The sequence below is a fragment of the Pseudomonas sp. LD120 genome (assembly GCF_009861525.1).
Lineage (GTDB): Bacteria > Pseudomonadota > Gammaproteobacteria > Pseudomonadales > Pseudomonadaceae > Aquipseudomonas.
The window spans coordinates 798,467-1,029,152 of the sequence record NZ_WVHL01000005.1 but is presented as its reverse complement, the minus strand read 5'-3'; the positions used below and the strand labels follow the sequence as shown (position 1 = coordinate 1,029,152).

General features: G+C 62.0%; 203 protein-coding genes, 4 tRNA genes, 3 rRNA genes, 6 pseudogenes and 1 riboswitch (2 of these 217 cut by a window edge). Of the genes and pseudogenes, 109 read left to right on the top strand and 107 right to left on the bottom strand.

The features are described from left to right. A protein-coding gene (locus PLD_RS18955; protein WP_159895390.1) for a CoA-acylating methylmalonate-semialdehyde dehydrogenase crosses the window boundary here: on the bottom strand, positions 1–185 show its 5' portion. The gene continues 1,342 nt to the left of window position 1, outside the view; only the first 185 of its 1,527 coding nucleotides appear in the window; its start codon is at positions 183–185; its stop codon lies beyond the left edge, outside the window. 148 nt (positions 186–333) lie between these two features. Here PLD_RS18955 and PLD_RS18950 point away from each other — a divergent pair, with 148 nt between their 5' ends. Beyond that, positions 334–1,284, top strand: coding sequence for a LysR family transcriptional regulator (locus PLD_RS18950; protein ID WP_159895388.1), 951 nt, complete (start codon positions 334–336; stop codon positions 1,282–1,284). A gap of 163 nt (positions 1,285–1,447) precedes the next feature. Here the strand turns inward: PLD_RS18950 and PLD_RS18945 are convergent, their stop codons facing one another. The 13 genes from PLD_RS18945 to PLD_RS18880 form a co-directional block, all read right to left on the bottom strand. After that, positions 1,448–1,951, bottom strand: coding sequence for an OmpA family protein (locus PLD_RS18945; RefSeq protein ID WP_159895386.1), 504 nt, complete (start codon positions 1,949–1,951; stop codon positions 1,448–1,450). Positions 1,952–1,956: 5 nt separating this feature from the next. Further along, positions 1,957–3,225 (bottom strand): diguanylate cyclase domain-containing protein, encoded by a 1,269-nt coding sequence (locus PLD_RS18940; RefSeq protein WP_159895384.1) that lies wholly within the window; start codon positions 3,223–3,225, stop codon positions 1,957–1,959. Then, positions 3,222–3,803, bottom strand: a complete 582-nt coding sequence (locus PLD_RS18935) for a YfiR family protein (protein WP_159895382.1) — start codon at positions 3,801–3,803, stop codon at positions 3,222–3,224. Before PLD_RS18935 ends, PLD_RS18940 begins: the two co-directional genes overlap by 4 nt. Positions 3,804–3,907: 104 nt before the next feature. Beyond that, complete coding sequence (recD, locus tag PLD_RS18930; protein ID WP_159895380.1) at positions 3,908–5,977, bottom strand: exodeoxyribonuclease V subunit alpha; 2,070 nt, start codon at positions 5,975–5,977, stop codon at positions 3,908–3,910. Next, complete coding sequence (gene recB, locus PLD_RS18925; protein ID WP_159895378.1) at positions 5,974–9,666, bottom strand: exodeoxyribonuclease V subunit beta; 3,693 nt, start codon at positions 9,664–9,666, stop codon at positions 5,974–5,976. The genes recD and recB overlap by 4 nt, the downstream gene beginning before the upstream one ends. Then, positions 9,663–13,115 (bottom strand): exodeoxyribonuclease V subunit gamma, encoded by a 3,453-nt coding sequence (gene recC / locus PLD_RS18920; RefSeq protein ID WP_159895376.1) that lies wholly within the window; start codon positions 13,113–13,115, stop codon positions 9,663–9,665. The genes recB and recC overlap by 4 nt, the downstream gene beginning before the upstream one ends. 164 nt (positions 13,116–13,279) lie before the next feature. After that, positions 13,280–13,395 (bottom strand): 5S ribosomal RNA (rrf, locus tag PLD_RS18915). A 138-nt stretch (positions 13,396–13,533) separates the two neighbouring features. Beyond that, positions 13,534–16,425 (bottom strand): 23S ribosomal RNA (locus tag PLD_RS18910). 221 nt (positions 16,426–16,646) lie between these two features. Further along, positions 16,647–16,722, bottom strand: a tRNA-Ala gene (locus tag PLD_RS18905). A gap of 10 nt (positions 16,723–16,732) precedes the next feature. Next, a tRNA-Ile gene (locus PLD_RS18900) sits at positions 16,733–16,809 on the bottom strand. Positions 16,810–16,932: 123 nt separating this feature from the next. Beyond that, positions 16,933–18,471: ribosomal RNA gene (locus tag PLD_RS18895) — 16S ribosomal RNA — on the bottom strand. Together the 16S, 23S and 5S rRNA genes with 2 tRNA genes alongside form the textbook arrangement of a ribosomal RNA operon. Positions 18,472–19,096: 625 nt before the next feature. Continuing rightward, on the bottom strand, positions 19,097–20,590 hold the full coding sequence (locus tag PLD_RS18885; RefSeq protein WP_159895374.1) for a CoA-acylating methylmalonate-semialdehyde dehydrogenase: 1,494 nt from the start codon (positions 20,588–20,590) through the stop codon (positions 19,097–19,099). Positions 20,591–20,663: 73 nt separating this feature from the next. Next, complete coding sequence (locus PLD_RS18880) at positions 20,664–22,013, bottom strand: aspartate aminotransferase family protein (protein WP_159895372.1); 1,350 nt, start codon at positions 22,011–22,013, stop codon at positions 20,664–20,666. Between the two features lie 124 nt (positions 22,014–22,137). Here PLD_RS18880 and PLD_RS18875 point away from each other — a divergent pair, with 124 nt between their 5' ends. From PLD_RS18875 to PLD_RS18845, 7 genes are all read left to right on the top strand, one after another. After that, positions 22,138–23,058 carry a LysR family transcriptional regulator gene (locus tag PLD_RS18875; RefSeq protein WP_159895370.1) on the top strand — a complete coding sequence of 307 codons (921 nt, stop codon included), beginning with the start codon at positions 22,138–22,140 and terminating at the stop codon, positions 23,056–23,058. Between the two features lie 132 nt (positions 23,059–23,190). Continuing rightward, positions 23,191–24,585 carry a nucleobase:cation symporter-2 family protein gene (locus PLD_RS18870; protein WP_159895368.1) on the top strand — a complete coding sequence of 465 codons (1,395 nt, stop codon included), beginning with the start codon at positions 23,191–23,193 and terminating at the stop codon, positions 24,583–24,585. A gap of 87 nt (positions 24,586–24,672) precedes the next feature. Then, complete coding sequence (locus PLD_RS18865; RefSeq protein WP_159895366.1) at positions 24,673–25,341, top strand: TetR/AcrR family transcriptional regulator; 669 nt, start codon at positions 24,673–24,675, stop codon at positions 25,339–25,341. Between the two features lie 5 nt (positions 25,342–25,346). Then, positions 25,347–25,928 (top strand): YigZ family protein, encoded by a 582-nt coding sequence (locus PLD_RS18860; RefSeq protein ID WP_159895364.1) that lies wholly within the window; start codon positions 25,347–25,349, stop codon positions 25,926–25,928. 532 nt (positions 25,929–26,460) lie between these two features. After that, positions 26,461–28,026, top strand: coding sequence for an ABC transporter ATP-binding protein (locus PLD_RS18855; RefSeq protein ID WP_159895362.1), 1,566 nt, complete (start codon positions 26,461–26,463; stop codon positions 28,024–28,026). Positions 28,027–28,037: 11 nt separating this feature from the next. Then, positions 28,038–29,144, top strand: a complete 1,107-nt coding sequence (locus tag PLD_RS18850; RefSeq protein ID WP_159895360.1) for an ABC transporter permease — start codon at positions 28,038–28,040, stop codon at positions 29,142–29,144. After that, positions 29,144–30,070: an ABC transporter permease gene (locus PLD_RS18845; RefSeq protein WP_159895358.1), complete on the top strand. Its 927-nt coding sequence runs from the start codon at positions 29,144–29,146 to the stop codon at positions 30,068–30,070. The genes PLD_RS18850 and PLD_RS18845 overlap by 1 nt, the downstream gene beginning before the upstream one ends. A 27-nt stretch (positions 30,071–30,097) precedes the next feature. On the opposite strand, the gene PLD_RS18840 is transcribed toward PLD_RS18845, so the two are convergent. Next, positions 30,098–30,541, bottom strand: a complete 444-nt coding sequence (locus PLD_RS18840; protein WP_159895356.1) for a hypothetical protein — start codon at positions 30,539–30,541, stop codon at positions 30,098–30,100. 82 nt (positions 30,542–30,623) lie between these two features. Here PLD_RS18840 and PLD_RS18835 point away from each other — a divergent pair, with 82 nt between their 5' ends. The 3 genes from PLD_RS18835 to PLD_RS18825 all read left to right on the top strand — a co-directional run bounded on the left by PLD_RS18835 (position 30,624) and on the right by PLD_RS18825 (position 33,285). Then, on the top strand, positions 30,624–30,974 hold the full coding sequence (locus PLD_RS18835) for a MerR family transcriptional regulator (RefSeq protein WP_159895354.1): 351 nt from the start codon (positions 30,624–30,626) through the stop codon (positions 30,972–30,974). A 25-nt stretch (positions 30,975–30,999) separates the two neighbouring features. After that, the gene (locus tag PLD_RS18830; RefSeq protein WP_159895352.1) at positions 31,000–31,683 is read left to right on the top strand and encodes an SDR family oxidoreductase; all 684 of its coding nucleotides are present in this window, start codon (positions 31,000–31,002) and stop codon (positions 31,681–31,683) included. 243 nt (positions 31,684–31,926) lie between these two features. Then, positions 31,927–33,285, top strand: a complete 1,359-nt coding sequence (locus PLD_RS18825; protein WP_159895350.1) for an 8-oxoguanine deaminase — start codon at positions 31,927–31,929, stop codon at positions 33,283–33,285. Positions 33,286–33,334: 49 nt separating this feature from the next. Here PLD_RS18825 and PLD_RS18820 read toward each other — a convergent pair whose 3' ends face one another. Next, on the bottom strand, positions 33,335–34,423 hold the full coding sequence (locus PLD_RS18820) for a calcium:proton antiporter (protein ID WP_159895348.1): 1,089 nt from the start codon (positions 34,421–34,423) through the stop codon (positions 33,335–33,337). Between the two features lie 323 nt (positions 34,424–34,746). Here PLD_RS18820 and PLD_RS18815 point away from each other — a divergent pair, with 323 nt between their 5' ends. From PLD_RS18815 to PLD_RS18805, 3 genes are all read left to right on the top strand, one after another. Beyond that, the gene (locus tag PLD_RS18815; protein ID WP_159895346.1) at positions 34,747–35,826 is read left to right on the top strand and encodes a BMP family ABC transporter substrate-binding protein; all 1,080 of its coding nucleotides are present in this window, start codon (positions 34,747–34,749) and stop codon (positions 35,824–35,826) included. A gap of 208 nt (positions 35,827–36,034) precedes the next feature. Next, positions 36,035–37,000 (top strand): 2-oxoglutarate and iron-dependent oxygenase domain-containing protein, encoded by a 966-nt coding sequence (locus tag PLD_RS18810; RefSeq protein WP_159895344.1) that lies wholly within the window; start codon positions 36,035–36,037, stop codon positions 36,998–37,000. A gap of 178 nt (positions 37,001–37,178) precedes the next feature. Next, the gene (locus tag PLD_RS18805) at positions 37,179–38,132 is read left to right on the top strand and encodes an adenosine deaminase (protein WP_016966700.1); all 954 of its coding nucleotides are present in this window, start codon (positions 37,179–37,181) and stop codon (positions 38,130–38,132) included. 78 nt (positions 38,133–38,210) lie between these two features. On the opposite strand, the gene PLD_RS18800 is transcribed toward PLD_RS18805, so the two are convergent. Both PLD_RS18800 and PLD_RS18795 read right to left on the bottom strand, forming a co-directional pair. Continuing rightward, on the bottom strand, positions 38,211–39,587 hold the full coding sequence (locus tag PLD_RS18800) for an MFS transporter (RefSeq protein ID WP_159895342.1): 1,377 nt from the start codon (positions 39,585–39,587) through the stop codon (positions 38,211–38,213). Positions 39,588–39,726: 139 nt separating this feature from the next. Next, complete coding sequence (locus PLD_RS18795) at positions 39,727–40,638, bottom strand: LysR family transcriptional regulator (protein ID WP_159895340.1); 912 nt, start codon at positions 40,636–40,638, stop codon at positions 39,727–39,729. 118 nt (positions 40,639–40,756) lie between these two features. On the opposite strand from PLD_RS18795, the gene PLD_RS18790 reads away from it, so the two are divergent. The 3 genes from PLD_RS18790 to PLD_RS30475 all read left to right on the top strand — a co-directional run bounded on the left by PLD_RS18790 (position 40,757) and on the right by PLD_RS30475 (position 42,415). Next, on the top strand, positions 40,757–41,050 hold the full coding sequence (locus PLD_RS18790) for a putative quinol monooxygenase (RefSeq protein WP_159895338.1): 294 nt from the start codon (positions 40,757–40,759) through the stop codon (positions 41,048–41,050). A gap of 31 nt (positions 41,051–41,081) precedes the next feature. After that, on the top strand, positions 41,082–42,095 hold the full coding sequence (locus PLD_RS18785; RefSeq protein ID WP_159895336.1) for a zinc-binding alcohol dehydrogenase family protein: 1,014 nt from the start codon (positions 41,082–41,084) through the stop codon (positions 42,093–42,095). Positions 42,096–42,238: 143 nt separating this feature from the next. After that, positions 42,239–42,415, top strand: a complete 177-nt coding sequence (locus tag PLD_RS30475) for a hypothetical protein (protein ID WP_178116188.1) — start codon at positions 42,239–42,241, stop codon at positions 42,413–42,415. 1 nt (position 42,416) lies between these two features. Here PLD_RS30475 and PLD_RS18780 read toward each other — a convergent pair whose 3' ends face one another. Beyond that, positions 42,417–43,613: a multidrug effflux MFS transporter gene (locus PLD_RS18780; protein ID WP_159895334.1), complete on the bottom strand. Its 1,197-nt coding sequence runs from the start codon at positions 43,611–43,613 to the stop codon at positions 42,417–42,419. A 92-nt stretch (positions 43,614–43,705) separates the two neighbouring features. Then, positions 43,706–43,903 carry a heavy-metal-associated domain-containing protein gene (locus PLD_RS18775; RefSeq protein ID WP_159895332.1) on the bottom strand — a complete coding sequence of 66 codons (198 nt, stop codon included), beginning with the start codon at positions 43,901–43,903 and terminating at the stop codon, positions 43,706–43,708. A gap of 145 nt (positions 43,904–44,048) precedes the next feature. Between PLD_RS18775 and PLD_RS18770 the strand changes: the two genes are divergently transcribed. The 3 genes from PLD_RS18770 (at position 44,049) to cueR (ending at position 47,381) form a co-directional block, all read left to right on the top strand. Further along, positions 44,049–44,432: a hypothetical protein gene (locus PLD_RS18770; protein ID WP_159895330.1), complete on the top strand. Its 384-nt coding sequence runs from the start codon at positions 44,049–44,051 to the stop codon at positions 44,430–44,432. Between the two features lie 151 nt (positions 44,433–44,583). Then, on the top strand, positions 44,584–46,980 hold the full coding sequence (locus PLD_RS18765; RefSeq protein WP_159895328.1) for a heavy metal translocating P-type ATPase: 2,397 nt from the start codon (positions 44,584–44,586) through the stop codon (positions 46,978–46,980). After that, a complete protein-coding gene (cueR, locus tag PLD_RS18760) occupies positions 46,977–47,381 on the top strand; it encodes a Cu(I)-responsive transcriptional regulator (protein WP_159895326.1) in 405 nt (134 codons plus the stop codon). Before PLD_RS18765 ends, cueR begins: the two co-directional genes overlap by 4 nt. A 274-nt stretch (positions 47,382–47,655) precedes the next feature. Here the strand turns inward: cueR and PLD_RS18755 are convergent, their stop codons facing one another. Beyond that, a complete protein-coding gene (locus tag PLD_RS18755) occupies positions 47,656–48,552 on the bottom strand; it encodes a PA4780 family RIO1-like protein kinase (RefSeq protein ID WP_159895324.1) in 897 nt (298 codons plus the stop codon). Positions 48,553–49,008: 456 nt separating this feature from the next. Between PLD_RS18755 and PLD_RS31260 the strand changes: the two are divergent. Further along, positions 49,009–50,097, top strand: a pseudogene (locus PLD_RS31260) (sensor histidine kinase); the annotation flags it as partial. A gap of 90 nt (positions 50,098–50,187) precedes the next feature. After that, the gene (locus PLD_RS31255; RefSeq protein ID WP_371929097.1) at positions 50,188–50,955 is read left to right on the top strand and encodes a methyl-accepting chemotaxis protein; all 768 of its coding nucleotides are present in this window, start codon (positions 50,188–50,190) and stop codon (positions 50,953–50,955) included. A gap of 115 nt (positions 50,956–51,070) precedes the next feature. On the opposite strand, the gene PLD_RS18745 is transcribed toward PLD_RS31255, so the two are convergent. After that, complete coding sequence (locus PLD_RS18745; RefSeq protein WP_159895320.1) at positions 51,071–52,348, bottom strand: acetyl-CoA C-acetyltransferase; 1,278 nt, start codon at positions 52,346–52,348, stop codon at positions 51,071–51,073. Positions 52,349–52,482: 134 nt separating this feature from the next. Here PLD_RS18745 and PLD_RS18740 point away from each other — a divergent pair, with 134 nt between their 5' ends. The 4 genes from PLD_RS18740 (at position 52,483) to PLD_RS18725 (ending at position 58,443) form a co-directional block, all read left to right on the top strand. Further along, a complete protein-coding gene (locus tag PLD_RS18740) occupies positions 52,483–53,835 on the top strand; it encodes a 3-oxoacyl-ACP reductase (RefSeq protein WP_159895318.1) in 1,353 nt (450 codons plus the stop codon). Between the two features lie 2 nt (positions 53,836–53,837). Next, a complete protein-coding gene (locus tag PLD_RS18735; protein WP_159895316.1) occupies positions 53,838–54,692 on the top strand; it encodes a MaoC/PaaZ C-terminal domain-containing protein in 855 nt (284 codons plus the stop codon). 420 nt (positions 54,693–55,112) lie between these two features. Next, a complete protein-coding gene (locus PLD_RS18730; RefSeq protein ID WP_159895314.1) occupies positions 55,113–56,576 on the top strand; it encodes a collagen-like triple helix repeat-containing protein in 1,464 nt (487 codons plus the stop codon). A gap of 190 nt (positions 56,577–56,766) precedes the next feature. Beyond that, the gene (locus tag PLD_RS18725; protein WP_159895312.1) at positions 56,767–58,443 is read left to right on the top strand and encodes a ShlB/FhaC/HecB family hemolysin secretion/activation protein; all 1,677 of its coding nucleotides are present in this window, start codon (positions 56,767–56,769) and stop codon (positions 58,441–58,443) included. 73 nt (positions 58,444–58,516) lie between these two features. Here PLD_RS18725 and PLD_RS18720 read toward each other — a convergent pair whose 3' ends face one another. Both PLD_RS18720 and PLD_RS18715 read right to left on the bottom strand, forming a co-directional pair. Then, positions 58,517–58,930, bottom strand: coding sequence for a response regulator (locus PLD_RS18720; protein WP_159895310.1), 414 nt, complete (start codon positions 58,928–58,930; stop codon positions 58,517–58,519). A gap of 170 nt (positions 58,931–59,100) precedes the next feature. Beyond that, positions 59,101–59,307: a Flp family type IVb pilin gene (locus PLD_RS18715; protein ID WP_159895308.1), complete on the bottom strand. Its 207-nt coding sequence runs from the start codon at positions 59,305–59,307 to the stop codon at positions 59,101–59,103. A 331-nt stretch (positions 59,308–59,638) separates the two neighbouring features. Here PLD_RS18715 and cpaB point away from each other — a divergent pair, with 331 nt between their 5' ends. The 7 genes and pseudogenes from cpaB (at position 59,639) to PLD_RS18680 (ending at position 65,760) form a co-directional block, all read left to right on the top strand. Next, a complete protein-coding gene (gene cpaB, locus PLD_RS18710) occupies positions 59,639–60,571 on the top strand; it encodes a Flp pilus assembly protein CpaB (protein ID WP_159895306.1) in 933 nt (310 codons plus the stop codon). Positions 60,572–60,590: 19 nt separating this feature from the next. Further along, positions 60,591–60,983 (top strand): annotated as a pseudogene (locus PLD_RS18705) (pilus assembly protein N-terminal domain-containing protein); the annotation flags it as partial. A gap of 140 nt (positions 60,984–61,123) precedes the next feature. Further along, positions 61,124–62,311 (top strand): pilus assembly protein, encoded by a 1,188-nt coding sequence (locus PLD_RS18700; protein ID WP_159895302.1) that lies wholly within the window; start codon positions 61,124–61,126, stop codon positions 62,309–62,311. After that, on the top strand, positions 62,308–63,582 hold the full coding sequence (locus PLD_RS18695) for a CpaF family protein (protein WP_159895300.1): 1,275 nt from the start codon (positions 62,308–62,310) through the stop codon (positions 63,580–63,582). The genes PLD_RS18700 and PLD_RS18695 overlap by 4 nt, the downstream gene beginning before the upstream one ends. Before the next feature lie 16 nt (positions 63,583–63,598). Further along, on the top strand, positions 63,599–64,480 hold the full coding sequence (locus PLD_RS18690; protein WP_159895298.1) for a type II secretion system F family protein: 882 nt from the start codon (positions 63,599–63,601) through the stop codon (positions 64,478–64,480). 1 nt (position 64,481) lies between these two features. Continuing rightward, positions 64,482–65,366 carry a type II secretion system F family protein gene (locus tag PLD_RS18685; protein ID WP_159895296.1) on the top strand — a complete coding sequence of 295 codons (885 nt, stop codon included), beginning with the start codon at positions 64,482–64,484 and terminating at the stop codon, positions 65,364–65,366. Positions 65,367–65,454: 88 nt separating this feature from the next. Continuing rightward, on the top strand, positions 65,455–65,760 hold the full coding sequence (locus tag PLD_RS18680; RefSeq protein ID WP_159895294.1) for a DUF3613 domain-containing protein: 306 nt from the start codon (positions 65,455–65,457) through the stop codon (positions 65,758–65,760). A gap of 30 nt (positions 65,761–65,790) precedes the next feature. Here PLD_RS18680 and PLD_RS18675 read toward each other — a convergent pair whose 3' ends face one another. Together PLD_RS18675 and PLD_RS18670 are read right to left on the bottom strand one after the other, a co-directional pair. Further along, positions 65,791–66,576 carry a response regulator transcription factor gene (locus tag PLD_RS18675; protein ID WP_159895292.1) on the bottom strand — a complete coding sequence of 262 codons (786 nt, stop codon included), beginning with the start codon at positions 66,574–66,576 and terminating at the stop codon, positions 65,791–65,793. Between the two features lie 126 nt (positions 66,577–66,702). Beyond that, a complete protein-coding gene (locus tag PLD_RS18670; protein WP_159895290.1) occupies positions 66,703–67,149 on the bottom strand; it encodes a prepilin peptidase in 447 nt (148 codons plus the stop codon). Between the two features lie 73 nt (positions 67,150–67,222). Between PLD_RS18670 and PLD_RS18665 the strand changes: the two genes are divergently transcribed. After that, positions 67,223–67,660, top strand: coding sequence for a TadE/TadG family type IV pilus assembly protein (locus PLD_RS18665; RefSeq protein ID WP_159895288.1), 438 nt, complete (start codon positions 67,223–67,225; stop codon positions 67,658–67,660). Beyond that, positions 67,657–70,425 carry an ATP-binding protein gene (locus PLD_RS18660; RefSeq protein ID WP_159895286.1) on the top strand — a complete coding sequence of 923 codons (2,769 nt, stop codon included), beginning with the start codon at positions 67,657–67,659 and terminating at the stop codon, positions 70,423–70,425. Before PLD_RS18665 ends, PLD_RS18660 begins: the two co-directional genes overlap by 4 nt. Here the strand turns inward: PLD_RS18660 and PLD_RS18655 are convergent. The 5 genes from PLD_RS18655 to PLD_RS18635 all read right to left on the bottom strand — a co-directional run bounded on the left by PLD_RS18655 (position 70,410) and on the right by PLD_RS18635 (position 74,875). Beyond that, a complete protein-coding gene (locus PLD_RS18655) occupies positions 70,410–72,428 on the bottom strand; it encodes a pilus assembly protein TadG-related protein (RefSeq protein WP_159895283.1) in 2,019 nt (672 codons plus the stop codon). The genes PLD_RS18660 and PLD_RS18655 overlap by 16 nt on opposite strands. 176 nt (positions 72,429–72,604) lie before the next feature. After that, positions 72,605–73,162: a DUF4136 domain-containing protein gene (locus tag PLD_RS18650; protein WP_159895281.1), complete on the bottom strand. Its 558-nt coding sequence runs from the start codon at positions 73,160–73,162 to the stop codon at positions 72,605–72,607. Between the two features lie 41 nt (positions 73,163–73,203). Then, complete coding sequence (locus tag PLD_RS18645; protein WP_159895279.1) at positions 73,204–73,812, bottom strand: DUF4136 domain-containing protein; 609 nt, start codon at positions 73,810–73,812, stop codon at positions 73,204–73,206. Between the two features lie 11 nt (positions 73,813–73,823). Further along, positions 73,824–74,573, bottom strand: a complete 750-nt coding sequence (locus PLD_RS18640) for a methyltransferase domain-containing protein (RefSeq protein ID WP_159895277.1) — start codon at positions 74,571–74,573, stop codon at positions 73,824–73,826. Continuing rightward, a complete protein-coding gene (locus tag PLD_RS18635; RefSeq protein WP_159895275.1) occupies positions 74,570–74,875 on the bottom strand; it encodes a MazG-like family protein in 306 nt (101 codons plus the stop codon). Before PLD_RS18635 ends, PLD_RS18640 begins: the two co-directional genes overlap by 4 nt. Positions 74,876–75,063: 188 nt before the next feature. On the opposite strand from PLD_RS18635, the gene PLD_RS18630 reads away from it, so the two are divergent. Together PLD_RS18630 and PLD_RS18625 are read left to right on the top strand one after the other, a co-directional pair. After that, positions 75,064–75,357, top strand: coding sequence for a hypothetical protein (locus PLD_RS18630; RefSeq protein WP_159895273.1), 294 nt, complete (start codon positions 75,064–75,066; stop codon positions 75,355–75,357). Between the two features lie 143 nt (positions 75,358–75,500). Next, positions 75,501–76,847: an MATE family efflux transporter gene (locus PLD_RS18625; protein ID WP_159895271.1), complete on the top strand. Its 1,347-nt coding sequence runs from the start codon at positions 75,501–75,503 to the stop codon at positions 76,845–76,847. Here PLD_RS18625 and PLD_RS18620 read toward each other — a convergent pair. From PLD_RS18620 to PLD_RS18600, 5 genes are all read right to left on the bottom strand, one after another. Then, positions 76,841–77,716, bottom strand: coding sequence for an alpha/beta hydrolase (locus tag PLD_RS18620; RefSeq protein ID WP_159895269.1), 876 nt, complete (start codon positions 77,714–77,716; stop codon positions 76,841–76,843). The two genes, PLD_RS18625 and PLD_RS18620, sit on opposite strands and share 7 nt — an antisense overlap. A gap of 173 nt (positions 77,717–77,889) precedes the next feature. Continuing rightward, a complete protein-coding gene (gene speA, locus PLD_RS18615; RefSeq protein ID WP_159895267.1) occupies positions 77,890–79,803 on the bottom strand; it encodes an arginine decarboxylase in 1,914 nt (637 codons plus the stop codon). Between the two features lie 223 nt (positions 79,804–80,026). After that, positions 80,027–80,398 carry a translation initiation factor Sui1 gene (locus PLD_RS18610; protein ID WP_159895265.1) on the bottom strand — a complete coding sequence of 124 codons (372 nt, stop codon included), beginning with the start codon at positions 80,396–80,398 and terminating at the stop codon, positions 80,027–80,029. Positions 80,399–80,596: 198 nt separating this feature from the next. Further along, positions 80,597–81,133, bottom strand: coding sequence for an NUDIX hydrolase (locus PLD_RS18605; RefSeq protein WP_159895263.1), 537 nt, complete (start codon positions 81,131–81,133; stop codon positions 80,597–80,599). Between the two features lie 3 nt (positions 81,134–81,136). Further along, entirely contained in the window at positions 81,137–82,204 is a 1,068-nt protein-coding gene (locus PLD_RS18600) for a DUF2333 family protein (protein ID WP_159895261.1), read from the bottom strand. 288 nt (positions 82,205–82,492) lie between these two features. Between PLD_RS18600 and PLD_RS18595 the strand changes: the two genes are divergently transcribed. The 16 genes from PLD_RS18595 (at position 82,493) to PLD_RS18520 (ending at position 101,480) form a co-directional block, all read left to right on the top strand. After that, a complete protein-coding gene (locus PLD_RS18595; RefSeq protein WP_159895259.1) occupies positions 82,493–84,109 on the top strand; it encodes a PleD family two-component system response regulator in 1,617 nt (538 codons plus the stop codon). A gap of 107 nt (positions 84,110–84,216) precedes the next feature. Next, complete coding sequence (locus PLD_RS18590; RefSeq protein ID WP_159895257.1) at positions 84,217–86,178, top strand: methyl-accepting chemotaxis protein; 1,962 nt, start codon at positions 84,217–84,219, stop codon at positions 86,176–86,178. A 228-nt stretch (positions 86,179–86,406) separates the two neighbouring features. After that, the gene (gene aroQ / locus PLD_RS18585) at positions 86,407–86,859 is read left to right on the top strand and encodes a type II 3-dehydroquinate dehydratase (RefSeq protein ID WP_159895255.1); all 453 of its coding nucleotides are present in this window, start codon (positions 86,407–86,409) and stop codon (positions 86,857–86,859) included. Positions 86,860–86,907: 48 nt separating this feature from the next. Next, a complete protein-coding gene (accB, locus tag PLD_RS18580; protein WP_159895253.1) occupies positions 86,908–87,360 on the top strand; it encodes an acetyl-CoA carboxylase biotin carboxyl carrier protein in 453 nt (150 codons plus the stop codon). A gap of 17 nt (positions 87,361–87,377) precedes the next feature. Continuing rightward, a complete protein-coding gene (gene accC / locus PLD_RS18575; RefSeq protein WP_159895251.1) occupies positions 87,378–88,739 on the top strand; it encodes an acetyl-CoA carboxylase biotin carboxylase subunit in 1,362 nt (453 codons plus the stop codon). A 309-nt stretch (positions 88,740–89,048) separates the two neighbouring features. Continuing rightward, positions 89,049–89,927, top strand: coding sequence for a 50S ribosomal protein L11 methyltransferase (gene prmA, locus PLD_RS18570; RefSeq protein WP_159895249.1), 879 nt, complete (start codon positions 89,049–89,051; stop codon positions 89,925–89,927). Between the two features lie 30 nt (positions 89,928–89,957). Beyond that, on the top strand, positions 89,958–91,268 hold the full coding sequence (locus tag PLD_RS18565) for a DUF3426 domain-containing protein (RefSeq protein WP_159895247.1): 1,311 nt from the start codon (positions 89,958–89,960) through the stop codon (positions 91,266–91,268). A gap of 197 nt (positions 91,269–91,465) precedes the next feature. Continuing rightward, the gene (gene dusB, locus PLD_RS18560) at positions 91,466–92,479 is read left to right on the top strand and encodes a tRNA dihydrouridine synthase DusB (RefSeq protein WP_159895245.1); all 1,014 of its coding nucleotides are present in this window, start codon (positions 91,466–91,468) and stop codon (positions 92,477–92,479) included. Further along, positions 92,476–92,796: a DNA-binding transcriptional regulator Fis gene (fis, locus tag PLD_RS18555; RefSeq protein WP_003186237.1), complete on the top strand. Its 321-nt coding sequence runs from the start codon at positions 92,476–92,478 to the stop codon at positions 92,794–92,796. The genes dusB and fis overlap by 4 nt, the downstream gene beginning before the upstream one ends. Positions 92,797–92,878: 82 nt before the next feature. Next, entirely contained in the window at positions 92,879–94,486 is a 1,608-nt protein-coding gene (gene purH, locus PLD_RS18550) for a bifunctional phosphoribosylaminoimidazolecarboxamide formyltransferase/IMP cyclohydrolase (protein ID WP_159895243.1), read from the top strand. 189 nt (positions 94,487–94,675) lie between these two features. Beyond that, the gene (gene purD, locus PLD_RS18545) at positions 94,676–95,965 is read left to right on the top strand and encodes a phosphoribosylamine--glycine ligase (RefSeq protein ID WP_159895241.1); all 1,290 of its coding nucleotides are present in this window, start codon (positions 94,676–94,678) and stop codon (positions 95,963–95,965) included. A gap of 98 nt (positions 95,966–96,063) precedes the next feature. After that, on the top strand, positions 96,064–98,850 hold the full coding sequence (locus PLD_RS18540) for a hybrid sensor histidine kinase/response regulator (protein WP_159895239.1): 2,787 nt from the start codon (positions 96,064–96,066) through the stop codon (positions 98,848–98,850). A 63-nt stretch (positions 98,851–98,913) separates the two neighbouring features. Next, on the top strand, positions 98,914–99,510 hold the full coding sequence (locus PLD_RS18535; RefSeq protein WP_060837337.1) for a MarC family protein: 597 nt from the start codon (positions 98,914–98,916) through the stop codon (positions 99,508–99,510). A gap of 451 nt (positions 99,511–99,961) precedes the next feature. Then, positions 99,962–100,450 (top strand): hypothetical protein, encoded by a 489-nt coding sequence (locus tag PLD_RS18530; protein WP_159895237.1) that lies wholly within the window; start codon positions 99,962–99,964, stop codon positions 100,448–100,450. Positions 100,451–100,473: 23 nt separating this feature from the next. Then, entirely contained in the window at positions 100,474–101,019 is a 546-nt protein-coding gene (locus PLD_RS18525; RefSeq protein WP_159895235.1) for a CPCC family cysteine-rich protein, read from the top strand. Then, entirely contained in the window at positions 101,016–101,480 is a 465-nt protein-coding gene (locus PLD_RS18520; protein ID WP_159895233.1) for an SMI1/KNR4 family protein, read from the top strand. The genes PLD_RS18525 and PLD_RS18520 overlap by 4 nt, the downstream gene beginning before the upstream one ends. A gap of 54 nt (positions 101,481–101,534) precedes the next feature. Here PLD_RS18520 and cobJ read toward each other — a convergent pair whose 3' ends face one another. The 4 genes from cobJ to cobG are packed head-to-tail and all read right to left on the bottom strand — an operon-like array spanning position 101,535 to position 105,919. Further along, positions 101,535–103,256: a precorrin-3B C(17)-methyltransferase gene (cobJ, locus tag PLD_RS18515; RefSeq protein WP_159895231.1), complete on the bottom strand. Its 1,722-nt coding sequence runs from the start codon at positions 103,254–103,256 to the stop codon at positions 101,535–101,537. Then, positions 103,256–103,987, bottom strand: coding sequence for a precorrin-2 C(20)-methyltransferase (locus PLD_RS18510; RefSeq protein WP_159898169.1), 732 nt, complete (start codon positions 103,985–103,987; stop codon positions 103,256–103,258). Before PLD_RS18510 ends, cobJ begins: the two co-directional genes overlap by 1 nt. Then, positions 103,987–104,613 carry a precorrin-8X methylmutase gene (locus tag PLD_RS18505; RefSeq protein WP_159895229.1) on the bottom strand — a complete coding sequence of 209 codons (627 nt, stop codon included), beginning with the start codon at positions 104,611–104,613 and terminating at the stop codon, positions 103,987–103,989. The genes PLD_RS18510 and PLD_RS18505 overlap by 1 nt, the downstream gene beginning before the upstream one ends. Beyond that, a complete protein-coding gene (gene cobG, locus PLD_RS18500) occupies positions 104,606–105,919 on the bottom strand; it encodes a precorrin-3B synthase (protein WP_159895227.1) in 1,314 nt (437 codons plus the stop codon). Before cobG ends, PLD_RS18505 begins: the two co-directional genes overlap by 8 nt. A gap of 131 nt (positions 105,920–106,050) precedes the next feature. On the opposite strand from cobG, the gene cbiE reads away from it, so the two are divergent. From cbiE to PLD_RS18365, 27 genes and pseudogenes are all read left to right on the top strand, one after another. Further along, positions 106,051–107,265: a precorrin-6y C5,15-methyltransferase (decarboxylating) subunit CbiE gene (cbiE, locus tag PLD_RS18495; RefSeq protein WP_159895225.1), complete on the top strand. Its 1,215-nt coding sequence runs from the start codon at positions 106,051–106,053 to the stop codon at positions 107,263–107,265. A gap of 93 nt (positions 107,266–107,358) precedes the next feature. Beyond that, a complete protein-coding gene (locus PLD_RS18490) occupies positions 107,359–108,456 on the top strand; it encodes a cobalt-precorrin-5B (C(1))-methyltransferase (RefSeq protein WP_159895223.1) in 1,098 nt (365 codons plus the stop codon). Then, on the top strand, positions 108,453–109,181 hold the full coding sequence (locus PLD_RS18485; protein WP_159895221.1) for a cobalt-precorrin-6A reductase: 729 nt from the start codon (positions 108,453–108,455) through the stop codon (positions 109,179–109,181). Before PLD_RS18490 ends, PLD_RS18485 begins: the two co-directional genes overlap by 4 nt. 183 nt (positions 109,182–109,364) lie before the next feature. Then, positions 109,365–109,666: pseudogene (locus PLD_RS18480) on the top strand (type II toxin-antitoxin system RelE/ParE family toxin). A gap of 3 nt (positions 109,667–109,669) precedes the next feature. Further along, complete coding sequence (locus PLD_RS18475) at positions 109,670–109,960, top strand: addiction module antidote protein (RefSeq protein ID WP_159895219.1); 291 nt, start codon at positions 109,670–109,672, stop codon at positions 109,958–109,960. Positions 109,961–110,059: 99 nt separating this feature from the next. Beyond that, positions 110,060–110,458 (top strand): DUF2946 domain-containing protein, encoded by a 399-nt coding sequence (locus tag PLD_RS18470; protein ID WP_159895217.1) that lies wholly within the window; start codon positions 110,060–110,062, stop codon positions 110,456–110,458. 49 nt (positions 110,459–110,507) lie between these two features. After that, positions 110,508–111,002, top strand: coding sequence for a copper chaperone PCu(A)C (locus PLD_RS18465; RefSeq protein ID WP_159895215.1), 495 nt, complete (start codon positions 110,508–110,510; stop codon positions 111,000–111,002). A 21-nt stretch (positions 111,003–111,023) separates the two neighbouring features. Continuing rightward, the gene (locus PLD_RS18460) at positions 111,024–111,614 is read left to right on the top strand and encodes a DUF2946 domain-containing protein (protein WP_371929073.1); all 591 of its coding nucleotides are present in this window, start codon (positions 111,024–111,026) and stop codon (positions 111,612–111,614) included. 88 nt (positions 111,615–111,702) lie between these two features. After that, positions 111,703–113,835, top strand: coding sequence for a TonB-dependent copper receptor (locus PLD_RS18455; protein WP_159895211.1), 2,133 nt, complete (start codon positions 111,703–111,705; stop codon positions 113,833–113,835). Positions 113,836–114,040: 205 nt separating this feature from the next. After that, positions 114,041–115,423 (top strand): PepSY domain-containing protein, encoded by a 1,383-nt coding sequence (locus PLD_RS18450; protein WP_159895209.1) that lies wholly within the window; start codon positions 114,041–114,043, stop codon positions 115,421–115,423. Positions 115,424–115,577: 154 nt separating this feature from the next. Further along, a complete protein-coding gene (locus PLD_RS18445) occupies positions 115,578–117,722 on the top strand; it encodes a TonB-dependent siderophore receptor (protein WP_159895207.1) in 2,145 nt (714 codons plus the stop codon). A gap of 41 nt (positions 117,723–117,763) precedes the next feature. Continuing rightward, positions 117,764–118,552, top strand: a complete 789-nt coding sequence (locus PLD_RS18440; protein ID WP_159895205.1) for an ABC transporter ATP-binding protein — start codon at positions 117,764–117,766, stop codon at positions 118,550–118,552. After that, the gene (locus PLD_RS18435) at positions 118,549–119,508 is read left to right on the top strand and encodes an ABC transporter substrate-binding protein (protein ID WP_159895203.1); all 960 of its coding nucleotides are present in this window, start codon (positions 118,549–118,551) and stop codon (positions 119,506–119,508) included. Before PLD_RS18440 ends, PLD_RS18435 begins: the two co-directional genes overlap by 4 nt. After that, a complete protein-coding gene (locus PLD_RS18430) occupies positions 119,505–120,515 on the top strand; it encodes an iron ABC transporter permease (RefSeq protein ID WP_159895201.1) in 1,011 nt (336 codons plus the stop codon). The genes PLD_RS18435 and PLD_RS18430 overlap by 4 nt, the downstream gene beginning before the upstream one ends. Before the next feature lie 140 nt (positions 120,516–120,655). Further along, positions 120,656–120,955, top strand: a complete 300-nt coding sequence (locus tag PLD_RS18425) for a hypothetical protein (protein ID WP_159895199.1) — start codon at positions 120,656–120,658, stop codon at positions 120,953–120,955. Positions 120,956–121,354: 399 nt separating this feature from the next. Further along, complete coding sequence (urtA, locus tag PLD_RS18420) at positions 121,355–122,620, top strand: urea ABC transporter substrate-binding protein (RefSeq protein ID WP_159895197.1); 1,266 nt, start codon at positions 121,355–121,357, stop codon at positions 122,618–122,620. 167 nt (positions 122,621–122,787) lie between these two features. Beyond that, entirely contained in the window at positions 122,788–124,290 is a 1,503-nt protein-coding gene (gene urtB / locus PLD_RS18415; RefSeq protein ID WP_159895195.1) for an urea ABC transporter permease subunit UrtB, read from the top strand. 115 nt (positions 124,291–124,405) lie between these two features. After that, the gene (gene urtC, locus PLD_RS18410) at positions 124,406–125,485 is read left to right on the top strand and encodes an urea ABC transporter permease subunit UrtC (protein WP_159895193.1); all 1,080 of its coding nucleotides are present in this window, start codon (positions 124,406–124,408) and stop codon (positions 125,483–125,485) included. Then, positions 125,482–126,342, top strand: coding sequence for an urea ABC transporter ATP-binding protein UrtD (gene urtD, locus PLD_RS18405; protein ID WP_159895191.1), 861 nt, complete (start codon positions 125,482–125,484; stop codon positions 126,340–126,342). The genes urtC and urtD overlap by 4 nt, the downstream gene beginning before the upstream one ends. Before the next feature lie 140 nt (positions 126,343–126,482). Continuing rightward, the gene (urtE, locus tag PLD_RS18400; RefSeq protein WP_159895189.1) at positions 126,483–127,181 is read left to right on the top strand and encodes an urea ABC transporter ATP-binding subunit UrtE; all 699 of its coding nucleotides are present in this window, start codon (positions 126,483–126,485) and stop codon (positions 127,179–127,181) included. A 30-nt stretch (positions 127,182–127,211) separates the two neighbouring features. After that, a complete protein-coding gene (locus PLD_RS18395; RefSeq protein WP_159895187.1) occupies positions 127,212–128,051 on the top strand; it encodes an urease accessory protein UreD in 840 nt (279 codons plus the stop codon). Positions 128,052–128,090: 39 nt separating this feature from the next. After that, entirely contained in the window at positions 128,091–128,393 is a 303-nt protein-coding gene (locus tag PLD_RS18390) for an urease subunit gamma (protein ID WP_102881974.1), read from the top strand. Positions 128,394–128,402: 9 nt separating this feature from the next. Then, positions 128,403–128,936 (top strand): GNAT family N-acetyltransferase, encoded by a 534-nt coding sequence (locus PLD_RS18385; protein ID WP_159895185.1) that lies wholly within the window; start codon positions 128,403–128,405, stop codon positions 128,934–128,936. Positions 128,937–128,943: 7 nt separating this feature from the next. Continuing rightward, on the top strand, positions 128,944–129,477 hold the full coding sequence (locus tag PLD_RS18380) for an N-acetyltransferase (RefSeq protein WP_159895183.1): 534 nt from the start codon (positions 128,944–128,946) through the stop codon (positions 129,475–129,477). After that, complete coding sequence (locus PLD_RS18375; protein WP_123723441.1) at positions 129,474–129,779, top strand: urease subunit beta; 306 nt, start codon at positions 129,474–129,476, stop codon at positions 129,777–129,779. The genes PLD_RS18380 and PLD_RS18375 overlap by 4 nt, the downstream gene beginning before the upstream one ends. 123 nt (positions 129,780–129,902) lie before the next feature. After that, positions 129,903–131,603, top strand: a complete 1,701-nt coding sequence (ureC, locus tag PLD_RS18370; RefSeq protein WP_159895181.1) for an urease subunit alpha — start codon at positions 129,903–129,905, stop codon at positions 131,601–131,603. 96 nt (positions 131,604–131,699) lie between these two features. Further along, complete coding sequence (locus PLD_RS18365) at positions 131,700–132,833, top strand: sensor histidine kinase KdpD (RefSeq protein ID WP_159895179.1); 1,134 nt, start codon at positions 131,700–131,702, stop codon at positions 132,831–132,833. A 173-nt stretch (positions 132,834–133,006) separates the two neighbouring features. Here the strand turns inward: PLD_RS18365 and PLD_RS18360 are convergent, their stop codons facing one another. Continuing rightward, complete coding sequence (locus PLD_RS18360; RefSeq protein ID WP_178116234.1) at positions 133,007–133,312, bottom strand: chaperone modulator CbpM; 306 nt, start codon at positions 133,310–133,312, stop codon at positions 133,007–133,009. A 20-nt stretch (positions 133,313–133,332) separates the two neighbouring features. Further along, the gene (locus PLD_RS18355) at positions 133,333–134,271 is read right to left on the bottom strand and encodes a DnaJ C-terminal domain-containing protein (protein ID WP_159895175.1); all 939 of its coding nucleotides are present in this window, start codon (positions 134,269–134,271) and stop codon (positions 133,333–133,335) included. Between the two features lie 297 nt (positions 134,272–134,568). Here PLD_RS18355 and PLD_RS18350 point away from each other — a divergent pair, with 297 nt between their 5' ends. Together PLD_RS18350 and PLD_RS18345 are read left to right on the top strand one after the other, a co-directional pair. After that, positions 134,569–135,834 (top strand): Hsp70 family protein, encoded by a 1,266-nt coding sequence (locus PLD_RS18350; RefSeq protein WP_159895173.1) that lies wholly within the window; start codon positions 134,569–134,571, stop codon positions 135,832–135,834. Positions 135,835–135,895: 61 nt separating this feature from the next. Then, positions 135,896–136,804 carry a hypothetical protein gene (locus tag PLD_RS18345; RefSeq protein ID WP_159895171.1) on the top strand — a complete coding sequence of 303 codons (909 nt, stop codon included), beginning with the start codon at positions 135,896–135,898 and terminating at the stop codon, positions 136,802–136,804. Between the two features lie 13 nt (positions 136,805–136,817). Here the strand turns inward: PLD_RS18345 and PLD_RS18340 are convergent, their stop codons facing one another. The 5 genes from PLD_RS18340 to PLD_RS18320 all read right to left on the bottom strand — a co-directional run bounded on the left by PLD_RS18340 (position 136,818) and on the right by PLD_RS18320 (position 140,658). Continuing rightward, positions 136,818–137,828 carry an AI-2E family transporter gene (locus PLD_RS18340; RefSeq protein WP_159895169.1) on the bottom strand — a complete coding sequence of 337 codons (1,011 nt, stop codon included), beginning with the start codon at positions 137,826–137,828 and terminating at the stop codon, positions 136,818–136,820. 126 nt (positions 137,829–137,954) lie between these two features. Then, positions 137,955–138,842 (bottom strand): hypothetical protein, encoded by an 888-nt coding sequence (locus PLD_RS18335; RefSeq protein ID WP_256674677.1) that lies wholly within the window; start codon positions 138,840–138,842, stop codon positions 137,955–137,957. Beyond that, positions 138,839–139,210: a hypothetical protein gene (locus tag PLD_RS18330; RefSeq protein WP_256674676.1), complete on the bottom strand. Its 372-nt coding sequence runs from the start codon at positions 139,208–139,210 to the stop codon at positions 138,839–138,841. Before PLD_RS18330 ends, PLD_RS18335 begins: the two co-directional genes overlap by 4 nt. A 306-nt stretch (positions 139,211–139,516) precedes the next feature. Next, complete coding sequence (locus tag PLD_RS18325; protein WP_159895167.1) at positions 139,517–139,798, bottom strand: PsiF family protein; 282 nt, start codon at positions 139,796–139,798, stop codon at positions 139,517–139,519. 71 nt (positions 139,799–139,869) lie between these two features. Next, positions 139,870–140,658 carry a helix-turn-helix transcriptional regulator gene (locus tag PLD_RS18320; RefSeq protein WP_159895165.1) on the bottom strand — a complete coding sequence of 263 codons (789 nt, stop codon included), beginning with the start codon at positions 140,656–140,658 and terminating at the stop codon, positions 139,870–139,872. 96 nt (positions 140,659–140,754) lie between these two features. On the opposite strand from PLD_RS18320, the gene PLD_RS18315 reads away from it, so the two are divergent. Continuing rightward, positions 140,755–141,642, top strand: a complete 888-nt coding sequence (locus tag PLD_RS18315) for a DMT family transporter (protein WP_159895163.1) — start codon at positions 140,755–140,757, stop codon at positions 141,640–141,642. A gap of 57 nt (positions 141,643–141,699) precedes the next feature. Here the strand turns inward: PLD_RS18315 and PLD_RS18310 are convergent, their stop codons facing one another. The 3 genes from PLD_RS18310 to PLD_RS18300 form a co-directional block, all read right to left on the bottom strand. Beyond that, positions 141,700–142,590: a triacylglycerol lipase gene (locus tag PLD_RS18310; protein WP_159895161.1), complete on the bottom strand. Its 891-nt coding sequence runs from the start codon at positions 142,588–142,590 to the stop codon at positions 141,700–141,702. A 115-nt stretch (positions 142,591–142,705) separates the two neighbouring features. Further along, positions 142,706–143,011: a multidrug efflux SMR transporter gene (locus PLD_RS18305; protein ID WP_159895159.1), complete on the bottom strand. Its 306-nt coding sequence runs from the start codon at positions 143,009–143,011 to the stop codon at positions 142,706–142,708. 9 nt (positions 143,012–143,020) lie between these two features. Then, positions 143,021–143,659, bottom strand: coding sequence for an FMN-dependent NADH-azoreductase (locus PLD_RS18300; protein ID WP_159895157.1), 639 nt, complete (start codon positions 143,657–143,659; stop codon positions 143,021–143,023). A gap of 137 nt (positions 143,660–143,796) precedes the next feature. Between PLD_RS18300 and PLD_RS18295 the strand changes: the two genes are divergently transcribed. Continuing rightward, complete coding sequence (locus tag PLD_RS18295; RefSeq protein WP_159895155.1) at positions 143,797–144,738, top strand: LysR substrate-binding domain-containing protein; 942 nt, start codon at positions 143,797–143,799, stop codon at positions 144,736–144,738. A 110-nt stretch (positions 144,739–144,848) separates the two neighbouring features. Further along, on the top strand, positions 144,849–145,379 hold the full coding sequence (locus PLD_RS18290) for a bacterioferritin (RefSeq protein WP_159895153.1): 531 nt from the start codon (positions 144,849–144,851) through the stop codon (positions 145,377–145,379). A gap of 65 nt (positions 145,380–145,444) precedes the next feature. Here PLD_RS18290 and PLD_RS18285 read toward each other — a convergent pair whose 3' ends face one another. Next, positions 145,445–147,523 (bottom strand): AsmA family protein, encoded by a 2,079-nt coding sequence (locus PLD_RS18285; protein WP_159895151.1) that lies wholly within the window; start codon positions 147,521–147,523, stop codon positions 145,445–145,447. 383 nt (positions 147,524–147,906) lie between these two features. Here PLD_RS18285 and PLD_RS18280 point away from each other — a divergent pair, with 383 nt between their 5' ends. Both PLD_RS18280 and PLD_RS18275 read left to right on the top strand, forming a co-directional pair. Beyond that, positions 147,907–148,458 carry a hypothetical protein gene (locus PLD_RS18280; protein WP_159895149.1) on the top strand — a complete coding sequence of 184 codons (552 nt, stop codon included), beginning with the start codon at positions 147,907–147,909 and terminating at the stop codon, positions 148,456–148,458. Positions 148,459–148,624: 166 nt separating this feature from the next. Further along, positions 148,625–149,257, top strand: a complete 633-nt coding sequence (locus PLD_RS18275; protein WP_159895147.1) for a TetR family transcriptional regulator — start codon at positions 148,625–148,627, stop codon at positions 149,255–149,257. 135 nt (positions 149,258–149,392) lie between these two features. Here PLD_RS18275 and PLD_RS18270 read toward each other — a convergent pair whose 3' ends face one another. Continuing rightward, complete coding sequence (locus tag PLD_RS18270; RefSeq protein WP_159895145.1) at positions 149,393–149,530, bottom strand: hypothetical protein; 138 nt, start codon at positions 149,528–149,530, stop codon at positions 149,393–149,395. A 16-nt stretch (positions 149,531–149,546) separates the two neighbouring features. Here PLD_RS18270 and ureE point away from each other — a divergent pair, with 16 nt between their 5' ends. From ureE to PLD_RS18245, 5 genes are all read left to right on the top strand, one after another. Then, entirely contained in the window at positions 149,547–150,047 is a 501-nt protein-coding gene (gene ureE, locus PLD_RS18265; protein ID WP_159895143.1) for an urease accessory protein UreE, read from the top strand. Then, positions 150,044–150,718, top strand: a complete 675-nt coding sequence (locus PLD_RS18260; protein WP_159895141.1) for an urease accessory protein UreF — start codon at positions 150,044–150,046, stop codon at positions 150,716–150,718. The genes ureE and PLD_RS18260 overlap by 4 nt, the downstream gene beginning before the upstream one ends. Before the next feature lie 9 nt (positions 150,719–150,727). Continuing rightward, entirely contained in the window at positions 150,728–151,342 is a 615-nt protein-coding gene (gene ureG, locus PLD_RS18255; protein WP_159895139.1) for an urease accessory protein UreG, read from the top strand. Between the two features lie 36 nt (positions 151,343–151,378). Further along, positions 151,379–151,951 carry a HupE/UreJ family protein gene (locus PLD_RS18250; protein WP_159895138.1) on the top strand — a complete coding sequence of 191 codons (573 nt, stop codon included), beginning with the start codon at positions 151,379–151,381 and terminating at the stop codon, positions 151,949–151,951. 191 nt (positions 151,952–152,142) lie between these two features. Continuing rightward, positions 152,143–153,282 (top strand): AGE family epimerase/isomerase, encoded by a 1,140-nt coding sequence (locus PLD_RS18245; RefSeq protein WP_159895137.1) that lies wholly within the window; start codon positions 152,143–152,145, stop codon positions 153,280–153,282. 74 nt (positions 153,283–153,356) lie between these two features. Here PLD_RS18245 and PLD_RS18240 read toward each other — a convergent pair whose 3' ends face one another. The 9 genes from PLD_RS18240 to PLD_RS18200 form a co-directional block, all read right to left on the bottom strand. Further along, the gene (locus PLD_RS18240) at positions 153,357–154,262 is read right to left on the bottom strand and encodes a cation diffusion facilitator family transporter (RefSeq protein ID WP_159895136.1); all 906 of its coding nucleotides are present in this window, start codon (positions 154,260–154,262) and stop codon (positions 153,357–153,359) included. A gap of 235 nt (positions 154,263–154,497) precedes the next feature. Next, complete coding sequence (locus PLD_RS18235) at positions 154,498–155,259, bottom strand: SDR family oxidoreductase (RefSeq protein WP_159895135.1); 762 nt, start codon at positions 155,257–155,259, stop codon at positions 154,498–154,500. Positions 155,260–156,155: 896 nt separating this feature from the next. Further along, the gene (locus PLD_RS18230; protein ID WP_159895134.1) at positions 156,156–156,872 is read right to left on the bottom strand and encodes an ABC transporter ATP-binding protein; all 717 of its coding nucleotides are present in this window, start codon (positions 156,870–156,872) and stop codon (positions 156,156–156,158) included. After that, a complete protein-coding gene (locus tag PLD_RS18225) occupies positions 156,869–157,741 on the bottom strand; it encodes an ATP-binding cassette domain-containing protein (protein ID WP_159895133.1) in 873 nt (290 codons plus the stop codon). Before PLD_RS18225 ends, PLD_RS18230 begins: the two co-directional genes overlap by 4 nt. Then, positions 157,738–159,033, bottom strand: a complete 1,296-nt coding sequence (livM, locus tag PLD_RS18220) for a high-affinity branched-chain amino acid ABC transporter permease LivM (protein WP_159895132.1) — start codon at positions 159,031–159,033, stop codon at positions 157,738–157,740. Before livM ends, PLD_RS18225 begins: the two co-directional genes overlap by 4 nt. 2 nt (positions 159,034–159,035) lie before the next feature. Further along, positions 159,036–159,950, bottom strand: coding sequence for a branched-chain amino acid ABC transporter permease LivH (locus PLD_RS18215; protein WP_159895131.1), 915 nt, complete (start codon positions 159,948–159,950; stop codon positions 159,036–159,038). Between the two features lie 216 nt (positions 159,951–160,166). Beyond that, entirely contained in the window at positions 160,167–161,303 is a 1,137-nt protein-coding gene (locus PLD_RS18210) for a branched-chain amino acid ABC transporter substrate-binding protein (RefSeq protein WP_159895130.1), read from the bottom strand. Positions 161,304–161,664: 361 nt separating this feature from the next. After that, positions 161,665–162,948: an FAD-binding oxidoreductase gene (locus tag PLD_RS18205; RefSeq protein ID WP_159895128.1), complete on the bottom strand. Its 1,284-nt coding sequence runs from the start codon at positions 162,946–162,948 to the stop codon at positions 161,665–161,667. Between the two features lie 78 nt (positions 162,949–163,026). Continuing rightward, positions 163,027–164,517, bottom strand: coding sequence for an aldehyde dehydrogenase family protein (locus PLD_RS18200; protein ID WP_159895126.1), 1,491 nt, complete (start codon positions 164,515–164,517; stop codon positions 163,027–163,029). A gap of 170 nt (positions 164,518–164,687) precedes the next feature. Here PLD_RS18200 and PLD_RS18195 point away from each other — a divergent pair, with 170 nt between their 5' ends. The 3 genes from PLD_RS18195 (at position 164,688) to nadE (ending at position 167,838) form a co-directional block, all read left to right on the top strand. Next, positions 164,688–165,590: a LysR family transcriptional regulator gene (locus tag PLD_RS18195; protein ID WP_159895124.1), complete on the top strand. Its 903-nt coding sequence runs from the start codon at positions 164,688–164,690 to the stop codon at positions 165,588–165,590. Between the two features lie 202 nt (positions 165,591–165,792). Beyond that, positions 165,793–167,007, top strand: coding sequence for a nicotinate phosphoribosyltransferase (pncB, locus tag PLD_RS18190; RefSeq protein ID WP_159895122.1), 1,215 nt, complete (start codon positions 165,793–165,795; stop codon positions 167,005–167,007). Between the two features lie 3 nt (positions 167,008–167,010). Beyond that, positions 167,011–167,838 (top strand): ammonia-dependent NAD(+) synthetase, encoded by an 828-nt coding sequence (nadE, locus tag PLD_RS18185; RefSeq protein ID WP_159895120.1) that lies wholly within the window; start codon positions 167,011–167,013, stop codon positions 167,836–167,838. A gap of 164 nt (positions 167,839–168,002) precedes the next feature. Here the strand turns inward: nadE and azu are convergent, their stop codons facing one another. Next, a complete protein-coding gene (azu, locus tag PLD_RS18180; RefSeq protein ID WP_159895118.1) occupies positions 168,003–168,449 on the bottom strand; it encodes an azurin in 447 nt (148 codons plus the stop codon). A 351-nt stretch (positions 168,450–168,800) separates the two neighbouring features. On the opposite strand from azu, the gene PLD_RS18175 reads away from it, so the two are divergent. Both PLD_RS18175 and PLD_RS30470 read left to right on the top strand, forming a co-directional pair. Beyond that, positions 168,801–169,388: a TIGR00730 family Rossman fold protein gene (locus PLD_RS18175; RefSeq protein ID WP_159895116.1), complete on the top strand. Its 588-nt coding sequence runs from the start codon at positions 168,801–168,803 to the stop codon at positions 169,386–169,388. A gap of 68 nt (positions 169,389–169,456) precedes the next feature. Next, positions 169,457–169,633: a hypothetical protein gene (locus PLD_RS30470; protein WP_178116186.1), complete on the top strand. Its 177-nt coding sequence runs from the start codon at positions 169,457–169,459 to the stop codon at positions 169,631–169,633. Between the two features lie 91 nt (positions 169,634–169,724). On the opposite strand, the pseudogene PLD_RS18170 reads toward PLD_RS30470, so the two are convergent. The 15 genes and pseudogenes from PLD_RS18170 to rnr all read right to left on the bottom strand — a co-directional run bounded on the left by PLD_RS18170 (position 169,725) and on the right by rnr (position 183,868). After that, positions 169,725–170,585 (bottom strand): annotated as a pseudogene (locus tag PLD_RS18170) (transglutaminase N-terminal domain-containing protein). A 35-nt stretch (positions 170,586–170,620) separates the two neighbouring features. Continuing rightward, a pseudogene (locus tag PLD_RS18165) lies at positions 170,621–171,038 on the bottom strand (circularly permuted type 2 ATP-grasp protein); the annotation flags it as partial. 88 nt (positions 171,039–171,126) lie between these two features. Further along, positions 171,127–171,342, bottom strand: a complete 216-nt coding sequence (locus PLD_RS31250; protein ID WP_371929069.1) for a transglutaminase family protein — start codon at positions 171,340–171,342, stop codon at positions 171,127–171,129. After that, on the bottom strand, positions 171,272–171,649 hold the full coding sequence (locus tag PLD_RS31245) for a transglutaminase family protein (protein WP_371929096.1): 378 nt from the start codon (positions 171,647–171,649) through the stop codon (positions 171,272–171,274). Before PLD_RS31245 ends, PLD_RS31250 begins: the two co-directional genes overlap by 71 nt. Positions 171,650–171,673: 24 nt before the next feature. Further along, positions 171,674–172,292: pseudogene (locus tag PLD_RS31240) on the bottom strand (transglutaminase N-terminal domain-containing protein); the annotation flags it as partial. Between the two features lie 170 nt (positions 172,293–172,462). Next, positions 172,463–172,924 (bottom strand): hypothetical protein, encoded by a 462-nt coding sequence (locus tag PLD_RS18155; RefSeq protein WP_159895114.1) that lies wholly within the window; start codon positions 172,922–172,924, stop codon positions 172,463–172,465. After that, positions 172,921–173,853, bottom strand: coding sequence for an NAD synthetase (locus tag PLD_RS18150; RefSeq protein ID WP_159895112.1), 933 nt, complete (start codon positions 173,851–173,853; stop codon positions 172,921–172,923). Before PLD_RS18150 ends, PLD_RS18155 begins: the two co-directional genes overlap by 4 nt. A gap of 180 nt (positions 173,854–174,033) precedes the next feature. After that, positions 174,034–176,331, bottom strand: a complete 2,298-nt coding sequence (locus PLD_RS18145) for a YgiQ family radical SAM protein (protein ID WP_159895110.1) — start codon at positions 176,329–176,331, stop codon at positions 174,034–174,036. A 289-nt stretch (positions 176,332–176,620) separates the two neighbouring features. Then, positions 176,621–178,018: a replicative DNA helicase gene (gene dnaB / locus PLD_RS18140; protein ID WP_007921486.1), complete on the bottom strand. Its 1,398-nt coding sequence runs from the start codon at positions 178,016–178,018 to the stop codon at positions 176,621–176,623. A 123-nt stretch (positions 178,019–178,141) separates the two neighbouring features. After that, entirely contained in the window at positions 178,142–178,588 is a 447-nt protein-coding gene (rplI, locus tag PLD_RS18135; RefSeq protein WP_159895108.1) for a 50S ribosomal protein L9, read from the bottom strand. Between the two features lie 21 nt (positions 178,589–178,609). Then, positions 178,610–179,506, bottom strand: coding sequence for a hypothetical protein (locus tag PLD_RS18130; RefSeq protein WP_159895106.1), 897 nt, complete (start codon positions 179,504–179,506; stop codon positions 178,610–178,612). A gap of 36 nt (positions 179,507–179,542) precedes the next feature. Further along, complete coding sequence (rpsR, locus tag PLD_RS18125) at positions 179,543–179,773, bottom strand: 30S ribosomal protein S18 (protein WP_002551829.1); 231 nt, start codon at positions 179,771–179,773, stop codon at positions 179,543–179,545. A gap of 28 nt (positions 179,774–179,801) precedes the next feature. Then, entirely contained in the window at positions 179,802–180,227 is a 426-nt protein-coding gene (gene rpsF, locus PLD_RS18120; protein WP_159895104.1) for a 30S ribosomal protein S6, read from the bottom strand. 249 nt (positions 180,228–180,476) lie between these two features. Then, positions 180,477–181,244, bottom strand: coding sequence for a 23S rRNA (guanosine(2251)-2'-O)-methyltransferase RlmB (gene rlmB, locus PLD_RS18115; protein WP_159895102.1), 768 nt, complete (start codon positions 181,242–181,244; stop codon positions 180,477–180,479). Further along, complete coding sequence (gene rnr / locus PLD_RS18110; RefSeq protein WP_159895099.1) at positions 181,241–183,868, bottom strand: ribonuclease R; 2,628 nt, start codon at positions 183,866–183,868, stop codon at positions 181,241–181,243. The genes rlmB and rnr overlap by 4 nt, the downstream gene beginning before the upstream one ends. 226 nt (positions 183,869–184,094) lie before the next feature. Between rnr and PLD_RS18105 the strand changes: the two genes are divergently transcribed. From PLD_RS18105 to PLD_RS18090, 4 genes are all read left to right on the top strand, one after another. Further along, positions 184,095–184,181 (top strand) — tRNA-Leu (locus tag PLD_RS18105). A 159-nt stretch (positions 184,182–184,340) separates the two neighbouring features. Further along, positions 184,341–184,427: transfer RNA gene (locus PLD_RS18100), tRNA-Leu, on the top strand. A gap of 186 nt (positions 184,428–184,613) precedes the next feature. Beyond that, positions 184,614–185,627 carry an extracellular solute-binding protein gene (locus PLD_RS18095; RefSeq protein ID WP_159895097.1) on the top strand — a complete coding sequence of 338 codons (1,014 nt, stop codon included), beginning with the start codon at positions 184,614–184,616 and terminating at the stop codon, positions 185,625–185,627. Then, positions 185,627–187,195, top strand: a complete 1,569-nt coding sequence (locus PLD_RS18090) for an iron ABC transporter permease (protein ID WP_159895095.1) — start codon at positions 185,627–185,629, stop codon at positions 187,193–187,195. The genes PLD_RS18095 and PLD_RS18090 overlap by 1 nt, the downstream gene beginning before the upstream one ends. Positions 187,196–187,257: 62 nt before the next feature. On the opposite strand, the gene PLD_RS18085 is transcribed toward PLD_RS18090, so the two are convergent. From PLD_RS18085 to PLD_RS18030, 12 genes are all read right to left on the bottom strand, one after another. Beyond that, positions 187,258–189,192 (bottom strand): methyl-accepting chemotaxis protein, encoded by a 1,935-nt coding sequence (locus PLD_RS18085; protein ID WP_159895093.1) that lies wholly within the window; start codon positions 189,190–189,192, stop codon positions 187,258–187,260. 139 nt (positions 189,193–189,331) lie between these two features. After that, positions 189,332–190,624: an adenylosuccinate synthase gene (locus tag PLD_RS18080; RefSeq protein ID WP_011058943.1), complete on the bottom strand. Its 1,293-nt coding sequence runs from the start codon at positions 190,622–190,624 to the stop codon at positions 189,332–189,334. A 54-nt stretch (positions 190,625–190,678) separates the two neighbouring features. Continuing rightward, on the bottom strand, positions 190,679–191,866 hold the full coding sequence (locus tag PLD_RS18075) for an ATP phosphoribosyltransferase regulatory subunit (RefSeq protein ID WP_159895091.1): 1,188 nt from the start codon (positions 191,864–191,866) through the stop codon (positions 190,679–190,681). A 293-nt stretch (positions 191,867–192,159) separates the two neighbouring features. Continuing rightward, a complete protein-coding gene (hflC, locus tag PLD_RS18070) occupies positions 192,160–193,029 on the bottom strand; it encodes a protease modulator HflC (protein WP_159895089.1) in 870 nt (289 codons plus the stop codon). Further along, a complete protein-coding gene (gene hflK / locus PLD_RS18065) occupies positions 193,029–194,207 on the bottom strand; it encodes an FtsH protease activity modulator HflK (RefSeq protein ID WP_159898166.1) in 1,179 nt (392 codons plus the stop codon). Before hflK ends, hflC begins: the two co-directional genes overlap by 1 nt. Before the next feature lie 96 nt (positions 194,208–194,303). Next, a complete protein-coding gene (gene hflX / locus PLD_RS18060; RefSeq protein ID WP_159895087.1) occupies positions 194,304–195,605 on the bottom strand; it encodes a ribosome rescue GTPase HflX in 1,302 nt (433 codons plus the stop codon). A gap of 12 nt (positions 195,606–195,617) precedes the next feature. Beyond that, positions 195,618–195,878 (bottom strand): RNA chaperone Hfq, encoded by a 261-nt coding sequence (gene hfq, locus PLD_RS18055; protein WP_007921378.1) that lies wholly within the window; start codon positions 195,876–195,878, stop codon positions 195,618–195,620. Between the two features lie 94 nt (positions 195,879–195,972). Next, positions 195,973–196,944, bottom strand: a complete 972-nt coding sequence (gene miaA / locus PLD_RS18050; protein WP_159895085.1) for a tRNA (adenosine(37)-N6)-dimethylallyltransferase MiaA — start codon at positions 196,942–196,944, stop codon at positions 195,973–195,975. Continuing rightward, positions 196,944–198,854, bottom strand: a complete 1,911-nt coding sequence (gene mutL / locus PLD_RS18045) for a DNA mismatch repair endonuclease MutL (protein WP_159895083.1) — start codon at positions 198,852–198,854, stop codon at positions 196,944–196,946. The genes miaA and mutL overlap by 1 nt, the downstream gene beginning before the upstream one ends. Beyond that, the gene (locus tag PLD_RS18040) at positions 198,851–200,278 is read right to left on the bottom strand and encodes an N-acetylmuramoyl-L-alanine amidase (protein WP_218575864.1); all 1,428 of its coding nucleotides are present in this window, start codon (positions 200,276–200,278) and stop codon (positions 198,851–198,853) included. The genes mutL and PLD_RS18040 overlap by 4 nt, the downstream gene beginning before the upstream one ends. 3 nt (positions 200,279–200,281) lie before the next feature. Continuing rightward, a complete protein-coding gene (gene tsaE / locus PLD_RS18035; RefSeq protein ID WP_159895079.1) occupies positions 200,282–200,752 on the bottom strand; it encodes a tRNA (adenosine(37)-N6)-threonylcarbamoyltransferase complex ATPase subunit type 1 TsaE in 471 nt (156 codons plus the stop codon). Continuing rightward, positions 200,740–201,600: an NAD(P)H-hydrate dehydratase gene (locus tag PLD_RS18030; protein WP_159895077.1), complete on the bottom strand. Its 861-nt coding sequence runs from the start codon at positions 201,598–201,600 to the stop codon at positions 200,740–200,742. The genes tsaE and PLD_RS18030 overlap by 13 nt, the downstream gene beginning before the upstream one ends. Positions 201,601–201,663: 63 nt before the next feature. Here PLD_RS18030 and queG point away from each other — a divergent pair, with 63 nt between their 5' ends. Next, entirely contained in the window at positions 201,664–202,728 is a 1,065-nt protein-coding gene (gene queG, locus PLD_RS18025; protein WP_159895075.1) for a tRNA epoxyqueuosine(34) reductase QueG, read from the top strand. Here the strand turns inward: queG and PLD_RS18020 are convergent. Next, positions 202,725–203,339 carry a trimeric intracellular cation channel family protein gene (locus PLD_RS18020; RefSeq protein WP_178116231.1) on the bottom strand — a complete coding sequence of 205 codons (615 nt, stop codon included), beginning with the start codon at positions 203,337–203,339 and terminating at the stop codon, positions 202,725–202,727. The genes queG and PLD_RS18020 overlap by 4 nt on opposite strands. Before the next feature lie 116 nt (positions 203,340–203,455). Further along, positions 203,456–203,998, bottom strand: coding sequence for an oligoribonuclease (gene orn / locus PLD_RS18015; RefSeq protein ID WP_092319071.1), 543 nt, complete (start codon positions 203,996–203,998; stop codon positions 203,456–203,458). A gap of 108 nt (positions 203,999–204,106) precedes the next feature. Here orn and rsgA point away from each other — a divergent pair, with 108 nt between their 5' ends. Then, positions 204,107–205,138 carry a small ribosomal subunit biogenesis GTPase RsgA gene (gene rsgA / locus PLD_RS18010; RefSeq protein WP_159895073.1) on the top strand — a complete coding sequence of 344 codons (1,032 nt, stop codon included), beginning with the start codon at positions 204,107–204,109 and terminating at the stop codon, positions 205,136–205,138. 67 nt (positions 205,139–205,205) lie between these two features. On the opposite strand, the gene motB is transcribed toward rsgA, so the two are convergent. Both motB and motA read right to left on the bottom strand, forming a co-directional pair. Next, entirely contained in the window at positions 205,206–206,306 is a 1,101-nt protein-coding gene (gene motB / locus PLD_RS18005; RefSeq protein WP_159895071.1) for a flagellar motor protein MotB, read from the bottom strand. 3 nt (positions 206,307–206,309) lie between these two features. Next, positions 206,310–207,161 (bottom strand): flagellar motor stator protein MotA, encoded by an 852-nt coding sequence (motA, locus tag PLD_RS18000; RefSeq protein WP_159895069.1) that lies wholly within the window; start codon positions 207,159–207,161, stop codon positions 206,310–206,312. A gap of 166 nt (positions 207,162–207,327) precedes the next feature. Between motA and PLD_RS17995 the strand changes: the two genes are divergently transcribed. The 3 genes from PLD_RS17995 to asd are packed head-to-tail and all read left to right on the top strand — an operon-like array spanning position 207,328 to position 210,604. Beyond that, the gene (locus PLD_RS17995; protein WP_159895067.1) at positions 207,328–208,866 is read left to right on the top strand and encodes an HDOD domain-containing protein; all 1,539 of its coding nucleotides are present in this window, start codon (positions 207,328–207,330) and stop codon (positions 208,864–208,866) included. A gap of 43 nt (positions 208,867–208,909) precedes the next feature. Then, a complete protein-coding gene (rhdA, locus tag PLD_RS17990) occupies positions 208,910–209,725 on the top strand; it encodes a thiosulfate sulfurtransferase (protein WP_159895065.1) in 816 nt (271 codons plus the stop codon). A gap of 18 nt (positions 209,726–209,743) precedes the next feature. Then, positions 209,744–210,604, top strand: coding sequence for an archaetidylserine decarboxylase (asd, locus tag PLD_RS17985; RefSeq protein WP_159895063.1), 861 nt, complete (start codon positions 209,744–209,746; stop codon positions 210,602–210,604). Positions 210,605–210,688: 84 nt separating this feature from the next. Here the strand turns inward: asd and serB are convergent, their stop codons facing one another. Then, on the bottom strand, positions 210,689–211,903 hold the full coding sequence (gene serB / locus PLD_RS17980) for a phosphoserine phosphatase SerB (protein ID WP_159895061.1): 1,215 nt from the start codon (positions 211,901–211,903) through the stop codon (positions 210,689–210,691). A 135-nt stretch (positions 211,904–212,038) separates the two neighbouring features. Here serB and PLD_RS17975 point away from each other — a divergent pair, with 135 nt between their 5' ends. Then, on the top strand, positions 212,039–213,568 hold the full coding sequence (locus PLD_RS17975) for an AhpA/YtjB family protein (protein WP_159895059.1): 1,530 nt from the start codon (positions 212,039–212,041) through the stop codon (positions 213,566–213,568). A 137-nt stretch (positions 213,569–213,705) separates the two neighbouring features. On the opposite strand, the gene PLD_RS17970 is transcribed toward PLD_RS17975, so the two are convergent. The 9 genes from PLD_RS17970 to PLD_RS17930 form a co-directional block, all read right to left on the bottom strand. Further along, a complete protein-coding gene (locus tag PLD_RS17970) occupies positions 213,706–214,416 on the bottom strand; it encodes a membrane integrity-associated transporter subunit PqiC (protein ID WP_159895057.1) in 711 nt (236 codons plus the stop codon). A 169-nt stretch (positions 214,417–214,585) separates the two neighbouring features. Continuing rightward, entirely contained in the window at positions 214,586–216,844 is a 2,259-nt protein-coding gene (gene parC, locus PLD_RS17965) for a DNA topoisomerase IV subunit A (protein ID WP_159895055.1), read from the bottom strand. 7 nt (positions 216,845–216,851) lie between these two features. After that, on the bottom strand, positions 216,852–217,373 hold the full coding sequence (locus PLD_RS17960; protein ID WP_159895053.1) for a TIGR02281 family clan AA aspartic protease: 522 nt from the start codon (positions 217,371–217,373) through the stop codon (positions 216,852–216,854). Then, on the bottom strand, positions 217,370–218,353 hold the full coding sequence (locus tag PLD_RS17955; RefSeq protein ID WP_159895051.1) for an esterase-like activity of phytase family protein: 984 nt from the start codon (positions 218,351–218,353) through the stop codon (positions 217,370–217,372). Before PLD_RS17955 ends, PLD_RS17960 begins: the two co-directional genes overlap by 4 nt. Beyond that, positions 218,353–220,257, bottom strand: a complete 1,905-nt coding sequence (gene parE / locus PLD_RS17950) for a DNA topoisomerase IV subunit B (protein WP_159895048.1) — start codon at positions 220,255–220,257, stop codon at positions 218,353–218,355. The genes PLD_RS17955 and parE overlap by 1 nt, the downstream gene beginning before the upstream one ends. Positions 220,258–220,299: 42 nt before the next feature. After that, on the bottom strand, positions 220,300–220,908 hold the full coding sequence (locus PLD_RS17945) for a YqiA/YcfP family alpha/beta fold hydrolase (protein WP_159895046.1): 609 nt from the start codon (positions 220,906–220,908) through the stop codon (positions 220,300–220,302). Between the two features lie 67 nt (positions 220,909–220,975). Then, complete coding sequence (gene cpdA, locus PLD_RS17940) at positions 220,976–221,791, bottom strand: 3',5'-cyclic-AMP phosphodiesterase (protein ID WP_159895044.1); 816 nt, start codon at positions 221,789–221,791, stop codon at positions 220,976–220,978. A 154-nt stretch (positions 221,792–221,945) separates the two neighbouring features. Then, positions 221,946–222,398: a DUF1249 domain-containing protein gene (locus tag PLD_RS17935; protein ID WP_159895042.1), complete on the bottom strand. Its 453-nt coding sequence runs from the start codon at positions 222,396–222,398 to the stop codon at positions 221,946–221,948. After that, entirely contained in the window at positions 222,389–223,006 is a 618-nt protein-coding gene (locus PLD_RS17930) for an NUDIX domain-containing protein (protein WP_159895040.1), read from the bottom strand. The genes PLD_RS17935 and PLD_RS17930 overlap by 10 nt, the downstream gene beginning before the upstream one ends. Positions 223,007–223,231: 225 nt before the next feature. Here PLD_RS17930 and PLD_RS17925 point away from each other — a divergent pair, with 225 nt between their 5' ends. Beyond that, on the top strand, positions 223,232–223,978 hold the full coding sequence (locus PLD_RS17925) for an RsiV family protein (RefSeq protein WP_159895038.1): 747 nt from the start codon (positions 223,232–223,234) through the stop codon (positions 223,976–223,978). Here PLD_RS17925 and cytX read toward each other — a convergent pair. Both cytX and thiC read right to left on the bottom strand, forming a co-directional pair. Beyond that, positions 223,947–225,236, bottom strand: a complete 1,290-nt coding sequence (cytX, locus tag PLD_RS17920) for a putative hydroxymethylpyrimidine transporter CytX (protein ID WP_159895036.1) — start codon at positions 225,234–225,236, stop codon at positions 223,947–223,949. The genes PLD_RS17925 and cytX overlap by 32 nt on opposite strands. 120 nt (positions 225,237–225,356) lie before the next feature. Next, positions 225,357–227,246: a phosphomethylpyrimidine synthase ThiC gene (thiC, locus tag PLD_RS17915; RefSeq protein WP_159895034.1), complete on the bottom strand. Its 1,890-nt coding sequence runs from the start codon at positions 227,244–227,246 to the stop codon at positions 225,357–225,359. 163 nt (positions 227,247–227,409) lie between these two features. After that, a riboswitch (TPP riboswitch) is annotated at positions 227,410–227,514 on the bottom strand. A gap of 196 nt (positions 227,515–227,710) precedes the next feature. Here thiC and PLD_RS17910 point away from each other — a divergent pair. Beyond that, on the top strand, positions 227,711–229,141 hold the full coding sequence (locus PLD_RS17910) for a TolC family outer membrane protein (protein ID WP_159895032.1): 1,431 nt from the start codon (positions 227,711–227,713) through the stop codon (positions 229,139–229,141). Positions 229,142–229,251: 110 nt separating this feature from the next. On the opposite strand, the gene waaA is transcribed toward PLD_RS17910, so the two are convergent. Beyond that, positions 229,252–230,532, bottom strand: a complete 1,281-nt coding sequence (waaA, locus tag PLD_RS17905) for a lipid IV(A) 3-deoxy-D-manno-octulosonic acid transferase (RefSeq protein WP_159895030.1) — start codon at positions 230,530–230,532, stop codon at positions 229,252–229,254. 22 nt (positions 230,533–230,554) lie between these two features. Next, positions 230,555–230,686 carry the end of a LysR family transcriptional regulator gene (locus tag PLD_RS17900; RefSeq protein WP_178116230.1) on the bottom strand. It continues 753 nt past the right edge of the window, so only the last 132 of its 885 coding nucleotides appear in the window; the start codon falls outside the window, past its right edge; its stop codon occupies positions 230,555–230,557.

Below are 230,686 nucleotides of genomic sequence, written 5' to 3'. Positions count from 1 at the left end.
TGGGCCGCAGCGATCGCGGCGTCGACTTCAGCGGCGGTGGCAAAGGGCACCTTGGCCAGCACTTCCTGGGTCGCCGGGTTGACGATGTCATGCCATTCCTGGCTCTGGGACTGGACCCATTCACCGTCGATCAGCAATTTGACCTGTTGCAGGGTGGTGCCGTCGGGCTTGAGGGATGCGTTCATGGGGTCTCCTGACTTCTTGAATTTTTATGCAGGGAACCAAGGCGGGCAAGCGCCTTGAAAGAAGGGCTGTCGCGAGTTGGTGTCGGACGGTTTTTGGAGTATAGATGTGCAAATTACTAATAAGAACGCACATAAAATCCGGTCCAACATGCAAAAAAACATCACCTCGTTGAGCACCCTGAACTGGGACGACCTGAAGTTTTTCCTTGAAGTGGCGCGCACCCGCAAGGCCAGCAGCGCGGCCAAGCGCCTGGCGGTGGACTACACCACAGTGTCGCGGCGCATCGGTTCGCTGGAAACCGCCCTGGGCACCCTGCTGTTCGAAAAATCCCGCACCAACGGCTTTGTTCTGACCGCCGAGGGCCAGCGTCTGCTGGGTTATGCCGAGTCCATCGAGAGCACCCTGCACATGGCCTGCGAGCAAGTCTCAGGCTCCGGGGTGGCGCTGTCCGGGCACGTGCGCATGGGCTGCACCGAAGGCTTCGGCAGCTTCTTCATCACCCCACAATTGAGCCATTTCCTCGATGCCTACCCGGCGATTTCGGTGGATATCCTGCCGCTGCCGCACTTCATCAGCCTGTCCAAGCGCGAGGCGGACATCGTCATCGCCCTGGAGCGCCCGGAGCACGGCCCTTATGTGTGCTGCAAGCTGTGTGATTACCGCCTGCAGCTGTACGCCACCCAGGAGTACCTCGACCGCCACCCGCCGATCCGCCGCCCCAGCGACCTGAGCGAACATCAATTCATCAGCTACGTGGATGACCTGGCGTTCAGTTCCGAGCTGCTGTACCTCGCCAACGTGGTGCCCGGGGCCAGCGCCAACCTGCGCAGCACCAGCGTCATTGCCCAGTACGTGGCGGCGCAGCAGGGCCGCTCCCTGGCGATCCTACCGTGCTTCCTGGCCGCCCAGGACCCGCGCCTGCTGCCGGTGCTGCCCAAGGAGATCAACCTGACCCGGCAATTCTGGATGTACTGCCGGGAGGACCTGCGCAAGCTCAAGCGGATCACCCTGTTGTGGGATTACATCCGTGAGGTGACCGAGCAGAATCGGCCGTTGCTCATGGGTGACAGCCGCGACATGCTGTTCGCCGCGCCTTGATCTGGCCAGAGACGGGCCCTTGGACCGGGACTTCAGAGAGATGCCCAGAGTATCTGTAGCCATGATCGACATTAGCCTCAACCTGCCCGATTGCATAAGCGACTAACCGGCCAAGGGTCACTAGCAGTTGCAGGGAAGCAATCGCAGCATTGGTAACCACCGATCAGTCGGCGATCACCACGATCGACACCCGGCGGTTTTCGGTGCGCCCGGCGGCAGTCTTGTTGGACGCCACCGGCTCGCTGCTGCCAAGGCCACGCAATTGAATGTTTTCCTCACGCATGCCGACCTGTGTCAGCACCTTGAGCACGCTCTTGGCGCGGCGTACAGAAAGCTGCACGTTGTAAGCTTCCTTGCCCGAAGCGTCGGTGTGGCCATCGACCCGAACCTTCTGGATATCAACGCTGAGCAAGGCCTTGCCGATGCGCTCGACGATCTCGGTGCTGTTCTGGTTCAGGGTTTCCACGTCGCTGCCAAACAACACCTTTCCCGACAAGCCAAACGCCCAGCCGTCATCTGTCAGTTCAAAGCCCTCCTGTTTCAGTACTGCGATCTGTTTCGGGGTCAATCCCTTAGGCGGCACACTCTGGCAGCCGGCCAAGGCCAGCAGGGCCATGAACACCAAGGTGCTGAACAGTCGAAGCGAACGTTGCGTCAATGAGAACAAGGGATTTAGCTCCTGTTTTGAACTTGAACAATAGGGACCTCCGTCCCCACAGTGTGTTGCCCGCCGCGCGAATCTCGCTTGGCTTGGTACATGGCTTCATCGGCGGCATTCAACAGACTGCCCGGGGTCACGCCATGATCCGGGTACACGGCGATGCCGATGCTCAGCGACGTCATGATCGACAGATTGCCAGGCAAGGGTATCGGCATTTCCATGCTTTTGATGATTTTGTCAGCGATGCGCTGAGCATCTTCAACCCGGTGCAGAGGCGTCAGTAGCACGGCGAATTCATCCCCGCCCAGACGCGCCACCAGATCCTCCTCGCGCAGTTGCGCACGGATCCGCGTGGCCACCGCCACCAGCACCGTGTCACCGGCGGCATGCCCGAAGTTGTCGTTGATTTCCTTGAATCGATCGCTGTCGAGAAACAACACCGCCACCCGCTCGTTGAGCTTATTGGCAGCGCGCAGCGCACGGATCAAGCGCCCCTCGAAGAACGCCCGGTTGGGCAGCCCGGTGAGGCTGTCGTGGTTGGCTTGGTGAGCCAGGGTTTCATTCTCGCTTTGCAGGTGGGTCTGCCAGGCTTCCAGCTCATCGAGCAGGGCATTGAAGTCATTACCCAGGCTGTCCAGTTCGGCAATTTCTGCCGGCGGTACGCGCTGATCGAACGCCCGCTCGCGTCGGGCCGCGTGAGCCACTTCCGCCAGGCTACGCAACGGCCCGGTGATCCCTCGCAACTGCCGGCGTGCCAGGTACAACGCCACCCAGGCGCTCAAGGCCGTGCACAGCACGATGCCCATCAGACCGCTGACGAGAAAACGCATCAAGCTGCCGCCATGACCGGTGACATTGATACTGCCGACTTTCTGGCCCTGACGAAGGATCGCCAGATTGACGGGCTTTTCCAAAAAGGCGCTGGCGATATGCATTTCCAGATTGGGCAGAAAACCACTTTCCGGACGTCGCCAACTGGCCATCAAACGCCCCTGGCTGTCATACACCTTGGCGTCGGCGACCTCTTCAGAGGAGGCGATCAGGGCCAGGGCCTCGGTAGCCGCGTCACTGTTGTTGAACACCACCGCCGCCTCCACCGTATAACTGATGGACCGGGCAATCAGTTGCAAGTTGTGATCGGCATACACCCGCAAGGCCAAGACCCCGAGAAAGGTCAGGGACAAGCTGGCCATGGAGATTGCCAACAACGCCACGATCAAATGGCCGCGACCTATTACCGACTGCAATGTCGGACGGGGGTTGGGCTTGAACAGTTTCATGGCTCCGCCGCACGACGACGGGACAGTTGCAGCACGCTGGGGTGAATCTTCACACCGCTACGGGCCACTGAGTCCAGATTGACCTCGAACGAGACCTGGCTATCGCTGACTCTCAGACAGAACAGACTGCCCACGGTGCACTGATCACCGCCCTCGCTGATGCTCAGCACCGGCTGACCGATCAGCGACTTGAACAGACGGGTTCGCTGGTCGTTGCTCAGCTTGCCGACATAGACCGAATCGCACTCACTGACGAGCGCCGGGTTATTGGCCAGCAGCCGCTGTACCAGCACCGGACGACCGCTGGCTTGAGTGGTGCCCTTGAGTAAGTCGTCGGTGTATTCGGTAGGCCCCACTATGCACAGACGCAATTGCGCCGGCTCAACCGGCCAGCGAGCGTAACTGAGAATACCCAGCACCACTTGCGTCACCGCCTTCGCTCGCTGTTCGGCCAGGCTGGCGGCCGATGGCGACTCAGACTGCGCGAAGGTCGATAGGCTGAAAAAGCACAGAATGATCGACAGTACAAACTGCCTCCGTCGCGAAATACGCTCTGTCCTAAAAACAGCCACGTCCATGCTGGGATTCTCTTTGAACTTCACGGAAATGATGCCGCAACGATAGCACAGCCCAAGAAATAGCAGCGAGCTCAACACCCTGAATAGACGCCGAAACAGCGACCTCAGTCCAGCGCCAGCATCAGCCCGCTGAGCCGCTTGACCTTGCGCCGCACCGCTTCCTCGAACACCCCGGGGCGCGGCTCGATCAGGCTGAACCAATCCTTGGCCCGAGTGATGCCGGTGTAGATCAATTCCTTGGTCAACACCGGGTTCAACGCGTCAGGCAGAATCAGCGCAGTGTGGGCGAATTCCGAGCCTTGGGACTTGTGCACGGTCATGGCATAGACGGTTTCCACATCGTTGAGCCGGCTCGGCAGCACCAGACGCACGCCGCCCTGACCGTCGTTACGCGCAAAGGCCACCCGCAGTACTTGGCGCCCCTCCTGCTCCGGCAATTTCAGGGCAATGCCGATATCGCCATTCATCAGCCCGAGGCCGTAGTCATTGCGAGTCATCAACACCGGACGACCTTCGTACCATTGCTGGTCGCTGTCGATCAGCCGGGCCTTGAACAGCGCCTGGGTGATGCGCAGGTTCAGGCCCTCAACGCCCCAAGGGCCTTTGCGGACCGCACACAGCAACTGGAACCGGTCAAAAGCCTGTAAGACCTGACGCGCCCAGTCGGTCCAGCGTCGGTCTTCAAGGGCAGTGCCAACAGGCGGGCGCTGATGACGCAGCACTGTCAGGTAGTGACGGTAACCTTGTGGTCCCTCGCCATGACCGTCCAGCAACAAGCGCTCCAGTGCCCGGTCCTGTTCACCCTTGAGGCTCAGGTCATACAGATCCGCGTGGCTGCGGGCCGCCAGCAGACGCCGCGCTTCATCAGCCTGTTGCTGATTGACCCAGCGCGCCAATTGGCCGATGCCGCTGCCTTCGCCGAAACGTCGGGAGTGGCGCAACATCACCACCTGCTGCGCCAGAGGATGCTGGTGTTCGCGGTCTTCTTGCAGGCCGCTGGCAGCGAGGTGTTCACCACTGACCGCTTCCAGCCAGGCGCGGGTTTGCGGGGTGTACCAGCCAGCTTCCGCATCGCGGCACAGATCGCCGAGCACGGCCCCGGCCTCCACCGACGCCAGTTGGTCCTTATCCCCCAGCAACACCAGGCGCGCATGGATCGGCAAGGCGTCCAACAGGTTGGCCATCATTTCCAGGTCGATCATCGAGGCTTCATCCACCACCAGCACATCCAGGGGCAAACGGTTGCCGGCGTGGTGACGAAAATGTCGGGTGCCGGGACGGTTGCCGAGCAAGCGATGCACCGTGGTCACTTCACTGGGAATTTTCTCCCGCACGTCATCCGGCACCGACAGCGAACGTACCTGCAGGCTGATGGACTCGGTCAAGCGTGCCGCGGCCTTGCCGGTGGGCGCCGCCAGACGAATGCGCAAGGGCTTGCGAGCCGCCACTGCCGGGCCCTGAAGCAGCGCCAGCAGGCGCACCACGGTGGTGGTCTTACCCGTGCCCGGGCCGCCGGTGATGATGCTGAAAGCACCTCGGGTGGCCAGGGCGCAGGCGAGTTTCTGCCAGTCGATGGGACCGGCGGCCTTAGCCGCGCCAAACAGCCCGTCAAGGCGTTTGGACAGATCTTCCGGGGTCGCCTCCATCGAGGTCAGGCGCTGGCGCAAAGCATTGTCGATGCGTCGTTCATAGGTCCAGTAACGCCGCAGGTACAGGCGCTTACCGGACAGTACCAGCGGCCGTTGCTGCGACGACTCGCCAGGGTCCGCCGCCAGGGCCACCAACCGGCTACCGGCCAACACTTTGCACCAATGAGCACCTTCCAGGCTCGCCAAGACCTGAGAAGGCAGCAGAGGGGCACCGCTTTGCGCCTCCCCTTCCGGAGGCAACGACAGGGCGAAATCTGGCTCCTTGAGGGTTTCGAACAGGTCCAGGCAAACATGCCCGTGCCCCAACTGGTGACTGGTCAGGGCCGCGGCCATCAGCACCAGCGGATCGCCATCGGGGTCCAGCTCATGGAGGAAACCGACAAAGGCCTTATCCAAGGAGCGCAGCCAACCGCGCTCGACCCAGCGTTCGAGCAACAACAGCAGATCGGCGGCACGCGTCAGCGGTGCCAGGTCGAACGAGGGAGGCAGCGTTGCGGCCAATTCGGCGAACAGATCCTGGGTCATAACAACACTCCCTGCTCCCAGGCAGGCTCGGCCTGGGGCGGCTCGGGTTGGCCCTGGAACATGCGATCGAGGCGTTCGATCAACTGCCTGGGCGGCCGGGCGAAATACGCGCCACAGCTGGTGGAGCGGGTCCCACGCAGGAACAGATACAGCGCCCCGCCGATATGGCGGTCGTAATCGTAGTCCGCCAAGCGCGCCTTCAGTTGCCGATGCAGGGCCAGCAGATACAGCACGTATTGCAGGTCGTAGCGGTTGTCGAGAATCGATTGTTCCATGGCCTGCTCGGTGTAGGCCGCGTCGTCCACGCCCAGCCAGTTGGATTTGTAGTCGGCCACGTAATAGCGGCCCTGGTGTTCGAACGTCAGGTCGATAAAGCCTTTGAACATGCCGTTTAGTATCACCGGCTCGGCGGTGACTCGTGGCACGCCCTGGTGAGTCTGCTGGCGCACGGCCTCATCGAGTTTGAGTACGTCGACTTTATGGCTGGCGAACCAGAATTCCATCTCGACCCGATACTGGGTCAACTGCCCAAGCACCACCGGCGGCTGCTCGACGCCCACCGGCAAGGGCACCTGCAACAGATGCTGCAACCAGTCGCTCAGGGTCGGAATCCAGCCTTGCCAGCCCCGGCGGTTGCAGCGCCGGGCAATGGCATCTTCGACCAGCTTGGGCACCGCGGCGAAGCCTTCCTCGCCCGCCCATTCCAGCAGGCCATGGAGGAAAGTGCCGGGATTGGGCCCCCGAGGAAAGCGATGGATATCGCCACCGCTGACAGCAGGCTCGCGCGGCGCCTCGGGGTCCAGTCGCTCATCGTCGAACAGCTTCTGTGCCTGAGGATTTTCCGGGGCTTCGGTACTCGCGGCGCCCAAGGTATCGCTGATGCGCAGGGCGCTGTAGGAAGCGATCCACCAGTTTTCCGCCGCACGTCGAACCGGCGTCAACGGAGCCAACAGGTTGGCGTCGTTACGCGGCGGCCGATAGCGCTGCTCATCGGCGGCCGGCAGCTCGCTCACACCAATGGCGGCACAACCTTGCTGCAAGTCCAGCAGCCAGCGCAGCAACCCCGCGGACTCGCTCAACGGGGCACCGCCCCCAAGCAGATAACCCAAAGCCGACAAGTGCAGCACCGAACTGTTGTGGTTGCCGCGCTTGAGATCAGCGACCCCCAGCCAACAGGCGTGTTGCGCCCGGGTCAAGGCCACGTAGAGCAAACGCAGGTCCTCCGCCAGACGTTCCTCATCGGCCTGGGCAATCAGTTCCAGTGTCGGGCGCAGGCTGACCTGGGCCTTGCCTGTGGCGTCGTGGTACTGCAACGGCAAACGGCTGCCATCCACCGGTTTGGTGGAGCAAATGAACGGCAGGAACACCAGGGGATATTCCAGGCCCTTGGACTTGTGGATAGTCACCACCTTGACCAACTGCTCATCGCTTTCTAGGCGCAGGATCTGTTCTTCACCGGCCTGTGCGGACAACGCCAAGTGCTCGGCCAGGTGGCGGATCAGGGCTTGTTCACCGTCCAACTCGGCAGCGCTTTGCTGCAGCAACTCGGACAAGTGCAAGAGATTGGTCAGCACCCGTTCGCCATCGCTGCGGGTCATCAGCGCCTGGGGCAATTGAAAGTCGTGGAGCAACCGCCGCAGCATCGGCAGCACCCCCTGACTGCGCCAGATTGCCCGGTAGCCGCGAAACTGCATGACCCGCGCCTCCCAGGCCAATTCGTCCTGGTTCAGCCGCTCCAACTCCACCAGAGACAAGTTCAGGGTCAAGGAGGCCAGAGCCGCGCGCAGCGGACGCTCCACATCCGGCTCGGCACAGGCCTTGAGCCACACCAGCAGGTCCCGCGCCTCTTGGGCGGCAAACACCGAATCTTTATCCGACAGGTACACACTGCGCACACCACGGGCAGCCAATTCGCCCCGCACCGCCTGGGCCTCTTTGCCGTCACGAACCAGAATTGCAATGTCTGCTGGTAGCAACCCCTTGAGCGATTGCCGGTCATCGACAAAACCACTGCGGCCCTGTTGACCGCCATTGAGCAACTCGACAATCGCGCTGGCGCAAGCCGCGGCCTGCTGCTGACGATACTGAGCGCCAGACAGTGGCTGCGGCGAACTCAGGTGCCAGACATTCAACGCGGGCAGCGGTTGACCATCGACCTGCAACTGCTCCTTACGCCCCTGGGCGGCCACGGCCAGGAAGGGCACCGGGTTCTCGCCGTCCTGTTCACGGAACAGAAAAGCTCCGCGCCCCTGCTCCCGCTGTTCGGCTTGCAGGAACACGTGGTTGACCGCATTGACCATAGCCTGGCTGGAACGGAAGTTGGTACCCAGGGTGTGCAGACGGCCGCTGGTGGCCTGGCGGGCCCGCAGGTAGGTGTAGATGTCCGCGCCACGGAAGGCATAGATCGCCTGCTTGGGGTCGCCGATCAGAAACAGTCCGGTTTCGGGGTCGTTGTCCTCAATGCGGTAGATGCTCTCGAAAATCCGGTATTGCACTGGGTCGGTGTCCTGAAACTCGTCGATCAGGGCCACTGGAAACTGCTCGCGGATCAGCGTCGCCAAACGCTCGCCACCGGCGCTCTGCAAGGCGCCGTCGAGGCGCAAGAGCATGTCGTCAAAGCCCATTTCCGCACGCCGGCGCTTCTCTTCCTCAAAACGTTCGCCGACCCACTGCGCGGCATGCTGCAACACCTCGGCATCTGGTGTGGGCAAGGCGTCGAGGCTGGCCTTGAGGCCGGCCATCGCATCGAACCCCGGGTGCTGTGGCGCATCGCCTTTCCAGGCTTCGCTCATGCCCTCAGGCGTCAGTCGGGTGAAGCCGGTGCCAATGTCCAAGTGCTCAACGGATTCGTCATCGGCCCAGGCGCTGATTTTTTCAAACCAGGGCTCGAAGAAGCGCGCCTGCATCTTGCGCCCATCGACACTTTTACTGGCGACGCCTTGCAGGCAGATTTCCCGCAGTTGCACTGCCCACTGTCGCCAGGGCGCCTTGATTTGCGCCAAGGCTTCACGCCGCTCCTGCAGGCTCGCCTCAATGAGCTCGCTGGGTGACTGCGGCGATTGCTCTGGGTGAGCACTGCCGAACAGGGCGCGAACCCGAGGCAGCAGTTGCGCCGGACCAACCCAATTGGAGCGTACCCAATTCAGCGCATCGCCCTGCATCGGGTAGCAAAACAGCCGCCAGTAGTCACGCAAGACCTGACCCAGCAGGTCGCTGTGGTCGGTTTCCAGGGTCTGGGTAAACAGGCTGCCGCTGTCGAAGGCGTGTTCGCGCAGCATCCGCTGGCACCAACTGTGAATGGTCGAGACTGCGGCCTCATCCATCCATTGCGCGGCGATGTCCAGGCGGTTGGCGCAGCCAGGCCATTGCTCGGCGCAATACTGCTCGCGTAGCTCGACGATCAAGCTGTCGGGGGCGCTGATCTCGTCGCGGAAGAAACGCGCGGCTTGTGCCAGGCGAGTGCGAATGCGTTCGCGCAACTCTTTGGTGGCGGCGTCGGTGAAGGTCACCACCAGAATCTGCGGCGGCAGCAGTTCACGACCGAAGCCGGCGGGTTCTGCCCCATGGCCCAGCACCAGGCGCAAGTACAGCGCGGAAATGGTAAAGGTCTTGCCGGTACCGGCGCTGGCCTCGATCAGTTGGCTGCCACGCAGGGGAAAGGCCAGCGCCAGGGGAGTTTGCTGAGTCATGCGCCGGCCTCCTCGCCGAGGGCCGAGCGCCAAGGCGCCTCAAGCAGGGGACGATAGAGGCTCTCGGCCCAACCGCTGAAGGTTTCGTCGGCGATCAGTGCGTTGTAGTCGACGAATTGCCGAGCCAGGGCCGGGCTTTCTCGCCGCTCGCCCTCACTGTTCTGGCCATCGCCGTCGTAGGTCTTGCGGGCGGCGGCCGTGGCTTTGTCCGGGTCGCTCTGACCCAGCCAGGCAAAGGCCGTTTTGACCGCCACCGGCAGGGGCTGACGCATACCCGATTGCCAGGCCAGCAGCAGGTCACCAAGGATCTTCTGGGCTTGATCCTGCTCCAGTGGCGCCAGTAGCAGGCTGTCATCACTGGCCACTAAAGCGGTGCTCAACGAGTAACCACTGGCGCACGCCAACAGGTGATTGATCCAGGGCTTGATCAGGCGGTGCCATTTGCGAGTTTTGATCGAGCCAATGCTGTTGGGAATGGTCGTCACCGCCAATAGCCCACCATCCGCTCGCTGATGCAATCCACTCAACCAACCTTCCAGGCGTACGTTTTGCAGCTCAAGGCTGACGGGCAAAGCACTGCTCAGCGGCATCGGCCAAAGGGCTAGCAATTGCCGGTAGCGCTGTAACAGACCCGGCAACGGCTCCATGAGTTCGCGCTGCAGGCACTCGCCGAAACCCGCCATGGGCAACAGGCCGCTGGCTTGCAGCCGCTGCGCCTGGGCCTGCAAGGCGTGCTCTGGATGCTCAGCATCGCTCAACGCAGCGTCCAACAGACTGTCGCTGAGGCTGTATCGTTGCAGGGCGTCGAGGACGAAGGGTTCCTCGTCAGCCAATGGCGCTTCCATGGCCTCGAAGAACACCTTGAGCCGTTGGCTGAAAAAGTGCCGCACCGGGTTGCGTAGAAAGTCCTGCAACTGCGCAAGACTCAAGGGTTCGTCCTGAACATAAGGCGCAAGAGGTTCAACGCTGCTTGGCGCCTCGCTGGCCTGGTGCAACACCTGCCACTCGCGGGCATAGCTGAACAGGGCATCGTTGTCATGAAAATAGCGGGCACTGAAAGGTTGCAGCGGATGCTCCTGGGTCAAGGCGTCCAGCAGAGACTCTTGTACATCCGCCAGTCGCCAACCGCTGGCCAAGTGATCGCGCAACTGGCCAATCAACACCGAGGCCGGGCGTTCGCTGTTGTCTCGGATGCTGCGCCCCACCCAACTGACATAGAGTTGGTCACGGGCCGAGAGCAAGGCTTCCAGCAACAGATAACGGTCATCTTCACGCCGAGAGCGATCACCAGGACGGTAGTCGCTGCCCATCAGGTCGAAATCCAGGGGTGGCTGCGCCCTTGGATAGTCGCCGTCGTTCATCCCCAGCAGACACACCAGCTTGAAGGGGATGGCACGCATCGGCATCAAGGTGCAGAAATTCACCGCGCCAGCAAGAAAGCGCTGAGACAAACGGCCCTGATCCAGCCCCGCCAGCCAGGCTTCACGCACCACAGTCAGCGGCAACTGATCTTGCAGAGCTACCGACTCGCAGGTTTCCAGCCAGGTTTCCCGCAGGTCTTCCAACTGGCCCAACAGGTAGTCGTCGTGCTCGGTGCTGGCCAGGAAAAACTGCTCCAGCAACTGCTGTAAACGCTCGCCCCACTGTGCGGGTACGGCGGGCTGGGTGAGTTGCTGGTAGGCGATCTGCAACGCATCCAGCAACGCCACCAACGGGCCAATCAACGCAGCGTCCAGGCCGCCGATTTCGTCATACGGTTCAATGCCGTCACAAGCATCAGAGCGGCCGACGGCATAGCCCAACAGCATCCGCCGCAGACCGAAACGCCAGCTGTTCTGCTCAAGCTCCAGAGGCAATCCCAGTTCGGCACGCTGCTCGGCGTTCATCCCCCAGCGGATGCCGGCGCCTTCGATCCAGCGATGCAAGGTGGGCAGGTCGGCTTCATCGACACCAAAACGCGCACGCAACGCTGGGACATCCAGCAGGTCGAGGATCTCGCTGACCGGGAAGCGGCTGTCCGGCAGTTTCAGCAAGTGTTCCACGGCGATCAGCAGCGGGTCGCGACCGCGCTGGCCCTGATCGGCGAGGGTGAAGGGGATGAAGCGGCGGTCATCACGCTCCAGTTGGCCGAAGACGGCTCGGATGTGCGGAGCGTAGCTGTCGATGTCCGGCACCATGACGATCACGTCCCGGGGGCGCAGGTCGGGTTCGGCACTAAAGCGCGACAGAAGCTGGTCATGGAGGATTTCCACTTCCCGTTGCGCGCTATGGGCAATGTGAAAACGGACCGAATGATCCTGCTGCAGTTCGACTGCGGGCCAGCGCTCACGGGTCTCGTTGAGGGGGCGCAGCTCAAGGATGTCATCCTGCAATTGCTGGAGCAGCGTGCCCGGCTGGCTTTCGCTGAACAGGTCAATCCGCCCATCTCGGAACGCCGCGCGGTAACTGTTGGGATCGTCGTAGCTGTCCAGCAGGTTGATGTAGTCCCGACCCTGCTTACCCCAGGCGGCCAGCAACGGATGAGCGTGCTGGTGCAAAGCCTGCGAATCCAGGACCAGTGGCATTCCAACCTTGCGGGCCTGGCGCTTGTACTGATGGCGCAGCAGGTCCTTGTCGGCGACGATGTCCGCCCAATGATGGCGACAAGGGTTGTGCACACAGAGCAGGACTTGGCTGAAACGCGCCAATCCGGCCAAGGCTTCGAGGGCTTGGGCCGGTAATGAAGAAATACCGAAAACAATCACCCGTGACGGCAAGCCAGCGGGGGCTTGCTCCAGACTGTTGATCCGCTCGATAAAGCGCTGGTGGACTCCGGCTCGACTCTGGGCCATACCTTCGGTGCCAACATCCAGGAGCAACGCACGCCACAATTCGGCTTGCCAGCAATTGGCAGGCGTCAAAGCGTTGGCTTCGCCACGCACGTTACGCAACTGGTGGCGGCCGGCGGCCCAGTCCTCCAGCCAATCGGCTCGGTACACCTGATATTGATCGAACAGATCCGCCAGGCGTTCCGCCAATTGATAACGCTTACGCAAGTCGCTGTCGTGAGTCAGAAAGCGTTGCAGGGGCTCAAAATGCGGCTCGTTGATCAGCTCAGGTAACAGGCGCATCAAACGCCAAGTCAGCGGAGCTTTGTCCAACAGGGATTGGGGCGGGATTTCATCGCGCCCCAGTACCAGTCGATACAACTGCCACATGAAGCTACCAGGCAACTGCACGTCAATGGCGGCGGCGATGCCGCAGCCGCCGGAGTCATCCTCTTCAGGGTCTTCGGCCAGGGCCAGCTTCAGCCACTGGGCGATGCCGTTGCTCTGCACCAAGGCAATTTCATTCTCCAAAGGCGCCAGGGGGTAACGCCGCATCCAGCTGACCACCAGACTGCGCAACTCATCCAGGCGGTTACCGTGAACCACCATGAAACCAGGGTTGAGGGACGATGCGTCCGGCATAAAGGCTTCCTTGGAGAATGCAAAAAGCTAGGGCGCAACCTTAGCACTGTCACTGGGCGCTGGCAGCCGGAGCGAAGAAACCAAGGCTATGAATGCTCTTGGATTTTTCCACGCCACAAAGACAAAACCCCAACTGCTTTCGCAATTGGGGTTTCGGAATTTAATCTTGACGATGACCTACTCTCACATGGGGAAACCCCACACTACCATCGGCGATGCATCGTTTCACTTCTGAGTTCGGGATGGGATCAGGTGGTTCCAACGCTCTATGGTCGTCAAGAAATTCTGTAGCCAGTCCGTTGCCTGTGCAACGTGCCAGCAAATGGGTATGTAATAGCTTTGTGTGTTTGCAAACTTTCGGTTCGTTTCGTCTTCACACACCGCAACTCGCTTCTTAAGCAAATTGCTTGGGTGTTATATGGTCAAGCCTCACGGGCAATTAGTATTGGTTAGCTCAACGCCTCACAGCGCTTACACACCCAACCTATCAACGTCGTAGTCTTCGACGGCCCTTTAGGGGATTCAAGATCCCAGTGAGATCTCATCTTGAGGCAAGTTTCCCGCTTAGATGCTTTCAGCGGTTATCTTTTCCGAACATAGCTACCCGGCAATGCCACTGGCGTGACAACCGGAACACCAGAGGTTCGTCCACTCCGGTCCTCTCGTACTAGGAGCAGCCCCTCTCAAATCTCAAACGTCCACGGCAGATAGGGACCGAACTGTCTCACGACGTTCTAAACCCAGCTCGCGTACCACTTTAAATGGCGAACAGCCATACCCTTGGGACCGGCTTCAGCCCCAGGATGTGATGAGCCGACATCGAGGTGCCAAACACCGCCGTCGATATGAACTCTTGGGCGGTATCAGCCTGTTATCCCCGGAGTACCTTTTATCCGTTGAGCGATGGCCCTTCCATACAGAACCACCGGATCACTAAGACCTACTTTCGTACCTGCTCGACGTGTCTGTCTCGCAGTCAAGCGCGCTTTTGCCTTTATACTCTACGACCGATTTCCGACCGGTCTGAGCGCACCTTCGTACTCCTCCGTTACTCTTTAGGAGGAGACCGCCCCAGTCAAACTACCCACCATACACTGTCCTCGATCCGGATAACGGACCTGAGTTAGAACCTCAAAGTTGCCAGGGTGGTATTTCAAGGATGGCTCCACGCAAACTGGCGTTCACGCTTCAAAGCCTCCCACCTATCCTACACAAGCAAATTCAAAGTCCAGTGCAAAGCTATAGTAAAGGTTCACGGGGTCTTTCCGTCTAGCCGCGGATACACTGCATCTTCACAGCGATTTCAATTTCACTGAGTCTCGGGTGGAGACAGCGCCGCCATCGTTACGCCATTCGTGCAGGTCGGAACTTACCCGACAAGGAATTTCGCTACCTTAGGACCGTTATAGTTACGGCCGCCGTTTACCGGGGCTTCGATCAAGAGCTTCGCGTTAGCTAACCCCATCAATTAACCTTCCGGCACCGGGCAGGCGTCACACCCTATACGTCCACTTTCGTGTTTGCAGAGTGCTGTGTTTTTAATAAACAGTCGCAGCGGCCTGGTATCTTCGACCGGCATGAGCTTACGGAGCAAGTCCTTCACCCTCACCGGCGCACCTTCTCCCGAAGTTACGGTGCCATTTTGCCTAGTTCCTTCACCCGAGTTCTCTCAAGCGCCTTGGTATTCTCTACCCAACCACCTGTGTCGGTTTGGGGTACGGTTCCTAGTTATCTGAAGCTTAGAAGCTTTTCTTGGAAGCATGGCATCAACCACTTCGTCACCTAAAAGGTAACTCGTCATCAGCTCTCGGCCTTAGAATCCCGGATTTACCTAAGATTCCAGCCTACCACCTTAAACTTGGACAACCAACGCCAAGCTGGCCTAGCCTTCTCCGTCCCTCCATCGCAATAACTAGAAGTACAGGAATATTAACCTGTTTTCCATCGACTACGCTTTTCAGCCTCGCCTTAGGGACCGACTAACCCTGCGTCGATTAACGTTGCGCAGGAAACCTTGGTCTTTCGGCGTGGGTGTTTTTCACACCCATTGTCGTTACTCATGTCAGCATTCGCACTTCTGATACCTCCAGCAAGCTTCTCAACTCACCTTCACAGGCTTACAGAACGCTCCTCTACCGCATCACTTACGTGATACCCGTAGCTTCGGTGTATGGTTTGAGCCCCGTTACATCTTCCGCGCAGGCCGACTCGACTAGTGAGCTATTACGCTTTCTTTAAAGGGTGGCTGCTTCTAAGCCAACCTCCTAGCTGTCTAAGCCTTCCCACATCGTTTCCCACTTAACCATAACTTTGGGACCTTAGCTGACGGTCTGGGTTGTTTCCCTTTTCACGACGGACGTTAGCACCCGCCGTGTGTCTCCCATGCTCGGCACTTGTAGGTATTCGGAGTTTGCATCGGTTTGGTAAGTCGGGATGACCCCCTAGCCGAAACAGTGCTCTACCCCCTACAGTGATACATGAGGCGCTACCTAAATAGCTTTCGAGGAGAACCAGCTATCTCCGAGCTTGATTAGCCTTTCACTCCGATCCACAGGTCATCCGCTAACTTTTCAACGGTAGTCGGTTCGGTCCTCCAGTCAGTGTTACCTAACCTTCAACCTGCCCATGGATAGATCGCCCGGTTTCGGGTCTATTCCCAGCGACTAGACGCCCTATTAAGACTCGCTTTCGCTACGCCTCCCCTATTCGGTTAAGCTCGCCACTGAAAATAAGTCGCTGACCCATTATACAAAAGGTACGCAGTCACAGAACAAAGTCTGCTCCCACTGCTTGTACGCATACGGTTTCAGGATCTATTTCACTCCCCTCTCCGGGGTTCTTTTCGCCTTTCCCTCACGGTACTAGTTCACTATCGGTCAGTCAGTAGTATTTAGCCTTGGAGGATGGTCCCCCCATATTCAGACAAGGTTTCTCGTGCCCCGTCCTACTCGATTTCATGACTAAGAGATTTTCGCGTACAGGGCTATCACCCACTATGGCCGCACTTTCCAGAGCGTTCCGCTAATCTCAAAGCCACTTAAGGGCTAGTCCCCGTTCGCTCGCCACTACTAAGGGAATCTCGGTTGATTTCTTTTCCTCAGGGTACTTAGATGTTTCAGTTCCCCTGGTTCGCCTCTTGCACCTATGTATTCAGTACAAGATAACCATCTTATGATGGCTGGGTTCCCCCATTCAGAGATCTCCGGATCAAAGTCTGTTTGCCGACTCCCCGAAGCTTATCGCAGGCTACCACGTCTTTCATCGCCTCTGACTGCCAAGGCATCCACCGTATGCGCTTCTTCACTTGACCATATAACCCCAAGCAATCTGGTTATACTATGAAGACGACATTCGCCGAAAATTTGCAATTTAACTCACAAATTTTACCTTAGCCTGATCCGCTACCAGTGAAAGTAACGTTCAGTCTATCTTTCTATCACATACCCAAATTTTTAAAGAACGATCTAATCAAAAGACTAGAAATCAACATTCAAAGTGAATGCTCATTTCTAAGCTTTCAGAAGCAGTTTATGGTGGAGCCAAGCGGGATCGAACCGCTGACCTCCTGCGTGCAAGGCAGGCGCTCTCCCAGCTGAGCTATGGCCCCATAACAAAATTGGTGGGTCTGGGCAGATTCGAACTGCCGACCTCACCCTTATCAGGGGTGCGCTCTAACCAACTGAGCTACAGACCCAATTTCGAGCTTGTAACTGTTAGCTTGGAGCTATCAGCTTGGAGCTTAAAGCTGCTTCTATCGTCTTCTTCAATGAATCAAGCAATTCGTGTGGGAGCTTATGAAGCAGCTGATGTCGTCGATTAAGGAGGTGATCCAGCCGCAGGTTCCCCTACGGCTACCTTGTTACGACTTCACCCCAGTCATGAATCACACCGTGGTAACCGTCCTCCCGAAGGTTAGACTAGCTACTTCTGGTGCAACCCACTCCCATGGTGTGACGGGCGGTGTGTACAAGGCCCGGGAACGTATTCACCGCGACATTCTGATTCGCGATTACTAGCGATTCCGACTTCACGCAGTCGAGTTGCAGACTGCGATCCGGACTACGATCGGTTTTATGGGATTAGCTCCACCTCGCGGCTTGGCAACCCTCTGTACCGACCATTGTAGCACGTGTGTAGCCCAGGCCGTAAGGGCCATGATGACTTGACGTCATCCCCACCTTCCTCCGGTTTGTCACCGGCAGTCTCCTTAGAGTGCCCACCATAACGTGCTGGTAACTAAGGACAAGGGTTGCGCTCGTTACGGGACTTAACCCAACATCTCACGACACGAGCTGACGACAGCCATGCAGCACCTGTCTCAATGTTCCCGAAGGCACCAATCTATCTCTAGAAAGTTCATTGGATGTCAAGGCCTGGTAAGGTTCTTCGCGTTGCTTCGAATTAAACCACATGCTCCACCGCTTGTGCGGGCCCCCGTCAATTCATTTGAGTTTTAACCTTGCGGCCGTACTCCCCAGGCGGTCAACTTAATGCGTTAGCTGCGCCACTAAGAGCTCAAGGCTCCCAACGGCTAGTTGACATCGTTTACGGCGTGGACTACCAGGGTATCTAATCCTGTTTGCTCCCCACGCTTTCGCACCTCAGTGTCAGTATCAGTCCAGGTGGTCGCCTTCGCCACTGGTGTTCCTTCCTATATCTACGCATTTCACCGCTACACAGGAAATTCCACCACCCTCTACCATACTCTAGCTTGCCAGTTTTGGATGCAGTTCCCAGGTTGAGCCCGGGGCTTTCACATCCAACTTAACAAACCACCTACGCGCGCTTTACGCCCAGTAATTCCGATTAACGCTTGCACCCTCTGTATTACCGCGGCTGCTGGCACAGAGTTAGCCGGTGCTTATTCTGTCGGTAACGTCAAAACAATTACGTATTAGGTAACTGCCCTTCCTCCCAACTTAAAGTGCTTTACAATCCGAAGACCTTCTTCACACACGCGGCATGGCTGGATCAGGCTTTCGCCCATTGTCCAATATTCCCCACTGCTGCCTCCCGTAGGAGTCTGGACCGTGTCTCAGTTCCAGTGTGACTGATCATCCTCTCAGACCAGTTACGGATCGTCGCCTTGGTGAGCCATTACCTCACCAACTAGCTAATCCGACCTAGGCTCATCTGATAGCGTGAGGTCCGAAGATCCCCCACTTTCTCCCGTAGGACGTATGCGGTATTAGCGCCCGTTTCCGGACGTTATCCCCCACTACCAGGCAGATTCCTAGGCATTACTCACCCGTCCGCCGCTCGCCACCAGGTACAAGTACCCGTGCTGCCGCTCGACTTGCATGTGTTAGGCCTGCCGCCAGCGTTCAATCTGAGCCATGATCAAACTCTTCAGTTCAAACATCTTTGGGTTTTGAGAAAACCCTAAACTTGGCTCAGCAATCGTTGGTTACATCTTTGATTTCTCGCGGAGTAACTTGTGATGCTGATAATCTTTTTGACTATCAGTCTGACTCCACAAGCACCCACACGAATTGCTTGATTCAGTTGTTAAAGAGCGGTTGGTTAAGATCTTTCGTCTCAACCGAGGCGCGCATTCTACAGCAGCCTCATTTGCTGTCAAGTGATTTTTTTAAGAAGTTTTCAAAGTTTCCTTTTTAACTTCAACCACTTGCGCTTCCGATCTCTCGTTAGCGGGAGGCGAATTCTACAGCGTTACACGCTGCTGTCAACACCTCTTTTTAACCGCTTTCGACCGAGAGGATCGAATCGTTAACAAGGCGAAAACACACTGCCTTACTAACTGCTTCTGGCTTCGATAATCTGAAGCGTAACCGCTGCCGAAAACTGCGTAACTCGTTGAATCTCAAGGAGTTTTCCGTTTCGACTGCGCCGGAAGTGGGGCGAATTATAGACCTGTAGAATCTGCCGTCAACACTTATTTTCATAAATCTGTCATATCGAACAGAAAAGCCCATAAATGCAAAGGCCGGCCCCAAGGGACCGGCCTTTCGCCTTTCTACTTACAAGCTAGGGAAGGCGAACTGCGAGGCTTCATGGCTCGCACGTTGCGGCCAGCGCTGGGTGATGGCCTTGCGACGCGTGTAGAAACGCACGCCATCAGGACCGTAGGCATGCAAGTCGCCAAACAACGAGCGCTTCCAGCCGCCAAAGCTGTGGTAAGCCACGGGGACAGGCAGCGGTACGTTGACACCTACCATGCCCACTTCGATCTCATCGCAGAACAAACGCGCCGCTTCACCGTCACGAGTGAAGATGCAAGTGCCGTTGCCATACTCGTGATCATTGATCAGTTGCATGGCCTCCTCCAGGCTGTTAACCCGCACGACACACAGCACCGGACCGAAGATCTCTTCTTTATAGATGCGCATCTGTGGGGTCACACGGTCGAACAGGCAACCACCGAGGAAGAAGCCCTCTTCGTGACCGACCACACTCAAACCGCGACCATCCACCACCAACTGCGCACCGGCCGCGACACCGTCTTCTACATAGCCACTGACTTTATCCCGTGCTTGAGCCGTGACCAGCGGGCCCATGTCCAGACCACAGGAAGTGCCCGCACCGATTTTCAGTGCTTTGATCTGCGGCACCAACTTGGAGACCAGCGCATCAGCCACTTGATCACCGACGCACACGGCGACCGAAATAGCCATGCAGCGCTCGCCGCAGGAACCATAGGCCGCGCCCATCAGTGCGTTGACCGCATTATCCAGATCGGCATCAGGCATCAGCACCGCGTGGTTCTTCGCGCCGCCCAGTGCCTGGACGCGTTTACCGCGCTTGGTGCCTTCGGCATAGATGTATTCGGCAATCGGCGTCGAACCGACAAAACTCAGCGCCTTGACTTCCGGAGCCTCGATCAGCGCATCCACCGCGGCCTTGTCACCATGCACCACGTTCAACACGCCCTTGGGCAGACCGGCTTCATGCAGCAGTTCGGCGATCAGCAGGGTGGAGCTTGGATCGCGCTCAGATGGCTTAAGGATGAAACAGTTACCGCAAACGATCGCCAGCGGGTACATCCACAGCGGAACCATGGCCGGGAAGTTGAACGGGGTGATACCGGCCACCACGCCCAGTGGCTGGAAGTCGGACCAGGCATCAATGTTCGGGCCGACATTGCGGCTGTACTCACCTTTGAGGATCTCTGGCGCCGCACAGGCGTACTCGACGTTTTCAATACCGCGTTTCAATTCACCGGCAGCATCTTCCAGCGTCTTGCCGTGCTCTTCACTGATCAACTGGGCAATGCGTGCTTCGTTCTGCTCCAGCAACTGCTTGAAGCGGTACATCACCTGGGCGCGCTTGGCCGGTGGAGTGTTGCGCCAGGCGGGGAATGCCGACTTGGCAGAGTCGATGGCTCGTTGAATGGTTTCCTGGCTAGCCAGCGGCACTTTATGAATGGCCTGACCAGTGGACGGATTGAAGACATCGCTGCTGCGACCGTTGTCACTTACCAGCTCACCGTGGATCAGGTGTTGAATCAGACTCATGCGGGGACTCCTGAAAAAGGGAAGGCACAGGCGCGAACCACTTCGCGCCTGCTTCTATATAGGAAGGATCGAATCAGTCGAGCTTGTTCAGCACTTCACCAACCGCGTCGAACAGACGATCAAGGTCTTGCGGCTTGCTGTTGAAGGTTGGGCCAAACTGCAGCGTGTCACCGCCAAAGCGCACATAGAAGCCGGCTTTCCACAAGGCCATACCCGCCTCGAACGGACGCACGATTGCATCACCATCACGAGCGGCAATCTGGATCGCGCCCGCCAGGCCGAAGTTACGGATATCGATCACGTTCTTAGCGCCCTTGATACCGTGCAGCGCATTCTCAAAATGCGGAGCGACTTCAGCCACGCTCTGCACCAGGTTTTCCTTCTGCAGCAGATCCAGTGCCGCCAGGCCCGCCGCACAAGCCACCGGGTGCGCCGAGTAGGTGTAGCCGTGAGGGAATTCCACCGCGTATTCAGGCGTCGCCTGATTCATGAAGGTTTGATAGATCTCGGAGCTGGCAATCACCGCGCCCATGGGGATGGCGCCGTTGGTGACTTGCTTGGCCACGCACATCAGATCTGGAGTCACGCCAAAGCTGTCGGCACCGAACATCGCACCAGTACGACCAAAACCGGTAATTACTTCGTCGAACACCAGCAGGATGCTGTGCTGATCGCAGATTTCACGCAGACGTTTGAGGTAGCCCTGTGGCGGCACCAGCACACCTGCCGAGCCGGCCATGGGCTCGACAAAGACCGCGGCGATATTGGACGCGTCGTGCAGTTCGATCAGTTTCAGCAGTTCATCGGCCAGGGCAACACCGCCCTGCTCCGGCATGCCACGGGAAAAGGCGTTACTGGCCAGCAGCGTGTGCGGTAGATGATCAACGTCCATCATCGCCTGGCCGAACATTTTACGGTTGCCATTGACGCCGCCCAGGCTCGTGCCGGCGATGTTCACCCCGTGATAACCACGGGCACGGCCGATCATCTTGGTCTTGGTCGCCTGGCCTTTGAGACGCCAGTAGGCGCGCACCATCTTCACCGCGGTATCGGCGCATTCGGAACCGGAATCGGTGAAGAACACGTGGTTCAGGTTGCCCGGGGTCAGGTCGGTGATTTTCTCCGCCAGTTGAAACGACAGCGGGTGACCGTATTGGAAGCCTGGCGAGTAGTCCAGAGTGCCCAGTTGCTTGGCGACCGCTTCCTGGATTTCCTTGCGCGAGTGACCAGCGCCACAGGTCCACAGGCCCGACAACGAGTCATAGATCTTGCGCCCCTTGTCATCCACCAGCCAACTGCCTTCGGCGCCGACGATCAGGCGCGGGTCGCGTTGGAAGTTGCGGTTGGCGGTGTAGGGCATCCAGTGAGCGTCGAGCTTGAGCTGACTGGCCAAGGATGAGATCGCGGTTTCCGGCATGTTCATGAGCAAAACCTCGCAAGGCAATGAAGCGGCGTAGGAATAAAAGCGTTGTTGCGGCTAAGTTGCCACGGCTATAAAGTCATTGAAATCCAACTTTAATAACCTTCATTCCGGCAATCACTAAACTATGAGCAACCGTCGAACCGACCCGCTGGCGCAAGTCAGCGACTTTGATATCCGCCTGTTGCGGATCTTTCGCAGCGTAGTGGAGTGTGGCGGTTTCTCCGCCGCGGAGACGGTGCTCGGCATTGGGCGCTCAGCCATCAGCCAGCAGATGAGCGACCTGGAGCAACGCATCGGCCTGCGCCTGTGCCAACGTGGGCGTGCCGGCTTCTCTCTGACCGAAGAAGGTCGCGAGGTCTATCAGTCGACCCTGCAACTGCTCAGTGCCCTGGAGAGCTTTCGCACTGAGGTCAACGGCCTGCACCGCGAACTGCGGGGCGAGTTGATCATCGGCCTCACCGACAACCTGGTGACCTTGCCCCACATGCGCATTACCCACGCCCTGGCGCAATTGAAGGAACGCGGCCCGGACGTACAGATCCAGATCCGCATGATCGCCCCCAGCGAAGTCGAACAAGGGGTGCTCGACGGTCGCCTGCATGTCGGCGTGGTGCCTCAGGCCAGCCCTCTCTCCGGCCTGGAATATCAGCCGCTGTATGACGAACGCTCGCTGCTGTACTGCGCCGTGGGGCATCCACTGTTCTATGTAGATGACAAGCAACTGGACGACCAACGCCTCAACAACCAGGACGCCATCGCTCCGACCTTTCGCCTGCCCGCCGAGATCCAGGCCCATTACCAAGCCCTGAACTGCACCGCCAGCGCCTCCGACCGCGAGGGCATGGCCTTTCTGATTCTCACCGGACGCTACATTGGCTACCTGCCGGACCACTACGCAAACCTTTGGGTGCAGCAGGGTCGCCTGCGTGCGCTCAAGTCCAAATCCCGCTTCTATGACCTGAGCCTGGCATCGGTCACGCGCAAGGGGCGGCGCCCTCATTTGGTGCTGGAAAGCTTTCTGGAAAGCCTGGCGGCCACTCGATGAATACGCCATGAGTCCTGTAGAACCCCGGTATTTAAAGGCCACAATAGATACTCCGGCACAAGAACCTGAGCACTTGGACAGCTTTTTGCAAAGACCTCGGCACCTTGAATCCAACGCCCCGAGTTCCACGCCATGCAGCCAGAAGCTTCCCGCCCCAATGAACTGATCTATGGCCTCAACGACCGTCCGCAACCCATGGCCGCCCTGCTCGCGGCTCTACAACATGTGCTGGCCAGCTTTGTCGGCATCATCACCCCGCCACTGGTCATCGGTTCGGCCCTGGGACTGACAGCGCACCTGCCCTACCTGATCAGCATGGCGCTGATGGTGTCCGGGGTCGGCACCTTTATCCAGGCACGCCGTCCCTGGGGCATTGGCGCCGGCATGATCTGCCTGCAAGGCACCAGTTTTGCGTTCCTCGGCGCAGTGCTGTCGGCGGGTTTTCTGGTCAAGCAACGCGGCGGTAGCCCGGAAGACATCCTGGCGATGATCTTCGGGGTGTGTTTCTTCGGTGCCCTGGTGCAGATCATCCTCAGCCGCTTTATCGGGCAACTACGGCGGGTGATCACCCCGCTGGTCACCGGCATCGTCATTACCCTGATCGGCATCAGCCTGATCAAGGTCGGCATCACCGACCTGGGCGGCGGCGTCAACGCCCCGGACTTCGGCGCGCCGGGCAATCTCGGGCTGGGCCTGCTGGTGCTGCTGACCATCATTGTGCTCAACCGCAGCAACACTCCGTGGATTCGCCTCAGCGCCATCATCATCGGCCTGGCCCTAGGCAGCCTGGTGGCCTGGTTCAGCGGTAAGCTGGTGCCGCAAGCCTTGCCCGACCTGCCGTTGATCAGCCTGCCGCAACCGTTCAAGTACGGGTTCAGTTTCGACTGGAGCGCGTTTATTCCGGTGGCGCTGATCTACCTGATCAGCACCCTGGAAACCGTCGGTGACCTCACCGCCAATTGCATGCTCGCGCGCCAACCCATCAGTGGTCCTTCTTATATAAACCGGCTCAAGGGCGGGGTCCTGGGGGATGGCGCCAGTTGCCTGATCGCCGCCACCTTCAGCGCCTTTCCCAACACCACCTTCGCCCAGAACAACGGGGTGATTCAGCTGACCGGCGTGGCCAGCCGCTTCGTCGGCCTGTACATCGGCCTGATCCTGTTCTGCCTGGGGCTGTTCCCGTTGATCGGCGCGTTGCTGCAGCAGATTCCCAAACCGGTACTGGGAGGCGCCACCTTGGTGATGTTCGGTAGCGTCGCCGCCGCCGGGGTGCGCATCCTCGCCCAGGCGCCCCTGGATCGGCGCAGCATGTTGATCATCGCCACCTCGTTCGGCGTCGGCCTGGGCATCGCCGCACAACCGAACCTGCTGCACCTGCTGCCCCAGGCGGTGCAGACCCTGTTCGACTCGGCGATCACCAGCGGCGGCCTCACCGCACTGCTCATGTGCCTGCTGCTGCCGGAGGGAAAAAGCCTGCCAAACGACATAAATCCGGCGCCGGAAAAACCCGCCCTGAAGGCCCGCTGAAGCTTTTGTCACACCAAAGCTTGTCTGATCCACGTGGGTGCGCTATCAACGCACAGGTTGCACCCACAGACTTGCTCGGAAACCTCCATGACCTTTGAAGTCCCCGCCCACAGCGCTCCTCGCCCCGGCAAACCCGCCAGCCGCATTCGACAGAAAAATGAACAGGCCATCATCCAGGCCGCCGAGGACGAGTTCGCCCGTCACGGTTTCAAAGGCACCAGCATGAACACCATTGCGCAGAAGGCGGGCCTGCCCAAAGCCAACCTGCACTATTACTTCACCAACAAACTGGGGCTGTACATCGCGGTGCTGAGTAACATCCTCGAACTCTGGGACAGCACCTTCAACACCCTGACCGCCGAAGACGACCCGGCCGAAGCGCTGACCCGCTACATCCGCGCCAAGATGGAATTCTCGCGTCGCCAGCCACAGGCCTCGCGAATCTTCGCCATGGAGATCATCAGTGGCGGTGAGTGCCTGAGCGAATACTTCAGCCAGGACTACCGCACCTGGTTCCAGGGTCGGGCCGCTGTGTTCCAGGCCTGGATCGACGCCGGCAAGATGGACCCGGTGGACCCGGTGCACCTGATCTTCCTGCTGTGGGGCAGCACCCAGCACTACGCTGACTTCGCCACGCAGATCTGCCGCGTCACCGGACGCACCCGCTTGACCAAGCACGACATGGACGACGCTGCCAACAACCTGATCCGCATCATCCTCAAAGGCTGTGGCCTGACTCCTGCTCTGAAAGACTGACGCCCATGCCCTTTACCCTGGCCGGCCTTTGCGAATACCGCGAAGAGATTCGCAAAAGCCGCTTCATCACCTTCGCCGCGCCCATCAGCAGCGCGGCCGAGGCTCAAGCCTTCATCCAGCAGCACAGCGACCTCAACGCTTCGCATAACTGCTGGGCGTGGAAACTCGCCGATCAGTACCGCAGCAACGATGACGGCGAGCCAGGCGGCACCGCCGGACGACCGATCCTCGCGGCCATCGAGGCTCAGGAGTGCGATCAGGTGGCCGTGCTGGTGATCCGTTGGTACGGCGGCATCCAGCTGGGCACCGGCGGCCTCGCCCGAGCCTATGGCGGCGGTGCCAACAAATGCCTGCAGGGAGCCGAGCGCATCGCCTTGATCACCCGCGTGCCGCTGCGGTGTGCCTGCAGCTTCAGCGAACTGGCCCTGGTCAAACTGCGAGTGGCCGAACTGGCTGGGCTGGTGGCCCAGGAAGAATTCACCGCCCACGGCGTGGAACTGCAACTGGCCCTGGGTGAAACCCAGATCGACACCCTGCAACAGCAACTGGCCGACCTGAGCCGCGGGCGCATTCTCTTGCAGCGCTGACAGCCCCCGCTTGGCCCCGGCACCTTGTGCATAACCCACCCAGGTCGCCCGTAGTTGCCCACATCTACTGTGCACCCGACTGTGGATAACCTGAGCACATAGCGCTGTAACCCTTCTGCAACGTGGTCTTGCCGACTTTGTTTGTTTTTTAATCAAAGACCCTGAAGTGGCTTTTTTTACAAAAAAAACAGCAGCTTAGGCTGGCTTATTACGGTTCGAAGGCAGCCCCCCCCGCGCTTATGCCCACGTCTCTAGGTTGCGCACAAATACTGTGGAGCAAGCTGTGGATAACCCGTGCAAGGCTGCCCCAGCCGCCGACTGCACAGGGCTTGCGGGCAACTGATCATTTTTCACTCAGCCAGCCAGCGGACAAAAACAGAGCCGTTTCAAGCACTTCGCCCCGAAGTGGTGCTCGACCCGCTGCGCCGCGGACCGCTCAAGAGCCGCGCCCATGCGGCGCCGTGCTTTTCCTGACTCACTGGCCAGGAAATTGCTTTATCCACAGGCACAACTCCACGCACCCGAGCCTGTCATGCCAAATCCCGCTATGCCCACCGGGCAAATACCGCGCCTGCAACTGCGCAACATCAGCAAACGCTACCCCGGTTGCCTGGCCAACGACGCCATCGACCTGTGCATCGCCCCCGGAGAAATCCAGGCCCTGCTGGGGGAAAACGGTGCCGGTAAAAGCACCTTGATGAAAATCATCTACGGTGTGATCCAAGCCGATTCGGGGGAACTGATCTGGCAAGGCCAACGCCAATTGATGAGCAACTCGGCCCAGGCACGCCGTCTGGGGATCGGCATGGTGTTCCAGCACTTCTCGCTGTTCGAAACCCTCAGCGTGGCGCAGAACATTGCCCTGGCCCTGGGTCCGGCGGCCGGTACGCCGAGCCAGTTGGCAAGCAAAATCGACCAAGTGTCCCAACGCTATGGCATGGCCCTGGAACCGCAACGGCTGGTGCACAGTTTGTCGATTGGCGAGCGTCAGCGGGTCGAGATCGTGCGCTGTCTGATGCAAGACATCCGCCTGTTGATCCTCGACGAGCCCACCTCGGTGCTGACCCCGCACGAAGCCCAAGAGCTGTTCGTCACCCTGCGCCGGCTGGCCGACGAGGGGTGCAGCATCCTGTTCATCAGCCACAAGCTCGCCGAGGTCCGCGCCCTGTGCCATAGCGCCACCGTTCTGCGTGGCGGACGCGTGGCCGGGCATTGCCAACCAGCGCATTGCTCGGACCGGGAACTGGCGCACCTGATGGTGGGTGATGCGGCGGCGCAAATTACCGACTACCCAAAGGCCAAGGGCGGCGATGATTGCCTGCGGATCAGCGGCCTTAGCTGGCACAACCCCGATCCCTTCGGCTGCTCCCTCAAGGCCATTGATTTGAACCTGCGCCGCGGCGAGATCCTGGGCATCGCCGGGGTCGCCGGCAATGGTCAGGACGAGCTGTTGGCGCTGCTCAGCGGAGAACAATGCCTGCCCCGCAGCCAAGCCGAACGCATCTGTGTTGCCGGCCAGGCGATCGGCCATTTGCGCCCCGATGCCCGGCGCCAGCGTGGATTAGCCTTGGTTCCGGCCGAACGCCTGGGGCACGGCGCAGTGCCGGAATTGAGCCTGGAAGACAACACCCTGCTCAGCGCCTTTCAACAAGGATTGATACGCCACGGCCTGATTCAACGGCGCAAAGTGCGGGCCCTGACCGAACAGATCATCCAGCGCTTCGGGGTCAAGACCGGCGACGCCCAGAGCCCGGCCCGCAGTCTGTCCGGTGGCAATCTACAAAAATTCATCCTCGGCCGCGAGATTCTCCAGCAGCCACGCTTACTGGTGGCCGCGCATCCGACCTGGGGCGTGGATGTCGGTGCCGCAGCCACCATTCACCAAGCGCTGATTGCCCTGCGCGATGCCGGCGCAGCGATCCTGGTGATCTCCGAAGACCTGGATGAACTGTTCCAGATCAGTGATCGCATCGCCGCGCTGTGTAGCGGTCGGCTCTCGGCGCCCAAAGCCTGCGCCGACAGCTCATTGATCGAAGTCGGTGGCTGGATGGCCGGCCATTTCGACGACGCCCCCTCTGCCACTGCCTTATCGGTTTAACGGAGTCATCCATGTTGCTTTCACTCGAACCCCGCGGCCGGCAATCACGCCTGATGCTCTGGTGCTCGCCGCTTTTGGCCGCGTTGCTGACCCTAGGCTGCGGCGCCCTGCTGTTCACGGCCCTGGGACACGATCCGCTGCTGACCTTGCACACCTTGTTGATCGCCCCGGTCAGCGACCTGTATGGCGTCTCGGAATGGCTGGTCAAAGCGCTGCCGATTTTGCTCTGCGCCCTGGGCCTGGCGGTGGCCTACCAGGCACGCGTCTGGAACATCGGCGCCGAAGGCCAGTTATTGCTCGGAGCCTTGGCCGGCAGCGCTCTGGCGGTACACCTCATCGACCTGCAAAGTCGCTGGGCGCTGGTGCCGATCCTACTCACCGGGACCCTGGCCGGGGCCGCCTGGGCCGGGCTCACCGCCTGGCTGCGCACGCGCTTCAACGCCAATGAAATCCTCACCAGCATCATGCTCAACTACATCGCCCTGAACCTGCTGCTGTACTGCGTCCATGGACCGCTGAAGGACCCCGCCGGATTCAACTTTCCTGAATCTGCGATGTTCGGCGACGCCAGCCGCCTGCCACTGCTGATGGACGATGGCCGGGTCCACGTCGGGGTGTATTTCGCCCTGCTGGCCCTGGTAGCGGTCTGGGTACTGCTGCAGAAAAGCTTTGTCGGTTTCCAGATCAAGGTGCTGGGCCTGGACTCGCGCGCCGCGGGTTTCGTCGGCTTTCGCCAGAGTCGCCTGATCTGGCTGGCGCTGTTGATCAGCGGCGCCCTGGCAGGCCTGGCCGGGGTCTGCGAAGTCGCCGGCCCCATCGGCCAGCTGGTGCCGCAAGTCTCCCCCGGCTACGGCTATGCGGCGATCACCGTGGCCTTTCTTGGACGCTTGAACCCCATCGGCATCCTGTTCTCCAGCCTGCTCATGGCCCTGCTGTACATCGGTGGCGAAAGCGCGCAGATGAGCCTCAACCTGCCCCAGGCCATCACCCAGTTGTTCCAGGGCATGATGCTGTTCTTCCTCCTGGCCTGTGACGTACTGATTCTCTATCGGCCGCGCCTGAACCTGCGCTGGGCGCGCCGCGACTCGACCGCCACCGCTAGTGCTGGAGCCCTGTGATGGATATTGATCTGCTGAGCAATATTCTCTACGCCATGGTGCGCTGCGGTACGCCCCTGCTGCTGGTGGCCCTGGGAGAGTTGATCTGTGAAAAAAGCGGTGTTCTCAACCTCGGCCAGGAAGGCATGATGCTGTTCGGCGCGGTGATAGGTTTTATCGTCGCCCTCAACAGCGGCCATTTGTGGCTTGGCGTGCTGCTGGCCATGGCGGCGGGCATGCTGCTCTCGGCGCTGTTCGCCCTGGTGGCCCTGGTGTTCAACGCCAATCAGGTGGCCACCGGCCTGGCCCTGACTATTTTTGGCGTGGGGTTGTCGAGCTTTGTCGGAGCCGCCTGGGTCGGCAAGCCACTGGCCGGGTTCGAGCCGCTGGCGCTGCCATTGCTCAGCGACATCCCCCTGATCGGCCGCATGCTGTTTGCCCAGGACCTGCTGGTGTACTTGTCTTTCGCGCTGTTCGCCCTGGTGGCCTGGGTGATCCTCAAGAGCCGGGTCGGGCTGATCATCCAGGCCGTCGGTGAAAACCCCGATGCCGCCAGCGCCATGGGCCTGCCGGTGCTGCGAGTGCGCACGCTCGCGGTACTGTTCGGCGGCGCCATGGCCGGACTGGCGGGCGCTTACCTGTCCCTGGCTTATACGCCGATGTGGGCCGAGAACATGAGCGCCGGCCGCGGCTGGATCGCCCTGGCCCTGGTGGTGTTCGCCAGCTGGCGCGTGTGGCGACTGTTGCTTGGGGCCTACCTGTTCGGCCTGGCCAGCATCCTGCACCTGGTGGCCCAGGGCCTGGGACTGGCAATACCGTCCAACCTGCTGGCGATGCTGCCTTATGCCGCCACCATCCTGGTGCTGGTGCTGCTGTCCCGGGACGCCTTGCGCACTCGGCTGTATGCCCCAGTGTCCCTAGGCCAGCCGTGGCAGGCCGGGCATTAGCCAAGGACCCGTTCCCGGCAACCGCTCCTACCGCGCTGCGCTAGGAGCCGGCTTGCCGGACAAGCCCTCCCCCGCAATACCCCGGACCGGCAGCAACTGCGCCACGCACCACGTCAGCTCGAAAAACACAGTTACCCCGATCAACGCCGTTGCGCCATGCAACAAGGCATAAACCTGCCAGCTGGCAAACAGGATGCGCCCCACCGCGTCATAACGACCAAACGCCTGCTGCGGGTCGCGAATCCGCAGCACCGCCCACACGCAGACAATCGAGCCCATGAGGTTGGCCATCAGCAAGTGCATGGGCTCGAACGGCGGCAAGCTCCCTGGCAAGTGCAAGGCCAGAGCCATGTCCTGCAGCAACCCACGCAGGGCCATGAAACTCCAGGGGGTGACAAACGCCAGGGTCACCAGCAAGTCATACCAGCCACTGGCCCGGACCAGGGTTCGATACTGCTTGGTCGTCCACATAGATACCGCTCCATTGATTCAAGGAGCGCGCAGGCTAAAGCCTGGAGTATGCTCCAGGGTCAAGCCCTTTCGAGCCCCTTGCATGCGTATTGGAGAACGGGCCCAAGCCTGCGCCGTCAGCCGCGACACCCTGCGCTTCTATGAGCTGCGCGGGTTGATCACGTCTCAACGCAGCGCCAACGGCTATCGCCACTATCCAGCGGAGATGGTCCAATTGGTGCTCTATATAAAAACCGCGCAACGCCTGGGCTTCAGCCTCGGGGAGATCGGCAGCAGCGTCGGCACCCTGTGGCAGAGCGCCGCCCCGGACCAAGCCGTGACCCGGCTCCTGCAAGACAAGTTGACCCTGATCGAAACCCGCATCAACGAACTGGACCTCCTGCGCCAGGAGCTGCAACTTCGGCTCGGGCAAGCCTGTCCATTGAATCCGTGATCTTCACTTATCAAGGAACCTCATCATGTCCACCGCAAAAACCGCATTGATCATCGGCGCCTCTCGCGGCCTTGGCCTCGGCCTGGTGCAGCGTCTGCTGGAAGATGGCTGGCAGGTCACCGCCACCGTCCGCAACCCGCACAAGGCCGAGGCCCTGCAAGCCCTGGGCAAGGTGCAGATCGAACAACTGGACATGGACGATCAACAAGCGGTGATCGCCCTGAGCCAGAAACTCAAGGATCAGGTGTTCGACCTGCTGTTCGTCAACGCCGGGGTCAAGGGTCCGGACAACCAACTGCCGGGCCATGCCACTCTGGCGGAAGTCGGCCAACTGTTTTTCACCAATGCGGTGGCGCCGATCAACCTGGCCCAGCGCTTTGCCGGGCAGATCCGCAAGGACAGCGGCGTGCTGGCCTTCATGAGTTCAGTACTGGGCAGCGTGACCATGCCCGACGCCCCGGAGCTGGCGCTGTACAAAGCCAGCAAGGCCGCCCTGAACTCCATGACCAACACCTTTGTGACCCAGCTGGAACACAAGCTCACCGTGCTGTCGCTGCACCCGGGCTGGGTAAAAACCGACATGGGCGGCGAAGGCGCCGACATCGACGTGCAAACCAGCACCCGCGGGCTGATCGCTCAAGTCAACGCCTATGCCGGCAAGGGCGGACATCATTTTGTGAACTACAAGGGCGAAACCATTCCCTGGTAAGCGGACAATCTGTGTAGCCGCCGCAGGCTGCGATCGAGTACGAGGTACTCGCCAACGTTACCGGGGCGGCGCGCCCAGGCGCATCCTGCGCAGGCAACGACACAAAGCACTGAGCAGACACTTTGTCGCCCGGCAGATCTTTCGCTAGACTGCGCACCTCGCCCCTTGCGGCGACCCTGGATCAGCAGACAGGGCAACACTGAGCTGGCTAACCTGAACCCACTTTCAGAGGAGCCGGCCACCATGCCTGCGATCCGTACCTGGTTACAAAATCCCCTGGCCATCTTCACCGGCAACGCCCTCGACGCCCGTGGTGGCCTGGTTGTGCAAGACGGCCTGATCGTTGAAGTGCTGGGCCTCGGCCAGCAACCTTCAAGCCCCTGCCAGCAAGTCTTCGATGCCCGCGAGCACGTCGTGCTGCCGGGCCTGATCAACACCCACCATCACTTCTACCAAACCCTGACCCGGGCCTGGGCGCCGGTGGTCAACCAGCCGCTGTTCCCCTGGCTCAAGACCCTGTACCCGGTCTGGGCGCGGCTGACCCCGGAAAAACTCGCCCTGGCCACCAAAGTGGCGCTGGCCGAACTGCTGCTCTCCGGTTGCACCACCGCAGCTGACCATCACTACCTGTTCCCCGACGGCCTGGAAAACGCCATCGACGTACAAGTCGAAAGCGTGCGTGAACTGGGCATGCGCGCCATGCTCACCCGCGGCTCAATGAGCCTTGGCGAAAAGGACGGCGGCCTGCCACCGCAACAGACCGTGCAGGAAGGGCAGGTGATTCTCGACGACAGTCAGCGCCTGATTCACCAGTACCACGAGCGTGGCGACGGCGCGCAGATCCAGATCGCCCTGGCGCCCTGCTCGCCATTCTCGGTGACCCCGGAAATCATGTCGGCCAGCGCCGAAATGGCCGAAACCCTGGATGTGCGCCTGCACACCCACTTGGCGGAAACCCTGGATGAAGAAGACTTCTGCCTGCAGCGTTTCGGCCTGCGCACCGTGGACTACCTGGACAGCGTCGGCTGGCTTGGTCCGCGCACCTGGCTGGCCCACGGCATCCACTTCAATCCGGACGAAATCGCCCGCCTGGGCGCCGCCGGCACCGGCATTTGCCACTGCCCGAGTTCCAACATGCGCCTGGCTTCAGGTATCTGTCCGACCCTGGAACTGACCGACGCCGGCGCGCCCCTGGGCTTGGGCGTGGACGGTTCGGCATCCAACGACGCCTCGAACATGATCCTCGAAGCGCGCCAGGCGCTGTACCTGCAGCGCCTGCGCTACGGCGCCGAGAAAATCACCCCGGAATTGGTCCTGGGCTGGGCCACCCGCGGTTCGGCGCAGTTGCTGGGGCGTACGGACCTCGGCGAACTGGCAGTGGGCAAACAAGCCGACCTGGCCTTGTTCAAACTCGATGAACTGCGTTTCTCCGGCAGTCACGATCCGCTGTCGGCGTTGCTGTTGTGCGGTGCCGACCGGGCCGACCGAGTGATGGTGGGTGGCCTGTGGCGGGTGATCGACGGGCAAGTACAAGGACTGGATCTCAAGGGCCTGATTGCTGATCACCGGCAGGCGGCACAGCAATTGATCAGCGGCGCCTGATCGATCAGCTTGGCCGGCAAGCGTCTACAGCCGCTTGCCGGTGCAGCGGTTACAGCCCCAACAACGACAACATGATGAAGGTGGCAAACAGCACAAAGTGCGTCATGCCCTCGATGGCATTGGTCTCACCGTCATTGAGGTTGATCGCACTGACGATCAAGGTAATCAACACCATCACCGTCTGCACCGGCGTCATGGCCATCTGAAACGGCTGGCCGGTGTAGAGCGCCATTGCCTCCATCACCGGCACCGTCAGGATCACTGTCGACAGCGACGCCCCCAACGCCACGTTGACCACCGACTGCATGCGATTGGCCAGAGCCGCGCGCAAGGCGGTGAGAATCTCTGGCGCCGCGGAAATCGCCGCCACCAGAATCGCCGTGATCACCGGTGGTGCGCCCGTGCCTTCCAGGCCCAGGTCAAGGGTCTTGGACATCACTTCGGCCAGGGCGCCGATCACCACCACACCGAACACCAGGACGCTGATGCTCCAGGCCAGGTTGATGGCGTGTGGCTGTTCCTGGGCCTTTTTAGCACGGCGCTTTTCCGGGTAGCTGTAGCTGAAGAAGTAGCTGTGGGGCCCGACCTGCATGCGCAGGAACAGGGTATAGAGCACCACCATCGCGCCAATGGTGAAGGCCGAGTAGACCTTCCAGTCGGCCTCGGGGATGAACTCCGGCACCACCATCGACACGCCCATGGCGGTGAGGATCATCACGCTGTAGGTGCGCGCCGAATCGTCGTTGTAGGGCTGTTCGCCATGCTTGATGCCGCCCATCAGTGCCGCCAGGCCGAGGATGCCGTTGATGTCCAGCATCACCGCCGAATAGATGGTGTCGCGCACCAGGGTCGGCGAGGCTTCGTTGCTCATCATGATGGCCAGGATCACCACCTCCACCAGCACCGCGGCCAGGGTCAGGATCATGGTGCCGTAGGGGTCGCCGACCTTTTCCGCCAGCCGTTCGGCGTGATGGGCGACGCGCATCGAGGCGATGACGATAAAGCCGATCATCACCAACCCGGCCATCAGGGCGATGCCTTGGCCACTATTGAGCAACAGGTGTTCCAGGGGATAGGCGGCCACGGCAGCCAGCAGCGCAAGCAGCAGAAACTGTTCTTGCTTGAGGGAAGTGAACATTGCAGTCCTTTGACGAGAGTAAAAATCAGTACAGGAGATAAATGGAAGACTGCCATGAGTCACTAACGTTTCGTTACATGTTAGTGCACCAGCCTCAGGCACCGCGCACCGGGATGAACCCTGAGGGCGCATTCGCCGGCCAGCCGGTATCTACATCCGCGCCTCGCAGAAGCCGGCTTGCCAGCGAAAAGCGCGCCCCAACCCCCCATGGCAACCGCCTCGCCGGCGCAACGCCCATCATTGTTGTCCTGTTGGTCAGCTATTTGCATTGGCCTCCAGCGTTTGCCGCCCGCCACCCTCACAACAAGATGGAGCTCCCATTCATGCATACACGCCCGTTGCACAAACTGCTCTGCGCCCTGGCCGCCGTCGGCCTGAGTGCCAGCCTCACCGCCAGCGCCGCCGATCCACTGAAGGTCGGTTTCGTCTACATCGGCCCCATCGGCGACCACGGCTGGACCTATCAGCATGAGCAGGGACGCAAGGTCCTGGCGCAACAGTTCGGCGACCGGATCAAGACCCACTACGTGGAAAACGTCGCTGAGGGGGCCGATGCCGAGCGGGTCATCCGCAACATGGCCAAGGACAGCTACGACCTGATCTTCACCACCTCCTTCGGCTACATGAACCCCACCCTGAAAGTTGCCAGGCAGTTCACCAAGGTGACCTTCGAGCACGCCACCGGCTACAAACAGGCCAAGAACCTCGGCACCTACCTGGCCCGCACTTACGAAGGGCGCTACGTCGGCGGTTTCCTCGCGGCGAAGATGACCAAGAGCAAGAAGATCGGCTACGTCGCCTCGTTCCCGATCCCGGAAGTCATCCGCGACATCAATGCCATCCAGCTGGCCCTGAACAAGTACAACCCGGGTACCGAGATCAAGGTGGTGTGGGTCAATTCCTGGTTCGACCCGGGCAAGGAAGCCGACGCCGCCAACGCCCTGATCGACCAAGGCGTTGACGTGATCTTCCAGCACACCGATAGCCCGGCACCGATCCAGGTCGCAGAGCGCCGTGGTGTCTACGCGGTGGGCTACGCCTCGGACATGGCGCACTTCGGCCCCAAGGCAGTGCTGACCTCCATCGTCAACAACTGGGCGCCGCACTACATCCAGGCCACCCAAGGAGTGCTCGACCACAGCTGGAAATCCCAGGACTACTGGGGCGGCCTGAAAGAGGGTACGGTTGAGCTGCCCCTCAGCGACTTGCTGCCGGCCCCGGTGAAAGCCGAGGCCGAGCAGATCATCGCCAGCATCAAGAGCGGCAAGTTCCACCCGTTCACCGGCCCGATCAAGGACCAGGCCGGGGTCGAAAAAATCGCCGCGGGGGTCAGCGCCAACAATGCCGAACTGGCCTCGATGAACTACTACGTCGAAGGCCTGCAGGCAGACCTCCCCCACTAGGCTGTGTACGAAAAGTTTTGAGACGAAGGTCAGGCAAGGCGAAAACAGTCGAGGATGCGGAGTTTACGGGTTGTAAATGAGCATTCCGAGACCGTTTTCAACGTAGCATCACCGAGTATCAAGGCTTTTCGTGCAAAGCCTAACTCGGTAACCGCTGCCGACGCGTCCGGCAGCGGCTAAAGATCGCCAACCGGATGGGAGCCTTTTCATGAATCAACTGCCGATCATCGATATCAGCCCGCTGTATCAGAAGGCCCAGCCAGGCTGGGACAGTGTCGCCAAGCAGATCGACCGAGCCTGCCGCGAGTGGGGTTTCTTCTACATCAAGGGCCATCCGATCAGCGCCCAACGCATCGAGCAATTGCTGGCCACCGCCAAGCACTTCTTCGCCCTGCCCAGCGCCGAAAAACTCAAGATCGACATCACCCAGAGCCGCCACCATCGCGGCTACGGCGCCATTGCCACCGAGCAGTTGGACCCCCGCAAGCCCAGCGACCTCAAGGAAACCTTCGACATGGGCCTGCACCTGCCGGCCGAGCATCCCGAGGTATTGGCGGACAAGCCCCTGCGCGGGCCCAACCGCCACCCGCACCTGCCCGGCTGGCAGGCCCTGATGGAGCAGCACTACCAGGACATGCAGGCCCTGGCCCAGACCCTGCTACGGGCCATGACCCTGGCCCTGGGCATCGAGCGCGACTTCTTCGACCGCCGCTTCCACGACCCGGTCAGCGTGCTGCGCCTGATCCACTACCCGCCACGCCACACCGCCAGCAGCGCAGAACAGCAAGGCGCCGGTGCCCATACCGACTATGGCTGCATCACCCTGCTCTACCAGGACGCCGCCGGCGGCCTGCAGGTGCGCAATGTCCAGGGGCAGTGGATCGATGCACCGCCCATCGACGGCACCTTCGTGGTCAACCTCGGCGACATGATGGCGCGCTGGAGCAACGACCGTTACCTGTCGACCCCGCACCGGGTCATCAGCCCGTTGGGGGTGGACCGCTACTCGATGCCGTTCTTCGCCGAGCCGCACCCGGACACCCGCATCGAATGCCTGCCCGGCTGCCAGGACGCCGCGCATCCAGCCAAATATCCGCCGACCACCTGCGCCGAGTTCCTGCTGTCGCGCTTTGCCGACACTTACGCCTATCGCCGCGAGCTGGAGCAGGCCTGATCGCCCATTCGGTCAGGTTTTGCCGAACAATGGCGCCGCCGGATGTAGAATGGCGGCTTTTTCGGGCCCGGTGAAAACCTGGCGATCGCCGTAACCGCGGCCCGTTCCCCAGAGAAGGGCACGGCCCCGGTAACGCATCACTCTCGCAGCGCCCACCTGCACCTGATGAGACCACACCATGTATGACTGGCTGAACGCCTTGCCCAAGGCCGAATTGCACCTGCACCTGGAAGGTTCCCTGGAACCGGAACTGCTGTTCGCCCTAGCCGAACGTAACAAGATCGCCCTGCCCTGGAGCGACGTCGAGACCCTGCGCAAGGCCTACGCCTTCAACAACCTGCAAGAGTTCCTCGACCTGTATTACCAGGGTGCGGACGTGCTGCGTACCTCCCAAGACTTCTACGACCTGACCTGGGCCTACCTGCTGCGCTGCAAAGAGCAGAACGTGATCCACACCGAGCCGTTCTTCGATCCGCAGACCCACACCGACCGTGGCATCCCGTTCGAAGTGGTGCTCAACGGCATCGCCGCCGCGCTCAAGGACGGCGAGCAGCAACTGGGCATCACCAGTGGCCTGATCCTCAGCTTTTTGCGCCACTTGAGCGAAGAAGAAGCACAGAAAACCCTCGACCAGGCGCTGCCGTTTCGCGATGCGTTCGTTGCCGTAGGCCTGGACAGCTCAGAAATGGGCCACCCGCCGAGCAAGTTCCAGCGCGTATTCGACCGTGCGCGCAGCGAAGGCTTCCTGACCGTCGCCCATGCCGGCGAGGAAGGCCCGCCGGAGTACATCTGGGAAGCCCTGGACCTGTTGAAGATCCAGCGCATCGACCACGGCGTGCGCGCATTCGAGGACGAGCGGCTGATGCAGCGAATCATCGACGAGCAGATCCCGCTGACCGTGTGCCCGCTGTCCAACACCAAGCTCTGTGTGTTCGACCACATGTCCCAGCACAACATCCTGCAAATGCTTGAGCGCGGAGTGAAGGTCACGGTCAACTCCGATGACCCGGCGTACTTCGGTGGCTACGTCACCGAGAACTTCCACGCCCTGTACACCGACCTGGGGATGACCCAGGACCAGGCCCGGCGCCTGGCGCAGAACAGCCTGGATGCGCGGCTGGTCAAGCCGTAACGCCCTGGACCGGCCAGCCGGCTCCCACCCGAACCTGTGGGGGCCGGCTGGTCGGCGAAGCTCCAGCGCCTCTTTCTGTCAGCGCCCCGCCTCGCTCAACGCCTCTAGCGTCTTGCCCCGGGTCTCCATCCCGAACACCCACACCACCACCGCCGCAATCACAAAACACGCCGCCCCCAAGGCGAACACCCCGCCCTGCCCGGTGATGGGAAACACCAGCCCGGTCACCAAAGGCCCCAGCAGCGATCCGATCCGGCCAACGGCCGATGCAAAGCCTGAGCCCGTGGCCCGGGCCGACGTCGGGTACAGCTCCGGGGTGTAGGTGTAGAGCACTGCCCACATACCGAACAGAAAGAACTGCATCAACAGGCCAGTGCCGATCAATAGGCTGACATTGCCGCCAAACACCGCACTCTGGCCGTAGAAAAAAGCCATGATCCCACCGCCGAGCAAGGTAACGATGCACACGGGCTTGCGCCCCCAGCGCTCCACCAGCCAGGCGGCCATGAGGAAGCCGGGAATCCCGCCCAGGGAAATCAGCACCGTGTAGTACACCGACTGGGTCACGGCAAAACCCGACTGCTGCAACAACGCGCTGAGCCACGAAGTCAGCCCGTAGAAACCCAGCAGGGCAAAGAACCACAGGCTCCAGATCATCATCGTGCGTTGCCGGTACAGCGGTGACCAGATCTGTTTCAGCGCGCAGAAGAAGTGCCCCGGCACACTGTCGATGCGTGGCAGGCGCACCGGCTCCGGCAACTGCGCCGTGCCCAGGGAAGCCCGTACCTTGTTCTCGATGTCACCCAGCACGCGGTCCGCATCGGCATGACGCCCAGCCTGCTCCAGCCAGCGTGGCGACTCGGGAATGAAGAAGCGGATCACCAGCACGAACACCGCCGGAATCGCCAGCACCAGGAAGATGTCCCGCCAGCCGATCAGCGGCAACAGAAAGTACGACAGCACCCCGGCAGCGACGAAACCCAGGGGCCAGAAGCCGTCCATCAAAGCGATGTAGCGCCCACGGCGCTGCGCCGGAATCATCTCCGAGAGCATCGATTGGGCGATGGGAAACTCCATGCCCATGCCGATCCCCAGCAGCACCCGGAACAGGGTCAGGCTGTCCACGCTCTGGGCGGTGGAACACAGGTAACTGGCCAGGCCCCAGAGCACGATGCTCCACTGGAACACCGGCTTGCGCCCGAAGCGGTCGGCCAGCAGGCCCGACAGTGAGGCGCCCAGAACCATGCCAAAGAAGCTCGAACTGGCCAGCAGCCCAGCCTGGGCCGAGCTCAGGCCGAACTCGGCTTTGATCGAGCCCAAGAGGAAAGTCATCATCGCCAGGTCCATGGAGTCGAAGAAAAACGCCAGGGCAATGATGATGAAAATCAGCCGGTGATAACCGCTGATGGGTAGCCGTTCCAGGCGCTCTGCAGCGCTGTATCCCTGTATTCCCATACCCGTTCCCCCGGTGCAATGCTTGACCGTTGGAGTGTGCGGGATCGAGGCCGGGGCTGATTGCCGAGGGCGACCTGTTCGCGTCCGCCAGCGACGCCGGGCGGGGCCCATCGGCAAACGCAGCGCCGCCTGGCCGCCCCTATAGCGGGCGCTGGGCGATGATCTGGGCGCAGCGGGCCTGAAGCAGATCGCGCAGCAGTTTCACCGGCTTGCTCAAGTGCGCCCGATGGGTGCACAGCAGGTTCAGCGACGCGCCTTCGCAGCGCAGCTCCGGCAGCAGTATCTGCAGGCGACCGGCGAGTACATCGCCGGCCACGTCCAGCCAGGACTTGTAGGCAATCCCCTCGCCGGCCACGGCCCAGCGCCGCACCACATCGGCATCGTCGCTCAAGCGGTCGCCGCTGACGGTCAGGCTCACCTCGCGCTTGCCGTCAAAAAAGCTCCAGAGGTCATGCGCCCGGCTGTCGAGCATGTAAAGCAGGCAGTTGTGCTGGGCCAGTTGCTCCAACTGGCGCGGCTCGCCGTGCCGCGCCAGGTAGCGGGGAGCGGCGCACAGCACCCGGCGGTTGTCTGGGGCCACTGGCAAGGCCACCAGACTGGAGTCTTCCGGCTCGCCGTAACGCAGGGCGATATCCACCGGCTGGCGGAACAGGTCGGCAATCCGGTCCCCCAGCAGCAGGCGCACACTGAGCTTGGGGTAGGCACGCTGAAACTCGTCGAGCCAGGGCAGCAGCAGGTTGCGGCCAAAGTCCGAAGGCGCGGACAGTTGCAATACGCCGCTGACCTGATCCTGCCCACTGGCCAACAAGCGCCGCCCTTCCTCCAGATTACTCAACGCGGCGCGGGCGTACTCGAGAAAGCCCTCGCCCTCGGCGGTCAGGCGCAGGCTGCGGGTCGAGCGGGCCAGCAGACGCGCGCCCAGGTGTTCTTCAATGCGCTTGAGGGCGGCGCTGGCCACCGCCGGCGACAGGTCCATGACCCGGGCCGCCGCCGACAGGCTGCCCAGGTCCGCGGCACGCACAAACAACTGCAGGTCATCGAATCGCAGCACGGGTCGCCCCTGGATTATCAAAAAAATATTGAAAGAGACTGCTCTTTTAGCGGGTTTTATCTTCAGGGGAAATAGCCAATGATCGGCCCCATCGCCTGACTCCCCTGAGGAAAGCCCCATGTCCCAAGCCTTTACCGCGATTGCGACGCTGATTGCCAAGCCCCAGCAGCAAGACGTTCTCAAGCGCGAACTCAGCGCCCTGGTCCCGCCCAGCCGCGCCGAAGCCGGCTGCCAGTCCTACGAGCTGCATGAGGACGCCGCGCAACCGGGCACTTTCTATGTGCTGGAACGCTGGGACGATGAAGCGGCCCTGGAATTTCACAACCACACCGCGCACTTCCAACACTTCATCGCCCAGACCCGCGAAGCGATCGAGCACTTCGAGCTCAAGCGCCTGCAACTGATCGTCTGACCCTTCTTTCTCCCCACATCAGGAATTCACCATGAAAGCCATCGCCTATTACGCCTCCCTGCCGATCGACGACCACCAGTCCCTGCAGGACATCGAACTGCCCGAGCCAGTCGCCGGCCCTCGCGACCTGCTGGTGGAAGTCAGAGCCATCTCGGTCAACCCGGTGGACACCAAGGTGCGCCAGAACGTGCAGCCCGAAGACGGCGCGGCCAAGGTACTGGGCTGGGACGTGGCCGGTGTGGTCAAGGCCGTGGGCAGCGAGGTCAGCCTGTTCAAGGTCGGCGACCGGGTGTTCTATGCCGGCTCCATCGCTCGGGCCGGGGGCAACAGCCAACTGCACACGGTGGATGAACGGATTGTCGGCCACATGCCCAAGAGCCTGGGCTTTGCCGAAGCGGCCGCCCTGCCACTGACCGCGATCACCGCTTGGGAACTGTTGTTCGAGCGCCTGCAAATCCGGCAAGACACCGGCGACCAGGGCCAGAGCCTGCTGATTGTCGGGGCCGCCGGCGGCGTCGGTTCGATCCTCACACAACTGGCGCGCCAACTCACCGGGCTCAAGGTGATTGGCAGCGCCTCCCGCGAAAAGACCCAAGCCTGGGTCCGCGAACTGGGGGCCCATGCGGTGGTGGATCACAGCCTGCCATTGAGCACCGAACTCAAGCGCATTGGCATCGATCAAATCACCCACGTCGCCAGCCTGACCCAGACCGATGCGCACCTCGATGAGCTGGTGGCAGCCCTCGCGCCCCAGGGCAAGCTGGCCTTGATCGACGATCCGAAAAGCCTCGACGTGACCAAGCTCAAGCGCAAGAGCCTGTCGCTGCACTGGGAGTTCATGTACACCCGTTCGCTGTTCGAGACCGCCGACATGCAGGAACAGCACGTGCTGCTCAACAAGGTCGCCGATCTGATCGACGCCGGCACGCTGAAGACCACCGTGGGTGAACATTTCGGCCAGATCAACGCCGCCAACCTGCGCCGTGCCCATGCTCTGCTGGAGAGTGGCAAGGCCAAGGGCAAGATCGTTCTGGAAGGTTTCTAAGGCCACGACAGACGGCGACCAGCGCTCCTCAAAACGCGCTGGTGGTCATCAATCAGAGAGTTGATTTCGGTCATATTTCTGACCGTATTCAGGTCTACACTGCCCCCCTTGCACCGCACTCTTTTAGCGTTAGGAGGTCAGCAATGAAGATCCTGATAAAAGAATTGGCAACCCCACAAGGCCCTCAATGGCAGGTACGCCTCGACCAACATGGCGTGACCTTTCGCAGCGAGGCCGAGGCCCGAGCCTTCGCCCAGACCTTGCAAGCGCGCTTGCAGGCTCCGCACCAGATCCCCCAAGATCAACGCGCCGCTGGCTGACTCAGAGCTCGGCGGCCTTCAGCGCCCGGGCATTCTGCAAACGCCGGGTCATGACCGCCATGCTCACCGCCAGCACACCGCACAGGCTGATGACCATGGCCATCGGCATGGCGCTGCCATCGTGCAACACACCGACCAAATACGCCGCGCCCGCAGCCACGCTGAACTGCAGGCAGCCGAGCATGGCCGAGGCGCTGCCGGCCCGCGCGCCCTGACCGTTCATGGCACAGGCGGCTGCGTTGGGAATGATGCAACCCAAGCTGGCGATGCACACAAACAGCGGCAACAGCAGCGGCCATAGCGCGCGAGTATGCAAGGCGCTGACCGCCAGCAAGGTCAACCCGGCCGCCAGGTAGATCCACACGGTGCGGGCCAGTAAAAAGGCCGGGCCGCGCTTGGCCAACAGCCGCGCATTGATCTGCGCGACCAGAATGAAACCACCGGCATTGATCCCGAAGAACCAGCCGAAGTGCTCCGCCGGCACGTCGTAAAGCTTGATAAAGACAAAAGGTGAACCGGCGATGTAAGAGAACATCCCGGCGATGGCGATACCGCCGGTCAAGGCATGACCGAGGAACACCCGGTCCGCCAGCAGCAAACCGTATTGGCGAAACGCCCCTGACAACGGCAAGCGCGGGCGATTGGCCGGCATGCTTTCCGGCAGGCCCAGAGCAACCGCCACCCCCGACAGGGCGCTGAACACGGTAAGCATGATGAAGATCGATTGCCAACCGTAGAGGTTGACCAGCAACCCGCCCAACATCGGTGCCAGGATCGGCGCCAACCCCATCACCAGCATCAGTTGCGAGAACACCTTGGCCGACCCCACCGCATCGCATTTGTCACTGACCACCGCACGGGAAATCACCATCCCGGCGCAGCCGCCCAGGGCCTGGACGAAGCGCGCCCCAATCAGCCAGTCAAGATCGGGGGCGTAGGCACAGGCCAGCGAGGCCAGGGTGAACAGCCCCACCCCCACCAGCAGCGGCAGGCGCCGCCCAAAACGATCAGCCACCGGACCATAAGCCAGTTGGCCAATGGACAAACCAAGGAAGTAGGCCGCCAGGGTCAGTTGAACGTGCTTTTCATCGGTGCCGAAGGCCAGGGCCATCGACGGAAATGCCGGCAAATAAAAATCGATGGCCAAAGGACCGAAGGCGCTCAAGGCGCCGAGAATCAAGATTGTGCGCAGGTTCATAGCATCCAAGCGAGCGTGGGTCAGCGGTCGCACAGTTTAGCCGCGCTTGGACGCCTTGAACATTCCGATAGGTCGCTAACTATTAAAAAGGCTCACGCGAGCTGCACGGCGTAGCCTTCCTCGCTGATCAGGCCGATCACTTCATCGTTGCTCAGGCAACTCTCCACCGCCACTTCCTTGGCCGCCAGATCAACCTGCACCGTAGCCGCCGGGTCCTTGCCTTGCAGCACCTGAGTAATGGCCCGCACGCAGTGGCCGCAGGACATGCCTTGAACCTTGAATACTTGCATCACGCTTCTCCTGTATTGGGACAGATGAAGTCTTGTCCTTGCCACCGTGGCAAGGTCAAGTCTCGGATTGATCTGCCGGGCTGGAAATCGGCGTCGCGCTCCGCCAAGCTGCACGTCTTACGACATCACAGCAGGAGATTCAGCCATGCGCTGGTCAACTTTCAGCTTCGTGGGCCTCCTTGGCCTGTTCGCAGCAGCGCCTCCGGCCATGGCCGCCGGGGAAGATTACGGCGTGCTGATCATTTCCAGGGAGCGCCTGGAAGTCGCCACCTCCTGTGAAATCGGCCTGTACGTTCAAGACCAGTTGGTGGGCCGCCTGTTCCAGGAGCAGAGCACCTCTTTCAACCTGCCGCCGGGCAAAGTCTCCCTGCGCTTGAAACTGCTGCCGGGCCAGGCTCCGGGCTGCAATCCTGGCATGCTCGCCCCGGGTTCCCAGGACATCAGCGTGCGGGCCGGCGACGTGCTGAAGTACCGCATCGCCATGAACGCCTCGGGCATGTACCTCAAGCCCACCACCCTGGGATACTGACGCCCCGCGTGCTGCACGCCCGGCACCCGAGCTCGTCAGGCGTGCAACGCGCAGGCCCTGGGACAAAATGAAGCACCCGGGCAATGCCCCCTTGACCTTGCCCGCGTGGCAAGGTTGATCCTGTAGGCAATATTTACAGGGAGTGTCAGTCATGCCTGAATCAACCACCCTCGACTTGCCGATTGCCGGCATGACCTGCGCCAGCTGCGCCGGTCGCGTGGAACGTGCCCTGGGCAAAGTCGCCGGCACAGGTGCCGTCAGCGTCAACCTAGCCACGGAACAGGCCCGGGTTCAAGCCTCGAAAGACAGCCTGCCCGCCTTGCTCGAAGCAGTGCAGAACGCCGGCTACAGCGTCCCGGTGCAATCCATCGAACTGGCCATCGGCGGCATGACTTGCGCCACCTGTGCCGGTCGCGTCGAACGCGCCTTGAACAAGGTCCCCGGAGTGCTCGGCGCCAGCGTCAACCTGGCCACCGAACGCGCCCACCTCGAACTGCTGGGGCAGATCGACCCGGCACTGCTGATCGACGCCGTGACTCAGGCCGGCTACTCCGCCAGCCTGTGGCAGGCCGAGCAGAATCATGCCGACGATCCGCAACAGCATCTGACCCGCGAACGCTGGAGCCTGATCCTGGCCATCCTTCTGGCCCTGCCCCTGGTGCTGCCGATGCTGGTGCAACCCTTTGGCCTGCACTGGATGCTCCCGGCCTGGGCCCAGTTCGCCCTGGCCACTCCAGTGCAATTCATCTTCGGTGCGCGCTTCTATGTGGCGGCCTGGAAAGCCGTGCGCGCCGGCAGCGGCAACATGGACCTGCTGGTGGCCCTGGGCACCAGCGCCGGCTATGGCCTGAGCCTGTATGAATGGGCCACAGCCGCCGCCGGCAGCATGCCGCACTTGTACTTCGAAGCCTCGGCGGTGGTGATCGCCTTGGTACTGCTGGGCAAATACCTGGAAAGCCGCGCCAAGCGCCAGACCGCCAGCGCCATCCGCGCCCTGGAAGCCCTGCGCCCGGAGCGGGCAATCCAGGTCGTCGATGGGCGCGAACAGGAAGTCGCCATCAGCGCCCTACGCCTGGGCGACCTGGTGCTGGTCAAGCCCGGCGAGCGCTTTCCGGTGGACGGCGACGTCATCGAAGGCCAGAGCCATGCCGACGAAGCGCTGATCAGCGGTGAAAGCCTGCCGGTGCCCAAGCAGCCCGGGGATAAAGTCACCGGCGGCGCCATCAACGGCGAAGGCCGCCTGCTGGTGCGCACCCTGGCCCTCGGCGCGGAAACCGTGCTGGCACGGATCATTCGCCTGGTGGAAGACGCCCAGGCCGGCAAGGCACCGATCCAGAAGTTGGTGGACAAGGTCAGCCAGGTGTTCGTACCCACCGTGCTGGTGCTGGCGCTGATCACCCTGGTGAGCTGGTGGCTGTATGGCGCCCCCTTGGAAACCGCAGTGATCAATGCGGTGGCCGTGCTGGTGATCGCCTGCCCTTGCGCCCTGGGCCTGGCCACCCCCACCGCGATCATGGCCGGCACCGGCGTGGCCGCCCGCCACGGCATCCTGATCAAGGACGCCGAAGCCCTGGAACGAGCCCACGAAGTCAGCTCGGTGGTCTTCGACAAGACCGGCACCCTGACTTCCGGCACGCCGCGCATCGCCCACATGCAGGCCCTGGAGGGCGACGACAACAGCGTGCTGCAACTGGCCGGCGCCCTGCAACGCGGCAGTGAGCACCCCCTGGCCAAGGCGGTGCTGGACCTGTGCCAGGAACGCCAACTGCCAGTGGCCGATGTCAGCGCCAGCCAGTCCCTCACCGGACGCGGCATCGCCGGCACCCTGAACGGCCGCCAACTGGCCCTGGGCAACCGCCGCCTGCTGGAAGAAAGCGGCCTGACCCCGGGCAGCCTGGCCCAGGCAGCCACGGACTGGGAACACCAGGGCCGGACCCTGTCCTGGCTGATCGAACAGAGCCCGCAATCCCGGGTGCTGGGCCTGTTCGCCTTTGGCGACACACTCAAGCCCGGCGCCCTGCAAGCGGTGCGGCAACTTCGCGCACGTAACATCAGCAGCCACCTGCTGACCGGCGACAACCGTGGCAGCGCCAAGGTCGTGGCCGACGCCCTGGGCATTGATGACGTGCACGCCGAAGTGTTGCCGTCAGACAAGGCCGCCACTGTCACCGAGCTGAAAAAGAGCGGCGTGGTGGCCATGGTTGGCGATGGCATCAACGACGCCCCGGCCCTGGCAGCGGCAGACATTGGCATCGCCATGGGCACAGGCACCGACGTGGCCATGCACGCGGCGGGCATCACCCTGATGCGCGGCGATCCACGGCTGATCCCCGCAGCCCTGGAGATCAGCCGCAAGACCTACGCGAAGATTCGTCAAAACCTGTTCTGGGCCTTTGCCTACAACCTGGTAGGCATTCCCCTGGCAGCGTTCGGCCTGCTCAACCCGGTGCTGGCCGGCGCGGCCATGGCCCTGTCCAGCGTCAGCGTGGTGAGCAATGCGCTGCTGTTGAAAACCTGGAAACCCAAAGACTTGGAGAACGACGAATGAACATCGGTCAAGCAGCCCGAAAGAGCGGTCTGAGCGCCAAGATGATCCGTTACTACGAATCCACCGGTCTGCTCAAGCCGGCCCATCGCAGCGACAGCGGCTATCGCCTGTACGGCGACGAAGACCTGCACAGCCTGGCCTTCATCAAGCGCTCCCGGGACCTGGGGTTTTCCCTGGAAGAAGTGGGCAAGCTGCTGACCCTATGGCAGGACCGGCAACGGGCCAGCGCCGATGTGAAGGCCCTGGCGCGCCAGCACATCGATGAGCTCAACCAGAAGATCCGCGAACTGGCCGGGCTGCGCGACACCCTGCAGGACCTGGTGGAGCACTGCCACGGCGACCAGCGCCCAGATTGTCCGATCCTCAAGGAACTGGCTTCGGGCAGTTGTTGCGGGTCCTGAGTGTTTGCAAGAAGCGATCTCTGTAGCCGCTGCCGAGCCCTGGCGAGGCTGCGAAAAGGCCGACAGGGCCTTGCTTGTCGATCCCTTGCAAAACCTCAGCGCCCTCAAGGTCCTCGCGGCCCTTCGAGCCGTGCGCAGCCTGCGGCAGCGGCAGCGGCAGCGGCAGCGGCAGCGGCTACAAGGTGCCAGGTGCCAGGTGCCAGGTGCCAGGTGCCAGGTGCCAGGTAGTTTGCAGGAATAAAAAATCCGGCCAAGGCCGGATTTTTCTATGCCTTCACTGCATCCAGGGCGGAGGCGGTGGTTCTTCGGATTTGCCTGGCGGCGCATCGTCCGCCGCCCGCACTGCCTGCCGGCGCTCCTCGTCGAGACGTGCCGCTTCAATCTCGCGGATCACGCTGCCAACATCCGCCAGTTCTTCGGGGTCGTCGAACTCACCGGTCAGCACACTGCCCGGATGCAAGGTGCCGGCCTCGTACAAGGCCCACATTTCCTTGGCATAACGGGTGCGCTTGAGCTCCGGGGCAAAACGCCCGAAGTAGGACGCCATGTTGCCCACGTCCCGCTCCAGCATGCTGAACGCGTGGTTGTTGCCCGCCGCATCCACCGCCTGGGGCAGGTCGATGATCACCGGACCATCCGGCGTCAGCAGCACGTTGAACTCGGACAAGTCGCCGTGCACCAGACCGGTACACAGCATCAGCACGATTTGGGCAATCAGGAAGGCGTGATACTCACGGGCCTGATCAGGCTCCAGCACCACATCGTTCAGACGCGGTGCCGCGTCGCCGTACTCGTCGGCCACCAGCTCCATGAGCAGTACGCCTTCAAGAAAGTCGAACGGTTTGGGCACCCGCACCCCAGCATTGGCCAGACGGAACAACGCCGCCACTTCCGCGTTTTGCCAGGCGTCCTCGGTTTCCTTGCGCCCGAACTTGGACCCCTTGGCCATTGCCCGCGCCTGACGGCTGTTGCGAACCTTGCGCCCCTCTTGATACTCCGCCGCCTGACGGAAACTGCGTTTGTTCGCCTCCTTGTAGACCTTGGCACAGCGTAGTTCGTTGCCGCAGCGCACCACATACACAGCTGCCTCTTTACCACTCATGAGTGGGCGCAGCACCTCGTCTACCAGACCGTCTTCGATCAGCGGTTCAATGCGTTTTGGAGTCTTCATCAGCTTTTATTGTGGGTCCCTTGTTACCAAACACGCGAAAGTCTCTCGTTATACGGCAATCCTCCCACCACGGGAAAGGGCTGCCGACCACCGAACGACAGCAATGCACGCGATGTGTCAGGCCAGTCCCTGGACAGTGGCCAAGATCATAGCCGAGCGTCGGCCCGGCGATGCCTTGGGAGCTGAGCGCAATTGCCGCCACCCGACGAGCACCATCAGGCGCCCTGAGGCAGTTTTTTTTGCTCGACGACTCAATATTCCGCCGCGCTAGCCGAAGCCATTAGAGACAACAGGAATTTGTCTGACAATCCAATAAAAACGTCAGCCGCCGCCAAGGTTCGATCGCCGCCTGTTCGACCTCATGCTCCGGGACTGTAATCAGCACCACTTTTCAACCTGCCCATCAATCCGCGAGTCGCCTGCACATCGTGGTCTTACAAGAAACCTGGAGCGCGGATGAATATCAAACAGAAACTCACCTGGGCCTTTGCCGTCATCGCCTGCTTGCCAGTGGTACTGGTCGCCACGCTGGTGGTGATGAACCTGCGCAGCGATGCTGAAGACGCCTTCGTCGACAGCAGCGGCCGCGAGATACGCCAAGTAGCCAATGCCATGCAGTTGTTCTTCGAAGGCATCAGCCAGAACATCGATTACCTGGCGGCGCAACCTTTGGTTACCCAGGCCGGCGACAACCTCAAGACCTGGATGACCGCCGATGCGGCGAAGGCCCCGGAAGGCGAGCTGGACAAAAAAATCTTCGACATGTTCGCCGCCATGGCCGCCAGCCACCCCGCTTATTCCTATGTGTCCTATGGCGTGAGCAACGGCGGTTACGTCTCCTGGCCCGCCGACCTGAAGCTGGCCAACTACGACCCCCGCGTACGCCCCTGGTACAAAACAGCCCTGGCCAACCCGGGCAAAACCCTGCGCACCGAGGCCTATTACTGGGCCAGCGACGATGCGGTGCTGGTCAGCACGGTGCGCTCCCTGGCCAACCAGTTGGGGCCTCAAGGCGGTGTGGTCGCGGTCGACGTATCGCTCAAGCAACTCACCGAGATCGTCAAGCAGATCAAGCTGGGCGAATCCGGCTACCTGATGCTGATGGAAAACAACGGCACGGTGCTGGTGGACCCCAAGCAACCGGAACATAACTTCAAGGCCCTGGGCAGCCTCGGCGACGGTTACGCGCAACTGGCCAAGACCGGCAAGGGCCTGGTGCAAGTGGAGCTGGGTGGCGAACGCTACATGGCCAACGTCTGGCCTTCGGAGCAGCTGGGCTGGACCTTCATCGGCCTGATCAAGCAAAGCGAAGTCATGGACTCGGCGACCCAACTGACCTGGATCATCGCGGTCATCGCCGCAGTTCTGGCCCTGCTGTTCGCGGTAGTCGGTGCAAGTTTCGCCACGCTGATCGTGCGGCCGATCCGCGGCGTCGCCAGCGGCCTGGAGGGCATTGCCCAGGGTGAGGGCGACCTGACCCGCAGCCTGAGCATCCGCGGCAACGATGAAACCGCGCAGTTGGCCAACTGGTTCAACCAGTTCCTCGCGGCGATCCGCAGCCTGATCCAGCACATTGGCCAGGCCGCGCAGAAGATCCTCGCCACGTCCCACTCCTCCACCCAGGTTTCCAGCGACATGGCCGAAGCCGCTGGCCGCCAACGCGAAGCGGTGGACATGGTGTCTACTGCGTTCCACGAAATGGTCGCCACCGCCAACGAAGTGGCCCGCTCCTGCAGCCAGGCCGCCGAGTCGGCTGACAGTGGCCAGCGCCAAGCCCGGGAAGGCCAGCAGCAGATCGACGACGCGGTAAACAGCGTCGACCGCCTGAGCCAGGAGATCGAGCAGTCGGCGCAATCGATGCAGCAGCTGGAACGCGACAGCAACGATATTCAGTCGATCCTCGGCACCATCCGTTCCATTGCCGAACAGACCAACCTGCTGGCCCTCAACGCCGCCATCGAGGCGGCCCGGGCCGGTGAGCAAGGACGCGGGTTTGCCGTGGTGGCCGATGAAGTCCGCGCCCTGGCCAAGCGTACTGCCGACTCCACCGCCGAGATCGACGGACTGCTGGGCAACCTGGCCAAGCGCACCAGCGCCGTGACCCAACAGATGCATGCCAGCCTGGAAGTGTCCCAGCAGTCGGTGAACCGCATCGGCCTGGCGCGCAACAGCTTCGGGCAAATTCGTGAATCGGTGGACGTGATCCGCGACATGAACACCCAGATCGCCACTGCCGCCGAGGAGCAGCATCAGGTAGCGGAAGACATTAACCGCCACATCAGCCAGATCCATGGCGATGCGCAGTTGGTGGAAGAACTGGCGAACTCGGCTCGCCTGGACTCCCAGAGCCTGGCAGGGCTGTCCAACGAACTGGACAGTCTGGTACGGCGCTTCAAGACCTGAGCCTCAGCCTGGCGGGGGCCCCCACCGGACCGCCTCATAGCGCCAATGGCCGCCCCACTCCTGCGCACCGCTCGCGGGAATGGCGCGGCGAGGTCCTCTAGGGCCCCTCGCCAGATCAGCGTTCGATGATCGCCGTTACCCCCTGCCCGCCGGCGGCGCAAATCGAGATCAAGCCACGCCCCTGCCCGGCCACACTGAGCAACTTAGCCAGGTTGGCGACAATGCGCCCGCCGGTGGCGGCAAAGGGATGCCCCGCCGCCAAGGAGCTGCCTTTGACGTTGAGGCGGGTGCGGTCGATGCCGCCCAAGGGTGCATCCAGGTCCAGGCGGGTCTTGCAGTAATCGGCGTCTTCCCATGCCTTGAGGGTGCACAGCACCTGGGCGGCAAAGGCTTCGTGGATCTCGTAATAGTCAAAGTCCTGCAGGCTCAGGCCGTTGCGCGCCAGCAGACGCGGCACCGCGTACACCGGTGCCATCAGCAAACCTTCGGCTCCGTTGACGAAGTCCACCGCCGCCGCCTCACCATCGCGCAGATAAGCAAGGATCGGCAGGCCACGCTCCTGGGCCCACTGCTCGCTGCCCAGCAGCACCAGGGACGCGCCATCGGTCAATGGCGTCGAGTTGCCCGCGGTGAGGGTGCCTGCGGCGCTGCGGTCAAAGGCTGGTTTGAGGCTGGCGAGCTTTTCCAGGGTCAGATCAGGGCGCAAGTTGTTGTCCCGGGTCAGGCCGAGGAAAGGCGTGAGCAGGTCGTCGTGCCAACCTTCGGCATAGGCGGCGGCCATTTTTTGATGACTCTCCAGGGCCAGTTGATCCTGCTCGTCACGGGGGATGCTCCAGGTCTTGGCCATCACCTCACAATGCTCGCCCATGGACAGCCCCGTGCGCGGTTCACCGTTGCGCGGCAGTTGCGGCTTGAGGTGATGAGGCCGCAACTGCAACAGGATCTTCAGCTTGTCGCCGGTGCTCTTGGCGCGGTTGGCCTGCAGCAGGATCTGGCGCAGCCCCTCGTTGATCCCGATCGGCGCATCCGAGGTGGTATCGACGCCGCCGGCAATGCCACAGTCGATCTGCCCCAGGGCAATCTTGTTGGCCACCAGCAACGCCGCTTCCAGGCCGGTGCCGCAGGCTTGCTGGATGTCGTAGGCCGGGGTAGCGGGCGACAGTCGCGAGCCCAGCACGCATTCGCGGGTCAGGTTGAAGTCACGCGAATGCTTGAGTACCGCCCCCGCCGCCACTTCGCCAAGCCGCAGGCCATGCAGGTTGTAACGCTCGATCAGGCCCTCAAGGGCGGCGGTGAGCATCGCCTGGTTGCTGGCGGTGGCATAGGGGCCATTGGAGCGGGCAAAAGGGATGCGGTTACCGCCGATAATCGCAACGCGACGTAGCTGTGTCATGGAAAGCTCCCTATTGTTTAAGTGCGACATCAGCGATGTAGGTCCTCCTCCAGCATAGGAGACGGGTTGCCGACCGAACGACTCGAAGCCATTCGTGGTCCACACTTTGAACCCCAGCCTGCGGAGTGCGTTCCATGTCTGACCGTTATATCGACTTCGCCAACTCGTCCATCGGCCAACGCCTGGTCGGGGCGCTTGGCCTGCCATCACCACAGCACTTGGAGCGCTGGCAGGCCGGTCGCCTGCGGCCCATCGAGGGCGCTTTACTGATCGGCGGGGGAGCTCTGGCGCAGCAGGTCAGCGCCTTGGCCCCGCGCCTGACCGACGCGATCTACAGCTACGGCACCGATTCGGCCCTGGCCACACCATGGATTCCTGGCCATGGCCCCAGACTCAAGGCCGTGGTGTTCGATGCCAGCGAACTGCTGCACACCCACTCACTCAAGCAACTGCGCGAGTTCTTCCAGCCGTTGTTGAGAAACCTTGACCCCTGCGCCCATCTGGTGATCCTCGGGCGCGCCCCGGAAACCCTCGATGACCCCTTTACCGCCAGCGCCCAGCGCGCCCTGGAAGGCTTCAGCCGCTCCCTGGCCAAGGAGTTGCGCAAGGGCGCCACCCTGCAATTGCTCTACGTAGGCGACGGAGCCGAAGAACAGCTGGAAGGCGCGCTGCGGTTCTTTCTCTCTCCCAAGAGCGCCTTCGTTTCCGGTCAGGTCTTGCGTTTGCAGCCTTGCGCCACGCAGGTCCAGGACTGGAGTCGTCCGCTGGCCGGACGTCGAGCGCTGGTCACTGGGGCGGCGCGCGGCATTGGCGCGGCGATTGCCGAGACCCTGGCCCGGGATGGGGCCCAGGTGCTGGTGCTGGATGTGCCCCAGGCCAAGACCGACCTCGAAGCCCTGGCCGCGCGGCTCGGCGCGCGCGCCATCAACCTGGACATCTGCGCCGAGGACGCAGCGGCGCAGTTGCTCGAGCAACTGCCGGAGGGCATCGACATTCTGGTACACAACGCCGGTATCACCCGAGACAAAACCCTGGCCAACATGACCGCGGATTTCTGGGAAGCGGTCCTGGCAGTCAACCTCAACGCCCCCCAAGTACTGACCCAGGCGCTGCTGGACAGCGGCCGCCTGCACGACCATGGTCGGGTGATTTTACTGGCCTCCATCAGCGGTATCGCCGGCAACCGAGGACAAACCAACTACGCCGCCAGCAAAGCCGGACTGATTGGCCTGGCTCAGACCTGGGCGCCACTGCTGCGCGCTCGGGACATCAGCATCAACGCCGTGGCGCCGGGCTTCATCGAAACCCGGATGACCGCCAAGGTGCCCTTGGCCCTGCGCGAAGCCGGACGGCGCATGAGTTCGCTGGGCCAAGGCGGCCTGCCTCAGGATGTCGCCGAAGCCGTGGCCTGGCTTGGCCAGCCGGGCAGCGGCGCAGTCAGCGGTCAGACCCTGCGGGTCTGCGGACAAAGTGTCCTGGGGGCTTAACGATGACACCTCTCTGGCAGCCACTGAACCAGCCCGCGGCGCTGCCCGCGCTGTTCCTCAAGGCCGCGTTGCGGCGACGGGTCCATGGCACGCAGTTGCCCGAGCAGGGCCTGCGCTGCTGGCTCAGCCCGGAACCGAACCAACTGGCGGCGTATCGCAAAGTCTGTGGTTTTACCGATGACGGCTTGTTGCCCGCCACCTACCCTCATGTCCTGGCATTCGCGTTGCAGATGCAATTGCTCACCGCTCGGGACTTTCCGTTTCCGCTGCTGGGGCTGATTCACCTGGGCAACCGGATTCGGGTACTGCGGCCTATGGGCAACGTCGGCAGCGTCTGTGTCGGGGTTCAGGTGCACAACCTGCAGCCCCACGCCAAGGGCGTAGTATTCGATCTGTTAACCACGCTGGACGACCTGCTAGGGCCGCTCTGGGAGGCGCAGAGCCAGATGCTCTGCCGTGGCGTCAGGCTACCGGGCGACCCGATGGAACAACAGCCACCATCCGCCGAGGGCCTGAGCGAAATCAGCCGCTGGCGCGCCGAGAGCGACATCGGCCGGCGCTATGCCAGGGTCTGCGGTGACTACAACCCGATCCACCTGAGTGCCTGGAGCGCCAGGCTGTTTGGCTTTCCCCAGGCTATCGCCCACGGTCTGTGGAACAAGGCCCGAGCCCTGGCGGCCCTGGGCGAACACCTGCCAGCGGCCAACATTGAAATAGCGGTGCAGTTCAACAAGCCGGTGCGCCTGCCCAGCGAAGTCAGGCTGCTGGCCAGCGCTCCAGGTTCTAGTGGTGAATTGCAGTTGCTGGGCAATGGCGACCTGCTGCACATGTACGGTGGCTGGCAACCCATTGCCTGAGGCGCCCTGCGCCCAAGTTGCAACATCACTCAACTTGCGCCATGAGCCTTAGCTGTTGCGCGAGATGTTTTACGTCCATCAACCGACTTCTGAAGTCACAAAGAAACAACCAGCAACCAAGAAAGCTTATTAATTGTATATACACAATTAGTTAAAAACTCGAAAAATCACCACCCCAAACAAAAATACAAACCATTGTTTTTAATTTACTTTTTTAAAAAGCGGAAAGTTTAATACTACTTTCCGGCTATTCCCTTCTAAGAAAATCCACCCGAAAAAATAATTCATTAATACCAATCTCATAATTGTTCAACAGCCTCCCCAAGCCTTTCATGTAGACAACGGACGACATCTCCAGCACGAGAACTGGAGAGCCATCAAGAACAACGAACGTTGTAACAGGTGCAAAGGACGACTCTCATGAATACTCGATTTGGATGGAAAGCAATAACGGCCATCACCATGATCCTGACCCTCAGCCTGGCAGGCTGCAGCGGCGGTGGCGGCGGTCACAAGAGCGGCGGTAGCAGTTCATCTACGGACAGTAGCAGTGGCGGCACCGATGGCACCGGAGGGACTACTGCCAAGACGCTGGTCACCGCCGACGTAGTGTCTGACTTGGGCACGACCGTAAGCGGTATCGGCGATAGCGTCAGCAACCTGGGCGACTCTCTGGAAGCGGTACCCGTCGTCGGCAGCCTGACCAGAAGCGCCGTCAACACCACCGGCAATGTCTTAAACACCTTGGGCGATGGCCTGACCAACGGCCTCGGCAGTCTGGGCACCGACCCTCAAGCCCTGAGCAAGACCACCGCCACTATCGGCAATGTAGTGGGCGATGCAGGCGCCGGAGTCACCGACCTGAGCAGCCAACTGGCCGCCACCACCCAGAGTATTCCGGTGGTGGGAGGCGTGGTCACCCGAGTGGCGCCGGTAGTGGGTAGCGTAGGCACCCGAGTGACCATGCTGGGCAATACTCTGAGTACCGTCACCAGCAGCGGCCCTGTGGGCACACTAACCGACGGCGTGGGTGAGCAGGTACTGGTCCCTGTAGTCAGCATGGCTGAAGGCTTGACCGACCAGACCGGCACAGCTACCGGCTTCGGCGGGCCAGTCAAAGACCTGCTCAACGACGCCGCCGATGCCGTTGACGGTACCGGCGAAAACATCAGTGATGCCGGCAACGGCAACCCAGTCACCGACCTGCTGGGCAATACCTTGAGCAACGCCAGCGGCGCGGTGGGAGGCGCTGGAGGCTACGTAAGCGGTTCCGGAAATGGCAGTGGTGCTGGCGGCCTGCTGGAAACCGTGGGCGGCGCGGTGGCTAACCTGAGCAACGGTTTGAGCACCGGCAGCACCAATGGCACCGTCAGTGCCGGCGGCGCCACGGGTGGCGCGGTCGGCGGCCTGGTCGCTTCGGTAGGTGGAGCCTTAGGCGGCAGCGGCACCCCCAACCTGGTGGTCAGTGCGCCTCTGGCCAGTGTTGGTGTGAACCTGGGCTCGGCGTTGAACCCCATTACCAGTTCGGTCAGTGGTCTGACCCAACAAGTGGGCACAGCCAGTGGCCTTGGCGGCCAGGTCGGCGGACTTCTGGGCCAGGTCGGCGGCGCCGTGAGTAACACCGGCAACACCATCGCCGGCAGCACCGGCGGCAATCAGGTCGGCGGTGCATTGGGTGGAACCCTGAACGCCGTGGGCGGGACTGTGGCGTCGCTTGGCGGCCAGGCAGGCGGCACAGCTCCTAGCGGCGGCCTGCTTGGCGGTCTTAATGTGGGCGCAAACGCCAGTACCAGCGCAAGTGGCAGCGCCAATGCGGGCCTCAATGGCGGCCTGGGTGGCGTACTGGGTGGTCTGACCGGCGCCCTGGGCGGCAACCAAAATTAAATTGCACCTGGCCGATTCGACGGCCTCACCTACAGCGCCTACGCTTGGTTGAGGGCGAGAGATCCTGATCAATCTCTCGCCTTTTTTTATTCAGAACATGACCGTCAAACGCCTGATCAAGGCCCTGACCCTGAATAGCGCTTGGCATGAGGATGTTAAGTACCACCGCAGTTTGAACATGGAGTGTCCTATGCGCAGATTGACCAGTTTATTGTTGATTTCATGCTGTAGCTGGGCTTATGCAGACTCCCTTCCCCGCTTTCTCAATAGCAACGACAGCATCAGCAACCTGCCAACCCCCAACCTCCCGCTAGACGCCTACCGGCCGCCCGCACCAACCTTGCAATTGCCCAAACAACCCAGCGCACCGCAAGGCCAAGAACCACTGATGATGGGGACCAAAGTAACGCTGCGCCAGGTGCAGATCGAAGGCGGTAGCGTCTATCCACTGCAAGAACTGGCGGCGATCTACCAGCCGCTGATGGGTCATGAAACCAGCCTCGGGCAATTGATCGAGGCCACCCGCGACATCACCCGGCGATATCAGAAAGACGGCTACCTGCTGTCTTACGCCTTCATGCCACAACAAGCGTTCGACCAGGGCACCCTGCGGGTAGTGCTGGTGGAAGGCTATATCAAGGACTACCAACTGCAGGGCGATATTGGTCCGGTGTCGGCCTACCTGGACACACTGGTGAACAAGCTAAAAGCCGAACGGCCACTGACCCGCAAGACCTTCGAGCGCTATACCACGCTGATGAGCCGAGTGCCCGGGGTGACACTGCAGGCTGTAGTACCGCCGCCGGGCACTACTGACGGCGCAACCCGACTGGTGGCCGTGGCCAGCCGCAAGGCCATTTCCACCACCCTCAACAGCACCGAAGACAATCGCAACGGCCTGCAAGCCCTGCTGGGCATCACCAGCAACTCGCAAACCGCGTGGGGCGAACAACTCAGTCTCAGCGGCCTGTTCCCACCCGGCAAAGACAAGGAACACTACTACCGCCTGGACTACAGCCAGCTACTCGGCTCGGAAGGAACCCGCCTGAGCCTTTATGGCGCGCGGTATCGCAGCGATCCACACAGCAACGTGCAACTCAATAACGGCGTCGAACTGGAACCCCATCGCGAGAACGACCGTTTTTCCATTGGTGTCAGCCATCCCTTCATCGCCTCGGCCAATGAAATGCTCACCGCCGGCACACGCCTGTATGCGGTGAACGACACGACCCGCTACCAGGTCGTCAACAGTCCATTGACTCTGGAAGAAAAAACCGACATTCGTGCCCTGGCCCTGGAAGGCGACTGGAGCAAATCCGACACGCGCCAACTGCGGATTCTCAGCGCCGGCCTGTACCGCGGCCTGGACAGCATGGGGGCCAAGACCAACAACGAACTCTATGATCTGGACTTCTTGCGTCTGCGTCTGGCTGGTGTACAAAGCAATGCGTTCTTCGACCACTGGCAGGGGGTGCTCTCCGGGGCTCTGTATTGGAGCCAGGACAACCTGCCCGACAGCGAACGGGCAAGCTTCGGTGGACAGAACTTCGCCCGCGGCTACCCCGATGACCAGGCCACCGGCGACAAGGGGTGGGGCGTGGCTTATGAACTGAACTACAGCTTCAATCGCGAAGGTCCGTGGGTCAGGGTATTGCAACCCTACGTGGTACTGGACCGTTCGAAGACCTGGTTCAACCAGTTACCGGTTAAGGGCAGCAATCTCTCATCGGCTGCCGTCGGCCTGCGCTTTGGCGATACCAAGCACTACAACATCGCCCTGGAGGCCGCCAAGCCAATGTCCGACAACGCCCTGGACACCTACAACCGGCGGCCACGCTATTCCCTGAGCTTCAGCTATCAACTGTGAACGCAGACATGACGCGACTCGTCCCACAGCGAGTCTTGTTCAGGGGCGGCAGGTTGTCGGTCCGCCCTCGGGGTCAGGGGCCGACCGCATGCAACCACGGTTGGGGAAACAGCTTGTTGAGGGTATCGAGCAGGCGAACGTGATAGATCGGTTTGCGAAACAGATCCAACACCTGCAGGCGCAGCAGGTCGCTGACATCGTCCATGTCGGCGTGACCGGACATGACGATCACCGGCAAATGCTGACGCGAAGTATGCTCGCGCAGATGCTTGATCAGCGACAGGCCGCTCTCCTCCGGCATGCGCAGGTCGGTGATGACCAGCGCAATGTCGGGATGTTCAGTGAGGTGTGCCAGAGCAAGCTTCACCGAGAGCGCGGTGAAGCAACAGAAGCCCTCGCCTTCGAGTAGCTCGGCGAGTTCCAGCAACGCGTCCTCTTCATCATCGACCAGAAGAAGCTGCTGCCGCACAGGTTGAGGGGAGGACATGACCAATACCCTGGAGTGAAGATCGCGCTTGCGATTAAGCACAACCGTCAAACAGCAGACCATGCGTGGCGCAACCGCCCACAGGCCTTCGATTCAAGAGAACCAAAGGCCTTCGCCAAAGCCCGGCAGCGTGTTGCACCCGTAGTTATTCAGCGACGCAAGTACCCGGCTCAAGGCGTTGGGCGAGTGACAGTGGTTCCTCCAAGGCCGGTCAGAATATTGTTGAAGATGGCCAGGACGCGATCACCCAAAGGGGTAACGAACGCTACGACCACCACTGCCACCATCGCCACGACAATCGCGTACTCAATGGCCGAAGCACCCTCGGTACGGTCAAAAAACAGGCGCGCCCTGAGCAACAAATATTGAAGGATCATCCTCGCTCTCCTTTGCGCCGCAAGGCGCCGCTGGATCAGCACTGGGCGAAGTTCCACAGTGCCATCTGAGCATTGTCAACAAAGCCCAGCCCAGCAACTGTAAGAACTGATTAATCCATAAGTATTAATTGGAGGAATGGCGCCAAAAATCCTTTTGCCACAGGGACGTCCCTCCCCTTGTGAGCTTTTTTGACGAGTTAATGGCATTTCGTCCTAGCTCTACTACCTTCAAATAGCGAAATAGTTACTTGTTCATAGCTGCCTGATTGCGAAATTAACTCGTTTGGAAGCCCGGGCTGGTTGGTAGTGCAGCAGGAAAGGGAGAGCCTTCATGAACAGTCGCGTCACTATGGGTTTGGCCGGAGTGCTTCTGGTGGGTGCGGTGTTTTTCGGCTACTGGGGCCTGGTGCTCAGCCGTCCCCCTGAGCCCACACCACCGACTCCGGTGGTGCAAAGCCTCGTTGAAAAAACCACTACTGATGTCGAAGACCAGACCCGCCAGCCCGTGGTGGTTCTGGTTCGCGACGTCCCCCCCTTCACTCCTCTCACTGCTGCGGATCTGGCACTGGAAAAACTGCGCACGGCGCCAGCCGGCAGCCTCAGCGACATCACTCAAGCCGTGGGCCGCACGCCCTGGCGGCAACTGAGCGCCGGCACCTGGCTCAACGAACAAAGCTTCGACACCGGCGGGGCGCTGGCGCGGATGATCCACAGCGATGAGCGGGCCTTGGCCGTCGCGGTTGACGAAGTGATCGGCGCGGCCGGACAACTGAGCCCGGGCGACTACGTTGATGTGTTGTTGTTCCTGCGCCAAGACACCAGCAATCCGCAGCAATCGGCGCAGGTCGCCGTGCCCGCCATCCGCGTGTTGGCGGTGGGCGAGCAACTGGGACTGACCAACGATGGACAACCCGCCTCGCCCCCCCTGAGCGCCGCCGAAAAGCTCAAGCAGGATCAGCGCCGGATTGCCGCCCGCACCGTGGTCTTGGCGGTGCCCGAACAGCTCTTGAGCCGGCTGATGCTTGCCACCCAGGTCGGCGTGCTGCGCCTGGCGGTGCGCAGCAGCGAAGAGCAGCGCCTGGCCCATTACTGGGCCCGCAATGACGAGGCTCTGGCCCCTGTCGATACGGCCAACAGCAACCTCTTCCAATTCACACAACTGGCGCTCGGTAACGCCCCCCGCCCTCCGCTCGCCCGTGGTGGCGCACCTCGATCAGCGGTGGAAGTCATTCGCGGTAACCAAGTCACCCAACAAACGCCCTGATTAAGCAAGGATGCACTACATGCGCAGTCGTTCCATGCCGCAGCTCACCGTACCGCTGACCCTGAGCCTGGGCCAGTTGCTCTGGAGCCAGGCCTTTGCCGCCACCGCAGGTGTTTGTTCGACCCTGGCACCACTAGCGGCAGCACGGGAGGTCGGCGAAGGCCTGCAGCCAGAGTTGCAATCGGCAGTGGCCATCACTCGCCTGGCGGTGGACGATCCGAAAGTCGCCGATGTCCACTGCAACGGCCACAAGGCTTTCTTGATCACCGGCATGGCTCCAGGTGCCACCAGCCTGATGGTCCGGAGCGCCTGCTCCAGCACCCCACGCCAGAGCATGGTGTTCGTCCGGGGCTGGGCCACCGCCGACCTGACATCCTCTCGCCTGCCCACCAGCGAAGAGCTGCTGCCCAGCACGGGCAGTAACGGCGTGACCATCGCCGGCCCCCGAGTGCCGGCCCAGCCAGGGGAGCGCTTATGCAACGACGACCCGAACTTCTATCGCATGTTCTTCCTCGCAAACGGCAACTTCGATAAACGCAGTGGGCTACCGCAATGAGCCAGAGCCTCAACCAGACATTCCTCGCCATCACCCGTAACAGCACCGACCTTGAGTGGCTGCAAGGCGCACTGGCGCCCCTGGGCCAGGTAGTGGGTGCCGACGGCAGCCTTGATGAGTTGCTGGCACTGGTGGACGTGACGTGCGCCAATCTAGTGTTCGTCGACCTCGACCGTGAGCATGTCGTGGCCCAGGCGGCGTTGATCGAGGGCGCTCTGGAAGCCAAGCCGATGCTGGCGATCGTCGCCCTCGGCGATGGCATGGACAACCAATTGGTGCTCAACGCCATGCGCGCCGGCGCCCGGGACTTTGTCGCTTATGGCTCGCGCGCCAGCGAAGTCGCGGGGTTGGTCCGACGCCTGAGCAAACGCCTGCCAGCCGCGACCCCCACCACTCAGTTGGGCGGCCTGACCGTGCTGTATGACACCCAGAGTAGTGGCGACGGTGCACTGCTGGCCGAGCACATGGCGCTGGTGGTGCAGAAAAGCGGTCAACAAACCCTGCTGCTGGACCTCGGCCTGCCCCGGGGGGACAGCCTGGCGTTGTTAGGACTGGAGAGTTCCTTTCACTTCGGCGATGCCTTGCGGCACTTGCGGCGCCTGGACGCGACCTTGATCGACAGCGCTTTCACCAGCGCCGAAGCCGGTTTGCGAATCCTTGCCTACGCCAGTCACGACGAACCTTTGGAGCACACCAGCGCGGCGGAGCTGTACATGTTGCTCAGCGCCTTGCGTCAACACTTCCAGCACATTGTGGTGAACGTCGTTGGCCAGCCCGACAGCGAGGCGCTTCGCACCTTCGTCAGCCATTGCGACAAGCTGATCTGGCGCACCGACCAAAGCGTACTCGACTGCCGCCGGAACCTGGAGCTGCTCAACAACTGGCGCGAAAAAGGCATGAAGCTTGATCACGCCCGCCTGCTGGTGGATCGCTACCTGCGCGGTGTCTCGCCAGATGCTGAAACCTTGGGCAAAACCTTCGCCCTGGAAGTGATCGCGGTACTGGCCTACAGCCCTGAACTCCGCCTGAACGCCAAGAACCAAGGCGTCACCCTGTTTGAACTGGCGCCCCGCGAGGCGCTGACGCAAAGCCTGACAACCCTGGGCGAACGCCTGGCCAGACGCTCCGAAGGGCTGGCCAAACCCAAGGCCGGCTGGCTCAACCGAATCATGGGGGGCAAATGAACAGCGAAAACCTGTTTGGCGCCCAGACCCACACGACACTGGGCAACACCGACCACGAAGGGCTCAAGCTGGTGCTGCATCGCTACATCATCGATGCCATCGAGGAGTCAGGACAGAACCTGCTGGAAAGCTCGCGACAGAACCTTTCACAATTCGTCATCGATAAGGTGGCGGAATACATCGCGCGCATGCACCTGGCCATTTCCCGCTATGAAATGGAGCGGCTGGCGGAGGAAATTGTCGATGAGCTGACCGGCTTCGGCCCTCTGGAAGTGCTACTGCGCGACCCGGCGGTGACCGAGATTCTAGTCAACGGCCCGCACCGGGTTTTCGTCGAGCGCGAAGGGGTGCTGCATCAAAGCGACTTGCGCTTCATCGACGCACACCATGTCGAACGCGTAATGCAGCGGATTCTCGCCCCCCTGGGCCGACGCCTTGACGAGTCTTCGCCCATGGTCGATGCGCGCTTGCCGGACGGCAGCCGGATCAACGCCATCATTCCCCCCATTGCCCTGGACGGCCCCTGTCTATCGATTCGTAAGTTTCGCAAGGACATGTTCAAGAGCAGCGACCTGATCGCCATGCAGACCATCGACCAGTCGATCTATGAGTTCCTTCAAGATGCTGTCGGCAAGCGCTGCAACATCCTGATCAGCGGTGGCACCGGCACCGGTAAAACCACCTTGCTGAACATTCTCAGCCAGTTGATCAACCCTTATGAACGCCTGGTTACCATCGAAGACGTGGCCGAACTGCAATTGGGACACCCGCACGTGGTACGCCTGGAAACCCGTCCGCCCAATGCCGAGGGCCACGGCGAGGTCAAGGCCAGCGACCTGATCCGCAACGCCCTGCGGATGCGCCCGGACCGGATCATCCTCGGCGAGATCCGCGGCGTCGAAGTGCTGGATGTACTGACCGCGATGAACACCGGCCACGACGGCTCCATGAGCACGGTGCACGCCAACAACGCTCAGGATGCCCTGCTGCGCCTGGAAACCCTGGTGGGCCTGACTGGACGCGCTGTGGCGGAGCGCACCTTGCGACAAATGATTTGCGCGGCCCTGGACGTAGTGATCCAGCTGACCCGCCTGCCCGATGGCCGCCGTTGCGTCAGCGAGGTGGTGGAAGTGGTGGGGACTCGCGATGACGTTTATGTCACCAATACCCTGTTTCGCCTGGATCGTCACAGCGGCTCCGGCTTCCAGCGCGAGGCGATGCATCCGGCGGGCGACAAACTGCGCCGTGAGAGTGCACGGAGCGTCATTTGAACCGGCGAGGTAGCCCATGATCGGTCTGCTGCTTACCTTGATCTGCCTGCTTCTGTTGGGGCTTTCCGGTTGGTTGTTCTACCACGGCGTGCGCAAGACCGAGCGTGAACGCGTGCTCAACCGGTTGGCCGAAGGGCAACCCGAACGCACCCCGTCGCGCCGTTCCTGGAGTGGCCTGGAACGCGCTTTCGCCCCAGCGGGCATGGGCCAACCCAACGAACGCCTGGGCCTGTGGCTGGCCGTGTGGGTCGGGTTGGTACTGCTGGGCTATCTGCTGGCGGGTGGATTCGGCCTGCTCGCGGGCCTCCTCGCCCCGCCCCTGCTTTTGCGCCTGTCTATCAGCTGGCTGTATCAACGCCGACTCAAACGCATGATCGAGCAACTGCCGCCGCTGCTCGATCACAGCGTGCGCAGCCTGAAATCCGGTCGCACCCTGGCGGATGCGATCCTGGGCGCCATCGACGCCAGCCACGATCCATTGAAACAAGCCATGGGACGCGTCCAGCGCAACGTGCAACTGGGGGTCAGCCTGCCCGACGCGGTCAGTGACTTCGCCGAGTTCTACGAGCAGGACGAGTTGCGCATGTTCGCCCTCGGCTTGAAGGTCAATCACCGCTACGGCGGCAACGCCAGCGAGTTACTGGAGAACCTGATCAAGCTGATTCGCGAGCGCGAGCAAGGGGCTCGGCAATTGAGCGCGATGACTGGAGAAACTCGCATGACCGCCTGGGTCCTGGGACTCCTGCCGTTGCTTCTGGTGAGCTACTTCATGCTCACCAATCCCGGCTACATGCTGGGCATGTGGCACGACCCCGCCGGGCAGAAGATGCTGATCACGGCGGTGTGCCTGCAGATCTTTGGCTGTCTTGCGCTGTGGCGCATGTTGAGGAGCATTTGACATGCTGGTGCTGGCCGCTGCGCTGTTGTTTCTCGGGGCCTTGCTCCTGCTCGGCACCAGCGTGCTGGAGCAGCGCCGACGCGAGCGCCAGATCGCTCAGCGCCTACAAGGCCACATGACCCGCGACAACCGCCTGGGCAACTGGTTGCGCCAGCTCGGCGAGAGCCGCTTCGGCCAGCGCGCGGTGAACATGGACAGCGAAACCCAGACTCTGCTCAACCGCCTGGGTTGGCGCCGCGCCAACCAGCGTTCGCTGTTCGCCGCGCTGCAGATCGCCACGCCGCTGGTACTGGTGTGCCTGACGGTGTTCATCCAGGAAGTTGCATTTCCCCAGGCCGAAAACAAATGGCTGATCCCCCTGCTCTTCGCGGGCACCGGCTACCTGTTGCCCAAGCGCGCCCTGGCCTACGCCGCCCAGCACCGGCAGAAACACATCGCCCTGGAAATTTCGACCTTCATTCCCTTGCTGCGCATCCTGTTCGAGTCGGGCATGACCGTGGAACAAGCCTTACGGGTACTGAGCGCCGAAGCCCAGAAGCTGTTGCCCGAACTGACCCATGAATTGCGCCTGGTCCTGTCACGAGTCGACTCAGGGCTGGAGCTGGGCCAAGAGCTGAGTCAGATCGCGGCCCTGCTGGAGGTGGACGAGCTCACCGACACCTGCGTGATTCTCCAACAACTGATCCTGCAAGGCGGTGGTGCGATGAAATCGCTGCAGGCCCTCAAGCAATTGCTGGATGACCGGCGCCTGACCCGGCTGCAGGAATACATCTCGAAAATGTCGGCAAAAATGTCGGTGGTGATGATGCTGTTCCTCTTCCCCGCCTTATTGATCGTACTGGCCGGGCCTGGCTTCACCGCCATCGCCCGGGCCTTTGCTTCTTAGAGGGAAGCCTTGATCGCCGCGGCAAGCCTATTGCTGCTCGCCGGATGCGCCAACAACGGCCTGATACCTTGGGCCGGCCTGCAGCCGGATGTCGCGCCAGCCAAGGAACACTGAAGATGAAACGGCTCATGCACGGCTGAGGTTGCCACTGCTCGCACAGGCCATCGACGCCGGCCCGTCTTCGCCCCAGCAACAGGAAGCCGTAGGCTGGCGGCTACTGCAGAGCCATAACCTGGCGTCCTCGCCGCAGCCGCAAGCGGCGACGCCCACCGAACGCGAACAGGCGTTGCAACGCTGGTTGAAGAAACACAAGTACGCCATCCCGGACCTGTATGAGCCGGATATCGGCGGCAAGATCAACAGCAAACGGTCAGGCGTAGAACGCCGGCAGTGAGGGGAGCTCCGCCGACGTGGCCAATCAGGCTCAGTGCGCGGTCACCCGCTGACGTAGCCCTGTATTGCTCGGTGACAGTGCCAAGGCCAACTGCGTGCGATTGTGCATGTGGGTCAGTCGCAACACTTGGGAGACATAGAGTTTGACGGTGTTTTCGGTGATCCCCAGTTCACAGGCGATCTGGTAGTTGGTCTGTCCCTTGCCCACCAGCCGGGCCACATCCAGCTGACGCGGTGAGAGCTGATTGAAGATCGCCGGAACTTCGAGGTGGTCAGCCTCGTTATCATCCCCTGGGTCTTCATTGCAACCGGGCGCAGGCGTGCGGCGAACCTTGTCCAGGTCCTGATACAGGTCGTCGATGGATTCCGAGAGAAACTGCAGTTTCTGGTTCAGGTGCCCCAGGTGCAGGTTCTTCTGCCGCTCCTGCAAGACCGCTTCCTGGCGCTGCAGGCCCTCAAGAAGCTCGTCCAGATCAATGGGTTTCTGGTAGTAATCGGAGATGCCGGCGCGCAAGGCCTTGATCACATCCTGCTTATCGGATTGCCCGGTGAGCAGGATGGCCTCAAACACCCGTTGCTTGCCGGCCCTGCGTTGCAGTTCCTGCACCATCTCAATGCCATCCATGTCAGGCATGTGCAGATCGCACAGCACCAGGGAAATCTCCGGGTCCCTGGTGAAACAATCCACGGCCTCACGGCTGGATTCACAAGGAACACAACGGTAACCACTGCTTTCAAGAAACTCGCACAGTTCTTCGACAATCAGTGGCTGATCATCGACCACGAGCACTTTCATCGGTGAGGTGAGCTTGTTCACATGCTACTCCGTGCGGGCCAATCCTCGACTGGCCACTCCCGTCCTGCCACACATGATCCGGGCAGCCACAACCTAAAACCTAGACCTACTTTCCGACTATGTACATAGCACTAGTCGAACCCGCGACTAGTGGAGCACGGTCACCGTCAAGACCATGCCCGCCAACACAAAAGGCGCATATGGGTATTTTTTTGACAGCTGCGCGGTGCCTTGTTGATACGCCGGCTTGTAGCGGGGGGCGATCAGCAGCCACAGCAGGCTGCAAAGCCCGGCCCCAATGAATGTCCCTAGCAGATGCTGAGTGTCGGTGGCCAATCCCAGGGCCGCGAGCAACTTCACATCGCCTGCGCCCATCCGCCCCATGGCATAACCAGGCAAGGTGAACAGCAATGCCAGCAGCAGCGCCCAGCCCCCTTGAGCAGCACTGGCCCCCAGCCAGGTACTGCCGGTCGCCAGCAGATAGATTGTCGCCAGCGAGGCGACGCCAAGGGTCAGTGAATTGGCGATCTGCCGCTGCTGCCAATCCTGCAGCGCGCAGAGACTCAACCAGATCCACAACAGCAAAAAATGCATCGTCCAGAACGTTCCTTTTGCCGGAATGAACCTATGCTCAATGGACATAGTGGCTGTCAGAGTAGACGCACTCATGAAACCGGGCCTCCCTGAAAAACAGAAAGGCGCTGCGGCGATCGAGTTCGCCGCGGTCTTCGTTATCTTCTTCGCCGTCTTCTATGGCCTGGTCAGCTATAGCGTGCCGCTGTTGATGATGCAGTCCTTCCACCAAGCCACCGCTGAAGCGATCCGTCGCGCCGTCATGGTCGACCCCAACACCCCCAACTACACCACCACGGTGCAGGACCTCGCCAACAGCGTGGTCCAGAGCCAAACCCTGTGGATTCCCCAAGCCTTCAACTTCGACGCCAGCGACTACAACGCGGTCTACAGCAACGGCGTATTGACTGTATCGGTGAGCTACCCCACCAGCAAACTGAACCAGGTCATGCCCCAGATAGTGTTGCCGGTGGTCGGCGCGGTTCCCAACTTGCCCGCCAGCCTTTCGGTCAGCTCGAGCCTGCAGTTTTGATGGCTGGCGACAAGTTCTTCGCACGGCTTCTGGGGCGTCAGCCAGTGACCGGGGATGCCCCCCCAGCGACGCGGCCTCCTCAAGCGGTTGGCCTGCAAGTGGTGCTGGATCAGCAAGGTCAGATCCTCAGCATGAGCGGGCCGCTGCGGCATACCTTGATCCAGTTACCGCCCCGCCCAACGCCTGCGCATCTGAGGGACTATGTGGTGGCGGGCATCACGCAGGCACTTGAAGGTCGCCCCGCCGATTGGAGCGGGCAAGTGCTGGACCTGCCGTTTCGCGGAGTCGCCGGCAAAACCTTGCATTTGCGTGGCTGGGTCCAGCGCGGGGAACAACAATGGCACCTGCAACTGCTGGACATCAGCGACCTGATCCAGCAACGCCAGCAAGCCCTCAGCCGTGAGCAGTGCCAGGTATTCGCCGCGCAGATCAATGAACAGATCCGCTTGTGCAACCAGTCGCGCCTGGCCGATGTCCTGCACGATCAACTCGCCGACCTGGCCCGCAACTGGCGCATCCCTTGCCTGGCTCTGGCGCTGCTGGACGAACAGGAACAGAACTGGGTGATCCACAGTTGCTACAACGCTCATGACGCTGCGCAGCTGTGGCACGACGGACAGGCACTGGGCAATGGCCTGGACAGCCTGAGCGGCAACACACCGCTGCGTTTGAACCCGATCCCGGGGCTCAATGAACACCCGCGACTGCAGGGTATCTTTGCTCACCGCGAAGGCTTCCTGGTGCCCTACCGAGATGACCACGGCCTCTCTGCCTGGCTGCTGTGCGGCGGCTATAACCCGCAGCAACACGCCCCGGACCTGCAGGACCGAGACTGGTTGATGCTCACTGCTGCCGTGACCGGACCTCTGCTCAGGCGCTTGCGCGAACAGCGCCTTCACCTGCATCTGGAACGCCTGGAGGCCTTGCAGGGACTGCTGGGTGCCGGCTGGTGGGAACTGTGCGCAAACACCGCCGAAGTGCTGCTGTCGCGCCCCTTGGCGGCCAGTCTGCAACTGGCCCAAGAGCATACGCGGCTGCCGATCCAGGACTGGCTGGAATTGATTCACCCCGCCGATCGAGCCGAACTCGGCAGTTGCTTGCAGGCCTTGAGACAGGGCAAGCCGCTGTTACTCTGCGTGCGCCTGCAGCCCACCGAGCCAACGACCCCAAGCCGCTGGTATCGCCTCCAGGGACAAGCCCTGGGTCGGGGTGAAAGCCTGCGCCTGGTGGGTTTCATGCTGGACATCAGCGATATCAAGAACCAGCAGCAACAGGCCGCAGCAGCCCATGCCCGCCTGGACAACCTGATCGCCAGCTCCCCGGCAGTGATCTATGTCCAGCGTTACCTGGAAGGCGCCCTGCAACCGAGTTTTTTCAGTGCCAGCCTGCAACCCCTGCTGGGCTGGAGCCTGAAAGACAGCAACGACGGGGCGATGATCGATTGGCTACACCCCGAGGACCACGACCTGTACTTCCAGCGCTGCCGCCAGTTGTTGCGCGAAGGCAGCGTGCATACGCGCTATCGCCTGCGCGATCGCCAAGGCGAGTACCACTGGGTGCTGGACGAAGCCAAACTGCTGCGCGATGACCTGGGCTTGCCGGTGGAAGCCGTCGGCCTGTGGCTAGACGTGACCGAGGCCACCCTGGCGACCGAGCAAGTGCGCCGGAGCGAGGAGCGCTACAGGATTCTGGTGGAGGACTCTCCGGCGATGATCTGCCGCTACCGCCCGGACCTGACCCTGACCTTCGGCAACCGGCCGCTGGCGGCCTACCTGGAGTGCGCTGCCGAGGATCTGCCGGGGAGCAATCTTGGACAGTGGTTGTCCGCCGAACAGCGCGAAGGCTTCGAGCGGCGAATCGGTCTGCTGAGCCCCGAGTTTCCGGTCAGTACCGCAGAGATCAACCTGCAACTGCCAGGACGCGAACATGCCTGGTGGGTCTGGTCCGATCGCGGCGTGTTCGACGAGCAGGGACAACTGCTGGAGATCCAGGCGGTGGGCCGGGACAACACCGAAGTGCGGCGCTCCCAGCAACAGCTCACGCAAAGCGCGAAAATGGCCACCTTGGGCGAAATGGCTACTGGCCTGGCCCATGAAATCAACCAGCCGTTGAACGTAATGCGCATGGCCGTCGTCAATGTGCTCAAGCGCCTGAACAACGGCGATGTCCAGGTCGACTACCTCACCGACAAACTCAATCGCATCGACGATCAGGTCCAACGTGCCGCCCGGGTGGTGGATCACATGCGCGTGTTCGGACGGCGCTCGGAAGTCGAACAGCAGCCCTTCGATCCAGCCCTGGCCATCGACGGCACCTGCTCGCTGATGGCCGAAGGCATGCGTGGCAAGGGTCTGGAACTGCGCATCAGTGAGCTGGGTTTTGAGGTCCAGGTCATGGGTTTTGCCGATCAACTGGAGCAAGTATTGATCAACCTTGTGGTCAACGCCCGGGATGCCTTGCTGAGCAAGCGCGAACAGCAGCGCGATTTCAAGCCCTGGATTTCCATCCACGGCCAGCGTGACGAACAGTGGGTGCGCCTGTGGGTCGAAGACAATGCTGGCGGGATCGACCCTCGCCTGCTGGAGCGCATTTTCGAACCCTTTTTCACCACCAAGCCGGTGGGCATCGGCACCGGACTGGGCCTCTCGGTGAGCTATGGCATCGTCGAGAACATGGGCGGACGCCTGAGCGCCAGCAACGGTCTTGAGGGGGCTCGGTTCTGCATCGAACTGCCGATTGTCCAGGTGAATCAAATCACCAGGTAAGCCTTGCCGGTCTGTCCGCAGGTGAGGTTGGCGCCGACTTCGACATCCATCAGGCTGACCCCCAACGCCGCCAGCAGGTTGTTCAACAGCGGATCGAGCAAGGGACTGAGCAAGTTGCTGATCAGCGGCATGATCAGGCTGGTGACACCATTGATCAGCCCTCCCGCACCTGCCACCACCGAGCCGAGGAGGTTGGCGTTGACCGGCTGGTAAACCTCCAGGCTGATCCCGCTGAGGGTACCCGACAGGCTGTCGACGAGGTTGTTGGTCGGGGCCGCGTTCTGCTCGCTAGGCATCTGGTTGACGTTCGCGGGGATAGCAAAATCCGGCGCACCGCTTGAGTAAGTCAGGTCCCGCCCCACGTTCGGCCCGGTCTGGCTGAGCCCCAGCGAACTGTCGACCATGATGCCGATGCCCCCGGCGGCGAAGGCTGTGCGTGCGGGCCCGCAACTGCCGATCCCGAGAATCTTGCGACAGGTCCAGATACCCAGGTCGATGATCGGCAGCGGCGTCACCACAGGCTCCACCGCGGAAGAGAACGTCGTGTTGGGGTCAATCTGCCCGACCTTGATGTCGGCCAGGGACGATTCGCTGTACGCCGTGAGGCTTTTGGTTCCGGTGTTGCCCGTCGGACAGCTGTAGTTGGTGACGTAAGCCTTGGCGCCGCCCAGTTCCAGGTTGATGTCGATTCGCGGAGAAGGCAGCACTCGCGGGTCGACTTGCTGGCACCCGGCGCCCAGCAGGCAGCCCACAGAGTTGATGGTGGCCGCCAGGTCCAGGCTCAGAACATTGTTGAGGGTTGGCGTCAGCGAACCCACCAGGCCCAGCACCGCATTGGCCAGGCCGGTCACCCCGGACAGGCCGGTGAGGTCGACTGAAACCAGCGTCCGTACCTGGGCTGTGCTCACATAGATGCGATTGGGCCCCAACGGATCGAGGATGGCCAGCCGAGGGTCACCGACCGCCGAGAACTGCGGTGGCTCGATGACCTTGACCCTGACCGTCACATTGGCCAGGCCCAGCAGGTTGGCCGGTATTACCGCCGCCACCGCGCTCTTGCTGTTGGCCAGTTGAACCATCGCTTGCAGCAGTTGGAACAGCTGCACGTTGGCATCCAGCGCGGTGGACACGGCACCGGTCTGCAGTTTCAGGATGTCCCCCAGTTCCAGCTCCGGTATCTGAGCGCTCACCGCCGCCTGCAGGCTCCCCAGGGCCGCCAGTATGTCGGCGGTCGCGCCATTGGCCTGGACCACGGTGGCGGCAGTCTGGAGCAGTTGAGTCAGGCTCGCCTGGGTGTTGAGCAACTGGGTGTAGTTGCCGGCGGCGACGCCCAGGTCGATCGCCAGTTGGTCGAGGTAGCTCAGCAAATTGATATCGCTGTTGAGCAGGCCATTCCAGCCCACGGCACTGATGTTCACGCTGCCGCCGAGCATGTTGCCCACCAGGGCATTGAGTAACGGTGAGTTGGTGCTGTTGACGGTGCCTACGGTGCTGCGAATGCTCAGTTGCGCCAGCGGTGGCGTCGGTGCAGCCGCAACGGCGGTGGCCGTGAGCTGCGTGGTGAGGTTGATCTGGCCTGAAGTGAACAGCGCAGCAATACCCGAGGCCACACTGATGGGGACGGTGTTAGTGGCGATTACCCGCACAGCCGCCGACTGTGCCGGGTTGGCATTGAAGGTACGCAAGCTGTTGGCTCCGGTGGTCAGGGAGCCACAGGTGGTGGTGAGGGTATTGCCGGCGGCGACGACGAAGCCATTGCGCACTGCACTCTGCCCGGCATAGGTGGCGGCCGTCAGGCCAGCCAGGCAATTGCCGCCACGGCTGACGGCTTCCAGCGCCGCGTTGTCCGCTACCCGCTGCAGCTTGCGCTGTTCCATATAGAGCCGGCCACTGTCCACCACCAGCAACATGAACAACAGCGCCAAGCCCAAGGTCACCGCTGCCATCAGGCCAATGGCTCCGCGCTGGCGGAGCGGACTGGAAAACCGCTTCAAGGGAGACATCAAGGCACTCCTTTACCAGCTCGCCGCCGAGCCGCTATCTCCAAGGGTGCAAGGAGTGTAGTCAATGCCTGGGGCCGGCGCCGCCAGGGCGCCAGTGCAGGACTGCCGGCGGCTGATGGCAACGCACGCGGCTTGCGGCGCTCTCGGTGATCCGCGGTACAGGGCCGGCCATGAGCTCAGTGGGGTGGGTAATTCTGCAGAATGCGCATCACCGTGGTACGTATCGCCGCAGCGCGATCCTCGGGACGGGGGGAGTCGCTGAGCATCTGTTCGTCACTGCCACGCCACACCAGCTTGCCGTCCTTGCCGTCCAGCAGGTCGATCTGAAGGGTCGCCACCTTGTAGGTCATGCTGCGGGTTTCGTTGTACATCGGCCCACCCCAGTAACCATTCCAGGGACCGCCCCAGCCGCCACCATAGTTGGTGCTGACCTGTTGCTGACGGTCCTCGACGATCAGGTACGCCTGGACAGTCAGGTCAGCCCGACCTGCACCCTGAACCGGGCGCAAGCCACGCTGATCCAGTTGTTCGGCCACGGCCTGGCGAATGCGTCGCTCGGTCAGGTCGCTCCTGATCCGCGGGTCGTCGGGGCGGTATTGCAAGGCGGGTTCTTTCCAGCTCCAACTGCGATAGGCGCCAAAGTCCCGGCTGGCGTCGAAGTCATGATTGACTGGCGCGGCGGCGCAAGCACTGAGCAGGGCGGCACAGACCAGTAACGCGATTCGATGGAACATGTTGTTTCTCCGCTTGAAGAGCAAGAACGGCGGTGGTTCGACTAACTGGGAGGATAGGCCGCCATCGCCTGTTGCACCGCTTCGCGCAGCGCCTCGGCGCGCTCGCTGAGACTGCCCCGGCTGCTGGTTTCAGCGCTGGCGCTCCATACCGGCTGGCCACTGGCGCCGTCGTAGAGATTGACCCGGACCACCACCACTTCCACTTCGTAGCTGCGCACCACCGGGACACTGCCGTACATGCCGTAGCCGGGGCCGTAACGGTTGTAGCCACCATAGCCGCCATACCCGTAATCATCCTGAACCTGGCGCAGGCGTTTCTCCAGGTGCAAGTCGGCGCTGACCCAAAGGTCCGCCGGACGGTTGTCATGCAAGGGACGCAGGCCGCGCTGATCCAGCGCGCCACTGACCGCTTCGGCGATCTGCGCCGAGTCGGCCCAGGCCGAGCCGCTGGGCAGGCGCCCATTGAGCCAGGCCCAATTGCGGTAGCGCCCATAGTCCCGTTGCGGCGCAGGGTAGGCGCTGCGGTCGAAGGTGTTGGCCGCTTGCGGTGGCGCCGGCGGCAGCGGGTTGGAACTGGCGACATAGGGGTTGCTGCCCTGACAGGCGGCAAGCCCGGAACACAGAAGGATCAGACCCAGGCGGCGTTTCATTGCGCACTCCGTTATACCGGCCGGCACAGCCAATGCAGATAACGCCCAAGCCCGGCGAAACTTGGGTGTCGACGATGAGCCAACTCCATCTCCAGCAGATCGGTCAGCTCAGCGCGAGCCTGGAATTCCACCGGCATGTAATCGTGGAAAACCCGCACTCCGCTCTGGATTTCGACTCGCCACGAGCCTTCAAGTTGCGCCGCCAGCTCACGGGGATCAAGCGGCTGTTGCGGAGTCAGACTCTGCTTCTCCCCCGCCATGTCGTTCTTGCGCATCTTGCGAAAGTGGCCCTTGAGCAGATTGCGATAAACCAAGGCGTCGCGGTTGTAGAACGCCAGGGACAACCAACCGTCGGCGGCAGTCAGTTGATGCAGCACCGGCAGGATCGCATGAGGCTCGGCCAGCCATTCCAGCACCGCATGACAGAGCACCAAGTCGTAAGGCTGGTTCAGTTGCCCCAGCAGCGCCTGCCAGGGCGCCTGGATAAAGGTCGCCGACTGTCCGGCCTCGGCGAAGCGCTGGCGGGCGCCTTCCAGCATCGGCCCGGCCGGCTCGGCCAGGGTTACCTGGTGCCCACGCTCAGCCAGCCACAACGACATGTGCCCCAGGCCCGCGCCAATATCCAGCACCCGCAGCGGCCGCTCGGGCAGGCTTTCCTTGAGATCGGCCTGAAGCACCGCGAGACGGATAGCGCCCTTGGCGCCGCCATAGATCTTCTCGGCGAAACGGGTCGCCAACTGGTCGAAATGCCGATCGCTCATGAGCAGAACCGCCGTTCGCTGTCCGCCAGCTTGCTGCGCACCACCTGGTCCATGTCCAGCCCCAATTCGCTGCACAGCAACAGCAGGTAAAGGACGATGTCGCCCACTTCTTGCCCGGCGTGGGCCAGCGTGTCCGCCGGCAGTTGCCGCGACTGGTCCTCGGTCAGCCACTGGAAGATTTCCACCAGTTCGGCCATTTCGACACTGGCGGCCATGGCCAGGTTTTTCGGGCTGTGAAACTGCCGCCAGTCGTTGCGATCACGAATGGCGTGCAGGCGTTGGGTCAGTTGCTCTAGGTTCATCGGGGTCTCCTGAAGGCGTATAGCTTCCGGGGGATGGACCCGGGACGCAAGCGCACTTTCGCCGGCAGGCCGGCTCCTACAGAATGTGCAGCCCCGGCAGCTTCTATGCTGTGGGGAACTCGCCTCGGGCCTTCATGGCCCAAGGTTGAGCTCGGGCAGCTTGCCCCCTCTCTGATCAGGACACACACATGCAGGTAGAAAGCTTCTTCGAGTGGCTCGGCCAAGCCATCGGTTCGGTCATCCGGTTTATCGTCGATCTGCTCAGCGGCTTGTTCAACACCCTGACCCACGCCGGCGGCAACTTTGTCGATGGACTGTCCAGAGCCCTGGGCATGGACACTTCGATCATCAGCATCATCGCCTTGGTCATCGGCCTGATGTTTCTCTATTGGGCGATCCGCGCCTTCATGCGCGCCTCGATCCTCCTCGGCATCATCTGGCTGGTATTCGGTCTCTGGCTGTTGAGCTGGATCATCCACTGAGCCACTGGGGCGGGAGCTGGCTCCCTCTCCAGCGAACCTGGGCCACGCCTGTTTAACGTCGCATCGTCGAACATCAACATTGGCCCAAGCCTCCGCGCCTCGTGGCGCTGAGGCTACAATGCCGGCTCTCGCAAGGAGCCCGCATGTCCCCTCTGATTACCGATTGGCGTCATCGCCCCACCCATCGTCGCGTCTGGGCCCTGGCCGCGCCGATGATCCTGTCGAACATTTCCGTGCCTCTGGTGGCCCTGGTGGACAGCACGGTGATTGGCCACCTGCCCCACGCCCACCAATTGGGGGCGGTGGCGGTCGGCGCCAGCCTCTATACCTTTCTCGCCTGGGCCATGGGCTTTCTGCGCATGGGCGCCACCGGTTTTGCCGCTCAGGCCGCTGGCCGCGGCGATGGCGCGGCCCTACGGCAGGTCCTGCTCCAGGGCCTGTTGCTGGCCCTGGGCCTGGCGCTGCTGCTGGGGGCCATCGGCGTGCCCTTGAGCGGCGCGGCGCTGCAACTGATGCAACCCTCGGCGGAGCTGGAGCAGATGACCCGGGCGTTTTTTCATACCCGCCTGTTGGGCCTGCCTGCCGCCCTGGCCAGCTTCGCCTTGGTCGGCTGGTTCCTCGGCACCCAGAATGCCCGGGCGCCGCTGGCCATCCTGCTCAGCACCAACCTGGTCAACATTGCCCTCAACCTGTGGTTCGTCCTCGGGCTGGACTGGGGCGTGGCGGGCTCGGCCCGGGCCTCGGTGATTGCCGAATGGACCGGCGCCCTGATCGGCCTGGCCCTGACCCGCCCAGCCCTGCGCGCCTACCCGGGGCAGATCGTCTGGGCCACGCTGCGCCGCTGGCAAAGCTGGCGCCCACTGTTGGCGGTGAACCGCGACATTTTCATCCGCAGCCTGGCCCTGCAATCGGTGTTCTTCCTGATTACCGTGCAAGGTGCGCGCCTCGGCGATGCCACGGTGGCGGCCAACGCCTTGCTGCTCAATGGTCTTCTGCTCACGGCCCACGCTCTGGACGGGCTGGCTCATGCGGTAGAAGCCCTGTGCGGGCATGCCATCGGCGCCCATGACCGCCAGGCGCTACGCCGTTCGCTGGTGGTGGCCGGAGGCTGGTCGCTGCTGGCCAGCCTGGGGTTTGCCGTGCTGTTCCTACTGGGTGGCCATCTGTTTATCGAGATGCAGACCAACATGCCTGACGTGCGCCAGACGGCCTTCATCTATTTGCCCTACCTTGCCGTACTGCCCTTGATCGCGGTCTGGAGCTACCTGCTGGACGGTCTGTTCATCGGTGCCACCCGGGCCCGGGAAATGCGCAACGGCATGCTCCTCAGCGTGCTCCTGCTGCTGCCCTTCGCCTGGGCCCTGCAAGGCTTTGGCAATCATGGCCTGTGGCTGACGTTTCTGCTGTTCATGCTCCTGCGCAGCCTGACCCTGGCAGCCTTCGCCTGGCACCTGCAACGCCGCGACCTCTGGTTCACCCGGGCTCACTGAGTCGGTGTCGATTCGACAAAGCCACTGACCCGATCCAGTACCGGAGCCAGCGCGCGTAAAGGTCGCGACAGCGCTGCGACCAGGGTGGCGTGGCTGGTACAGGAGAAATAGAACGCCTGCACCGGCACCCCCGCCGCTCGCAGCTTGCTGGCCAGACCACCGGTATTGCGCCGTGGATTGACCAGTGAATCATCATTGGACGCGATCAGCAGAGCCGGTGGCGCGCCTCGGCTGACATGATTGATGGGCTGCGAGTCCGGCGGCGAGTCCGGGTAGAAAAACACCGGACGCACCTCAGGGTTGCGAATCGGCAGAAAGTCATAGGGCCCGGCCAGGCCGATCCAGCCCTTGATGATCTGTGGCGTCAGCCCGACCTCTTCCAGCAGCCGTGGATCCAGAGCCAGCATCGCTGCGTTGTACGCTCCCGAACTGTGCCCCATCAGGAACAAGCGCTGGGGGTCGGCGCCAAAGTCGCCGATGTGCTGATGAGTCCAGGCCACCGCGCGGGCCGCGTCTTCAAGAAAGACCGGGTAACGCACCTGTGGATACAGCCGGTAGTCCGCCAGGACCACCACCATCCCCCGCGAGGCCAGGGCCTCGCCGACAAAGTCATAGTCGCGGCGCGAGCCACTGTTCCAACTGCCTCCGTAGAAGAACACCACCACTGGGGCACCGGGCACCACCTGCCGAGGCTGATAGACGTCGAGCTGCTGCCGTGGGTCGCTGCCATAGGCAATGTCTCGGGTCTTGATGAAGGTACTGCTGGGTGTCAGGGCGTTGAGCACCTTGAGCGGCGAACAAGCCGTCAGCAGACTCACCAGCACACTACCGAACAACACGCGCCAGGCGCGTTTTGATGTATTGAGCATCAGCCAGCCTCGTTGCGCCCACCATGGACGCCTCTTCGCAGGCTAGCTGCAAATTGGACACAGCCCCACCTTCTGTGGCGGCCAACAACCACAGACGAAAAAAGCCGCGGCCTCGATCGGAGGCAGCGGCTTTTTTTCAGCAACGGGCAGGCATCACCGGGATGCCCAGGCCGTCAGGACGACAGGTAGGACGAACGGGTCAGGCCCAGGCGCAAGGCGTCGAGGAACTGAGTGCGTTCGGCAGCGCTGATCTTGGCGCTGGCCACCTTGTCGCGGTAATGCGTCATCAACTCCTCCGGCGACAAGTGCACGTAACGCAGCATGTCCTCGATGGTGTCGTGGGTCTCGATCCCAGCGTGGTACACGCTGCCGTTGGACCGCTGGTAGATGTTCACCGAATCGGTGTCACCGAACAGGTTATGCATGTCGCCAAGGATTTCCTGATAGGCCCCCACCAGGAAGATCCCCAGCAGGTAGTCCTCGCCCTCGTTGAGGCTGTGAACCGGCAGGCTGGTCTCGATGCTCTGCTCGTCGACGTATTGCTTGATCTTGCCGTCGGAGTCGCAGGTCAGGTCTTGCAGCACCGCGCGACGCAGCGGCTCTTCGTCCAGACGGTGCAGCGGCAGGATCGGCAGCACCTGGCCGATGGCCCAGGTGTCCGGCAGGCTCTGGAACACCGAGAAGTTGCAGATGTACTTGTCCGCCAGCTTGTCGTTGAGTTCGTCCAGCACTTGGCGGTGGGAGCGCTGACGGGCCTTGAGGGAGTTGTGCAGACGCCGGCACACAGCGAAGTAGCACTGCTCAGCCAGGGCTTTTTCGGCCAGGGTCAGCTTGCCGTCGGCGTACTGGGCGGCGACATCGCTCATGTAGTGCGTGGCGCGCCAGTAGGTTTCGGTGACCATCTCGATGTCGGTCGGCCCCAGCAGGTCCACCAGCCATTGCACGGTTTCCGGCAGTTCTTCCTTGTTTTCGATCTTCGGCACGTCGTCGTTGTGCTTCTCGACGTCGGTCACCTGCACCACCAGCATCGCGTGGTGAGCGGTCAGCGAGCGACCGCTCTCGGAGAAGATGTTCGGATGCGGCAGGCTCTGCGCGTCACAGAACTCCTTGAGCATGCCCACCACCACGCCGGCGTAGTCGTCCATGTCGTAGTTGATCGAGCTGGCGTTGCGCGAGTGGGTACCGTCGTAGTCCACGCCCAGGCCGCCGCCGACGTCGATGTGATCCACCGGCAAGCCGAGGTTGCGCAGTTCGCCGTAGTAACGGATGGCTTCCTTGAAACCGTGCTGGTAGTCCGCCAGGTTGGCGATCTGCGAGCCCATGTGGAAGTGCAGCAGGCGGATGCCCTGGTCCAGGCCGGCGGCGCGGAAGCGTTCCACCACCGACAGCAGTTGCGCCGCCGACAGGCCGAACTTGGACTTTTCACCACCGGTGTCGGCCCACTTGCTCGACGCCAGGGACGACAGGCGCACCCGCAGGCCCACTTGTGGCTTGACCTTGAGGGACGCCGCTTCCTCGATCACCAGGCCCACTTCGGACTCTTTCTCGATGACGATGAACACGTTGTGGCCAAGCTTCTGGCCCATCAGCGCCAGGCGAATGAACTCACGGTCCTTGTAGCCGTTGCAGACGATGGTGCCGCCCTTGGGCGCCAGGGCCAGGACCGCCAGCAGCTCCGGCTTGGAGCCGGCTTCCAGGCCGATGGAAACGTTCTGGGTGGCGATGATGTTTTCGATCACTGCCTCCTGCTGGTTGACCTTGATCGGGTACAGCGCGGTGTATTTGCTCTGGTATTCCAGGCGCGCGATGTTGGCGTCAAACGCGCCGGTCAGCTGACGCACGCGGTCCTGGAGAATGTCCGGAAAACGCACCAGCAACGGCAGGGACAGACCGCTCTTGCGCAGCTCCTCGACCTGCTCGAACAGATCGATGGGCAAACTGCTCGGGCCGTTCGGGCGAACTTCGACGCGACCGGCGTCATTGATCGCGAAATACCCGGCCCCCCAATGGCGAATCCCGTAGACACTGCGGCTGTCCGCAACGGTCCATTGGCTGCCATCGTCTTTACGTGTGCGTCGTACGGACATCGAAGTCCCCTATAAAGAAGTCATAGAGCGCCGCCCCAATCCGGGGTCGGCGCAGTCTAAAGAATGAAAATGACGATTAGCCTGCAAGCGCAATAGACCGCGCCTGCCGTGCTGAGTTTAGAAACCGTTCATGAACAGGCTCTGTGAAAACCATGGGAGACGACGCCAGCGTCCTGAGCGAATCAAGACAGGGTCCAGTCAGAGGTGGTTTTCACAGAGGCTGCTAGCCGCCGGACTTCTTCGCCTTGAAACCGTGCTTGACCAGTTCGGCCAAGAGTAGCTCGACATGGTCGCCCTGGATTTCAATGACGCCGTCTTTTAGCGCGCCACCGGTGCCACAGCGCTTCTTCAAGGTGGTCGCCAGTTCCTTGAGGGCGTCTTCGGCCAGGGGCACGCCGGTGATGGTGGTCACCGTCTTGCCGCCACGGCCCTTGCTTTCGCGACGCACGCGAGCAACGCCGTCGCCGGCCGGGATCACGGTTTGTTTGCAGATACAGGCGGCCACAGGCTGACTACAGTCCGGGCAATGTCGACCTGCGTCGGTGGAAAACACCAGGCCACCAAGGGCGGCGAAGGATGCGGCTTTTTTGGCCACCGGCAATCCTCTTGGGAGGACAAAGACTGGTCGAAGCACATGGCGTTGCCATCGACCGCGAAGCCCCACTCAGGCAGGGGCAGCGCTACTGAGCCGGCGCGCTTGCAACAAGCGCCGCCGGTTCAGCTTGAAAAGTCGCGCAGTGTAACGGCAAAAAGCCCGGTTGCTAAGAGCCAATCCGCGTCAATTTATGCAACTTTAACGACGCCGCGCCAGATAGCGTTGCAAGGCCGCCAGGGAGTCCGGGCAATAGGGCTTTTCGTGGATTTCCCGCAACACCTGATCAAGCGGCAGAAAGTGTGCTTCGAGGACTTCTTCCGGCTGTAAACTCAGCGGCCCGTCCCACACGGCGGAGAACGCCGAGCACCAGAGACGGTTGCCGGTGTCCTCGAAGAAAAAGTGATCATGGGCAGTCAACTCAACCCCGCTTACCCCCAGTTCCTCTTCCAGTTCCCGGGCGGCGGATTCGGCATAGCTTTCCGTTGCCAGGACCATGCCGCCGGCGGCGACATCCCAGTAACCTGGGTAGATGGCCTTGCTCAGGGTGCGCCGATGCACACACAGCTCACCGGCGGAATTGAACAACATGATGTAGGTGCCACGACCGATCAGGCCGCGCTCGCGCAGCTCCGAACGGGCCATGGCCCCGAGCACCTGGTCTTCGCCATCGACCCAGGCAATTTGTTCAGCATCGGAGGCGGCGCGATGGGCCGCCTCATTGGTGGTTGCAACCATGGATCAGCCTTGATTGAGCAGTTGACGCAGGTCGATGACCGCCGCGTTAGCCCGGGAAATGTAGTTGGCCATGACCAGCGAGTGGTTGGCCAGCACGCCAAAGCCGCTGCCATTGAGGATCATCGGGCTCCACACCGGCTCCTGGGACGCCTCCAGCTCACGGATGATCTGGCGCACGCTGACGGTGGCATTCTTCTTCGCCAGCACATCGGCAAAGTCCACTTCGATCGCTCGCAGTAGATGCGACAGCGCCCAGGCTTGGCCACGGGCTTCGTAGAACACGTTGTCGATCTGCATCCACGGGGTTTCCACCACCTCTTCATCCACCTGAGGGGCCTGGCCCGGGCCGGCGACTTCGGTTTTCAGCGCGGTGTTGAGCTTGACCCGACCAACGCTGGCCGACAGCCGCTGGGACAGCGACCCCAAACGCGTTCCCACATCGCCCAGCCAGTTGTTCAGGTTGTCGGCGCGGGCATAGAACTGCGCGGTCTTCTGGTTAGGGTCGGACAGGCGGGCCTGGTAGCGCTCCAGGTAATTGATGCCGTCCTGGTACTCCGACTCACTGGACGGCAGCACCCAGCTTTTATTGTCGAAGTTGAAACGCGGCTCGGCCTTGGCCAAGTCGGCGTCTTCGGCGGACTGGGACTGAGAGCGGGCGAAGTCCTTACGCAAGGCGCGGGTCAGGTCGCGGACCTGGACCAGCACGCCGTATTCCCAGCTCGGCATGTTGTCCATCCACAGGCCCGGTGGAAAACGGTCGTTGGAAATGTAGCCGCCCGGCTTGTCGAGCAAGGTGCTGGCCACCGTCTTCAGGGTTTGCACCGTGGTATAGCCGACCACCATCTGCCGACCTTCCTTCTCGGCGGCAATCTGAGCGTTTTTCTGGACCGGGAACAGCGCCGGCTCCTGGCTCCAGTACCAGCCAAGCCCACCGGCGACCAGCAAATACAGACCCAACAAGGTGGCCAGGGCACGACTGAACAGCAGACCACCGAAATAGCTGCGTGTCGCCGACTTGGGTTCGGCAGCACGATCCGGCGCGCTGCCAGCGCGATTCTTCCAATCCAGCATGGCTATGTCCTTTCAATCACTTGGGTTCATCGGTTCGACCACAACCCTACTCCATCGTGCCTTGCCTTGACGGTATAAATCTTCCGGCAAACGCGCGTCGCGCAATGATTGCGAATCAGGCGGTCACTATAAATGAAGCACAGTCCCGAGCCTATGCGACCCATAGGCCAAGAACGCAATCCCCCCGCTTGGCACATTATTGACGCACGACACTCGTAGTATCGAAAAGAGGTGCTAGCATAGAGCCACCAGTCGACCTCAGCATGCACCCTACCTAGTAGTCAGGATATGACCGAGTCAGAAGACCCCAGCCGTGAGCGCCTCAAGCACCACTTTGCCCAGCGGGTAATTCATCAGGCACGTCAGATCCTTGAGATATGGCAGCGTCTGCAACGCAGCGAGTGGTCCACCACCGATCTGTCGGAATTGTGCGAGGCCAATCTGCGCCTGCTGCGTTTCGCCGAACGCTTCGAGCAACCTGAACACCGGCAACTGGCCCGCAGCATCAGCCAATCGCTGGAAGCGGTGGATGCCAACCGTGGCCGCTTGAGCAGCACCCTGATCACCGAACTCAACCGCCTGATGCAACGCCTGTCACGCACCGGTCTGCGCCACGGCGACCAGTTGGAACAGACGTTCCTGCCGCCCCTGCGCAAACCGATCTACGTGATGCTGCAGGACCACGACCGGGCGGAGCGCCTGGCCAAGCAACTGGAGTTCTTCGGCCTTAGCGCCCAGTCCCTGGATAGTCTCGCGGCCTTCCGCTCATCGATGGTCGAACGGCTACCTGCGGCGATCGTCATCGATGTGGATTTCTGCGGCCCGGGCATGGGCCTGAGCCTGGCAGCCGAAGCCCAGGCCGGACTTGAGCAGAAGCTGCCGCTGCTGTTTTTCAGCCTGCACGAAACCGATACTCCCACCCGATTGGCGGCCGTGCGCGCTGGCGGCCAGGAGTTCCTCACCGGCACCCTGGAAGCCTCCAGCCTGCTGGAGAAAATCGAAGTGCTGACCTGCGTCGCCCAGTATGACCCTTATAAAGTGCTGATCATCGACGACTCACGGGCTCAAGCCATGCACACCGAGCGCCTGCTCAATAGCGCCGGAATCGTGACTCGTTCGTTGATCGAGCCGATCCAGGCCATGGCCGAACTCGCGGACTTCCAGCCGGACCTGATCATCCTCGACATGTACATGCCAGCCTGCACCGGCACCGAACTGGCCAAGGTCATTCGCCACAACGACCGCTATGTCAGCGTGCCGATCATCTACCTGTCCGCCGAAGACGACCTGGACAAGCAACTGGACGCCATGAGCGAAGGCGGCGACGACTTCCTCACCAAGCCGATCAAGCCGCGCCACCTGATCACCACCGTGCGCAACCGCGCGGCCCGAGCACGCAACCTCAAGGCGCGGATGGTCCGCGACAGCCTCACCGGCCTGTACAACCACACGCACATTCTGCAACTGCTGGAAGACTGCAGCTTCCGCGCCCGCCGTGAGAACAAGCCGCTGAGCTTCGCCATGCTCGACATCGACCACTTCAAGCGGGTCAACGACAGCCATGGCCATCCCATGGGCGACCGAGTGATCAAGAGCCTGGCGTTGTTCCTCAAACAACGCCTGCGCAAGACTGACTTCATCGGCCGTTACGGCGGTGAGGAGTTCGCCATCGTCATGCCCGACACCGACCAGGACGCCGCCTGCAAGGTGCTGGACGAAATCCGCCAGCGCTTCGCCGAGATCCACTACCCGGCCCAGCCCCAGGATTTGTGGTGCACCTTCAGCGCCGGGGTGGTGGAGATGGAGGAGAATGCCGATAGCTTGCTGATGGCCAGCCAGGCAGACGAGGCGCTGTACCGCGCCAAGCATGGCGGACGCAACCGGGTGCAAGCGGCGCGACCATAGAATCAAAGTGCCATCTTTTTCACCAACTCCACAGAGTTGGTCATAACCTTGTAATACAAACGCAATAAATTCAGGCGCTTACCATTAAAGCCGTTGGTAGAGCCCCGATGCGCCTGAAGCTGCTGACCAATCTCAATACCCTGTTGTTAGTTGCCGTTTGCCTGGCCCTGGGAGCGACACTCTGGTGGTCGCAACGAGCCCTGGAACGCCCCTATCTGTTGATGGAGCGCTATCTGGGGCTGTCCCAGCAGTTTCAGCATCAAGTGGCGCGCAACATTGAAGACTACCTGGCCAGCGGTGACGCTCTGCGCCTGAGCAGTGCCACCCAAGCCATCGAAACCCTGCAACGCGAGCTTGCGCAACTGCCGCCGCAACTGACGCAAAGCCTGAGCCCGAGCCTTACCAGCCTGGACGATTTCAGCAAGACCGACCTGCTGGCCGCGGGCAAACTGGCGGGCGACCCCCAAGCCCTGCTGCTGCAGGCCGAGCGAGAGCTGGGCGCTAACCTTGAGCAGCTCAGCCAATATGCCAACGGTGCCAAGACGCCCGACGCCACGGCGTACCCGCCCCTGTTGCTGAACGCCTCGCTGCACCTGGGCAAATTGTCCCTGGCCCGCGACAAGCTGGTGAGCAGCGGTCGCAGCGAACTGGCCGCCGACGTCGAACGCGAGCTGAACAACATCCGCACTCAAGCCGATCAGCTTGAAGCCCTGCCCTTGTTAGGAGTGGCCGGCAGCAGTGAGTCCGGCAGCGATGACTTTGCCGCGCTGATGGGGCTGGAAAACACCGAAAAAGCGGCCACCGAAGACGCCGGTGTCAGTCTCAAACGCGAACTCCACAGTCTGCTCAAACGCTACCCGGCTGAACTCAATCGCACCCGCGAGCAGATCCAGAAACGCGCCGACCTGAGCACCGCGACCCTGCTGAAGATCACCGGGGTGCGCCAAGCGATTGCCGAACTGGAACCGGTGGTGCGCGCTCAGCACGGGCAGATCCAGGGCGAAGTGCGGCTGATGCAGGGCCTGATGATTGGCTTGATCCTGCTGATCGCCCTGGTGATCGACACTCTGCAGCGCAAACTGGCCCGAGTTCTGACCAACCTCGCTCCAGCCTTGTCGACCTGGGCCGAAGGCGATTTCAGTCGCCCGATCCAACTGGGCAAGACCAACCGCGAGCTGCACGCCATTGAAGACTCCCTGAACCGTCTGCGCGCTTATCTGGTGGACCTGGTGGGCACCATCCGCCAGAACGCCGAACAAGTGGCCGGCAGCAGCCGCGCCCTGGCCGACCTTAGCGGCGGCCTGCACAGCGGCGCCGAGCGCCAGGCCGGCGACACCGCGCAGATCCGCGATGCCCTGGGCGAGCTGGAGGCCACCATTCAACAGGTGGCCGGCGACGCCAGTCAGGCCGCCGATGCCAGCCGCAGCGCGGGACTTGCCGTGCAACAAGGCCAGACCGTCATCGGTTTGAGCCTGAACGGCCTGCACGCCCTGGTGGGTGAAGTCCAGGGCAACGCGCAGATGATCGAGCACCTGGCCCAGGAGTCCGCCACCATTGGCGGCGTGTTGACGGTGATTCGCTCGATCGCCGATCAGACCAACCTGCTGGCCCTCAACGCCGCCATCGAAGCCGCCCGCGCCGGGGAGATGGGTCGCGGCTTTGCCGTGGTCGCCGAAGAAGTCCGCTCCTTGGCCCAACGCACCGCCGGCGCCACCGCGGAAATCCAGACCCTGATCGCCGGCCTGCAAGCCGCCGCGCAGCAATCGGTGCAAGGCATGCGCTCCCAGGTGGAACACGCCGAAGCCACTGCCAGCCAGGCTCAGGCGGCCGATGGCGCCCTGGACGAAATCGTCGGCGCGATCCAGACCATTGCCGAGACCGCCGGACGAATCGCCGATGTCACCGCGCAACAGAGCGGCGCTGTCAGTGAAATCCGCGACCACAGCGAGCGCATCCATCAACTGGGGGGCGACAACCTGCTGCGCATCGGCGAAGGCCGCACCCAGGGCGAGCACCTGCTGGATCTGGGCGGTCAGTTGCACACCGCGGTGCAGGCATTCCGCGTTTGAATCCAGAATCGTCGGGGCGCTTCTTGGCGCATCTTCGGCGAAACCGTGGCCCAGGCTCCCAGCACGCGCCGGCCTCCGGGTAAATGACCGGATTTAATGCTCCGGTCACATATTTCGCGCAAACATCGGTCATCGTGCTGGCTATTGCCGAGAACTGGACAGTCATAAAGTCTTTCCGGCATAGTCGCCGGGTTCTGACAACAGCACCCTGATAACAAGGAACGATCGATGGCCACCCTACTGGTTCTTCACGGACCCAACCTGAACCTGCTCGGCACTCGTGAGCCGGGGGTCTATGGCGCAACCACCCTGGCCCAGATCAATCAGGATCTGGAACAGCGGGCCCGTGATGCCGGGCACCATCTGCAATACCTGCAGAGCAATGCCGAGTACGAATTGATCGAACGCATTCATGCCGCCCGGGATGAAGGCGTGGACTTCATTTTGATCAATCCAGCAGCTTTTACGCATACAAGCGTCGCATTACGTGACGCGCTGCTGGCGGTGAGCATCCCATTCATCGAAGTGCATTTGTCTAACGTGCACAAGCGCGAACCTTTCCGTCATCACTCCTACTTCTCCGATGTTGCGGTAGGAGTGATCTGCGGCCTTGGCGCCAGCGGTTACCGACTGGCCCTGGAGGCCGCCCTAGAACAGCTTGAACGACAAGCAACCGCTTGATCGACAGGCAATAAACGCCCCTGACCGACCCTTGGGAGTTGATGATTCATGGATATTCGTAAAGTTAAGAAGTTGATCGAACTGCTGGAAGAATCCGGCATCGACGAGCTGGAGATCAAGGAAGGCGAAGAGTCCGTACGCATCAGCCGTCACAGCAAGACTCCAGCCCAGCAGTACTACGCACCGGCTCCGGTTGCCGCCCCAGTGGCCGCGCCTGCCGCTGCCGCCCCGGCCGCCGCCGCAGCGCCTGCCGCACCGGCACTGAATGGCACCGTGGCGCGCTCGCCAATGGTCGGTACCTTCTACCGCAAATCGTCGCCTAGCTCGCCAGCCTTCGTTGAAGTCGGCCAAAGCGTGAAGAAAGGCGACACCCTGTGCATCGTCGAAGCAATGAAGATGATGAACCACATCGAGGCTGAAACCAGCGGTGTGATCGAATCCATTCTTGTCGAAGACGGCCAGCCGGTTGAGTACGACCAACCGCTGTTCACCATCGTTTGAACCGCGGAGAGTCTTTGATGTTGAAGCCTGCGAAGTTGGAAAAAGTCCTGATCGCCAACCGCGGCGAAATCGCCCTGCGGATCCTGCGTGCCTGCAAGGAAATGGGGATCAAGACCGTCGCCGTCTACTCCAAGGCCGACAAGGAGCTGATGCACCTGGGCCTGGCGGACGAATCCGTTTGCATCGGGCCTGCGCAAGCCGCGCAGTCCTACCTGCACATCCCGGCCATCATCGCGGCCGCTGAAGTCACTGGCGCTACGGCGATCCACCCTGGCTACGGCTTCCTGGCGGAAAACGCCGACTTCGCCGAACAGGTGGAAAACTCCGGCTTCGCCTTCATCGGCCCGAAAGCTGAAACCATCCGCCTGATGGGCGACAAGGTTTCCGCCAAGCACGCCATGATCGCCGCCGGCGTGCCTACGGTTCCAGGTTCCGACGGCCCACTGCCGGAAGACGAGGAAACCGCGCTGCGCATCGGCCGTGAAGTCGGCTATCCAGTGATCATCAAGGCCGCCGGCGGCGGCGGTGGTCGCGGCATGCGCGTGGTGCTCAAGGAAGAAGACCTGATCGCCTCGGCGAAGCTGACCCGCTCCGAAGCCGGTGCGGCGTTTGGCAACCCGATGGTCTATCTGGAAAAATTCCTGACCAACCCGCGTCACGTCGAAGTTCAGGTGCTGTCCGACGGCCAGGGTAACGCCGTCCACCTGGGCGATCGCGACTGCTCGCTGCAGCGCCGTCACCAGAAGGTCCTCGAAGAGGCCCCGGCACCGGACATCGACGAGACTGCGCGCCAGGAAGTCTTCGCCCGCTGCGTCAAGGCATGCATCGACATCGGCTACCGCGGTGCCGGTACGTTCGAGTTCCTGTACGAGAACGGCCGCTTCTACTTCATCGAGATGAACACTCGCGTGCAGGTAGAGCACCCGGTTTCGGAAATGGTCACCGGCATCGACATCGTCAAGGAGATGCTCAACATCGCCGCTGGCAACAAGCTGTCGTTCACCCAGGATGACGTGGTCATCCGTGGCCACGCCCTGGAATGCCGGATCAACGCCGAAGACCCGAAGACCTTCATGCCAAGCCCAGGCACGGTCAAGCACTTCCATGCTCCGGGCGGCAACGGCGTGCGCGTCGACTCGCACCTGTACAGCGGTTACGCGGTTCCACCGAACTACGATTCGTTGATCGGCAAGCTGATCACTTACGGGGCCACCCGTGACGAAGCCATGGCGCGCATGCGCAATGCGCTGGACGAAATCGTCGTCGACGGGATCAAGACCAACATCCCGCTGCACCGCGACCTGACCCGTGACGAAGGCTTCTGCAAAGGGGGCGTGAACATTCACTACCTCGAGCACAAGCTGGCCGAGCAACACTGATCGGCACTCGCCACACCGACAAGGCCGCTTAATTGCGGCCTTGTCGTATCTGCACGACGACCTTGGCACAAAGCGACCAGCAGCGCGCCTGCACCAAGCCGCCTGGCGCCACCAAACCTCTGGCCGCCCCCTTCATGCGCCAGACCTTGCCAGCCGTCTGAGGGATCGCCGCGCAGACAAACGCCCCCCCCCTCCAGCACCAGGGATATCCTGCCTAACCCGGTCGTCTTCTGCCTCGGGCTCGCGTAAACTTGCGCGCTTCTCGCGGCCCGCTAGGCTGCACATCACACATTTTCAAAGGTGCCCGCCATGCCTTGGCTGCAAGTCCGTCTCGCCATCAGCCCAGAACAAGCCGAAACCTATGAAGACGCTTTTCTTGAAGTCGGTGCCGTCTCGGTCACCTTCATGGACGCCGAGGATCAGCCGATCTTCGAACCCGAACTCAATACCACGCCGCTGTGGTCCCACACCCACCTGCTGGCCTTGTTCGAAGGCGGCACCGAAGCCGCCAGCGTGCTCGCCCACCTGGAACTGCTGACCGGCGCCCCGCTGCCCGAACACCACAGCGAAGTCATCGAAGACCAGGACTGGGAACGCAGCTGGATGGACAACTTCCAGCCCATGCGCTTCGGCCAGCGCCTGTGGATTGTTCCTAGCTGGCACGCCGCGCCGGAACCGGACGCGGTCAACCTGCTGCTGGACCCGGGCCTGGCGTTCGGCACCGGCACTCATCCGACCACCGCCCTGTGCCTGGAATGGCTGGACGGCCAGGACCTCAAGGACTGCAACGTGCTGGACTTTGGCTGCGGTTCGGGAATTCTGGCCATCGCGGCCCTGTTGCTGGGCGCCAAGCAAGCGGTAGGCACCGACATTGACGTGCAAGCCCTGGAAGCTTCCCGGGACAACGCTGGACGCAACAACATTGCCGAAGCACAGTTCCCGCTGTACCTACCGGAACAACTGCCGCAAGTTCAGGCTGATGTACTGGTGGCCAATATCCTCGCCGGTCCACTGGTGTCACTGGCCCCGCAGCTGTCGGGCCTGGTGAAGTCCGGCGGGCGCCTCGCGCTCTCGGGCATCCTCGCCGAACAAGGCGAAGAAGTGGCCGCCGCCTATGCCCAGGACTTCGATCTGGACCCGATCGCCACCCTTGATGGCTGGGTGCGCATCACCGGCCGTCGGCGCTAAAATAACCGCCTGCATAATCCGGATGACCGCATGACCGACAGTTTCGTCACCCAGTGCCCGCATTGCCAAACCAGATTCCGTGTCAGCCATGCTCAATTGAGCGTGGCTCGCGGGGTGGTTCGCTGTGGCTCCTGCCTGCAGGTGTTCAACGCTGCACGACAGTTGCTTGAGCAACGCGCCGCCAAGGAGGGCGCAACGTCCAAGCCTGCCGCCAAACCAGCCGTCGCGCCTGCGGTCGTTGCGCCATCCGCACCTGAACCTGAGCCCGCACTGCAAGCCCCCCTCGCGCCGACACCCGATGCAGCGCCCACGCAACGCGCCATCAGCCAGAAACAGTGGTCGGCCGCGGAGATGGACCTGGATCACCTGGACGACCTGGACCTCGACGAAGAACTCGCCAAGCTCGAACAGCGGGAAATCCAGCCGGCCAAGGCCTTCGGCCAGGATCGCGAGCACCAGGAAAACAACCTCCGCGCCCGTCGCGAGCCACAGGATGCCGATGAGGCCCTTTGGCCCGACAAGCTGTTTGCCAGCACTGACGACAACGACACCCCCGAAACACCGGACAGCAAATTGCCAGCCTCCCGGAGCGATGCCGGCACAGAGCCTCACCCGCGCACCGAACCGTCGCTGTCGTTCAACCTGGCGGACCTGGATGACGACCCCCAGATGCCAAGGCTGCACCTGGATGATGACCTCGAGCCCTTCGAAGCCCACGTCCCTGCCGATAGCGCTGAGCACGACCGCCCGGAAACCGCGACTCCCGGCAGAAAACGCCGCGAACCCGGCGTACAGGAAGACGTATTGCTGGACCTGGTGGACGACCCGATCCAACTCGACTGGCAAAAACGCCGCTCGCCCTGGGGGCGACGCCTGCTCTGGATGCTGCTGATCCTGTTGGCCGCCGGTGGCCTGGCGGGCCAATACGTGGCTTACCACTTCGATGAACTGGCGCGCCAGGACCAGTACCGCCCGTGGTTCCAGCAACTGTGTCCGCAATTCGGTTGCACGGTGCCATCGCGCGTGGACATCGCCCGAATCAAGAGCAGCAACCTGGTGGTACGCAGCCACCCGGAATTCAGTGGGGCCCTGGTGGTGGACGCCATCATCTATAACCGTGCACCGTTCTCCCAGCCGTTCCCGCTGCTGGAACTGCGCTTTGCCGACCTGAACGGCCATCTGATTGCCAGCCGCAGCTTCAAACCCGGGGAATACCTGGGTGGCGACCTACAGGATGCCGAGGAGATGCCGCCGCAGACGCCTATTCACATCGCCCTCGATATTCTCGACCCCGGACCGAAAGCTGTGAACTACAGTCTGAGTTTCCACTCGCCCGAGTGAATGAGCCGAGCAGACTGACAGATAACTCTGGACTGGCGATCGATTTATGAGCACATCACCCAGACTGCTCCTTTGGGTGATTGCGGAATAACTGTTCAGATTTTATCCAATTCAGCCTTTATCCGGTCATCGAGAGCGGGTATCATGCCAACCCTTTTTCGAACTCTCATGATCCGGCCCCACAACAGGGAAGTCCTATGTCGGCGGTACGCATCGGCCCATACACACTGCGCAACGGCTTGATTCTCGCCCCTATGGCGGGCGTCACCGACCAGCCCTTTCGTCAGCTGTGCAAGCAATTGGGCGCGGGCCTTGTAGTCTCGGAAATGGTCACCAGCGACATGCGTTTGTGGAACAGCCGCAAATCGCGCTTGCGCATGATCCACGAGGGTGATCCCGAGCCACGCTCGGTACAGATTGCCGGTGGCGATGCGCAGATGCTGGCCGATGCCGCTCGCGCCAACGTCGAATTGGGCGCACAGATTATTGATATCAACATGGGTTGTCCGGCAAAGAAGGTCTGCAACAAGGCCGCCGGTTCCGCGTTGTTGAAAGACGAAGCCCTGGTCAATGAGATTCTCCAGGCGGTGGTGGCCGCGGTGGATGTACCGGTCACGCTGAAGATCCGCACTGGCTGGGATCGACAGAACAAAAACGGCCTGACGGTGGCGAAGATCGCCGAACAGGCAGGCATTACGGCATTGGCGGTCCACGGTCGGACCCGGGCCGATCTGTACACCGGTGAAGCCGAGTACGACACCATTGCCGCGATCAAGCAGGCGGTGTCGATTCCGGTCTTTGCCAACGGCGACATCGACTCACCCGCCAAGGCCCGCCAGGTGCTACACGCCACCGGGGCCGATGGGCTGTTGATTGGCCGGGCCGCCCAGGGGCGGCCATGGATTTTTCGAGAAATCGAACATTTTCTGCGCACCGGTGAAACCCTCCCGGCGCCGGAGCTGTTCGAGGTGGAACGTATTCTGCAAGAGCACCTGGCCGCGCTGCATGCCTTCTATGGAGAAGTCATGGGCGTGCGCATCGCACGCAAGCATGTGGGCTGGTATCTCGCAACCCTGCCGGGCGCCAGGGAGTTCCGCGCCCACTTCAATCGTTTGGAAGATACGGAAGCACAATGCGCCAACGTTCGTGAGTTCTTTACCGGACGTTACAAGAGCCTGGAAACAGGGGACGGAGATGGGGTGGCCGCATGACGATGATGACCGAGACTTTAGTGAGTGGAACAACACCCGTGAGCGACAACGTGAATTTGAAACAGCACCTCAATACCCCCAGCGAAGAAGGCCAGACCCTTCGCGGGAGTGTCGAGAAGGCGCTGCACAATTATTTCGCCCACCTTGAGGGCGCTGCCGTCACGGACGTGTACAACCTGGTGCTCTCCGAAGTCGAGGCTCCATTGCTCGAAAGCGTGATGAACTACGTCAAGGGCAACCAGACCAAGGCCAGCGAACTCCTGGGGCTGAACCGCGGCACCCTGCGCAAGAAACTCAAGCAGTACGATTTGTTGTAAGCATTCAATCAAACCAGAAAGGCGCCCGCATAAAAAACGGTCGCCTTTTTTGCTGACTCCCTAGCTTTTGATGGAAATTGAGATGACCGACCAGACTACCCGCCTGCCGATCCGCCGCGCCTTGATCAGTGTTTCAGACAAGACCGGGATCCTCGAATTCGCCAAGGAGCTGGAAGCCCTAGGCGTGGAGATCCTCTCCACCGGCGGGACCTTCAAACTGCTGCAGGATAACGGCGTGTCCGCAGTGGAAGTCGCGGATTACACCGGTTTCGCGGAAATGATGGATGGCCGGGTCAAGACCCTGCACCCGAAAATCCACGGCGGCATCCTCGGTCGTCGCGGCATCGACGACGCCATCATGAACGAGCACGGGATCAAGCCCATCGATCTGGTGGCGGTCAACCTCTACCCCTTCGAAGCCACCATCAACAAGCCTGGCTGCGACCTGCCCACCGCCATCGAGAACATCGACATCGGCGGCCCGACCATGGTCCGCTCGGCGGCCAAGAACCATAAGGACGTGGCCATCGTGGTCAACGCCAGCGACTACGCCGGCGTCCTGGAAAGCCTCAAGGCCGGCGGCCTGACCTACGCCCAGCGGTTCGACCTGATGCTCAAGGCCTTCGAACACACCGCCGCCTACGACGGCATGATCGCCAACTACATGGGCACCGTGAACCAGGCCGCCGATACCCTCTCGACATCCGGCCGCAGCGAGTTTCCGCGGACCTTCAACAGCCAGTTCATCAAGGCCCAGGAAATGCGCTACGGCGAGAACCCGCACCAGAGCGCGGCGTTCTACGTGGAAGCCAAGCCCGCCGAAGTCGGCATCGCCACCGCCACCCAGCTGCAAGGCAAGGAGCTGTCCTACAACAACGTCGCCGACACCGACGCCGCGCTGGAATGCGTGAAGAGCTTCGTCAAGCCCGCCTGCGTCATCGTCAAGCACGCCAACCCGTGCGGTGTGGCGGTAAGCCCGGACGCTGAAGGCGGCATCCGCCAGGCCTACGAGCTGGCCTATGCCACCGACACCGAATCGGCCTTCGGCGGCATCATCGCCTTCAACCGCGAACTGGATGCCGACACCGCCAAGGCCATCGTCGAGCGCCAGTTCGTCGAAGTGATCATCGCCCCGTCGGTGAGCGAAGAAGCCCGCGCCATTGTCGCCGCCAAAGCCAACGTGCGCCTGCTGGCCTGTGGCGAGTGGTCGGCTGACCGCGCTGCGGCCTGGGACTACAAGCGCGTCAACGGCGGCCTGCTGGTGCAGAGCCGTGATATCGGCATGATCAGTGCCGACGACCTGAAAGTGGTGACCAAGCGCGCCCCGACCGAGCAAGAGATCCACGATCTGATCTTCGCCTGGAAAGTGGCCAAGTACGTCAAATCCAACGCCATCGTCTACGCCAAGAACCGCCAGACCATCGGCGTCGGCGCCGGCCAGATGAGCCGTGTGAACTCCGCGCGCATCGCCGCCATCAAGGCCGAGCACGCAGGTTTGCAAGTTGCGGGGTCGGTAATGGCCTCCGACGCGTTCTTCCCGTTCCGCGACGGCCTGGACAACGCCGCCAAGGTCGGCATCACTGCGGTGATCCAGCCAGGCGGTTCGATGCGCGACAACGAAGTGATTGCCGCCGCCGATGAAGCCGGCATTGCCATGGTGTTCACCGGCATGCGCCACTTCCGTCACTGATACGACAACGGTCGCACTGACACCGGCATCTGCTGCGTTGGAGCCCACCTCGATGATGCTCATTGCCAACAGGCAACTGCGCTCATCGAGGTGGGCTCCGCCTTGCATCTACCACTGTCAATGCAACCTCCTGAGGCGTGCAGCTCTTCAGGTTCCAAAACAGAATTAGCGTCATCCGAGGTTTTTGAAATGAATGTACTGATCATTGGTAGCGGCGGTCGTGAACACGCTCTGGCCTGGAAAGTCGCTCAGGACCCACGGGTTCAGAAAGTGTTTGTCGCCCCGGGCAACGCCGGTACCGCCATCGAAGCCAAGTGCGAGAACGTCGCCATCGACGTCCTGGCCCTGGAGCAGTTGGCGGATTTCGCCGAGAAGAACGTCTCCCTGACCATCGTTGGCCCGGAAGTGCCGCTGGTGGCCGGTGTGGTCGACCTGTTCCGCTCCCGTGGCCTGGACTGCTTCGGTCCGACTGCCGGCGCCGCGCAGCTGGAAGGTTCGAAAGCCTTCACCAAGGATTTCCTCGCGCGCCACAAGATCCCGACCGCCGACTACCAGAACTTCACCGAGATCGAGCCGGCCCTGGCCTACCTGCAGGAAAAAGGCGCACCGATCGTGATCAAGGCCGATGGCCTGGCCGCCGGCAAGGGCGTGATCGTCGCCATGACCCTGGCCGAAGCCGAAGAAGCCGTGCGCGACATGCTCGCCGGCAATGCCTTCGGTGACGCCGGCTCCCGCGTGGTCATCGAGGAGTTCCTCGACGGCGAGGAAGCCAGCTTCATCGTCATGGTCGACGGCAAGAACGTGCTGCCGATGGCCACCAGCCAGGACCACAAGCGCGTGGGCGACGGCGACACTGGCCCCAATACCGGCGGCATGGGCGCTTACTCGCCAGCACCGGTGGTCACCGCCGACGTGCACCAGCGAGTGATGGATCAGGTGATCTGGCCCACCGTGCGCGGCATGGCCGAGGAAGGCAATGTCTACACCGGCTTCCTTTATGCGGGCTTGATGATCGACAAAGCCGGCAACCCGAAAGTCATCGAGTTCAACTGCCGCTTCGGCGACCCGGAAACCCAACCGGTGATGCTGCGTCTGCAGTCGAGCCTGGTACTGCTGGTGGAAGCGGCCCTGGCCCAGGCCCTGGACAAGGTCGAAGCGCAGTGGGACCCGCGCCCGAGCCTGGGCATCGTCCTGGCCGCTGGCGGCTATCCGGGCGACTACGCCAAAGGGGCTGCGATTAACGGCCTGGATGCCGCCGCCGAGCTGGAAGGCAAAGTCTTCCATGCAGGCACCGCGCTCAAAGACGGCCAGGTCGTGACCTCCGGCGGCCGGGTGCTCTGCGCCACCGCCATGGGCGACAGCGTCGACGCGGCCCAACAGCAAGCCTACCGCCTGGCGGCCAAGATCGATTGGCAGGGATGTTTCTACCGTAAGGACATCGGCTACCGCGCCATTGCCCGCGAGCGTGGCCAGGAGTAACTCCGCCGGTGACCCCGCAAGGGCTTCACGCCCTTGCCGTGCGGTCATTACGCCGCGCATAGTTATAATCAGGCATTAACCAATGAAGGGATTTCGCCGTGCGCTGGCTCAGGACTGCCCTAGTCTTTACCGTCACATTACTGACCCTGCTCTGCTTGAATCCGGCCATGGCCGCTCAAGGCAGTGGCTGGGCGGTCTTGCTCGACGAACAGGCCGACCTGCAGCTCAGTGACATCCGCTCCCCGCGCTACACCAACCAGTTCAGTCCCATCGAACTGGACAAGCTGACCGCTGCCGAACCCGATGGCGCCCTGTGGTTACGCTTCAAGCTGCAACCCGGGCCCCATGAACAGGTCCTGCGGATCTTTGCCCCCGACTTGTCCCACCTCAATCTCTACGTGCTCGACGGCGACAAGCTGATCGAGCAGGTGAACACCGGTTTCAGCCAGCCGCAAACGCAGAAGCCCCTGCCCAGCAGCGACTTCATGCTGCCATTGCCGCAAATCGCCAAGCCGGTGGAGGTGTACGTTCGCTTGGTCTCCGAGCACGAATTGCGTCCCTACATCACCCTGCAACCCGCGGTCATGAGCGCCGCCAACCAGAACCAGACATTGGTCTATGGCCTGCTCTTCGGCTGCCTGGCGATGCTGACCCTGCACAACCTCACGCGCTTCGCCTACACCCGCTCGCGCAGCAGCCTGTGGCTGGCGGCCTGCGAGGGCCTGCTGACCCTCAGCCTGTTGATGCTGTTGAACCTGTTCGGCACCTGGCTGCCGGACTGGCAGGTGCTGCACACCCAGGGCGCCTACGTGGCCCTGCTGCTGACCGCCCCGTGCGGGATGATGTTCGCCTACCGTTTCTTTGCCCCGCTGGGCCCACACCCGCTGAATAGGTTGCTGCTGGGCAATATCCTGCTGATCAGCCTGTTCGGCCTGTTGCTGCTGTTCGTCAACACCCTGCCGCTGAATATCATTACCTACGCCCTGGTGGCCCAGGCCGGCCTGAGCATGCTGTTTGTCGCTGGCTACCACTGGCACAAGGGCTATCGCCCGGCGCGCCTGTTCGTCACCGCCATGGTGATCTTCAACCTCGGGACGCTGGTGATCCTTCCCGCCCTGCTGGGCCTGACCCTGGTGGCGCCACAAGGGCTGATCGTCACCCTGATGAGCGTGGTGTGCATCGCCGGTCTGCTGATGAGCATCGCCCTGGGCGAACGCCAACGGGACATCACCGAAAACCGCTTCAGCGTCAGCCGCGACCTGGCCGCCAGCACCGCCGAAGTCAACGCCAAGGCCGAGTTCCTGGCCAAGATCAGCCACGAGATCCGCACCCCGATGAACGGCGTGCTGGGCATGACCGAGCTGCTGCTGGGCACGCCCCTGTCGGTCAAGCAGCGCGACTATGTGCAGACCATCCACAGCGCCGGCAACGAACTGCTGACCCTGATCAACGAGATCCTCGACATTTCCAAGCTGGAGTCCGGGCAGATCGAGCTGGATGACGTGCAATTCGACCTCAACGCGCTGATCGAAGACTGCCTGAGCATCTTCCGCGCCAAGGCCGAACAGCAGAACGTCGAACTGATCAGTTTTATCCAGCCGCAAGTACCACGGGTCATCAGCGGCGACCCGACGCGCCTGCGCCAGGCGCTACTGAGCCTTCTGGAAAACGCCCTGAAAAAGACCGACGAAGGCGAAGTGCTGATCGTTGTCGCCCTCGATGAGCGCAGCAGCAAACCACGCTTGCGCATTGCCGTGCAGGACAGTGGCCAACCGATGGACGCCGAAGAGCGCGAGGCCCTGCTGCACACTGAACTGCACAGCAAGAACTTCCTCGCCAGCACCCGACTGGGCGGCAACCTTGGCCTGGTGATCGCCCGTCAGTTGATCCTGCTGATGCACGGTGACTTCGGCATCAAGAGCGGCGCCAACCAGGGCAGTACCCTGTGGCTGACCCTGCCCCTGGACGCCGAGCGTCTGGAACAACCCACAGCTGATCTCGACGGTCCACTGCAAGGCGCGCGAGTACTGGTAGTGGATGACAACGACACCTGCCGCAAAGTCCTGGTGCAGCAATGCAGCGCCTGGGGCCTGAACGTCAGCGCAGTGCCATCGGGCAAGGAAGCCCTGGCCCTGCTGCGAACCAAGGCGCACCTGCGGGACTACTTCGATGTGGTGCTGCTGGACCAGAACATGCCCGGCATGACCGGCATGCAACTGGCGGCGAAGATCAAGGAAGACCCGAGCCTGAATCACGACATCCTGTTGATCATGCTCACCGGCATCAGCAACGCCCCGAGCAAGGTGATCGCGCGTAATGCCGGGATCAAGCGCATCCTCGCCAAGCCCGTGGCGGGCTACACCCTCAAGACCACCCTGGCCGATGAACTCAACCAACGGGACAAGGCCCCGGCCACGCCCTACAACCAGCCCCTCAATGCGTCTGCGAGCCCGGCCCAGGTCACTGTCCCCAGCGATTTCAGCATCCTGGTGGCCGAGGACAACAGCATTTCAACCAAGGTCATCCGCGGCATGCTGGGCAAACTCAACCTGCAGCCCGACACCGCCAGCAACGGCGAAGAAGCGCTGCAGGCGATGAAAGCCAAGCGCTACGACCTGGTGCTGATGGACTGCGAAATGCCGGTGCTCGACGGTTTCTCCGCCACCCAGCAACTGCGCGCTTGGGAAGTCGGCAACCAGCGCGTGCGTACGCCGGTGGTGGCCCTGACCGCGCACATCCTCGCCGAGCACAAGGAACGCGCGCGCCAGGCCGGCATGGACGGGCACATGGCCAAGCCGGTGGAGCTGTCGCAACTGCGCGAGCTGGTGGAACACTGGGTCACCCAGCGCGACCTGCGCGAGCGCAGCACCGCGCACACCAGTTGAGCCGACAGCCTGCGCGGCGCCTGTTAAACTCTGGCTCGCCCTCCCTAGTCGTGAGCTCCGACCATGCTCCACGTGCTGTTCAGCGTTTACCTGAAGATGCTGGTGCTCTATAGCCCGTTCTTCGTCCTCTCATGCTTCATCAGCCTGACCCGCGGCTACTCCTCCAAGGAACGCCGACGCCTGGCCTGGAAAGTCGCCCTCGCGACCCTGGTCTCCAGCGTCCTGCTGTACCTGTTTGGCCGAGTGATATTCAGCGTGTTCGGCATCACCGTGGACGCTTTCCGCATCGGTGCCGGCAGCGTGCTGTTCATCTCCGCCCTGGGCATGGCCCAGGGCAAGTCGGCGGTACAGACCGACAACGTGCAGCAGGACGTGACCATCGTGCCGCTGACCATTCCCCTGACGGTGGGCCCGGGGACCATCGGCGCCCTGCTGGTCATGGGCGTCAGCCAGCCCCACTGGGACGACAAGCTCACCGCCATTCTCAGCATCGCCCTGGCCAGCCTCACCGTGGGCGTGGTGCTGTACCTGTCCAATCGCATCGAACGCATCCTTGGCGACCAAGGCTTGCAGATCGTCAGCCGGCTGATGGGACTGTTCGTCTGTGCCCTGGCGGCGCAGATCATCTTTACCGGGGTCAAAGGCTATCTGGTGCCTTAGAGCCCCGGCCACACTCAATGCAAGGGCCAGGCAACGGAATGCAGACTCTTCAACGCTCCACCGGCACAGGGCCTGCATCCTCAGCCCGATCAAGAGCCAGAGCGAACCCGACTGGGGCCAGCCGCAGCTTGGGCGCAACGACCTGCTGCTGTTCCCCGAGGGTGCGCGAGCCTTCGTGCCTCCACCGGGCAAGTCACCCACCAGGAACCTGCGGGGCGTCGGCCAACGCGCTTGGATAGCTTCGAGGTGGCCCTCGCCCACAACGGCCGGCGCGATGCCATGACCTTCACCCACAGCAACAAAAAGATGTGCAACAGCAGCTGCATGCTGACCGATGGTTTCGCCATGTCGGTGGCAACACGCTTCCCCAAGAGGCCCTTGGGCTGCCTCAAGGCCTGTGACGCTCGCCAAGAGCATTCAGGCCCATGTGCTTTCTTTTCCGGTTTCCGACATGCATCGACGCTTTGAGAAAATCCACCTGCACCCTGCGCCCTACAGCGCCGACGCTGCTTTCATTCAGGAGCAATGGCTCGAAGGATGTTTCCCCCGGGAAAACACCCTGGTCCTCAACAGCGGGTTCTACTGCCTGTTCGACCTGCCCTACGAACATCCCCGGCTGAGCAACAAAGTCTGGATGCCGGCCCTGGACTTCCCAGGCAGGGATGATCCTGATTTCGTCACCGCCCTGGGGTCTGCCGCCGAAGGCCCGCAGCCCTTTCATGCCCAGTGCGGTGAGACCGCCGGGCACGGCGGCGGCGGCTTCCTGGCCTTGCTGGAAAAGGACACGGATGCACTGATCTGGCTGCTTGTCCTCAGCGAAACCAATCCCTTCTGCCGAGTCGAGATCCACGACCAGCAGATTCATGCCGAGTCGACCTCCGGCGTCACCGTGCGGGTCCCTGTCGAGCGCCCCGATCAGTTGACCCTGGTCTGGCCATGAACCACCCGCCCACACCGAGCCCAATGAAAAAACTGAGCGCCACCGCAGCCATCGACCTCCTGAGCACACACAGGCTGCCCGGCCTTGACCTCGCCGCTCGGGCTTCCCTGCTCCTGGACTGGTGGGGGATCGACAGCGACAACCTTGAATTCGCAACACTGCCACCCGACCTGCAGCAACAGCTCATCTCGCAACCGGAGCCCCCGGACGATGCGCAAGACCCGCGCTACGACGCCCTGCTGCTGGTCGCCCTGCGCGCCGAGTATCGTGGCGTGACCCAGCTGTACCTGAGGCGCTGCCTGCGTGAAGCCGGGCTCGGCGACTACACCGTCAGCGCGGACATCGAGTACCTTGAGGCCTGTCCCTGCTGCGGTTATCGAACCCTCTCGGCGCGGGGCGACTACCAGATCTGCGACCTGTGCCATTGGGAGGACGACGGCAGCCAGGCGCTGGATGTGCTGAGCGGACCCAACCACAAAACCCTGGGCCAGACCCGGGAACACTTTGCCCAGCAGCAGGGCCGCCTGCCCTTGGATAAGTGGCCACACATCAGCAAGGACCACCCATGATTCCCCCGCAGTTGATCGCCCTGATCGAAGCCCAGCCCCGCTTCCGCCCGCGCCCCGACACCGCCGAGGTCACCCGAGCGCTGGCAACATTGGGGATTGCCCTGGACAGCGAGTTCGCGCAGATCTACCTGACCTGTCACCCCGCCGACTTCTTAGACCGAGTGAGCTACGGAGCGCTGATGAATATCGACGGGCCCAGTGATGAAATCCTGATGAGCACCGAGTTCATTCATGAAGTCTGGGAGTTGCCCAAGAACTTCATCGCCTTCACCTCACTGCAAGGTCAAGGCGGCTACTTGCTGGACAAGGACAGCGGTGGCGTCTGGGATTTCGACCTGGGCGACCGGGAAGCTTTCGTCGCCGGCCGCATCCCGGCCAGATGGGCCAGCTTCTTCGAATTCATCACCTGGCTGCTGACCGCCACGGACAAGGACGAGGACGAGGAAGACCTTGCGCGCTAGAAGCCGCTGCCGGCGATGGCGATCTTACGAGCGCCTTCGCCGGCAAGCCGGCTCCTACAAGGGCTTATTGCCGTACCAGCGCGGCGTGTACACCCACTCGCCACCCTCGGCCCGGGGGAACACGCAGGTGGTGGAAGAGCCCACCAGCACCATGGTGCGCATGTCCACCTGCTCCGGGGTCAGCTCGCCCAGGGTGATGACCCGCAAGGTCTGGCCAGGACGGCCAATGTCGCGCCCCAGCACCACCGGGGTTTGCGGCGTGCGGTGCTGGCGCACGATCTCCAGGGCCCGGCCCAGTTGCCAGGGTCGGGAACGGGAGATCGGGTTGTAGAAGGCCAGGGCCAGATCGGCCTGGGAGGCGAGGTCCAGGCGCTTCTCGATGATGTCCCAGGGTTTGAGGTTGTCCGACAGCGACAGCACGCAGAAGTCATGACCCAGCGGCGCGCCGGCCTGGGCGGCGGTGGCCAGGGAGGCGGAGACGCCTGGGAGGATTTCCAGGTCGACGCGGTGCCAGGCTGGGTCGCTGGACTCATGCAGCGCTTCCAGTACCGCGGCCGCCATGGCGAACACACCTGGGTCACCGGACGACACCACGACCACCGAACGACCTTGAGCCGCCAGTTCGAAAGCATGGCGGGCGCGCTGCATCTCTTCGCGGTTGTCAGTGCAGTGCATCACCTGATCGGCGCGGAACGGGCCGGCCATGCGCACGTAGGTTTCATAGCCGAGGATGTCGTTGGCCCGGGCCAGCTCGGCCTTGACCGCAGGCACCATCAGTTCGGCGGCGCCAGGGCCAAGGCCGATGACCGCAAGGCGGCCACGCGCGCGACCGATCTGCTCAGGCTGTAAAGGTTGGCAGGCCACGGCAATGGCCAACTCGTCATCAACGCTAACAGCCGACAGCCGTTGCGGCACCGCTTGTTGCGCCAGCTCGATGACACTGGCGGCCGCCGGAGCAAAACGCAGCGGCACGCCCAGTTCAGCGGCGGCCTGGTGCAGGGCACGGTCGGCCATGTCGCTGTCGGCGGCCAGCAGGCACGCCACTGACTGCACGGCAATGCGCGCCTGATGCAGGGCCTGGCGGATGCGCTCGGCGAGCCCCTGCTCAGGCGCCTCGCTCAGTTGGTGGCTACGGCAAGCGACCAGCACGCTGCGGGGGTAGATCAACAGTTCATTGGCCGCAGGTGTGCGCTCGGCGCAACCGATGTGGATGCTCAGACGCGCTTGCTGGTCTTGCGGCAGTTTGGCTTCGGCCAACCAGGGCGCGGCACCTTCGATGCGTACGCTTTCGCCCCCCAGCAGGTCGGAGACGAAACGCTTGCCCAATTCCAGGTCGCCCAGGGCATAGCCGCTGGGCGGGTTGAGCAAGCAGGTGCCGAAGCGCAGTTCGCCACTGGTGGTAATGGCCGCCGCCACCCCAAGGCCGGCGGCGATTTCCCGAGCCATGACGTTGACCCCGCCCAGGCCGCCCAGCAGCGGCACCACGGCGCTGCCGTCCTCGGCCACCGCCAGCACCGGCGGTTCGGCGCCCTTTTCCAGCAGCAACGGGGCCAAGGTGCGGATCACGATGCCGGCCGCGCACAGAGCGATGATCGGCCTGTCCTGTTGATACAACTGGCGCAGAGTCGCGCCGAATTCGTGGTAGACCCGGTCGGCGCCTTCGACCCGTTCTGCCAAGCCGTGGATCAGCGAGTCCGGGTACAGGCGCTGGATCTGCCGCGCGGTGTCGAGGCTGCCTTGGCCCAGGATGACGATGGCCGGAATTGAACGAGCCATCAGCCTTGCCACCTTTCACCGGGCACGATGATCAGCGAGAAGTAAGGCGAGGACATCGGTTCCACGTCATCCAACGGCACGATCTTCTGATTGGCCATAGTGGCGCGCTCGACGTACAGCGCCCGCTGCGCCAGCCCCAGTTCTTCCAGGACCTGACGCACCTTGGGGAAATTGCGCCCCAGCTTCATCACCACCGCCGCATCGGCATCCGCCAGACGCCGCTTGAGTTCCTCATGGGGCAGCACGCCCGAGAGCACCGACAGGCTCTGATTGCGATACACCAGGGGCGCGCCCAGTACCGACGCGCCGCCCAGCATCGAACACACTCCCGGCACCACTTCGGCCTGGTAACGCTCGGCCAGCCGGTCGTGCAGGTACATGTAGGAGCCGTAGAAGAACGGGTCGCCCTCGCAAATCACCGCCACATCGCGGCCGGCATCCAGGTGCAGCGCCAGCTCCTGGCTGGCGCTGTCGTAGAAGTCGCTGATCACCTGCTCGTAGGACAACGGCGCCGGCAACACTTCGGTGGTCACCGGGTACACCAGGGGCAACAAGGTTTGCGCCGGTTGCAAGTGCGCTTCGATGATGCCAAAGGCATTGCCTTTCTTGCCCTTGGCCACGAAGTAGGCCACCACCGACGACTCGCGCAACAGGCGCAGGGCCTTGACGGTAATCAGTTCCGGGTCACCAGGGCCCACGCCAAGGCCGATCAATCGTCCAGGTTGCTGCATCATTCGACCTCCGTGGCCAGGGCATTGACGGCGGCGGCGGCCATGGCGCTGCCGCCCAGGCGCCCCTGCATGATCACAAAGGGCACGCCACGGCTGTCGGCGGCGAGCATCGCCTTGGATTCGGCGGCGCCAACAAAGCCCACCGGGAAGCCGAGGATCAGCGCCGGTTTCGGCGCGCCTGCATCGAGCATCTCCAGCAGATAGAACAAGGCAGTCGGCGCATTGCCGATCACCACCACGCTGCCTTCCAGATGCGGCCGCCACAGTTCCAGGGCGGCCGCCGAGCGGGTGTTGCCCAGCGCCCGGGCCAACTGCGGCACGCTTTCGTCGCGCAGGGTGCAGATCACTTTGTTGTTGGCCGGCAAGCGTGCCCGGGTAATGCCTTCAGAGACCATTCGCGCGTCGCAGAGGATCGGCGCACCGGCGGCCAAGGCATCACGCCCAGCCTTGCCGGCGCCTTCAGAAAACTGCAGGCCATCGATGGCCTCGACCATGCCGCAGGCGTGGATCACCCGTACCGCCAGTTTTTCCAGGTCGGCCGGAATGCGATCCAGCTTGGCTTCTTCGCGGATGATCGCGAAGGAGTTGCGATAGATCTCTTGACCGTCGCGGATGTAATCAATCATCAAGGTGGCTCCGTGGGCGGGCATCAAGTTCAGCCTCTGCCGCTTCAATAGAAAGGTTGCGTGCGTGCAGCGTGCCGAAACCCGGCTGCGCTGCATCGCGCAAATACATGTCGTAGCGTCCTGGTGCCACCGCCAACAGGGTGACCGGAGCCACATGGGCGGCGGCGCAGGAACGCGGGCAGGCGGACAGGTGCACCGCCTGCTGACGACCGTGGTTCTGGAGCAGGGCTGCCAATGTCAGCGCGTCACCTTTGCTGTCGGCCAGGGCCTTGGCGCAACCACTGGATCCGGTGCAGGCAATCACATGGGCCAAGGCCTGTTCAGGGCTGCACAACAGACCCAGCTGGCTCAGGCGCGCCGTCACGGCCGGAGCATCCGCCGGGGCAATGGCGGGCAACAGCAGGCTCTGCCAGGGGCTGAAACGCAGGCTGCCATCGCCGTATTGCACGGCCAGTTGCGCGGTGCCCTGAAGCATGGCCGGGTCGAGACGCCCCAGGGGCGTCGCCGCGCCGACATAGACCTGCCCGTTTTCGTGCTGTGGATAAGTGCCCAGGTGCAGCCCGGCAACCGAGGCCGGACGTTGCCAGCCGTCGATGCTCAACAACGGTCGGCTCAAACGCAGGTTCAACCGGGCGAGAAAATCCGCCACCGGCACCTGGGCCAACAGGTGGCGCATCCGCGTCTGCTCCGGCGTCGCCAGCTCAAGAAACAACTCCAGCACCGCCACCAGCAGTTCATGGCCCAGTTCCTCGGGCACCGCCGCCAGAGGTGTATCCACAGGGCTGCCCGCCAGACCAAAGGCCAGCAGCAACTGTCCCTCGCGCGCAACCGCTGCCAGCCACAGATCGTGGTGATGTTCGAGCATGGCCAGGGCTTCGCCGCCGTCGAGCTGCACGGCGAACTTGGCCGACAGTTCATGAAAGCGCGGGTGACTCTGCAAGGTCGCCAGGATCTGCGCGGCCAACGGCCGGGTGTCCATCAGCATCTGCCGGTCAATCCCGGCGCTGGGACTGAGCATCAGGTTGCGTACATCATCACCGGCGGCGGTGCTCGGCCCCAGGCCGGCCGCCAGCAGCGTGTCGATCAGTGCCTGATGCTCGCTGCCGATGCCGCGAATCTGCAGGTTGGCGCGATTGGTGGCCTCGATCACACCGCCGGCGAACGCCTGCGCCGCCTCGGCCACCGCCATGGCCTGGGCCGCGCTGATGGCTCCGCCCGCCAGTTTGATCCGGCAGATGCCACCGTCCAGTGCCGGGACGATACGCAGTAATCCCGGGCAGGCCGAGGGGCGGATGGCATTGGACATAGGGCGTTCGTTCAAAGGGGCAACCAGCCGTGTGGGAAAAGCGCTTCGTCAGCGAAGGCGCGGTATTATGCCTGCTTTGTCCGAAGGCATGAAAAGCCTGCCGGTCGGAACCTTCGGTTTGAGGAATACAGATGTCGCCCTGGCTGACAGTAGTGGGAATCGGTGAAGACGGCTTCAAGGGCCTGGGCAGGAACGCTCGCCAGGCCCTGCTGGGGGCTTCACGGATCATTGGCGGTCAGCGCCAGCTGGATCTGCTGCCGGCCTGCATCCGTGGCGAACGCCAGTTGTGGCCCAGCCCGTTTTCCCTGGAACCGCTGCTGAGCCAACGCGGGGCGCCAGTCTGCGTGCTGGCCAGCGGCGATCCGATGCTGTTCGGCGTCGGCGCCAGCCTGGCCCGGCAACTGCCGGCCGAGGAGCTGCAGGTACTGCCCTTTCCTTCCTCCTATTCCCTGGCCGCCGCCCGCCTGGGCTGGGCCCTGCAAGAGGTGGTCACCCTGTCGGTGGTGGCGCGGCCGCTGGCCGCGCTCAATGCCCAGTTGTTCAGCGGCGTGCGCCTGCTGGTGCTGAGCAATGACCGCCATAGCCCGGCTGCCATCGCCGGGCTGCTGCGCGAACGCGGCTTTGGCCCGAGCCGGATCAGTGTACTGGAACACTTGGGCGGCCCTCAGGAACGACGCATCGACGGCCACGCCCACGACTGGAGCGACCCGCCGCTCGCCGATCTCAACCTGCTGGCCATTGAATGTCGTGCCGCCGCCGATACCCCGCGCTTGTCGCGTCTGGCGGGGCTGCCAGACTCGGCCTTCCGCCATGACGGCCAGTTGACCAAGCGCGACGTGCGCGCCATCACCCTCGCCCGCCTGGCTCCCGTACCCGGGGAACTGCTCTGGGACGTGGGCGCTGGTAGCGGCTCCATCGGTATCGAATGGATGCGCGCACACCCCAGTTGCCGCGCCCTGGCCATCGAGGCCGATGAGGGCCGCCAGCAGTTGATCGAACACAACCGCGATGCCCTCGGCGTGCCCGGGCTGCAGTTGATCCGTGGCAGCGCCCCCCAGGCCCTGGCCGGGCTGGAACGCCCGGACGCGATTTTCATCGGCGGTGGTGTCACCCGCGAAGGCGTGTTGCAGGCCTGCTGGGAGCAACTCAAACCCGGCGGACGTCTGGTGGCCAATGCGGTGACCGTGCAAAGTGAAATGACCCTGATGCACTGGCGCGAGCAACACGGCGGCGAACTGACCCGCATCCACATCGCCCAGGCCCAGCCCCTGGGTGCATTCGACACCTGGCGCCAAGCGCTGCCGATCACCCTGCTGGACCTGGGCAAACCCCAGGACGCGCAATGAACCGTCCAGCCACGGGCTCGCCCGTGACGCCCCTTTCCAGAGCAACCGCGCCGCTCGCCTCGCGGTCGAGCTCGCAGTCACAGGGCCTGGGGCATGCGTGAGGAAACCGCCGAACAACCGGCCCCTCTGCGCAGCGGCCTGACCACCGGCAGTTGCGCCACCGCCACCAGCCTGGCCGCCGCTCGCCTACTGCTCGAAGGTTTCGACGCCGACGCGGTGGAGATCGTCCTGCCCAAGGGCAAACAGGTGCAGATGCGCCTGGAGTTTTGCCGGCGCACCCACGCCGGGGCCGAGGCCGGTACCCTCAAGGACGCGGGCGACGACCCAGATGTAACCCACGGCGCACTGCTGTACTCCCAGGTGCGCCTGACCCCCGAGCCAGGGATCCGCTTTGTCGCCGGCCAAGGCGTCGGCACCGTGACCCGCCCCGGCCTGGTGCTGGCGGTGGGCGAGCCGGCGATCAATCCGGTGCCGCGACGGATGATCAGCGAGCACCTGCAACGGCTCGCCGAGGAGCACGCCTACACCGGCGGTTTCGAAGTCACGGTGAACGTCGAAGGCGGCGCCGAGCTGGCCCTGAAAACCATGAACCCGCGCCTGGGGATTCTCGGCGGACTGTCGATCCTGGGCACCAGCGGCATTGTCCGGCCCTTCTCCTGCGCGGCCTATATCGCCTCGATCCACCAGGGCATCGACGTGGCCAAGACCAACGGCTACCTGCACATTGCCGCCTGCACCGGCAACGCCAGCGAAGACACCATGCGCCGGGTCTACAACCTGCCGGAAATCGCCCTGATCGAAATGGGCGACTTCGTCGGCGCGGTGCTCAAACACCTGCGCAAAGTGCCTGTGGATAAACTCAGCCTGTGCGGCGGCTTCGGCAAGATCAGCAAACTGGCCGCCGGGCACATGGACCTGCACAGTCGCCATTCCAGCATCGACCTGCCGCAACTGGCGCAATGGGGCGCCGAGGTGGGCGCCGACCCGACGCTGCAACAGGCCATCCGCGAGGCCAATACCAGCCAGCAAGCGCTGGCCATGGCCAGCGCCGCCGGGATCGCCCTGGGCGACGCGGTGTGCCAGCACGCCCTGGACTTCGCCCGTAGCGTGGTGCCGGCCCAGGTCCAGGTGGAAGTCTTCGCCATCGATCGCCAGGGCGGCATCGTCGGCCACGCCGGAGCCTGGCAATGACCCGCATCCTGCTATTGGGCGGGGTTACCGAAGCCCTGGCCATCGCCCGTACCCTGGGCCCAACACATATCTACAGCCTGGCCGGTGTCGGACGGGTGCCCACCGACCTGAACTGCCAGGTACGGGTCGGCGGCTATGGCGGTGCCGAGGGCCTGGCCCGCTTTATCCGCCAAGAGCGCATCGGCCTGCTGCTAGATGCCACCCACCCTTACGCGGCACAGATCAGCGCCAATGCACAGGCCGCCGCGCAACTGGCCGGAGTTGCCTGCTGGACCTTGCGACGTCCAGCCTGGCAGCCGCAGCCCGGGGATGACTGGCGCGAAATAACCGACTGGCCGCACTTGGTGCAAGCCTTGAAACCCTTCAAGCGGCCCCTGTTCACCCTGGGTCGCGAACCCTTGCAGCATCTGGATGACATTCCTGCCGACCAGTTCTGGACCCTGCGCGCCCTGGATGCCTGCCCGGGCAATCCGCGCTGTGAAGTGATCGGGGCTCGCGGGCCGTTCCTGATCGAGGACGAACGAGCGCTGTTCGAGCGTCGGCAGATCGACGTACTGATCAGCAAGAACAGTGGCAGCAGCGCCACCGAACCCAAGCTGGAAGTGGCCCGCGAGCGGGGCATACCGGTGCTGGTGCTCAAGCGTCCCGAGTTGCCCGAGGTCGACCGCCACTTTGCCAGCGTGGCTGAGGTGCTGAGTGCCCTGGGGCAGCTGTCTCACGCCTGACAAACAAAGTCGCCAAGCCCCACAGACTCTTGGGATTCCCCTGGCAGCGATCGATAAGACAGTGCTTTAGCCTCCTTGGAAAGATTCAGTGGCGACCGACTCATCAATGGCTCGGTCGTCGCTCCAATCGATTTCAGTCTGGCAAATGACTTGCCAATACGTATCCCAAGAAATACAGTCGCCATGTTCGTCTTTGAGCAGACTCAAGCGTTCACCCACTGGCTGCTAAGCCCAAAGGATTCCCAGGGAAAACCCGCGTGCTGGCCCGGATCAGGGCGGCGCAACTGGGCCGCTTCGGCGACTGAGAACCGGTGGGCGAAGGTGTCTATGAAATGCGCATCCATCGCGGCCCCGGCTACCGGGTGTACTTCTCGCGTCGGGGCACCATGATCTACCTGTTGTTGATCGGCGTTGACAAGCGCACCCAGAGACGCGATATCCAACGCGCCAGGCAACTGGCCCATGACCTCAAGAGCGAGGGCTGAAACATGCGTCCCCCAGTCACCCGCTTCGACACGGCAGAGTACCTCAAGACCCCGGAAGACATGGTGGCCTACCTCAAAGCCTGCTTCGAGGATGATGCCGGCGACGGCAAGCTGATCCGCGCCGCCCTCAACGACATCGCCCGCGCCCGGGGCATGACCCAGGTGGCCCGCGACACCGGCCTGGGTCGCGAGAGCCTGTACAAGGCCCTGGGCAGCCAGGGCAATCCCGAGTTCGCGACTATCATCAAGGTCATGAAGGCACTGGGGCTGAAACTTCACGTCAGCCCGGCCTGAGCAGGCACTGCGACACCGCACCGCACACCGTACTTTTTTACTTATCCACAGCGATCAGGCTAAATACCCGCCTGATCGCTCAACTCACGGATTGTCTCCATGTCCCAACAACGGCTCGCATTTGCCTGGATCGCCTGCTTCGCAGTGCTGTTCAACATGCTTGCCATGCCGCTTTCCGGGGCCATGCAAGGCCAGGGTTCCGGACAGGACGAACAACTGCTGTGGGGCAGTTTCTGCTCCGCAAGCGGCACCAAGCTGATCGCCATCTCCCTGGGCACGCTTGAGCAGAAAACCCCACAAAACGACGACCACTCGAACATGCAGCACTGCTGGTGCTGCTCCGGCTCCGCGCCCCTGGTGGCCCTGCCAGGCCACGCGCCCCATTTGAGTTTCATTCGTTTCGCCACCCAGCCGGGCGCGCCGCAACCGAAAGTCGAAATGCTCACCCTGCGCCAGCAATGGCCCAGCCTGAACCCCGGTGCCCCTCCTCTGGCATGATTCGCCTTCGCAAGTGATCTGCGTATTTGAATCGTTCTGGAGAACTGCCATGTCTAAACCATCTTTGGCCAAGCAATCCCTGCTACTGGCCGCACTGCTACTGCCCGCCTGCTTCGCCACCGCCCACGACTACAAGGCCGGCGAATTACAAATCGCCCATCCCTGGTCCCAGGAACTGCCGCCGAACGCGCCGACCGTCGCCGCCTACTTCGTGGTGCACAACCCGGGCAAGACCGCCGACACCCTGCTCAGCGTCGATTCGCCAATAGCCGGCCGCGCCGAACTGCATGAGCACGTCAAGCAAGGCGACATGATGAAGATGCAACAGGTGCCCAAGGTCGAGGTGCCCGCCAGCGGCGAGGTGACCTTCGCCCCCATGGGCTACCACGTGATGTTGATGGAGCTCAAAGACCGCAGCCAACTGATCGACGGCAAACGCTTCCCCATGACCCTGCACTTCGAGAAAGCCGGCAATGTCACCGTCGAGGTGGCGGTACAGAAGCAGGCGCCGGATGCCATGCAAGGGCACATGCACGAGCAGTAAGCACTGACCGGCCCTTCTACCGTGAACACCCCGCACGTGCCTGGCCGCGGGCGGTCCGCGTCGCGTCGCAACTCCCAGGGAGTCCGGCGCGGCAGTTGGATCAGCCTGTTCGCCATGCTGATGATCTTTATCGGCCCGCTGATTTCTCAGTCGATGCCGATGGATCACACCGCGCCGATGAACATGTCCGCTTCCATGGACATGGGCGACGACGCGCCCGGCTGTCACGGTGAAAGTCCGCATCACGCCAGGCTGGGTGAAAACGTCGCGAGTGAAGACAAGACAAGGCAAAAACAGGCGAGGACGCGGAGTTTACTGACTGTAAATGAGCAGTCCGAGCCTGTTTTTAACGCAGGATTGTCGAACGCAGTAGTTTTCACCCTGCCTGGCTCGCAACCGGGCAAGTCCCCGGGCGAGCAGCATGTGCTCTGGGAAAAGTGCGGCTATTGCAGCCTGCTGTTCAATTGCCCGGCGCTGCCTTCAGGCCTGTCGTTCGCCTCACTGGCGACCACGCCCACACCTTGTTCCCTGATCCCCGCCACGCGCCTGGGTCACGCCCGGCAGACCGTGTTCCCCGGCGCTCTGACCCGCGCCCCACCGATCGTCGCCTGAGTCACCCGCTCATCTCACACGGCCGACTGTCATTGCGACAGCCGCGTAGTTGCGGCCGTGCTATTCAAGACCGATCGATGGAACATTTATGCTTTTTGCTGACACTCGCTTGGGCGCTGCCCAAGCCGCCAAGCCCTTTGCCCTGAACCCTTCGCGCCTGCGCTTCAACCATGCCCTGGCACTGCTCTGCGGCGTTCTGTTGACGCCCCTGGCCCTGGCCGACGAAGCCTCGACGGACCACGCCGAGCACGTTACCGAACTGAGCCCGACGGTGATCACCGCCATCGCCCCCAGCTCGCCACTGACTGTGGTCACCAACCCCAAGGACCCGCGCCAGCCGGTTCCTGCCAGTGACGGTGGTGACTACCTGAAGACCATTCCCGGCTTCGCCCTGGTACGCAACGGCGGCACCAACGGCGACCCGGTGCTGCGAGGCATGTTCGGCTCGCGGCTGAACATCCTCACCAATGGCGGCATGATGCTCGGCGCCTGCCCCGGCCGCATGGATGCACCGACCTCTTATATCTCTCCGGAAACCTACGACCGGCTGACCGTGATCAAGGGCCCGCAAACCGTGCTCTGGGGCCCGGGGGCCTCGGCCGGCACCGTGCTCTTCGAGCGCGAACCGGAACACTTCGGCGAGCTCGGAACCCGGGTCAACGCCAGCCTGTTAGCCGGCTCCAACGGCCGCTTCGACAAGACCCTGGACGCCGCCGCTGGCGGGCCACTGGGTTATGTGCGGGTGATCGGCAACACCGCTCACTCCGACGACTACAAGGATGGCAACAACGACACCGTGGCCTCGCGCTACGACAAGTGGAACGGTGACGTGGCGCTGGGCTGGACCCCGGACGCCGACACCCTGCTGGAGCTCACCGCCGGCAAGGGCGACGGCGAAGCCCGTTACGCCGGCCGCGGCATGGATGGCTCGCAGTTCAAGCGCGAAAGCCTGGGCCTGCGTTTCGAGAAATCCAACATCGGCGACGTGCTGGACAAGGTCGAGGCCCAGGTCTACTACAACTACGCCGACCACGTGATGGACAACTACAGCCTGCGCACACCGTCCGGCACCGGCATGATGGCCGGCCCCATGGCCTCCAACGTCGACCGCCGCACCCTCGGTGCGCGGATCAAGGGCACCTGGCGCTGGGCCGACCTGCAACTGATTGGCGGCCTGGATGCGCAGACCAACGAACACCGCAAGCGAGCCAGCAGCGGCATCGATACCTACAAGCAGCTGCCGCGCACCAAGGACGCCGACTTCCACAACTACGGCGCCTTTGGCGAACTGACCTGGTACGCCGCCGAGCGTGATCGCCTGATCACCGGTGCCCGGGTCGACCGCGCCTCGGCCAAGGACTATCGCCAGCGTCTGGGCTCGGGCATGTCCAGCCAGGCCAACCCCACCGCCGGCAACACCCGCGCCGATACCTTGCCTAGCGGTTTCGTGCGTTACGAGCACGATCTGGCCGACAGCCCGACCACGGTCTACGCCGGCCTGGGCCACACCCAGCGTTTCCCTGACTACTGGGAGCTGTTCTCGCCGAACATGGGGCCGAGCGGCTCGGCAAATGCTTTCGACTCGATCAAGCCGGAGAAGACCACCCAACTGGACTTCGGCCTGCAATACCAGAGCGAAGACCTGCAAGCCTGGGCCTCGGGCTACATCGGTCAGGTCCGCGACTACATCCTGTTCAACTACCGCCCGGGAATGATGGGCATGACCATGTCCCAGGCCGACAACATCGACGCGCGGATCATGGGCGGCGAGCTGGGGGCGGCCTACAAGCTGACCTCCAACTGGAAAGCCGACGCGACCCTGGCCTACGCCTGGGGCAAGAACAGCAGCGACGGCAAGGCCCTGCCACAGATGCCACCGCTGGACGCTCGCTTTGGCCTGACCTACAGCGAAGACGATTGGAGCGCCGGTGCCTTGTGGCGCGTGGTGGCCGCGCAGAACCGGGTTGACCTGAACAAGGGCAACGTGGTCGGCAAGGACTTCGGCAAGAGTGGCGGCTTTGGCGTGTTCTCCCTCAACGGCGCGTACCGGATCAACAAGAACCTCAAGATCAGCACCGGGGTCGACAACCTGTTCGGCAAGGCTTACGCCGAACACCTGAACCTGGCGGGCAACGCCGGTTTCGGCTACCCGGCCAACGATCCACAGGCCCTCAACGAGCCGGGGCGCACGCTCTGGACCAAGGTTGACCTGAGTTTCTAACACGCGTCCCTGTGGCCACCGCTACAAGCTGCGAGCGGCTTGGCGCTCGAGTCCCCAGGGTGGCGTAGGGGGCGGCGAACCACTGGGTTTGACGCCCCCCACGCGCTCGCATGCAGCCTCGGGCAGTGGCCACAGGTTGGGCCCGCCCCGTGGCGGCCCCTTATGCATACAACAATAGATCCACCGCCTTGCGGAGCGTTCTCTGATGAACCGACCCAACGTATCGTTCTACAACCTGGCCTGGCGCTGGCATTTTTACGCCGGGCTGTTCGTCGCCCCATTCATGGTGATGCTGTCGCTGACCGGCATCATTTACCTGTTCAAACCGCAACTGGACCCGTTGCTGTACTCCAGCCTGCTCAACGTGCCCGCCGGACATCAGCGCCTGAGCGCCGACGATCTGCTACAACGGGTGCAATCGGCCTACCCCCAAGGTCACGTCAAACAATACCTGCCCCCCGTCGACGCCGAACGCAGCGCTCAGTTCGTGGTGCAGGATGCCGACCATGAACTCAATGTGTTTATTGACCCTTACCATGGCGACGTGCTCGGCGAGCAGGATGCCAAACGCAACCTGCAGGCCGTGGCCCGGGCCATTCATGGCGAGCTGATGATCGGCACCGTGGGTGATCGGCTGGTGGAGCTGGCCGCTGGCTGGGGCATCGTCCTGGTGGTGTCCGGGCTGTACTTGTGGTGGCCCCGCGGCAAGTCCTCGGCCGGGGTGCTATGGCCACGCATGGGTGCACGTGGCCGCCTGTTCTGGCGCGACCTGCACAGCGTCCTGGGCTTCTGGGGCGCAGCCTTCCTGCTGCTGATGCTGCTTAGTGGCATGACCTGGACCGGCTTCTGGGGCAAGCAGTACGCCGAGGTGTGGAACCGCTTCCCGGCGGCCATGTGGAATAACGTGCCGACCTCCGACCAGCAGGCTCGGGAGCTCAACAGCGCGACCCGCCAAACCGTGCCCTGGGCTATGGAAAACACCCCACTGCCGATGTCTGGCGACCATGCCGAGCACATGGCCCACAACGCCGCGAACGCGGCACCAGCCGCCCCGACAGTGAGCCTGCAGGCGGTGCAAGACATCGCCCTTCAGCGTCAGGTTCAGCCGGGCTACAGCATTACCCTGCCCAGCACCGCCACCGGTGTCTTCACCATCGCGGTGTTCGCCGATGACCCGCGCAACGACGCGACCCTGCACATCGACCAATACAGCGGCAAGGTTCTGGCCGATGTGCGTTGGCAGCAGTACGGCAAGGTGGCCCGCGCCACCGAACTGGGGGTGATGCTGCATGAAGGCAAGATGTTCGGCCGCTTCAATCAGATCGTGGTGCTGGTGGTGTGTCTGATGATCCTGCTTAGCGCCGTGAGCGGCATCGTCATGTGGTACAAGCGTCGTCCACAAGGCCGACTCGGCGTACCGCCGTTGCGTCACGACCTGCCGAAATGGAAAACCGCGACCCTGATCATGGCCCTGCTAGCCCTGGCCTTCCCGTTGGTAGGAGCCTCGCTGATTGCCGTGTGGCTACTGGATCGACTGCTCTTATCGCGCTTCAACCGCGGCCCTGAATCGGCTTCACCTTCAACATGAATCAGCCGAGATGCGCGTTCCAGAGAGCTCTGTAGAATCTCAGCGCTTTAGCCATGCACAGTTATAATGTTACTTTATAACACTAAAGTGTAAGATCCTTGCCCGCAGTCCCTCCGCTGCGGGCCACCTCTCGAATAAGCGATTCAGCGTCCCGATGAACCAGTACCTGTTATCCAGCCTCTGCCTGCTTGCCTTGCCATCCCTGGCCCAGGCGGACGATTCAGCCAGCGCCCTGACCTTGCCCATCGGCACCATCTCGGCCTCGGCCAACGAGGCCAACGAGGCCGACGACAGCGTCAGCCTGCAGACCCCCACCAGCGCCGGCTCACGCCTGAGGCTCAGCGCTCTGGAAACCCCGGCCAGCACCGATAGCCTGAGCGGCGAGCGCCTGCGGGCACGGGGCGATCGCAGCATCCAGGACGCGGTCTCGCGCAGCGCCGGGATCAGTCGCACCGGCACCCCGGGCGACGGCGGCACGTCGCTATCGGCCCGCGGTTTTACCGGACAGGGTTCGGTGATGCAGTTGTACGATGGCAACCGCCTGTACAGCGGCATGGGCACCGTGACCTTTCCGGTGGACACTTGGGCGGTGGAGCGAGTCGATGTGCTGCGCGGTCCGGCCTCGGTGCTGTATGGCGAAGGCGCCACCGGCGCGGTGATCAATACCGTGTCGAAAAAGCCCTTCAGCGGCGCAATCGAAAACCGCCTGCGCCTGGGCTACGGCTCCTTCGATCGCCAGCAGCAGGCCCTGGACAGCGGCGGTTCACTGAGCGACACCTTGAGTTACCGGCTCAATCTCAATCGCCTGCGCAGCAACGGCTGGGTCGATCGTGGTGATGCCTCCGCCGACTTCCTCAGCGCGGCCCTGCGCTGGCAGGCCAGCGATGACCTGGCCTTTACCCTGGCCCACGATTACGGCGACCAGAACCCGATGAACCACTTCGGCACGCCGCTGGTCAACGGGCGTTTTCATAAAAGCCTGCGGGAGAAAAACTACAACGTCAGCAATGACAAACAGCATTACAACGATCAATGGACCCGTCTGAGCAGCGAATGGCAGATCTCCGACAGCCTCAGCGCCAACAACGAGCTGTACTACCTCAAGGCCCAGCGCCGCTGGCAGAACGCCGAGAACTACAACGTCAACCCCAGCGACCGTCAACTGACCCGCAGTGGTTACTACGGCATCGGCCACCAGCAGGAGCAGATCGGCGACCGCCAGACCTTGACCTTCAAGCACTCGCTGTTCGGCCTCGACAGCCGGACCCTGGCCGGGGTGGACTACAACCGCATCCGCTTCCACCTCAAAAGCAACTCACCCTTTATCGACGCCTCAACCAGCGCCACGCCGATCGACCTGTACCACCCGGCCAAAGGCGAGTTCGCCAGCCACAGCCCTTATCGTGATCAATTCAAGACCACCACCCAGCAGATGTCGGCCTTTGCCGAAAACCGTCTGCAACTGAGCGAGCGCTGGTCGCTGGTGACCGGTGTGCGTCGCGATTATGTGCATGTGGACCGTGATGACTTGAAGAACGGCGGCCAGAGCGACAGAACCCTGACCGGCAACAACTGGAAGGCCGGACTGGTGTTTGCCGTGACCCCGAACACCTCCCTTTACGGGCAGTACTCCACCAGCACCGACGGCGTTGGCGGGCTGATATCCCTGAGCCCGGGCCAGCAGCAGTTCGATCTCGCCACCGCTAAGCAGAGTGAACTCGGTGTCAAGCAGGTGTTCTGGGATCAACGCGGCGAATGGACCCTGGCGGCCTATCACATCGTCAAGAAGAAACTGCTGACCGATGTGCCGGGCGCCCCGGGCCAGAAGCAGCAAGTGGGTCAACAATCCTCCAATGGCCTGGAAGCCAGCCTCGATCTGCAACTGCCCCACGCCTGGCAACTGCAAGCCAACGCCGCCCTCGTGCGCGCCCAGTACGACGACTTCACGCAAACGGTTAACGCTGTGCAGGTGTCCCGCAATGGCAATCGCCCGGTGGATGTGCCCCGGCGCACGGCCAACCTGTGGCTGAGCAAGGCCCTCAACGACGACCTGCGGGCCGGCGCCGGAGTGCGCTACGTAGACGCGCGCTACGCTGACCTGGCCAACCGCAACGAGCTGCCCAGCTACACCGTGGTCGACGCCAACCTGGCGTGGAAGGCACTGCCCACTACCACCCTGGGCCTGCAAGTGAACAACCTGTTTGACCGCCAGTACGCGCAAAGCCAATACAATGACGGCCAGCAATGGATACTCGGCGAACCACGCTCGTTGTTCGTCACCGCCGACTACACCTTTTAACCCCTGCTGGCGCTGCGCCGCTGGCATCACACGGACATGGCATGACCTCGCTCAACCTCAGCAAACTGGCCTGGACACCCCTGGGCCAGGGCCATTGCCACCACCAGTTCCAACTGCGAGAAGCCAGCTTGCAGGTGGCGGCCGGTGAGTTCGTCGGCCTGATCGGGCCCAATGGCAGCGGTAAGACCAGTCTGTTGCGCTGCGCCTACCGCTTCAGCAAACCGCAGCAGGGCGAGGTGCAACTGGCCCAGCACAACGTTTGGAAGCAGTCACCGCGCTGGTGCGCACAACGCATCGCCGTGGTGCTCCAGGAATTCCCCGACGCCTTTGGCCTGACCGTGGAAGAAGTGGTCGCCATGGGCCGCACCCCGCACAAGGGCCTGTTCGACGGCGACACCGCGGACGACCGAGGCATCGCCCGCGAGGCTCTGGAGTCGGTGGGCCTGCTGGGCTTCGAGGATCACGCCTTCGCTACCCTCTCCGGCGGTGAAAAACAACGAGTGATCCTGGCCCGGGCCCTGGCCCAGCAACCGCAGTTGCTGATTCTCGACGAACCGACCAACCACCTCGACCCGCGCTATCAACTGGAGCTGCTGCAACGGGTCAAGCGCCTGGGCATCGGCACCCTGGCCAGCATCCACGACCTGAACCTGGCGGCGGCCTTCTGCGATCGGCTGTATGTCCTCGATCACGGGCGCATCGTCGCCAGTGGCACACCCAACGAAGTGCTGACCGTCGAACTGTTGCGCACTGTGTTCGGGGTCGAGGCGTTGATCGACCCCCACCCTCTGTCTGGCTACCCACGAATCACTTGGATCACCCAACCATGACCTTGCGCTCCCTGCTCCGCTCCGGCCTCGCCCTGACCCTGTCCCTGGGCACTGCCCAAGCCTTCGCCGCAGCCACCCACTACCCGCTGACCCTCAACAGCTGCAACCGCGAAGTGACCTTCAAGCAGGCGCCGCAACACGCCCTCAGCCATGACATCAACATGACCCAGATGATGCTCGCCCTGGGGCTCAAGTCGCGCATGGTGGGTTACAGCGGGGTCAGTGGCTGGAAGGCCGTGACCCCGCAGATGAGCACCCTGCTGGACGGCCTGCCGGAGCTGGCGGCCAAGTACCCGTCGGTGGAAACCCTGCTCAACGCCAACGTCGACTTCCTGTTCGCCGGTTGGGACTACGGCATGCGCGTGGGCGGCGACCTGACCCCGCAAACCCTGGCCCCCCTGGGGATCAACGTCTACGAGCTGACCGAGTCCTGCGCTTTCGTGATGAAGCGTCCGGCGGCCAGCCTCGAGGACACCTACAACGACCTGCGCAACCTGGGGAAAATCTTTGACGTGCAGGACCGCGCCAACGCACTGATCGCGCAGATGCAGGAGCAGGTCGCCAAGGTGCGCCAGGACCTGCCCCAGGACCCACCCCGGGTGTTCCTCTATGACAGCGGCGAAGACCGGGCCATGACCTCGGGCCGCCTGGGCATGCCGCAAGCGCTGATCGACGCGGCCGGCGGACGCAACATCCTTGATGACGTCGAGGCCAGCTGGACCCGGATCAATTGGGAAACCGTGGTCGAGCGCAACCCGCAGGTGATCGTCATCGTCGACTACAGCGAAGTCACCGCCGAGCAGAAGCAGCAGTTCCTGCTCAACAACCAGGCCCTGCAAGGCGTGGACGCAATCAAGAACCGGCGCTTCATCGTCATTCCCTATGTGCAGGCCACCCCAGGCATCGACAACGTGCTGGCGGTAGAAACCCTGGCCAAGGGTTTCCACGGCGAATGATCAATCGTCGTTATGCCTGGCTGTTGCTGACCCTCGGCGCCCTGCTGCTGGTGTCCTGCGTGCTGTCCCTGGGCTTTGGCCCGGCGCGGGTGCCAGTGGACGTGGTCGGGCGGATTCTGCTGCACAAGGCCTTGGGCGTGGGTGAGGTGGACTGGAGCCCGGGCCAGGAGCATATCGTCTGGCTGATCCGTGTGCCGCGCATGCTGCTCGGCGCTCTGGTGGGCGCCGGGCTGGCGCTGATCGGCGCGGTGCTGCAAGCGGTGACGCGCAATCCCCTGGCCGACCCACACCTGCTGGGGGTGACCTCCGGCGCCACCCTCGGCGCGGTGATCGTGGTGCTGCACCTGGGGCAGGTCATCGGCCTGTTGACCCTGCCGCTGGCGGCCTTTATCGGTGCGCTGGCGAGCATGCTCCTGGTGCTGGGCATCGCCGCCCGCAACGGCCGCCTGGACAGCGACCGCCTGCTGCTGTGCGGGGTGGCGGTGTCGTTCGTGATGATGGCGGTGGCCAACCTGCTGCTGTTCATGGGCGATCACCGGGCCAGTTCCGCGGTGATGTTCTGGATGCTCGGCGGCCTGGGGCTGGCGCGCTGGGAACTGTTGGCGGTGCCCGCCGCCAGCGTGCTGCTGGGGCTGGGATTGCTGCTGGGTATGGCGCGGCCGCTGAATGCCCTGATGGCCGGCGAACAGACCGCCGTGACCCTGGGCCTGAATGCGCGCAACGTGCGCCTGAAGGTGTTCCTGATCGCCTCGCTGATGACCGGGGTGCTGGTGTCCATCAGCGGCTCCATCGGTTTTGTCGGGCTGATGGTGCCGCACATTGCCCGGCGCCTGGTGGGCGCCGAGCATCGCCGCTTGCTACCGGTGTGCGTGTTGCTGGGCAGCGTCTTCCTGGTCTGGGTCGACGTCGCCGCCCGCACCCTGATCGCCCCCGAGGACTTGCCCATCGGCGTGGCCACCGCCGCCATTGGCGGGGTGTTCTTCATCGGTCTGATGCGTCGCCGCTGACCGCCCTCTGCAGAACCCGGCTTGCCGGCGAAAGCGCCCTTGAGTCCAGTGCAACAGACGCGGAACTCTGCGCCGCTCCGCAGCCACACTCGGCGCCGATGCTTTAAGATCTGGCGCTTCAATCTCTCAGGACGAGTCTCATGTTTAAAACCGCACTCTTGGCCTTGCTACTGGGGACTTCACTTGGCGCCGTGGCCGGCACCTCGGTCGAGGTCTCGAAAATCTACGGCAACATCCAGATCGTCAACAGCTTCCCCGACTACAAGGTCAAGGTGGTGAACTCCTTTCCCGACCTGAAGGTGAAGGAGGTCAACTCCTTTGCCGACTCGCCGGGCAAGTGGAAAATCGTCAACAGTTTTCCCGATTACAAGATCCAGTTCGTCGACTCCTTTCCCGATTTCACCATCAAATACGTCGACTCCTTCCCCGGTGTGAATTGAAGCCCCTCGCTGGCCAAGGCTGGCGCGCTGCGCCAGCACCACAATGACGCATCCCCGCGCACCGCACCCTTGCCCAGGCCTCGTCTTGGGGCACCACCTGGCCCGCCGTCGCCGTTAAAGCGACGTTTTCCTACCCCGCACCGACTCGGCACACCCTTTGCAAAACAGCCCTTCAGTACAGGCGGAGTGAGCACGACTGCGTTTGGCAACACGGCGTTAAAACCAGGCTCGGACGCACGTTCGATCGGAAGGCTCATTTAGGCCCCCTAAAGTCGAATGCGACCCCAGCCGTTCCTCGCCTGTTTTGCCTTGTCTGCCTTCACTCGCGCCGTTTTCACTGCGTCTGAGAAGTCCGCATCTACCACCTGAAAAAAATCAAAAGTTCATGGAGATCGCACAATGAAGCGTCGTAGTTTGCTCAAGGCTTTCACCCTGTCGGCATCGATTGCCGCGATGGGCATGACCTGGACCGTCCAGGCCGCCGAAACCATCAAGGTGGGGATCCTGCACTCGCTGTCGGGGACCATGGCGATCTCTGAAACCTCACTCAAAGACATGGCGTTGATGACCATCGACGAGATCAACGCCAAGGGCGGGGTCAACGGCAAGCTCTTGGAACCGGTGGTGGTGGACCCGGCCTCGAACTGGCCGCTGTTCGCCGAGAAGGGCCGCCAGTTGCTGACCCAGGACAAGGTGGCGGTGGTGTTCGGCTGTTGGACTTCGGTGTCGCGCAAATCGGTGTTGCCGGTGTTCGAAGAGCTCAACGGCCTGCTGTTCTACCCGGTGCAGTACGAAGGCGAAGAAATGTCGCCCAACGTGTTCTACACCGGCGCCGCGCCGAACCAACAGGCGATCCCGGCGGTGGAGTACCTGATGAGCGAAGACGGCGGCGGCGCCAAGCGCTTCTTCCTGCTGGGCACCGACTACGTCTACCCGCGCACCACCAACAAGATCCTGCGTTCGTTCCTGCACGCCAAGGGCGTGGCCGACAAGGACATCGAAGAGGTCTACACCCCGTTCGGCCACAGTGACTATCAAACCATCGTCGCCAACATCAAGAAGTTCTCCGCCGGCGGCAAGACCGCGGTGATCTCCACGGTCAACGGCGACTCCAACGTGCCCTTCTACAAGGAGCTGGCCAACCAGGGCCTGAAGGCCACCGAGGTGCCGGTGGTGGCGTTCTCGGTGGGCGAGGAAGAACTGCGCGGCATCGACACCAAGCCGCTGGTGGGCAACCTGGCGGCGTGGAACTACTTCGAATCAGTGGAGAACCCGGTGAACCAGAAGTTCGTCGCCGCCTGGAAGGCCTACGCCAAGGCCAAGAACCTGCCGGGGGCGGACAAGGCGGTGACCAACGACCCGATGGAAGCCACTTACGTCGGCATCCACATGTGGGCCCAGGCGGTGGAAAAAGCCAAGTCCACCGATGTCGACAAAGTGCGTGAAGCCCTGGCCGGGCAGACCTTCGCCGCGCCCTCGGGCTACACCCTGACCATGGACAAGACCAACCACCACCTGCACAAGCCGGTGATGATCGGCGAGATTCAGCCCGACGGTCAGTTCAACGTGGTGTGGCAGACCGAAGGCCCGATCCGTGCCCAGCCCTGGAGCCCGTACATCCCGGGCAACGACAAGAAGCCGGACTACGCGGTCAAGAGCCACTGATCGCCGGATGGACGCCAAGCCTTCAGGCCCGGCACACCTCCTGTAGCTGCGGCAGGCTGCGATCGGCCTCGAAGAGCACGTGCTCTTGAGGCCTTTGAAGGTCCTGCGGACCTTATCGCAGCCTGCGGCAGCGGCTACAGAACCACGCTCTGCGCAAGGCCACTGATATGCCCACTGCCCTCTACCGTTTGATCCTCGCCTGCCTGTTGCTGCTGCCCATGGCCGCCCAGGCCGGCGACGCCGAAGACTTCGTCGCCGGCAGTTCCAGCGAACAGGCCCGGCTTCTGGAAAGCTGGGCCGCGCAGCCCGACCCGGCGCGCCTGGAACTGCTCACTGCCCTGCAACAAGGCCAACTGAGCACGGCCGGCGAAACCAAGCCCCTGCGCCTGAACAACCGCTTGCGGGGCCTGATCGACAGCGCCCTGGCCAGCCACCAACTGCTCGCCGCCGACGCCCAGAGCCGGCTGGCCGCCGCCCGGCAATTGCAGAAAAGCGCCAAACCGGCGCAACTGAAATTCCTCGATGCGCGACTGGCCGCCGAGCACGACCCCGGCGTACACGCCGCCCTGAGCCTGGCCCTGGCCAACCTGCAACTGGTGGACAGCGACCCGGCGGTACGTCTGGCCGCCGTGCGCCTTTTGGGAAAAACCGGCGACCCGCTGGCCCGCACCCGCCTCGAAGGCCTGCTGCAACCCGGGGTCGAGGCCGATGCCAATGTGCGCACCGCCGCCGAAACCAGCCTGGCCCAAGTCAAGCGCAAGCTGCTGGTGGGTGAGGTCCTCGGCCAGGCCTTCAGCGGCTTGTCCCTGGGGTCGATCCTGCTGCTGGCGGCCCTGGGCCTGGCCATCACCTTCGGCCTGCTGGGAGTGATCAACATGGCCCACGGCGAGATGCTGATGCTCGGCGCCTACGCCACCTATGGGGTGCAGCTGCTGTTCCAGCGCTTTGCCCCGCAGGCCATCGAGTACTACCCGCTGCTGGCACTGCCGGTGGCGTTCTTCGTCACCGCCGCCATTGGCATGGCCCTGGAGCGCACGGTGATCCGTCATCTCTATGGCCGGCCCCTGGAAACCCTGCTGGCCACCTGGGGCATCAGCCTGATACTGATCCAAGTGGTGCGCCTGCTGTTCGGCGCACAGAACGTCGAGGTGGCGAACCCGGCCTGGCTCTCCGGCGGCATCCAGGTATTGCCCAATCTGGTACTGCCCTACAACCGCCTGGTGATCATCGCCTTCGCGCTGTTTGTGGTGCTACTCACCTGGCTGCTGCTGAACAAGACGCGCCTGGGCCTGAACGTGCGCGCAGTGACCCAGAACCGCAACATGGCCGCCTGCTGCGGGGTGCCCACCGGCCGCGTGGACATGCTCGCCTTCGGCTTGGGCTCGGGCATCGCCGGCCTGGGCGGCGTGGCCCTGAGCCAGGTCGGCAATGTTGGCCCGGACCTGGGCCAGAGCTACATCATCGACTCGTTCCTGGTGGTGGTGCTCGGCGGCGTCGGGCAACTGGCCGGCAGCGTGCTGGCGGCCTTTGGCCTGGGGATCGCCAACAAGATCCTCGAACCGCAGATCGGCGCCGTGCTCGGCAAGATCCTAATCCTGGCGCTGATCATTCTGTTTATCCAGAAACGCCCGCAAGGACTTTTCGCACTCAAAGGACGGGTGATCGACTGATGAACATGCCCGCTGCTTTTTGTAGGCGCGAGCGTGCTCGCGAAACGCTGCCCCGCCATTCGCGAACCTGCACGCTGCTGGCGGTAGCCCTGGTCAGCCTGGAAGGGAATCACTCATGAACCAGCCCATCACCGTCACCCTTGCGCACAAGGCCGGGCGCAACACCACCCTGGCCGTGGGCGCGCTGCTGCTCGCCGTGCTCATCGCCCTGCCGCTCTTGTCACTGCTGCCGGCAGACCACCGGTTGCAGGTCTCGGCCTACACCCTGACCCTGGTGGGCAAGATCCTCTGCTACGCCATCGTCGCCCTGGCCCTGGACCTGGTCTGGGGTTATGCCGGGCTGCTGTCTCTGGGCCACGGCTTGTTCTTCGCCCTGGGCGGCTACGCCATGGGCATGTACCTGATGCGCCAGGCCGCCGGAGACAGCTTGCCGGCGTTCATGACCTTCCTCTCGTGGAACGAGTTGCCCTGGTACTGGACCGGCACCGAGCACTTTCTCTGGGCCCTGTGCCTGGTGGTGCTGGCCCCGGGGATGCTGGCGCTGGTGTTCGGTTTCTTCGCCTTCCGCTCGCGGATCAAGGGCGTGTACTTCTCGATCATGACCCAGGCCCTGACGTTTGCCGGGATGCTGCTGTTCTTCCGTAACGAGACCGGTTTTGGCGGCAACAACGGCTTCACCAATTTCCGCAGCATCCTGGGTTTTGGCATCACCGAACCCGGGACTCGCGCGGTGCTGTTCCTGGCCACGGTGCTGCTGCTGGTGGCCAGTCTGTACCTGGGCTGGCGCCTGGCCCGGAGCAAGTTCGGCCGGGTGCTGACCGCCCTGCGCGACGCCGAGAACCGCCTGATGTTCTGCGGCTACGACCCGCGTGGCTTCAAGTTGTTCGTCTGGGTCTTGAGCGCCGTGCTCTGTGGCTTGGCCGGGGCCCTGTATGTGCCTCAGGTGGGCATCATCAACCCCAGCGAAATGTCCCCCACCAATTCCATCGAGGCCGCGGTGTGGGTGGCCCTGGGCGGGCGCGGCACGCTGGTCGGGCCGCTGCTGGGAGCCGGGCTGGTCAACGGCATGAAGAGCTGGTTCACCGTGGCCCTCCCCGAATACTGGCTGTTCTGCCTCGGCGCGCTGTTCATCGCAGTGACCCTGTACCTGCCCAAGGGCGTGATCGGCCTGCTGAAGAAACGAGGTGAACAATGAGCGTCACAGCCACCGCGGACTTCATGCTCGAACCCATTCTCGACGCCAACAAGGACGCCGGCGCCAGCCGCGACGCCATCGGCCTCGGACACGCCGCCGGCAAGGGCCTGAACACTCGCCACGGCACCCTCCTGACCCTTGAAGACATCAGCGTCAGCTTCGACGGTTTCAAGGCCCTCAACGACCTCAACCTGTACATCGGCGTCGGCGAGTTGCGCTGCATCATCGGCCCCAATGGCGCCGGCAAGACCACCCTGATGGACGTGATCACCGGCAAGACCCGGCCCACCCAGGGCAAGGCCTGGTTCGGCGAAACCCTGGACCTGACCCGGATGAGCGAAGTGCAGATCGCCCAGGCCGGGATCGGCCGCAAGTTCCAGAAACCTACGGTGTTCGAGGCCCTGAGCGTGTTCGAAAACCTGGAGCTGGCGCAAAAGACCGACAAGTCGGTGTGGGCCAGCCTGCGGGCGCGCCTGAGCGGCGAACAGAAAGACCGCATCGCCCAGGTGCTGGAGACCATTCGCCTGAGCCCCTCAGCCCAGCGTCAGGCCGGCCTGCTGTCCCACGGTCAGAAGCAGTTCCTGGAGATCGGCATGCTGCTGATGCAAGACCCGCAATTGCTGTTGCTGGACGAACCGGTGGCGGGCATGACCGACGCCGAGACCGAGTTCACCGCCGAGCTGTTCAAGAGCCTGGCCGGCAAGCACTCGCTGATGGTGGTGGAGCACGACATGGGCTTTGTCGGCTCGATTGCCGACCACGTCACCGTGCTGCACCAGGGCAGCGTGCTGGCCGAAGGGTCGCTGGAACAGGTGCAGGAAAACGAGCGGGTGATCGAGGTGTACCTCGGTCGCTGACCCAACCAACCACCTTTGTAGCCGCTGCCGCAGGCTGCGATCAGCCTCGAAGAGGACGTGCTCTGCAAGGCCCATGAAGGTCCTGTGGACCTTGTCGCAGGCTGCGGCAGCGGCCACAGGTTTTTTGAAGGAATCCGAACATGCTGCAAGTCGACCAGTTGCACCAGTACTACGGCGGTAGCCACATCCTCCGGGGCCTGAGCTTCGAGGCGCAGGTAGGCGAAGTGACCTGCCTGCTCGGGCGCAACGGCGTGGGCAAGACCACCCTGCTCAAATGCCTGATGGGTCTGCTGCCGGTCAAGGAAGGCGCGGTCAACTGGGAAGGCCAAGCCATCACCGGCTTCAAGCCGCACCAGAGGGTCCACGCCGGAATCGCCTACGTGCCCCAGGGCCGGGAAATTTTCGGCCGCCTGACGGTGGAAGAAAACCTGCTGATGGGGCTTTCGCGTTTCGGCGCGAAGGAGGCCAAGCACGTGCCAGCCTTTATCTACGAACTGTTCCCGGTGCTGTTGCAGATGAAGCAGCGCCGTGGCGGTGACCTGTCCGGCGGCCAGCAGCAACAGCTGGCCATCGGCCGGGCCCTGGCCAGTCGCCCGCGCCTGCTGATTCTCGACGAGCCCACCGAAGGCATCCAGCCCTCGGTGATCAAGGAGATCGGCGCGGTGATCAAAAAACTCGCGGAACGCGGCGACATGGCGATTGTGCTGGTGGAGCAGTTCTACGATTTTGCCGCCGAACTGGCCGACCAGTACCTGGTGATGTCCCGGGGCGAAATCATCCAGCAGGGCCGTGGCGAAAATATGCAGGCCGACGGTGTACGCGGCCTGGTTACGATCTAATCTGTAGCCTCCTAACGATAACGACCCAGCATGAACTCACCTGCCGCCACCGCCTTGTTCACCCCCAGCTGGCACGCCGAGCTGGAACTGGCCTATGCCCGTTTCGGCGCCAGCACGCGCCCGGTGCTGCGTCGCCACCTGGGCCCGCTGCGGGTGCAGAAGCACCTGTATGCAGAAGGCCCCGAGGTGTGCCAGCACATCATCGTCCACCCGCCCGGCGGCATCGCCGGCGGCGACCGGCTGGCCATCAAGGCCCGCGTCGAGCACGGCGCCTGGGCCCAGTTGACCAGCCCCGGGGCCGCCAAGTGGTATCGCGCCAGCGGTCCCGCCAGCCAGATCCTGGACCTGCAAGTGGCGCCGGGGGCGACCCTGGAGTGGCTGCCCCAGGAGACCATCGTGTTCAGCGCCGCCCAGGCCGAACTGACCACCCGGATCGACCTGCAAGGCGATGCCCGGCTGTTCTACTGGGACATCGTCGCACTCGGTCGCCCGGCCAGTGGCGAGCATTTTGAGCACGGACACGTCCAGGCCCGCTTGGACATACGCCGCGACGGCCGGCCGCTGTGGCATGAGCGCCAGCGCATCAGCGGCGGCGACGGCCTGCTGGATTCGCCCATCGGCCTGGACGGCCAGCCGGTGTTCGCCACCCTGCTGGTCACCGGCGAAATCGACCGTTCACTGCTGGAGCGCTGCCGCGCCCTGGAACACCCGGTACGCGGCGACCTGAGCCAACTGCCAGGGCTGCTGGTGGCCCGCTGCCTGGCCAGCGAAGCCCTGCTGGCCCGGGCCTGGCTGATCGACCTGTGGCGCCTGCTGCGCCCGGCGTTGCTGGGCCGCGAGGCCGTGCCACCGAGGATCTGGAATACCTGAAGCTGCCCTTTTTAACTGCCCAACAACGGACTGATCACGATGGACCTGACCCCACGCGAAAAAGACAAGCTGCTGATCTTCACCGCCGGCCTGGTGGCCGAGCGGCGACTGGCTCGCGGCCTCAAGCTCAACTACCCGGAGGCCATGGCCTTTATTTCCGCGGCGCTGCTCGAAGGCGCCCGGGATGGCCAGACCGTGGCTGAACTGATGCACTACGGCACCACCCTGCTGAGCCGTGAACAGGTGATGGAAGGCATCCCGGAGATGATCCCGGAGATCCAGGTCGAGGCCACCTTCCCCGACGGCACCAAACTGGTCACCGTCCACCAACCCATCGCCTGAGGCCGTGCCATGACTTATCGCATCCGCGACGCACTGCACGCCGACCTGCCGGCGATCCGCGACATCTACAACGACGCCGTGGTCAATACCACGGCGATCTGGAACGACACCCCGGTGGACCTGGGCAACCGCCAGGCCTGGTTCAGCGCGCGCCAGAGCCAGGGCTACCCGATCCTGGTGATCGTCGACGCCGAGGAGCAGGTGCTCGGCTACGCTTCCTTCGGCGACTGGCGACCCTTCGACGGCTTTCGCCACACCGTGGAACATTCGGTCTATGTCCGCCGCGACCAGCGCGGCAACGGCCTGGGTCCACGGTTGATGCACGTGCTGCTGGAGCGTGCTCGCGACTGCGACAAGCACGTGATGGTGGCCGCCATCGAAAGCGCCAACAGCGCCTCGATCCATCTGCATGAACGCCTGGGTTTTATCAGCACCGGGCAAATGCCCCAGGTGGGCACCAAGTTCGGCCGCTGGCTGGACCTGACCTTCATGCAACTGACTCTCAACCCGGGGGCGCAACCGCCCGCCCCTCACCAGGAGTGACCGCCCGATGAACGCCGCCCAACTGCGACTCGTGCATGGAGAAAGCTTTGCCCATTACCGTCAGGGACTGATCAACTTGTTGTTGGACTCGGTGCAGCACGGCGCGTCCATCGGTTTCATGGCCGACCTCGACGACCGCCAGGCCCGGGCCTACCTCAGCAGCGTGCAGGCCGGGGTCGAAGACGGCAGCCTGCTGCTGTGGGTGGTGGTTGACGATGAGCAGGTCCTGGCCAGCGTGCAACTGGCGCTGTGCATGAAGGCCAACGGACGCAACCGCGCCGAGGTGCACAAGCTCCAGGTGCTGCACAGCGCTCGGCGTCGCGGCCTGGGCCAGCAACTGATGACGGCCCTGGAACAGGCCGCCCGCCAGCACAAGCGCGGCCTGCTGTACCTGGACACCGAGGCCGGCTCGGCGGCTGAGGCGTTTTATCGCTCCCAGGGTTACACCCGGGTCGGCGAGTTGCCCAACTACTGTCAGAGCCCGGACGGCAGCTACAGCCCCACCGCCATCTACTTCAAGACATTGGGACAGCCCCTATGATTCCTGGCCAATACCAGATCCAGCCCGGCGAGATCGAACTCAATGCCGGGCGCCGCACCTTGACCCTCAGCGTGGCCAACAGTGGCGACCGGCCGATCCAGGTCGGCTCCCACTATCACTTTTTCGAAACCAACGACGCCCTGACCTTCGACCGCGCCGCCAGTCGCGGCATGCGCCTGAACATCGCCGCCGGCACCGCCGTGCGCTTCGAACCGGGACAGACCCGGGAAGTGGAACTGGTGGAACTGGCCGGCAAGCGCCGGGTGTTCGGTTTTGCCGGACGCATCATGGGCGACCTCTGAGCCCAGCGCCCAGTGGCAAGCTTCAAGCGGCAAGCAACAGCGGCTTGAAGCGCTATCGATGTCTTTTGATTTTTCTTGCAGCTGGCAGCCTGAAGCTTGCCACTCATTGCCGAGGAACAAGGAATGCGCATTTCCCGTGAGGCCTACGCCGACATGTTCGGCCCTACAGTGGGCGACAAGGTACGGCTGGCCGACACCGAGCTGTGGATCGAAGTGGAGCAGGACTTCACCACCTACGGTGAAGAAGTGAAGTTCGGTGGCGGCAAAGTGATTCGCGATGGCATGGGCCAGAGCCAACTGCTGGCGTGCGATGTGGTGGACACCCTGATCACCAACGCGCTGATCATCGATCACTGGGGCATCGTCAAGGCTGATGTCGGTTTGAAGGATGGGCGCATCGCCGCCATCGGCAAGGCCGGCAACCCGGATATCCAGCCCGATGTGACCATCGCCATCGGCGCCAGCACCGAGGTCATCGCCGGTGAAGGCATGATCCTCACCGCCGGCGGCATCGACACCCATATCCACTTCATCTGCCCGCAGCAGATCGAAGAGGCGCTGATGAGCGGGGTCACCACCATGATCGGCGGCGGCACCGGGCCGGCCACCGGGACCAACGCCACCACCTGCACCTCGGGGCCCTGGCACATGGCGCGCATGCTCCAGGCCGCGGATGCCTTCCCGATGAACATCGGCTTTACCGGCAAGGGCAATGCGAGCCTGCCCGAGCCCTTGATCGAGCAGGTCAAGGCGGGGGCCATCGGCCTCAAGCTGCACGAGGACTGGGGCAGCACCCCGGCCAGCATCGACAACTGCCTGAGCGTGGCCGATGAGTTTGACGTGCAAGTGGCGATCCACACCGACACCCTCAACGAGTCGGGCTTCGTCGAAACCACCCTCGGCGCCTTCAAGGGCCGGACCATCCACACCTACCACACCGAAGGCGCCGGCGGCGGCCATGCCCCGGACATCATCAAGGCCTGCGGGTTTTCCAACGTGCTGCCCAGCTCCACCAACCCGACCCGGCCCTTCACCCGCAACACCATCGACGAGCACCTGGACATGCTCATGGTCTGCCACCACCTGGACCCGAGCATCGCCGAGGACGTGGCTTTTGCCGAGAGCCGCATCCGCCGCGAGACCATCGCCGCCGAGGACATCCTCCACGACCTGGGCGCGTTCTCGATGATCAGCTCCGACAGCCAGGCCATGGGCCGGGTCGGCGAAGTGGTGACCCGCACCTGGCAAACCGCCGACAAGATGCACCGCCAGCGCGGTCCGCTGCCGGGCGACGGCCCGGGCAACAGCAACTTCCGGGTCAAGCGCTACATCGCCAAGTACACCATCAACCCGGCCATCACCCACGGCATCAGCCATGAGGTGGGCTCTATCGAAGTGGGCAAGTGGGCCGACCTGGTGCTCTGGCGCCCGGCCTTTTTCGGGGTCAAGCCGACCCTGATCCTCAAGGGCGGGGCCATTGCCGCGAGCCTGATGGGCGACGCCAATGCCTCGATCCCGACCCCGCAACCGGTGCATTACCGGCCGATGTTCGCAAGCTTTGGCGGCAGCCGCCACGCCACCAGCCTGACCTTTATCAGCCAGGCGGCGCTGGAGGCCGGAATACCGGAACAATTGGGGCTGAAGAAGCGCATCGCCGTGGTCAAGGGCTGTCGCACCGTGCAAAAGAGCGACCTGATCCACAATGACTACCTGCCGAACATCGAGGTCGATCCACAGACGTATCAGGTCAAGGCCGATGGCGTGCTGCTGTGGTGCGAACCGGCGGACGTGCTGCCCATGGCCCAGCGCTATTTCCTGTTTTAAGCACTCGCGGCACCGGGCGGATCAGTGTTGAAACGGCCGATAAGGCGCTAAGATGCGTCTCGTTTTTTCACTCTCTGCCCATTAAGGTGCCCGGCTATGCGCCTGTCCGACTTCATCGTGCAACACGTTGATCGAATCATTGATGAATGGGAGCAATTCGCCAGAACCTTGGCCCCCGAAGCCAAGACCATGACCCGCAGCGACCTGCGCGACCATGCCAAGTCCATCCTGTTGGCCGCTGCCCGCGACATGCGCACCAGCCAGAGCCCTGGCGAACAAGCGGCCAAAGCCAAGGGCGCCGGCCCGGAAAAAAGCCCCAGCCTGGATGCCGCGGCTGCCAGCCACGGCGAACTGCGTCATAACGTCGGTTTTGACCTGGTGCAGATGACCTCGGAGTTCCGCCACCTGCGGGCCTGCGTGATCCGTCTGTGGGTCGCCAGCCTGATCGCGCCGAACCTGGAACACCTGCAAGACATGATCCGCTTCAACGAAGCCATCGACGAAGCCCTGGCCGAGTCCACGGCCGCCTATGCCGAGCAGGTCAGCCGCTCGCGAGACATCTTCCTGGCGATCCTCGGCCACGACCTGCGGGCGCCGTTGCAGGCGGTGAGCATGTCCACCGACCTGCTGGCGCGCAAAGTGGCGCTGGATGCCGATGCCCAGGCCTTCGTTTCGCGCATCAAAAGCGGCACCCGGCACATGGGCGCCATGGTCAATGACTTGCTGGAGTTCGTCCGCAGCCGCCTGGGCAACGGCCTGCCCATCGATCCTGCACCCATGGACCTGAGCAGCGCCGCCAAAGCGGCGATGGACGAAGCCTGCGCCGGACAACCCGATTGCACGCCGATGCTCAGCGTCGAGGGTGACAGCCACGGCATTTGGGACCGCGGACGCATCGAGCAGATGCTGCAGAACCTGATCGGCAACGCGTTGCAACACGGCAGCGACCGCCGCACCGTGACCGTAACCATCACCGGCGGTGTCGAGCAGGTGTTACTGACCATCCACAACTACGGCGCACCGATTCCCCGGGAAGCCCTGGGCACGCTGTTCGATCCCTTGGTGCGCAGCGCCGATGAAGAACTGGGCAACAACAGCACCAGCCTGGGTTTGGGGTTATTCATCGTCAGGGAAGTGGTGGTTGCCCACCAGGGCAGCATCGAAGTCAGCTCAAGCGAGAGCGACGGCACGACCTTCACCGTCACCCTGCCGCGGGTCTCCCGCGCCTGAGGCACGTTACAAACGCTAGCGCTCTTTGTAGCCGCTGCTGAGCGCCAGCGAAGCTGCGCACGAGGACGCAGTCCTCGCAACCTGCTGTTCCTGACACCCCGCAGTTGCCTGTTTTTACGGCCGCTGCACGCCCGGCCGCAGCCTCGCTCGCGCTCGGCAGCGGCTACAGGTCATCAGTCCAGCAGCAGGCGGCCCAGGCGCTGGCGGAGCATCTGGTTCTCCGCCCGCAGTTGCCGTACCTCGTCCAGCAGTTCCAGCGCCAGAGCGACGCCTTCCCACTCCAGATCCAGGTCGCGGCGCAACTTCGCCGCGCGCTTGGCCAGGGACAGTTCATGATCGCTGAATCGCCAATCCTGGGGCTCTGCGCCCTGAGGTTCGAGGATCCCGTGTTCGACGATTTCGATCACGTAGGCCGCCGACAAATCGGCCACTTCACAGAATTCTTCCATGTCCAGCTGAACGATCAGGGTGCTCATGATCAGCGCCTCCTAGTGTCGAATCAGAAATGTTCCCGAGGGTCGAACGCAGCCTTCTTCGCCAGTTCCTGCCACAGCGCCTTGACGTCATCGCTGGCCTGCTTGGGCATCACGGCCTTGAGCTGTACGAACAGGTAGCCGCGCTGGCCAGCCTTGTTGAGCAAGCCGTGGCCCTTGGCGCGCATGCGCTGGCCGTTCTGACTGCCGGCCGGGACCTTGAGGTTGATCTTGCCGGTCAGGGTCGGTACGGCGACCTCGGTCCCCAACGCCAGCTCCCAGGGAGCCAACGGCAGGGTGATGATCAGGTTCTCGCCCTCCACATCGAACTTCGGATGAGGCGCAAAACGTATGGTCAGGTACAGGTCGCCATTGGCGCCGCCACCCACGCCCGGCGCGCCCTGGCCTTTAAGGCGGATACGCTCGCCGTCGCTGACACCCGCCGGGATCTTCACGTTCAGGCTTTTGCTGGTGTTGCTGACGTGCTGACCGGCGGCGTTGTATTGCGGCACCTGGAAGCTGATTTTCTTCGACTCGGTCGACAGAGTTTCTTCAAGAAAAATCGGCAGTTCCATTTCTACATCCTGTCCACGACGGCCACTGCTGCGGCGCTGCTCCGGGCCGCCAAATCCTGCCCCCCGGTTACCAAAGATCGAGCTGAAGAAGTCCGAGAAATCCCCGCTGTCACCGTCACCAAAGCCACCACGGCTCTGCCAGCCCGGCGGCCCCTGGAACGGCTGGCCATGCTGGCCGTATTTGCGCAGGTCATCGTACTCGGCGCGTTTGTCGGCGCTTTTCAGCGCTTCATAGGCTTCCGAGGCATCCTTGAACTTGGCCTCGGCATCCTTTTCCTTACTGACGTCAGGGTGGTATTTGCGCGCCAGCTTGCGATAGGCGGCCTTGATCGCCTTGTCGTCCGCTGTCGGCTCCACGCCGAGAATCTTGTAATAGTCTTTGAAGTCCATCGAGGGAGTCACCATCCGTTATCAAAGTCGCGCGGCGTGCAGCACAGCATGCTCGGTCTGGCAGCATGAGAATTGATCAATCTCAATTCTCTGACTGAACGGCGCATCAGAAGTTTATCGGCAGCCTTGGGCGGATCTTGCGACCCCTGGTGGCTGCCCGGCCCATGCCTGCAAGTTTGGGGGTCAAGGATAGTCTTTCAAGGCACAACAGGTGGCGATTTAGCTGATCGTCGGCCTTTGCAACGGTCGAGGACTGGCGTACGCTGCGCGGCCGTTTTTTTCACCGGACCCAAAGACATGAACAACGCCACCCCGGCCCGTGCCTGCGGCATTGACTTCGGTACCTCCAACTCCACCGTCGGCTGGCTGCGCCCCGGCGAGGAGACACTGATCGCCCTGGAGGACGACAAGATCACCCTGCCTTCGGTGGTGTTCTTCAACATCGAGGAACGCCGTCCGGTGTATGGCCGCCTGGCGTTGCATGAATACCTGGAAGGCTACGAAGGCCGGCTGATGCGCTCGCTGAAAAGCCTGCTGGGCTCCAAGCTGATCAAGCACGACACCAGCGTGCTGGGCACCGCGATGCCGTTCAAGGACCTCTTGGGGCTGTTCATCGGCCAGCTGAAAAGCCGCGCCGAAGCCACCGCCGGTCGCGAATTCGAGCAAGTGGTGCTGGGCCGTCCGGTGTTTTTCGTCGATGACGACGCCGCCGCCGACCAGGAAGCCGAAGACACCCTGGTGGACGTGGCGCGCAAGATCGGCTTCAAGGACGTGTCCTTCCAGTACGAACCCATCGCCGCGGCCTTCGACTACGAATCCACCATCGAACGCGAGGAACTGGTGCTGATCGTCGACATCGGCGGTGGTACCTCGGACTTCTCCCTGGTGCGCCTGTCCCCCGAGCGCCGGGGCGTCGACAACCGCCATGACGACATCCTCGCCACCGGTGGCGTGCACGTCGGCGGCACCGACTTCGACAAGCAACTTTCGCTGGCCGGCGTGATGCCGCTGTTCGGCTACGGCAGCCGGATGAAGAGCGGCGCCTACATGCCCACCAGCCATCACATGAACCTGGCGACCTGGCACACCATCAACTCGGTGTACTCGCAAAAGTCCCAATTGGCCCTGGGCAGCATGCGCTACGACATCGAAGACACCGGTGGCATCGATCGCCTGTTCAAGCTGATCGAACAGCGCGCCGGGCACTGGCTGGCCATGGAAGTGGAAGAAACCAAGATCCAGCTGACCTACGCCGAAAGCCGCCTGGTGGCCCTGGACCGCATCGAGCGCGAGCTGAGTGTCGACCTCAGCCGGGCGCTGTTCGAATCCTCCATCGACGGCCTGCTCGAACGCATCCGCACCAGCGTCAGCCAATTGTTGAGCGACGCCAATGTCGGTGTGGGTCAGGTCGATACGGTGTTCTTCACCGGTGGTTCCAGCGGTATTCCAGCGTTGCGCCAGCGCGTGGCGGCCATGCTGCCCAACGCCCGCCATGTGGAAGGCAACATCTTCGGCAGTATCGGCAGCGGTCTGGCGATTGAAGCCAAGAAGCGCTACGGCTAAGCACCCACGCCCGACTTTCGCCCCACCGGGATGGGGATAATTTTCGCAAGGAGCCGAAACGATGAACCTGTGCAAGCTGTTACCCCTGCTGACCGCCCTGCTGCTGACCGGCTGCCAGGAAGACTTCATGGACCTGCACTTCGAGCAAGCCGTGGGCGATCGGGGCCGGCAGGTCTACACCCGCGTCAGTACCTTGCTGGAAGAGGCGTTGCGCGCCCACGGCATCGCCGCGGAAAAGATCGAGCTGGAACTGGACGCACAAGACCCCCGGGTGATCCACCTGGCGATCAACGGCGAGTTGCCCCCTGAACAGCGAGCGGCCCTGCGTGCGGTGTTTGACGACATCCTCAAGGCCCGTGCGGCCAGCAGCATGGTCATTGACCTGACACTCCAAGCCCAGCCCGGGGCTGCCAGCCCGCAGCCGTTCCCCCTGGAACTGGCCATCACCCCAGAGGTGCAGCTTGCGGCGCGCTACCAACTGCTCGACCGGGCATTGAGCCTGTACAACAAAAACGCGGTCCCGGTCCAGATCGTCTGCGCCATCAAGGGGCAATTGAACGGCGAACTGCCCTTCAATGCGGTGAGCGTGCGCCAGATCCCCGAGCAGTCACCCGAGCATGTCTACCTCAATTACCGTGCTCAGAACCTCAGAAGGCAAACCCTGCCTGCCCTGATGCACGTCAGGGACGCCCAACTGCGCGAGCGCATGAGCCAAGGCGAGATTCGCCTGTGGAGCGAAGAGCAGGTTCAAAACGACCTGCTGCGCAGCGAGCTGCAATTGTCGATTGAAATCGGCACGCTGGGCGAGCAACTGCTGGCTGCCGACTTCAGCGCCGACAACCGCCAAGGCACCTGGACCCGCGAATGTTCGAAGAAGATCGAGCACCTTGGCCGACCGTTCTCGTTCCATATCGGCTCAGGCCTCGATCGCCTGAAGGCGGTGACCTATAAGGATGCTGAGCGCAGTTGAGGCCCGACCAGACTCAGACCAGCCCCGCCAGCTTCAACTCGCTCTTCAGGTAGGCGTAGTAGATCGGCCCCGCCACTACCCCGGGCAGGCCGAAGGCAGCCTCGAATACCAGCATCGCCAGGAGCAGTTCCCAGGACTTGGCACTGATCTGCCCACCGACGATCCGCGCGTTGAGGAAGTATTCCAGCTTGTGGATAAAGATCAGGTAGCCCAGCGCCGCCACCGCCACCCAGATCGACAGCGACAGCCCGACGATGGTGATCAGGGTGTTGGAGATCAGGTTGCCGATCACCGGCAACAGGCCCAACAGGAAGGTCAGCACGATCAAGGTCTTGGTCAGCGGCAGCTTGACCCCGAACAGTGGCAGGACCAGCGCCAAAAAGATCCCGGTGAAGAAAGTGTTGAGCAGGGAAATCTTGATCTGGGCGAAGACGATGTTGCGAAACGCCTGGACCAGCAGGTGCAGGCGATCGAACAGCGCTGCTGCCAATGGCTTGCGCTTGGTCAGGTCGGGGATGCGCTGCAAGGCGATGATCGCCCCCAGGACCATGCCAATGAGCAAGGTCACGAACATGTGCGCCGCGTCCTTGCCCACCAGTTGCAACTCGCTCAGGTGCTTGCTCGCCCAGGCGCCGATGGCGGCCTGGAACTCCGCAGCGCTGGCCGGCAGGTAGGAATCGAGGAACGGCGGCAACTGGCCGCGGGCCTTGTCCACCACCACCATGAACTTGCCCAGCGAAGCGCCGGGGTTCTCCGCTTCATGCAACAGAAAACTGAAAGCCCCGGCGAACAGCAACGTCAACAGACTGACCACCAGCGTGCCCAGCAGCGCCACCGCCAGCCAGCGCGCACGTCGGCCCTCGATCAGCCGCTGCAATTGCGGAGTGAGCATGTTGACCAGCTCGAACACCAACAGCCCCGCCAGCAGGCTGGGCAACAGCCGTAACGGTAAAACCAGCAGCAAGCCGCCAAAGATGATGATCCAACTGATAAACAACAGATGACGCTGCGAAAACGCTGGCATATAGCCTCAAGACAAACAGCGGGGAAAAGACCGGCAGTCTGCCAGCCTTCACCCCTGAGGAATAGTGGCAGGCGCCCCAAAGGCATGGGCTTACATGGGTACTTGAGTCTTGTGACAGGCGAAGCTTCAGTCGCCTTTGGCCTGAGGCAGCGGGGCTGAAAGGTCGGGCAGCGGGACGTCGTAGCCGCAGTAGTGCAGGCGGGTCAGGGTCAGGCGCTTGTCGGGATAGTCATCGCCCCATCTCAGGTTCTGGTCGTAGCGCGACTTGATATGGGCACACGCCTTTTGAATACCGGCTCGGGCCTTGGCCAGCACCGGCTCTGGCAGGGGGTTGATCTTCAGGCTCTGGAACCACGGCAGGATAAACACCTGATCCAGGTCGTAGCCCTTGCTCCCAAGGGGCAGGCGCTGCCCGGCATGCACATAGAAGGGTTGTTGCAGGCCGCTCTCCTGTTCCCAGCACCAGTACTTGACCTCATCCTCGAAGATACCAACCGCGCGCCCCTCCCAACGCTCGTAGATGCGTAGACATGAGTGCCCCTGCATGCTCACCCAGTCGATGCTGCTGGGCTTGACGCCGTGATAGGAAGGCAACGCCTGCCTGGCCAGCAAATCATCAAGAAAGGCCGGCTTCGGGTAGAGCAGCCCCACGCCTTGACCATCGAGAAAGCTGTCGACCCGCATATAGAGCCCGGACGCCGTCACCTGGGTGTCGCCATAGGAAAAGGACCCGGAAGTTCCCACTGACAGTGAGTCACTGGCCTTTTCATAATAAAACCCTCCGGTAACGGTTGCGCATTTGGCATGCCGATAAGGCCCGGGCAGGTCGAAGGAATATCGCTGCATCAGGGAGACCCGCTTCACGCCCTCTGTGCACAGCATGCGGTTGTCGAAGCGTTCATTTTCGTAGACCAGGGGCGGCGTCATGCAGCCGCTGATGATCAGCAGAAGTCCGCCTGCCAGTGCGCGCTCGATAGCGCGGCGCATGCTCATGGCCAGAGTCATCAGGCTCATTCCTGGTATTTGCTGATAAACGAATACTTGCTCCCCGCCGCTTCGACGATGGCCTGCATTTCCTGCTCTTGCGCCGGCTCGCCGACAAAGAACACCCAGACCCGAGGAAACTGCTGATCACTCAGCGCGCCGCCGACAATCGCCTTGTCCAATGCCGGGTTGGCGCCGAATATCACCAGCTTTCTATTCAGCTCTGCAGACACCATGCGGAACATGTCGCGCATGCCAAAGCGCTCCATGCCGCCCCCCGCCACGATCATCAGGCGATCGGGAAGCACGCCGTGACTGTTGATCCGGGTAACGGCGAGCGGCAAGGCATCCTGGAATTGCGGGGAGCCATCGCGGCCCTGTTGTATAGCTGACGCCACGTCAGAGAGGACCTCATCCTGGCTTTTTTGACGAGGAGCAGAAGCACACCCCGCAAGAACACAACACAGCAGAACCCACAGAACTCTTTTCACCGTCACTTCCCTATGCAATTGCTGGCCAGCGCCAGGCGATGGCCCTCCATCAAGGCGTCGAACGTCCACCTCCTCGCTTCGGACGAAGCGCAAGAAATCATAAACAGAATGATGAAATACGGCTGAGAAAAGCAGCCGCGAGCAACGAGACGCGCGGGAGATGAGCCTCCCCCAAGACAGTACGGGGAGGCGCAGTGACGCTATCGACAGGGGCTATTTCTTCTTCAGGCAATCACTCATGAACGCCTTGCGCGCATCGCCCTTGAGGGCCTTGGCGGTGGCATCGGCGTTGCAGCTCTTCATTCTTTCTTGAGGTGTGGCCGGGGCGGCCTTGAGGCAGGTGCTCATGAAGGCCTTGCGCTCGTCGCCCTTGAGGCTCTTGGCGCTGGCTTCGGCGTTACAGCTGGTCATCTTGTTCTGCTGGGCGGTGGCGGCAAACCCCTGGGAACACAGCAGCAGGCCCAGCATCAACAACGGAATACGCAACATCTTCATGGAGTTTTCTCCTGGTCACCGCGCCGACGGGCACGGCCTTGTGCGCAGTGTAGACAAAGCTTGTTACACCTTCATCTGTTCTGCAGGCCGGCCCGGCGGTACTGCTCGGGGGTGCAGGCGGCCTGGCGCTGGAACATGGCGATGAATGCCGAGGCACTGCTGTAACCCATGTCGAAAGCGATTTCCTGGACGCTGCGCGGGCTGTCCAGGGCTTCGATCGCGGCGAGAAAGCGCTGGCGCTGGCGCCACTCGCCAAAGCTCATGCCCAGTTCGCGAACGAATTGCCGGGCCAGGGTCCGTTCGCTGACATGGGCCTGTTGTGCCCAGTGGGCCAGGGGCTGGTTGTTGCCGGGATCGGCCTGCAGGGCTTGCAGCACCCGCAGCAGCTCGGGGTGGCGGGCATAGGGCAGGTAGCCTTTATGTGCTGGGGCCTGACGCAGTTGGTCCAGGGCCACTTGGGCCAGGCGCTGGTCGGCCTCGCCCTCGGGGATCTGCACATCCCGGGCGGCGAAGTCCTTGAGGATCGCCTTGAGGATTTCGCTGATGGCCAGCGTACTGCCCTGCTCCGGCAGGTCTGTGCACAGTTCCGGCGCCAGCAGCACCGCTCGGTAGTTGATCGGTTGCGAGGTGTAGAAGCTGTGGGGCGTCTGCGGTGGCACCCAGACCGCGTACTGCGGCGGCGACATGAAGCGCTGGCCGGCAATGTCCATGTGCATCACGCCGTGGGCCGAGTATTCCAGGCAGCCCCAGGGATGGCGGTGCTCCAGGGCATGGCTGTGGGCCGCGAAATCGGCATAACGGAAATACACCGGCGCTGGCAGGCCGTGGAAATCCAGGAGATCGATGTGTTTTTTGCTCATGCTGTCCGGATGTCGGGGCGGGTTGTCCGGTTCGCAGTATAGGCATTGATCCGGACAGGCGGATAATCGGCCCTCACACATTTTCTGGTTGTTTCCATGCAATACGCTTACCCCCTGCTGGCCATCTTTATCTGGGCCGGCAACACCGTGGTCAACAAACTCGCCGTGGGCGCGATCTTCCCCGCGGAGATCGGTTTCTATCGCTGGCTGCTGGCCGGCCTGCTGTTCACTCCGTTCATGCTCAAGCCGGTGCTGCGCCACTGGCCGCTGATCCGCCCGAACCTTTGGCGGATCTCCATCCTCGGGGTGCTGGGCATGGCGGTGTATCAGAGCCTGGCCTACTTCGCCGCGACCCTGACCTCGGCCACCAACATGGGCATCATTCTGTCCCTGATGCCGCTGATGTCCCTGGCCATGGCCATCGTCAGCCTCGGCCAGCGCCTGACCGCCGGAGCCCTGGTGGGCGCAGTGCTGTCGTTTGCCGGGGTGCTGGTGGTGGTGTCTTCCGGCAGCCTCGCTGCGCTGCTGCAGCACGGGGTCAACCTGGGTGATGCGATGATGCTGATTGCCACCCTGGCCTACGCCATCTACAGCACCCTGCTGAAAAAATGGCAGCTGCGCCTGCCGCCGCTGGTGCTGTTGTACCTGCAGGTGCTGGTGGCGGTGGTGGTATTGCTACCGTTGTTCCTGGCTTCGCCAAAGGTAGGCCCGACCCTGCAGAACATTCCGCTGGTGCTGTATGCCTGCCTGCTGGCCTCGATGCTCGCGCCCCTGGCCTGGATGCAGGCGGTGGTGCGCCTGGGGCCGAGCCGGACCACGCTGTTCTTCAACCTGCTGCCGTTGATCACCGCGCTGATTGCCGCCGTGGTGCTGCACGAGCAACTGGCCTGGTTCCATCTGGTGGGCGGCGTGCTGACCTTGGGCGGGGTGGTTCTTTCGGAGCGCTGGACCACGGTGCTGGGCGCCAAAGCTCAGGTCGCCTGAAAGGCCTTCGCCACCTGGGGTAACGTCGCACGCCGCGCCACCGGACCGAGACTCGGATCAGAGCCCAGCGGCCTTGAGGCGCTGGGCATGTTCGACGAACAGGCGGATCGGATCGGCGCCCTTGCCCACCAACCCCAGGGACTGGTTGACGATATCGAAGTGGTCCAGGGGGTAGTCGTCGCCGATCACCTGCCCCAAGTGCGAGCTGTAGCGTCCGACCATGCCGTCGCATTGCCCCGCTTCACGGACGAAGGTGCGGGCGAACAGGCGGCAACTGCGGCTGGTGCCGTCGAACAGATTGCGCCCGCGATTGGTCTTGCCTGGCTGCAAGGTGCCGGACCAGGAGTAGTAGCGCACGCCGCCGACCTCTGCCGGGCCCTGGCCGCCCCAGGTGGACGGCAACCCTTGAGGGTATTGGCGGTTGAACAGGGCCACGCCCGCGGTGGTCAGCGACTGATGCGAAGCGTGGATATCCACCGGCAGCCTGGGCCCGCGATAGCCGGTTTCCAGCAGCGTCATCAAGGCCGAGACGCCCCGCAACAGCCAGCTCAGGACACGCCCCTTAAGACTGTGTGCCGGCGAATGCCGCGCCAGGTAATCCGCCAGTTCGGAACCGTGGTTGGGACCGGCCACCGACGTCACGGAGGCAACCCAATCAGGGCGTTTGGCCGCCGCATAACGGGCGGTAAGCGCGCCCTGGCTGTGGCCGATCAGGTTGACACGGGGCGCACCGGTCTCGGCCATGATCCGCTGCACCTGAGCCAGCAGTTGTTCGCCGCGCACCTCGCTGGAGTTGAGCGGCGACACCTGTATCGCAAACACCTGGGCCCCACCCCGGCGCAAGGCCGGGATGATGCCGTACCAGTAGGGATACAGCAGCAGACGGACAAAACCGAGCATGCCAGGCACCAGTACCAGGGGATAACGCGTGGCAAACTCTTGGGACATACGACGTCCTTGTGCGAAGGCAGGGGGGCTGGCTGAAAGCTAGACCATAACCAAGGCCATCGTCACCCCCCATGACGCTTCGGCGACAAACCGATGACAGCCCGGCCCCGAGTGACTACTTCAGCCCCACCACCCCGGCCACGATCAGGCCCACCGACACCAGCTTGACCGGCGTCAGGCTTTCCCCCAGCAGCATGAAGCCCAGCAGCACCGTGCCCAGTGAACCAATGGCGGTCCAGATCGGGTAGGCCACGCTCACCGGCAACTCGCGCATGGCCAGGGTCAGGAAATAGATACCGCCCAACGCCGCGACCACCGTCAGCAGCGACGGCAAGAGCCGGGTAAAGCCTTGGGCGTACTTCATGCCCATGGCGAACGTGACTTCGAAGGCCGCCGCCAGCAGCAGGAACATCCAGGCCATGGCGCCACCTCAGAAGCTGGTTGCCAGAGCCAACAGACGCTGCCGCGCCTCGGCACAGGATGGTTCGAAACGCTCGGGCGCCGACTCCTCGCCTTCTGCCGCGACCACCGTTACGTCCTCGATGCCGATGAACCCCAGGGCCGTGCGCAGCCAGCGGTCGGCGTGATTCATCGCTTCATGCTCGCCCCCGGGGCCAAAGCCACCGCCGCCACGACTGGTGACGATCAACACCTTCTTGCCCTGCACCAGCGGCTGGTACTGGGCCACGCCGTTGTCCTGAAGGGTGTTGAAAGTCAGCCCCAGGCGCACGATGTGATCGACCCAGGCCTTGATCCCGCTGGGCACGCTGAAGTTGTGCATCGGCGCCGAGATCACCAGGCGCTGGTGGCCGAGCAACTCGTCCACCAACTCGTCACTCAAGGCCAGATCGGCCTGCATCGATAGCGGGCGGGCTTCGGGCTGTGGATAAAACGCCGCCGCGATAAAGGCTTCGCTGACGTGGGGCAAGGAACCTCGCCCGACTTCGCGCCGGGTCAGGATTCCCTCGGGATTGGCCTGTTGCCAGGCGTGTAGGAAGTCATCGGCCAGACGCCGACTGTGGGAGCGCTCGCCTCGTGGGCTGCCGTGAATGGCAAGAACTGTACTCATCTGTTTTCTCGTGTGCGGATTGACGGTAACGGCCTTGAATCCGGCCCTATTCCGCGTTAAATCTAGAGTTACCGCGACTCACCAACAAATGAGTAAACATTCACTTTGATGAATTCAATTCATCCATAGGGCCCATCATGTTCGCCCATCTGCCCCTTACCGCACTGCGCACCTTCGAGTCCGCCGCACGCCTGCTGAGCTTCAAGGCCGCTGCCGAGGACCTGTCGGTGACCCCCACCGCGGTGTCCCACCAGATCCGCAGCCTGGAACACTGGCTGGGAGTGGCCTTGTTCGAACGCCTGCCCCGCCAGGTACGCCTGACGGAGTCCGGCCGCCGACTGTTCCACAGCCTGCATGGCGCCCTGCTGGATGTGGCCCAGAGCGTCGACACCCTGCGCCCCAGCCCCAGTGCCGCGCAGTTGACCGTGTCCACCACCGCCGCCTTCGCCGCCCTGTGGCTGGTGCCGCGGCTGGGGCGTTTTTACACCCAGCATCCACGCATCAACCTGCGCCTGGACACCCAGTGCGAAGTGGTGGACTTGCAGCAGGACGCCAGCATCGATGTGGCGATCCGCTACAGCCAGGATGGCTACCTCAACCTCTACGGTCTGTGCCTGTTCGATGAGCGCTTTGCGGTCTATGGCGCACCGCAACAGCTGGCCCTGGCGCGTCAACAGCGACCGAACCTGATCAGCGTGCACTGGCGCAATTCGAGGTTGTATGCCGATGGCTGGCAGGCCTGGTGTGCCCAGGCCGGGGAAAACTGGCTCGACGACCCGGCGCCAATCCGCTCCTACGACGAGGAGCAGTACGCCCTGCAAGCGGCCATTGCCGGCCAGGGCCTGGTGCTGGCGAGCAACATCCTGGTGTCCCAGAGCGTGGCCAGCGGCCTGCTGCAACCTTACCGCCCAGAGATCCAGGTGGACGGTGCCGGCTACAGCGCCCTGTGCGTGCCAGGCCGTGAGCGCCACCCGCCGGTGAAGGCCTTCTTCCAGTGGTTGCAACAGGAATCACTGCGAGCCGGGCACCCACTGCTGGCGCGAGGGGGCCGCTCACCCCAGCCGGACAGCGAGGGCTGAACGACAGACACATCCGATAAAACTTTTTGCTGCGCCTGGGACTCACACCCTAAGTAGCGATCAGGCCAACAGAGCCTGGCGCAAAACGGATTAGCCTCTAGGAGATTGAGATGAGCGACATGCATTTGTCTGATGTAAACACCCTGCGCGCACGGGCTCGCCAGCATGTGGAAAACGGCGCCGTCACCGAAGGCTACAACGCCGATCGCGAAGAAGTGCTACGCCTGCTCAACGAGTCGCTGGCCACTGAACTGGTCTGCGTATTGCGCTACAAGCGCCACTACTTCATGGCGAATGGGCTGAAGGCCAGCGTGGCCGCCGATGAGTTTCTCGAACACGCCACTCAGGAGGCCGAACACGCCGACAAGTTGGCCGAGCGTATCGTGCAGTTGGGCGGCGAGCCGGAGTTCAACCCGGACTTGCTGTCCAAGCACTCTCATGCCCAGTACGTGGCCGGCAACAACCTGAAGGAAATGGTCTACGAGGACCTGGTAGCCGAACGGATCGCCATCGACAGCTACCGCGAGATCATCCAATACATCGGCGACAAGGACCCCACCACTCGCCGGCTGTTCGAAGAAATCCTGGCCCAGGAAGAAGAACACGCCGACGACATGGCAGACATCCTCCAGGACCTGTGACCCTCTCCCCGCCCCGTTCCTGATTGCAGGAGCCGGGCCGCCCACCCAATGCGGCGCCTTGCGGCTTAGCGGCTTGGCTTGACCGTTACCGGCGCTTTACCCAAACGCATCTGCTGCAGCAACGGCGCGCACAGGTTGGGCTCGTCCCCGCCACTGGGCGCCACCAGCGCCAGCAACCCAGCGGCCGGTCCGGCAATCACTCCCAATGCCACCATTGCAGCGCCCCGCAGCACCAACGGCACAGCCTTGACCCCGGCATTGGGGTTGCTGAACGCACCTTGAACATACAGCGGCGAACGCAGGGAAAGCAGACGCAGGCCCTTGGACTCCGGGGTAATGGTCAGGTCCAGTTGCTCGCTGGCCATGTTGGCGCTGCCGTCGACGTAGATCACCGCGTTCTCAGTGTCGAAGACGAACAACCTGGAGGTGGCCAGGCCCGTCTTGATGCCAAAGTCGACGGCGGCGCAATTGATCTTCACTTCTTTGTCGCCAAAGATCTTGCCGACCACATAGTTGCCGACATTGAGCCCGGCAATTTCCATCAGGCTGCGGCTGATGGCGCCATCATTGATGAGCATTTTCAGATCACCGTTGGCGCTGCCCAGCAACGCCGCCACCGAATGGCCACGCCCGGCGATATCGGCATCGCCATTGAGCTCACCCAAACTGGTTTTCAGCGGCTCGAAGCTGGGGAGCAGTTGCTTGAGTTTAACGTGGCGCGCGGTCAGCCTGGCCTGGCCTTCCAACGGTGCACTCCGACCATTGAGACGCACCTTTGCATCGAGCCGACCTCCGGCTACGCCAAAGCGCAAGGGTTCCAGGCTGAGCAGTCCGTCATCGAGCAGCAGATGGGTGTAGAGATCGGTGAAGGGCAAGTCGGTGCTGTGGACGATGCGCTTGCCGGTGAACTCCACGTCGGCATCCATATCGCGCCAGCGCTCGGTGCGGAACTCTTCCACCGGCAACACCTTGCCCGTCGGCTGTTTGCTCTCACCACCCCGAGCCTGCTGCTTGGCATTGGAGTCGGCGCCGATCAGCGGCGCCAGGTCCCTGAACAGCAACTGATCGGAAACCAATGCGCCACTGAGCTTGGGTCGCGGCTGACTGGCGAGGTAGGTCAGGTTGCCGTGAATATCGCTGTCGCCAATCTTGCCGTTGAAGTCCTGATAGCGGTAGCTCGCGCCCGCCGGATCGCGCAGCTTGGCGCTGAGGCGGCCATCGGTGGCGTACGCCGGCGAATCCGGCAGGGTGATCCCGGTCAACGGATAGAGATTGCCCAGGCTGGAACCCGCCAGCGTCAAGCGCAAGTCCAGGGCGCCGAGGTTCAGCGGGTCGGTCAGCGTGCCGCGCAACTCGACCCGGGTGTCACCGACCTGCGCCTGAGCCTGCAAAGGGAATGGCTTGCGAGCGTCCTGCAGGGCCAGCAGGCCACCCATCTTGCCAGTGCCGACGAGTTTTTCGCCGTGGTACTGGCCTTTGACCTTGAGGCCAAAGGCATAGGCCTGGGGCACGGCGCCTTGCTCGCTGATCGTCTTCGCCTCGCGTTCCCCGACGATTTCGCTGAACGCAATGGGCTTGCCCAAGAGCGCCACCTGCAGGTCCAACTGAGTGTTCAGGCGCTGATCATCCAGGGTCACATGGCCCTTGTCGAAGCCAATGGCGCCAATCTCCACCGTCCAGCTGGAGGGCTCGGCATCGGAGTCCTTCGAATCGAACTTGAAGGTCCAGTTGGCGCGACCGTCAGCCAGCCGCTGCAAGGCGGCATCGGGCTCGGTCAGATCGATACGCGGGATGCTCAGTCGTTGCGCCAGCAGGGCCAGGGGCGCAATGCGCAGTTCGACTCGCCGGAGGCTGACCATCTGCGCCGTCTTGGACCAGTCCGGATTGCCCAGGGTCAGGTCCTCGGCCACCACATGGGGCCAAGGCAGCCAGGCCCGCCAGCCGCCTTCATCGGGGTCACGCTGCCAGACCACCGACAAGTCGCCGTTGATCGCGAACGAGCGATGCAACGCCTCCGAGACCTTGGCATTGAGCGTCGGTTTGATCCGGTTCCAATCGAAGAAAGCGATCACCAGCACCAGCCCCGCCACCAGCAAGATCAAGCTGGAGACAGACCCGAGAATAAATGTACGAGTGCGCGTCATTGCACGAGGCTCCTAAAGACAACTGAGCGCCTAACCACGACGCATCGGTGAAACGCCAATGAACCATCACCGGCCATGAAAACTACGACTGACAAAGCCCGCGCAGGTTTTATCGGAGTGCCCGCCCGGAGGAAAAAACCGGATTCCTGACCATTAAGGCAACTTAGTGTTACCGCGACATGTTCCATCACGGGGCAGAAGTGGGTCGAAAATACCCAGGTCGGTGCCAAAGCAATCAGCGCAAATACGCGAGCTAGAGCCTTCGGCGCAAACAATCAATTCTATTGATTATTACCATTGTGTTTATGAACTTTCATATCGAATTAGCGGCGGTAACATGAGCTCCGTACCCCACTGATCGCCCTTTCAAGGAGCCACTTATCATGAAACGCAACCTCTTGCTCAGCCTGACCTTATCCATCCTGGCCGCCAACGCCTACGCCCTGCCCGCTGCTGAACAAGCCACTCCGCAAGTCAAAGCCAGCCACAGCGTATTCACCCAAACCCTGGCTGAAGGTGGCGCGGATCGTCTGCTGGAACGTAACAAAGTCGCTACCGACGGTTACGACCGTACGCCACAAGGTCAAAGCGTTGCCGCAGATGGCTACGACCGCACCCCACAGGGCCAGACCGTTGCCGAAGATGGCTACGACCGCACCCCACAAGGCCAGACCGTTGCCGAAGATGGCTACGACCGCACCCCACAAGGCCAGACCGTTGCCGAAGATGGCTACGACCGCACCCCACAGGGCCAGACCGTTGCCGCAGATGGCTACGACCGCACCCCACAGGGCCAGACCGTAGCTGAAGGTGGCCGTGATCGCCTGGAAGAGAAAGGCCTGGTTGAAGATGGTTTCAGCCGCACGCCTCAAGGCCAGTTGGTTGCCGAAGGCGGTGCTGATCGCCTGGCTCAACGTCATCAAGCCGCGAGCTAAGGCCATGTTGGCCCTGGAAAAAAGCCCGATCCGCCGATCGGGCTTGGACTTTTAAAGACCACGTTGCAAGCGTTACCCCCACCGCTCCCCCCCGACTCCAGTTCGACTCCGGCAAAGTTGATTTGCTAGAGTGCGCCGCTTCTCATTGAGCAAAGAACGCCCTCCGATGCTGCCCCGCGCCGAACAAAAGCAACAGACCCGCAACGCCCTGATGGATGCCGCCCGGCACCTGATGGAATGTGGTCGAGGCTTCGGCAGCCTGAGTCTGCGAGAAGTGGCAAAAACCGCTGGCATCGTCCCCACCGGGTTTTACCGGCACTTCAGTGACATGGACCAACTGGGCCTGGAACTGGTCAGCGAAGTCGGCCAGACCTTCCGCGAAACCCTGCGTCTGGTACGCCACAACGAATTTGTCATGGGCGGCATCATCGACGCCTCGGTGCGGATCTTCCTTGATGTGGTGGAAGCCAAGCGAGCGCAATTTCTATTCCTTGCCCGCGAGCAGTACGGCGGCTCGCTGCCGGTGCGTCAGGCCATCGCCAGCTTGCGCGAAAACATCACCGCAGACCTAGCCAGCGACCTGACCCGGATGCCCAAGTTGCAGCACCTGAACGCCGCCGACCTGGGCGTCATGGCCGACCTGATCGTCAAAAGCGTGTTCGCCACTCTGCCGGACATCATCGATCCTGCGGCCCAGGCCCTGCCCGAGCACCTGACGCCCCAGGCCAAGATGACCCAGCAGCTGCGCTTTGTCTTTATCGGCCTGAAGCACTGGCAAGGCTTGGGCAGCACCGAATAACCTCGACGCCATTGCCCCACCAGCGCCTCTGAACCGCTCGCGCCCCGCTCTGGAGTGCGCGTTCGCGCTTGCCTGACAACCCGGCACCGGATTGCAGCAAAAAAAATCTCAAGCGCACCAACTCGGTGCTATAAATCAATTTTGCGCGCCATTTTGTAACAATATAAAACTAAGGGTGCCCCATTTTCTGACGCCGCTGCCGCCTTGATGCGGGGTTTTTCCTCTCTTGCGAACGATTGGCAAGGCCCTTGCTCTGGCTTGTGCATCGTTCATAGCTGGAAGCTTCCCGATGCTGGTGATTCACCGCAGAACCGATCCCCACGCCGTCTGGTCCGCCGAACTGCACCTCACTTATGAGGCCCGCAGCAAAAGCCGCCTGCGCTGTTTCAGTACCGCGGGCGAAGACGTCGGCCTGTTTCTGGAGCGCGGCCAGCCACCGCTGCACGACGGTGAATTCCTGGAAGCCGAGGACGGGCGTATCGTCAAAGTCTGCGCCCGCCCGGAAACCCTGCTTCACGTCACCTGCCGCAATGCCTTCGAGCTGACCCGCGCCGCCTATCACCTGGGCAACCGCCACGTAGCGCTGCAAGTGGGCGATGGCTGGCTGCGCTTGCTCGACGACTACGTGCTCAAGGCCATGCTCGAACAACTGGGCGCTGGCACCGAAACCATCGAGGCCCCCTTCCAGCCCGAACACGGCGCCTATGGCGGCGGTCATCATCATTCACGCCACGGCGATGAAGACTTCAACTACCCACCGCGCCTGCACCAGTTCGGCGTCCGTCCGTGAACCCGGCCTGGGCCCTGCTGCGCCTGGCCAGTCCGCAATTGCCAATTGGCGGCTACAGCTATTCCCAGGGCCTGGAGATGGCGGTGGAGCAACAACGCGTGCATGACCCGGACAGCGCCCGCCGCTGGATCAGCGATCAATTGCTGCTCAACCTGGCGCGTTTCGAAGCCCCAGTGCTTCTGGCCCACTGTCAGGCCGCCGCCGAGCGCGACTGGAAACAACTGCAGCAACTCTGCGAAGAGCACCGGGCCAGCCGCGAAACCCGCGAGCTCTATCAGGAAAGCCGGCAAATGGGCTATTCCCTCAAACAACTGCTGGACGGCCTGCCAGAGCTGGATGACGAGGCCCGCGCGCAGCTGGCGCACCAGGAGGAACCGCATCTGGCTCTGGGCTGGGCCCTGGCTGCCCGCGCCTGGCGCATCAACCCTGAGGACGCCCTGGCGGCCTGGCTCTGGAGCTGGCTGGAAAACCAGCTAGCGGTGCTGATGAAGACCCTGCCGCTGGGCCAGCAGGCGGCCCAGCGTCTGACCAGCGAGCTGCTGCCGCTGCTGCAAGAGGCCCAGCGCCACGCCACCCACCTTGACCCCAACCACCTTGGCAGCGCCGCTTTCGGCCTGTCCCTGGCGAGCATGGCCCACGAGCGCCAGTACAGCCGCCTGTTCCGTTCCTAGGAGAAACTCATGAACGCACAACCTCTGCGTGTCGGCATCGGCGGCCCGGTGGGCTCCGGCAAAACCGCCCTGACCCTGGCCCTGTGCCTGGCCCTGCGCGAGCGCTACAACCTGGCGGTAGTCACCAACGACATCTACACCCGCGAGGATGCCGACTTCCTGGTGCGCAACGAAGCCTTGGCGCCGGAGCGGATCATTGGCGTGGAAACCGGCGGCTGCCCGCACACCGCGATCCGCGAAGATGCGTCGATCAACCTGGAGGCGGTAGACCAACTGAACCGGCGCTTCCCCGGGCTCGACCTGATCCTGGTGGAGTCCGGTGGCGACAACCTCTCGGCGACCTTCAGCCCCGAGCTGTCGGACCTGACGATCTATGTGATCGACGTTTCCGCTGGCGACAAACTGCCGCGCAAAGGCGGCCCAGGGATCTGCAAGTCTGACCTGCTGGTGATCAACAAGATCGACCTGGCGCCGCTGGTGGGCGCCTCCCTGGACCTGATGAACAGCGACACCCAGCGCATGCGCGGCGGCAAGCCGTTTGTCTTCAGCAATCAGAAGACCGGCCAGGGCCTGGAAGACATCATCGCCTTCATCGAACGCCAGGGCCTGCTGACCGCGGCCTGAACGCACACCGTGAAATACTCAACAAGGAAGCCAACCATGACCTTCAAACGCATCTTCTGGGCCCTGGCCCTGCTGCTGACTCCGGCCCTGGCCCTCGCCCACCCCGGCCATGGCGACAATGGCCTGATGGCTGGTCTCGGCCACCCCATCGGCGGCCTCGACCACCTGCTGGCGATGCTGGCGGTCGGTCTGTGGGCGGCTCAACAACAAGGCGCGGCGCGCTGGGCGCTGCCCTGCACCTTCGTCGGCACCATGCTGATCGGTGGCTTGCTGGGCTTCGAAGGCTTGAATCTGCCGGCCCTGGAGAGCGGCATCGCCGCCTCGGTGCTGGCCCTGGGCCTGGCCGTGGCTCTGGCGGTGCGTCCGCCGCTGAGTCTGGCGCTGGCCGCCACTGCGCTGTTTGCCCTGTTCCACGGCGTGGCCCACGGCCTGGAGCTGCCGGACATGTCCAGCCCCTGGGCCTATGCCATTGGTTTCGTTGCCGCCACTGCCGCGTTGCACGCGGCCGGTTATGCCGTGGTGCGCGCGCTACCGCAGGCTGCCGCGCCACTGGTGCGAGTCGCGGGCGCGGCGTCGGCCGCCACCGGCGTGTGGTTGCTGGCGGGCTGACCCCTGCCCCTTCTGCAGGAAACCGGCTTGCCGGCGCAGGTGGTTTTGTGGACCGCACTCACTGGCAAGCCCGTTCCAAGGTTGAGGCGATCGTGCGAACCCCGTTCGCGGGCACAGCTGCGCCTACCAGTACCCATTGGCTTCTCTGGTAACATGTCGCGCACTCAAATCTGCCGTGACGACGCCAGCCAATGCCCGATGTATCCCGCTCCGCCTCCTTGCCTGAATCGCACGCGCTGTTCAACGCCGTACAGCAGCATTTCCACCAGGTAATCGTGCCGCTGTGGCAAGGCCCGGGCTGGAATCCGCAACTGGCTCTGCCGTTTGAGGCGCTGGATGCCGAGCAGCGGCCGTTGCCGCCGCAGCGCTACCGGGCCATGGCCTGCGCCCGGCAGTTGTATGTGTTTTCGCAATTGATCGGCGATGCCACCGCGCCCTTTGCCGAGGAGCGTGCCGCCGCGCTGTTTCGCTCGCTGCAGCGACACTTCCACGACGCCGAACACGGTGGCTGGTTCTACAGCATCGATGCCGACGGCACGCCGCTGGATCGGCGCAAGGACCTCTACACCCACGCCTTCATCCTCTTCGCCTGCGCCCACTACTGGGCCCGGGTCCGCGAGCCGCTGGTGGAGTCGGTGCTCAACGCCGCGCTGGACGTGGTGGCCCAGCGCTTCGCCAGGGGCGACGGCCTCTATGAAGCCAACCTCGCGCAAGACTGGGGCGTATCGGGCTCGGGCCCATTACAGAATCCCCTGATGCACCTGGCCGAAGCCTTTCTGGCGATCCTGGAAGTTCGTGAGGATAAGGCCGTGCAGGCCGCCCTGCTGGGGCTATGCCAGGCCATGCAGCAGCAGTTCATCGACCCCGAACATGGGGTGATGCTGGAGAAGCCCCGGGGGGCTGTGGATAACTGGTTCGAGCCGGGGCATCAGTTCGAGTGGTACTTCCTCCTCGCCTCTTCGCCCCTGCTGCGCGGCACCGCACTACACGCCTCGCTGGAGCGGGCATTCGCCTTCACCGAACAGCTGGGGGTCGATCCACAGAGCGGTGCAGTATGCGCCATGCTCGACCTGCAACCGGGGGCGGCCACCAAGGATGCCACCCAGCGCATCTGGGCCCAGGCCGAATACTTGCGGGCACTGACCTTGCGCGCGGGCAGCCAGAGCGCTTTGCTGCGCCAGCTAAAAGCGCTGCAAAGGCATTTTCTGCATGCCAGGGGCTGGAACGAGTGCCTGGACGACCGTGGCGCGGTCAGCCGAGGAGATATGCCGTCGACCACGCCTTATCACCTGGCCACCTGTTATCACGGCCTGGCCACCTACTTCGCCTGAAGCGTTTCGCCGGCGAGCTGGCGCCTACAAAATCGCTCGAGGCGCCGGCTTGCCGACAAAGCAAGTCGCGCCGATCAAGCAATCCACTTGCGATCCCCGGTAAAGCTGATGGTCAGCCAACGTGCGGAATCCGCCTCGCCCAGTTGAGTAGAGATGTCTTCGCGCAAGTCGTCTAGCGTGGCCACGTCACCCAGCGGGTAATCCGCCGGCAACACGATATGGATCTCGATAAACCGCGCCCGGCCGTGCTTCTGCACGTAGGAGACGTATTCCTCGAAACCATGGGCAAGCTTGGCCGCCTCCATCACACTGCGCACCTTGTCATCCAGGTGGTCCGGCGCAATCCCCAGGACATCGCGCAGGGCCGGCCGCAGGATCTTCAGCGCCGGCGGCAGCATGCTCAGGGCCAGCAGGATCAGGATCGCCGGGTCGACATACACCGCCCACTGCCCATGCCCGTAATGCTTGAGCAGCAAGGCCGTGACAAAACTGACCAACAGCCCCACCGACAGCATCGCGTCCACCAACCAACTGATGTTGTCGAACTGGATCAGCGACGACTTGAGCGTGCGGTTACGTCGGCGCACATAGAAAAAGTAGGCAAACTCCGCCACGGCAAAAAATGCAGCGTAAAAGATCACCAGCCCCAGCTCGACCTCGCGACCGCCGTTGATGATGCCGAACACACCGTTGAGAAAGGCATAGATGGCGATCAACAGCAGGAAACTGCCCTCGATCAACAGCACCATGGGTTCCAGGTGCCAGAAACCGAACTGAAAGCGATGGTTGCTTTCCTTGGCAATCAGCTTGGCGGTGATCAACATCAGGACCTTGATGAAGGTCGCGATCAGGGAAAAAAATCCATCGAACAAGATGGATTGGGCGCCAGAAACAAAGCCCGTGACGATACCGGCGATCGCCACGGCGAACATCAGTACGGTCGATTGTTTGAGCAGAACCTGCTCACCTCGGTTACTCACGATTCCTCCTATCGAACTTCGTAAACACCGCCTCCTGTGAGACGGCCGCGAAATGTCGGGTCGGAATTCTAACGTGCCAAGGCTGCCCCCAAGCTGAAACGAATCAGCTTATGTGTTTCCGAGTACAACTGTAGTCGCTGCCGAGCCATGGCGAGGCTGCGACCGCCTCCGCAGGAGGCGCGGGTCTTGCAACCACTGGAGGGCCTGGCGGCCCTGTCGCAGCCTGCAGCAGCGGCTACACCTTGCGTTCGATGGCAAACCCAGCCCAGGTCTGGCTCACCGGCATCAATTCCAGGCTGTTGATGTTGACGTGTGCCGGCGTGTTGAGCACCCAGAAGAGGGTGTCGGCGATGTCCTCGGGCTGGATCGGTTCAGCACCGGCATACGTGGCGTCGTAGCGCGCCTGGTCGCCGGCGAAACGCACCAGGGAGAACTCGCTTTCGCACAGGCCCGGCTCGATGTTGGTCACTCGCACCCCGGTGCCCTGCAGGTCGCAGCGCAGGTTCAGGGAGAATTGTTTGACGAACGCCTTGCTGGCGCCGTAGACGTGGCTGCCCGGGTACGGATAGCTGCCGGCGATGGAGCCTAGGTTGACGATGCTGGCGCCGCGGCCGTGGGCGATCAAGCGCGGCAGCAGCAGGCGGGTGCTGTACATCAGGCCCTTGATGTTGGTGTCGACCATGGTGTCCCAGTCATCCAGGTCGCACTTGGGCGCCGGGTCGACGCCCAGGGCCAGGCCTGCGTTGTTAATCAGGCCGCGCAGCTTGCTGAAGGACGGTGGCAGGTTGGCGATGGCGGTTTCCATGGCCTTGCGATCCCGCACGTCAAGCACCAGACCGTGCACTTCGGTCTGCTTGGAGAGCTCGGTGCACAAGGCGTTGAGGCGTTCTTCGCGCCGGCCGGTGAGCACCAGCGACCAGCCGGCCGCGGCAAAACGCCGGGCGCAGGCCTCGCCAAAACCGGACGTCGCGCCCGTAATGAACAGTGTGGAAGTCATGGTGTTCTCCTTGCTGGGTGGCGAGCCGCCGTTTCGATAAAAAAGCGTTTCGCAGCATGCCCGGCCCGGCGGTGAGCGGCAACCAAAACGCTGGACACCAGGCATCACTGTACAAAAAACGCTCACCCTCCTGAAAGGCACGGCTGACGGGGCCTGCAGCCGGATGCCCGCACCTTATCCACAGGCCGGTCCACAGTCTTTGGGGGCAAGTGCACCGCTCGCAAAGCCACTGTGGACAGGGCCTGCCGCCGATCGTGTGAAGTTTTTTGCTTGACCTGCAATGGCCGCCCATGCCGCCACAGGCGGAAAAGATGACCGGGCGGTCAAACCGTATAAGGCCAGAGGCCAGTAACCACGCAGCTCAGCGCGGTCTTTCCAGAGTTTAGTCACAGACTTATCCACAGGCTTATCCCGTCCTTTTTGCGGCTCCGACTGCGACAATAAAAAGGTTGACAACTGCGCCCCAGCGCCACCGAAAAAGACCTGATCAAAAAACACACAAACGCCTGCAAGCCACGTGGTTAAAGGCTTTCAGCCAGCTACTCCCACGTTACCCACAGCCCGCTCCACAGCAAACGGGGACAAGTCAAAACAGTGGAAAAACAACTGTTTGCAGCGTCTTTATGCCGCGCTTTGCCAGCTTGGGAATAATGTTGTCCACAATTGTCGGACGTGAGCGGCCCCTCTGCGAACGTCCCCTTGCCCATGCACGCGCTAGGCGCGTAGGAGCCGGCTTGCCGGCACACCTCGAACGCACAACCGCATCTGAATCAGCAGGCATCGGGGAGAGTGGTTTCGCTGGCAAGCCAGCACAGACATGGCGGGCGGGCTGCTGTGGATAAAAAATGCCCCGGCGGCGGGAACCGACGGGGCATTTTTATCCACAGAGCGGACTGTCAGTGACCTCCCAGATAAGCGTTGCGCACCTCCTCGTTGACCAGCAGCTCCTTGCCGGTGCCACTGAGGCGGATCTCGCCGTTGACCATCACGTAGGCACGGTCCGAGAGTTTCAACGCGTGGTTGGCGTTCTGCTCCACCAGGAAGATGGTCATGCCGGTGGCCGCCAGTTCCCGCAAGGTGGCGAAGATCTGCTTCACCACGATCGGCGCCAGCCCCAGGCTGGGTTCATCCAGCAAGAGCAACTTGGGCCGGCTCATCAGCGCCCGGGCAATGGCCAGCATCTGCTGCTCACCGCCGGACATGGTCATGGCCCGCTGGGTGCGCCGCTCCTTGAGCCTGGGGAACAGCTCGAACATGCGTTGCATGTCCTCAACGGCGTGCTTGTCGCCGATCGGGATGGTGCCCATCAGCAAGTTTTCTTCCACGGTCATGTCGGGGAACACCCGACGTCCTTCCGGAGACTGGGCGATGCCGTTGGAGGCGATGTAGTGGGACGACTTGTGGGTGATGTCCACGCCGCGATAGAAGATCTGCCCGGACTCGGCCCGGGGCTGACCGAAGATCGACATCAGTAGGGTCGATTTACCGGCGCCGTTGGAGCCGATCAGGCTCACGGTTTCCCCTTCGTTGATGTGCAGCGAGACTTTCTTCAGGGCCTGGATCGGGCCGTAGTACACGTCCAGATCCTTGAGTTCGAGTATGGGTTGAGTCATACCAGTTCCTCTTCGTCGGCACCCAGGTAGGCCGCGATCACTTTTGGATCATTGCGGATCGCTTCCGGTCCGCCTTCGGCGATCACGTTGCCGTGGTCCAGCACCACGATGTGGTCGGAAATACTCATCACCATGCCCATGTCGTGTTCGATCAGCACCACGGTCAGATCGTGCTCGTCGCGCAGCAGCCGGATCATCGCGCTCAGCGCTTCGGTTTCCTGTGGGTTGAGGCCGGCGGCCGGTTCGTCGAGGCAAATGACCTGCGGCCGTGTGCACATGGCCCGGGCGATCTCCAGGCGCCGTTGCTGGCCGTAAGAGAGCTCGCCGGCCAGACGGTTGGCGCAATCCACCAGGTCCACCACTTCCAGCCAGTAGAACGCGTGGTCCAGGGCGTCGCTCTCGGCCTTGCGATAGCCCTTGGTGTTGAGGATGCCGGACAGCAGGTTGCGATTGACCCACATGTGCTGGGCCACCAGCAGGTTCTCCACCACGGACATTTCCTTGAACAGGCGAATGTTCTGGAAGGTCCGCGCCAGACCAGCACGGTTCACCAAGTGGGTGCCGCCGAACATCTTGTAGTACAGGCGGCTGGCGAAGCTTTTCGGCGACACGAAGTCGGTGACGCGAAACGGCTCGCCCAGCAGCTTGATGACGTTGGTCTGCTGCCCCCGGGTATCGAGTTCGATGCGCCCGCCGGAGGCTTTGTAGAAACCGGTGAGGCAGTTGAACACCGTGGTCTTGCCGGCGCCGTTGGGGCCGATCAGGGCGAAGATCGAGTTGCGTTTGACCTTGAGGCTGACATCGCTGAGGGCCTTGATGCCGCCGAAGTGCATCATCAGGTTCTCGACCGAAAGAATGTAATCGCTCATGGCGCGTTCCCCTCAGTCAAAACACCTTTGCGTGGCGTCACCCCGGTACGGCTGATGCGGATCAGTCCTCGCGGTCGCCAGATCATCATCAACACCATGAGAATGCCAAACAGCAGCACCCGGTACTCGGAGAAGCTGCGCAACAGCTCCGGCGCCACGGTCAGGACGAAAGCGGCAATCACCACGCCCACGGTGGAACCCATGCCCCCCAGCACCACGATGGCGAGGATCAGCGCCGATTCGAAAAAGGTGAAGGAGGACGGGTTGACGAAGCCCTGATAACTGGCGAAGAACACCCCGGCCAGACCGGCGGTGGAAGCGCCGAGGGTGAAGGCCGATAGTTTCACCAGCACATGGTTCAGGCCCATGGCGCGGCAAGCGATCTCGTCTTCACGCAGCGCTTCCCAGGCCCGGCCCACCGGCATGCGGGTCAACCGATGCTTGATATAGAGCACCAGCATGACCACCAGAAACAGCACGATGTAGATGAACAGGAACTTCAAGGTCGGGTTGTATGCCATGCCGAAGAACTCATGGAACGGCACTCCGCCATCCTTGGCCCGGCGGCCGAACTCCAGACCGAAGAATGTCGGCGAGGGCACGGGCATGCCGTTGGGCCCCCCGGTGAAGGACAGCCAGTTGTTGAGCACCAGGCGGATGATCTCGCCAAACCCCAGGGTCACGATGGCCAGGTAGTCACCGTGCATCCGCAGCACCGGGAAACCCAATATGCATCCCGCCAGTGCCGCGGCAATCGCCGCCAGGGGCAACACGCTCCAGAACCCCAGGCCCAGGTACTGGTAACCCAGGGCCAGGCCATAAGCACCGATGGCATAGAACGCCACGTAACCCAGGTCCAGCAGCCCCGCCAGCCCCACCACAATGTTCAGTCCCAACCCCAACAGCACGTAGATCAGGCCGAGGATGACCACGGTCAGCAGGTACTTGTTGGCGAAGAACGGAAACACGATGGCGATCACGATCAACGCCGGGATGATCCAGCGCAGCCGCGATTTGTAGTCCGGCGCCAGTACATGCACCCCGGAACTGGTGCTCTCAAAGCCCTGGAGAATCTTCAAGCCTTTGGGGGTTTGCAAGAACAGGCTCATCAGCAGACGGCCGGCCATGACAATCGCCACCAGCCACGCCACGCGAGTGGGCTGCAGGTTGAAGCTGTAGCCATCCAGCACCACACCCACGATGGGACCGAACACAATCAGCGAAATCAGCCCGGCCAGCACGGCGTCGACGACGCTCTTTTTGATATCAATCGGTTTATTGGCAGCAGACATACTCACACCTTCGCCACGAGTGGGCGACCCAGCAGGCCTTGGGGACGGAAAATCAGAATCAGCACCAGCAGCGAGAAACTGAACACGTCTTTGTAGTCGGAGTTGATCAAGCCGGAGAACAACGACTCGGAGATGCCGAGGATGATCCCGCCAAGCATCGCCCCAGGCAGCGAACCAATGCCGCCGAGCACCGCTGCGGTGAACGCCTTGATGCCGATGACAAAGCCTGCATAGAAGTCGAAGGTGCCGTAGTTCATGGTGATCAGCACCCCCGCCAGGGCCGCCATGGCCGCACCGATGACAAACACGTAGGAGATCACCCGATCGGTGTTGATGCCGAGGATCGAGGCCATCTTGCGGTCTTGTTGAGTGGCCCGGCACATGCGCCCGAGCTTGGTGTACTTGATGATGTAGGTGAGCAAGGCCATGCCGGCGAACGCCGCCACCAGGATGAAGATCTTGGTGTAGGTGAGCTGCACGAAGCCTGTGCCGATGTCGACTTTCAAGGCCCCGGCCAGCAGGGTGGGCACCCCTTGCTGCTTGGCGCCTTGGCTGATTTGCGCGTAGTTCTGCAGGATCAACGAGATACCGATGGCGCTGATCAAGGGTGCCAGGCGCGTGGAGTTACGCAGCGGCTTGTAGGCCACGCGCTCGATGACCCAGCCGTACACGCCCGTCACGACGACGGTGAAGATCAGGGTGCCAAGAATGAGTAGCGGGAAGGATTCAATGCCGAAGTAGGCCAGCAGAGCCAGACTGATTGCCGCGAGGTAAGCGGAAATCATGTAAACCTCGCCGTGGGCGAAGTTGATCATGCCGATGATGCCATAGACCATTGTGTAGCCGATGGCGATCAGGCCGTAGACGGACCCGAGGGTCAGCCCATTGACCAGTTGCTGCAGGAAAATACCATCCATAACGCAATCTCACGGACTTGAGAGACGGCACAGGGCACCAGCGAGAGACAGGGGTTCCCTGTCCGCGCAACACAACCGTTGTGCAGCTCTACGAGAAAAGGCAAGTACTGCACGAATACGAACCGGCACCAGGGGGGTAGTGCCGGTCCGTCCGGACCTAGAACCTGATTACGAGCGGCCAAGCACTGCTTGCAAGAACGTAATCAGGTCCTGATGTCACTTTTGTTTTTCCAGTTGGTGGTACTTGCCGTCCTTGTCCCACTGATAGACCACGTAGTCGGAAACCTTCAGGTCGCCCTTGGCGTCCCAGCTCTTCTCGCCCATCACGGTTTTCACCGAGTTGGCCTTGAGCCACTTGGCGGCGTCTTCGCCTTTGTTGGATTTGGCGCCATTGAAGCCGGCGGCCAGGGCCTGAACCGACGCATAGGCGTACAGGGTGTAGCCTTCAGGCTCGGTACCGGCCTTGCGGAACGCATCCACCACCATCTTGCTGTCCGGCAGCAGGCGCGGGTCGGCACCGAAGGTCATGTACACACCGTCAACGTATTGCGGGCCACCGGCGGTGGTCACCAGCTCGTCGGTGACGATGCCGTCATCGGACATGAACTTGACGTCTTTCAGGCCCTGCTCACGCAACTGACGCACCAGCGGACCGGCTTCCGGGTGCAGGCCGCCGAAGTACACCACGTCGGCACCGGCGGCACGGATCTTGGTCACCACGGCGCTGAAATCTTTCTCGCCACGGGTCAGGCCCTCGTACAGCACCGGGGTCACGCCGCGTTTCATCAACTGCGCCTTGGTGGCATCCGCCAGACCTTGTCCGTAGGTGTCCTTGTCGTGCAGCACCGCGACTTTCTTGCCCTTGAGCACATCGACAATGTAATCACCGGCGACGATGCCCTGCTGGTCGTCACGCCCGCACATACGGAACATGGCGGAAAGGCCACGCTCGGTGACCTGCGGGTTGGTGGAGCCTGGAGTGATGGCAATCACACCGGCATCGCTATACACCTCGGAAGCCGGAATGGTCGACGAGGAACAGAAGTGCCCCACGACGCCGGCTACCTTGTCCTGATCCACCAAGCGGTTGGCCACGGCCACCGCCTGCTTGGGTTCACAGGCATCATCACCCTTGACCAGCACGATCTTCTCGCCGTTGACCCCGCCACTGGCGTTGATCTCGTCAGCCGCCGCCTGTGCACCCTTCATGTACTGCTCGCCAAAAGCCGCATTGGCGCCTGTCATGGGACCCGCTACGCCGATCTTCAGGTCGGCTTGAGCAAACGCAGAAACGCCCAACGCAGTTGCCACTGCGAGGGCCAGAAAGCCTTTCTTGTAAAACGTCTGGGACATGAGGTGGTGCTCCAAGGTTTTTTAGTTGGCACTGCGACTTCACTTCAATGCTCAGAGCAAGCGCCGTGCCAGTGGTTTTTTATTCTGAAAAAAGTCGCTGTCTTATTGTTATTTCGACTGTTTCGAGCCCTTTTTTATTGGGCGTGCAACCGTCTAAACCGCGGAAGGTAAAACCCTGCTTTTTAATGGGCGCAACCCATGCGTACCATCATTGCAACCGCGACACAATTCAACGTGCAACCCCGCTGTAACAGCTCGCGTCACCTAACTGCACACTGACGGTGCGCAACTGCTACGAGCCGCACCACTACAGGCTAGTCGCTGCATCGAAAAGCGTCGTCTCTAGCTGTTTATTTCCTCCTCAGATCACCACTCGCAGGCACTGCCCGGCGTGGTACAGGGAAAAGCCCGCTTCATACAGGCAACTGCGCAGGCCCACGCCAGCCACGGGCTGCATGGGGGCGAAAGGAATCGGCAGGGCCTGAGCATCGCCGTTACACAGATAGTCGGCGAAGGCCTTGCCCACCACGGTTCCAGTGGTCACGCCCCGGCCGTTGTAACCGGTCACCGCCACCAGACCGGGCGCCGGCTCGAACAGGCGCATCAAGTGATCGGGGGTGAAGGCGATGCAGCCGGTCCAGGTGCATTCCCATTGCACCGGTTTGAGGTAGGGGAAGTAATGCTGCTGCACCCGATCGGCCCAGGCCTTGAGAAACCACTGGGGTTTCTGATTGCCGTTGCCCAGGCTGCCCAGCAGCAAACGGCCATCGGCGTCGCGGCGGATGCTGCTCAGCACTTGCCGGGTATCCCAAGACCCCTGCCCACCGGGAAGAATCCGCCGCGCGGCCTCCTCGGTAAGGGGCGCCGAGGCCACCTGATAGTAGTAACCGGGGAAAAAGTTACGTCGCAGTTCGGTCCAGTCACCTTCGGTGTAGGCATTGGAGGCGATCACCACCTGTTCGGCCAGCACCGCACCCTGGTCGGTCTGCACTGACCAGCGTTGGCCCTGGCGTTCCAGGCGGGTGACCGGGGAATGATCGAACAGCCGGCCGCCCAAATCAGCCGCCGCCTTGGCCAACCCGCTGACGTAAGCCATCGGATTGAGCGTGCCAGCGCGGCGATCGAGCAACGCTGCGGCGATCTTCCGGGTGCCTGTGGCCGCTTCACAAGCAGCGCCGGTCAGCAGTTCCACCGGCGCGCCACGCCGCCGCCATTGGTGCTCGCGGCTGCGCAAGTCGGCCTCGCCACGGGCGTTATGGGCCATGTGCAAAGTGCCTTCGCGGCGCAGTTGGCAATCGATCCGGTACTTGTCCACTAGGCTGAACACCAGGGACGGCGCCGCCCCAAGCATACGGTTGAGCTGGCTGCCCACCGGCTCGCCGAAACCGGCTTCGATCTCGTCCGGCGGGATCCACATGCCGGCGTTGACCAGCCCGACATTGCGCCCCGAACCCCCTTGCCCGGCGCGATGGGCCTCGACCACACACACCCGCTTGCCTTGCTCCAGCAGATGCACCGCTGCCGACAGCCCGGTAAAACCGGCACCGATGATGCACACATCCGCCGTCTGCTCGCCCTTGAGCGGCGCGTTGTCAGGCCTCTGCGGAGTCAGTGCTTCCCATAGACACGCTTCACGTAACGCCATTGCCAGACTCCGAAATCAACCCGATTGCCGATCACCCCAACACCCACTGCGCCCGACCAGCGAGCGCACGCAACGGACTCAGTCGAACGTGATGCCCTGGGCCAGCGGCAGCTCCTGAGAGTAGTTGACGGTGTTGGTCTGACGGCGCATGTAGCCGCGCCAGGCGTCGGAGCCGGACTCACGGCCGCCGCCGGTTTCTTTCTCGCCACCGAAGGCGCCGCCGATCTCCGCGCCACTGGGGCCGATGTTGACGTTGGCGATGCCGCAGTCGCTGCCCACCGCCGACATGAACTGCTCGGCCTCACGGACATCAGTGGTGAAGATGCACGACGACAGGCCTTGCGGCACAGCGTTGTTCAGGCGCAAGGCCTCTTCAAAATCGTTGTAGCCGATCACGTAGAGAATCGGAGCGAAGGTTTCGCTGCACACCACATCACTCTGCTCCGGCATTTCGACGATCGCCGGCGACACGTAATAAGCGTTGGGGAACTGCTCCTGCAACTGGCGCTGGCCGCCGAACACCCGGCCGCCTTCGCTCAAGGCCTGTTCCAGAGCATCCTGCATGGCGTTGAAACTGTGCTGGTCAATCAGCGGGCCGATCAGGTTGCCTTGCAGCGGGTGGCCGATGCGTACCTTGGAATAGGCGGCCTTGAGACGAGTGACGATGTCCTCTTTCACCGATTCGTGGGCAATCAGTCGACGCAAGGTGGTGCAACGCTGACCGGCGGTGCCGACGGCACTGAACAAAATGGCGCGCACCGCCATGTCCAGGTCGGCGCTCGGGCCGAGGATCATAGCGTTGTTGCCCCCCAGCTCAAGAATGCTGCGGGCAAAGCGTGCGGCGACTTTCGGCGCCACTTCACGGCCCATGCGGGTACTGCCGGTGGCGCTGATCAGGGCCACCCGCGGATCATCCACCAAGGCCGCACCAGCATCACGGCCACCGATGATCACCTGGCTCAGGTACTCGGGGGCGTCCTCGAAGTTCTTCAGCACGCGCTCCAGCAAGGCCTGGCAGGCCAAGGCGGTGAGCGGGGTCTTCTCCGAAGGCTTCCAGATCACCGGGTTGCCGCAGACCAGCGCCAGGGCGGTGTTCCAGGCCCAGACCGCCACCGGGAAGTTGAAAGCGCTGATCACCCCCACCACGCCCAGGGGATGCCAGGTTTCCCGCATGTGGTGGCCCGGACGCTCGGAAGCGATGGTCAGGCCGTAGAGCTGGCGCGACAGGCCGACGGCGAAGTCGCAGATGTCGATCATTTCCTGCACTTCCCCCAGGCCTTCCTGGGTGATCTTGCCGGCTTCCCAGGACACCAGTTCCCCCAGATCGGCCTTGTGCTCACGCAGCACTTCGCCAAATTGCCGTACCAGTTCGCCGCGACGGGGCGCCGGTACTTTGCGCCACAGGGCGAATGCATGCTCTGCGCGACTGACCTGCTGCTCCACTTCAGCGGCGCCCTGCCAGTTCACCGAGGCGATCTTGCTGCCGTCGATAGGCGAATGCACAGGCTGGGAGCCCGACTGGTACAAGGCTGGGTTCACACCCAGACGATCAAGCAATGCGGCAACCATGGGGTCACTCCTTACAGGTGAAAAGCGAAAAATCCAGGCCGCTGTGACGACCATCAAGGCCTGTAGTTGTAGCTGGCCTGAGACTTGCCAACAAACGACCTTTAAGCGAGATATCATTCCGTTTATTCATGCTGAACCGGCATCAGCACCGATAAGAACAAGGACACCCCATGCTGAACAAACGCTACCTGCCGTCGATCACTGCATTGCAGTGCTTTGAGGCCGTGACCCGGCACCTGAGTTTCACCCGCGCCGCCGAAGAGCTCAATCTGACCCAGAGCGCGGTGAGCAAGCAGGTGGCGCAGTTGGAAGAACTGCTGCAACACCTGCTGTTTCGCCGAGTACGCCGGCGCCTGCAACTGACCCCGGCCGGTGACCTGTATTTGGTGGAGGTGCGCAAGATTCTCACCCAGGTGGAGATGTCCACCCACTACCTGCGCTCCTACGGCGGCGAGACCGAAGTGCTGCGGGTGTCCACGCCCTACACCTTCGGCGCCCGCTGGCTGGTGCCGCGCCTCAAGGGCTGGCGCCTGCGCCATCCGCATATCCACCTGGACCTGTGCAACGAGCAGGAACCGGACGAACTGCTTCAGGGCCACGCCGACCTGGCGTTCTACTTTGGTCAGGGATCGCGCCCCGGCACCGAGAGCCTGAAGCTGTTCAGCGAAGAATTGGTGGCAGTCTGCGCCCCCGACAGCCTGCCCGCCGAACCCTTGAGCGACCCACGGCAACTGACCGATCTGGTGCTGCTGCAGAACGCCTCGCGCCCGCAAGGCTGGCACGAATGGTTCGATCAGCAGGGCTACCAGACCGAACACAGCTATCACGGCCCGCGTTTCGAAACCTTCTATATGTGCATCCGCGCCGCCCAGGTCGGTTGTGGCGTGGCCCTGCTGCCACGCTTCCTGGTGGAAGAGGAACTGGCCGAGGGCAAACTGGTGATCGCCTGGAAGTACGCCATGCCCAGCCAGGACGCCTACTACCTGGCCTACCCCGAACACTCAGCGGAAGTGCCCAAGGTCCGCGACTTCGTGCGCTGGATGCTCGAACACAACGACGCCCTCCTCCTGTAAGAGCCGGCTTGCCGGCAAACAAGCCCTTGAGCCTTGTACAAGGCTCAAGGGCTTGTTTGCTGGCGAGCCCGCTCCCTGGGCCGGACCATCACCCGCCGTGAAAAAAAACTGGCAAGCGCCGGGCGTCTATGCGCCACTAGCGCCTTCATTGAAAGAGCTGAAGCCGCCGCTGTCCGTCGCGGCCAGCATGGAGATTCCCGTTATGAGCGAGAGTGTGTTTGCCGATCGCATCGTGCAGAACCTGCTCGACACCGACTTCTACAAACTGACCATGATGCAGGCGGTGCTGCACAACTACCCCAACGTGGAGGTGGAATGGGAGTTTCGTTGCCGTAACAGCGAGGACCTGCAGCCGTACCTGGCAGAGATCCGCTACCAGTTCGAGCGCCTGGCGGAGTTGAGCCTGAGCGCCGACCAGTTGGGTTTTCTCGAACGCATCCGCTTCCTCAAGCCAGACTTCCTGCGTTTTCTCGGGCTGTTCCGCTTCAACCTGCGTTACGTGCACACCGGCATTCAGGATGGCGAACTGTTTATCCGCCTGCGCGGGCCCTGGCTGCACGTGATCCTGTTTGAAGTGCCGATGCTGGCGATCATCAGCGAAGTGCGCAACCGCTACCGCTATCGTGAAACCCAACTGGTGCAGGCCCGGGAGCAGTTGTATCGCAAATTCGACTGGCTCAGCGCCAACGCCAGCAGCGAAGAGTTGTCCGAACTGCAAGTGGCGGACTTCGGCACTCGCCGACGCTTCTCCTACCGGGTCCAGGAGGAAGTGGTGAATGTGCTCAAGCACGATTTCCCCGGTCGTTTTGTCGGCACCAGCAACGTGCACCTGTCCCGCGAACTGAACATGAAACCCCTGGGCACCATGGCCCACGAGTGGATCATGGCCCACCAGCAACTAGGGCCACGGCTGATCGACAGCCAGATCGCCGCCCTCGACTGCTGGGTCCGCGAATACCGTGGCCTGCTGGGCATTGCCCTGACCGACTGCATCACCACCGACGCCTTCCTCGGTGACTTCGATCTGTTCTTCGCCAAGCTGTTCGACGGCCTGCGCCACGACTCCGGGGACCCGATCCTCTGGGCGGAGAAAGCCATCGCCCACTACCACAAACTGGGCATCGACCCGATGAGCAAGACCCTGGTGTTCTCCGACAGCCTCACCCTGCCGCGCTCCCTGGAAATATTCCGAGCGCTGCGGGGCCGGATCAACGTCAGCTTCGGCATCGGCACCAACCTGACCTGCGATATTCCCGGTGTCGAGCCGATGAGCATCGTGCTTAAAATGACCGCCTGCAATGGCCAGCCCGTCGCCAAGATCTCCGATGAAGCGGGCAAGACCCATTGCAAGGATCCGAACTTCGTCGCTTACTTGCGCCACGTTTTCCAAGTACCAGCCCAACCTGGCAAGGAGTGAATCATGCAAGCCGTACAGCTTGAGATTGCGCAGCAGCTCAAGGTCCAAGCACCGTTTATCGACCACACCGACCTGGAGGCGGAAGTCGCCCGGCGCATCGCCTTTATCCAGGATTGCCTGGTCAATTCCGGACTCAAGTCACTGGTGCTGGGCATCAGCGGCGGCGTCGACTCGCTGACCGCCGGCCTGTTGGCCCAGCGGGCGATGCGTGAACTGCGCGAGCGCAGCGGTGATCAGCGCTACCGCTTCATTGCCGTACGCCTGCCCTATGAAACCCAGTTCGACGAGATCGACGCCCAAGCCTCGGTGGACTTCATCAACCCCGACGAGCGTCACACGGTAAACATCGGCCCGGCGGTCAAGGCGCTGGCCAGTGAAGTGGCGGCCTTTGAGGGCCAGCAAGCGGTGTCGCGGGATTTCGTCCTGGGCAACACCAAGGCGCGGATGCGCATGGTGGCCCAGTACACCATCGCCGGCGCCGCCCACGGCCTGGTGATCGGTACCGACCACGCCGCCGAAGCGGTGATGGGTTTCTTCACCAAGTTCGGTGATGGCGCCTGCGACCTGGCGCCACTGAGCGGCCTGGTGAAAAATCAGGTGCGTTCGATTGCCCGCTACTTCGGCGCTCCGGAATCCCTGGTAGAGAAAGTGCCCACCGCCGACCTCGAAGACCTGTCGCCGGGCAAACCGGATGAAGCCTCACACGGCGTTACCTATACCGAGATCGATGCCTTCCTGCACGGCCAGCCAGTGCGCGAGGAAGCCTTCAAGATCATCTGCGACACCTACCAAAAGACTCACCACAAACGCGTCATGCCCTTCGCCCCGTGATACTCCAGGCCCCTTGGAGCCGGCTTGCCGATGAAGCGGCCGGGCCATGCTGCACAAGGTTCAAAGGCCTGTTCGCGGGCAAGCCCGCTCCGACCAAAGGGTGAAACCTCAGGCACAAAAAAGCGCCCCTCGGGGCGCTTTCTTGTTGCCGCCGGACCTGATGCTTACTTCAGGACCACAGCGCCTTTCATCATCGAGTTGTGGCCTGGGAACGAGCAGAAGAACTCGTAGCTTTCTCCCGCGGTCAGTTTCGACACATCGAAGGTCACCGAATCTTTCTCGCCAGCACCGATGATCTTGGTGTGGGCGATGACGCGAGTGTCGCCTTCCTTCAGGTAGTTCTTGTCGAGACCGGCCGCCATGCCGTCGGTGGCGATGCCAGCCATGTCCGCGGTTTTGCTCAGTACCCAGTTATGGCCCATGACGTTCTTCGGCAGGCTGCCGGAGTGGGTCAAGTTCACGGTGAAGGTCTTGCAGCTCTTGTCGATGGTGATTTCCTTGGTGCTAAAGGACATCTGATCGGTAGAGTCGACATCGACCTTGCATTCGGCGGCCATCAGTTGGCTGCTGGCCAGCGTCAACAGGGATACCGCAACGAGTTTGGCAAACATGGTGAATCTCCAAGGCAGGGTTAACAAAATCCATCTGAATCCATGGGACCGAAGACTGCCTGAATATCTCCCAACTGCCTATGATTTGCATCAAATAACGGTAGACAACTCTCTGCTATCGAAGCGATCGAGACAATCAAACAGCCAGGTGCCGGGCGCGCCCCTAAAATCTGTCCGTCATTTCCTCTCGGAGCGCTCACCATGCCATTCAACAGCCTGTTTCGCAGCTTGCTCGCCGCCTACGCCTGTGGCGCCAGCGGTACTTATTAAACCCCGCAACGCGAGGTTTAATACTTGGAGCCCGACCTTCGAGCCTTTACTCTGAGGCCATCAATGACCTTGGAGTAAGGCATGTCGTTAACCTCTGTTTGTGTATTCTGTGGCGCCAGCACCGGCGCCAATCCACTTTACCTTGAAGCCGCCCAAGCCCTGGGCCGCGCCTTGGCCGAGCGCAAGCTGACGCTGGTCTATGGCGGCGGCGCGGTGGGGCTGATGGGGGTGGTTGCCGACGCGGCCCTGGCCGCTGGCGGCGAAGTCATCGGAATCATCCCGCAAAGCCTGAAAGACAAAGAGATCGGCCACAGTGGCCTGACCCGCCTGGAAGTGGTGGACGGCATGCATGCACGCAAGGCGCGCATGGCTGAACTCAGCGACGCCTTCATTGCCCTGCCCGGCGGCTTGGGCACCCTGGAAGAGCTGTTCGAAGTCTGGACCTGGGGCCAGTTGGGCTATCACCACAAGCCCCTGGGCCTGCTGGAGGTGAACGGCTTCTATGAAAAACTCAGCGGATTTCTCGACCATATCGTCGCTGAAGGCTTCGTCCGCGCCCCGCACCGTGACATGCTGCAAATGAGTGAGTCGCCGGCCAGCCTGCTGGATGCCCTGGACACCTGGCAACCTTCGACACCCGACAAATGGGCCGAGAGCAAACCCAATTAACCGTCCACGTCCGATAACAGGCAGAATACGCGCCGCTCAACCTCACCTTCGACCCCAGAGGATCGCCCATGGCAAAACCCAACTACTCCTTCGCCAAACGTCAACGCGACTTGGCCAAGGAACAGAAGAAAGAGGAAAAGCTGCAACGCAAGAAAGCCGCCGCTGATGAAGCCAGTACACCGACCCCGGATGCAGAAGGTGAAGTGAGCGTCGACGACGCCGAGCCTCAGGCGCCCCAAGCCTGAACCGCGTTGGGCCTGAGAATCCACTCAGGCCCGTTGCCTCACCCTGCCCTTGACCGCCAATCCGCGGTGTCTGTTTCAGCGAAATGCCCAGCTACAGGTCCAGCCGCATGACCGTGACCTGCACTTCCGGGTCATGACCGCCCCCGCCAAGGATCACCCCTCGCAACGGTGAAACATCGGAAAAATCCCGCCCCCAGGCCAGCGTGATGTGCTCCAGTGCCGGCTGCACATTCTTGGTAGGATCGAAATCCACCCAACCCTGCACCGGGCAGAATACCGACACCCAGGCATGGGAGGCATCGGCACCGATCAGTCGCGGCCGAACCGGTGGGGGCTGAGTCAGCCGGTAGCCACTGACGTAACGCGCCGCCAGTCCTCGTGAGCGCAAGCAGGCCAGCATCAAGTGGGCGAAGTCCTGGCATAGCGGCGCTCCAGCACTTCGACCAAGGGCGTGGCCCCCTGGGTGGCTTCGGCATCGAAGGTGAACTCACGGAACATTTTCCCCATCAGCGCCTGAACGCCCTGCAACAGCGGCCGGCCGGGGGCAAAGCAGCTTTCAGAGCACTCGACGAAGCGCTGCTTGAGGTGCACATAAGACGACTCGAAACGGTAGCGGCAGGCCTCCAGCAAGGCCATCGACAGCGGCCGTCCGCTGTAGGTCAGCGCCCTGCGCGCAGCGCCCCAAGCCAGGGAGACGGTGAAATCCAGATGCGGCCGGTCCAGCATATCGACGCTGAGCCGAGCATTGACCTGCAGTTCGTCATGGGCCGCTCGAAGGCCAGGCGGGTCAGAGGATTGCCGAACACATCCTGCTCATCACGGCCGGTAGTGGGCTCCGGGCTGATCAGCAACTGCCGCGCGCCGCAGTGCTGCCTGGCACAGTCCCGAGGTGGGCCAACTGCTGAGCCAGGGACACGGGGCTGCCATAGCGATAATGGGTGTCGTGGAAAATCTGGTAGCGCGCGCTTACCGTTCGCTGGTTGACAGCTCAATGCCCTCACACGGCCAAAGAAAATTGTTGTGTCCGAACACCAGCTCCGCTGGCAGCAACCCTTCGCGGATCAGCCGTTGCGGGCCGTACAGGTCCGCCAGCAGCGCATTGAGCAAACGCGCGCGCTGGGCGATCCCAGCGGACAGCCATTGCCACTCGTCAGCCGGAATCACATGGGGCAGCAGGCCCAGCTCCCAAGGCCGGTCCGCCCCCTTGGGGTCGGCATGGACGTTATAAGTGACACCGTTTTCCTGGATCTGCCGGGCCAGCAGCGCCTGACGCTGGGCCAATTGCGCGGGACTGCTGCGTTGCAGGTGCTCAAGCAAGCGCCGCCAGTGCGCCCGGACAGGGCCCTGGTCATCCAGCAACTCGTGGTAGGTACCCCAGCGGGTAACGGTCTAGCAAGTCAGGCATGGAACACTCGGCAGACGGCAGGGAACGTCAGATTAACGTCACCGCCGTGACGCCCGGATATCGCTGCGTCGCGGACGTCGCAGGCGCATTAGACACGTCGCAGATCCAGGCTCAGCGGCAGTTCATCGTTGACGATCAGCCGCGGCACCGCCAGCCTTCCCGGGCTATGACCGAGACGGAAGAAGCGCACCAGGCGCCGTCTCTGCGCTTCGTTGGCGTTGACCGGCAGACTGTCATAGCGACGCCCGCCAGGGTGAGCCGCATGGTACCTGCAGCCACCGAGGGAGGCTGCCTCCAGGCGCACCCTCCTCACCCAGCACACGCCAAGGCTCCAGGGCCCGCCGCAACTCCAGCTCGATACCGCTGACCGCGTAATCGCCCACCTTGGGAAAACGAAACTCCAGGTGCGCAGCGAACCATTCAGCCCGCAACGCATAGCCCGCAGCATTGAGTTCCACCAGCACATCGGCGAAATCCTGGGCGATGAAGTGCGGCAGCAGGAAGCGATCGTGCAGCTCGGTGCCCCAGCGCGCCAGCTTGGCCGGGGCGCTGGGCTCACCCCAGAAACGCGCCACCAGTGCCCGCAACAGCAACGGCCGGACCAGGCTCATGCGCGCATGGGGCGGAACTTCAAAAGCCCTCAGCGGGATCAGGCAACCGGAAACGAACCGCGCCGCCACCCCCAGATTGCGCAGCAGTTGCACCAGCAGCCAGTCCGAGTCGGGGCAAGAACCGGATGCATTGAGCAGGGTCTGCTCTGGCATCTGCACCCCGGGCTCCAGACGGATCAGGTAGGCAATGTCGGCGGATTCAACGCCATCAGGAAATCCACCGCAGGTAGCGGCGTGCGCGAGATACCCTCCAGGCAAGCCTGAAACCTGGGTGTCAGTGGCAGGGTTTGCAGATAAGGCACCAACTCGCACCGCTCGTCGGCGGCGTAGCTGAAAGGGATCTTTTGCGCGTAAGGCTCAAGGAAGAAGTCGAACCGATTGAACACCGCCATCTCCGCCAGCAAGTCCACTTCGATGCGCAGCTCGCGGGTTTTCTCCGGGAACACCAGGCGCGCCAGGGAGTTGCCCTGGGGTCCTGCTGCCAGTTGATGAAATGCTCCTCGGGCTGGATCTTCAGCGCGTAGGAAAGGATTCGCGTGCGGCTGTGGGCCGCCGGACGCAAGCGGACGATCTGCGGGCCAAGTTCAACGGCGCGGTCGTAGCGATAGTGCGTGACAGGGTGCAATGCGACATGAATCGACACGACGTGCCTCCTGCGAGCCTGAGCGGTGAATGAGGCCGGGCAAGACTTATGCCAGCGCACAAGTCCGGGGCTGGCCCAACGACTCAGGGCCGCACAGCACCAGAACCGCGCAACCGCTGCACCTCAGCGCAGCGTGTTGCACGAAAATGCGCCAGGCGGCGCAGGGGCAATCAGCCGCGCTTGCGTGGCGGCTTCAACGCAGCCTTGAGGCGCTGACGCTCCTGACGGATCTGCCACAACTGTTCACGCATCTGCCGATGGCGTTGGCTGTTGAGCAGCAACAACCCGAGCAACGGCAGCAACACCCCGACCAGGTAGACGCCTTGATGGGGGTGGTACTGGATCATCGGCACCATCAGGGCCAGACAGAACACAAAGTAACCGACCACCCACCACACCGCCCGAGACACACCGCGCACGATCAGCAGGTTACCCAGCACCAGGAGCGGGATCAGCACCAGCAGGCCCAGCACCCCATAGTGGTCGCGCTGCGCCGGCGCCATGCCGCGCCAGTAGGTGGTTCCCGCCAAGGACAACAGGATCGAAGCGCTGAAGCAGCCCAGCAGCACGGTGAGCATGAAGATCGGGAAATAACGCGCCAGGAACGCCCCCATCCGTCCACCTCCGATCATTCGCTGAACTCCTCGTAGAGTCCCACCGCCAGGGTTTTCGCCGAGCCGAGGTTGCCCGAGCTGTAGCTGCCGGCGGTGCTGAGGACAGCACCCAGGGCGTCTTTCATCTGCGTCAGGGTCGCGTGTTTGATCTGCGCCGATGAGTAGCGCTTGGGCAAGCCTCCGGCCCGCTGCTGCAGCTTCAGCAATTTAGGCGTCAGGCTTGGGTCACGCAGCGTCAGCAACTCCTTGGTCAGCTTGGCCCGTTCCTGGCGGTTGAGGCCCTTGAGCAACTGCGTCCAGCTTTTACCGGTGCTGGCCGCCTTGCTGGCCTTGAGCAACTTGACCGTGGTCAGCGCCGAGCCACCGACGCCCACCAGCGAAATGCCGTCGAGAATCGGCGAGACGGTGTTGTACCACTCGGCGTCGTCCATGCGGTCATTGGCCGCCGGGTCCTGGATCTCGTTGATCACCCGGGCGCCACCGATGGCGCACTGGGCGGTGCCCGCCGCGGCGACGGTGACGCCCAGCCCGACCATCCAGGCGCTGGCGCCGGCAGTGAACGGCACGGCGATGCTGCCACTGAACACCACCAGCCAGCCGATCACCGCGGCGGTGCAGGACAACGTGGTGTTGAACGATTCCGTGGCCAGGCGGGATTCCCGGGGGTTGTTCTTCACTTGATCGACGAACTGCTGGGGCGCGATGTACTTCTTCGCCTCCCGCAGAATGATGCGCTTGGGCGTAATACTGCAGATCGGCTTGAATTCGCGCAGGGTCACCACGTTGAAGTCGGCATCGATGTACACCACTCCGGCACCGACGATCGACGGATCGGCATCAATGACGGCAAACAAGCGCGGCAGGTTGATCTGGCTTTCGATACGTTGACGGGCAAAAAACTGCGCAGGGCTGGAGTCCATACCGATGTTGGCTAAGGGGCTGGTCACGCGATTCATCCTTGGTTGACGATTGAAGTCTGCCTGCCGGCCATGAGCCGCTCAGGCATCACGGCGCTGCAAACCCGGCAACCTTAACAAAGCGCCGGGCACTTGTTGCCCTTCAGCCGGCAAAAAAATCCGTCGCCATGAAAGCAAAACGCCAGCTCTGTGGCTGGCGTTTGGCGAGGTTCAGCGTGGTACCACCGGCTTGCGGGTTGGCTTCTTGCCTTTGCCCTTGGCGGCATCGGCACGCTCTTTGGCGGCCTGCTTGTTACGGGCGAACGCCGCGGCCTTGGCCTGCTCTCGCTTGTCCCAGGCATTGCCACCGTCACTGCCACGCGGCGGCAGGCCGGTGTGCTGGGTCAGGATCTTGGTTTCCTTGGCCACCTTGTGGCTGCCGGCCGGCGTCGAATTCTTGCGGCGCGCGCTCTGGTAGCTGTCGGTAGCCGGTTGATGGGCCGGGATCAGTTGGTGCTTGCCCGGACCGATCAGGTCGGCACGGCCCATGCGGATCAGTGCTTCACGCAGCATCGGCCAGCCTTTGGGATCGTGATAACGCAGGAACGCCTTGTGCAGGCGCCGCTGCTCTTCGCTCTTGACGATGGTCACGCCGTCGCTTTTGTAAGTGACCTTGCGCAGCGGGTTCTTGCCCGAGTGGTACATGGCAGTGGCGGTGGCCATCGGCGACGGGTAGAACGCCTGCACCTGGTCGGCGCGGAAGCCGTTGCCCTTGAGCCACAAGGCCAGGTTCATCATGTCTTCATCGGTGGTGCCCGGGTGGGCGGCGATGAAGTACGGAATCAGGTACTGCTCCTTGCCCGCTTCCTTGGAGTACTTCTCGAACATGCGCTTGAAGCGGTCGTAGGTGCCAATGCCCGGCTTCATCATCTGGTTGAGCGGGCCTTCCTCGGTGTGTTCCGGGGCGATCTTCAGGTAGCCGCCGACGTGGTGGGTCACCAGCTCCTTGACGTACTCCGGCGATTCCACCGCCAGGTCGTAGCGCAGACCGGAAGCGATGAGGATCTTCTTCACCCCGGGCAGAGCACGGGCACTGCGATACAACTGGATCAGCGACGAGTGGTCGGTGTTCAGATTCGGGCAGATGCCGGGGAACACGCAGGACGGCTTGCGGCACGCGGATTCGATCTCCGGGCTCTTGCAGGCAATGCGGTACATGTTCGCGGTCGGACCGCCGAGGTCGGAAATCACCCCGGTAAAGCCGGGAACCTTGTCGCGGATTTCTTCGATCTCGCGAATGATCGACTCTTCGGAGCGGTTCTGGATGATCCGCCCTTCGTGCTCGGTGATGGAGCAGAAAGTACAGCCGCCGAAGCAGCCGCGCATGATGTTCACCGAGAAGCGGATCATGTCGTAGGCCGGAATCTTTTGCTTGCCATAGGCCGGGTGCGGAATGCGCTGATACGGCATGCCGAACACGTAGTCCATTTCCTCGGTGGTCATGGGAATGGGCGGCGGGTTGAACCACACGTCCACTTCACCGTGCTTCTGCACCAGGGCGCGGGCGTTGCCCGGGTTGGTTTCCAGGTGCAGCACGCGGTTGGCGTGGGCGTACAGGACCGGGTCGTTGCGCACCTTCTCCATGGACGGCAGACGGATCACCGTCTTGTCCCGGGTCATGCGCGGGCTGGCGAGGATCTGTACGACTTTGGCTTCGCTCGGATCTTCAACCGGGCCCTTCTCCTGCTCGATGGCGCAGGCCTGGGTGTCCTGGGTGTTGACGTAGGGGTTGATGATCTTGTCGATCTTGCCTGGACGGTCGATACGGGTGGAGTCCACTTCGTACCAGTCTTTCGGTGTGTCGCGGCGGATGAAGGCGGTGCCGCGCACATCCGTGATGTCTTCGATCTTGTGGCCGTAGGACAGGCGCTGGGCCACTTCGACAATCGCTCGCTCGGCGTTGCCATAGAGCAGGATGTCGGCGCTGGCGTCGATCAGGATCGAGTTGCGCACCCGGTCCTGCCAGTAGTCGTAGTGGGCGATACGGCGCAGAGAGGCCTCGATGCCGCCAAGGACGATCGGCACGTGCTTGTAGGCTTCCTTGCAGCGCTGGCTGTACACCAGGCTGGCGCGGTCCGGGCGCTTGCCCGCCAGGCCGCCCGGGGTGTAGGCGTCGTCGGAGCGGACTTTCTTGTCGGCGGTGTAGCGGTTGATCATCGAGTCCATGTTGCCGGCGGCGACACCGAAGAACAGGTTCGGCTCGCCAAGCTTCATGAAGTCGTCTTTGGACTGCCAGTTGGGCTGGGCGATGATCCCCACGCGAAAGCCCTGGGACTCCAGAAGCCGGCCGATGATCGCCATGCCGAACGAAGGGTGATCGACGTAGGCATCACCGGTGACGATGATGATGTCGCAGGAATCCCAGCCAAGCTGATCCATCTCCTCCCTGCTCATGGGCAGGAACGGCGCGGGCCCGAAACATTCGGCCCAGTACTTGGGATAGTCAAATAACGGCTTGGCTGCTTGCATGTCGATGACCGGTGTTGGCTTGAATAGGGACGCGATGGGTGTCAGGAAAATTCGCGGGCGCGGAATATAGCACAAAAAATAACCAATTCCGACCAAAAGGGTCGGAATTCGTTGTCACGTCACGCGACCAGTGGCGAGGTCGCTTGCTCCCGCTCGCCTGCGCAGCAGGCGCAGAGTCGTTGCCGACAATGTATCTGGAGCAAGGCGCCGACCGGCTTTGGGGCCGCCGCGCGGCCCAGCGGGAGCAAGCTCCCTCGCCACAGCCGGCCAACCACCATGGCTGGTGCCGCTATTCGTCGTCGTCGAAGTTGTAGCTGCCCGGCGCGAGGTTCTCAAAACGGGTGTACTTGCCGATGAACGCCAGGCGAATAAAGCCAATCGGGCCGTTCCGCTGCTTACCGATGATGATCTCGGCAATGCCCTTGTGCTCGGTTTCCGGGTGGTACACCTCGTCGCGGTAGACGAACATGATCACGTCGGCGTCCTGCTCGATCGCTCCGGATTCCCGCAAGTCGGAGTTCACCGGGCGCTTGTTGGGGCGCTGCTCCAGGGAGCGGTTGAGCTGGGACAGGGCCACCACCGGACAGTTGAATTCCTTGGCCAGGGCTTTGAGGGATCGGGAGATCTCGGAAATTTCGTTGGTCCGGTTGTCACCGCTGGAACCGGGGATCTGCATCAGCTGCAGGTAGTCGATCATGATCAGGGCGATGTCGCCGTGCTCGCGCACCAGACGCCGGGTACGCGCGCGCATTTCCGAAGGGCTGATACCCGCAGTGTCGTCGATGAACAGCTTGCGGTCGTTGAGCAGGTTGACCGCCGAAGTCAGGCGCGGCCAGTCGTCGTCTTCCAGCTGGCCGGAACGGACCTTGGTCTGGTCGATGCGGCCCAGGGAAGACAGCATACGCATGATCAGCGATTCACCTGGCATCTCCAGGGAGTAAACCAGCACCGCCTTGTCGCTACGCAGCACCGCGTTCTCCACCAGGTTCATGGCGAAGGTGGTCTTACCCATGGACGGACGGCCGGCGACGATGATCAAGTCGGCCGGCTGCAGGCCGCTGGTCTTCTCGTCGAGGTCGGTGTAGCCGGTGGACAGGCCGGTGATGGCGTTGTCGGTGTTGAACAGGGTATCGATACGGTCGATGGCCTTGGTCAGCAACTCGTTGACGCCCACCGGGCCGCCGGTCTTGGGCCGCGCTTCGGCGATCTGGAAGATCTGCCGTTCGGCCTCGTCGAGGATCTCTTCGGCGGTACGGCCTTCGGGGTTGAAGGCGCTGTCGGCGATCTCGGTGCTGATGCCAATCAACTGGCGCAGGGTCGCCCGCTGGCGAACGATCTGCGCATAGGCCTTGATGTTGGCCACCGATGGGGTGTTCTTCGCCAGCTCGCCCAGATAGCCCAGGCCGCCGACCTGCGAAGTCTGGCCTTCCTTGTCCAACTGCTCGGACAGGGTGACCACGTCGATCGGCATGTTCTGGTCGGCCAGCTTGGCGATGGCGCGGAAGATCAAGCGGTGGTCATGCCGATAGAAATCGCCGTCGGAGACCTGATCCAGCACGCGCTCCCAGGCGTTGTTGTCCAACATCAGACCACCGAGCACGGCCTGCTCGGCCTCGATGGAATGCGGCGGCACCTTCAGGGCAGCGGTTTGCAGATCGTATTGCTCGGGAGCGGAGATATCGTTCATGGCCACTTGGAATTCGGGGGTAAAAATCAGGATCAGCAGAAAGACAAAGGGCACGACCTGTAAACAGGATCGTGCCCGATGTTAACCGTCAGCCACACAAGGTGCCAGACGATTTGGTACTGCTTAAGCAGCCACCACGACAACGCGTACGGTCGCTTCAACTTCAGCGTGCAGGTGCACGGCTACGTCGAATTCACCTACGTTGCGGATGGTGCCGTTCGGCAGACGAACTTCGCTTTTTGCCACTTCAACGCCCGAGGCGGTCAGTGCATCAGCGATGTCGTGAGTGCCGATCGAACCGAACAGCTTGCCTTCGTCACCGGCGGTGGCAGTGATGGTCACTTCCAGCTCAGCCAGTTGCGCAGCGCGAGTTTCGGCAGAAGCCTTCTTGTCTGCAGCCAGTTTTTCCAGCTCAGCACGACGCGCTTCGAACGCAGCCAGGTTGGCAGCGGTAGCAGCGGTGGCTTTGCCGAAAGGCAGCAGGTAGTTACGGCCGTAACCAGCCTTAACGTTTACCTTATCGCCCAGGTTGCCCAGGTTGGCGATTTTTTCCAGCAGGATCAGTTCCATTTGGTAATAACCTCTTAACTTTTAACCTTCACCGTTCGCAGAGCCGTTGTCAGCGTCTTTCGACGCCAAACGACCGCGAAAATCAACCAGACTGTCGACAATGGTCATGACCACGAGCAACGGGACGAGCAGGTGCATCAAAGGCAGCAGCGTGACGTAAACCCCAACCAGCCAGAAATTGGCCAGTCTTTTCTGTGCCACCAGCCCGTGCATCAGGGCCAGCCCGGCAAGGACCAGAGGTACGCTGCAAAACGGCACCATAATCCACATTTGCGGGCTCAGAGCAGGCCCCACAAACATCAATGCCAACAGCAACATCAAGGGTCCCTTGGGGATTCTGATCTGGCGAAATTCGCGACCAAAACCACCGGGGTTGTACAACGACGCTTGCCAGTAGCGCCCAAGAATCAGGCACAGCACACTGAAGACCTGAAACATCATCGCAATCGAACCGATCACCAAAGGTGCAACGAGTGAAGCGAGGTTGGCTCGCTGGTCTACCGAAAGCTGCTGGTAGGCCTCACCCAACATCAGTGGCAGGACCTTTACAAGTTCCTGCGTCACCGCGTCGACAAAGGGACTGAACAACGTCCCCAATATCGCTACACACAACAGCGCAATCGCCACGCTCGCCAACAGCACACGGTTCCAGGAGTGGCCGGCGCGCAACACCAGCGCCAGACCGCAAGACCCAAGCAGCACCAGGAGTGCACTGGGGTCTTTCTGGAAGTGCCAGCAAACCAATGCTGAAAGCACCCCGACTCCGAGGACGCCAAGGGCGTCCGAACCGCGCCGAAGGAGCACAAGGCAACCCGCAGCGGCACTTAACCAGAACAACAGCGGCAATGCCGCAGATCCGGCCACGACCAACGTGGCCTGCACACGACCGCGCATGATGAACTCAGCTAAGGCGCGCATGCATTCAATCCCTTACTACTTGTCGACTGCCCGGTCTCAGCGGCCGTGGCTGTCGGTGTAGGCCAGCAGGGCCAGGAAGCGGGCGCGCTTGATAGCGGTGGCCAGCTGACGCTGATAACGAGCTTTGGTACCGGTGATGCGGCTTGGGACGATTTTGCCGGTCTCGGATACGTAGGCTTTCAGAGTGTTGAGATCTTTGTAATCGATCTCTTTCACGTCTTCAGCGGTGAAGCGGCAGAATTTACGACGACGGAAGAAACGTGCCATGTAATTGGCTCCTCAAAAGGTCCGTGGATTACTCGTCAGCGTTATCGCTGGCGTCGCTGTTGTCGCTGTCATCGCCATCGGCGCTGTCAGCATGCTCAGGACGGTCACGACGCTCACGGCGCTCACTGCGGTTTTCTTCAGCCTTGAGCATCTCGGATTGGCCAGTGACGGCTTCTTCGCGACGGATGACCAGGTTACGGATCACAGCATCGTTGTAACGGAAGTTGTCTTCCAGCTCAGCCAGGGCTTTACCGGTGCACTCAACGTTCAGCATCACGTAGTGAGCCTTGTGAACATTGTTGATTGCGTAGGCCAGTTGACGACGGCCCCAGTCTTCCAGACGGTGGATTTTGCCGCCGTCTTCTTCGATCAGCTTGGTGTAACGCTCAACCATGCCGCCGACTTGCTCGCTTTGATCCGGGTGGACCAAAAAGATGATTTCGTAATGACGCATGAATGCTCCTTACGGGTTGTAGCCTGCCGCCTATAAGCGGTCAGACAAGGAGTGAATGACACTGGTGTGTCTTGCCACAGATAGGCACATATGCGCCTGCCGTCACGGCAAGGGGCGCAATTGTAGAGAAGGGGGAACAGCGGCGCAAGGCAATTGGTGATTATTTGAACAATCACTTGAGGGAGCCGGCGGGCCGACGATGGACGGCAGCGCGCGCTTAGCCGGCAAGCCGACTCCTACAGGTGAGGATCAGGCCTTCTTCGCAACGGCCTTGGCTTTTGCGCCGCGCTGGCGCATGGCTTCGAACAGGCAGACACCCGTGGCCACGGAGACGTTGAGGCTGCTGACGCTGCCGGCCATTGGCAGACGCACCAGATAGTCACAGTGCTCGCGGGTCAGGCGACGCATGCCCTTGCCTTCGGCCCCCATGATGATGATGGTCGGGCCAGTCAGGTCCTGATCGTACAACTCCTGTTCGGCCTCGCCGGCGGTACCGACGATCCACAGGCCACGCTGCTGAAGCTTTTCCAGGGTACGGGCCAAGTTGGTCACCGCTACCAGCGGAATCACCTCGGCGGCGCCGCATGCGACCTTGCGTACGGTTGGCGTCAGAGTCGCCGATTTGTCCTTGGGCACCAGCACTGCCAGGGCGCCGGCCGCATCGGCGGTGCGCAGGCAGGCACCGAGGTTATGCGGGTCGGTCACACCATCCAGCACCAGCAACAGCGGCGCGCCCTCGGTACGATCCAGCAGCTCGTCGAGCATGGCCTCGCCCCATACCTGGCTCGGACTGACTTCCGCCACCACGCCCTGGTGCACGCCCTCAACCCAGGCGTCCATTTCACGACGCTCGGCCTGACCAACCGATACACGGTTCTGGCTGGCAAGTTCCACCAGCACCTGAACCCGCGGATCACTGCGCCCTTCAGCCAACCAGACCTGCTTGACCCGCTTGGGGTGGTGACGCAGCAACGCTTCCACAGCATGCACGCCGTAGATTTTTTCCAACTGACTCATGACTTGGCCTTAGGTTTACGCGCCCCGCCGCTTTTCGCACCGGAAGCGGAGCCCGCCTTGGACGGACCCTTACGATGTTTGCTCGGCTTGGCGGGCTTGTCGCTATCTCTGGCCGGAGCCGGCTTACCGGACTTTCCCCCAGACGCCGCTTTACCACCGCTTTTGGCTTCAGCCAGCAGCGCCTGCTTCATTTCACGACTTTTACGCACTTCGGCATTTTTTGCCGCGGCATCGCTAGGACGATAAGCCTCGACCGCTTTGTCCTTGGCCGAACCACGACGCCCTGACTTGGCCGGCACGGGTTCATCCGCGGCCTTGCCCGCAGGCACATCCGTAGTGCCACGCTTCTTGCGACCAATCGGCGCGTTGATGGTTTTTTCCGCCATCTCGAAATCGATCTTGCGCTCGTCCAGATCGACACGCATGACCCGCACTTCCACGGTATCGCCCAGACGGAAGCTACGACCGGTACGCTCGCCGGCCAGGCGGTGATGCACGGGATCAAAGTGGTAGTAATCACCCGGCAAGGCGGTGACATGCACCAAGCCTTCGACATAGATGTCGGTCAGTTCGACGAATAGGCCGAATCCGGTCACCGCCGTGATCACCCCTGGGAAGGACTCACCCACACGATCCTTCATGAACTCGCACTTGAGCCAGTTCACCACGTCGCGAGTGGCCTCGTCGGCGCGGCGCTCACTCATCGAGCATTGCTCGCCGAGTTGCTCCAGCGTGGCCTCGTCATACGGATAAATACGCGCTTTCGGAATGCTCATCGCCCCGGCGCGCCGCACGTGCGGCGTGTCTTGCTTGGAGTGGATGACACTGCGGATGGCCCGATGAGTCAGCAGGTCAGGGTAACGCCGGATCGGCGAGGTGAAGTGGGTATAGGCTTCGTAATTCAGACCGAAGTGGCCCTGGTTATCGGCGCTGTACACCGCCTGACTCAGGGAGCGCAGCATTACGGTCTGGATCAAGTGGTAATCCGGACGATCCTTGATGGTTTCCAGCAGTGCCTGATAATCCTTCGGCGTCGGACCATCCTTGCCTTTATGCAGCGACAGGCCCAATTCGCCCAGAAAGGCGCGCAGCTTCTCCAGACGCTCCGGCGGCGGGCCATCGTGCACCCGGTACAAGGCCGGAATTTCGTGTTTCTTGAGAAATTCGGCAGTGGCCACGTTGGCCGCTAGCATGCATTCTTCGATCAGCTTATGAGCATCGTTGCGCGTGGTCGGACGAATCTCGGCGATCTTGCGCTCGGAACCGAAGATGATCCGGGTTTCCTGAGTCTCGAAGTCGATGGCGCCACGGGTATGGCGAGCCCCCAGCAGAACCTTGTACAAGGCGTACAACTGCTTCAGATGCGGCAAGACATCACCATACTCACCGCGAAGCTGCTTGGCTTCACTGGTTTTCGGCTGCTCGAGCATGGTGCTGACCTTGTTATAGGTCAGGCGCGCCTTGGAGTGGATCACCGCCTCATAGAACTGGTAATCGGTCATCTCGCCGGATTTGGAAATGGTCATTTCACAAACCATGGCCAAACGATCAACTTTCGGGTTCAGCGAGCACAGACCGTTAGACAGCTGTTCAGGCAGCATCGGGATCACCCGCTCAGGGAAATACACCGAGTTACCACGCACTTGAGCTTCAGCATCCAGGGCCGAACCAATCTTCACATAGCTGGAAACGTCGGCAATCGCCACGTACAGCTTCCAGCCACCGCCGAAGAGGCGCAGCTTGCCCGGCTTGGCTTCGCAGAAAACGGCGTCGTCGAAGTCGCGAGCATCTTCTCCATCGATGGTGACGAACGGCAGATCGCGCAGGTCGATGCGCTTCTCTTTGTCCTTTTCTTCCACTTCCGGCTTGAGCTTGGCGGCTTCTTTGAGCACGGCCTCAGGCCAGACATGGGGAATATCGTAGGTGCGCAGGGCAACGTCGATTTCCATGCCTGGGGCCATGTAGTTACCCACCACCTCCACCACATCGCCTTGTGGCTGGAAGCGCGGCGTTGGCCAGTGAGTGATCTTCACCTCAACGAACTGCCCCACCTTGGCGTTGGCGTTGCGCCCCGGCGTTACCAGCACTTCCTGCTGGATCTTCGGGTTGTCAGCCACCACGAAGCCGATACCGCCTTCTTCGAAATAGCGGCCAACGATGCTTTCGTGGGCACGGGACACCACTTCGACAATCACACCTTCGCGACGACCGCGACGGTCCAGGCCGGATACGCGCGCCAGCGCACGGTCGCCATCAAACACCAGGCGCATTTGTGCCGGGCTCATGAACAAGTCGTCGCTGCCATCGTCCGGCACCAAAAAGCCGAAGCCGTCGCGGTGACCGCTGATGCGCCCGAGAATCAGGTCGAGCTTGTCCACCGGCGCATATGTGCCACGGCGTGTGTAGATCAATTGAGCGTCGCGCTCCATGGCGCGTAGACGGCGGCGCAAGGCTTCAAGCTGGTCTTCTGTGGTCAGACCGAACTCTTCTACCAACTGCTCGCGACTAGCAGGCGAACCCCGATCAGCAAGGTGCTGGAGGATGAGTTCGCGGCTAGGAATAGGGTTTTCGTATTTTTCCGCTTCACGAGCGGCCTCGGGATCGAGGGACTGCCAATCGGCCATTAGATAAATTTCACCTTGTCTATATGCGGGTTAGTTTGGCATACGCGTATTGAAACGGGAAATTTCAGGCTCAGACAACACTGGAAAAATCCTGGCCATCGGCTCAGAGACATCTCACCTACGACCTGCACCCGCTTTTTTTATTTTTTTTGCCGCCAAGGGGTTTACAGTTCAAGAGCGCATACGTATAGTGCGCGCCATCGACAACGGAGACGTTATCGATACTGCCCAGATGGTGAAATTGGTAGACACGCCAGCTTCAGGTGCTGGTGACCGCAAGGTCGTGGAAGTTCGAGTCTTCTTCTGGGCACCAATTCAAACTTGAGAGCCGCGCTTTCAAGTCTCACAAAAACCCGCGAAAGCGGGTTTTTGCGTTCTAAGTGTTTGATTTAATAAAACCAAAACAGGGGTTTACAGATCAAAACGCTCTCCGTATAGTGCGCTCCATCGACACGGTGACGACGTCGATATCGCCCAGATGGTGAAATTGGTAGACACGCCAGCTTCAGGTGCTGGTGACCGCAAGGTCGTGGAAGTTCGAGTCTTCTTCTGGGCACCAATTCAAACTTGAGAGCCACGCTCTCAAGTCTCACAAAAACCCGCGAAAGCGGGTTTTTGCGTTTCTTCCCCTAGCCATTCCACCGCCCCCCCTCGCCTGCAGTCCAACCCGCAAAGCGCACATGAGAAACAATATCGTTTATGATTGTTACAAGTTTTTGCGGCACAACAGTGAGGAAACCTGCGAATGATGTTCAGACATACCCTCCTTCCAACATCCCTTCTCATCACCTTGCTGGGATTGGCCCTGGCATCCCCCCTTACCCAAGCAGCCGACCAAGCCTCTCTGACCCTGTACAACGGCCAACATAAGGAAGTCGGCGATGCCATCGCCAAGGCCTTCGAGGCCAAGACCGGCATCCACGTCAACGTGCGCAAAGGCAGCAGCAATCAACTGGCCAGCCAAATTGTCGAGGAAGGCAACCGCTCCCCCGCCGACGTGATCTACACCGAAGAATCCCCACCCCTGAACAAACTCGGCGAACAAGGCCTGTTAGCACAAACCGACGCCACGACCCTGGCCGTACTACCCAAGGAATATGTGGCCGGCAACGGCACCTGGATCGGCATTACCGCCCGAGTACGGGTGGCCGCCTTCAACCCGAAACTCATCGATGAAAAAGAGCTGCCCACGTCGGTAATGGCGTTCTCCCAGCCCCAATGGCAAGGCAAGGTCGGCTTCGTTCCTACCAGCGGCGCATTTCAGGAACAAGCAGTAGCCATCATCAAACTGCACGGCCTGGACGCCGCCGAAGAATGGCTAACCGGCCTGCGTGCCTTCGGCAAGATCTACAGCAACAACATGGTAGCCCTGAAGGCCGTGGAAAACGGCGAAGTGGCCACGGTGCTGGTGAACAACTACTACTGGTTCGCCCTGCAACGGGAAAAAGGCCAACTGGACTCCAAACTGCATTACTTCACCGGCGGCGATGTCGGCGGACTGATCACTGTCTCCAGCGCCGCAGTGCTCAAATCCAGCAAACACCCAAAAGAAGCCCAGCAATTCCTCGCCTACATGGCCAGCGAGGAAGGCCAGCGGGTCATTACCCAGACCACGGCAGAATATCCACTGCACAAAGGCATGCAGTCGGATCGCGGACTCAAGCCCTTCAGCGAACTTGAAGCCCCGAAAGTGACTCCAGCCGATCTGGGCAATGCCGAGCAAGCTCTGGAACTGGAACGTGACGTCGGCCTGATTTAATGCGCCCATCACTCTCGATTAGCGCCACAGCAGGAGCCGGCTACGCACCGCAGCGCAAGCGACCATCGATCTGGCTGCTGTTTCCGGTCCTGATGCTGGTGTGCCTGAGTCTGCTGCCACTGTTGTACGTCGGGCTCAAGGCCTGGCAAGCAGGCTGGGCTGAAGCCCTGCATCTGCTGTGGCGCCCCTACGTATTGCGCCTGCTGAGCAATACCCTGCTGCTGATGCTCGGGGTCACCCTCGCAAGTGCCGCTATCGGCCTGTCTCTGGCCTGGCTGCTGGAGCGCAGTGATCTACCAGGACGGCGGATCTGGGGCGTCCTGCTGTGCCTGCCATTTGCCGTACCGGCCTTTGTCAGCAGCTTCACTTGGGTGTCCCTAAGTTCAGGATTCGAAGGGTTGGCCGGGGCGATTCTGGTCATGACCTTGTCCAAATATCCGCTGGTGTTCCTACCCGTGGCAGCCACCCTGCGCAATCTCGATCCCTCGCTTGAGGAGTCTGCCCGCACCCTGGGACAGAATCGCTGGGGCGTGTTCTGTAAAATCACTCTGCCCCTGCTCTGGCCCTCATTACTGGCAGGATCGCTGCTGATCGCGCTGCACATGCTGGTGGAGTTCGGCGCGCTGTCCATCATCGGACTGCAAACCTTCACCACGGCGATCTATCAGCAATTCGAACTGGAGTTCAGCAACGCCAATGCCGCAATGCTTTCGGCTGTACTGCTGGCACTGTGCCTGATTTTGCTGGGAGTGGAACTGCGGGCTCGCGGCAAAGCTCGGCACGTGCGCACCGGCCAAGGCGCAGCGCGACAGGCCGAGCAGGTTCGCCTGGGACACTGGACCATCGGCGGACAACTTTACTGCTTGCTACTGACCCTGATCGGCAGCGGCGTCCCCCTGGCAATGCTTGCCTACTGGTTAGCGGTGGGCTCATCGGCCGCCTTCCCTGTCGCCGCCATCAGCGAGGCCCTACTCTCGTCGCTGGCGCTCTCCCTGGGCGGTGCCGCTGCATGCTTGATACTCGCGGTGCCGGTGGGGCTGCTGGTCGTGCGCTACCGGGGGCAACTGGCAATCTGGGCCGAACGCCTGCCCTATTTACTGCACGCCCTACCAGGCTTGGTCATCGCACTGAGCCTGGTGTATTTCGCCCTGCATTACGTACCGGCGCTGTATCAGACCTCAGCCTTACTACTCATTGCATATGCCCTGCTGTTCTTGCCATTGGCGCAAGCGCCAATCCGCACGGCGCTGAACAAAGCCGCGCCGCAGCTGGAGGAAGCCGCAAGAACGCTGGGGGCATCCTCGTTCAGCGCTTTTTGCCGGGTGACCTTGCCGATCATTTTCCCAGCACTGGGCGCAGCTTTCGCCTTGGTGTTTCTGGACGCCATGAAAGAGCTGACCGCCACCTTGCTGCTCAGCCCGACTGGGCTGAGCACTCTGGCCACGGAGGTTTGGGCACATACCGCGAATGTGGAATTTGCAGCCGCAGCACCTTATGCGGCGCTGCTGATTCTGGTGTCGGGACTGCCGGTGTACCTGCTGACGACTCGGATGTACTTGAGCCGCTGAAAACCGCCCCCGACCAAGCGGATCCTACAAGATGACGCAGGACCCAGCTTGCCAATCAAGCGTCAGGCGCGGAACTGCCCGAGACTGGCTTTGAGCTGTGCTGCGAGACTGTCCAGCACCTTGCCGCTAGCCGTGGTCTCGACGACGGCCTGAGCGGCGCGCTCAGCTTGAGCATGGATGGTTTCCACTCGCCCCCGCACGGCTTGCGCTCCCTGCGCCTGATGGGCCGCCGCCTGGGTCGCCAAGCCGATAGCAGCGTGCACCTGCTCCACCGAAGACTGCACCGACTGCTGCAAACGGGCACTGTCGCGCAGCACCAGCAACCCCTCACTGGCCTGACGCCCGGCCTGACCAATGGCCGCCACCGCTTCTCGCGCACCTTGTTGCAAAGCACCAATGTGGGCCTGGATGTCGCCAGTGGAGCTTTGCGTCTTGCTGGCCAGGGCCCGCACCTCATCCGCCACCACGGCAAACCCACGCCCGGTTTCGCCAGCACGTGCCGCTTCAATCGCCGCGTTTAGCGCCAGTAGGTTGGTTTGCTCGGCGATGCCATGGATCACCGTCAGCACCACCTCGATCTGCTCGCTCTGTTGAGCCAACCGCTCGATCACCTTGGCCCCGGTATCCACCTGCCCGGCCAGGGCCTCGATCAGACCACCAACCTGCTCGGAGGTGCGGGTATTTTCGTCGGTGGCCTGGCGAATCTCCACCACCTGCTGTAGCGCGGCCTGCATCGCCTGGCTCTCCGCCTGGGCCTCATCGGCCATTTGCGACAGCGCCCGCAAACTCTCGGCGACTTCGTCGCGCTGCGCCTCAGCCGCCGCATCAGCGCCAGCGTTACGCAAACTCATGGCGCCAATCTCAACCCCGGTCCGCTGCGCCACATCGCCCGCCTCACGCACGATGGGTTGCAACTTATCCACAAAGCGGTTCACTGCCGAAGCCATATCGCCGATCTCGTCATTGCTATTGAGTGGCACCCGCTTAGTCAGATCGCCCTCACCCGCCGCCAAATCGTTGAGCGCCGCAATCAGCAGATGCAACTTGCTCACTACCCGGCGCCCCAACACCACCGCCAGCAACAACAGCAGCGCCAGCCCCACCAACGCCAGACCAATACCAATCTGCCAGCGCAAGGTTGCTGCGGCTTGTTGCACCGTCGTTGCGGTATTGGCCTGCATTTGGGCTGCCGTGGCTTGCGCCGACTCCAGGCGTGAACGCATCGCCGCCGAGCTGTCGGCCGAGGCGCCCTTGAGGCTGTCGCCAACCAACTGATCACTGCTGGCAATCAACGCCCCAAACCGCTGATCCAGCGCAGCAATATCCGTTTCCACCGAAGCCGTAGACACCCCCATCAGCACCTTACCGATTTCCACGCCATTGGGACTGATGGAAGCCTCAAGGTAATACACAGATGGGTCGTTCTTGGCCGCATCCAGAACTTTGTCCAGCGCTCGATCGCCTTTGCCCTTTTCCAGCAAGGCCTTGTTGATCGGGTTCTCGCGGTTTAGATAGCGAGTCAGGTGCTGACCCTCCGCGTCGTTGTAAACCACAAACAACACGTTGGGATTACGCTGAGCGCGCCGCGCGAATTCGGACAGGGTCGGCACATCACTGTCCCACATGGCGCGAGGCGCCACGGAGGCCAGCAACTGCGCCATATCGTTGGCAGAGTCCTTCAAGTCCTTCTCCAGCACCGCACGCAACTGCGCCTGCTCTTCCTTGAGTCGCGAAGACAGGCCAGCGGTGAGGCGCTGACGAGTATTGCTTGACAGGCTTTCGAGACTGGAGCTGACCTCTTTACCCGCCTGCTCAAGCTCGCCAGCCAGTTTCTGGCTGTCAACGCCCAAACGAGAAGCCAGATCGGCCTCAAGGGCGCTCACCGTGCTCCGAGTCAGGGCAACGGCTACCAGCACCTGCACCAAAAGAGCGATACCAAGGGTAACGAACACTGGCCGTAGTAAACGGCTTTGTAACAGTGAGAGAACGGCCGACACAGGAAATCCCTCTACTTTTGACGCCATTATTCTGATGGCACTCTAGAAGTAGATTTCACAGCAAGGGTCGTGCCGCGTAGCGGGTAGAAACGACAAAGGGCCCAATCAAGGGCCCTTTGCTTTTTGCATCAATGGCTTATCAGGCGAACGGATGACGCAGAACGATGGTTTCGTTACGGTCCGGCCCCGTCGAAATAATGTCGATCGGCGCGCCGACCAACTCTTCGATGCGCTTGATGTAGGCCTGGGCGGCGGCAGGCAGCTCTTCCAGGGTCTTGGCGCCCAGGGTCGATTCGCTCCAGCCCGGCATCTGCTCGTACACCGGCTCCAGGCCGATGTAACTGTCAGCGTCGGTCGGCGCGTCGATGACTGCACCATCCTGGTTCTTGTAGCCCACACAGATGTTGATGGTTTCCAGGCCGTCCAGCACGTCCAGCTTGGTCAGGCACAAGCCCGAGATGCTGTTGACGTCGATGGCGCGACGCAGGATCACGGCATCGAACCAACCGCAACGACGGGCACGACCGGTGGTAGCACCGAATTCGTGGCCACGCTTGGCCAGGAAGGCGCCAATGTCGTCAAACAGCTCAGTGGGGAAAGGACCCGAGCCGACGCGAGTGGTGTAGGCCTTGGTGATACCCAGAATGTAATCCAGGTACATCGGGCCCACGCCAGAACCAGTGGCGATGCCACCGGCGGTGGTGTTGGAGCTGGTGACGTACGGGTAAGTACCGTGGTCGATGTCCAGCAGAGAACCCTGGGCACCTTCGAACATGATGTCCTTGCCGGCGCGGCGCAACTGGTGAAGCTCCGCAGTCACGTCGAGCATCATCGGCTTGAGCAGCTCGGCGTATTCCATGCACTCATCCAGAGTCTTCTGAAAGTCGATGGCCGGCTCTTTGTAGTAATTGACCAGGACGAAGTTGTGGTAATCCAGCAACTCACCCAGCTTGGCGGCAAAACGCTCACGGTGGAACAAATCACCGATGCGCAGGCCACGACGTGCAACCTTGTCTTCGTATGCCGGGCCGATACCGCGACCGGTGGTACCGATCTTCTGCTCGCCACGGGCTTTCTCGCGGGCCTGGTCCAGGGCCACGTGATAGGAAAGGATCAGCGGGCAGGAAGGGCTGATGCGCAGACGCTCACGCACGGGCACACCTTTCTCTTCCAGCTTGACGATTTCACGCATCAAGGCATCCGGTGCAACCACTACGCCGTTACCGATCAGGCACTGCACGCCTTCGCGCAGAACGCCGGAGGGAATCAGGTGCAGAACGGTTTTCTCACCGTCGATCACCAGGGTGTGGCCAGCGTTGTGCCCACCTTGGTAGCGGACTACGGCGGCGGCATGTTCGGTCAGCAGATCGACGATCTTGCCTTTGCCCTCATCACCCCACTGGGTGCCCAGGACTACGACATTCTTACCCATAACACTTGTCCTCATTCGCGCAAACTTGGTGCCGGCAGCCGCCGGCAGGAAAACTCAAGAAGCCAGCGGCAATACTTGCCAAAGCCCATTCTGCAGAATCAATTGCCGGTCGCAGTCCGCCTCACGGGCCGCGGCCAGAGGTTGCCCAGGCAGAGCCTGAACGACACGCTGACCCTCACTGCGCAACTGGCAGACGGTCTGCCAGAGTGCTGCGTCAGTGCTGTCCGGCATCCAGATACCACTAGAGGGCAGCTCGACCTCAGCACGCCCCAGGGTTACCAGGGTTTTCAGATCGGTAGAGAAACCTGTCGCTGGACGGGCACGCCCGAAATCCGCACCGATGTCATCGTAACGCCCGCCTTGAGCAATGGATTGACCCACGCCCGGTACGAACACCGCGAACACCACGCCGGTGTGGTAGTGATAGCCGCGCAGTTCGCCCAGGTCGAAATACAACGGCAAGTCCGGGAACCGCATCGACAAGCGCTCAGCGATCGTCAGCAATTCATCCAGCGCCAGCAGCACCGAAGTTGGCGCACCGGCCAGGCGACGGCGAGCATCACCCAGCACCTCGCGGCTGCCGCATAGGTCCACCAGAGACCGCAGCATATCCGCCAGGTCTGCTGGCAAACCTTCGGTCAGGCTGATGACTTCATCGATCGCCTTGCGTTGCAAGGCATCGAACAGTTGTTGCTCCACAGCGCCAGACAGGCCCGCGGCCTGAGCCAGGCCGCGGTAGATACCCACGTGCCCCAGGTCCATGTGCACATCCGGTACATCGGCCAGTTGCAGCATGGCCAGCATCAGGCTGATGACTTCGACATCGCTGCTCGGACTGGCGTCGCCGTACAACTCGGCCCCCAACTGGATGGGGCTGCGCGAGGACGACAAGGCACGCGGCTGCGCATGCAGAACGCTACCGGCGTAGCACAGGCGGTTCGGACCTTCGCGGCGCAGGGTGTGTGCGTCGATACGCGCCACTTGTGGCGTGATGTCGGCGCGAAAACCCATCTGCCGGCCCGACTGCGGGTCGATGACCTTGAAGGTGCGCAGATCCAGATCCTGGCCAGCGCCTGTCAGCAGGGATTCCAGGTATTCGATATGGGGAGTGACGACGAACTCGTAACCCCAACTCTGAAACAGATCCAACACCTGACGACGCGCCACTTCAATGCGCGCCGCTTCCGGCGGCAATACTTCTTCGATGCCATCTGGCAGCAGCCAGCGGTCTACCGTTGCCATTACGCCATTCCCCTATGGTCCGGGCGGCAAGCCTGGGGCCAGCCTTAGAGTGAAGCAGAAAACAGTTGCATCCGGACACGAGCTCAGCCGGACAGGCAGCCAGGAATCAGCTGTACAGACCATTTTCCTCGAAAAATCTCGCCGGGCTCTTGAACGAACCACGGCCTATCAAAGATGCAGACGCAAAAAAGCCGGGAATTTCCCGGCTGCCGCATCATACACCCGTTTTTCCAAAGGATCACCCCGCGAGGCGTTTTAGCCGCCCGGCGGAGTGCCCCAAGGTCAAGGCCGGATCAAGGCTTGGACTTTTCCAGATAGTGGAAAAAGTCGCTGCTTGGGTCCAGAACCAGGACGTCTGATTTGTTGGCGAAGCTTTCACGGTAGGCGCGCAGGCTACGGTAAAACGCGTAGAACTCCTGGTCCTGACCGTAGGCCTTGGCGTAGATCGCCGCCGCCTGGGCATCACCGTCACCGCGAGCCTCTTCAGATTCACGATAGGCTTCAGCCAACAGTACGCGACGCTGACGATCGGCATCGGCACGGATACCTTCCGCCAATTCGTTACCCTTGGCCCGGTGCTCACGCGCCTCACGCTCACGCTCAGTGCTCATGCGCTCAAACACGCTGCGGTTCACTTCCTTCGGCAAGTCGATGGCCTTGACCCGGACATCGACCACTTCGATACCCAGCTCCTTTTCCGCCATCTTGTTCAGCGAAGCCGTGATATCCGCCATCAGCGCATCGCGCTCACCGGAGACCACCTCATGCAGGGTGCGCTTACCAAACTGGTCACGCAGACCCGACTCCAAGCGACGGGAAAGACGCTCATTGGCGATTTGCTTCAGACCGGAAGTCGCGGTGTAGAAACGCTCGGCATCTTTCACCCGCCACTTGGCATAGGCATCGACCATCACGGCTTTCTTTTCCAGGGTCAGGAAGCGCTGCGTCGGTGCATCCAGAGTCATCAAGCGCGCGTCGAACTTCCGCACCTGGTTGACGTAAGGCACTTTCACATGCAAACCGGGCTGGACATCGGCCTGAACCACGCGACCGAACTGCAGCAACACCGCGCGCTCGGTCTGAGTGACGATGTAGAAGCTGTTCCAGGCAACCACCGCCACGACAACGCCCACGATCAGGGCGATCAGCGATTTATTGCTCATCAGCGACTCTCCCTAGAACGCGTCTGCTGCTGTTGCTGCATATGATCAGCCGCCGCACGCGCATTCGCTTCATTGCTGGCCGCAGACGCTGCGCCCGTTACCGGAGCTGCACCGCTACGACCACCGTCGATCATCTTGTCCAGCGGCAGGTAAAGCAGGTTGTTCTGTCCGCCCTTGCTACCTGTCACCAACACCTTGCTGGTATTACTGAAAACTTCCTGCATGGTGTCCAGGTACAGTCGCTGACGGGTCACTTCAGGTGCCTTGCGGTACTCAGCAACCAGCTTGGTAAAGCGATCAGCCTCACCCTTGGCCCGGGATACCACTTCGTCGCGATAACCGTTGGCATCTTCGAGGATACGCTGGGCCTGACCACGGGCTTCCGGAACGACGCCGTTAGCGTAGGTTTCAGCCTGATTGCGCGAGCGCTGCTCGTCTTCACGGGCGCGGATCACATCATCGAAAGCTTCTTGAACTTCACGCGGCGCTGCAGCGCTCTGTACGTTCACCTGGGTCACAGTGATACCGGTGCGGTAGTTGTCGAGGAACCGTTGCAGACGCTCCTTGATCTCACTGGCCATCAGCTCACGACCTTCGGTCAGCACCTGGTCCATCACCGTGGATCCCACCACATGGCGCAAGGCGCTGTCGGTCGCATGCTGCAGACTGATTTCAGGCTGATCGACGTTCAGCACGAAGTCCTGCAGATTGCTGATTTTGTACTGCACGGTCAGTGGCACTTCGACGATATTCTCGTCTTCAGTCAGCATTTGACCCTGCTTGGTGTAGGCACGCTCACGCGTGACGTTCTCCATGTACTTGCGATCGATCGGCGGGAAGTAGATGTTCAGACCCGGGCCGACTGTTTCGTAGTATTTGCCAAAGCGCAGCACCACGGCTTGCTCTTGCTCATCGACTACATAAACCGCGCTGTACAGCCATACGGCTGCCAATACGACAAGGCCAATACCCAGCAAGCCGAAACCACCGCCCTTGCCGGAACTTGAGCCATCGTCACCACGTTTCTTACCACCACCGAACAACCCATTCAGGCTTTCCTGCAGCTTACGGAAGGCCTCGTCGAGATCTGGTGGCCCCTTGCGATCGCCATTATTGCGGCGCTTACCACCCCAAGGGTCCTGATTATTCGAGTTGCCACCCGGCTCATTCCAAGCCATAGCGCTCTCCATCTGATAAAGCAAAGACGCACCCACGGCGCGCCGGCCAATGCTACAGAATGCCTGCTACAGCGGCACAACCGCGTGCTCAGGCTTTTATTGCAAAGTGTGTTGCTCGATGAATTCCGACGGTTGCAAACCTTCGCGACTGACCAATCGGTTCAACTCTGCGCGCGGCAGACGAACCGCAAGTAGACTGACACCTTCTTCATCGTGATCTTCTTTCTGCACTGCATTCAATTGGAAGAACTGTGCACGCAGTCGAGCAAAACGCTGAGGCAAGCGCAAGGTGCCTACGAACAAATCCTCGCCCAGCAGCTCTGCGATAGCCTGCTTGAGCAAATCCAGTCCCTGACCATCACGAGCCGACAACCAGACACGCTGCGGCTTACCGTCCGGATCACGCTGGATCTGAGGCTCTACCCCCTCCAGCAAATCGAGTTTGTTATAGACCTCCAGGATCGGCAAGTCTTGCGCCCCGATCTCACCCAGCACCACCATCACTTGTTCGATTTGAGCCATGCGCTCAGGCTCATGCGCATCGATCACATGAAGCAGCAGGTCCGAGTTGCTCGACTCTTCGAGCGTAGCTCTAAACGCCTCAACCAGCTTGTGCGGCAGATGACGAATAAAGCCCACGGTATCCGCCAGCACGATCGGCCCCAGATCATCAAGTTCCAGTCGGCGCAAGGTTGGGTCGAGGGTGGCGAACAGCTGGTCGGCAGCGAAAACGTCAGACTCGGTGACCGAGTTGAACAATGTGGACTTGCCAGCATTGGTGTAGCCCACCAGCGACACCGAAGGAATATCAGCCCGCTTACGACCACGACGCGCCTGTTCGCGCTGACTGCGAACTTTTTCCAGACGTGCCTTGATCTGCCGCAGACGTACTCGCAGCAGGCGCCGGTCAGTTTCCAACTGGGTTTCACCCGGGCCACGCAGGCCGATGCCGCCTTTCTGGCGCTCAAGGTGAGTCCAGCCACGCACCAATCGCGTGCTCATGTGTTCAAGCTGAGCCAGTTCGACCTGAAGCTTGCCTTCATGAGTGCGCGCGCGCTGAGCAAAGATATCGAGAATCAAACCCGTGCGATCAATCACGCGACACTCGAAGACTCGTTCGAGGTTACGTTCCTGACTGGGCGTGAGGATGTGATTGAAAATCACCAGATCTACCTGTTCGGCTTTGACCAGGTCGCGCAACTCCTCGACCTTGCCACTGCCAACCAGGTATTTGGCGGTTGGCCGATGACGCGGCACGCTAACAAACGCGACGGTCTCGGCGCCGGCCGATAATGCCAGCTCCTGAAACTCCTGCGGATCTTCGCGCGCCTCAGGGTCCTGACCATCCAAGTGAACGAGAATGGCCCGTTCACCACCACCGTGGCGCTCAAAGAACAAAGGAGACTCCTATCAGGCGTTACCTGGCTCAGCGTCACCCTGTTCGGATTCAGATGCGCTAGGCAGACGAATTGGACGAACCGGAACCACTGTCGAGATAGCGTGCTTGTAAACCATTTGACTGACGGTGTTTTTCAGCAGGATGACGAACTGGTCGAAGGACTCGATCGTACCTTGCAGCTTGATCCCGTTAACCAGATAGATGGAAACCCCAACTTTTTCTTTACGCAATGTATTCAAGTAAGGGTCTTGTAGCGAATGCCCTTTTGACATGTGCCGCACTCCTTTAAGGATCAATAATAAAATTTGGAAAAACAGATGACTTAAAGCCGTCACACCCCCAAGGATAGACGGCAATTGCCGGGACTCAGCCCAATATGGAGATCGTCCCTAAGTATTTCAAGGCGCGTGGCAGATTGTCGCAATCGAGGCTGTCCAACCATTGCAGGTCAGCCCAACTGCGTAACCAGGTGAACTGTCGCTTCGCCAATTGGCGCGTGGCAATGATGCCCCGTTCCTGCATTTCGGCTGACGTCAGCTTGCCATCCAGGTAATCCCATACTTGGCGGTAGCCCACTGCACGTATAGACGGCAACCCGGCGTGCAGGTCACGTCTCGAACGCAGAGCTACGACCTCGTCGATGAATCCCTGTTCCAACATTTGTGTGAATCTTTGTGCAATACGCTGGTGCAGTACCTGACGATTCGCCGGAGCGATGGCCAGATTGGCGACAGTATAGGGCAATTGACCGCGTCCCGATGCGCCTGCTTCAGTACTTTGCGCCAATTGACGCTGGCGATGCGCGGTCATTGTCAGGCCACTGACCCGATAGACTTCCAGCGCCCGAGTCAGGCGCTGGGGATCATTGGGGTGGATCCTGGCCGCGGACTCCGGGTCTACTGCTGCCAATTGATCATGAAGCGCCTGCCAACCAAGGCGTAGAGCCTCTTCTTCAAGCTCGGCGCGCACATCAGGGTCCGCCGCAGGCATATCCGCCAGGCCTTCGACCAGCGCCTTGTAATACAGCATGGTGCCGCCCACCAGCAGCGGGATCTTGCCCCTGGCGGTGATATCAGCCATGGCCGCCAGGGCGTCAGTGCGAAAGTCCGCCGCCGAATAGCTGTCGGCGGGGTCGAGAATGTCGATCAAACGATGGGGAAACGCTGCCAGCAGCTCCTTGGAGGGCTTGGCGGTGCCAATATCCATTCCGCGATACACCAGGGCCGAGTCGACACTGATCAGCTCGCAAGGCAACACCTTGGTCAGCTCGATAGCCAGATCAGTTTTGCCCGCAGCGGTCGGGCCCATCAGAAAAATCGCTGGAGGAAGCTGAGTCATCAACGGCCACGCAGAAAGAGTTTGTCCAGATCGTCCAGGCCCAACTGGGTCCAGGTCGGTCGACCGTGATTGCATTGTCCGCTGCGTTCGGTATTTTCCATATCACGCAGCAAGGCATTCATCTCCGGCAGAGCCAAACGCCGGTTGGCACGAATAGCGCCGTGACAGGCCATCGTGCCGAGCAACTCATTCAGATGAGCCTGAATTCGATCGCTGGTGCCGTACTCCATCAAGTCCGCCAGCACATCATGTACCAGCCGATTGGCTTCAGCCTGTTTCAACAGCGCCGGAATCTGCCGGATCGCCAAAGACTCCGGCCCTAAACGCTGAAGTTCAAAGCCCAGGCGCTGGAACCAACCGGCGTGCTCTTCAGCGCAGTCGGCCTCACGCTGACTGACAGCAATTGACTCTGGCACCAGCAGCGGCTGCCCGCTCAGGCCCTCGCTGGCCATCGCCACCTTCAAGCGCTCGTACATGATCCGCTCATGGGCCGCGTGCATATCCACCAGTACCAGGCCCAAGGCGTTTTCCGAGAGGATGTAGATGCCCTTGAGCTGAGCCAAGGCGTAACCCAGCGGCGGAATATCGCCCTGCCCGTCCGGCATGGCCGCGGCGGTTGCCTCAGGCAGAGGCGCAAAAAACTCCCGATAGACCCCCTGCGCCTCAGCCGCTGGCAAGCCGGGCTGTGGCCGCGGGGTGTACTGATATTGATATCCGCTGCCAGCCCCCGACCCTGGCGCACTCAGGTTCGGCTGAGACTGCGTCGGTTCCAGGGTCAGGTTCGCTGCCAGACGCATTTCACCCTGAGGGCCGAACTCCCCGGCTTCAATCCCACTGGGCCGCACGATACCCGCGACCGCCGCTGGCGCTGCCAACTGGTCCTCGGGACGCACATCGCCCAAGGCCCGATGCAACGTGCCATAAAGAAAGTCATGCACCATACGCCCGTCACGGAAGCGCACTTCGTGCTTGGTCGGGTGCACGTTGACGTCAACCACCGAAGGATCGACCTCGAAAAACAACACGAAGGTCGGATGCCGGCCATTGAACAGCACATCGCGATAAGCCTGGCGTACAGCGTGCGCGACCAATTTGTCACGTACCGCACGGCCATTGACGTAGAAGTACTGCAAGTCCGCCTGACTACGGGAGAAGGTTGGCAACCCTACCCAGCCCCACAGATGCAAACCATTGCGCTCAACCTCGATGGGCAGCGCCTGCTCCAGAAACCCCGAACCACAGACCGCCGCCACACGCCGGGCGCGGGCCGCGTCGTCTTTGGCTTCGTGCAGGCTGAGGATGCTCTTGCCGTTGTGGCGTAAATGGAACGCCACATCAAAGCGCGCCAGCGCCAGGCGCTTGATCACTTCTTGCAGGTGATCGAATTCGGTTTTCTCCGCCTTGAGGAACTTGCGCCGGGCCGGGGTATTGAAGAACAGATCGCGCACCTCCACTGAGGTGCCGACCGGGTGCGCCGCCGGCTGCACCCGCGGCGACATGTCACGGCCTTCGGTTTCCACCTGCCACGCCTGATCGGCATCTCGCGTACGGGAAGTCAGGGTCAGGCGCGCCACGGAGCTGATGGAAGCCAGCGCTTCCCCCCGAAACCCCAGGCTCATGACTCGCTCCAGGTCTTCCAGATCACGGATCTTGCTGGTGGCGTGACGCGCCAGGGCCAACGGCAAATCATCGGAGGAAATACCACTGCCGTCATCACGGACCCGGAGCAACTTGACCCCCGCCTGCTCGACATCCACATCAATGCGCTTAGCGCCCGAATCCAGGCTATTTTCCAGCAGTTCCTTGATCACCGAAGCTGGCCGCTCAACCACCTCACCGGCGGCAATCTGGTTAGCCAGTCGTGGGGTGAGCAGCTCGATACGGGCGCGGCTGATTAACGACTCACTCATTCCTTGGCCGCCAATTCTGTGCTGGGGATACTCAGGACCTGCCCCACTTTCAAACCATCGCTTTTCAGATGGTTGATGCTGCGCAGCGCCGCCGTCGAGACCTGGTAGCGCACCGCGATCATGGCCAGCGTTTCCCCAGGATTAACCCGATGATCACGCGGCCCTTGGGCGATTTTTCCGGAATCTCGCAGCCAGGCGATGTAAGTGCCAGGGGGTGGGTTTTGCTGAAAGAACTGCCGCACGCCGCTGCTGATTGAGCGAGCCAGCGCTTGTTGGTGACTGGCGGTAGCCAGCTTTGAGGCTTCTTTGGAGTTGGAGATAAAACCGGTTTCCACCAGGATTGACGGAATATCCGGCGACTTGAGCACCATGAACCCGGCCTGCTCGACTCGCTGCTTGTGCAGCGGTGTGACTCGGCCAATGTTGTTCAAAACTTTTTGCCCGACATTCAAGCTGGACGTCAGGGACGCCGTCATCGACAGATCCAGCAACACCCCGGCCAGCATCCGGTCTTTGTCATCGAGACTGACGTTACCAGCCCCCCCGATCAGGTCGGAACGGTTTTCACTGTCCGCCAGCCAACGGGCGGTTTCGGAAGTAGCACCACGCTCGGACAAGGCAAATACCGAAGCCCCGAAAGCGGCAGCCGAAGGAGCAGCATCGGCGTGGATCGAGACGAACAGGTCGGCCCCTTTCTTGCGAGCAATTTCGGTACGCCCGCGTAAGGGAATAAAGTAGTCGCCGGTGCGGGTCAGTTCGGCACGGAAGCCCTTGAGGCCATTGACCTGGCGCTGCAGCTCGCGGGCGATAGCCAGCACTACGTCTTTCTCGTGCTGGCCACGGGAGCCGGAAGCCCCCGGGTCCTCACCGCCATGACCGGCATCGATCACCACGATAATGTCGCGCTTGCCCGCAGGCGAAGGTGGCAGTTTGATTGCCGGTTTTACGGGAGTCACCGGCACCGCCGGGACCGTTGCCACAGTGGGCCCCGGAGCGGTTGGCGGCGCGGCGTCGGCCGGGTTATCGAACAGGTCGACCACCAAGCGATTGCCGTACTGAGCGTTGGGCGTCAGGGTAAAGCTTTTCGGCGTGACGGCTTTCTTCAGATCGACGACCACCCGCAGATCACTGGGGGTCCGTTGCGCGGACCGCATCGCAGTAATCGGCGTATTGGCCGTGGCGACGTTCAACGAACCGCTGAGGGTCGCGTCGCTGATATCGATCACCAGGCGATCCGGGGCCGTCAGGGTAAAGACGCTGTGCTGAACCGGGCCGGACAGATCAAAGACCAGTCGCGTGTTATCCGGTGCCCGCCACAAGCGCACGCTGCGAACCTGTGCAGCGGCCACAGCATCGACGGCCAATGCCGTAAGCAACAGTCCTACGACAGCAACCAACGCGCGAATGCGCATACCTAACCCCATCAATTATTTGAATTCCAACGCCAAAGCGGCACACCAGGACTCGCCTCGCGAGCCTTGAGACAACAGGTGTACAGAACGCCCATCGTGATGCGGAGTAATGGTAATGGTCAGGTCGGGCTTTGGCAAAAAGCCCGCACCTCGCTGAGGCCACTCCAGAAGGCACAATGCATCGCCTTCGAAATAGTCGCGAATGCCCAGAAACTCCAGCTCTTCCGGATCAACCAGACGATACAGATCGAAGTGAAAGGCCCTTATCGAGCCTATTTCGTATGGCTCTACCAGGGTAAAGGTCGGACTCTTCACCGCGCCGGCGTGCCCCAACCCCCGGATAATCCCTCGGGACAGCGTGGTTTTGCCCGCTCCCAGGTCGCCCTCAAGAAAAATCACCCCGACACCCTGGGTGACCCGAGCAATACGCGCACCAAATTCCACCATGGCCTGCTCGTCGGCCAGATAAAGGGTTAACTCAGACACGGTGACTGCTCCTCCAGCAACTGACGAATGGCTGGAATCAGATCACTGGCCGCCAGCCCACGGCCCATGCTTCCTTGTCGCTCGCCGGCGCTGGCGTGCAACCAAACCGCCAGGCAAGCCGCATCGAATGCCGGCACCCCCTGCGCCAGCAACGCACCAATCAACCCCGCAAGCACATCCCCCTGCCCCGCAGTGGCCATTGCCGGATGCCCGCCATCACAGCGCGCCAGGCGCCCGTCGGGACTGGCAATCAAACTGCCGGCGCCTTTGAGAACGGCTATCGCCGCGTATTTTTCACTCAAGGCACGAGCGGCTGCCGGACGATCGCCCTGAATCTCGGCAACAGGGACCCCCAGCAAACGGGCTGCCTCGCCGGGATGGGGCGTGATCACAGTGGCGGCAGGCAACCGCAGGTCGCCCTGAGCCAGTAGATTCAGGGCATCAGCGTCCCACACCTGAGGCAAAGGCGCGCTGGCCGCCGCCGACAGCAGACTACGCCCCCATGCCCCCTGGCCCAGACCGGGGCCGACCACTACCACCGTGGCCCGCCCCAGCAGGCCCATCAGTTGATTGGCCGAATGGGTGCCCTGGGTCATGACTTCCGGCAAGCGGGCAGCGGCTGCAGCCACGTGTTCGCCGCGCGTCGCCAGGGACACCAGCCCAGCGCCACTGCGCAAGGCACTTTCTGCACTCAACAACGCGGCCCCGGCGAAACCCCGGTCGCCACCAATCAGCAACAGGTGACCGAACTGGCCTTTATGGGCATCCTGCGGCCGTGCACTCAGGCGCGGCAACTGGCCAGCGCGCAGCAACTGAATGTCAGGTAAAGAGTGTTTTGTCTGCGGCATGCGTCTTAGGGCTCCGATGTCTGGCAGAATTATACGCACCTCAGCTCCGGTTTCTCTCGCCTCATGCCCGCTATTACCCAGGATCTTCCCGCTCTCGCCCAATCGATCAAGAACTGGGGCCGCGAACTGGGCTTTCAACAAGTTGGTATCAGCGGCTTGGACCTGGCCGAGCATGAGCAGCACCTGGAGCGCTGGCTCGCCGCCGGCTACCACGGCGAGATGGACTACATGGGGGCCCACGGCAGCAAGCGCTCCCATCCCGAACAACTGGTGCCCGGCACCCTGCGGGTGGTTTCGCTGCGCATGGACTACCTGCCCGGCGACACCCAAATGGCCCAGCGTCTGGCCGAGCCGTCCAAAGCCTATGTCTCGCGCTACGCACTGGGGCGCGACTATCACAAATTGATCCGCAAACGCGTACAACGACTGGCTGAGCGCATCCAACAGGCCATCGGCCCCTTTGGCTACCGCGCCTTCGTCGATAGCGCCCCGGTATTGGAAAAAGCCATCGCCGAACAGGCCGGGCTCGGCTGGATTGGCAAGAACACTCTGGTGCTCAATCGCAAGGCTGGCAGCTACTTCTTCCTCAGCGAGCTGTTCGTCGACCTGCCGCTGCCAGTGGACGCCCCCCATGCCACCGAACACTGCGGACGCTGCACCGCGTGCCTGGACATCTGCCCAACCAATGCGTTCGTCGGCCCTTACGTACTGGATGCGCGACGCTGCATCTCGTACCTGACCATCGAATTGAAAAACGCCATCCCCGAAGACCTGCGGCCACTGATCGGCAACCGGGTGTTCGGCTGCGACGATTGTCAAATTATCTGTCCCTGGAATCGCTTCGCCCGGCCCTCGGCAGAAGGCGACTTCAAGCCCCGGCACAACCTGGACAATGCCGAGCTGGCGGAGCTGTTCCTGTGGGACGAAGATCGGTTCCTCAGCAACACCGAAGGCTCCCCCCTACGTCGTGCGGGGTACGAACGCTGGCTGCGCAATCTGGCAGTGGGCCTGGGTAACGCACCCTCGAGCATTCCGGTACTGGAAGCCCTCAAGGCCCGCGAGAATGACCCCTCGGAACTGGTGCGCGAGCACGTGCGGTGGGCCCTGGCCCAGCACGCCAGCCGTTAGTGTTCGTCGTTATAGACGAACTTGGGCATTTCCCAGTGAAAGCGGATAGCCAGCAGGCGTAGCAAGAAGCCGCCAAACAGGGTGACCAGAATCGACTGTTCGCTGGGCAACTGCAGGTAGATGCACAGCATGTAACACCAGGCGGCGGCGAAGGAGACGCTGGCATACAGTTCACGACGGAAGATCAGCGGAATGTCGTTGCAGAAGATATCCCGGAGGATGCCGCCAAAGACCCCGGTAATCACCCCACTGACCGAAGCCACTAGCATGCCATGGCCCATTTCCAGGGCGGTCATGCAGCCGATCAGGGTAAAGGCCACCAGTCCTACAGCGTCGAGTACCAGAAACAGCGAACGCAGATGGCGCATCAAGGGCGCGATAAAGATCGTCACCAGAGCCGCGACCGAAGTCAGCACCAGATATTCCGGGTGCTTGACCCAGGTGAGCGGATAGTGACCCAGCAACATGTCGCGGACCGAGCCGCCGCCCAATGCGGTGACGCAGGCGATCAGCACCACCCCAAACCAGTCCATGCCGCGACGGCCGGCAGACAGGGCGCCGGTCATGGCCTCGGCGGTAATGGCAATCAGATAAAGCATCAACAGCATGATGGCGGTCCTTACGAGAAGGCGCGCAGTCTACTCAGTTGAAGCGGGCACCAAAAGAGGGCAGCAACGGGCGCGGTGATTCCGTCGCGCCCTCTCGCCGACAAGCCGGCAGCGATGGATCAGAACTTGATGAAGTGCTTGCGGTAGTGCTGCAGCTCGGCAATGGACTCGCGAATGTCGTCCAGGGCCAAGTGGGTGCTGCCCTTCTTGAAGCTGTCACGCACATCGGGCGCCCAACGAGCAGCCAGCTCCTTCAGGGTCGAGACATCCAGGTTGCGATAGTGGAAGTAACTCTCCAGGGTTTTCATGTGGCGATAGAGGAAGCGTCGGTCCTGGCAGATGCTGTTACCACAGATCGGCGACTTGCCCTTGGGCACCCACTGCTCCAGGAAAGCAATGGTCTGGGCTTCAGCTTCGGCCATGCTGATGCGGCTTTCACGCACGCGCTGGGTCAGGCCGGAACCGCCATGCTGGCGGGTGTTCCACTCGTCCATGCCTGCCAGAATCTCGTCGCTCTGGTGAATGGCAATAACCGGTCCTTCTGCCAAGGTGTTGAGGTTGCTGTCGGTGACAATGGTCGCCATCTCGATGATGACGTCGGTGTCAGGGTTCAGACCGGTCATTTCCAGGTCGATCCAAATCAGGTTCTGTGGGTTTTGCATGGGTGGGCTCCTCGGCGTAGTTGCGCAGTTTAGCCTAGAGGGCCTGCCCGGCGTGCTAAACTCGCGGCCGTTTTACCCAACCGCCGTAATTATCGACACGGAACACCAATGGCCAAACGCCAGCTCAATCGTCGCCAAAACTGGCGCATCGAAAAGATTCAGGGTGAGCGCGCTGCCCGCGCCGCCAAACGCGAGTCTTCCGCCGTAGAGGCGCTAGAAGGGGGCGACCTGGGCCCCGAACAAACGGGCCTGGTCATCGCTCACTTCGGCGTGCAAGTCGAGGTCGAGGCCCGCGAAGGCGAACTGGCCGGCCAGGTGTTCCGCTGCTACTTGCGCGCCAATCTGCCAGCCCTGGTGACCGGCGACCAGGTGGTCTGGCGCGCCGGCAATCAAGGCATCGGGGTGATCGTCGCGCAACTGCCGCGCAGTACCGAGCTATGCCGCCCGGACAGCCGCGGTCAGCTCAAACCGGTGGCTGCCAACGTCGACATGATCGTGATCGTGTTCGCGCCCATGCCAGAACCCCACGCCAACCTCATCGACCGCTACCTGGTGGCTGCCGAGCACGCCGGCATTCGCCCGCTACTGCTACTGAACAAGGCCGATCTGATCGACGAACAGAACGCCCCGGCGCTCAACGCCTTGCTGATGGTCTATCGCCAGCTGGGTTATCCGCTGCTGGAAGTCTCGGCGCACCACGGCGACGGTATGGAGCAACTGCAAGCCCTACTGGACGGGCGCATCAGTGTGTTTGTGGGTCAGTCAGGGGTGGGTAAGTCGTCCCTGGTCAACAGCCTACTGCCGGAAGTCGAAACCCGGGTCGGGCCGTTGTCGGAGTTTTCCGGACAGGGCACCCATACCACCACCACCGCGCGCCTGTTCCACTTCCCCGGCGGCGGCGAGCTGATCGATTCCCCCGGCATTCGAGAATTCGGCCTGGGCCATGTCAGCCGGGCCGATGTCGAAGCCGGTTTCATCGAATTCAACGACCTGCTAGGCACCTGCCGCTTCCGCGACTGCAAACATGATCGCGAACCAGGCTGCGCACTGCTCAAGGCCCTGGAGGACGGGCGCATCCAGCAACAACGGATGAACAGCTACCGCTCGATCCTCGCCAGTCTGCCCGATAGCAGCTACTAAAGCCTATCGCTGAAAAGCTGACAGCGTAGAAACAACAAGGCCGCGATCTTCGCGGCCTTGTTGTTTGTCACCTGACGTTTCCTGGTGCCACCGGCTGTGGGGCCGGTGCAGCTGGAGCCGGAGCCGGTTTGGGCCCCTGGGCAGCAGCCCCCTGCTCATCCATCTTCAATACGCCATCTTCGAAGATATTCATGCGCTGGCGCACCTCATGGGCGGGCAGCGGTTCGCTGCCCGGCGGCAAGGCATTCGGGTCAGCCGCCGCGCCCGGCACCTCACCTGGCGCACCGTCACCCTGGCTGGGCGCCGGAGCGCTCGGATCAGTCTGTTCACCTTCAATGGAGCGCTGTGCCTTGCGGGTCAGCACCACGATATCGATCCGCCGGTTGACCGGATTGAACGGATCCTTGCGATCGAACAGTGCCGACGAGGCGAAACCTACCACCCGCGCCACTTGCGGATCAGGATACCCACCGGCCACCAGCGCCCGACGCGCAGCGTTGGCACGGTTGGCGGACAGCTCCCAGTTGCCGAAGTCGCCGCCACCCGAATAGGGCTTGGCATCGGTATGACCGCTGATACTGATCTTGTTCGGTACCGCCTTGATGGTGTCGGCCATGGCCAACAGGATGTCTTCGAAGTACGGCTTCAAGCGCGCACTGCCGGAGTCGAACATCGGCCGATTCTCGGCATCCATGATCTGAATCCGCAGGCCATCCGGAGTGATTTCGAACAGGATCTGGTCCTTGAACTTCTGCAGCTCCGGATTCTCTTCGACTTTGTTCTGCAGCTCTTGCAACAGCAATTCAAGCCGCTGACGCTCGACCTGCTCGGCCATGCCTTCTACCTGATCAGTATCCACGGTGACCTTATCGGGCTGCGGCTGTGACTTGATCTCGGGGTTGAGGGTGGTATCTGGCGCCAACTCAGGGGAGCCGCCCAGGTCAATGATGTAGGGCGTACCACTTTCCGAGAAGCCGATGGGGTCCTTGAAGTAACCGGCGATGGCGATTTTCTGTTCCGGGGTTGCCGTGGACAAAAGCCACAGCACCAGGAAGAACGCCATCATCGCTGTGGCGAAGTCAGCGAAAGCGATTTTCCAAGCGCCCCCGTGATGCCCACCCGCAAAGCGCTTGACGCGCTTGATGATAATCGGCTGATTATTTTCCATGGCTTAGCGACCGCGAACCGCTTGTTCCAGCTCGGCGAAGCTAGGACGGTGCGCCGGGTACAGCACTTTACGTCCGAACTCCACGGCCAGCGATGGCGGCACGCCGGAAGCAGAAGCCACCAACGACGCTTTGATGGCCTCGTAGACGTTCAACTCTTCCTTCGCATCGTGCGCCAGGGAAGTGGCCAGCGGACCAAAGAAACCGTAGGCCGCGAGGATACCGAAGAAGGTCCCCACCAAGGCTGCACCTACGTGCAGGCCAATGGAAGCCTGGTCGCCATCTCCCAGGGACGCCATCGTCACCACGATCCCCAGTACCGCTGCCACGATACCGAAACCGGGCATGCCATCGGCGATCCCGGTGACGGCATGGGAGGGATGCTCAAGGTCTTCCTTGAGACTGAACAGCTCCATGTCGAACAACCCTTCCAACTCGTGAGGAGCCATATTGCCGGAGGACATGATGCGCAGGTAGTCGCAGACAAAAGCGGTCATGCGCTCATCTTTGAGCACCGCAGGATACTTGGCGAAAATCGGACTGGCCGCTGCGTCCTCAATGTCACCCTCAATGGCCATCATGCCTTCGCGACGACTTTTGTTGAGGATCTCGTAGATCAGGCCCAGTACTTCCAAATAGAAGGTGTGAGTGAAGCGCGAACCGAACATACCCAACGACTTCTTGATGACATGCATCGTCATATAGCCGGGGTTGGCTTGAAGGAATGCACCGAAAGCCGCACCGCCAATGATCAAAACCTCGAAAGGTTGGATCAGTGCGGCGATTTTACCGTGAGAGAGTACGTATCCGCCGAGCACGCTCGCGAATACGACGATGATGCCGATTATTTTAGCCATAGGTAGGAGAGTACTTATTGAGTCGGGTTCAAGGTCATATTCGGAAGTTCTTAAAACTCTTCTTCTACTTATCGGCAAAACTGCGCCAGACTATAGCCAGTTAAGGTGAAAAGCCAGTTTGGCCCGTCCAGGGCGTGTTCACAGCAGACGATGATTACGCCCGACCATGCCTAATGAAACCAACGTCCCACATTCCACTCCGACCTCTCTCGAGGCTTGGGTAAAGCTGCTCAATGGTGTGCGCTTGCCAGTACCGCAAGCCAGCCATGACCGCGTTTGCAAAGCCATTGCCAACAATCGCAGCTCGCTGCGCGATATCGCCGATCTGATGCAAAACAGTCCGGCGTTGGCGCTGAGCGTAATCCGCGAAGCCAATCGGTATACCCACGGCAGCATGAGCGAACCTGCGGAGAATCTGGAGGTCGCCGTCAATCGACTAGGCCTCAAGCGCACCGAGGAGTTGCTCGAGCAACTGCCGACCCTGCCTGAAGCGCAGATTCCCCAGCCCCTTCGGCAATTGCAACTGATCAGCCAGCACGCCAGCCAGCAAGCCAACGGTTTTTTTGCCGGGCGACTGGCACGACTGTGGCAAGACATCCACTGGGGCAGCCTGCTGTTTCTCTCGCCGCTGTGGGCCATGGCCTTGGTCTATCCCAAGCTTGTGGAAGAGTGGGAGTTGCGCGTCATCTATAAGCATGAGTCAGCACGCAAGGTCGAGATGCAGCTATTCGGCGTTCGGCTGATGGAGCTGTGCCAAGCCCTGGTGCAAACCTGGCATCTGCCAATTTGGGTGCAGCAAGGATATCGCCTGCTGACCCGCGAACGGCGTCAATTGGCCAAGGTCATGCTGATCGCCCGTGAAAGTGATAGCCCGCTGCACCAGCAACAACGCCTGGACGACGATCCCGACCTGCAGCGCTGGCTGAACCAGCCTGCCAACTGCGTGCTGCTGGCAAATGGACTGGCCCTGGCGGCGCAGTATTCCTGGAACAACCCACACGGCCAACGCTGGCAGAACCTCACCAGCCTGTACCTGCAAGTACCGCTCGCCCAAGTCCAGCAACAGTTGCACCAACAGGCTGCCACCAGCGCGCGCAACGATAGCCAGCCCGACCTCTGGCATCCGGCCCAGGCCCTGCTCTGGCCCTGGAATGCGCGACGCCTGCATAAGGGCGAACAACCGGCTCCGGCACCGACAGCCGAGGAACTGGCCAAATGGCGCAAGCTCTGCGGCCAATTGCTACTGGACCCCAGCCCCTTTACCAACGCCGTCCACCTCACAAGCTTTGCCCGAGACGCTTTGGTCGCCTGCGGCATGCATCGCGTGCTACTGCTGATGGTCGATCGCACCCTGAGCCACCTGCAGGTGCAACAGACTTACGGCTTACCCAGGGAGGCCGCCAGCCTGACCCTGCACACCAAGCAGAGCTCGGTGCTACAACGCCTGCTGGAAAAGTCCACCCAGGTGCGCCTGACGCCGGCCAACAATCGGCAATTTTCCGCCCACTTGCCAAATACGTTGCGCCTGCTATTTCGGGGGGAGCATCTGCTAATCCGCTCCCTGTCGTGCAACGGTCGGGTAATGATGCTGGTGCTGGCCGATCAGGGCGGCGTGCCGTTCTCGGAGACCAGTGTCCAGGCCTTCGGCAAGACCGCTCAGTGCATCGAAAAAGCCTTGCACAGCTTTACCAACCGCAGCCCATGACGCTTGCGCTACAATCCCTCAATTTGCGCCCCGGGAACCTGACATGCCTGACTTCTCTGGCTTGCCGCTGGTCATCGAAGCGAGCGACCTGCTCACCCGCCTCGACGCCCGCGAACTGATTCTGGTCGACCTGACCAGCGCCGTCCGCTACGCCACTGGGCATATTCCCGGGGCACGTTTCGTCGACCCCAAACGCACTCAGCTCGGCCAGCCTCCAGCCCCCGGGCTGCTGCCACCAAAGGCAGCCCTTGAAGCGCTGTTCGGCGAACTGGGGCACAACCCGGACGCGGTTTACGTGGTCTATGACGACGAAGGCGGCGGCTGGGCCGGACGCTTCATCTGGCTGCTGGACGTGATCGGCCACCATCGCTATCACTACCTGGACGGCGGCTTACCGGCCTGGCTGGCACAAAGCCTGCCAGTGTCCACCGAAGTCCCGGCCTCGGCAGGCGGCCCAGTGCCACTGACCCTGCACGACGAACCCACCGCGACCCGCGAATACCTGCAAAGCCGTCTCGGCGCCGCCGACCTGGTCATCTGGGACGCCCGCAGCCCGCAGGAGTACTCCGGCGAGAAGGTCCTGGCCGCCAAAGGCGGACACATTCCCGGCGCGGTGAACTTCGAGTGGACCGCCGGCATGGATCAGGCGCACCAACTGCGTATTCGCCGTGACATGCCCCAGATACTTGCAGACCTGGGCATCAGCAAAGACAAAGAAGTGATCACCCACTGCCAGACTCACCACCGCTCCGGCTTCACCTACCTGGTGGCCAAGGCGCTGGGCTACCCGCGGGTCAAAGGCTATGCCGGCTCCTGGGGCGAATGGGGCAACCATCCCGATACGCCCGTAGAGATTTAAGGTTTTTAAGGACAGTTAATGAAAAAGCGTTTGTTCATCCTCAGCCAGTACCTGCTGCCTCACCACCTACTGTCGCGCCTGGCCGGCTGCATTGCCGAGTGCCGCGTACGCTGGTTCAAGAATGCCTTCACCTCCTGGTTCGCCAAGCAGTATCAGGTGAACATGTCCGAAGCCCAGGTTGAGGACGTGACGGCCTACGAGCACTTCAACGCCTTCTTCACCCGGGCCCTGAAAGACGGCGCACGGCCTCTGGACCCGACGCCTGGCGCGGTACTCAGCCCCGCCGATGGCGCCATCAGTCAACTGGGCCCGATCGAGCACGGACGAGTGTTCCAGGCCAAGGGCCACAGCTACAGCGTGCTGGAACTGCTGGGCGGTGATCCGGCTCTGGCCGCGCCATTCATGGGCGGTGACTTCGCCACCATTTACCTGTCACCCAAGGATTACCACCGGGTCCACATGCCCCTGGCCGGCACCCTGCGAGAAATGGTCTACGTACCAGGGCGGATCTTTTCGGTGAACCAGACTACCGCCGAGAACGTGCCCGAACTGTTTGCCCGCAACGAACGCGTGGTGTGCATTTTCGACACGGAGCGCGGCCCGATGGCACTGGTGTTGGTCGGCGCAATGATCGTCGCCTCGATTGAAACCGTTTGGGCCGGCCTGGTAACCCCTCCCAAGCGCGAACTCAAGAGCGTGCGTTACGACGAATCCGCCCGGGCCCCGATTCACTTGGAGAAAGGCGCCGAAATGGGTCGCTTCAAATTGGGCTCAACCGCCATCGTGCTGTTTGGCCCGGACCAGGTGAAATGGGCTGAAGAGCTGGCAGCCGGCGCGCCGGTGCGGGTGGGTCAGGGACTGGGCCTGCCTAAAGCCTGATGCGTTCATCCAAGACCCAAAAACGCCGCTGATCAGCGGCGTTTTTTATGGGCGAGAGCTCAACCTCGCCGAGACGTTTGGCGCTCAGAGCTGCCCGTCGCGATCACGCAAACCCAGCAGGTAGAGCACGCCATCCAGCCCCAAGGTCGAGATCGCCTGCTTGGCCGACTGTTTGACCAATGGTTTGGCGCGAAATGCCACGCCCAAACCGGCAATACCCAGCATCGGCAAGTCGTTGGCGCCGTCACCCACCGCGATGGTCTGTTCCAGGCGCAAACCTTCCTTGTGGGCCAACTCGCGCAGCAGATCAGCCTTGCGTTGAGCATCGACAATCGGCTCTACCGCCACGCCAGTGACCTTGCCATCCACCACTTCCAGCTCGTTGGCGAACACGTAGTCGATGCCCAGTTTGGCTTGCAGCTGCTTGGCAAAATAAGTGAAGCCACCCGAGAGGATCGCCGTCTTGTAACCTAGCCGCTTGAGCTCGGCAAACAACGTTTCGGCACCCTCGGTCAGGCGCAGCGAAGCGCCGATGGCATCCAGCACATTGACGTCCAGCCCTTTGAGCAACGCCAGGCGCTCCTTGAAGCTGGCACGAAAGTCCAGCTCGCCGGCCATGGCCCGCTCGGTGATTTCCGCGACCCGATCGCCCACTCCAGCAGCCTTGGCCAACTCGTCGATGACCTCGGCCTCGATCAACGTGGAGTCCATGTCGAACACCGCCAGGCGCCGATTGCGACGGAACAGCGAGTCTTCCTGGAAGGCGACATCGACATTCAGCTCCTGGGCGACGCTCAGGAACTCCGCTCGCAGGGCCTGCGGATCGGCTGCTTCACCACGCACCGAAAACTCGATGCATCCCTTGCTCTGATCAGCCGGCATGTCCAGCGGCATACGCCCGGATAGACGATCGATGTGGTCGATGTTCAGGCCGTATTTGGCGGTAATCGAACTCACCCGCTGCAATTGCTCGGCCGTGACCTTGCGGGTCAGCAAGGTCACGATATGGCGTTTCTTGCCCTGACCACCGACCCATTGCTGGTAATCAGCCTCGGAAACCGGTGTGAAGCGGACTTGCTGATCGAGATTGTAGGCGGTGAACAGAATGTCCTTGAGCACCGACGAGCTTTGCTCGTTGCCCGGGATTTCAACCAGGATGCCGAACGACAGGGTGTCGTGGATCACCGCCTGACCAATGTCGAGAATGTTCACACCACCCTGGGCCAAAACGCCGGTAATGGCCGCAGTCAGACCGGGACGATCTTCGCCGGTGATGTTTATCAGGACAATTTCGCGCAAGGCGCACCCCCGCAGGTGGAAAAAAAGCGCATTCTACCCACTTTCGGTGACCATCGGGCACAGCCAGCGCTTTGCCGGTCTAGGGCCTGTCGCTATACTGCGCGTCAACTTCACGGACATAAAGAGCCGAGCTCAGTGAACCGGCCCACGCCTGTTAAAACCGATAACTTCTTCCTGCTGATCTTCCGTGCACTGCGCCATCGCCGTGTACCGATTGCACTGCGCATCGCCAGTCATAACGTGATCCTCGTCACCCTGGCTCTGGTGATCTATGCCGGGGTGATGGGTTTACAGTTCAAGCAAGCCATGCACGAACAAGCCGACGCCCTGGGACAGAGCCTGACCACCCAGACCGCCACCTCGGCCACCGAACTGCTGGTGTCCAACGACATCCTCAGCCTTAACGTACTGCTCAACAACCTGACCAAGAATCCGCTGGTGGCCCATGCGGCGATCTACAGCGTCGACAATCGCATCCTCGCCGAGGCCGGCCAGCGCCCCAAAAACAGCTTGCTGGGTGAAACCGAAGGCGTCTACCAGACCAAGATCACCTTCCAGGACGTCACCGCCGGCACCCTGCGGATCAGTCTGGACATGGAGCAATTCCAGCAACCGATGACCATCAGCCTGCAGAGCATGGGCATTCTCAGCGCCATCCTGCTGGCCCTGGCATTGGCACTGAGCCTGCGCCTGGGCCGCCACATCTCCACCCCGCTGCTGCAACTGCGGGTCTGGCTGCGCGATCTGGATGAGCACACCCCGGCCATTCAGCGCCAGGATGAAATCGGTGATCTGGCGCGCCAGCTGCACACGCGCCTTGTGCCGGAAAAGCCAGAACCCGAACCGGAGTACCAAGCAGAGGATGAGCAAGACGCCGAAGCAGACGAGCCGGCGTTTGAGGTGCGCAACCTGCGTGACCCGAGCTTTGATGAAAGCGCTCCAGTGGCCGGCCTGAAGCCAGCACCACGGCACCTGATCAGCGCCGAGGAAGACGAGGTGGACGAGGACGACCCGTTCGCCGACCTGCGTGACCACCTATCGCCTCCGGCGCCCAAGCCTCAGCTGCGACCTCAAGTACCGACACAACCTCAGCACAGCGCGGTGCTGGCGGTGCAATTGGGCGCCCAGGAACAACTGCGCCGCCTGCCACGCACACGGTTGTTGGAGCTGCTGGAGCGCTACCGCGACTGCCTTGACCAAGCGGCTTCGTTGTACCAGAGCGAGCTGCACACACTGAATGACGGCAGCACGCTGATGCTGTTTCACAGTGATGACAGTGGCGATGATTACCTGACCAACGCCATCTGCTGCGGTGAGCTGCTGCGCGCCCTGGGCCATGCCCTGCAGATCGAAGTGGCGGACAGCGGCATCACCCTGCAACTGCAACTGGGCCTGACCCTGGGTGAAGAATTGTTCGGCCTGAGTCAGATCGACCTGCTGCTGACCGAAACCGCCCAGGATGCACTGGCACTGTCCCAACACAGCCGCAACCTGCTGCTGGTCGAGCGCAAGATCAATGACGATGCGCTGATTCGCCAGCGCGCGCGCATCCGCCCTATCGCCAGCCCGGAAGGCGCTTGCTGTGTCGAGCGCTTGATGGAGCCTTATCCGTCGATGCTGGAGCGGCAACTGGCGCGCATGCATGAGACCCGGGCCAAGCTGTAAAGCCGGCTATTTGCGAAGAGGCCCGCCATGTGCGGGCCTCTTACTATCTGCCAGAGCGGTATCGGCGCCAGTAATCATCGCTCAAAAATGCCAAGGCCCGCGGTTAGGCGGGCCTTGTCTCGCGGCAGTCAGTCACTTTAGAACCTGAACACTTCCATGTCCGTACGGATCGGCGTGGGCATTGGAATCTTCGGCTGTTTTCCCTGCTCGGCAGGCTTGCTCACTGGCGCCGATGGTGCCTTACGCGGCACCTCAGCCACCGCGGGCTGGTTGGCCAGCGGCTTGAGAGCTATCGACAATTGCTCGGCCAAACGCTGCAGCAGCACGCCCTGAGCCTGAACCTGAGACGCCGTGGTACCGGCGTGCTGCTCCTGCAGGTGAACGATACGATTGTCCCGCACCTGGCCACGACGGTCGATCAAACGCCACTGCGCATCCAGCACCGCGGGTTGCGACTTGCCGGAGTCCAGACGGGTGATGGACAGCAGCACCTGTACATCCGGAGTGAAACCACTGGTGGCAGGCGCCAGCACCACGCGCTGGCTGTCCAGATGGCCGGCAACCTGACGCAGCAGCAACTGATCGATATCCGAAGACAGGCTGCCCGCCCAGCGCCCATCAGTGGACGCTTGCAGGCTGCCATCATCCTGACGTTGCAGAAGGGTTTCACGTTGCAGGTAGTCGGCGATCAGCACCGGCCCCAACAATACCGACATACCGGAACTGGCCGGCTGAGCTGGACTTCCGCTGTCCAGCTGATACAGCGACACCGGCTGGTGTACGCTGCAACCCGCCAGGCCCAGTACCCCAGCGAGCAAGAAAACAAGAGGAGCGCGCAGAGCAGTCATCATCCCATCCAAGTGGCGGCCGCAAGGCTAGCCACAGTGTAAATACTCAAAAACCTGAATAACGCCCGGCTACGCCTGCGTTTGAAAGCGCATATCATCCGTGAATATGCGCCCTGACTCCAGCGTTCTAGCGTCGATCCCGCGCTTAAATCGCAGATCGAACCTGCCCTCAAACCAGAGGTTCGACCAACAAGGCATCCACCCGCTGGAAACCGCGAGGCAGTTTGTTGCCACGGCGCCCACGCTCACCCTTGTAATGCTCAAGATCATCAGCCTTGAGCGACAGCGTGCGCTTACCCGCCTGCAGTACCAGCGTCGCGCCTTCAGGCAATACCGCGATATCGGTGACGTACTCTTCGCGACTGGCCACTCGCTCACCGGGAATGCCGATGATCTTGTTGCCCTTGCCCTTGCCCAACTGCGGCAAGTCACTGATCTTGAACACCAACAATCGCCCTTCGGTGGTTACCGACGCCAGCCAGTTCTGCTCGCGATCGGCCACGGGACGGGGCGCCAGCACCTTGGCATTGTTCGGCAGACTCAATAGCGCCTTGCCCGCCTTGTTCTTGGCTTGCAGGTCCTCGCCCTTGACCACGAAGCCGTAACCGGCATCGGAAGCGATCACATACAAGGCATCGTCATCCGGCAGCAACACGCATTCAAACGTCGCCCCCGGCGGCGGGGTCAGACGGCCAGTCAATGGCTCACCCTGGCCCCGGGCCGATGGCAGCGTGTGCGCCGCCACCGAGTAACTGCGGCCGGTGGAATCGATGAACACCGCGAACTGGTTGGAACGCCCGGCAGCAGCGGTCTTGTAACCGTCACCGGCCTTGTAGGACAAACCCGTGGCGTCAATATCATGCCCCTTGGCACAACGGACCCAGCCTTTTTCCGACAGAACGATGGTTACCGGCTCGGTGGGCATCAGTTCGTTTTCCGACAGCGCCTTGGCTTCAGCCCGGGCCACGATCGGTGAGCGACGGTCATCACCGTAGGTTTGCGCGTCTTGCAGCAATTCAGTGCGCACCAGCTTTTTCAGCTTGGCTTCGCTGTTGAGCAATGCTTGCAGCTTGGCCTGCTCTTTGAGCAATTCATCCTGCTCGGCCCGCAGCTTCATTTCTTCCAATCGCGCCAACTGCCGCAGACGCGTATCGAGGATATAGTCGGCCTGGATGTCGCTGAGGGCGAAACGCTCGATCAGCCTGGCCCGCGGGTGCTCCTCGGTGCGGATGATGTGAATGACTTCATCCAGGTTGAGGTAGGCAATCAGCAAACCATCCAACAAGTGCAGGCGACGCTCGACCTTGTCCAAGCGGAACTGCAGGCGACGACGCACGATAGCGACCCGGAACTCCAGCCACTCCACCAGCAGCGCTCGCAGGTTCTTCAACTGCGGCTTGCCGTCCAGGCCGATGATGTTGACGTTGACCCGGTAGGTCGATTCCAGTTCAGTGGTGGCGAACAGATGCTGCATCAACTCATCAGGATCGACCCGGTTAGAACGCGGGATGATCACGATGCGGCAGGGGTGCTCGTGGTCCGACTCATCCCGCAGGTCGGCGACCATCGGTAGCTTCTTGGCCTGCATCTGAGCGGCGATTTGCTCCAGCACCTTGGCCCCGGAAACCTGATGCGGCAGCGCGGTGACAACGATGTCGCCGTCTTCCACCCGATACACGGCGCGCATGCGCACCGAGCCACGGCCGGTTTCATAGATCTTCAGCAGGTCGGCACGAGGGGTGATGATCTCCGCTTCGGTGGGATAGTCCGGGCCCTGGATATGCTCACAAAGCTGCTCCACCGTGGCCTTGGGCTCGTCCAGCAAACGCACGCAGGCCGTGGCCACTTCCCGAAGGTTGTGGGGCGGCACATCAGTGGCCATGCCCACGGCGATGCCGGTAGTGCCGTTGAGCAGGATGTTGGGCAAGCGCGCCGGCAGCACCAAAGGCTCCTGCAGCGTACCGTCGAAGTTCGGCCCCCAATCCGCAGTGCCCTGGCCCAGCTCGCTGAGCAGCACTTCGGAGTAACGCGACAGGCGCGCCTCGGTATAACGCATGGCCGCGAATGACTTGGGATCGTCCGGCGCCCCCCAGTTGCCCTGGCCATCGACCAGCGTGTAACGGTAGCTGAACGGCTGAGCCATCAGCACCATGGCTTCGTAGCAGGCCGAATCGCCGTGCGGGTGGAACTTGCCGAGCACGTCGCCCACGGTCCGCGCGGACTTCTTGTGCTTGGAATCGGCATCCAGCCCCAGCTCGCTCATGGCGTAGACGATACGCCGCTGTACCGGTTTCAGGCCGTCGCCGATATGCGGCAGAGCACGGTCCATGATCACGTACATGGAGTAGTTGAGGTAGGCACTTTCGGTGAAGTCAGCCAGTGACCGGCGTTCTACGCCATCCAGGCTGAGATCAAGGGAGTCGCTCATGCGGGCCTCATTGGTTCGTAGTCTGGCGCAGCAGCAAGGTGCCGCCGCGCTGAGTGAATTCAAGTTTTTTCAAAGCGCTCATGCCCAGCAAAACCTGGTCATCGTCGAGTCCCGGGGCCACCAGGGCCCTGACGTTCCGAAGAACGATATCCCCCAGTTGCAGACGCTCGATTCGGGTCCGATACCCCTCGCTGCGCCCGTTGGCGGTACTCAACGTGACCGGCGCCCCGCGCTCCAGGCCCAGGCGGTCGGCCAGCCCGGAAGGAATCGAGACATCGGTAGCGCCGGTATCGAGCATCAATTGCACCGCCAGCCCATTGATATAACCGCTGGCGACGAAATGCCCCTGGCCGTTGCCGACCAGCTTCACTTCGATGTAACCCTCATGTTGTTGCGAACTGACAAGCGTATTGGGGTTCTCCTGACGCGCCTCCCAATCGGCAAAGAACCGCGTGGCCAAAAACAGCGCCGCGACCCAGGCCATGATCAGCATCACCCGCCCGGCACTCTTGCCCGGTTGCTGGCTCATGGCTGGGCGCTCCAGCCGCCCTCAGGGGCAGCAAAGCGCCAGACGATGGGGCGGACCTCGCCATCGGCGCGAGCGCCATTGTTGTTGTCCACGCCGATCCAAGCGCCCTGGGCGTCCACCAGCAGCGCTTCGGTCAAGCCGTAAGGCTGTGGATAACGCCGGTGCTCCACCAGGGCTTGAGCGGCAAATGACCAGCAGCGCTCGACCTTGGCGGTCTGCGCATCCCGGCGGCAGATCTGGTAGGCATTGCGCTCCAGGGTGAATAGCTTGCCGTCGAACAACGACAGGTCGGCGAAATCCCGGGATACCGCCTTGGCATCGGGCATTTGCGCCGGCTGCATTTGCGAGCCGGCCTCGCTGAGCAAGACGCAAGCGCCATCACAGTCCCAAATGGTCTGCCCGCGCTTGATCATCAACAGCCCACGCCCCTCACGCTCCGCCGCCAGCCAGATTCGATCCCCGGCGGGGTTCACCGCCAAGCCCTCGAACAAGGCGTTGAAATGCAGCAACATGCCACTGGCACGTGCTTCACGAACCATGATCGGGGAAATTTTCAACCAGGCCGGCGCGCCTTGCGCAGGCACCCGCAGCACCGTGGCATGAGCTTCGCTGACCACATATTTATTGCCGGCGTCATCGCAGGAAATGCCTTCGAAATCCAGATCGCCACCGCGCACAAAAGACGCCGCCCAGGTTCGCGACGTCAACCCCCAGGGCAAGCCCGTGTCGGGCACCGGTGGCACCTCCAGCTTGACCGCCTCGGCCTGCCAGACGGTGTCGCGGGTATTGAGCGTGTAGATCTGGTCGTCATCGCGATCCGAAACCGTCCACAACGTCTGACCACAACGCGTCAGCCCGGACAGATTGCCGCCGCGCATGCCTTCTACAGGGTGCTCGGACAGCAAGGTCAGTTCGGGCGCAGGCGCAGCCACCACCGAGGTTGCCAATAGCGCCAGGACCAGGGCAAAGCCCTTGTGCATCAGGCCAGCACCTCAGCCAGGTTGCCCTTGGACTCCAGCCAGGACTTACGATCACCGGCGCGTTTTTTCGCCAACAGCATGTCCATGATTTCCGCTGTTGCCTCAACATCATCCAGGGTCAACTGCACCAGACGCCGAGTGTTGGGGTCCATGGTGGTCTCACGCAGTTGTGGCGGGTTCATTTCACCCAGCCCCTTGAATCGGGTGACCTGCGGTTTACCGCGTTTCTTCTCGGCCACCAGGCGGTCGAGAATGCCGTCGCGCTCGGCGTCGTCCAGGGCGTAGTAGATTTCCTTGCCCAGGTCGATACGGTACAGCGGCGGCATGGCCACGTAGACGTGGCCGGCATTCACCAGTGGACGGAAATGCTGGACGAACAGGGCACACAGCAAGGTGGCGATGTGCAGGCCGTCGGAGTCGGCGTCGGCGAGGATGCAGATTTTGCCGTAACGCAACTGGCTCATGTCCTCGGCACCCGGATCGACGCCGATGGCCACGGCGATGTTGTGCACTTCCTGACTGGCCAGGACTTCGCTGCCGTCCACTTCCCAGGTATTGAGGATCTTGCCCCGCAGCGGCAGGATCGCTTGGAACTCCTTGTCCCGCGCCTGCTTGGCCGAACCACCGGCGGAGTCGCCCTCTACCAGGAACAGCTCGGAACGCATCGGGTCCTGGCCTGCGCAGTCCGCCAGCTTGCCTGGTAGCGCCGGGCCTTGAGTAACGCGCTTGCGCTCAACCTTTTTGCTGGCCTTCAAACGGCGACCGGCGTTACTGATGGCCAGTTCCGCCAGTTGCATGCCCAACTCCGGGTTGGCGTTGAGCCACAGGCTGAAAGCGTCTTTGACCACCCCGGACACGAAAGCCGCCGCCTCGCGCGAGGATAGACGCTCCTTGGTCTGGCCGGAGAACTGCGCATCCTGCATCTTCATCGACAGCACGAAAGCGATCCGCTCCCAGATGTCTTCCGGCGCCAGCTTCAAGCCCCGGGGCAGCAGATTGCGGAACTCGCAGAACTCGCGCATTGCATCCAGCAGGCCCTGGCGCAAACCGTTGACGTGAGTGCCGCCCTGGGCGGTGGGGATCAGGTTGACGTAGCTTTCCTGGACGCTGTCGCCACCTTCGGGCAGCCACAGCAAGGCCCAGTCCACCGCCTCCTTGTTACCCGCGAGACTGCCGCAGAACGGCTCGTCAGGCAGGCGCTCGAATTCGCTGACCGCATCCACCAGGTAGGAACGCAGGCCATCTTCGTAGTGCCACTCGACCTTCTCGCCGCTGGATTTGTCCTCGAAGCTCACCAGCAGCCCCGGGCACAGTACCGCTTTGGCCTTGAGCACGTGCTTGAGGCGGCTGATGGAGAATTTCGGCGAGTCGAAGTATTTCGGGTCCGGCGCGAAGTACACGCTGGTGCCGGTGTTGCGCTTGCCGACGCTGCCGACCACTTCCAGCTCGGTGGCCTTGTAGCCGTCGGCGAAGGTCATCTGGTATTCGTTGCCGTCGCGCTTGACCCGCACCCGCACCTGGTTCGACAGGGCGTTGACCACGGAAATACCCACCCCGTGCAGACCGCCGGAGAACTGGTAGTTCTTGTTGGAGAACTTGCCGCCGGCATGGAGCTTGGTGAGGATCAGTTCGATCCCCGACACGCCCTCTTCGGGGTGAATGTCCACGGGCATGCCACGGCCGTCATCGGAAACTTCCAGGGAGTGATCGGCGTGCAGGATGACCTGTATCGACTTCGCATGGCCGGCCAGGGCTTCGTCGACACTGTTGTCGATGACTTCCTGGGCCAGGTGGTTGGGCCGCGTGGTGTCGGTGTACATGCCCGGGCGTTTGCGCACCGGGTCGAGTCCCGAGAGGACTTCGATGGCGTCTGCGTTATAAGAGCTAGCGCTGGGAGTGGCCATGGGTTCTCGTCGTTAGTCGTTCAATGAATATGGGGCGAGGCTTCACAATGCCGTGAAATCGATCGCCTGGTACTGATCGGCAGTGATGCCGGCAAAATTCAACATCGCCGGCAATTGTCCGGCAAAACCTTGGAAACTATGATCGCCGCCGGCCTGGATACGCAAGGCGCAGGCTCGGTAATAAAGCTGGGCGCTGCGATAGTCCAGGGTCTCATCCCCGGTCTGCAACCAGACCTGATAACGCTGCGGGTCCTGGGGCGGCGCGACTTCCAGCGCCGCCAGGGCTGCCACATGGTCATGGGTCAGCTCCCAGGTTTCATCGGTATACAGGTTCTTCTGCGTGCCCAGATAACCGTCGAACATTCGGTGCGGGCTGACAGCAGGATTGATCAACAGGGCGTTCAGACCATAGCGCTCGGCAAGGTGAGTCGCATAGTAGCCGCCGAGCGAGCTGCCGACCAGCAGTGGTCGCCCGAGTTCGGCAATCGCCTGTTCCAACTGGCCAATGGCCTGGCGCGGATGGTGATGCAGGGCCGGTACGCGCAATTGGTCGGCCAGCCCCAACTGCTCCATGACACGCCGCAACTGGGAGGCCTTGGTCGACGCGGGAGCACTGTTGAAGCCGTGGATATAGAGGATCGAACCGGACATGCGAACTCCCTGTGCATCTGGGCAAAAGCCGCAGTTTACAGGGATGGCGCCCGCTAACGAAGCCGCCTCAGTAACCGTTACTGCCGTAATCGATGGTAAATGCGTAGCCTTCGACCCGTTGCACGCCGGTTTCCAGCCGCCCGTCCGGCAGAAGTCGCAGCCAGCGGTAACCCGGCGCCAGCTCATGGACCTTGAAATCATCGCTGCCGGGCTCGAACTGGATGCAGGTGGACGGTGAGGCCAATAGCCGCACATCACCGTGCAGTCGATCAATTTCTTGATGCACATGCCCCCAGAGCAGCGCGCGAACCTGAGGAAAGCGCTCAATCACGGCAAACAGCGCCGGCGCATTACGCAAGCCGATGGGCTCCATCCACGCACAGTCGATGGACACCGGGTGATGGTGCAGGCAGATCAGATGGTGGCGCTCAGGAGCCTCGCCCAGGGAACGGGCCAGCAGTTGCAACTGGTCGTCCTGCAAATACCCGGGCACCGAGCCGGGCACCGCCGAGTCCAGCAAGGTGATGCGCCAGTTACCGATATCCACCACCGGCTCCAGCGCATCGCTGCCCTGCGCCGCCTGCTGCATGATCTGCGGCTCATCATGATTGCCCGGCAACCAGCGACTGGGGGCGGGAATCTGTCGGGTCAGTTGGCCAAAGCGCTGATAAGACTCCAGGCTGCCGTCCTGGGACAGATCGCCGGTGGCCAGCATCAGATCGATCCTGGGTTGCTGCGCCAGCACCAGATCAATCACCCGTTGCAGGCTGTCGGCGGTGTTCATGCCCAGCAACGAACGGTCCATCTCGGCAAAAAGATGACTATCAGACAATTGCACCAGCAACACGGCATCGTCGGCAGTCAGTGCGGATACGCTTGGCACGGTGTTCTCCCGAAGCAAAGTCACAAGGCAGGATGAAGGTGACAATTATGCTGGGGGACGCGGAAAAGAGGAAACCTATGAAACGGACCCAGTTCACAACCTGATTGCGCACCAACGCTCGCCGAGCACTGATCAGGCGGTTTATCTATAGAACCTAGCGCACGGCTTCGAACTCGTGACCACATGCCAGGCAATGGCTCAGCCACTCCCCGAGAAACACATTCAACTGAGCTTTTTCATCCGGCTGATACATAAAAGCATTGGGATAAGGATAGATGCCGCGAAAACGCCGGGCATGCTCGGCGCTGATGACTTCTGCCATGCGCGCATCGTGATAGACCTGCACTTCCAGTTGCGGCACCGGCAGCCAGGGCAGGCTGTGTTCCTGGCGCACCTGCAAGGTGGTGGTGTAGGGACACACCTGCATCACTTCCAGCGCCAGCACGCCCAACATCTGATCACCCTGGGTCACTGCGATGCGCCGAGCCACAGGCTGGTTGCGCATGTCGGGCAGCAGGCGCATCAGTCGGGCGTAGTTGGCCTCGCAGGAAGCTTGCAGCCCCGCCAGGTCCACCCGATAGCGGTCGCGTGCCTTGTTTACGACCATAACCCCCTCACTTCGGCGCGATTGAGCGCCAGCCACTGCAAGGCAATGATGCTGGCGGCATTGCAGATCCGCCCATCGCGCATGGCCTGCAGCGCATCTTCATAGGCCATCACCGAAACCCGGATGTCTTCCGCCTCTTCCTCCAGCCCGTGCAACCCACCGGCGGCACTGCTGTCGCATCGCCCCAGGAACAGATGAACGAATTCGGTGCTGCCCCCTGGCGACGGAAAATACTCGATCATCGGCCACAGCGCCGAGATATCCAGGCCAGCTTCCTCCTGGGCCTCACGACGCGCCACCTCTTCCGGCTGCTCGTCCTTGTCGATCAGGCCGGCCACCAGTTCCACCAGCCAGGGCGTGGCGCTCTTGCCCATGGCGCCGACGCGAAACTGTTCGATCAGCACCACTTCATCGCGCTGCGGATCGTACGGCAGGACGCACACCGCATCGTGACGGACCACCACTTCACGATTGATCTCACGTCCCATGCCGCCGGCGAACAGCTCGTGGCGCAGTTGCAGGCGATCGAGTCGATAAAAACCCTGGAAACAGTGTTCGCGCCGGATGATCTCAATGGCACTCGGCGTGGCGCTGGCAAAGTCAGTCATAGCAATCCTCGTGTACAACATGTTCGATCCGAGGATCCCCCTCGACTTCGCGCCATCCTAACGCGCTCGTGGCTGCCGATGCAGCCCCCTCGCCTTCCGCGGGATAGACGGCGAGGGGCTAAACCAACTCTAATTGCCTCTATTGAGCTTAGTGGCGAACCGACTGCCTCGCAGACAGTCGAAGCCGGTAACTTTTGCCTCCCCCCTGGTTTATGAAGGACGCCCATGTCGCTTGCCAAAATCGCCTCCGTGGCCTGTATCGCCCTGACCCTGGGCGCCTGCCAAAGCCTGTTTCAGCCAAGCTACACAACCCCGCTGGAAATCAAGCGCGAGAAGTCGGAACAACTCAAGAGCGGCTGCAGCGGCAACGACTGTCCGCTGGTCAACCTCGACACCGTGCACTTTCCCGCCGAGCCGCAACTGGATGCCATCGTCGAAAAACGCCTGCTGCAAATGACCCGCACCCGCCCCGACGCGGTGTTGCCGGCCAGCCTTTCGGCTTACCGCGAGCAGTTCCTGCAAAGCGCGCCCGACCGCCATGGCATGTACCTGCAATCCAAGGTACGCGAGCAACATGACGGCCTGGTGATCATCGAACTGGCCAGCTACCTGGACACCGGCGGCGCCAACGGCACCCCGGGCCGAGGCTTCGTCAACTACTCGCGCCAACAGCACAAGGCGCTGAATCTGACGGACATGCTGCTGCCCGGCCAGGAGGAAACGTTCTGGAAAGCGGCGCGAGTAGCGCACAACAACTGGCTGATCAACACCCACCTGGATCGTGAAGCTGAATTCGTGAAGACCTGGCCGTTCCAGAAAACCCCGAATGTGGCACTGACCCAGAACGCCGTGACCCTCAAGTACGACGTCACCACCATCGCGCCCTCGGTACTGGGCCACATCGAGTTGCAGATTCCCTACGACCGCCTCAAGGGCGTGCTCAAGCCCGAGCTGTTTCCTGGCGATCACTGATCGCCCGGCCCAACAGCCATTGCAGCAACCCTGCCAATGCCAATGACGGCAGGGTTGCCCCGACGTCCGGATACAGATTGGCCAGCAAGTGATAGGTGCTCACCCCACCCAACCAGGCCAGCAACGCCGTCCAGCGTAAGGCTGACTCCGGAACCTGCCCGCTACGGCGACGCAGGATGAAGTGATCCACCAGCACCACGCCAAACAACGGCGCAAATACCGAACCGATCAACAGCAGGAAATTCTGGTACTGGGCCAACGGTGCCAGGCAGGCAATCAGGGTGCAGAGCAGGCCGATGGCCAAGGCCAGGTGCTCGATCTTGAGGCGCAGCAGGATGCCCGTTGAGACCGCGGCCGAATGAATATCGGCAAAGGCATTCTCCGACTCATCCAACAGGATCAGCAGCAGCGGTATTCCAAGCCCAGCGCCCGCCAGCGCCAACAGCAAGGCATTCACTTCACCGCTGGGCGCGAACGCCAGGGTGTAGGCCACCCCCAGGCTCATCAGCCAGACGTTACCGATGAAAAAGCCCAGGGCGGTACCGCCGAACACGCTCTTGGCGCGCTTGCCGAAACGCGAGTAGTCAGCAATCAACGGCAACCAGGACAGGGGCATGGCAATGGCGATGTCAAAGCCCACAGCAAACGGCATCGAGCCATCCCCGGCTTGAGCCCAGAGTGCCGCCAGGTCGGCCCGGGCGAACAGGTTCCAGGTCAGCCACAGACACGCTACGAGCAATAGCCAGATGCCCCACTTGCGCAGGATCCGGCGGACAAAGGTCAAGGGGCCACTGACCGCCAGCAAGGTCGCCAGGGCGCCGAAAATCAGGCTCCAGAGCAGCGGGTTGGCCAGCAGGCTGCCTTCACTGAAGGCCCGGGTGCCCAGGAGACTGGCGGCATCGCGCATGACGATGATTTCAAACGAACCCCAGCCCACCAACTGCAGCAGGTTGAGCAACGCCGGCAGACTAGCGCCGCGGCGACCCAGGCTGAGCTTGAGCGCGGCCATGGACGACAGGCCGGTGTCGTTGCCGATCACCCCCACCGCCGCCAGCAGCAGAACGCCCACAGCGGTGCCAAGAAAGATGGCCAGCAACGCATGAGACAGCCCCAGGCCCGGCGCTAACAGCGCACCGGTCTGCAGCACCATCAAACCGATGCCGAGGGAAAACCACAGGGCAAACAGATCCCGAGCGCCAAACACACGCTTGTCGGCGGACACCGCAAGATTGGGGGAATAGGTACTTGGACTGCTCAAGGCTGATATCTCGAAGGAATAAGGTCTGTAGAAGCCGGCTTGCTGGCCAAAGCGCCACCTCGTTGAACGCGCGGCGCCTGGTTCGCGGGCAAGCCCGCTCCTACAAGGAGTGGAGCGGGGTCAGACTTTCTTGTACAGCTGGCTGCCTTCCTGCTTGAAGCGCTCGGCTTGCTCCGCCAGGCCCTTGGCGACGTCCACATCCACGGCTTCAATGCGCTGGTTGGCCGCGTATTCGCGAACTTCCTGAGTGATTTTCATCGAGCAGAACTTCGGTCCGCACATGGAGCAGAAATGCGCCACTTTGGCCGAGTCCTTGGGCAGGGTTTCGTCGTGGTACGAACGGGCGGTGTCCGGGTCCAGGCCCAGGTTGAACTGGTCTTCCCAGCGGAACTCGAAACGCGCCTTGGACAGGGCATTGTCGCGAATCTGCGCGCCAGGATGTCCCTTGGCCAGGTCGGCGGCGTGGGCGGCGATCTTGTAGGTGATGATCCCGGTCTTCACGTCATCCTTGTTCGGCAGGCCCAGGTGCTCCTTGGGCGTGACGTAGCAGAGCATGGCGCAACCGAACCAGCCGATCATCGCCGCGCCGATACCGGAAGTGATGTGGTCGTAACCGGGAGCGATGTCGGTGGTCAGCGGACCGAGGGTGTAGAACGGCGCCTCGTCGCAGCACTCCAGCTGCTTGTCCATGTTCTCCTTGATCAACTGCATCGGCACGTGGCCCGGGCCTTCGATCATGCATTGCACGTCGTGCTTCCAGGCGATCTTGGTCAGCTCGCCGAGGGTTTCCAGCTCACCGAACTGGGCTTCGTCGTTGGCGTCGGCAATCGACCCCGGACGCAGGCCATCTCCCAGGGAGAAGCTGACGTCGTAGGCCTTCATGATTTCGCAGATTTCGTCGAAGTGGGTGTAGAGGAAGTTCTCTTTATGGTGCGCCAGGCACCACTTGGCCATGATCGATCCGCCCCGGGACACGATGCCTGTCACCCGCTTGGCGGTCAGCGGCACATAGCGCAGCAGCACTCCGGCGTGGATGGTGAAGTAGTCCACGCCTTGCTCGGCCTGCTCGATCAGGGTGTCGCGGAACAGCTCCCAGGTCAGGTCCTCGGCCACGCCGTTGACCTTTTCCAGCGCCTGGTAGATCGGCACGGTGCCGATCGGTACCGGCGAGTTGCGAATGATCCACTCGCGGGTTTCATGGATGTGCTTGCCGGTGGACAGGTCCATCACCGTGTCCGAGCCCCAGCGAATACCCCAGGTCAGTTTCGCCACTTCTTCTTCAATGGAAGAACCCAAGGCGCTGTTGCCGATGTTGCCGTTGATCTTCACCAGGAAGTTGCGGCCGATGATCATCGGCTCCAGCTCGACGTGGTTGATGTTGGCCGGAATGATCGCACGACCGCGGGCGATTTCCTCGCGAACAAACTCGGGGGTGATCTCTTTCGGAATGCTGGCGCCGAAGCTGTGACCGGCGTGTTGCGGGTCCAGCAAGCCGGCAGCGCGCGCTTCCTGCAGCTTCATGTTTTCGCGGATGGCGACGTATTCCATCTCGGCGGTGATGATGCCTTTGCGGGCGTAGTGCATCTGGCTGACGTTGGCCCCGGCCTTGGCCCGGCGCGGGTTGTTGACGTGGGCGAAACGCAGCTTGGTGAGCTCGGGATCGGCCAGACGCTGCTGACCGAAGTTGGAGCTCAGCCCCGCCAGGCGTTCAGTATCGCCACGGTCTTCGATCCAGGCCGAACGCACATCGCCCAAGCCCTTACGCACATCGATCACCACGTTCGGGTCGGTGTAGGGGCCGGAGGTGTCGTACACAGTCACCGGGGCGTTGATCTCGCCACCGAAATCGGTGGGGGTCACATCCAGGGTGATTTCGCGCATGGGCACGCGGATGTCCGGGCGTGAACCCTGAACATAGATTTTTTGCGAGCGGGTAAAGGGCTGAACCGATTGTTGGTCGACTTGGGCCGACTCACTGAGGTGGCTAGCGTTTTTTAGTGTTGTGGTCATCACGGGCTCTCCAGACAGCATCCAGGCAGTGGATTGTTGTCGGAGCGAACCTGTAACGGACGGACGCACCCTGTCTAAGTAACTAGTGAGTGCAGTGCTTGATACTCGAGGGGTGTTCGATTGTCGAACAACATCCCGGACTAAGCACAAGAGGACTCGCCGGGTGACGAGAAATCTTGTTCCCTACGCAGGCGCTAACCTGATCAGGTTCAACGGGATCCGGATTATCCGATCTCAGCCTCATAGCAAGGCACCCCGACAAGAACCGGGCCAGTCTAGACAAAGCCGGGACAGAACGCCAACACCCGTGCAATAAGCAGGATGAATGGCGTAATTAGCGGATTGTTGCGACCCGCCAGCGGCTCTACACTCCTTGCCCTGTGTCGAACCTTGACGCTCTATGGACCGCGCCTTAGCCTTGGCGCCTGGATTATCTCCGTAATATCAACTCTAGGGATCGCCGAATGCTGCGCAAACTCTCACTGGTGGTTGCCGTGTCTTGTGCATCCAATGGATTGGCTTGGGCAGCAGAAGCCCCCTTGGCAACCAAGACCGACCTGATCAGCGTCTACCAGGAAGCGCTGGACAACAACGCTGATCTGGCGGCGGCACGCGCCCAATACGGCGCCCAGAAAGAAGTGGTGCCCCAGGCCCGCGCCGGCCTGCTGCCGAACCTTTCAGCAGGGGCGAACATAAGCAACACTCGCACCCGGTTCGATGAACCTTCGATGACCTCCAACCGCAGCGGCAACGTCTACCAGGCCACCCTGGCCCAGCCGCTGTTCCGTGCCGATCGCTGGTTCCAACTGCAGGCCGCCAAGGACATCAACGAGCAGGCTTCGCTGCAACTTTCAGCCACCGAGCAGAACCTGATCCTGCAAAGCGCGGAGAACTACTTCGCGGTACTGCGTGCCCAGGACAACCTGGCCTCGACCAAAGCCGAGGAGGCCGCCTTCAAGCGTCAACTGGATCAGTCCAACGAGCGCTTCGACGTGGGCCTGTCGGACAAGACCGACGTGCTGCAATCCCAGGCCAGCTACGACACCGCCCGGGCCAACCGGATTCTCGCCCAACGCCAGGTGGATGACGCTTTCGAAGCGCTGATCACCCTGACCAACCGCGAGTACAACTCGATCCAGGGCATCGTCCACACCTTGCCGGTACTGGCACCGACCCCCAACGACGCCAAGGCCTGGGTTGACACCGCGGCCAAACAGAACCTCAACCTGCTAGCCAGCAACTACGCGGTCAGCGCCGCCGAAGAAACCCTCAAGCAGCGCAAGGCCGGGCATGCACCAACCCTGGACGCCGTGGCGCAATACAAGAAAGGTGACAACGACGCCTTGGGCTTCAGCAACCCCAACCCGTTGACGCGCTATGGCAGCGATGTCGAGCAGCGCTCCATCGGCCTGCAACTGAGCATCCCGATCTACAGCGGCGGCCTGACCAGTTCCCAGGTCCGCGAATCCTATTCGCGCCTGAGCCAGACCGAGCAACAGCGCGAATCCCTGCGGCGCCAGGTGGTGGAGAACACCCGCAACCTGCATCGTGCGGTGAACACCGATGTCGAACAGGTCCAAGCCCGACGCCAGTCGATCATCTCCAACCAAAGCGCAGTGGAAGCCACGGAAATCGGCTATCAGGTGGGCACGCGCAATATCGTCGACGTGCTCGATGCCCAACGTCAGCTGTACACCTCGGTGCGCAACTACAACAACAGCCGCTACGACTACATCCTCGATAACCTGCGCCTGAAACAGGCCGCCGGCACCCTCAACCCTGGCGACCTGCAGGATCTGTCGCGCTACCTCAAGGCCGACTACAACCCGGACCGCGACTTTCTGCCGCCGGACCTGGCCAAGGCCGCGCAGGAGCAGCTCAAGGCTCGTCCCTGAAGCCATGAAAAAGGCCACCTTTGCGGGTGGCCTTTTTCATGGTGAGACGGCTGTGGCAGGAGCCCTTTGCGGCCGCTGCGCAGCCTGCGCAAGGTGCTACAGAAAGACGATCAAGGCCTGTTCAAGAGGCGATCAAGACCATCCAGCAGCCGCTGCAAGGCGCCCTGATTGGCCTTGAGCACCTTGAGCCCGGCCTCGGCCATCTTCTGCGCATCCCGGGGCAACTCGAACAGGCGCTGCACCGCCACCGCCAGCCCCTCGGCGTCATCCACCTCCTGCAGGGCCCCGGCCTCGCGCAGCATCGCGGCGATTTCCAAAAAGTTGAACAGGTGCGGCCCGCTGATCACCGGCTTGGCCAAAGCGGCAGGTTCCAGCAGGTTGTGGCCGCCATTGGCCACCAGACTACCGCCGACAAAGGCGCTGTCGGCCAGGGCATAGAGGAACAGCAACTCGCCCATGGTGTCCCCTAGCAACACCGACGCAGAGGCCGTCACCGGCTCTCCAGCGGAGCGGCGAACGGTCGCGAAGCCCTGTTGTTGGCACAGCTCGAACACCGCGTTGAATCGCTCCGGATGCCGCGGCACCAGAATCAACAAGGCATTAGGGTAACTGGTCAGCAATTGCCGATGAGCCTCCAACACCACGGCATCTTCACCTTCGTGGGTACTGGCAGCGATCCAGACCGGACGCTCCATGGCCTGCCATTGCTGTCTTAACTCGGTAGCCCGCTGAAGCAATTGCGGATCGATGCTTAGATCGAACTTGATCGAGCCCGTCACCTCCACGGTTTCAGGACGGGCGCCCAACTGACGGAAGCGCTCGGCTTCGGCTTCGGTCTGCACGGCGAACAAGCTCATCTGCGCCAACATCGGCGCGGTCAGGCCGGCAAAGCGCCCGTACCCCTTGGCCGAACGCTCGGACAACCGAGCATTGGCCAGGGCTACCGGAATCCCGCGCCGAGCGCACTGGTCGATGTGGTTGGGCCACAGTTCGGTTTCCATGATCACCGCCAGCTTGGGCTGCACTCGATCGAGAAACCGCGCGGCGGCGCATGGCAGATCGTAAGGCAGGTAGCAATGCTGGATGCGCGACTCATCGGCGAACAGCGCCTGAATGCGTTCAGAGCCGGTGGGGGTCATGCAGGTCACGGTCATCGGCAGTTGCGGATAACGGGCGAGCAGCGCGCGGATCATCGGTGCCGCGGCAATGCTCTCGCCCACCGACACCGCGTGCACCCAAATGCCGCCACGGTGCATGCTCGGTAAACCGAGAGAGAACCGCTCGCCAATGCGCTTGGCATAAGCCGGTGCTTTACGCGAGCGCAGCCACAGCCGAATCGCCACCAATGGCAGCCCCAGGTAAAACAGTGCGGTGTACAGAGTTCTATTCATGGCGGCGGAGTTTATCGGTTTTTTAGCCGATCGCCTTCAGATGCACGGCAAAACGTTCCGCCAGCCAGCACGCCGCAGGCCCCAGAGGTTCGTCGCGGCGCCAGGCCAACTCCACCACCAGCGCCGGCGGAGTCCACTCGCTGACCAGTTCGAC

Excerpts from the sequence above, each read along its gene's own strand:
- urtE (WP_159895189.1), top strand. The coding sequence starts at position 126,483 with ATGCTGCAAGTCGACCAGTTGCACCAGTACTACGGCGGTAGCCACATC.
- miaA (WP_159895085.1), bottom strand. The coding sequence starts at position 196,944 with ATGACTCAGCTTCCTCCAGCGATTTTTCTGATGGGCCCGACCGCTGCG.
- PLD_RS18470 (WP_159895217.1), top strand. The coding sequence starts at position 110,060 with ATGTCCCAACAACGGCTCGCATTTGCCTGGATCGCCTGCTTCGCAGTG.
- PLD_RS18640 (WP_159895277.1), bottom strand. The coding sequence starts at position 74,573 with ATGAGCGATCGGCATTTCGACCAGTTGGCGACCCGTTTCGCCGAGAAG.
- cpaB (WP_159895306.1), top strand. The coding sequence starts at position 59,639 with ATGAACAGTCGCGTCACTATGGGTTTGGCCGGAGTGCTTCTGGTGGGT.
- PLD_RS18245 (WP_159895137.1), top strand. The coding sequence starts at position 152,143 with ATGCCCGATGTATCCCGCTCCGCCTCCTTGCCTGAATCGCACGCGCTG.
- cobG (WP_159895227.1), bottom strand. The coding sequence starts at position 105,919 with ATGTCCAATGCCATCCGCCCCTCGGCCTGCCCGGGATTACTGCGTATC.
- PLD_RS18865 (WP_159895366.1), top strand. The coding sequence starts at position 24,673 with ATGACCTTTGAAGTCCCCGCCCACAGCGCTCCTCGCCCCGGCAAACCC.
- PLD_RS18620 (WP_159895269.1), bottom strand. The coding sequence starts at position 77,716 with ATGCTCAATACATCAAAACGCGCCTGGCGCGTGTTGTTCGGTAGTGTG.
- PLD_RS18345 (WP_159895171.1), top strand. The coding sequence starts at position 135,896 with ATGAACCTGTGCAAGCTGTTACCCCTGCTGACCGCCCTGCTGCTGACC.
- PLD_RS18605 (WP_159895263.1), bottom strand. The coding sequence starts at position 81,133 with ATGGTTGCAACCACCAATGAGGCGGCCCATCGCGCCGCCTCCGATGCT.
- PLD_RS18595 (WP_159895259.1), top strand. The coding sequence starts at position 82,493 with ATGACCGAGTCAGAAGACCCCAGCCGTGAGCGCCTCAAGCACCACTTT.
- PLD_RS18565 (WP_159895247.1), top strand. The coding sequence starts at position 89,958 with ATGACCGACAGTTTCGTCACCCAGTGCCCGCATTGCCAAACCAGATTC.
- PLD_RS17970 (WP_159895057.1), bottom strand. The coding sequence starts at position 214,416 with ATGACTGCTCTGCGCGCTCCTCTTGTTTTCTTGCTCGCTGGGGTACTG.
- purD (WP_159895241.1), top strand. The coding sequence starts at position 94,676 with ATGAATGTACTGATCATTGGTAGCGGCGGTCGTGAACACGCTCTGGCC.
- PLD_RS18720 (WP_159895310.1), bottom strand. The coding sequence starts at position 58,930 with ATGTCCTCCCCTCAACCTGTGCGGCAGCAGCTTCTTCTGGTCGATGAT.
- PLD_RS18520 (WP_159895233.1), top strand. The coding sequence starts at position 101,016 with ATGATTCCCCCGCAGTTGATCGCCCTGATCGAAGCCCAGCCCCGCTTC.
- PLD_RS18590 (WP_159895257.1), top strand. The coding sequence starts at position 84,217 with ATGCGCCTGAAGCTGCTGACCAATCTCAATACCCTGTTGTTAGTTGCC.
- PLD_RS17955 (WP_159895051.1), bottom strand. The coding sequence starts at position 218,353 with ATGCACAAGGGCTTTGCCCTGGTCCTGGCGCTATTGGCAACCTCGGTG.
- PLD_RS18680 (WP_159895294.1), top strand. The coding sequence starts at position 65,455 with ATGTCGCGCCAGCCAAGGAACACTGAAGATGAAACGGCTCATGCACGG.
- rhdA (WP_159895065.1), top strand. The coding sequence starts at position 208,910 with ATGCCTGACTTCTCTGGCTTGCCGCTGGTCATCGAAGCGAGCGACCTG.
- PLD_RS18430 (WP_159895201.1), top strand. The coding sequence starts at position 119,505 with ATGATCAATCGTCGTTATGCCTGGCTGTTGCTGACCCTCGGCGCCCTG.
- PLD_RS31245 (WP_371929096.1), bottom strand. The coding sequence starts at position 171,649 with ATGAGCCTGGTCCGGCCGTTGCTGTTGCGGGCACTGGTGGCGCGTTTC.
- PLD_RS18210 (WP_159895130.1), bottom strand. The coding sequence starts at position 161,303 with ATGTCCCAGACGTTTTACAAGAAAGGCTTTCTGGCCCTCGCAGTGGCA.
- PLD_RS18695 (WP_159895300.1), top strand. The coding sequence starts at position 62,308 with ATGAACAGCGAAAACCTGTTTGGCGCCCAGACCCACACGACACTGGGC.
- hflK (WP_159898166.1), bottom strand. The coding sequence starts at position 194,207 with ATGGCTTGGAATGAGCCGGGTGGCAACTCGAATAATCAGGACCCTTGG.
- PLD_RS18280 (WP_159895149.1), top strand. The coding sequence starts at position 147,907 with ATGAAACGCAACCTCTTGCTCAGCCTGACCTTATCCATCCTGGCCGCC.
- PLD_RS18840 (WP_159895356.1), bottom strand. The coding sequence starts at position 30,541 with ATGTGGACGACCAAGCAGTATCGAACCCTGGTCCGGGCCAGTGGCTGG.
- azu (WP_159895118.1), bottom strand. The coding sequence starts at position 168,449 with ATGTTTGCCAAACTCGTTGCGGTATCCCTGTTGACGCTGGCCAGCAGC.
- PLD_RS18735 (WP_159895316.1), top strand. The coding sequence starts at position 53,838 with ATGACACCTCTCTGGCAGCCACTGAACCAGCCCGCGGCGCTGCCCGCG.
- PLD_RS18425 (WP_159895199.1), top strand. The coding sequence starts at position 120,656 with ATGTTTAAAACCGCACTCTTGGCCTTGCTACTGGGGACTTCACTTGGC.
- PLD_RS18195 (WP_159895124.1), top strand. The coding sequence starts at position 164,688 with ATGCTGAACAAACGCTACCTGCCGTCGATCACTGCATTGCAGTGCTTT.
- hfq (WP_007921378.1), bottom strand. The coding sequence starts at position 195,878 with ATGTCAAAAGGGCATTCGCTACAAGACCCTTACTTGAATACATTGCGT.
- PLD_RS18940 (WP_159895384.1), bottom strand. The coding sequence starts at position 3,225 with ATGAAACTGTTCAAGCCCAACCCCCGTCCGACATTGCAGTCGGTAATA.
- PLD_RS18535 (WP_060837337.1), top strand. The coding sequence starts at position 98,914 with ATGCTCCACGTGCTGTTCAGCGTTTACCTGAAGATGCTGGTGCTCTAT.
- accB (WP_159895253.1), top strand. The coding sequence starts at position 86,908 with ATGGATATTCGTAAAGTTAAGAAGTTGATCGAACTGCTGGAAGAATCC.
- hflC (WP_159895089.1), bottom strand. The coding sequence starts at position 193,029 with ATGAGCAATAAATCGCTGATCGCCCTGATCGTGGGCGTTGTCGTGGCG.
- PLD_RS18775 (WP_159895332.1), bottom strand. The coding sequence starts at position 43,903 with ATGCAAGTATTCAAGGTTCAAGGCATGTCCTGCGGCCACTGCGTGCGG.
- PLD_RS18755 (WP_159895324.1), bottom strand. The coding sequence starts at position 48,552 with ATGAAGACTCCAAAACGCATTGAACCGCTGATCGAAGACGGTCTGGTA.
- PLD_RS18855 (WP_159895362.1), top strand. The coding sequence starts at position 26,461 with ATGCCAAATCCCGCTATGCCCACCGGGCAAATACCGCGCCTGCAACTG.
- PLD_RS18295 (WP_159895155.1), top strand. The coding sequence starts at position 143,797 with ATGTTCGCCCATCTGCCCCTTACCGCACTGCGCACCTTCGAGTCCGCC.
- ureG (WP_159895139.1), top strand. The coding sequence starts at position 150,728 with ATGAACGCACAACCTCTGCGTGTCGGCATCGGCGGCCCGGTGGGCTCC.
- PLD_RS18335 (WP_256674677.1), bottom strand. The coding sequence starts at position 138,842 with ATGAGCCTGATGACTCTGGCCATGAGCATGCGCCGCGCTATCGAGCGC.
- PLD_RS18805 (WP_016966700.1), top strand. The coding sequence starts at position 37,179 with ATGTATGACTGGCTGAACGCCTTGCCCAAGGCCGAATTGCACCTGCAC.
- PLD_RS18645 (WP_159895279.1), bottom strand. The coding sequence starts at position 73,812 with ATGAAACGCCGCCTGGGTCTGATCCTTCTGTGTTCCGGGCTTGCCGCC.
- PLD_RS18530 (WP_159895237.1), top strand. The coding sequence starts at position 99,962 with ATGCATCGACGCTTTGAGAAAATCCACCTGCACCCTGCGCCCTACAGC.
- prmA (WP_159895249.1), top strand. The coding sequence starts at position 89,049 with ATGCCTTGGCTGCAAGTCCGTCTCGCCATCAGCCCAGAACAAGCCGAA.
- PLD_RS18780 (WP_159895334.1), bottom strand. The coding sequence starts at position 43,613 with ATGAACCTGCGCACAATCTTGATTCTCGGCGCCTTGAGCGCCTTCGGT.
- PLD_RS18365 (WP_159895179.1), top strand. The coding sequence starts at position 131,700 with ATGCGCCTGTCCGACTTCATCGTGCAACACGTTGATCGAATCATTGAT.
- waaA (WP_159895030.1), bottom strand. The coding sequence starts at position 230,532 with ATGAATAGAACTCTGTACACCGCACTGTTTTACCTGGGGCTGCCATTG.
- PLD_RS31255 (WP_371929097.1), top strand. The coding sequence starts at position 50,188 with ATGGCCGAAGCCGCTGGCCGCCAACGCGAAGCGGTGGACATGGTGTCT.
- PLD_RS18450 (WP_159895209.1), top strand. The coding sequence starts at position 114,041 with ATGAACCGACCCAACGTATCGTTCTACAACCTGGCCTGGCGCTGGCAT.
- PLD_RS18745 (WP_159895320.1), bottom strand. The coding sequence starts at position 52,348 with ATGACACAGCTACGTCGCGTTGCGATTATCGGCGGTAACCGCATCCCT.
- ureC (WP_159895181.1), top strand. The coding sequence starts at position 129,903 with ATGCGCATTTCCCGTGAGGCCTACGCCGACATGTTCGGCCCTACAGTG.
- PLD_RS18350 (WP_159895173.1), top strand. The coding sequence starts at position 134,569 with ATGAACAACGCCACCCCGGCCCGTGCCTGCGGCATTGACTTCGGTACC.
- PLD_RS18510 (WP_159898169.1), bottom strand. The coding sequence starts at position 103,987 with ATGCAGCAACCTGGACGATTGATCGGCCTTGGCGTGGGCCCTGGTGAC.
- PLD_RS18130 (WP_159895106.1), bottom strand. The coding sequence starts at position 179,506 with ATGCGCGCCTTAGCTGAGTTCATCATGCGCGGTCGTGTGCAGGCCACG.
- PLD_RS18490 (WP_159895223.1), top strand. The coding sequence starts at position 107,359 with ATGCGTGAGGAAACCGCCGAACAACCGGCCCCTCTGCGCAGCGGCCTG.
- PLD_RS18440 (WP_159895205.1), top strand. The coding sequence starts at position 117,764 with ATGACCTCGCTCAACCTCAGCAAACTGGCCTGGACACCCCTGGGCCAG.
- aroQ (WP_159895255.1), top strand. The coding sequence starts at position 86,407 with ATGGCCACCCTACTGGTTCTTCACGGACCCAACCTGAACCTGCTCGGC.
- PLD_RS18155 (WP_159895114.1), bottom strand. The coding sequence starts at position 172,924 with ATGATCGGAGGTGGACGGATGGGGGCGTTCCTGGCGCGTTATTTCCCG.
- PLD_RS18825 (WP_159895350.1), top strand. The coding sequence starts at position 31,927 with ATGCCTGCGATCCGTACCTGGTTACAAAATCCCCTGGCCATCTTCACC.
- motA (WP_159895069.1), bottom strand. The coding sequence starts at position 207,161 with ATGGCTAAAATAATCGGCATCATCGTCGTATTCGCGAGCGTGCTCGGC.
- PLD_RS18740 (WP_159895318.1), top strand. The coding sequence starts at position 52,483 with ATGTCTGACCGTTATATCGACTTCGCCAACTCGTCCATCGGCCAACGC.
- PLD_RS18715 (WP_159895308.1), bottom strand. The coding sequence starts at position 59,307 with ATGATCCTTCAATATTTGTTGCTCAGGGCGCGCCTGTTTTTTGACCGT.
- PLD_RS17995 (WP_159895067.1), top strand. The coding sequence starts at position 207,328 with ATGCCTAATGAAACCAACGTCCCACATTCCACTCCGACCTCTCTCGAG.
- PLD_RS18700 (WP_159895302.1), top strand. The coding sequence starts at position 61,124 with ATGAGCCAGAGCCTCAACCAGACATTCCTCGCCATCACCCGTAACAGC.
- PLD_RS30475 (WP_178116188.1), top strand. The coding sequence starts at position 42,239 with ATGAAGATCCTGATAAAAGAATTGGCAACCCCACAAGGCCCTCAATGG.
- PLD_RS17930 (WP_159895040.1), bottom strand. The coding sequence starts at position 223,006 with ATGACTGACTTTGCCAGCGCCACGCCGAGTGCCATTGAGATCATCCGG.
- PLD_RS18685 (WP_159895296.1), top strand. The coding sequence starts at position 64,482 with ATGCTGGTGCTGGCCGCTGCGCTGTTGTTTCTCGGGGCCTTGCTCCTG.
- queG (WP_159895075.1), top strand. The coding sequence starts at position 201,664 with ATGCCCGCTATTACCCAGGATCTTCCCGCTCTCGCCCAATCGATCAAG.
- PLD_RS18505 (WP_159895229.1), bottom strand. The coding sequence starts at position 104,613 with ATGATTGATTACATCCGCGACGGTCAAGAGATCTATCGCAACTCCTTC.
- PLD_RS18835 (WP_159895354.1), top strand. The coding sequence starts at position 30,624 with ATGCGTATTGGAGAACGGGCCCAAGCCTGCGCCGTCAGCCGCGACACC.
- PLD_RS18850 (WP_159895360.1), top strand. The coding sequence starts at position 28,038 with ATGTTGCTTTCACTCGAACCCCGCGGCCGGCAATCACGCCTGATGCTC.
- cbiE (WP_159895225.1), top strand. The coding sequence starts at position 106,051 with ATGTCGCCCTGGCTGACAGTAGTGGGAATCGGTGAAGACGGCTTCAAG.
- PLD_RS18875 (WP_159895370.1), top strand. The coding sequence starts at position 22,138 with ATGAGCAACCGTCGAACCGACCCGCTGGCGCAAGTCAGCGACTTTGAT.
- PLD_RS17925 (WP_159895038.1), top strand. The coding sequence starts at position 223,232 with ATGTCGCTTGCCAAAATCGCCTCCGTGGCCTGTATCGCCCTGACCCTG.
- cobJ (WP_159895231.1), bottom strand. The coding sequence starts at position 103,256 with ATGGCTCGTTCAATTCCGGCCATCGTCATCCTGGGCCAAGGCAGCCTC.
- PLD_RS18465 (WP_159895215.1), top strand. The coding sequence starts at position 110,508 with ATGTCTAAACCATCTTTGGCCAAGCAATCCCTGCTACTGGCCGCACTG.
- nadE (WP_159895120.1), top strand. The coding sequence starts at position 167,011 with ATGCAAGCCGTACAGCTTGAGATTGCGCAGCAGCTCAAGGTCCAAGCA.
- PLD_RS18830 (WP_159895352.1), top strand. The coding sequence starts at position 31,000 with ATGTCCACCGCAAAAACCGCATTGATCATCGGCGCCTCTCGCGGCCTT.
- motB (WP_159895071.1), bottom strand. The coding sequence starts at position 206,306 with ATGGAAAATAATCAGCCGATTATCATCAAGCGCGTCAAGCGCTTTGCG.
- PLD_RS18690 (WP_159895298.1), top strand. The coding sequence starts at position 63,599 with ATGATCGGTCTGCTGCTTACCTTGATCTGCCTGCTTCTGTTGGGGCTT.
- PLD_RS18315 (WP_159895163.1), top strand. The coding sequence starts at position 140,755 with ATGCAATACGCTTACCCCCTGCTGGCCATCTTTATCTGGGCCGGCAAC.
- thiC (WP_159895034.1), bottom strand. The coding sequence starts at position 227,246 with ATGACCACAACACTAAAAAACGCTAGCCACCTCAGTGAGTCGGCCCAA.
- PLD_RS18475 (WP_159895219.1), top strand. The coding sequence starts at position 109,670 with ATGCGTCCCCCAGTCACCCGCTTCGACACGGCAGAGTACCTCAAGACC.
- PLD_RS18215 (WP_159895131.1), bottom strand. The coding sequence starts at position 159,950 with ATGGATGGTATTTTCCTGCAGCAACTGGTCAATGGGCTGACCCTCGGG.
- PLD_RS18665 (WP_159895288.1), top strand. The coding sequence starts at position 67,223 with ATGAAACCGGGCCTCCCTGAAAAACAGAAAGGCGCTGCGGCGATCGAG.
- PLD_RS17935 (WP_159895042.1), bottom strand. The coding sequence starts at position 222,398 with ATGGTCGTAAACAAGGCACGCGACCGCTATCGGGTGGACCTGGCGGGG.
- PLD_RS18800 (WP_159895342.1), bottom strand. The coding sequence starts at position 39,587 with ATGGGAATACAGGGATACAGCGCTGCAGAGCGCCTGGAACGGCTACCC.
- PLD_RS18305 (WP_159895159.1), bottom strand. The coding sequence starts at position 143,011 with ATGGCCTGGATGTTCCTGCTGCTGGCGGCGGCCTTCGAAGTCACGTTC.
- PLD_RS17910 (WP_159895032.1), top strand. The coding sequence starts at position 227,711 with ATGCTGCGCAAACTCTCACTGGTGGTTGCCGTGTCTTGTGCATCCAAT.
- PLD_RS18880 (WP_159895372.1), bottom strand. The coding sequence starts at position 22,013 with ATGAACATGCCGGAAACCGCGATCTCATCCTTGGCCAGTCAGCTCAAG.
- rlmB (WP_159895102.1), bottom strand. The coding sequence starts at position 181,244 with ATGAGTCAGTTGGAAAAAATCTACGGCGTGCATGCTGTGGAAGCGTTG.
- purH (WP_159895243.1), top strand. The coding sequence starts at position 92,879 with ATGACCGACCAGACTACCCGCCTGCCGATCCGCCGCGCCTTGATCAGT.
- PLD_RS18270 (WP_159895145.1), bottom strand. The coding sequence starts at position 149,530 with ATGAACGATGCACAAGCCAGAGCAAGGGCCTTGCCAATCGTTCGCAAG.
- rpsF (WP_159895104.1), bottom strand. The coding sequence starts at position 180,227 with ATGCGTCATTACGAAATCATCTTTTTGGTCCACCCGGATCAAAGCGAG.
- accC (WP_159895251.1), top strand. The coding sequence starts at position 87,378 with ATGTTGAAGCCTGCGAAGTTGGAAAAAGTCCTGATCGCCAACCGCGGC.
- PLD_RS18145 (WP_159895110.1), bottom strand. The coding sequence starts at position 176,331 with ATGCAAGCAGCCAAGCCGTTATTTGACTATCCCAAGTACTGGGCCGAA.
- urtC (WP_159895193.1), top strand. The coding sequence starts at position 124,406 with ATGAACCAGCCCATCACCGTCACCCTTGCGCACAAGGCCGGGCGCAAC.
- PLD_RS18635 (WP_159895275.1), bottom strand. The coding sequence starts at position 74,875 with ATGAACCTAGAGCAACTGACCCAACGCCTGCACGCCATTCGTGATCGC.
- PLD_RS18340 (WP_159895169.1), bottom strand. The coding sequence starts at position 137,828 with ATGCCAGCGTTTTCGCAGCGTCATCTGTTGTTTATCAGTTGGATCATC.
- PLD_RS18275 (WP_159895147.1), top strand. The coding sequence starts at position 148,625 with ATGCTGCCCCGCGCCGAACAAAAGCAACAGACCCGCAACGCCCTGATG.
- parE (WP_159895048.1), bottom strand. The coding sequence starts at position 220,257 with ATGGCCACTCCCAGCGCTAGCTCTTATAACGCAGACGCCATCGAAGTC.
- PLD_RS18870 (WP_159895368.1), top strand. The coding sequence starts at position 23,191 with ATGCAGCCAGAAGCTTCCCGCCCCAATGAACTGATCTATGGCCTCAAC.
- PLD_RS18095 (WP_159895097.1), top strand. The coding sequence starts at position 184,614 with ATGATGTTCAGACATACCCTCCTTCCAACATCCCTTCTCATCACCTTG.
- PLD_RS18860 (WP_159895364.1), top strand. The coding sequence starts at position 25,347 with ATGCCCTTTACCCTGGCCGGCCTTTGCGAATACCGCGAAGAGATTCGC.
- PLD_RS18390 (WP_102881974.1), top strand. The coding sequence starts at position 128,091 with ATGGACCTGACCCCACGCGAAAAAGACAAGCTGCTGATCTTCACCGCC.
- mutL (WP_159895083.1), bottom strand. The coding sequence starts at position 198,854 with ATGAGTGAGTCGTTAATCAGCCGCGCCCGTATCGAGCTGCTCACCCCA.
- PLD_RS18250 (WP_159895138.1), top strand. The coding sequence starts at position 151,379 with ATGACCTTCAAACGCATCTTCTGGGCCCTGGCCCTGCTGCTGACTCCG.
- urtB (WP_159895195.1), top strand. The coding sequence starts at position 122,788 with ATGCCCACTGCCCTCTACCGTTTGATCCTCGCCTGCCTGTTGCTGCTG.
- pncB (WP_159895122.1), top strand. The coding sequence starts at position 165,793 with ATGAGCGAGAGTGTGTTTGCCGATCGCATCGTGCAGAACCTGCTCGAC.
- recD (WP_159895380.1), bottom strand. The coding sequence starts at position 5,977 with ATGACCCAGGATCTGTTCGCCGAATTGGCCGCAACGCTGCCTCCCTCG.
- PLD_RS18090 (WP_159895095.1), top strand. The coding sequence starts at position 185,627 with ATGCGCCCATCACTCTCGATTAGCGCCACAGCAGGAGCCGGCTACGCA.
- PLD_RS18810 (WP_159895344.1), top strand. The coding sequence starts at position 36,035 with ATGAATCAACTGCCGATCATCGATATCAGCCCGCTGTATCAGAAGGCC.
- PLD_RS18935 (WP_159895382.1), bottom strand. The coding sequence starts at position 3,803 with ATGGACGTGGCTGTTTTTAGGACAGAGCGTATTTCGCGACGGAGGCAG.
- PLD_RS18175 (WP_159895116.1), top strand. The coding sequence starts at position 168,801 with ATGTCGTTAACCTCTGTTTGTGTATTCTGTGGCGCCAGCACCGGCGCC.
- fis (WP_003186237.1), top strand. The coding sequence starts at position 92,476 with ATGACGATGATGACCGAGACTTTAGTGAGTGGAACAACACCCGTGAGC.
- PLD_RS18455 (WP_159895211.1), top strand. The coding sequence starts at position 111,703 with ATGCTTTTTGCTGACACTCGCTTGGGCGCTGCCCAAGCCGCCAAGCCC.
- rsgA (WP_159895073.1), top strand. The coding sequence starts at position 204,107 with ATGGCCAAACGCCAGCTCAATCGTCGCCAAAACTGGCGCATCGAAAAG.
- PLD_RS18200 (WP_159895126.1), bottom strand. The coding sequence starts at position 164,517 with ATGGTTGCCGCATTGCTTGATCGTCTGGGTGTGAACCCAGCCTTGTAC.
- rplI (WP_159895108.1), bottom strand. The coding sequence starts at position 178,588 with ATGGAACTGATCCTGCTGGAAAAAATCGCCAACCTGGGCAACCTGGGC.
- PLD_RS18650 (WP_159895281.1), bottom strand. The coding sequence starts at position 73,162 with ATGTTCCATCGAATCGCGTTACTGGTCTGTGCCGCCCTGCTCAGTGCT.
- rpsR (WP_002551829.1), bottom strand. The coding sequence starts at position 179,773 with ATGGCACGTTTCTTCCGTCGTCGTAAATTCTGCCGCTTCACCGCTGAA.
- PLD_RS18205 (WP_159895128.1), bottom strand. The coding sequence starts at position 162,948 with ATGGCGTTACGTGAAGCGTGTCTATGGGAAGCACTGACTCCGCAGAGG.
- PLD_RS18525 (WP_159895235.1), top strand. The coding sequence starts at position 100,474 with ATGAAAAAACTGAGCGCCACCGCAGCCATCGACCTCCTGAGCACACAC.
- PLD_RS18845 (WP_159895358.1), top strand. The coding sequence starts at position 29,144 with ATGGATATTGATCTGCTGAGCAATATTCTCTACGCCATGGTGCGCTGC.
- PLD_RS18725 (WP_159895312.1), top strand. The coding sequence starts at position 56,767 with ATGCGCAGATTGACCAGTTTATTGTTGATTTCATGCTGTAGCTGGGCT.
- PLD_RS18225 (WP_159895133.1), bottom strand. The coding sequence starts at position 157,741 with ATGAGCGATTACATTCTTTCGGTCGAGAACCTGATGATGCACTTCGGC.
- PLD_RS18300 (WP_159895157.1), bottom strand. The coding sequence starts at position 143,659 with ATGAGTACAGTTCTTGCCATTCACGGCAGCCCACGAGGCGAGCGCTCC.
- PLD_RS18770 (WP_159895330.1), top strand. The coding sequence starts at position 44,049 with ATGCGCTGGTCAACTTTCAGCTTCGTGGGCCTCCTTGGCCTGTTCGCA.
- PLD_RS18040 (WP_218575864.1), bottom strand. The coding sequence starts at position 200,278 with ATGGGGTTAGGTATGCGCATTCGCGCGTTGGTTGCTGTCGTAGGACTG.
- PLD_RS18630 (WP_159895273.1), top strand. The coding sequence starts at position 75,064 with ATGCAGGTAGAAAGCTTCTTCGAGTGGCTCGGCCAAGCCATCGGTTCG.
- recC (WP_159895376.1), bottom strand. The coding sequence starts at position 13,115 with ATGCCGGACGCATCGTCCCTCAACCCTGGTTTCATGGTGGTTCACGGT.
- PLD_RS17960 (WP_159895053.1), bottom strand. The coding sequence starts at position 217,373 with ATGAGCCAGCAACCGGGCAAGAGTGCCGGGCGGGTGATGCTGATCATG.
- dnaB (WP_007921486.1), bottom strand. The coding sequence starts at position 178,018 with ATGAACGATATCTCCGCTCCCGAGCAATACGATCTGCAAACCGCTGCC.
- dusB (WP_159895245.1), top strand. The coding sequence starts at position 91,466 with ATGTCGGCGGTACGCATCGGCCCATACACACTGCGCAACGGCTTGATT.
- PLD_RS18285 (WP_159895151.1), bottom strand. The coding sequence starts at position 147,523 with ATGACGCGCACTCGTACATTTATTCTCGGGTCTGTCTCCAGCTTGATC.
- PLD_RS18380 (WP_159895183.1), top strand. The coding sequence starts at position 128,944 with ATGAACGCCGCCCAACTGCGACTCGTGCATGGAGAAAGCTTTGCCCAT.
- rnr (WP_159895099.1), bottom strand. The coding sequence starts at position 183,868 with ATGGCCGATTGGCAGTCCCTCGATCCCGAGGCCGCTCGTGAAGCGGAA.
- recB (WP_159895378.1), bottom strand. The coding sequence starts at position 9,666 with ATGACTCAGCAAACTCCCCTGGCGCTGGCCTTTCCCCTGCGTGGCAGC.
- PLD_RS18385 (WP_159895185.1), top strand. The coding sequence starts at position 128,403 with ATGACTTATCGCATCCGCGACGCACTGCACGCCGACCTGCCGGCGATC.
- PLD_RS18230 (WP_159895134.1), bottom strand. The coding sequence starts at position 156,872 with ATGACTCAACCCATACTCGAACTCAAGGATCTGGACGTGTACTACGGC.
- urtD (WP_159895191.1), top strand. The coding sequence starts at position 125,482 with ATGAGCGTCACAGCCACCGCGGACTTCATGCTCGAACCCATTCTCGAC.
- PLD_RS18290 (WP_159895153.1), top strand. The coding sequence starts at position 144,849 with ATGAGCGACATGCATTTGTCTGATGTAAACACCCTGCGCGCACGGGCT.
- PLD_RS18950 (WP_159895388.1), top strand. The coding sequence starts at position 334 with ATGCAAAAAAACATCACCTCGTTGAGCACCCTGAACTGGGACGACCTG.
- livM (WP_159895132.1), bottom strand. The coding sequence starts at position 159,033 with ATGTCTGCTGCCAATAAACCGATTGATATCAAAAAGAGCGTCGTCGAC.
- PLD_RS30470 (WP_178116186.1), top strand. The coding sequence starts at position 169,457 with ATGGCAAAACCCAACTACTCCTTCGCCAAACGTCAACGCGACTTGGCC.
- PLD_RS18820 (WP_159895348.1), bottom strand. The coding sequence starts at position 34,423 with ATGTTCACTTCCCTCAAGCAAGAACAGTTTCTGCTGCTTGCGCTGCTG.
- parC (WP_159895055.1), bottom strand. The coding sequence starts at position 216,844 with ATGAGCGACTCCCTTGATCTCAGCCTGGATGGCGTAGAACGCCGGTCA.
- PLD_RS18325 (WP_159895167.1), bottom strand. The coding sequence starts at position 139,798 with ATGAAGATGTTGCGTATTCCGTTGTTGATGCTGGGCCTGCTGCTGTGT.
- PLD_RS17945 (WP_159895046.1), bottom strand. The coding sequence starts at position 220,908 with ATGTCCGGTTCGATCCTCTATATCCACGGCTTCAACAGTGCTCCCGCG.
- PLD_RS18075 (WP_159895091.1), bottom strand. The coding sequence starts at position 191,866 with ATGGCAACGGTAGACCGCTGGCTGCTGCCAGATGGCATCGAAGAAGTA.
- PLD_RS18235 (WP_159895135.1), bottom strand. The coding sequence starts at position 155,259 with ATGACTTCCACACTGTTCATTACGGGCGCGACGTCCGGTTTTGGCGAG.
- PLD_RS18655 (WP_159895283.1), bottom strand. The coding sequence starts at position 72,428 with ATGTCTCCCTTGAAGCGGTTTTCCAGTCCGCTCCGCCAGCGCGGAGCC.
- PLD_RS18815 (WP_159895346.1), top strand. The coding sequence starts at position 34,747 with ATGCATACACGCCCGTTGCACAAACTGCTCTGCGCCCTGGCCGCCGTC.
- PLD_RS18355 (WP_159895175.1), bottom strand. The coding sequence starts at position 134,271 with ATGGACTTCAAAGACTATTACAAGATTCTCGGCGTGGAGCCGACAGCG.
- PLD_RS18885 (WP_159895374.1), bottom strand. The coding sequence starts at position 20,590 with ATGAGTCTGATTCAACACCTGATCCACGGTGAGCTGGTAAGTGACAAC.
- PLD_RS18310 (WP_159895161.1), bottom strand. The coding sequence starts at position 142,590 with ATGTCCCAAGAGTTTGCCACGCGTTATCCCCTGGTACTGGTGCCTGGC.
- PLD_RS18730 (WP_159895314.1), top strand. The coding sequence starts at position 55,113 with ATGAATACTCGATTTGGATGGAAAGCAATAACGGCCATCACCATGATC.
- PLD_RS18790 (WP_159895338.1), top strand. The coding sequence starts at position 40,757 with ATGTCCCAAGCCTTTACCGCGATTGCGACGCTGATTGCCAAGCCCCAG.
- PLD_RS18375 (WP_123723441.1), top strand. The coding sequence starts at position 129,474 with ATGATTCCTGGCCAATACCAGATCCAGCCCGGCGAGATCGAACTCAAT.
- PLD_RS18030 (WP_159895077.1), bottom strand. The coding sequence starts at position 201,600 with ATGCCGCAGACAAAACACTCTTTACCTGACATTCAGTTGCTGCGCGCT.
- PLD_RS18485 (WP_159895221.1), top strand. The coding sequence starts at position 108,453 with ATGACCCGCATCCTGCTATTGGGCGGGGTTACCGAAGCCCTGGCCATC.
- PLD_RS18080 (WP_011058943.1), bottom strand. The coding sequence starts at position 190,624 with ATGGGTAAGAATGTCGTAGTCCTGGGCACCCAGTGGGGTGATGAGGGC.
- PLD_RS18765 (WP_159895328.1), top strand. The coding sequence starts at position 44,584 with ATGCCTGAATCAACCACCCTCGACTTGCCGATTGCCGGCATGACCTGC.
- ureE (WP_159895143.1), top strand. The coding sequence starts at position 149,547 with ATGCTGGTGATTCACCGCAGAACCGATCCCCACGCCGTCTGGTCCGCC.
- PLD_RS18435 (WP_159895203.1), top strand. The coding sequence starts at position 118,549 with ATGACCTTGCGCTCCCTGCTCCGCTCCGGCCTCGCCCTGACCCTGTCC.
- asd (WP_159895063.1), top strand. The coding sequence starts at position 209,744 with ATGAAAAAGCGTTTGTTCATCCTCAGCCAGTACCTGCTGCCTCACCAC.
- urtA (WP_159895197.1), top strand. The coding sequence starts at position 121,355 with ATGAAGCGTCGTAGTTTGCTCAAGGCTTTCACCCTGTCGGCATCGATT.
- orn (WP_092319071.1), bottom strand. The coding sequence starts at position 203,998 with ATGCAAAACCCACAGAACCTGATTTGGATCGACCTGGAAATGACCGGT.
- PLD_RS18445 (WP_159895207.1), top strand. The coding sequence starts at position 115,578 with ATGAACCAGTACCTGTTATCCAGCCTCTGCCTGCTTGCCTTGCCATCC.
- PLD_RS18785 (WP_159895336.1), top strand. The coding sequence starts at position 41,082 with ATGAAAGCCATCGCCTATTACGCCTCCCTGCCGATCGACGACCACCAG.
- cueR (WP_159895326.1), top strand. The coding sequence starts at position 46,977 with ATGAACATCGGTCAAGCAGCCCGAAAGAGCGGTCTGAGCGCCAAGATG.
- PLD_RS18625 (WP_159895271.1), top strand. The coding sequence starts at position 75,501 with ATGTCCCCTCTGATTACCGATTGGCGTCATCGCCCCACCCATCGTCGC.
- PLD_RS18670 (WP_159895290.1), bottom strand. The coding sequence starts at position 67,149 with ATGCATTTTTTGCTGTTGTGGATCTGGTTGAGTCTCTGCGCGCTGCAG.
- PLD_RS18320 (WP_159895165.1), bottom strand. The coding sequence starts at position 140,658 with ATGAGCAAAAAACACATCGATCTCCTGGATTTCCACGGCCTGCCAGCG.
- PLD_RS18600 (WP_159895261.1), bottom strand. The coding sequence starts at position 82,204 with ATGCTGGATTGGAAGAATCGCGCTGGCAGCGCGCCGGATCGTGCTGCC.
- speA (WP_159895267.1), bottom strand. The coding sequence starts at position 79,803 with ATGTCCGTACGACGCACACGTAAAGACGATGGCAGCCAATGGACCGTT.
- PLD_RS18395 (WP_159895187.1), top strand. The coding sequence starts at position 127,212 with ATGAACTCACCTGCCGCCACCGCCTTGTTCACCCCCAGCTGGCACGCC.